Annotated in this window: 200 protein-coding genes, 5 tRNA genes, 6 pseudogenes, 1 riboswitch and 1 other annotated feature (2 of these 213 cut by a window edge); of the genes and pseudogenes, 138 read left to right on the top strand and 73 right to left on the bottom strand. The window is 59.9% G+C overall.

Annotated elements, in window-relative coordinates:
- From deoC to deoD, 4 genes are all read left to right on the top strand, one after another.
- Positions 1 to 331: the 3' end of a deoxyribose-phosphate aldolase gene (gene deoC, locus ITX55_RS07070; RefSeq protein WP_033641793.1), read on the top strand. It extends 449 nt beyond the left edge of the window; only the last 331 of its 780 coding nucleotides appear in the window; its start codon lies off the left edge, out of view; the stop codon is at positions 329 to 331.
- A 66-nt stretch (positions 332 to 397) separates the two neighbouring features.
- Entirely contained in the window at positions 398 to 1723 is a 1326-nt protein-coding gene (gene deoA / locus ITX55_RS07075) for a thymidine phosphorylase (RefSeq protein WP_197849736.1), read from the top strand.
- A 192-nt stretch (positions 1724 to 1915) separates the two neighbouring features.
- Positions 1916 to 3139 (top strand): phosphopentomutase, encoded by a 1224-nt coding sequence (gene deoB, locus ITX55_RS07080; protein ID WP_033641795.1) that lies wholly within the window; start codon positions 1916 to 1918, stop codon positions 3137 to 3139.
- A gap of 166 nt (positions 3140 to 3305) precedes the next feature.
- The gene (gene deoD, locus ITX55_RS07085) at positions 3306 to 4037 is read left to right on the top strand and encodes a purine-nucleoside phosphorylase (protein WP_004933059.1); all 732 of its coding nucleotides are present in this window, start codon (positions 3306 to 3308) and stop codon (positions 4035 to 4037) included.
- Positions 4038 to 4206: 169 nt separating this feature from the next.
- Here the strand turns inward: deoD and ITX55_RS07090 are convergent, their stop codons facing one another.
- Positions 4207 to 4890 carry a YtjB family periplasmic protein gene (locus tag ITX55_RS07090; protein ID WP_033641796.1) on the bottom strand — a complete coding sequence of 228 codons (684 nt, stop codon included), beginning with the start codon at positions 4888 to 4890 and terminating at the stop codon, positions 4207 to 4209.
- Between the two features lie 110 nt (positions 4891 to 5000).
- Between ITX55_RS07090 and serB the strand changes: the two genes are divergently transcribed.
- The 5 genes and pseudogenes from serB (at position 5001) to ITX55_RS07110 (ending at position 10282) form a co-directional block, all read left to right on the top strand.
- Complete coding sequence (gene serB, locus ITX55_RS07095; RefSeq protein WP_042783658.1) at positions 5001 to 5978, top strand: phosphoserine phosphatase; 978 nt, start codon at positions 5001 to 5003, stop codon at positions 5976 to 5978.
- Between the two features lie 46 nt (positions 5979 to 6024).
- Positions 6025 to 6375 (top strand): annotated as a pseudogene (locus ITX55_RS24195) (DNA repair protein RadA); the annotation flags it as partial.
- Positions 6322 to 7382, top strand: a pseudogene (radA, locus tag ITX55_RS07100) (DNA repair protein RadA); the annotation flags it as partial. The pseudogenes ITX55_RS24195 and radA, both read left to right, overlap by 54 nt.
- 58 nt (positions 7383 to 7440) lie before the next feature.
- A complete protein-coding gene (gene nadR / locus ITX55_RS07105) occupies positions 7441 to 8715 on the top strand; it encodes a multifunctional transcriptional regulator/nicotinamide-nucleotide adenylyltransferase/ribosylnicotinamide kinase NadR (RefSeq protein ID WP_033641798.1) in 1275 nt (424 codons plus the stop codon).
- 133 nt (positions 8716 to 8848) lie between these two features.
- On the top strand, positions 8849 to 10282 hold the full coding sequence (locus ITX55_RS07110) for a glycosyltransferase family 39 protein (protein WP_033641799.1): 1434 nt from the start codon (positions 8849 to 8851) through the stop codon (positions 10280 to 10282).
- A 31-nt stretch (positions 10283 to 10313) separates the two neighbouring features.
- Here the strand turns inward: ITX55_RS07110 and ITX55_RS07115 are convergent, their stop codons facing one another.
- Positions 10314 to 11315, bottom strand: coding sequence for a zinc-binding alcohol dehydrogenase family protein (locus ITX55_RS07115; RefSeq protein ID WP_033641800.1), 1002 nt, complete (start codon positions 11313 to 11315; stop codon positions 10314 to 10316).
- 97 nt (positions 11316 to 11412) lie between these two features.
- On the opposite strand from ITX55_RS07115, the gene ITX55_RS07120 reads away from it, so the two are divergent.
- Entirely contained in the window at positions 11413 to 12324 is a 912-nt protein-coding gene (locus ITX55_RS07120) for a LysR family transcriptional regulator (protein ID WP_033641801.1), read from the top strand.
- Between the two features lie 29 nt (positions 12325 to 12353).
- Here the strand turns inward: ITX55_RS07120 and ettA are convergent, their stop codons facing one another.
- The 4 genes from ettA to ITX55_RS07140 all read right to left on the bottom strand — a co-directional run bounded on the left by ettA (position 12354) and on the right by ITX55_RS07140 (position 16555).
- Positions 12354 to 14021, bottom strand: coding sequence for an energy-dependent translational throttle protein EttA (ettA, locus tag ITX55_RS07125; protein ID WP_025159620.1), 1668 nt, complete (start codon positions 14019 to 14021; stop codon positions 12354 to 12356).
- A 142-nt stretch (positions 14022 to 14163) separates the two neighbouring features.
- Positions 14164 to 14661, bottom strand: a complete 498-nt coding sequence (locus tag ITX55_RS07130; RefSeq protein ID WP_033641803.1) for an OmpA family protein — start codon at positions 14659 to 14661, stop codon at positions 14164 to 14166.
- A 38-nt stretch (positions 14662 to 14699) separates the two neighbouring features.
- Positions 14700 to 15947, bottom strand: a complete 1248-nt coding sequence (locus ITX55_RS07135) for a diguanylate cyclase domain-containing protein (protein WP_033651699.1) — start codon at positions 15945 to 15947, stop codon at positions 14700 to 14702.
- A complete protein-coding gene (locus tag ITX55_RS07140) occupies positions 15944 to 16555 on the bottom strand; it encodes a YfiR family protein (RefSeq protein ID WP_033651698.1) in 612 nt (203 codons plus the stop codon). Before ITX55_RS07140 ends, ITX55_RS07135 begins: the two co-directional genes overlap by 4 nt.
- 632 nt (positions 16556 to 17187) lie before the next feature.
- Between ITX55_RS07140 and sltY the strand changes: the two genes are divergently transcribed.
- Together sltY and trpR are read left to right on the top strand one after the other, a co-directional pair.
- A complete protein-coding gene (gene sltY / locus ITX55_RS07145) occupies positions 17188 to 19116 on the top strand; it encodes a murein transglycosylase (protein WP_046898094.1) in 1929 nt (642 codons plus the stop codon).
- Positions 19117 to 19170: 54 nt separating this feature from the next.
- Positions 19171 to 19500, top strand: a complete 330-nt coding sequence (gene trpR / locus ITX55_RS07150; protein WP_072626703.1) for a trp operon repressor — start codon at positions 19171 to 19173, stop codon at positions 19498 to 19500.
- Between the two features lie 11 nt (positions 19501 to 19511).
- Here trpR and yjjX read toward each other — a convergent pair whose 3' ends face one another.
- Positions 19512 to 20030 carry an inosine/xanthosine triphosphatase gene (gene yjjX / locus ITX55_RS07155; protein ID WP_033641807.1) on the bottom strand — a complete coding sequence of 173 codons (519 nt, stop codon included), beginning with the start codon at positions 20028 to 20030 and terminating at the stop codon, positions 19512 to 19514.
- A gap of 101 nt (positions 20031 to 20131) precedes the next feature.
- Between yjjX and gpmB the strand changes: the two genes are divergently transcribed.
- The gene (gene gpmB / locus ITX55_RS07160; protein WP_025305227.1) at positions 20132 to 20779 is read left to right on the top strand and encodes a 2,3-diphosphoglycerate-dependent phosphoglycerate mutase GpmB; all 648 of its coding nucleotides are present in this window, start codon (positions 20132 to 20134) and stop codon (positions 20777 to 20779) included.
- Here gpmB and robA read toward each other — a convergent pair.
- Positions 20776 to 21645 carry an MDR efflux pump AcrAB transcriptional activator RobA gene (gene robA / locus ITX55_RS07165; protein WP_033641808.1) on the bottom strand — a complete coding sequence of 290 codons (870 nt, stop codon included), beginning with the start codon at positions 21643 to 21645 and terminating at the stop codon, positions 20776 to 20778. The genes gpmB and robA overlap by 4 nt on opposite strands.
- A 342-nt stretch (positions 21646 to 21987) precedes the next feature.
- Here robA and creA point away from each other — a divergent pair, with 342 nt between their 5' ends.
- On the top strand, positions 21988 to 22467 hold the full coding sequence (gene creA / locus ITX55_RS07170; protein WP_033641809.1) for a protein CreA: 480 nt from the start codon (positions 21988 to 21990) through the stop codon (positions 22465 to 22467).
- Between the two features lie 50 nt (positions 22468 to 22517).
- On the opposite strand, the gene arcA is transcribed toward creA, so the two are convergent.
- On the bottom strand, positions 22518 to 23234 hold the full coding sequence (arcA, locus tag ITX55_RS07175) for a two-component system response regulator ArcA (protein ID WP_004933003.1): 717 nt from the start codon (positions 23232 to 23234) through the stop codon (positions 22518 to 22520).
- A gap of 629 nt (positions 23235 to 23863) precedes the next feature.
- Here arcA and ITX55_RS07180 point away from each other — a divergent pair.
- The 5 genes from ITX55_RS07180 to thrC all read left to right on the top strand — a co-directional run bounded on the left by ITX55_RS07180 (position 23864) and on the right by thrC (position 29598).
- Complete coding sequence (locus ITX55_RS07180; protein ID WP_033641810.1) at positions 23864 to 24553, top strand: tRNA/rRNA methyltransferase; 690 nt, start codon at positions 23864 to 23866, stop codon at positions 24551 to 24553.
- Between the two features lie 212 nt (positions 24554 to 24765).
- Positions 24766 to 24834: a thr operon leader peptide gene (thrL, locus tag ITX55_RS07185; protein ID WP_099785730.1), complete on the top strand. Its 69-nt coding sequence runs from the start codon at positions 24766 to 24768 to the stop codon at positions 24832 to 24834.
- Positions 24773 to 24890: a sequence feature (Thr leader region), on the top strand. It overlaps the preceding gene by 62 nt.
- Before the next feature lie 24 nt (positions 24891 to 24914).
- The gene (gene thrA, locus ITX55_RS07190; protein WP_089191166.1) at positions 24915 to 27374 is read left to right on the top strand and encodes a bifunctional aspartate kinase/homoserine dehydrogenase I; all 2460 of its coding nucleotides are present in this window, start codon (positions 24915 to 24917) and stop codon (positions 27372 to 27374) included.
- A 1-nt stretch (position 27375) separates the two neighbouring features.
- On the top strand, positions 27376 to 28305 hold the full coding sequence (gene thrB, locus ITX55_RS07195) for a homoserine kinase (RefSeq protein ID WP_089191167.1): 930 nt from the start codon (positions 27376 to 27378) through the stop codon (positions 28303 to 28305).
- 3 nt (positions 28306 to 28308) lie between these two features.
- On the top strand, positions 28309 to 29598 hold the full coding sequence (gene thrC, locus ITX55_RS07200) for a threonine synthase (protein ID WP_223084979.1): 1290 nt from the start codon (positions 28309 to 28311) through the stop codon (positions 29596 to 29598).
- A gap of 47 nt (positions 29599 to 29645) precedes the next feature.
- Here the strand turns inward: thrC and yaaA are convergent, their stop codons facing one another.
- Positions 29646 to 30422 carry a peroxide stress protein YaaA gene (gene yaaA, locus ITX55_RS07205; protein WP_033641813.1) on the bottom strand — a complete coding sequence of 259 codons (777 nt, stop codon included), beginning with the start codon at positions 30420 to 30422 and terminating at the stop codon, positions 29646 to 29648.
- A 105-nt stretch (positions 30423 to 30527) separates the two neighbouring features.
- Positions 30528 to 31964 (bottom strand): sodium:alanine symporter family protein, encoded by a 1437-nt coding sequence (locus ITX55_RS07210; protein WP_004932985.1) that lies wholly within the window; start codon positions 31962 to 31964, stop codon positions 30528 to 30530.
- A gap of 384 nt (positions 31965 to 32348) precedes the next feature.
- Between ITX55_RS07210 and tal the strand changes: the two genes are divergently transcribed.
- The 3 genes from tal to ITX55_RS07225 all read left to right on the top strand — a co-directional run bounded on the left by tal (position 32349) and on the right by ITX55_RS07225 (position 35473).
- Positions 32349 to 33302, top strand: coding sequence for a transaldolase (tal, locus tag ITX55_RS07215; RefSeq protein ID WP_004932982.1), 954 nt, complete (start codon positions 32349 to 32351; stop codon positions 33300 to 33302).
- Positions 33303 to 33453: 151 nt separating this feature from the next.
- The gene (mog, locus tag ITX55_RS07220; protein ID WP_015376607.1) at positions 33454 to 34041 is read left to right on the top strand and encodes a molybdopterin adenylyltransferase; all 588 of its coding nucleotides are present in this window, start codon (positions 33454 to 33456) and stop codon (positions 34039 to 34041) included.
- Positions 34042 to 34165: 124 nt separating this feature from the next.
- Positions 34166 to 35473: an MFS transporter gene (locus tag ITX55_RS07225; RefSeq protein ID WP_033641814.1), complete on the top strand. Its 1308-nt coding sequence runs from the start codon at positions 34166 to 34168 to the stop codon at positions 35471 to 35473.
- Positions 35474 to 35517: 44 nt separating this feature from the next.
- Here the strand turns inward: ITX55_RS07225 and satP are convergent, their stop codons facing one another.
- Positions 35518 to 36117: an acetate uptake transporter gene (gene satP, locus ITX55_RS07230; protein WP_033644189.1), complete on the bottom strand. Its 600-nt coding sequence runs from the start codon at positions 36115 to 36117 to the stop codon at positions 35518 to 35520.
- Between the two features lie 324 nt (positions 36118 to 36441).
- Between satP and dnaK the strand changes: the two genes are divergently transcribed.
- The 4 genes from dnaK to nhaR all read left to right on the top strand — a co-directional run bounded on the left by dnaK (position 36442) and on the right by nhaR (position 42080).
- Positions 36442 to 38355: a molecular chaperone DnaK gene (gene dnaK / locus ITX55_RS07235; RefSeq protein WP_033641815.1), complete on the top strand. Its 1914-nt coding sequence runs from the start codon at positions 36442 to 36444 to the stop codon at positions 38353 to 38355.
- Positions 38356 to 38461: 106 nt separating this feature from the next.
- On the top strand, positions 38462 to 39586 hold the full coding sequence (dnaJ, locus tag ITX55_RS07240; RefSeq protein WP_004932969.1) for a molecular chaperone DnaJ: 1125 nt from the start codon (positions 38462 to 38464) through the stop codon (positions 39584 to 39586).
- A gap of 235 nt (positions 39587 to 39821) precedes the next feature.
- Positions 39822 to 40988, top strand: coding sequence for a Na+/H+ antiporter NhaA (gene nhaA / locus ITX55_RS07245; RefSeq protein WP_033651695.1), 1167 nt, complete (start codon positions 39822 to 39824; stop codon positions 40986 to 40988).
- 192 nt (positions 40989 to 41180) lie between these two features.
- The gene (nhaR, locus tag ITX55_RS07250) at positions 41181 to 42080 is read left to right on the top strand and encodes a transcriptional activator NhaR (RefSeq protein ID WP_004932962.1); all 900 of its coding nucleotides are present in this window, start codon (positions 41181 to 41183) and stop codon (positions 42078 to 42080) included.
- A gap of 71 nt (positions 42081 to 42151) precedes the next feature.
- Here the strand turns inward: nhaR and rpsT are convergent, their stop codons facing one another.
- Positions 42152 to 42415 carry a 30S ribosomal protein S20 gene (gene rpsT / locus ITX55_RS07255; protein WP_004932960.1) on the bottom strand — a complete coding sequence of 88 codons (264 nt, stop codon included), beginning with the start codon at positions 42413 to 42415 and terminating at the stop codon, positions 42152 to 42154.
- Positions 42416 to 42805: 390 nt separating this feature from the next.
- Between rpsT and ribF the strand changes: the two genes are divergently transcribed.
- From ribF to ispH, 5 genes are all read left to right on the top strand, one after another.
- Positions 42806 to 43744, top strand: a complete 939-nt coding sequence (gene ribF, locus ITX55_RS07260; RefSeq protein ID WP_033641817.1) for a bifunctional riboflavin kinase/FAD synthetase — start codon at positions 42806 to 42808, stop codon at positions 43742 to 43744.
- A gap of 156 nt (positions 43745 to 43900) precedes the next feature.
- Positions 43901 to 46717 carry an isoleucine--tRNA ligase gene (gene ileS / locus ITX55_RS07265; RefSeq protein WP_033641818.1) on the top strand — a complete coding sequence of 939 codons (2817 nt, stop codon included), beginning with the start codon at positions 43901 to 43903 and terminating at the stop codon, positions 46715 to 46717.
- A gap of 13 nt (positions 46718 to 46730) precedes the next feature.
- A complete protein-coding gene (gene lspA, locus ITX55_RS07270) occupies positions 46731 to 47240 on the top strand; it encodes a signal peptidase II (protein WP_025301524.1) in 510 nt (169 codons plus the stop codon).
- A 1-nt stretch (position 47241) separates the two neighbouring features.
- A complete protein-coding gene (gene fkpB, locus ITX55_RS07275; RefSeq protein WP_016929135.1) occupies positions 47242 to 47712 on the top strand; it encodes an FKBP-type peptidyl-prolyl cis-trans isomerase in 471 nt (156 codons plus the stop codon).
- Complete coding sequence (gene ispH, locus ITX55_RS07280) at positions 47693 to 48646, top strand: 4-hydroxy-3-methylbut-2-enyl diphosphate reductase (RefSeq protein ID WP_033641819.1); 954 nt, start codon at positions 47693 to 47695, stop codon at positions 48644 to 48646. The genes fkpB and ispH overlap by 20 nt, the downstream gene beginning before the upstream one ends.
- Before the next feature lie 270 nt (positions 48647 to 48916).
- On the opposite strand, the gene ITX55_RS07285 is transcribed toward ispH, so the two are convergent.
- A complete protein-coding gene (locus ITX55_RS07285) occupies positions 48917 to 49843 on the bottom strand; it encodes a LysR family transcriptional regulator (RefSeq protein ID WP_033641820.1) in 927 nt (308 codons plus the stop codon).
- Positions 49844 to 50034: 191 nt separating this feature from the next.
- On the opposite strand from ITX55_RS07285, the gene pvcA reads away from it, so the two are divergent.
- From pvcA to kefC, 8 genes are all read left to right on the top strand, one after another.
- Entirely contained in the window at positions 50035 to 51003 is a 969-nt protein-coding gene (pvcA, locus tag ITX55_RS07290) for an L-tyrosine isonitrile synthase (protein WP_108680161.1), read from the top strand.
- 95 nt (positions 51004 to 51098) lie between these two features.
- Positions 51099 to 51962: a TauD/TfdA family dioxygenase gene (locus tag ITX55_RS07295; RefSeq protein ID WP_108680162.1), complete on the top strand. Its 864-nt coding sequence runs from the start codon at positions 51099 to 51101 to the stop codon at positions 51960 to 51962.
- A gap of 25 nt (positions 51963 to 51987) precedes the next feature.
- On the top strand, positions 51988 to 53247 hold the full coding sequence (locus ITX55_RS07300) for a glycosyltransferase (protein WP_033641823.1): 1260 nt from the start codon (positions 51988 to 51990) through the stop codon (positions 53245 to 53247).
- A gap of 262 nt (positions 53248 to 53509) precedes the next feature.
- Positions 53510 to 54331 carry a 4-hydroxy-tetrahydrodipicolinate reductase gene (gene dapB, locus ITX55_RS07305; RefSeq protein ID WP_042783670.1) on the top strand — a complete coding sequence of 274 codons (822 nt, stop codon included), beginning with the start codon at positions 53510 to 53512 and terminating at the stop codon, positions 54329 to 54331.
- Positions 54332 to 54801: 470 nt separating this feature from the next.
- Positions 54802 to 55950, top strand: a complete 1149-nt coding sequence (gene carA, locus ITX55_RS07310; RefSeq protein WP_071883584.1) for a glutamine-hydrolyzing carbamoyl-phosphate synthase small subunit — start codon at positions 54802 to 54804, stop codon at positions 55948 to 55950.
- Between the two features lie 17 nt (positions 55951 to 55967).
- Positions 55968 to 59192 (top strand): carbamoyl-phosphate synthase large subunit, encoded by a 3225-nt coding sequence (gene carB / locus ITX55_RS07315; protein ID WP_025301533.1) that lies wholly within the window; start codon positions 55968 to 55970, stop codon positions 59190 to 59192.
- Between the two features lie 170 nt (positions 59193 to 59362).
- Positions 59363 to 59920, top strand: coding sequence for a glutathione-regulated potassium-efflux system oxidoreductase KefF (gene kefF / locus ITX55_RS07320; RefSeq protein ID WP_223084981.1), 558 nt, complete (start codon positions 59363 to 59365; stop codon positions 59918 to 59920).
- Complete coding sequence (gene kefC, locus ITX55_RS07325; protein ID WP_033651689.1) at positions 59913 to 61766, top strand: glutathione-regulated potassium-efflux system protein KefC; 1854 nt, start codon at positions 59913 to 59915, stop codon at positions 61764 to 61766. The genes kefF and kefC overlap by 8 nt, the downstream gene beginning before the upstream one ends.
- Before the next feature lie 34 nt (positions 61767 to 61800).
- Here kefC and ITX55_RS07330 read toward each other — a convergent pair whose 3' ends face one another.
- On the bottom strand, positions 61801 to 62415 hold the full coding sequence (locus ITX55_RS07330) for a LysE family translocator (RefSeq protein ID WP_015376619.1): 615 nt from the start codon (positions 62413 to 62415) through the stop codon (positions 61801 to 61803).
- Between the two features lie 128 nt (positions 62416 to 62543).
- Here ITX55_RS07330 and ITX55_RS07335 point away from each other — a divergent pair, with 128 nt between their 5' ends.
- The 4 genes from ITX55_RS07335 to ITX55_RS07350 all read left to right on the top strand — a co-directional run bounded on the left by ITX55_RS07335 (position 62544) and on the right by ITX55_RS07350 (position 66501).
- Positions 62544 to 63344, top strand: a complete 801-nt coding sequence (locus ITX55_RS07335; protein WP_033641829.1) for a threonine/serine exporter ThrE family protein — start codon at positions 62544 to 62546, stop codon at positions 63342 to 63344.
- A complete protein-coding gene (locus ITX55_RS07340) occupies positions 63341 to 63805 on the top strand; it encodes a threonine/serine exporter (protein WP_033651687.1) in 465 nt (154 codons plus the stop codon). Before ITX55_RS07335 ends, ITX55_RS07340 begins: the two co-directional genes overlap by 4 nt.
- 143 nt (positions 63806 to 63948) lie before the next feature.
- A complete protein-coding gene (folA, locus tag ITX55_RS07345) occupies positions 63949 to 64431 on the top strand; it encodes a type 3 dihydrofolate reductase (RefSeq protein WP_033637073.1) in 483 nt (160 codons plus the stop codon).
- Positions 64432 to 64611: 180 nt separating this feature from the next.
- The gene (locus ITX55_RS07350; protein WP_223084982.1) at positions 64612 to 66501 is read left to right on the top strand and encodes a PhoX family phosphatase; all 1890 of its coding nucleotides are present in this window, start codon (positions 64612 to 64614) and stop codon (positions 66499 to 66501) included.
- A 46-nt stretch (positions 66502 to 66547) separates the two neighbouring features.
- Here ITX55_RS07350 and apaH read toward each other — a convergent pair whose 3' ends face one another.
- The 6 genes from apaH to lptD form a co-directional block, all read right to left on the bottom strand.
- A complete protein-coding gene (gene apaH / locus ITX55_RS07355; protein WP_033641832.1) occupies positions 66548 to 67399 on the bottom strand; it encodes a bis(5'-nucleosyl)-tetraphosphatase (symmetrical) ApaH in 852 nt (283 codons plus the stop codon).
- Positions 67400 to 67401: 2 nt separating this feature from the next.
- Positions 67402 to 67779: a Co2+/Mg2+ efflux protein ApaG gene (apaG, locus tag ITX55_RS07360; RefSeq protein WP_015376624.1), complete on the bottom strand. Its 378-nt coding sequence runs from the start codon at positions 67777 to 67779 to the stop codon at positions 67402 to 67404.
- A gap of 12 nt (positions 67780 to 67791) precedes the next feature.
- Positions 67792 to 68610: a 16S rRNA (adenine(1518)-N(6)/adenine(1519)-N(6))-dimethyltransferase RsmA gene (gene rsmA, locus ITX55_RS07365; RefSeq protein ID WP_033641833.1), complete on the bottom strand. Its 819-nt coding sequence runs from the start codon at positions 68608 to 68610 to the stop codon at positions 67792 to 67794.
- Positions 68603 to 69604, bottom strand: coding sequence for a 4-hydroxythreonine-4-phosphate dehydrogenase PdxA (pdxA, locus tag ITX55_RS07370; RefSeq protein WP_370632599.1), 1002 nt, complete (start codon positions 69602 to 69604; stop codon positions 68603 to 68605). The genes rsmA and pdxA overlap by 8 nt, the downstream gene beginning before the upstream one ends.
- Positions 69582 to 70883, bottom strand: coding sequence for a peptidylprolyl isomerase SurA (surA, locus tag ITX55_RS07375; RefSeq protein ID WP_089191173.1), 1302 nt, complete (start codon positions 70881 to 70883; stop codon positions 69582 to 69584). Before surA ends, pdxA begins: the two co-directional genes overlap by 23 nt.
- Before the next feature lie 65 nt (positions 70884 to 70948).
- Complete coding sequence (gene lptD, locus ITX55_RS07380; RefSeq protein ID WP_021505352.1) at positions 70949 to 73309, bottom strand: LPS assembly protein LptD; 2361 nt, start codon at positions 73307 to 73309, stop codon at positions 70949 to 70951.
- A gap of 228 nt (positions 73310 to 73537) precedes the next feature.
- On the opposite strand from lptD, the gene djlA reads away from it, so the two are divergent.
- The gene (gene djlA, locus ITX55_RS07385; RefSeq protein ID WP_025301546.1) at positions 73538 to 74359 is read left to right on the top strand and encodes a co-chaperone DjlA; all 822 of its coding nucleotides are present in this window, start codon (positions 73538 to 73540) and stop codon (positions 74357 to 74359) included.
- A 143-nt stretch (positions 74360 to 74502) separates the two neighbouring features.
- On the opposite strand, the gene rluA is transcribed toward djlA, so the two are convergent.
- The 3 genes from rluA to ITX55_RS07400 form a co-directional block, all read right to left on the bottom strand.
- Positions 74503 to 75153: a bifunctional tRNA pseudouridine(32) synthase/23S rRNA pseudouridine(746) synthase RluA gene (gene rluA, locus ITX55_RS07390; protein ID WP_072626719.1), complete on the bottom strand. Its 651-nt coding sequence runs from the start codon at positions 75151 to 75153 to the stop codon at positions 74503 to 74505.
- 57 nt (positions 75154 to 75210) lie between these two features.
- Positions 75211 to 78117, bottom strand: coding sequence for an RNA polymerase-associated protein RapA (rapA, locus tag ITX55_RS07395; RefSeq protein WP_047025192.1), 2907 nt, complete (start codon positions 78115 to 78117; stop codon positions 75211 to 75213).
- A 247-nt stretch (positions 78118 to 78364) separates the two neighbouring features.
- Positions 78365 to 80731 (bottom strand): DNA polymerase II, encoded by a 2367-nt coding sequence (locus ITX55_RS07400; RefSeq protein WP_108680165.1) that lies wholly within the window; start codon positions 80729 to 80731, stop codon positions 78365 to 78367.
- A 215-nt stretch (positions 80732 to 80946) separates the two neighbouring features.
- On the opposite strand from ITX55_RS07400, the gene ITX55_RS07405 reads away from it, so the two are divergent.
- Positions 80947 to 81717, top strand: a complete 771-nt coding sequence (locus tag ITX55_RS07405) for a DedA family protein (protein WP_046688224.1) — start codon at positions 80947 to 80949, stop codon at positions 81715 to 81717.
- Between the two features lie 27 nt (positions 81718 to 81744).
- Here ITX55_RS07405 and ilvN (ITX55_RS07410) read toward each other — a convergent pair whose 3' ends face one another.
- From ilvN (ITX55_RS07410) to sgrR, 7 genes are all read right to left on the bottom strand, one after another.
- Positions 81745 to 82038, bottom strand: a complete 294-nt coding sequence (ilvN, locus tag ITX55_RS07410; protein ID WP_033641839.1) for an acetolactate synthase small subunit — start codon at positions 82036 to 82038, stop codon at positions 81745 to 81747.
- 3 nt (positions 82039 to 82041) lie between these two features.
- The gene (gene ilvB, locus ITX55_RS07415; protein ID WP_108680166.1) at positions 82042 to 83736 is read right to left on the bottom strand and encodes an acetolactate synthase large subunit; all 1695 of its coding nucleotides are present in this window, start codon (positions 83734 to 83736) and stop codon (positions 82042 to 82044) included.
- A gap of 111 nt (positions 83737 to 83847) precedes the next feature.
- Positions 83848 to 83961, bottom strand: coding sequence for an ilvB operon leader peptide IvbL (gene ivbL / locus ITX55_RS07420; RefSeq protein WP_232094364.1), 114 nt, complete (start codon positions 83959 to 83961; stop codon positions 83848 to 83850).
- Between the two features lie 87 nt (positions 83962 to 84048).
- Positions 84049 to 84753 carry a thiamine ABC transporter ATP-binding protein ThiQ gene (gene thiQ / locus ITX55_RS07425; protein WP_033641841.1) on the bottom strand — a complete coding sequence of 235 codons (705 nt, stop codon included), beginning with the start codon at positions 84751 to 84753 and terminating at the stop codon, positions 84049 to 84051.
- Positions 84740 to 86347 carry a thiamine/thiamine pyrophosphate ABC transporter permease ThiP gene (gene thiP / locus ITX55_RS07430; protein WP_108680167.1) on the bottom strand — a complete coding sequence of 536 codons (1608 nt, stop codon included), beginning with the start codon at positions 86345 to 86347 and terminating at the stop codon, positions 84740 to 84742. The genes thiQ and thiP overlap by 14 nt, the downstream gene beginning before the upstream one ends.
- The gene (gene thiB / locus ITX55_RS07435; protein WP_042783680.1) at positions 86323 to 87309 is read right to left on the bottom strand and encodes a thiamine ABC transporter substrate binding subunit; all 987 of its coding nucleotides are present in this window, start codon (positions 87307 to 87309) and stop codon (positions 86323 to 86325) included. Before thiB ends, thiP begins: the two co-directional genes overlap by 25 nt.
- A gap of 57 nt (positions 87310 to 87366) precedes the next feature.
- Positions 87367 to 87485: riboswitch (TPP riboswitch) on the bottom strand.
- 37 nt (positions 87486 to 87522) lie between these two features.
- On the bottom strand, positions 87523 to 89184 hold the full coding sequence (gene sgrR / locus ITX55_RS07440; protein WP_047025197.1) for an HTH-type transcriptional regulator SgrR: 1662 nt from the start codon (positions 89182 to 89184) through the stop codon (positions 87523 to 87525).
- A gap of 90 nt (positions 89185 to 89274) precedes the next feature.
- Here sgrR and sgrT point away from each other — a divergent pair, with 90 nt between their 5' ends.
- The 3 genes from sgrT (at position 89275) to ITX55_RS07455 (ending at position 92418) form a co-directional block, all read left to right on the top strand.
- On the top strand, positions 89275 to 89448 hold the full coding sequence (gene sgrT / locus ITX55_RS07445; RefSeq protein ID WP_071883530.1) for a glucose uptake inhibitor SgrT: 174 nt from the start codon (positions 89275 to 89277) through the stop codon (positions 89446 to 89448).
- A gap of 156 nt (positions 89449 to 89604) precedes the next feature.
- Positions 89605 to 90801: a sugar efflux transporter gene (locus ITX55_RS07450; protein ID WP_033641845.1), complete on the top strand. Its 1197-nt coding sequence runs from the start codon at positions 89605 to 89607 to the stop codon at positions 90799 to 90801.
- Positions 90802 to 90945: 144 nt separating this feature from the next.
- The gene (locus tag ITX55_RS07455) at positions 90946 to 92418 is read left to right on the top strand and encodes a DASS family sodium-coupled anion symporter (protein WP_047025198.1); all 1473 of its coding nucleotides are present in this window, start codon (positions 90946 to 90948) and stop codon (positions 92416 to 92418) included.
- A gap of 37 nt (positions 92419 to 92455) precedes the next feature.
- On the opposite strand, the gene leuD is transcribed toward ITX55_RS07455, so the two are convergent.
- Genes leuD through leuA form a run of 4 tightly spaced genes read right to left on the bottom strand, consistent with a single transcriptional unit; the run spans position 92456 to position 97138 of the window.
- Positions 92456 to 93058, bottom strand: coding sequence for a 3-isopropylmalate dehydratase small subunit (gene leuD / locus ITX55_RS07460; protein WP_025159634.1), 603 nt, complete (start codon positions 93056 to 93058; stop codon positions 92456 to 92458).
- 9 nt (positions 93059 to 93067) lie between these two features.
- Positions 93068 to 94468, bottom strand: coding sequence for a 3-isopropylmalate dehydratase large subunit (leuC, locus tag ITX55_RS07465; protein ID WP_072626728.1), 1401 nt, complete (start codon positions 94466 to 94468; stop codon positions 93068 to 93070).
- Between the two features lies 1 nt (position 94469).
- Positions 94470 to 95561, bottom strand: coding sequence for a 3-isopropylmalate dehydrogenase (leuB, locus tag ITX55_RS07470; RefSeq protein ID WP_025159635.1), 1092 nt, complete (start codon positions 95559 to 95561; stop codon positions 94470 to 94472).
- 2 nt (positions 95562 to 95563) lie between these two features.
- A complete protein-coding gene (gene leuA, locus ITX55_RS07475; RefSeq protein WP_033641848.1) occupies positions 95564 to 97138 on the bottom strand; it encodes a 2-isopropylmalate synthase in 1575 nt (524 codons plus the stop codon).
- 872 nt (positions 97139 to 98010) lie between these two features.
- On the opposite strand from leuA, the gene leuO reads away from it, so the two are divergent.
- From leuO to cra, 5 genes are all read left to right on the top strand, one after another.
- Positions 98011 to 98958 (top strand): transcriptional regulator LeuO, encoded by a 948-nt coding sequence (gene leuO / locus ITX55_RS07480; RefSeq protein ID WP_033641849.1) that lies wholly within the window; start codon positions 98011 to 98013, stop codon positions 98956 to 98958.
- Positions 98959 to 99423: 465 nt separating this feature from the next.
- On the top strand, positions 99424 to 101232 hold the full coding sequence (locus tag ITX55_RS07485; RefSeq protein WP_033641850.1) for a long-chain fatty acid--CoA ligase: 1809 nt from the start codon (positions 99424 to 99426) through the stop codon (positions 101230 to 101232).
- A 316-nt stretch (positions 101233 to 101548) separates the two neighbouring features.
- Positions 101549 to 103267, top strand: a complete 1719-nt coding sequence (gene ilvI / locus ITX55_RS07490) for an acetolactate synthase 3 large subunit (RefSeq protein WP_046898121.1) — start codon at positions 101549 to 101551, stop codon at positions 103265 to 103267.
- A 2-nt stretch (positions 103268 to 103269) separates the two neighbouring features.
- Positions 103270 to 103761 carry an acetolactate synthase small subunit gene (gene ilvN / locus ITX55_RS07495; RefSeq protein ID WP_004932806.1) on the top strand — a complete coding sequence of 164 codons (492 nt, stop codon included), beginning with the start codon at positions 103270 to 103272 and terminating at the stop codon, positions 103759 to 103761.
- Between the two features lie 218 nt (positions 103762 to 103979).
- The gene (gene cra, locus ITX55_RS07500) at positions 103980 to 104984 is read left to right on the top strand and encodes a catabolite repressor/activator (protein WP_004932801.1); all 1005 of its coding nucleotides are present in this window, start codon (positions 103980 to 103982) and stop codon (positions 104982 to 104984) included.
- 34 nt (positions 104985 to 105018) lie between these two features.
- Here the strand turns inward: cra and ITX55_RS07505 are convergent, their stop codons facing one another.
- Positions 105019 to 105459 (bottom strand): L-alanine exporter AlaE, encoded by a 441-nt coding sequence (locus ITX55_RS07505; RefSeq protein ID WP_108680168.1) that lies wholly within the window; start codon positions 105457 to 105459, stop codon positions 105019 to 105021.
- A gap of 863 nt (positions 105460 to 106322) precedes the next feature.
- Here ITX55_RS07505 and mraZ point away from each other — a divergent pair.
- The 16 genes and pseudogenes from mraZ to lpxC all read left to right on the top strand — a co-directional run bounded on the left by mraZ (position 106323) and on the right by lpxC (position 124171).
- Positions 106323 to 106781, top strand: a complete 459-nt coding sequence (mraZ, locus tag ITX55_RS07510; RefSeq protein ID WP_004932796.1) for a division/cell wall cluster transcriptional repressor MraZ — start codon at positions 106323 to 106325, stop codon at positions 106779 to 106781.
- 2 nt (positions 106782 to 106783) lie between these two features.
- The gene (gene rsmH, locus ITX55_RS07515) at positions 106784 to 107725 is read left to right on the top strand and encodes a 16S rRNA (cytosine(1402)-N(4))-methyltransferase RsmH (protein WP_004932794.1); all 942 of its coding nucleotides are present in this window, start codon (positions 106784 to 106786) and stop codon (positions 107723 to 107725) included.
- Positions 107722 to 108042 (top strand): cell division protein FtsL, encoded by a 321-nt coding sequence (gene ftsL / locus ITX55_RS07520; protein ID WP_033651674.1) that lies wholly within the window; start codon positions 107722 to 107724, stop codon positions 108040 to 108042. Before rsmH ends, ftsL begins: the two co-directional genes overlap by 4 nt.
- 42 nt (positions 108043 to 108084) lie before the next feature.
- Positions 108085 to 109848, top strand: coding sequence for a peptidoglycan glycosyltransferase FtsI (locus ITX55_RS07525; RefSeq protein ID WP_004932790.1), 1764 nt, complete (start codon positions 108085 to 108087; stop codon positions 109846 to 109848).
- A complete protein-coding gene (gene murE, locus ITX55_RS07530) occupies positions 109835 to 111322 on the top strand; it encodes a UDP-N-acetylmuramoyl-L-alanyl-D-glutamate--2,6-diaminopimelate ligase (RefSeq protein WP_182074305.1) in 1488 nt (495 codons plus the stop codon). The genes ITX55_RS07525 and murE overlap by 14 nt, the downstream gene beginning before the upstream one ends.
- Complete coding sequence (gene murF / locus ITX55_RS07535) at positions 111319 to 112680, top strand: UDP-N-acetylmuramoyl-tripeptide--D-alanyl-D-alanine ligase (RefSeq protein ID WP_108680170.1); 1362 nt, start codon at positions 111319 to 111321, stop codon at positions 112678 to 112680. The genes murE and murF overlap by 4 nt, the downstream gene beginning before the upstream one ends.
- Positions 112674 to 113756, top strand: coding sequence for a phospho-N-acetylmuramoyl-pentapeptide-transferase (mraY, locus tag ITX55_RS07540; protein WP_004932782.1), 1083 nt, complete (start codon positions 112674 to 112676; stop codon positions 113754 to 113756). Before murF ends, mraY begins: the two co-directional genes overlap by 7 nt.
- 2 nt (positions 113757 to 113758) lie before the next feature.
- Positions 113759 to 115078: a UDP-N-acetylmuramoyl-L-alanine--D-glutamate ligase gene (murD, locus tag ITX55_RS07545; protein WP_033641855.1), complete on the top strand. Its 1320-nt coding sequence runs from the start codon at positions 113759 to 113761 to the stop codon at positions 115076 to 115078.
- Positions 115075 to 116277, top strand: a complete 1203-nt coding sequence (gene ftsW, locus ITX55_RS07550) for a cell division protein FtsW (RefSeq protein ID WP_015376649.1) — start codon at positions 115075 to 115077, stop codon at positions 116275 to 116277. The genes murD and ftsW overlap by 4 nt, the downstream gene beginning before the upstream one ends.
- A gap of 3 nt (positions 116278 to 116280) precedes the next feature.
- Positions 116281 to 117345: an undecaprenyldiphospho-muramoylpentapeptide beta-N-acetylglucosaminyltransferase gene (gene murG, locus ITX55_RS07555; RefSeq protein ID WP_004932773.1), complete on the top strand. Its 1065-nt coding sequence runs from the start codon at positions 116281 to 116283 to the stop codon at positions 117343 to 117345.
- Between the two features lie 82 nt (positions 117346 to 117427).
- Entirely contained in the window at positions 117428 to 118903 is a 1476-nt protein-coding gene (gene murC, locus ITX55_RS07560) for a UDP-N-acetylmuramate--L-alanine ligase (protein WP_025301571.1), read from the top strand.
- Positions 118896 to 119816: a D-alanine--D-alanine ligase gene (locus tag ITX55_RS07565; RefSeq protein WP_108680171.1), complete on the top strand. Its 921-nt coding sequence runs from the start codon at positions 118896 to 118898 to the stop codon at positions 119814 to 119816. The genes murC and ITX55_RS07565 overlap by 8 nt, the downstream gene beginning before the upstream one ends.
- Before the next feature lies 1 nt (position 119817).
- Positions 119818 to 120669, top strand: coding sequence for a cell division protein FtsQ (gene ftsQ / locus ITX55_RS07570; RefSeq protein WP_004932761.1), 852 nt, complete (start codon positions 119818 to 119820; stop codon positions 120667 to 120669).
- Positions 120666 to 121921 (top strand): annotated as a pseudogene (gene ftsA / locus ITX55_RS07575) (cell division protein FtsA). Before ftsQ ends, ftsA begins: the two are co-directional and overlap by 4 nt.
- Positions 121922 to 121995: 74 nt before the next feature.
- Positions 121996 to 123150 (top strand): cell division protein FtsZ, encoded by a 1155-nt coding sequence (gene ftsZ / locus ITX55_RS07580; protein WP_004932757.1) that lies wholly within the window; start codon positions 121996 to 121998, stop codon positions 123148 to 123150.
- A 103-nt stretch (positions 123151 to 123253) separates the two neighbouring features.
- Entirely contained in the window at positions 123254 to 124171 is a 918-nt protein-coding gene (gene lpxC, locus ITX55_RS07585; protein ID WP_004932754.1) for a UDP-3-O-acyl-N-acetylglucosamine deacetylase, read from the top strand.
- Between the two features lie 114 nt (positions 124172 to 124285).
- Here lpxC and ITX55_RS07590 read toward each other — a convergent pair whose 3' ends face one another.
- Positions 124286 to 124801: a DUF721 domain-containing protein gene (locus ITX55_RS07590; RefSeq protein ID WP_004932751.1), complete on the bottom strand. Its 516-nt coding sequence runs from the start codon at positions 124799 to 124801 to the stop codon at positions 124286 to 124288.
- A 26-nt stretch (positions 124802 to 124827) separates the two neighbouring features.
- Here ITX55_RS07590 and secM point away from each other — a divergent pair, with 26 nt between their 5' ends.
- The 3 genes from secM to mutT all read left to right on the top strand — a co-directional run bounded on the left by secM (position 124828) and on the right by mutT (position 128634).
- Complete coding sequence (gene secM / locus ITX55_RS07595; RefSeq protein WP_089191184.1) at positions 124828 to 125358, top strand: secA translation cis-regulator SecM; 531 nt, start codon at positions 124828 to 124830, stop codon at positions 125356 to 125358.
- 82 nt (positions 125359 to 125440) lie between these two features.
- Entirely contained in the window at positions 125441 to 128149 is a 2709-nt protein-coding gene (gene secA / locus ITX55_RS07600) for a preprotein translocase subunit SecA (RefSeq protein ID WP_042783690.1), read from the top strand.
- 80 nt (positions 128150 to 128229) lie between these two features.
- Positions 128230 to 128634, top strand: a complete 405-nt coding sequence (mutT, locus tag ITX55_RS07605) for an 8-oxo-dGTP diphosphatase MutT (protein ID WP_108680172.1) — start codon at positions 128230 to 128232, stop codon at positions 128632 to 128634.
- 39 nt (positions 128635 to 128673) lie between these two features.
- On the opposite strand, the gene yacG is transcribed toward mutT, so the two are convergent.
- The 3 genes from yacG to coaE are packed head-to-tail and all read right to left on the bottom strand — an operon-like array spanning position 128674 to position 130289.
- Positions 128674 to 128865, bottom strand: coding sequence for a DNA gyrase inhibitor YacG (gene yacG / locus ITX55_RS07610; RefSeq protein ID WP_025301578.1), 192 nt, complete (start codon positions 128863 to 128865; stop codon positions 128674 to 128676).
- A gap of 51 nt (positions 128866 to 128916) precedes the next feature.
- Complete coding sequence (zapD, locus tag ITX55_RS07615; RefSeq protein WP_033641859.1) at positions 128917 to 129669, bottom strand: cell division protein ZapD; 753 nt, start codon at positions 129667 to 129669, stop codon at positions 128917 to 128919.
- 5 nt (positions 129670 to 129674) lie between these two features.
- Complete coding sequence (gene coaE / locus ITX55_RS07620; RefSeq protein ID WP_072626735.1) at positions 129675 to 130289, bottom strand: dephospho-CoA kinase; 615 nt, start codon at positions 130287 to 130289, stop codon at positions 129675 to 129677.
- A 362-nt stretch (positions 130290 to 130651) separates the two neighbouring features.
- On the opposite strand from coaE, the gene ITX55_RS07625 reads away from it, so the two are divergent.
- Entirely contained in the window at positions 130652 to 131695 is a 1044-nt protein-coding gene (locus tag ITX55_RS07625) for a GMP reductase (protein WP_015376656.1), read from the top strand.
- 54 nt (positions 131696 to 131749) lie between these two features.
- On the opposite strand, the gene hofC is transcribed toward ITX55_RS07625, so the two are convergent.
- The 4 genes from hofC to nadC form a co-directional block, all read right to left on the bottom strand.
- The gene (gene hofC, locus ITX55_RS07630) at positions 131750 to 132949 is read right to left on the bottom strand and encodes a protein transport protein HofC (protein WP_108680173.1); all 1200 of its coding nucleotides are present in this window, start codon (positions 132947 to 132949) and stop codon (positions 131750 to 131752) included.
- Entirely contained in the window at positions 132946 to 134388 is a 1443-nt protein-coding gene (gspE, locus tag ITX55_RS07635; RefSeq protein WP_223084985.1) for a type II secretion system protein GspE, read from the bottom strand. Before gspE ends, hofC begins: the two co-directional genes overlap by 4 nt.
- A 5-nt stretch (positions 134389 to 134393) precedes the next feature.
- On the bottom strand, positions 134394 to 134831 hold the full coding sequence (ppdD, locus tag ITX55_RS07640; RefSeq protein ID WP_033651664.1) for a prepilin peptidase-dependent pilin: 438 nt from the start codon (positions 134829 to 134831) through the stop codon (positions 134394 to 134396).
- A 189-nt stretch (positions 134832 to 135020) separates the two neighbouring features.
- On the bottom strand, positions 135021 to 135911 hold the full coding sequence (gene nadC / locus ITX55_RS07645; protein WP_025301584.1) for a carboxylating nicotinate-nucleotide diphosphorylase: 891 nt from the start codon (positions 135909 to 135911) through the stop codon (positions 135021 to 135023).
- Positions 135912 to 135995: 84 nt separating this feature from the next.
- Between nadC and ampD the strand changes: the two genes are divergently transcribed.
- Both ampD and ampE read left to right on the top strand, forming a co-directional pair.
- Entirely contained in the window at positions 135996 to 136592 is a 597-nt protein-coding gene (ampD, locus tag ITX55_RS07650; protein WP_025301585.1) for a 1,6-anhydro-N-acetylmuramyl-L-alanine amidase AmpD, read from the top strand.
- Positions 136592 to 137446, top strand: coding sequence for a beta-lactamase regulator AmpE (gene ampE / locus ITX55_RS07655; RefSeq protein ID WP_033631795.1), 855 nt, complete (start codon positions 136592 to 136594; stop codon positions 137444 to 137446). Before ampD ends, ampE begins: the two co-directional genes overlap by 1 nt.
- Positions 137447 to 137508: 62 nt before the next feature.
- Here ampE and hemL read toward each other — a convergent pair.
- Positions 137509 to 138797: pseudogene (gene hemL / locus ITX55_RS07660) on the bottom strand (glutamate-1-semialdehyde 2,1-aminomutase).
- Positions 138798 to 138971: 174 nt separating this feature from the next.
- On the opposite strand from hemL, the gene clcA reads away from it, so the two are divergent.
- Entirely contained in the window at positions 138972 to 140411 is a 1440-nt protein-coding gene (gene clcA, locus ITX55_RS07665) for a H(+)/Cl(-) exchange transporter ClcA (protein ID WP_033641864.1), read from the top strand.
- Positions 140412 to 140500: 89 nt separating this feature from the next.
- Complete coding sequence (gene erpA, locus ITX55_RS07670) at positions 140501 to 140845, top strand: iron-sulfur cluster insertion protein ErpA (RefSeq protein WP_033641865.1); 345 nt, start codon at positions 140501 to 140503, stop codon at positions 140843 to 140845.
- 56 nt (positions 140846 to 140901) lie between these two features.
- On the opposite strand, the gene ITX55_RS07675 is transcribed toward erpA, so the two are convergent.
- The 4 genes from ITX55_RS07675 to mtnN all read right to left on the bottom strand — a co-directional run bounded on the left by ITX55_RS07675 (position 140902) and on the right by mtnN (position 143460).
- Positions 140902 to 141150 (bottom strand): hypothetical protein, encoded by a 249-nt coding sequence (locus ITX55_RS07675; RefSeq protein ID WP_108680175.1) that lies wholly within the window; start codon positions 141148 to 141150, stop codon positions 140902 to 140904.
- 186 nt (positions 141151 to 141336) lie between these two features.
- A complete protein-coding gene (locus tag ITX55_RS07680) occupies positions 141337 to 141951 on the bottom strand; it encodes a TRIC cation channel family protein (protein WP_033641866.1) in 615 nt (204 codons plus the stop codon).
- Positions 141951 to 142757: a vitamin B12 ABC transporter substrate-binding protein BtuF gene (btuF, locus tag ITX55_RS07685; RefSeq protein ID WP_046688235.1), complete on the bottom strand. Its 807-nt coding sequence runs from the start codon at positions 142755 to 142757 to the stop codon at positions 141951 to 141953. Before btuF ends, ITX55_RS07680 begins: the two co-directional genes overlap by 1 nt.
- A gap of 1 nt (position 142758) precedes the next feature.
- Positions 142759 to 143460 carry a 5'-methylthioadenosine/S-adenosylhomocysteine nucleosidase gene (gene mtnN / locus ITX55_RS07690; RefSeq protein ID WP_019455094.1) on the bottom strand — a complete coding sequence of 234 codons (702 nt, stop codon included), beginning with the start codon at positions 143458 to 143460 and terminating at the stop codon, positions 142759 to 142761.
- Between the two features lie 129 nt (positions 143461 to 143589).
- On the opposite strand from mtnN, the gene dgt reads away from it, so the two are divergent.
- Positions 143590 to 145107, top strand: a complete 1518-nt coding sequence (gene dgt / locus ITX55_RS07695) for a dGTPase (protein WP_099785551.1) — start codon at positions 143590 to 143592, stop codon at positions 145105 to 145107.
- A gap of 181 nt (positions 145108 to 145288) precedes the next feature.
- Entirely contained in the window at positions 145289 to 146731 is a 1443-nt protein-coding gene (degP, locus tag ITX55_RS07700) for a serine endoprotease DegP (protein ID WP_033651660.1), read from the top strand.
- A 68-nt stretch (positions 146732 to 146799) separates the two neighbouring features.
- On the opposite strand, the gene barA is transcribed toward degP, so the two are convergent.
- Positions 146800 to 149526: a two-component sensor histidine kinase BarA gene (gene barA, locus ITX55_RS07705; protein WP_197666581.1), complete on the bottom strand. Its 2727-nt coding sequence runs from the start codon at positions 149524 to 149526 to the stop codon at positions 146800 to 146802.
- A gap of 66 nt (positions 149527 to 149592) precedes the next feature.
- On the opposite strand from barA, the gene rlmD reads away from it, so the two are divergent.
- From rlmD to mazG, 3 genes and pseudogenes are all read left to right on the top strand, one after another.
- Positions 149593 to 150942 (top strand): 23S rRNA (uracil(1939)-C(5))-methyltransferase RlmD, encoded by a 1350-nt coding sequence (gene rlmD, locus ITX55_RS07710; RefSeq protein ID WP_197756097.1) that lies wholly within the window; start codon positions 149593 to 149595, stop codon positions 150940 to 150942.
- 9 nt (positions 150943 to 150951) lie between these two features.
- Positions 150952 to 153182 (top strand): annotated as a pseudogene (gene relA, locus ITX55_RS07715) (GTP diphosphokinase).
- Positions 153183 to 153281: 99 nt separating this feature from the next.
- Entirely contained in the window at positions 153282 to 154076 is a 795-nt protein-coding gene (gene mazG, locus ITX55_RS07720) for a nucleoside triphosphate pyrophosphohydrolase (protein ID WP_033651657.1), read from the top strand.
- 99 nt (positions 154077 to 154175) lie between these two features.
- Here mazG and ITX55_RS07725 read toward each other — a convergent pair whose 3' ends face one another.
- Positions 154176 to 154736, bottom strand: coding sequence for a recombinase family protein (locus ITX55_RS07725; RefSeq protein ID WP_072626743.1), 561 nt, complete (start codon positions 154734 to 154736; stop codon positions 154176 to 154178).
- Positions 154737 to 155013: 277 nt separating this feature from the next.
- On the opposite strand from ITX55_RS07725, the gene xyeA reads away from it, so the two are divergent.
- From xyeA to ITX55_RS07775, 10 genes are all read left to right on the top strand, one after another.
- Positions 155014 to 155169, top strand: coding sequence for a XyeA family cyclophane-containing RiPP triceptide (gene xyeA / locus ITX55_RS07730; protein ID WP_071891933.1), 156 nt, complete (start codon positions 155014 to 155016; stop codon positions 155167 to 155169).
- Positions 155170 to 155234: 65 nt separating this feature from the next.
- Positions 155235 to 156413 (top strand): cyclophane-forming radical SAM/SPASM peptide maturase XyeB, encoded by a 1179-nt coding sequence (gene xyeB, locus ITX55_RS07735; protein WP_108680176.1) that lies wholly within the window; start codon positions 155235 to 155237, stop codon positions 156411 to 156413.
- On the top strand, positions 156410 to 157273 hold the full coding sequence (locus tag ITX55_RS07740; protein WP_108680177.1) for a hypothetical protein: 864 nt from the start codon (positions 156410 to 156412) through the stop codon (positions 157271 to 157273). The genes xyeB and ITX55_RS07740 overlap by 4 nt, the downstream gene beginning before the upstream one ends.
- A 4-nt stretch (positions 157274 to 157277) precedes the next feature.
- On the top strand, positions 157278 to 158495 hold the full coding sequence (locus tag ITX55_RS07745; protein WP_108680178.1) for an HlyD family secretion protein: 1218 nt from the start codon (positions 157278 to 157280) through the stop codon (positions 158493 to 158495).
- Positions 158496 to 158498: 3 nt separating this feature from the next.
- The gene (locus ITX55_RS07750) at positions 158499 to 160622 is read left to right on the top strand and encodes a peptidase domain-containing ABC transporter (RefSeq protein ID WP_108680179.1); all 2124 of its coding nucleotides are present in this window, start codon (positions 158499 to 158501) and stop codon (positions 160620 to 160622) included.
- Between the two features lie 303 nt (positions 160623 to 160925).
- Entirely contained in the window at positions 160926 to 162563 is a 1638-nt protein-coding gene (pyrG, locus tag ITX55_RS07755; RefSeq protein ID WP_004932674.1) for a glutamine hydrolyzing CTP synthase, read from the top strand.
- Between the two features lie 81 nt (positions 162564 to 162644).
- Positions 162645 to 163940, top strand: coding sequence for a phosphopyruvate hydratase (gene eno, locus ITX55_RS07760; protein ID WP_004932670.1), 1296 nt, complete (start codon positions 162645 to 162647; stop codon positions 163938 to 163940).
- A 284-nt stretch (positions 163941 to 164224) separates the two neighbouring features.
- Entirely contained in the window at positions 164225 to 165415 is a 1191-nt protein-coding gene (locus ITX55_RS07765) for an FAD/NAD(P)-binding oxidoreductase (protein WP_108680180.1), read from the top strand.
- Complete coding sequence (locus ITX55_RS07770; protein ID WP_108680181.1) at positions 165412 to 165816, top strand: hypothetical protein; 405 nt, start codon at positions 165412 to 165414, stop codon at positions 165814 to 165816. The genes ITX55_RS07765 and ITX55_RS07770 overlap by 4 nt, the downstream gene beginning before the upstream one ends.
- A 30-nt stretch (positions 165817 to 165846) precedes the next feature.
- Complete coding sequence (locus tag ITX55_RS07775) at positions 165847 to 167043, top strand: methionine gamma-lyase (RefSeq protein ID WP_108680182.1); 1197 nt, start codon at positions 165847 to 165849, stop codon at positions 167041 to 167043.
- Between the two features lie 37 nt (positions 167044 to 167080).
- Here ITX55_RS07775 and ITX55_RS07780 read toward each other — a convergent pair whose 3' ends face one another.
- From ITX55_RS07780 to ITX55_RS07795, 4 genes are all read right to left on the bottom strand, one after another.
- Positions 167081 to 168475, bottom strand: coding sequence for an amino acid permease (locus tag ITX55_RS07780; RefSeq protein WP_108680183.1), 1395 nt, complete (start codon positions 168473 to 168475; stop codon positions 167081 to 167083).
- Positions 168476 to 168577: 102 nt separating this feature from the next.
- The gene (gene hutH, locus ITX55_RS07785) at positions 168578 to 170113 is read right to left on the bottom strand and encodes a histidine ammonia-lyase (protein ID WP_025301604.1); all 1536 of its coding nucleotides are present in this window, start codon (positions 170111 to 170113) and stop codon (positions 168578 to 168580) included.
- Positions 170110 to 171801, bottom strand: coding sequence for a urocanate hydratase (gene hutU / locus ITX55_RS07790; protein WP_025159649.1), 1692 nt, complete (start codon positions 171799 to 171801; stop codon positions 170110 to 170112). The genes hutH and hutU overlap by 4 nt, the downstream gene beginning before the upstream one ends.
- Positions 171802 to 172176: 375 nt before the next feature.
- Complete coding sequence (locus tag ITX55_RS07795; RefSeq protein WP_072626748.1) at positions 172177 to 173517, bottom strand: aromatic acid/H+ symport family MFS transporter; 1341 nt, start codon at positions 173515 to 173517, stop codon at positions 172177 to 172179.
- Between the two features lie 327 nt (positions 173518 to 173844).
- Between ITX55_RS07795 and queE the strand changes: the two genes are divergently transcribed.
- The gene (queE, locus tag ITX55_RS07800; RefSeq protein ID WP_033651650.1) at positions 173845 to 174516 is read left to right on the top strand and encodes a 7-carboxy-7-deazaguanine synthase QueE; all 672 of its coding nucleotides are present in this window, start codon (positions 173845 to 173847) and stop codon (positions 174514 to 174516) included.
- A 43-nt stretch (positions 174517 to 174559) separates the two neighbouring features.
- On the top strand, positions 174560 to 175069 hold the full coding sequence (locus tag ITX55_RS07805) for a GNAT family N-acetyltransferase (RefSeq protein WP_159085265.1): 510 nt from the start codon (positions 174560 to 174562) through the stop codon (positions 175067 to 175069).
- A 26-nt stretch (positions 175070 to 175095) separates the two neighbouring features.
- On the opposite strand, the gene queD is transcribed toward ITX55_RS07805, so the two are convergent.
- Positions 175096 to 175455 carry a 6-carboxytetrahydropterin synthase QueD gene (queD, locus tag ITX55_RS07810; protein ID WP_004932638.1) on the bottom strand — a complete coding sequence of 120 codons (360 nt, stop codon included), beginning with the start codon at positions 175453 to 175455 and terminating at the stop codon, positions 175096 to 175098.
- Positions 175456 to 175891: 436 nt separating this feature from the next.
- Between queD and cysJ the strand changes: the two genes are divergently transcribed.
- From cysJ to ITX55_RS07825, 3 genes are all read left to right on the top strand, one after another.
- The gene (gene cysJ, locus ITX55_RS07815) at positions 175892 to 177691 is read left to right on the top strand and encodes an NADPH-dependent assimilatory sulfite reductase flavoprotein subunit (protein WP_033651649.1); all 1800 of its coding nucleotides are present in this window, start codon (positions 175892 to 175894) and stop codon (positions 177689 to 177691) included.
- On the top strand, positions 177691 to 179406 hold the full coding sequence (gene cysI / locus ITX55_RS07820) for an assimilatory sulfite reductase (NADPH) hemoprotein subunit (RefSeq protein ID WP_108680186.1): 1716 nt from the start codon (positions 177691 to 177693) through the stop codon (positions 179404 to 179406). Before cysJ ends, cysI begins: the two co-directional genes overlap by 1 nt.
- A gap of 75 nt (positions 179407 to 179481) precedes the next feature.
- Entirely contained in the window at positions 179482 to 180216 is a 735-nt protein-coding gene (locus ITX55_RS07825) for a phosphoadenylyl-sulfate reductase (RefSeq protein ID WP_108680187.1), read from the top strand.
- 55 nt (positions 180217 to 180271) lie between these two features.
- Here the strand turns inward: ITX55_RS07825 and ITX55_RS07830 are convergent, their stop codons facing one another.
- Positions 180272 to 181342, bottom strand: a complete 1071-nt coding sequence (locus ITX55_RS07830) for an aminopeptidase (protein ID WP_108682248.1) — start codon at positions 181340 to 181342, stop codon at positions 180272 to 180274.
- A 261-nt stretch (positions 181343 to 181603) separates the two neighbouring features.
- Between ITX55_RS07830 and cysG the strand changes: the two genes are divergently transcribed.
- From cysG to ITX55_RS07855, 5 genes are all read left to right on the top strand, one after another.
- Positions 181604 to 183034, top strand: a complete 1431-nt coding sequence (gene cysG, locus ITX55_RS07835; RefSeq protein ID WP_108680188.1) for a siroheme synthase CysG — start codon at positions 181604 to 181606, stop codon at positions 183032 to 183034.
- A 22-nt stretch (positions 183035 to 183056) separates the two neighbouring features.
- On the top strand, positions 183057 to 183965 hold the full coding sequence (cysD, locus tag ITX55_RS07840) for a sulfate adenylyltransferase subunit CysD (protein WP_033641883.1): 909 nt from the start codon (positions 183057 to 183059) through the stop codon (positions 183963 to 183965).
- Between the two features lie 11 nt (positions 183966 to 183976).
- Positions 183977 to 185404 carry a sulfate adenylyltransferase subunit CysN gene (cysN, locus tag ITX55_RS07845; protein WP_033641884.1) on the top strand — a complete coding sequence of 476 codons (1428 nt, stop codon included), beginning with the start codon at positions 183977 to 183979 and terminating at the stop codon, positions 185402 to 185404.
- The gene (gene cysC / locus ITX55_RS07850; RefSeq protein ID WP_108680190.1) at positions 185343 to 186032 is read left to right on the top strand and encodes an adenylyl-sulfate kinase; all 690 of its coding nucleotides are present in this window, start codon (positions 185343 to 185345) and stop codon (positions 186030 to 186032) included. Before cysN ends, cysC begins: the two co-directional genes overlap by 62 nt.
- An 84-nt stretch (positions 186033 to 186116) precedes the next feature.
- The gene (locus ITX55_RS07855; protein WP_033641885.1) at positions 186117 to 186443 is read left to right on the top strand and encodes a DUF3561 family protein; all 327 of its coding nucleotides are present in this window, start codon (positions 186117 to 186119) and stop codon (positions 186441 to 186443) included.
- A 52-nt stretch (positions 186444 to 186495) separates the two neighbouring features.
- Here the strand turns inward: ITX55_RS07855 and ITX55_RS07860 are convergent, their stop codons facing one another.
- The 3 genes from ITX55_RS07860 to ITX55_RS07870 all read right to left on the bottom strand — a co-directional run bounded on the left by ITX55_RS07860 (position 186496) and on the right by ITX55_RS07870 (position 188806).
- Positions 186496 to 187218: an amino acid ABC transporter ATP-binding protein gene (locus ITX55_RS07860; protein ID WP_042783703.1), complete on the bottom strand. Its 723-nt coding sequence runs from the start codon at positions 187216 to 187218 to the stop codon at positions 186496 to 186498.
- Positions 187202 to 187921, bottom strand: a complete 720-nt coding sequence (locus tag ITX55_RS07865) for an amino acid ABC transporter permease (RefSeq protein ID WP_042706788.1) — start codon at positions 187919 to 187921, stop codon at positions 187202 to 187204. Before ITX55_RS07865 ends, ITX55_RS07860 begins: the two co-directional genes overlap by 17 nt.
- Positions 187922 to 188035: 114 nt before the next feature.
- On the bottom strand, positions 188036 to 188806 hold the full coding sequence (locus ITX55_RS07870) for a basic amino acid ABC transporter substrate-binding protein (RefSeq protein ID WP_047572629.1): 771 nt from the start codon (positions 188804 to 188806) through the stop codon (positions 188036 to 188038).
- Between the two features lie 403 nt (positions 188807 to 189209).
- Between ITX55_RS07870 and ftsB the strand changes: the two genes are divergently transcribed.
- The 8 genes from ftsB (at position 189210) to rpoS (ending at position 195512) form a co-directional block, all read left to right on the top strand.
- Entirely contained in the window at positions 189210 to 189530 is a 321-nt protein-coding gene (ftsB, locus tag ITX55_RS07875; RefSeq protein ID WP_016929043.1) for a cell division protein FtsB, read from the top strand.
- Between the two features lie 3 nt (positions 189531 to 189533).
- Positions 189534 to 190241, top strand: a complete 708-nt coding sequence (gene ispD, locus ITX55_RS07880; protein ID WP_108680191.1) for a 2-C-methyl-D-erythritol 4-phosphate cytidylyltransferase — start codon at positions 189534 to 189536, stop codon at positions 190239 to 190241.
- A gap of 10 nt (positions 190242 to 190251) precedes the next feature.
- Entirely contained in the window at positions 190252 to 190725 is a 474-nt protein-coding gene (ispF, locus tag ITX55_RS07885; protein ID WP_004932594.1) for a 2-C-methyl-D-erythritol 2,4-cyclodiphosphate synthase, read from the top strand.
- Positions 190726 to 190729: 4 nt separating this feature from the next.
- Positions 190730 to 191776, top strand: coding sequence for a tRNA pseudouridine(13) synthase TruD (truD, locus tag ITX55_RS07890; protein ID WP_033641888.1), 1047 nt, complete (start codon positions 190730 to 190732; stop codon positions 191774 to 191776).
- Positions 191757 to 192518 (top strand): 5'/3'-nucleotidase SurE, encoded by a 762-nt coding sequence (gene surE, locus ITX55_RS07895; RefSeq protein WP_033641889.1) that lies wholly within the window; start codon positions 191757 to 191759, stop codon positions 192516 to 192518. Before truD ends, surE begins: the two co-directional genes overlap by 20 nt.
- Positions 192512 to 193138, top strand: coding sequence for a protein-L-isoaspartate(D-aspartate) O-methyltransferase (locus ITX55_RS07900; protein WP_004932585.1), 627 nt, complete (start codon positions 192512 to 192514; stop codon positions 193136 to 193138). Before surE ends, ITX55_RS07900 begins: the two co-directional genes overlap by 7 nt.
- A gap of 325 nt (positions 193139 to 193463) precedes the next feature.
- Positions 193464 to 194459, top strand: coding sequence for a murein hydrolase activator NlpD (gene nlpD / locus ITX55_RS07905; RefSeq protein WP_182074321.1), 996 nt, complete (start codon positions 193464 to 193466; stop codon positions 194457 to 194459).
- 54 nt (positions 194460 to 194513) lie between these two features.
- The gene (rpoS, locus tag ITX55_RS07910) at positions 194514 to 195512 is read left to right on the top strand and encodes an RNA polymerase sigma factor RpoS (protein WP_019455119.1); all 999 of its coding nucleotides are present in this window, start codon (positions 194514 to 194516) and stop codon (positions 195510 to 195512) included.
- A gap of 79 nt (positions 195513 to 195591) precedes the next feature.
- Here the strand turns inward: rpoS and mutS are convergent, their stop codons facing one another.
- A complete protein-coding gene (gene mutS / locus ITX55_RS07915; RefSeq protein ID WP_108682250.1) occupies positions 195592 to 198147 on the bottom strand; it encodes a DNA mismatch repair protein MutS in 2556 nt (851 codons plus the stop codon).
- A gap of 394 nt (positions 198148 to 198541) precedes the next feature.
- On the opposite strand from mutS, the gene ITX55_RS07920 reads away from it, so the two are divergent.
- Positions 198542 to 198709, top strand: coding sequence for a hypothetical protein (locus ITX55_RS07920; protein ID WP_162882342.1), 168 nt, complete (start codon positions 198542 to 198544; stop codon positions 198707 to 198709).
- Here ITX55_RS07920 and ITX55_RS07925 read toward each other — a convergent pair.
- The 4 genes from ITX55_RS07925 to ITX55_RS07940 form a co-directional block, all read right to left on the bottom strand.
- Positions 198706 to 199323, bottom strand: a complete 618-nt coding sequence (locus ITX55_RS07925; RefSeq protein WP_089191196.1) for a Fic family protein — start codon at positions 199321 to 199323, stop codon at positions 198706 to 198708. The two genes, ITX55_RS07920 and ITX55_RS07925, sit on opposite strands and share 4 nt — an antisense overlap.
- A gap of 194 nt (positions 199324 to 199517) precedes the next feature.
- A complete protein-coding gene (locus tag ITX55_RS07930) occupies positions 199518 to 200510 on the bottom strand; it encodes a hypothetical protein (protein WP_234415000.1) in 993 nt (330 codons plus the stop codon).
- Positions 200511 to 200540: 30 nt separating this feature from the next.
- Complete coding sequence (locus tag ITX55_RS07935) at positions 200541 to 201512, bottom strand: aldo/keto reductase (protein ID WP_108680193.1); 972 nt, start codon at positions 201510 to 201512, stop codon at positions 200541 to 200543.
- 12 nt (positions 201513 to 201524) lie between these two features.
- Positions 201525 to 202325 carry an SDR family NAD(P)-dependent oxidoreductase gene (locus ITX55_RS07940; RefSeq protein WP_049866646.1) on the bottom strand — a complete coding sequence of 267 codons (801 nt, stop codon included), beginning with the start codon at positions 202323 to 202325 and terminating at the stop codon, positions 201525 to 201527.
- Between the two features lie 106 nt (positions 202326 to 202431).
- Between ITX55_RS07940 and ITX55_RS07945 the strand changes: the two genes are divergently transcribed.
- From ITX55_RS07945 to chbG, 6 genes and pseudogenes are all read left to right on the top strand, one after another.
- Positions 202432 to 203325, top strand: a complete 894-nt coding sequence (locus tag ITX55_RS07945) for a LysR family transcriptional regulator (protein WP_042783708.1) — start codon at positions 202432 to 202434, stop codon at positions 203323 to 203325.
- Positions 203326 to 203742: 417 nt separating this feature from the next.
- Positions 203743 to 204060 (top strand): PTS sugar transporter subunit IIB, encoded by a 318-nt coding sequence (locus ITX55_RS07950; RefSeq protein WP_004932561.1) that lies wholly within the window; start codon positions 203743 to 203745, stop codon positions 204058 to 204060.
- A gap of 12 nt (positions 204061 to 204072) precedes the next feature.
- Positions 204073 to 205434, top strand: a complete 1362-nt coding sequence (chbC, locus tag ITX55_RS07955) for a PTS N,N'-diacetylchitobiose transporter subunit IIC (RefSeq protein WP_033641899.1) — start codon at positions 204073 to 204075, stop codon at positions 205432 to 205434.
- A gap of 43 nt (positions 205435 to 205477) precedes the next feature.
- Positions 205478 to 206862, top strand: a pseudogene (locus ITX55_RS07960) (glycoside hydrolase family 1 protein).
- Between the two features lie 15 nt (positions 206863 to 206877).
- The gene (chbR, locus tag ITX55_RS07965) at positions 206878 to 207726 is read left to right on the top strand and encodes a transcriptional regulator ChbR (RefSeq protein WP_108680195.1); all 849 of its coding nucleotides are present in this window, start codon (positions 206878 to 206880) and stop codon (positions 207724 to 207726) included.
- 148 nt (positions 207727 to 207874) lie between these two features.
- Entirely contained in the window at positions 207875 to 208636 is a 762-nt protein-coding gene (chbG, locus tag ITX55_RS07970) for a chitin disaccharide deacetylase (protein ID WP_042783711.1), read from the top strand.
- A 9-nt stretch (positions 208637 to 208645) separates the two neighbouring features.
- On the opposite strand, the gene ITX55_RS07975 is transcribed toward chbG, so the two are convergent.
- Positions 208646 to 210025 (bottom strand): MFS transporter, encoded by a 1380-nt coding sequence (locus ITX55_RS07975; protein ID WP_223084988.1) that lies wholly within the window; start codon positions 210023 to 210025, stop codon positions 208646 to 208648.
- 243 nt (positions 210026 to 210268) lie between these two features.
- Here ITX55_RS07975 and pncC point away from each other — a divergent pair, with 243 nt between their 5' ends.
- The 3 genes from pncC to recX all read left to right on the top strand — a co-directional run bounded on the left by pncC (position 210269) and on the right by recX (position 212497).
- The gene (gene pncC / locus ITX55_RS07980) at positions 210269 to 210757 is read left to right on the top strand and encodes a nicotinamide-nucleotide amidase (protein ID WP_033641905.1); all 489 of its coding nucleotides are present in this window, start codon (positions 210269 to 210271) and stop codon (positions 210755 to 210757) included.
- Positions 210758 to 210868: 111 nt separating this feature from the next.
- Entirely contained in the window at positions 210869 to 211933 is a 1065-nt protein-coding gene (recA, locus tag ITX55_RS07985) for a recombinase RecA (RefSeq protein WP_004932541.1), read from the top strand.
- Between the two features lie 60 nt (positions 211934 to 211993).
- Positions 211994 to 212497 (top strand): recombination regulator RecX, encoded by a 504-nt coding sequence (gene recX, locus ITX55_RS07990; RefSeq protein WP_047025225.1) that lies wholly within the window; start codon positions 211994 to 211996, stop codon positions 212495 to 212497.
- Positions 212498 to 212537: 40 nt separating this feature from the next.
- Here recX and ITX55_RS07995 read toward each other — a convergent pair whose 3' ends face one another.
- Positions 212538 to 212681 carry a hypothetical protein gene (locus ITX55_RS07995; RefSeq protein WP_162180460.1) on the bottom strand — a complete coding sequence of 48 codons (144 nt, stop codon included), beginning with the start codon at positions 212679 to 212681 and terminating at the stop codon, positions 212538 to 212540.
- Here ITX55_RS07995 and alaS point away from each other — a divergent pair.
- From alaS to luxS, 11 genes are all read left to right on the top strand, one after another.
- Positions 212631 to 215258 (top strand): alanine--tRNA ligase, encoded by a 2628-nt coding sequence (gene alaS, locus ITX55_RS08000; RefSeq protein ID WP_108680196.1) that lies wholly within the window; start codon positions 212631 to 212633, stop codon positions 215256 to 215258. The two genes, ITX55_RS07995 and alaS, sit on opposite strands and share 51 nt — an antisense overlap.
- A gap of 252 nt (positions 215259 to 215510) precedes the next feature.
- Positions 215511 to 215696: a carbon storage regulator CsrA gene (gene csrA / locus ITX55_RS08005; protein WP_004091602.1), complete on the top strand. Its 186-nt coding sequence runs from the start codon at positions 215511 to 215513 to the stop codon at positions 215694 to 215696.
- A 310-nt stretch (positions 215697 to 216006) separates the two neighbouring features.
- Positions 216007 to 216099: transfer RNA gene (locus ITX55_RS08010), tRNA-Ser, on the top strand.
- A gap of 3 nt (positions 216100 to 216102) precedes the next feature.
- Positions 216103 to 216179, top strand: a tRNA-Arg gene (locus ITX55_RS08015).
- A gap of 61 nt (positions 216180 to 216240) precedes the next feature.
- A tRNA-Arg gene (locus ITX55_RS08020) sits at positions 216241 to 216317 on the top strand.
- A gap of 190 nt (positions 216318 to 216507) precedes the next feature.
- Positions 216508 to 216584: transfer RNA gene (locus ITX55_RS08025), tRNA-Arg, on the top strand.
- A 75-nt stretch (positions 216585 to 216659) separates the two neighbouring features.
- A tRNA-Arg gene (locus ITX55_RS08030) sits at positions 216660 to 216736 on the top strand.
- A 314-nt stretch (positions 216737 to 217050) separates the two neighbouring features.
- Complete coding sequence (gene yqaB, locus ITX55_RS08035) at positions 217051 to 217617, top strand: fructose-1-phosphate/6-phosphogluconate phosphatase (RefSeq protein ID WP_033641908.1); 567 nt, start codon at positions 217051 to 217053, stop codon at positions 217615 to 217617.
- The gene (locus ITX55_RS08040) at positions 217614 to 218042 is read left to right on the top strand and encodes a YqaA family protein (RefSeq protein ID WP_004932520.1); all 429 of its coding nucleotides are present in this window, start codon (positions 217614 to 217616) and stop codon (positions 218040 to 218042) included. The genes yqaB and ITX55_RS08040 overlap by 4 nt, the downstream gene beginning before the upstream one ends.
- Before the next feature lie 82 nt (positions 218043 to 218124).
- Positions 218125 to 219687, top strand: a complete 1563-nt coding sequence (gshA, locus tag ITX55_RS08045; RefSeq protein ID WP_033641909.1) for a glutamate--cysteine ligase — start codon at positions 218125 to 218127, stop codon at positions 219685 to 219687.
- 166 nt (positions 219688 to 219853) lie between these two features.
- Entirely contained in the window at positions 219854 to 220369 is a 516-nt protein-coding gene (luxS, locus tag ITX55_RS08050; RefSeq protein ID WP_033641910.1) for an S-ribosylhomocysteine lyase, read from the top strand.
- A 65-nt stretch (positions 220370 to 220434) separates the two neighbouring features.
- Here the strand turns inward: luxS and ITX55_RS08055 are convergent, their stop codons facing one another.
- Both ITX55_RS08055 and ITX55_RS08060 read right to left on the bottom strand, forming a co-directional pair.
- Positions 220435 to 221724 carry an HlyC/CorC family transporter gene (locus ITX55_RS08055; protein ID WP_016929024.1) on the bottom strand — a complete coding sequence of 430 codons (1290 nt, stop codon included), beginning with the start codon at positions 221722 to 221724 and terminating at the stop codon, positions 220435 to 220437.
- Positions 221725 to 221766: 42 nt separating this feature from the next.
- On the bottom strand, positions 221767 to 222558 hold the full coding sequence (locus tag ITX55_RS08060) for an inner membrane protein YpjD (RefSeq protein ID WP_004932506.1): 792 nt from the start codon (positions 222556 to 222558) through the stop codon (positions 221767 to 221769).
- A gap of 169 nt (positions 222559 to 222727) precedes the next feature.
- Between ITX55_RS08060 and ffh the strand changes: the two genes are divergently transcribed.
- The 5 genes from ffh to rplS all read left to right on the top strand — a co-directional run bounded on the left by ffh (position 222728) and on the right by rplS (position 226344).
- Positions 222728 to 224089: a signal recognition particle protein gene (gene ffh / locus ITX55_RS08065; protein WP_004932504.1), complete on the top strand. Its 1362-nt coding sequence runs from the start codon at positions 222728 to 222730 to the stop codon at positions 224087 to 224089.
- A 214-nt stretch (positions 224090 to 224303) separates the two neighbouring features.
- Positions 224304 to 224552, top strand: coding sequence for a 30S ribosomal protein S16 (gene rpsP / locus ITX55_RS08070; RefSeq protein WP_004932501.1), 249 nt, complete (start codon positions 224304 to 224306; stop codon positions 224550 to 224552).
- 18 nt (positions 224553 to 224570) lie between these two features.
- On the top strand, positions 224571 to 225119 hold the full coding sequence (rimM, locus tag ITX55_RS08075; RefSeq protein ID WP_019455135.1) for a ribosome maturation factor RimM: 549 nt from the start codon (positions 224571 to 224573) through the stop codon (positions 225117 to 225119).
- A 52-nt stretch (positions 225120 to 225171) separates the two neighbouring features.
- The gene (gene trmD, locus ITX55_RS08080; RefSeq protein WP_033641911.1) at positions 225172 to 225939 is read left to right on the top strand and encodes a tRNA (guanosine(37)-N1)-methyltransferase TrmD; all 768 of its coding nucleotides are present in this window, start codon (positions 225172 to 225174) and stop codon (positions 225937 to 225939) included.
- A 48-nt stretch (positions 225940 to 225987) separates the two neighbouring features.
- Complete coding sequence (rplS, locus tag ITX55_RS08085; protein WP_015376707.1) at positions 225988 to 226344, top strand: 50S ribosomal protein L19; 357 nt, start codon at positions 225988 to 225990, stop codon at positions 226342 to 226344.
- 143 nt (positions 226345 to 226487) lie between these two features.
- Here rplS and ITX55_RS08090 read toward each other — a convergent pair whose 3' ends face one another.
- From ITX55_RS08090 to ITX55_RS08105, 4 genes are all read right to left on the bottom strand, one after another.
- Positions 226488 to 226715 (bottom strand): ogr/Delta-like zinc finger family protein, encoded by a 228-nt coding sequence (locus tag ITX55_RS08090; RefSeq protein WP_033641912.1) that lies wholly within the window; start codon positions 226713 to 226715, stop codon positions 226488 to 226490.
- A 64-nt stretch (positions 226716 to 226779) separates the two neighbouring features.
- Positions 226780 to 227295, bottom strand: a complete 516-nt coding sequence (locus ITX55_RS08095) for a lysozyme (protein ID WP_033652733.1) — start codon at positions 227293 to 227295, stop codon at positions 226780 to 226782.
- Positions 227279 to 227500, bottom strand: coding sequence for a holin (locus ITX55_RS08100; RefSeq protein WP_033652732.1), 222 nt, complete (start codon positions 227498 to 227500; stop codon positions 227279 to 227281). The genes ITX55_RS08095 and ITX55_RS08100 overlap by 17 nt, the downstream gene beginning before the upstream one ends.
- A 244-nt stretch (positions 227501 to 227744) precedes the next feature.
- A complete protein-coding gene (locus tag ITX55_RS08105; protein WP_033641933.1) occupies positions 227745 to 228509 on the bottom strand; it encodes a YdiY family protein in 765 nt (254 codons plus the stop codon).
- A 495-nt stretch (positions 228510 to 229004) separates the two neighbouring features.
- Between ITX55_RS08105 and ITX55_RS08110 the strand changes: the two genes are divergently transcribed.
- Entirely contained in the window at positions 229005 to 230081 is a 1077-nt protein-coding gene (locus ITX55_RS08110; protein ID WP_016929016.1) for a 3-deoxy-7-phosphoheptulonate synthase, read from the top strand.
- Positions 230082 to 230084: 3 nt separating this feature from the next.
- Positions 230085 to 230686, top strand: partial view of a bifunctional chorismate mutase/prephenate dehydrogenase gene (gene tyrA / locus ITX55_RS08115; RefSeq protein WP_033641935.1) — the 5' portion only. 520 nt of this gene lie beyond the right edge of the window; 602 of the gene's 1122 nt are visible here — the first part of the coding sequence; it begins with the start codon at positions 230085 to 230087; its stop codon lies off the right edge, out of view.

The raw sequence follows: 230686 nt of genomic DNA on the forward strand, positions 1-230686 counted from the left end.
GATCCGCAAGGCGTCCGAGATCGCCATCAAGGCCGGCGCCGACTTTATCAAGACCTCCACCGGCAAGGTGCCGGTCAACGCCACCCTGGAGAGCGCCGAGCTGATGATGTCGGTGATCCGCGATATGGGCGTGGCGAAGACGGTGGGCTTCAAGCCGGCCGGCGGCGTGCGCACCGCGGAAGACGCGCTGCATTATCTGCAACTTGCCGATCGTATTCTGGGCGAAGGGTGGGCCGACGCGCGGCATTTCCGCTTTGGCGCTTCCAGCCTGCTGGCCAGCTTGCTGGCCGCGCTGGGCCACCAAACCCAGACCGCCGGCGGCGGCTACTGATCGATATCGTTGGCGGGCGCCAGGCGCGCCCGTCTGCACCGACTCTCGGCGACACAGGGGGATGCCTTGTTCCTGGCTCAAGAAATTATTCGTAAAAAACGCGACGGCCAGCCGTTAAGCGAAGCGGAAATCCGCTTTTTCATCAACGGCATTCGCGACAATGTGGTGTCGGAAGGGCAGATCGCCGCGCTGGCGATGACCATTTATTTCCATGACATGAGCATGCCGGAGCGCGTGGCGCTCACCATGGCGATGCGCGATTCCGGCACCGTGCTGGACTGGAAGAGTTTGGCGCTGAACGGCCCGATCGTCGACAAGCACTCGACCGGCGGCGTGGGCGACGTGACTTCGCTGATGCTCGGCCCGATGGTGGCGGCCTGCGGCGGCTATGTGCCGATGATCTCCGGCCGCGGCCTGGGGCATACCGGCGGCACGCTGGACAAACTGGAAGCCATTCCGGGCTTCAATATTTTCCCGGACGATAACGCCTTCCGCAAAATCATTCAGGACGTCGGCGTGGCGATCATCGGCCAGACCAGCTCGCTGGCGCCGGCGGACAAGCGTTTTTACGCCACCCGCGATATCACCGCCACCGTGGATTCTATCCCGCTGATCACCGCCTCCATTCTGGCCAAGAAGCTGGCGGAAGGGTTGGATGCGCTGGTGATGGACGTGAAAGTCGGCTCCGGCGCCTTTATGCCGACCTATGCCCTGTCGCAAGATTTGGCGCAGGCGATCGTCGGCGTGGCCAACGGCGCGGGCTGCAAGACCACCGCGCTGCTGACCGATATGAATCAGGTGCTGGCTTCCAGCGCCGGCAACGCGGTGGAAGTGCGCGAAGCGGTGCGCTTCCTGACCGGCGAATACCGCAACCCGCGCCTGCTGGAAGTGACGCTGGCGCTGAGCGTAGAGATGCTGTTGTCCGGCGGCCTGGCGAAAGACGAGACCGACGCGCGCGCCAAGCTGCAGGCGGTGCTGGATAACGGCAAGGCGGCGGAGGTGTTTGGCCGCATGGTGGCGGCGCAGCAGGGGCCAATAGACTTCGTCGAACGCTACGATAGCTATCTGCCGGCGGCAACGCTGAGCAAGCCGGTGTATGCTGAAAAGCCGGGCATCATCAGCGCCATGGATACCCGTGCGCTGGGCATGGCGGTGGTGTCGTTGGGCGGCGGCCGCCGTCGGGCGAGCGACGCCATCGATTACAGCGTCGGCCTGACCGAGATGGCGCGCCTGGGCGATACGGCGGATTCCCAGCAGCCGCTGGCGATGATCCACGCCAACGATGAAGAGAGCTGGCAGCAGGCGGCCGATGCGGTGCGCAGCGCAATGACGCTGAGCGATAAGGCGCCGGAAGCGACGCCGGTGGTGTATAAGCGCATCACTCAAGCGTGATGACCCTCGTCTTTCAAGCCGTAGCGTTGTTGGCTGCACGCGTGCACCCCAGTCACTTACTTGAGTAAGCTCCTGGGATACACGCGCTAGCCGCCTAGCTACAACTTGAAATTCATTGGGTATAAATTTAGAGAATAAGGGCGATTGCAGTTTTGCGGTCGCAATAGCGTGAGAACACGCAGGAGAGCACAGATGAAACGCACATTTATTATGGTATTGGACTCCTTCGGCATCGGCGCCAGCGAAGACGCCGAACGTTTTGGCGATCAGGGTTCCGACACCCTGGGCCACATCGCCGAGGTTTGCGCGCGCGGTGAGGCCAACGTGGGCCGTCAGGGCCCGCTGACGCTGCCTAACCTGAGCCGTCTGGGCCTCGGCAAAGCGGCGGAAGAGTCGACCGGCAACTTCCCGCAGGGGCTGGATCGCAACGCCGACATCATCGGCGCCTACGGCTACGCCAGCGAGCTCTCTTCCGGTAAAGACACGCCGTCGGGCCACTGGGAAATCGCCGGCGTGCCGGTGCTGTTCGACTGGGGCTACTTCAAGGACGAGCACAACAGCTTCCCGCAGGCGCTGCTGGATAAGCTGGTGGAGCGCGCCAATCTGCCGGGCTACCTGGGCAACTGCCACTCATCCGGCACCGTGATCCTCGATCAGCTGGGTGAAGAGCACATGAAAACCGGCAAGCCGATTTTCTACACCTCCGCCGACTCGGTATTCCAGATCGCCTGTCACGAAGAGACCTTCGGCCTGGAGCGCCTGTATGAGCTGTGCGAAATCGCGCGTGAAGAGCTGACCGAAGGCGGTTACAACATCGGTCGCGTGATCGCGCGTCCGTTCGTCGGCGACAAGCCGGGCCACTTCCAGCGCACCGGCAACCGCCACGATCTGGCGGTAGAGCCGCCGGCGCCGACCGTGCTGAAAAAGCTGGTGGACGAGAAGGGCGGCGAAGTGGTGTCGATCGGTAAAATCGCCGACATCTACGCCAACGTCGGCATCACCAAGAAGGTGAAGGCGACCGGCATCGACGCGCTGTTCGACGCGACCCTGATCGAAATGGAAAAGGCCGGCGACAACACCATCGTGTTCACCAACTTCGTGGACTTCGACTCCTCCTACGGTCACCGTCGCGACGTGGCGGGCTACGCCGCCGCGCTGGAGCTGTTCGACCGCCGCCTGCCGGAACTGCTGAAGCTGGTGAAAGACGAAGACATCATCATCTTCACCGCTGACCACGGCTGCGATCCGACCTGGAGCGGCACCGACCACACCCGCGAGCACATTCCGGTGCTGGTTTACGGCCCGAAAGTGAAACCGGGTTCGCTGGGCCACCGCGAGACCTTCGCCGACATCGGCCAGACCGTCGCCAATTACTTTGGCCTGTCGCCGATGGATTACGGTAAGACCCTGTTCTAAGCCCTGTCTTTCAAGCCGCAGCGTTGTTAGCTTCACGCGTGAACCCCAGTCGCTTACTCAAGTAAGCGCCTGGGGAATCCCCCGCCAGCTGCCTGGCTGCAACTCGAAATTCAAGGCTTGGACGTTTGACGTTTTTATTAAATAAGATTTCTAAAGGAAGAAAATTATGGCTACGCCGCACATTAATGCTGAGATGGGTGACTTCGCTGACGTAGTACTGATGCCGGGCGACCCGCTGCGCGCAAAATACATTGCCGAAACCTTCCTGGAAGGCGCGGTGGAAGTGAACAACGTGCGCGGCATGTTGGGTTTCACCGGCACCTACAAAGGCCGCCGCATCTCCGTAATGGGCCACGGCATGGGCATTCCGTCCTGCTCTATCTACGCGCGCGAGCTGATCGCCGAATTCGGCGTGAAGAAGATCATTCGCGTGGGTTCCTGCGGCGCGGTGCGTGACGATATCAAACTGCGCGACGTGGTGATCGGCATGGGCGCGTGCACCGACTCCAAGGTGAACCGTCTGCGCTTCAAGGACAACGACTACGCGGCGATCGCCGACTTCGACATGGTGCGCAACGCGGTCGACGCGGCGGCGGCGCAGGGCATCCCGGCGCGCGTGGGCAACATCTTCTCCGCCGATCTGTTCTACACCCCGGATCCGGATATGTTCCAGGTGATGAAGAAGTACGGCATCCTGGGTGTGGAAATGGAAGCGGCCGGCATCTACGGCGTGGCGGCGGAGCTGTACGAAGAGTTCGGCTGTAAGGCGCTGACCATCTGCACCGTGTCCGACCACATCCTGCGTCACGAAGCGACCACGGCGGCGGAACGCCAGACCACCTTTAACGAAATGATCGTTATCGCGCTGGAATCCGTGCTGCTGGGCGACAAAGCGTAATACCGCGGCGGGCGTCGTCATGGCGCCCGCCCGTCAATCCATTCACTCCGCATGGCCGTTTTTGGCTAACGCTTTACCTTTCAATTGGATGTGGATCCCGTTGTTACGGGCAATCTATTCACCGAAAGGACAAGAAAACGGCACGAACGCATTCAACGCCTGGCCTGAATTACCCCTGCTTAGGCGCTTCCTGTTTTTTCTCCGGCGCATCGTCTTCATCGTCTTCCACCGTATTGCCTTCTTCCAGTGGCGTGTTGGCGGTCAACAGGTAGGGCGACTGCTGCCAGCGGCTGCGGCGGTGTTGCAGCAGGGTACGCGCCAGAATGATGCCGATCGCCAGCGCCAGCAGGATCATCAGGCGCAGCAGGTTGGTGGTATTGTCCACCTGTTTGGATTCGGTCGCCAGCACGTGGGTGTCGAGGGTGATGCGGATAAAGCCGATCGGGCCGTCTTTGCCCTGAATGGATTCGACCAACTGGTGGTTGAAGTAGCTGCCGGCGCGTTTGCCGTCGAGCGACAGGCGATCGCGTATACTTATCTGTTCCCCGGCGTGGGAGACCAGCGTGCCGTCCAGCTGATACACGCTGACGTCGAGAATGCGGCTGTGATCGGTGAGCTGCTTGAGGATGGCGTCGATGCGCGGATTGTTGCCGTCGTCGTCCAGCAGCGGCGCCAGGCTGTAGGCGACCTGTTTGGTCAGCGTTTGCGCCAGCTCTTCCACCTGCTCGGATCGCGCCATTTGGTGACTCAGGCTAAAATAAGAGGCGCCCTGCATCAGCAGCACCAGCAAAGCCAGGCAAATCAGGATAATAGCGGTGCGGTGCAGGCGAAATTTCAGTTTAGCGCGAGCCATGCAGGTTCCTTGGGCATCGGGGACACTTTATGTTGCCAGAACCGCTGGCGATAGGATAGCTTGATGCGTCGTTTTATCATGCAGCGTTTTTGTCCATTCAGGAGTCAATGATGTCAAACAGTCTGACCTATTGCGATCTTCCGGCGGAGATCTCTCAATGGCCGGGTCTTCCCCTTTCGCTCAGCGGCGACGAAGTGATGCCGCTGGACTATCGGGCGGGCAATACCGGGTGGCTGTTATATGGCAGGGCGCTGGACAAGGCGCGCATTACCCAATTCCAACGCAAGCTGGGCGCGGCGATGGTGATCGTCACCGCCTGGGGCGTGGACGACTATCAGGTGGTGCGGCTGGCGGGCACCTTGACGCCGCGCGCCAAGCTGCTGGCGGCGGAGAGCGGGCTGGATGTGGCGCCGCTCGGCAAAATCCCGCACCTGCGCACGCCGGGGCTGCTGGTGATGGACATGGATTCAACGGCGATCGAGATCGAGTGCATCGATGAGATCGCCAAGCTGGCGGGCGTCGGCGAGCAGGTGGCGGAAGTGACCGAACGCGCGATGCGCGGCGAGCTGGACTTTACCGCCAGCCTGCGTCAGCGCGTCGGCACGCTGAAAGGGGCCGACGCCAACATTCTCAAGCAGGTGCGCGACGAGCTGCCGCTGATGCCGGGGCTGACCAGCCTGGTGGGCAAGCTGCAGGCGATGGGCTGGCATGTGGCGATCGCCTCCGGCGGCTTCACCTACTACGCCGAATACCTGCGCAACCGGCTGCGGCTGGTGGCGGCGGCGGCCAACGAGCTGGAGATCCGCGACGGCAAGCTGACCGGCGAAGTGCTGGGGCCGGTGGTGGACGCGCAGTTCAAAGCCGATACGCTGCTGCGGCTGGCGGAGAAGCTGGAAATCCCGCTGGCGCAAACCGTGGCCATCGGCGACGGCGCCAACGATTTGAAAATGATGCAGGCGGCGGGGCTGGGCATCGCCTACCACGCCAAACCGAAAGTGTATGAAAAAGCGCAGGTGGCGATCCGGCATGCGGATTTGATGGGCGTGCTGTGTATTCTCACCGGCAGCCTGAAACACGAAGTGCGATAACGAAAGATTGAGGTAAGACGTGGCAAAAGCGGCAAAACGGGCATTTGTGTGCAATGAGTGCGGGGCGGACTATCCGCGTTGGCAGGGGCAGTGCAGCGCCTGCCATGCCTGGAACACCATCACGGAAGTGCGTTTGGCCGCGTCGCCCGCTGCGGCGCGCAACGATCGCCTCAGCGGCTATGCCGGCGACGCCGGCGTCAGCAAAGTGCAGAAGCTGTCGGAAATCAGCCTTGAGGCGCTGCCGCGCTTCACCACCGGCTTTCTCGAGTTCGATCGCGTGCTGGGCGGCGGTGTGGTGCCCGGCAGCGCGATTCTGATCGGCGGCAACCCCGGCGCCGGCAAGAGCACCCTGTTGCTGCAGGTGCTGTGCAAACTGTCCGAACAGATGAAAACCCTGTACGTCACCGGCGAGGAATCGCTGCAGCAGGTGGCGATGCGCGCCCACCGTCTGGGACTGCGACCGGCGGCCTGAACATGCTGTCGGAAACCAGCATCGAGCAGATCTGCCTGATCGCCGAGCAGGAACAGCCGAAGCTGATGGTGATCGACTCGATTCAGGTGATGCACATGGCGGACATTCAGTCTTCGCCGGGCAGCGTGGCGCAGGTGCGAGAAACCGCCGCCTACCTGACGCGCTTTGCCAAGACGCGCGGCGTGGCGATCGTGATGGTCGGCCACGTCACCAAAGACGGCTCGCTGGCCGGGCCGAAAGTGCTGGAACACTGCATCGACTGTTCGGTGCTGCTGGACGGCGACGCCGATTCCCGCTTCCGCACCCTGCGCAGCCACAAGAACCGCTTCGGCGCGGTCAACGAGCTGGGGGTGTTCGCCATGACCGAACAGGGGCTGCGCGAAGTGAGCAACCCTTCGGCTATCTTCCTCAGCCGCGGCGACGAAGTTACCTCCGGCAGTTCGGTGATGGTGGTGTGGGAAGGCACCCGGCCGCTGCTGGTGGAGATCCAGGCGCTGGTGGATCATTCGATGATGTCCAACCCGCGCCGCGTGGCGGTGGGGCTGGAGCAGAACCGGTTGGCGATCCTGCTGGCGGTGCTGCACCGGCACGGCGGGCTGCAGATGTCGGATCAGGACGTGTTCGTCAACGTGGTCGGCGGGGTGAAGGTCAGCGAGACCAGCGCCGATCTGGCGCTGCTGATGTCGCTGGTCTCAAGCCTGCGCGATCGGCCGCTGCCGAACGATTTGGTGGTGTTCGGCGAAGTGGGGCTGGCGGGGGAGATCCGTCCGGTGCCGAGCGGCCAGGAGCGGATCGCAGAAGCGGCCAAGCACGGTTTCAAACGCGCCATCGTGCCGCACGGCAATATGCCGAAAAAGCCGCCGGCCAATATGCAGGTGTTCGGGGTCAAGAAGCTGGCGGACGCGCTGGACGTGCTGGAAGGGTTTTATTAATGTCGCCGACGGCGAGAAAGATATGCTATTTTGTTTAGCATACTAAACGGAGGTGGCCATGCCGCAATTTGATTACCTGAAGACGTCCATCAAGCAAAAGGGCTGCACGTTGCAGCAGGTGGCGGATGCCAGCGGCATGACCAAAGGCTATCTCAGCCAGCTGTTGAACGACAAGATCAAAAGCCCGAGCGCGCAAAAGCTCGAGGCGCTGCACCGTTTTCTCGGGCTTGAGTTCCCGCGCAAAGAGGTCAAAGTCGGCGTGGTGTTTGGTAAATTTTACCCGCTGCACACCGGCCACATCTATCTGATCCAGCGCGCCTGCAGCCAGGTGGATGAGCTGCACGTTATCTTGTGCCACGACGAGCCGCGCGACCGTGAGCTGTTCGAGAACAGTTCGATGTCGCAACAGCCGACGGTCAGCGATCGCCTGCGCTGGCTGCTGCAGACCTTCAAGTACCAGAAAAATATCCATATCCACTCGTTCGACGAGCAGGGCATCGAACCGTACCCGCACGGCTGGAACGTGTGGAGCGACGGCATGAAGGCCTTTATGGAACAGAAAGGCATCGTGCCGAGCTTCATCTATTCCAGCGAAGCGCAGGATGCGCCGCGCTACCGCGAGCATCTGGGCATCGAAACCATTTTGGTCGATCCCGAACGGTCGTTCATGAACATCAGCGGCAATCAGATCCGTCAGGATCCGTTCCGTTATTGGGATTACATCCCGACCGAGGTGAAACCGTTCTTCGTGCGCACCGTGGCGATCCTCGGCGGCGAGTCGAGCGGCAAATCGACGCTGGTCAACAAGCTGGCCAACATCTTCAACACCACCAGCGCCTGGGAATATGGCCGCGATTACGTGTTCTCGCACCTGGGCGGCGACGAGATGGCGCTGCAGTACTCCGACTACGACAAAATTGCCCTCGGGCAGGCGCAATACGTGGATTTTGCGGTCAAGTACGCCAACAAGGTGGCGTTTATCGATACCGATTTCGTCACCACCCAGGCGTTTTGCAAAAAGTACGAAGGGCGTGAGCATCCCTTCGTGCAGGCGCTGATCGACGAATACCGCTTCGATCTGGTGATCCTGCTGGAAAACAACACGCCGTGGGTGGCGGACGGCCTGCGTAGTCTCGGCAGCACCGCCGATCGCCTGGCGTTCCAGCGCCTGCTGGAGGAGATGCTGCGCGCCAACAACATCGAGTACGTGCACGTTGAGTCCAGCGATTACGAAGAGCGCTTCCTGCGCTGTGTCGAGTTGGTGCAACAGCTGCTGGCGGCGGACGCCGGCCGGCTGGCGAATGCGCCCGCCCAGCGCCACGCCGCAGGCTGAGAAAAATTAGCGTAATGTGCGATCGCGCGGCAGAAACGGCCGCTCGGACGCACATTTAAAGGCCTGTTTAAACATGGTTCATTCGGTAGCGACTACGTTAAGGTTTTCTTTACAATAACGCTCAGAAGAAGACATGTCTTATCGCTTACTCGCTCTCTGGTTGATCTGCTATGCCGCAGCCTGGACGCTGCTGACCGTTCATCTCGATCCTACCCTGCCTTACGACGCCGTCGAGGCGCTCAATTGGGGCCTCAACGGCGAGTGGGGCTCACCGAAAAATCCTTGGTTGGTCGGTGCGGCGATGCAGCCGGCGATCTGGCTGTCGTGGCTGCCGCTGAACGTTTACTGGTACGGCGGGCACTTCATCGCCATCGCCATCGGCATGTTGGGCGTCTGGCTGTTGGCGCGACGTCTGAGCGGCAGCACTTCGCTGGCCTGGATGGCGCTGCTGACGCTCAACCTGTCCGGCATCATCAATTTCGACATCATTCCCTACAACGACAACTACCTGTTGGTGATGCTGTGGCCGTGGATGGCGCTGTTCTTCCACATGGCGATTTCCCGTTCGGCCAACTGGTGGCCGGCCTTCGCGTTGGCCGCCGGTCTGGCGATGATGGCGAAGTATTCGACCTTCGCCTTCGTCTATTTCGCGGCGCTGTCGACGCTGTTCGTGCCGCAGATCCGTCGCTGCTATCGCCAACCGCAGTTCTATCTGGCGGTGGCGATCTGGCTGGCGCTGGTGTTGCCGAACGTATTCTGGCTGTGGAACCACGACTTCGCCGCCTTTAAGTGGGTGGATTCGCAGATCAAGATGCAGCTCAATCTCGACATGCTGCAGTCGCTGCTGCTGGTGTTCTATCCGTCGCTGGTGCTGTGGTGGATCCTACGCCGCAGCGGGGCGGTGCTGGCCTGGCCGAAAGCGTTGCCGATGCGGGTGCTGCTGTGGATCTACCTGCTGCCGCTCGGCATCATCACCTTTTGGTTCTCCTTCAACGTCGGCGGCCGCTTGACCGAGTGGCTGCAGCCGTTCTTCATGCTGGCACCCGCGCTGCTGGTCGGCTGCGTGCGTCAGCCGCCGGTGCGTTCGCTGCGGGCGGCGACTATTGGGCTGATGTGCGCGGCGCTGGCGGTCTATCTGGGGTATGCCGCGGTGATGCTGGGCAACGTGCGCAATGCCGGTCAGAAAATGGTGGGCATCAAGGCGTTCAGCGCCGGAGTGGAGCAGCTGTGGCAGGAGCGGTATGGCGTCAGTCTGCGTTATGTCGGCGGCGAATACCTGTCGCAGTGGATGACGGTGTATGCCGGTTCCCGGCCGCAGACCATTACGCGCTGGTCCAATCATACGCGGCCGAACATCTACAACGTCAACATCAGCTATCCGCAGATTGCGCAGCATGGCGTCGCCTTGTTCGGTCGGTTGGGTGAAGACTGCGCGCACAGCGACTTCGGCGGCGAACTGGCCCACTGGCCGAAGATGCGCCTCGACTGGCAGCAGACGCTGACGTTCCGCGCCGATCCGCAGAGCGACGAGCAGGTGCTGTGCGTCGGCTTCGTTCGCCCGCAGTAACGGCGGCGCAGAACGCCGCCGCGATGCGAACTCAGTAAGCGATAACCAGCTTGCCTTGCATATGGCCGCCGAGCAGCTGTTGGTGCGCGGCGGTCAGCGTGTCTACCGACAGCCCGTGCAGGGTTTCGCTCAGCGTGGTGCTCAGCTTGCCGTCGTCCAGCAGTTGCGCCACCTGCTGCAGGATCCGGCCTTGCTGCGCGATGTCCGGGGTGGTGAACATGCTGCGGGTGAACATGAATTCCCAGTGCAGCGCGGCGCTTTTCAGCTTCAGCGCGTTTTGATCCAACGGCTGCGCGTTCTCGACGATGGTGCAGATATGGCCGAGCGGCGCGATCAGTTCGGCCATCGCCGGCCAGTGGCCGTCGGTATCGTTCAGACAGAGGATGTAATCCACCTGCTCGATGCCGTGTTGCGCCAGGTTGCCCTTCAAATCGCGGTAGTCCACCACCAGGTCGGCGCCCCGCTCGCGGCACCAGGCGGCGGATTCCGGCCTGGACGCGGTGGCGATCACTTTCACCTTGCTGCGCAGCGCGGCCAGCGGAATGGCCAGCGAGCCGACCCCGCCGGCGCCGCCGATGATCAGCAGCGTCTTGTGCTCGGGCGCATCCTGAATGTTCAGGTGCTCGAACAGCGCCTCCCAGGCGGTGAGGGCGGTGAGCGGCATGGCGGCGGACTCCGCCCAGTTCAGGCTGCGCGGTTTGTGCGCGGCGATGCGAGAGTCGATCAGTTGGTGGCTGCTGTTGCTGCCGGGCCGGGTGATATCGCCGGCGTACCACACTTCATCGCCGGGCTTGAAGCCGCTGACGCCGCTGCCCACGTCCAGCACGACGCCGCTGGCGTCCCAGCCGAGGACGCGCGGCTGCTGCAGGCCGCTTTTCTGCAGACCGGCATGTACTTTGGTATCCACCGGGTTGACCGAGGCCGCTTTCACTTCCACCAGCAGATCGTACTGGCCGGGCACCGGCATCTCCGGTGAGATTTCGATGAAACCGGCGGGGTTCTGCGGGTCTACGGCAATGGCTTTTATCGACATGATTGTGCTCCTTTCAAATGATGTCCCCAGTGTAGACCCGCAGCAGTGGGGTGATAAGATGGACAATATCTAACTGAGTGTTCGTAAGAGGTGAACAATGGAGTTCAAACAGCTGCAGGACATGGCGCTGTTCGCGCTGGTGGCGGAGTGCGGCAGCTTCACCGCCGCCGCGCAGCGTGTCGGGTTGCCGAAGTCCAGCGTCAGTCAGCGCATCAGCCAGCTCGAACAGACGCTGGGGCTGCGTTTGCTCAACCGCACCACGCGCCAGCTGAACCTGACCTTCGCCGGCGAGCGCTATCTGGAACACTGCCAGGCGATGATGTCCGCCGCCGAGCGGGCCGATCTGGCGCTGCAGCGGCTGCGCGACAACCCGAGCGGCCGCCTGCGCATCTCGACGCCGGCCGGGTTGGGGGCAACCCTGGTGGCGCGGCTGGCGGCGGATTTTCAGCGCCAGTACCCGGACGTATCGCTGGAGGTGTCGGTATCCGACGCCATGGTGGATCTGGTGCAGGAAGGCTTCGACGCCGCGCTGCGCACCGGCAAGCCGCAGGATTCTTCGCTGATCGGCCGCCGCCTCGGGTATGCGCCGCGCTATCTGCTGGCTGCGCCGTCCTATCTGGCGCAGCACTCGCCGATCGAGCACCCGCAGCAGCTGCAGCAGCATCGCTGCATTGCCCACCGCGCCTGGACGGCCTGGAACCTGCGCTGCGGCGACGATTATTACCGCTGGCAGCTGCCGCTGGCGCACACCACTGACAATCTGCTGTATGCGCGCGAATGCGCTATCGCCGGCGCGGGGATCACGCTGCTGCCGGCGTTTCTCAGCCGCGAGGTGGTGGCGCAGAAGCTGTTGGTGGAGGTGTTGCCGGCCTGGCGCGCAGAAGGGAATGAACTGTATCTGGTTTACCCGAGCCGCAAGCTGAATTCCCCGGCGCTGGCCTGTTTCATCGATGTGGTATTGCAGCACCCGGCGTTTGACGACTACGCGCGCGAGCTGACGCGGGAGTAAAAAAGGCGCCGCATGCGGCGCCTTGGGGATTACTTGGCGATCTTTTTGTACTTGATGCGGTGCGGCTCGAGCGCATCGGCGCCCAGCGTACGCTTCTTGTACTCTTCGTACTCGGTGAAGTTGCCTTCGAAGAATTCCACCTTGCCCTCGTCCTGGTAGTCCAGAATGTGGGTGGCGATACGGTCGAGGAACCAACGGTCGTGCGAGATCACCATGGCGCAGCCTGGGAATTCCAGCAGGGCGTTTTCCAGCGCGCGCAGGGTTTCGATATCCAGGTCGTTGGTCGGTTCATCGAGCAGCAGCACGTTGCCGCCAACCTGCAGCAGCTTGGCCAGGTGCAGACGGCCACGCTCACCGCCGGACAGCTCGCCCACGCGTTTGCCCTGATCGACGCCCTTGAAGTTGAAGCGGCCGACATAGGCGCGGCTCGGCATCTCGGTGTTGCCGATGCGCATGATGTCCTGCCCGCCGGAGACCTCTTCCCACACGGTTTTCGAACCGTCCATGCTGTCGCGGAACTGATCGACGGACGCCAGCTTGACGGTATCGCCCAGCACGATGCTGCCGGAATCAGGCTGCTCCTGACCGGACATCATGCGGAACAGCGTGGATTTACCCGCGCCGTTCGGGCCGATGATGCCGACGATCGCCCCTTTCGGCACCGAGAACGACAGGTCGTCGATCAGCAGGCGGTCGCCGTAAGACTTGCGCAGGTTGCTGACTTCGACCACTTTATCGCCCAGGCGCGCGCCAGGTGGAATGAACAGTTCGTTGGTTTCGTTACGTTTTTGGTATTCGGTGTTATTCAGCTCTTCAAAGCGGGCCAGACGGGCCTTGCCTTTGGACTGGCGGCCTTTGGCGCCCTGGCGCACCCACTCCAGCTCTTTCTCGATCGACTTGCGACGAGCGGCTTCGGCGGACGCTTCCTGCGCCAGACGCGCGTCTTTCTGCTCCAGCCAGGACGAGTAGTTGCCTTCCCACGGAATGCCTTCGCCGCGGTCCAGTTCGAGGATCCAGCCGGCCACGTTATCCAGGAAGTAGCGGTCGTGGGTGATCGCCACGACGGTGCCTTCGAAGTCGTGCAGGAAGCGTTCCAGCCAGGCCACGGACTCGGCGTCCAGGTGGTTGGTCGGTTCGTCCAGCAGCAGCATGTCCGGCTTTTCGAGCAGCAGGCGGCACAGCGCGACGCGGCGGCGTTCACCCCCGGACAGATGGGCGATTTTGGCGTCCCAATCCGGCAGGCGCAGCGCATCGGCGGCGCGTTCCAGCTGCGCGTTGAGGTTGTGACCGTCGTGCGCCTGAATGATCTCTTCCAGGCGGCCCTGTTCGGCGGCCAGCTTGTCGAAGTCTGCGCCTTCTTCCGCGTACAGCGCGTACACTTCGTCCAGGCGTTTCAGCGCGCCGACCACTTCCGCCAGCGCTTCTTCCACCGACTCACGCACGGTGTGTTCGAGGTTAAGCTGCGGCTCCTGCGGCAGATAACCGATCTTGATGCCCGGCTGCGGGCGCGCTTCCCCTTCGATATCGGTATCGATGCCGGCCATGATGCGCAGCAGGGTGGACTTACCGGCGCCGTTCAGGCCCAGTACGCCGATTTTTGCCCCAGGGAAGAAGCTCAGGGAGATGTTTTTCAAAATATGACGCTTCGGCGGTACCACTTTGCCGACGCGGTGCATGGTATAGACGTATTGAGCCACGTTGCTCTAAGCCTCTCTATATCAGTATTTATAGGATGTCTGGCGGCATGAGTGTAGCCCGTTTCGATCTTGGATCCCAGACATCGCTCAGCGATCGCTAAGTATAACCGTTTATGCGCCGATAAAGGCGCATATTGGTGGCTTATGGCGTGACGACGATCGCGACGCGGCGGTTTTCCGCGCGGCCGCTGGAGGTGCGGTTGTCGGCGACGGGATCGCGCTTGCCCATGCCGCGGGTTTCGATGTTGGCGCGCGGAATACCGACGCTGGCCAGCAGATCGGCGACCGCATCGGCGCGGCGCAGGGAGAGCTGATCGTTATAGCTGTCTTCGCCGTAGTTGTCGGTATGGCCGTCCAGACGGAACTTGGTGATACCGACGCTCAGCAGCGCGCGGCCCATCTTCTGCACCGTCTCGGTGCTTTCCGGGTTCAGCTTGCCGATGTTGTTGCCGAACAGCACTTTATCCGACAGGCCGAATTCCCAACCGTTGTCGGTCAGTTTGAAGCCCTGCGATTGCAGCAGCGCAACCTGCTCGGGCGTCAGGCCTTGCGGCTTGCTCTGGCAACCGGCGAGCGCCAGCAGGGCGACGAACGCCATCGTCAGCAGTGAAAAACGACCTTTAAACAGTTGCTGTATCATAGTCAAAATCCCTAGTTCAAGTGTTATAGCCGGGGCTCTTATTTATGTATAGCCAGCCGCCAGCCTCCGTTATAACGATGCTTTGCTTGATACATCGCATCGTCAGCTTCGTGCAAAAGACCCTGAGGCGTCGACGCGTGATCAGGGTACAGCGCAATGCCGATACTCAGAGAGGTAATGATTGTCTCGTCGTTCGGTAAAATAACCGGTTGCGTCATGCAATCGATGATGTTGTCGGCGATCTGCAAGACATCTTCCGTGCTGTGCACCGGCGCCAGCAGCACGGCGAATTCATCTCCTCCCAGGCGTGCGACCAGATCGGATTCGCGCAGCTGCGCGCGAATGCGTCCGGCAATGGTGGTCAGCACCGCATCGCCCGCGGCGTGACCGTAACTGTCGTTCACTTCCTTGAAGCGATCGCCGTCGATAAACAGCACCGCCAATTTCGCCGGCGGCGCAATATCGCCCAGGGCGCGGCTCAGCCGGCCTTCGAAGAAGGCGCGGTTCGGCAAGCCGGTCAGGCTGTCGTGCGTCGCCCGGTGGGCCAGCGAGTCGTTTTCCTGCTTCAGATGGGCCTGCCAGGCCTCCAGCTCGTCGAGCAAGCCATTGAAATCATTGCTGAGCTCATGCAGCTCGGCGATCGGCGCCGAGGGCACCCGCAGGCCGAAGGTGCGATCTCGCCGCACCGCATGCGCCACGTTGGCGATGTCGTCCAACGAACTGACGATGCCGACCAGCATGCGGCGCGACAACACCAGGGCGCACAGGGTACTGAGCACCATGCAGGCGATCATGCCGACCAGCCCGCGCAACAGGAAACGCAACAGGCTGCCGCCGTTGCCGCTCAGCCAGACCTGGCCGACCTGTTTGCCCTCGTGGGAGATAGGCAGGATGACCGGCTCGGGCAGCGCCCAGTGGGCGATAACCTGCTCCATGCCGTGCAGCGGGCCATCTTTGGGCCGATGCCAACTGACCAGCACGTCACCGGCGTTGTTCAAAATTTTGGCCTCCGACACCTCTTCTTTGGCGGCGATCAGCACCATCGCCTCGCGAATGTAGGGGCGATCGCCAAACACCACTGCCGCTTCAACCGTATAGCTGATGGAGCGCGCGATCAGGTGCAGGTTGTGGTTGGCATAGGCGCGCAGCGCGAACAGCGCCACCAGCGTCAGAAAGATGCCGGCGGTGCCGACGGCGATCAACGCCAGCCCAAGATGCACCCGCTGCAGCACCCGGCCCAACGTCGGGCGCGCATTGCCGGAACGGTTTCTACGCAACAGCCTCATAGCGGCGGCGCCTGTTTGCGCGCCAGCTGCAGCACGTTGGGGTGAACGCGCACGCCGCTGCGCGCCAGGGCGTCCAGGTTGACCTTGAAGCCGGCCTGGTCGCCGTTGATCTGCAGGCAAAATGCGCTGCCGGCGGAGCATTCGCTATCGTTCTCGCTGATGCTGAGAATGGAGTTGCCGGAAATGCGCTGCATGAAATTTTGTCTCTGCGCGGCGTTGATGTTCCCTAAATAGATGACATCGCAGCCGGTACTCAGCGTCGGGCTGTCGAACGGCACGCGTTCGGTTTTAATCGGACGCGGCGCGCTGAGCAGGATCGGATCGAACAGCCCCTCGGCATACTGGGTGGGTGCGGTCACGCACAACCGGATCGGATTGGGTTCACGTGACCAGCGGGCGTAGCTGATGATGCCTACCACCACGGTCGTCACGGCGTGCGTGCGCTGTTGATAGGGATCATCGGCGGCGCGCGCAGGCCCGGGCAACGTCAGCAGCGCCAACAAAACGATCAGCAACAGGCGGCCGATATTCAGGCGTGCGGCAAGGAAGCCCGGCACGGGGCTTTTTGCGCAACGCATCGTTATCGCGGTATTACTCGCCATCTTCACCCGCCATTCCGGCCTGATCCACCGCCCGCAGGCCGTGGCCCGACAAGTAAAAATCCGGCCCGCTTGAAGGGACAATCGTTTTGCTGAAAGCTGTCAGTCGCACTGCCTAATGAACACTATCTACCCATAATTGGCGCGGATTGTATTATAAGATGTCTTCGTTGGGCGCTTTATGTGCTGTTTTCTCGGAATTATCCTACTTATTTTTGATAGTATAAAAATGCCCTCTCGGGTTTGCCACCGCTTTTCTGCAAAGTTGGCGCGTTTGGCCAGCTGTCAGGCGATTTGCGCAACGTCGGCGCTATATCTTAAATGCAATAATGTGATAACTAATAATTAGAAAGTATTTTACTTTTCCAATAAACGCCGTTGCGGCTAATAAAAATCCGGCCGGCGATAATATCCCGCCGCCCTGATTTGTCAGCCAAAGTAAACGTTTTTTACCTGGCTCCGATCATGGCGATACACTTCTTCTTCTACAGTATTGAATGGATGAGCGATTGCGCTGTCTATGGTAGATATCTGCGTCCGGGCCGTGCGCCCGGTTTTATTTTGTTCTGCGGCGCCGTGGCGCGGCGGTTACCGGGGAGCTGGGCGGCTCCCGCGGCACAATCAGTGAGGAAAGAGCGAGGATGGTCAAGGTGGACAAGCGACGGCTGTTGGCGATGGGGCTGTGCCTGACGGCGTTTTCGGGCGCGGCGCTGGCGGATTCTCTGGATGCGCAACGTCAGCGCTACCAGCAGATCAAGCAGGCGTGGGACGGCAATCAGATGGACGTGGTGGCGCAGCTGATGCCGACGCTGCGCGATTACCCGCTTTATCCTTATCTGGAATACCGCGAGCTGACTCAGGATCTGAGTCAGGCGGGGTTCTCCGAAGTGAACGACTTTATCAAACGCAACCCGACGCTGCCGCCGGCGAAATCGCTGGCGCCGCGCTTCGTCAATGAACTGGCGCGGCGCGAAGATTGGCGCACCCTGCTGGCCTTCAGCCCGCAGCCGCCCAAACCGGTGGCGGCACGCTGCAACTATTACTACGCCAAATGGGCTACCGGCGACCAGCAGGCGGCCTGGAGCGGCGCCGACGAGCTGTGGCTGAACGGCAAAACGCTGCCGGGCGCCTGCGATCGGCTGTTCAGCGTCTGGCGCGGCGCAGGCAAGCAAACGCCGCTCGATATTCTGGCGCGCATGAAGCTGGCGCTGAAAGAGGGCAACAGCTCGCTGGTCAGCAACCTCTACAGCCAACTGCCGGCCGACTATCAAACCATGGGCAACGCTCTGGTGCGCTTGCAAAACGATCCGACCACCGTGGAAGCCTTCGCCCGCAGCGTAGGGCCGACCGACTTTACCCGTGCCGCCACCGGCATCGCCTTTGAGCGCCTGGCGCGGCAGGATGTGGAAAACGCGCGGGCGATGATCCCGACGCTCGCGCGGCTGCAGAAAATGAGCGACGAGGAGCGGCTGGGGCTGGAAGAGGCGGTGGCCTGGCGCCTGATGGGAAGCGACGCCACCCTGGAACAGGCGCAGTGGCGCGATCAGGTGATTCTGCGCAGCCGTTCGCCTTCGCTGCTGGAGCGTCGGGTGCGCATGGCGCTGGGCAACGGCGATCGGCAGGGCGTCGCGACCTGGCTGGCTCGCTTGCCGGAAGAGTCGCGCAACAAGGATGAGTGGCGCTACTGGCGCGCCAGTCAGCTGATGGACGAAGGCAAACGCGCCGAAGGCGAGGAGATGTTGCGCAACCTGATGACCGAACGCGGCTTCTATCCGATGGTGGCGGCGCAGAAGCTGAACGCAACCTATCCGGTGATGGTGGCGGTGGCGGCCAAGCCGCGCGCGTCGCTGACCGACGGGCCGGAAGTGGCCCGAGTGCGCGAGCTGATGTACTGGAATATGGACAACCTGGCCCGCAGCGAGTGGGGTTCCTATGTCGCCAGCCGCAGCCGGCCTGAACAAGAGGCGCTGGCGCGTTACGCCTTTGAGCAAAAATGGGCCGATCTGAGCGTGCAGGCGACCATCGTCGGCAAGCTGTGGGATCATCTGGAAGAGCGTTTCCCGGTCGCCTGGCCGCAGGAGTTCCGCCGCGCCACCGATGACAAGGGGATCACCAGCAGCTATGCGATGGCGATTGCGCGTCAGGAGAGCGCCTGGAATCCGAAGGCGCAGTCGCCGGTCGGCGCCTCCGGCCTGATGCAGGTCATGCCGCGCACCGCGCAGCATACGGTGCAGATGTACAATATTCCCGGCTATGTCGGGCCGAGCCAATTGTTCGATCCGCAGACCAACATCACCATCGGCACCAGCTATCTGGAGTCGGTCTATCAGCAGTTCGGCCGCAACCGCATTCTGTCGAGCGCCGCTTATAACGCCGGCCCGTCGCGAGTGAACACCTGGCTGGGCAACAGCGCGGGGCGGATCGATCCGGTAGCGTTCATCGAAAGCATTCCGTTCTCGGAAACCCGCGGCTACGTCAAGAACGTGCTGGCTTACGATGCGTTTTACCGCTATCTGACGCATCGGCCGGCCAAGGTGCTGACCGACGCCGAGTGGCAGAGACGTTATTGATTTTGACGGCCCTATGGTATGCTGCTGTACTAGTTAAATAGTATGGTGGCTGCCATGACGCAATTATCGTTAAACGACCCCGCTCTTTCAGAACAAGGCAATGAGGATTGGCTGCGCTTCGTCGCGCTGCTGCAGAATTCGTTTGCGCAAGAGCTGCATCAACCGCTGTTGCAATTGATGCTGACGCCGGACGAGCGCACCGCGCTGGGCACCCGGGTGCGGATCATTCAGGAACTGATGCGCGGCGAGATGAGCCAGCGCGAGCTGAAAAATGAACTGGGCGCGGGGATCGCCACCATCACCCGCGGTTCTAACAGCCTGAAAGCGGCTTCACCCGCGCTGAAACAGTGGCTTGAGCAGCAGCTGCTGCATGACGTGCCCTAGCAGACTCTGCGTTATTGCTGATAGATGGCGTTGTGGAACGGCACCAGCGCCAGCAGCAGCGCCTGATGATAAACGCTGGTGCGGCTCAGCCGGCCGTCGGTGAAGACGCCGATGGCGCCGCCCTGGCGCTTCACCTCGGCGTTGCCGGTGATCGTCGCCATTTCGCTGCCCAATTCGCGGCCTTCGCGAATACCTTGTAAGATGACTTCCGGCAGCATCAGGCTCGCCGAGCGGGATTCGCCGCGGATGGACGGGTTCTCGATGGTCATCCAGGCGAAGGTCATATTCTCTTCAATCCCGGCTTCCACGCCGACCCAAAAATCGGCCTCGGGCCTGACCTGGCGCGCTTCCATCACGCGTTGACGCGCACCGGTGCGCGTTTCGTGATTGCCTATCGGCTGCAGCGAAACGCCGCTGGCGACGTCGACGGGTTCAATGCGGTATTGGCCTGCGCCGAAGACGTCATCGAAGGCCAATTGAATAGCCTTGATCTTTGCCGGGTTGGTAGTTGCAGCGACAACATGGTACATAACGGGTTTGATATCCTTCTGGCCGATACGCCGGGCAGCGGCAAAAGCGCCGCCGGGCCGGGGATAAACGCAAATTTCACGCAGTATAACGGAAAACAAAAATGTTACAGGTATACCTCGTTCGCCACGGCGAAACGGAATGGAACGCGGCTCGCCGCATCCAGGGTCAGTCCGACAGCCCGTTAACCGCCATGGGGGAACACCAGGCCCGTCTGGTCGCCAGGCGCGTCAGCAAAGAAGGCATTACGCATATCATTACCAGCGACCTGGGGCGCACGCGCCGCACCGCGCAGATCATCGCCGAAGCCTGTGGCTGCGAAGTGATTGGCGATCCGCGTTTGCGTGAGCTGCACATGGGGGTTCTGGAAGAACGCCTGATCGACAGTTTGACGCCGCAGGAAGAACAGTGGCGCAAACAGATGGTCGATGGTACTCCTGACGGCCGTATCCCTCAAGGCGAATCCATGGAGGAGCTGGGCGAGCGCATGCGCGCCGCGCTGGAGAGCTGCCTGATGCTGCCGGAGGGCAGCAAGCCGCTGCTCGTCAGCCATGGCATCGCGTTGGGGTGTTTGATCAGTACGGTGCTCGGGCTGCCGGCCTATGCGGAGCGCCGCCTGCGCTTGCGCAACTGCTCACTGTCGCGCGTCGATCACCAGCAGAGCCCGTGGCTGGCTTCCGGCTGGATCGTCGAAACGGCGGGCGATGTCACGCATCTGGACATGCCCGCGTTGGACGAACTGCAGCGTTAACGCCGAATCGGGATCAGGTAATCGCACTTGATCTCGGTAGGCGCCTGATGCGGACGGCGCTCGCCTTTCGGGTAGAAGCGCTCGATGTCGTGCCCTTTGCGGCGCGTCAGTTTGAGTTCCGGCAGGCAAGTGCCGTAGACCGTCAGGATAAAGTCCTGCAGGCCTCCGATGGGCCCTTCATAGCTGAACATTGCAAATTCGCCGCCCGGCAGCACCAGCGGTTGAACTTCCTGCACTTTATCAGGCACCTGATCCGGCTCCAGCGCCGTGGTGTACAGCACTTCCTGTTCGTCGTCCTTCTCCTGGCTCGGACGCGAGTGGTGCAACCCGTACAGCACCGGCGGCAAGGTTTCGACTTCGCCGAGGAACTGGCGCCAGAACTGCGAGCGCAGTTCGGTGCGCACGGTGGTGATCTGTTCCAGCGTGCAGGAGTAGCTTTGGGTCAGGCCGACCAGATGCTTATCCGGCAACGAGAGGAACTCGGGCTGCGGCAGAGTGAAGGCCCCCAGACGGATCGGCGGACAGATGCCGAACGCGTTCCAGTCTTCGGCGCGGCGGTACAGCGCCGGCGTTTGCGCAAACTGTTTCTTGAAGGCGCGCGTGAAGGTCTGCTGCGAGTCGAAGCGATATTGCAGAGCGATATCCAAAATCGGCCGGCTGGTCAGGCGCAGCGCGACGGCGGCCTTGGACAGCCTTCTTGCCCGGATGTAAGCACCGATGGCATTACCGGTAATATCTTTGAACATCCGTTGCAGGTGCCATTTGGAGTAGCCGGCCTTGGCCGCCACGTTATCCAGCGACAAGGGTTGGTCCAAATGGCTTTCCAGCCAGCTAAGCAGATCACGAATGATACCGGCTTGATCCATAGATCTTCCTCGTAAAGCTTGGGGGTAGGAACCCGAACTGTTGATTCGTCACGCTGGTGCTGCGCTATCAGACCGATCCATGAGCCATTATGCGTTGCACTCTTTGCCTCTGCTGCGCATGCCGCGCCAGAGTTGGATTGGGGTACACCGTAGTGGGCGCAAAGAAATAACGACGCCGCATCATAGCAATTTTTTTCCTCCGCGACTCTCAAAGATTTTTGTCACGCTCTGTGCTAAAACGGACGGTGCGGACCCGTAAAAACCCGATTCCGTGAGCTTAGACATAAATAATGGTGATCGCCGAGCCCATTTTCGCGGCAAGGTTATATCGGAGTTAAGTAAATGAAAAAAAGCTGGATATTTTTATTCGGTTTGGTTTGCGCAACCGTGGGAAGCGCACAGGCGGAGCAAGTGGGTTCCGTTGATACGGTGTTTAAATTGTTGGGGCCGGACCACAAAATCGTGGTCGAAGCGTTCGACGATCCGGATGTTAAAAATGTAACTTGTTATATCAGCCGCGCCAAAACCGGCGGCATCAAAGGCGGGCTGGGGCTGGCGGAAGATACCGCCGACGCGGCCATTTCCTGCCAGCAGGTCGGGCCTATCGAGCTGAGCGACAAGATCAAAAACGGCAAGGCGGAAGGCGATGTGGTGTTCCAGAAACGCACGTCGCTGGTGTTCAAGAAGCTGCAGGTGGTGCGCTTCTACGACGCCAAACGCAATTCGCTGATCTATCTGAGCTACTCCGACAAGGTGATCGACGGCTCGCCGAAGAATGCGCTGAGCGCGGTGCCGATCATGCCGTGGGCTGAGGCAAAATAAAAAACGGGGTTCAGCATGCTGAACCCCGTTTTCATGACGGCAGGCTGGAATTACTCTTCCAGATCGCCGCAGAAGCGGTAGCCTTCGCCGTGGATGGTGGCGATGATTTCCGGCGTGTCCGGCGTCGATTCGAAGTGCTTGCGAATGCGACGGATGGTGACGTCCACGGTGCGGTCATGCGGCTTCAGCTCGCGGCCGGTCATCTTCTTCAGCAGTTCGCCGCGGGACTGGATCTTGCCCGGGTTTTCGCAGAAGTGCAGCATGGCGCGGAATTCGCTGCGCGGCAGCTTGTACTGTTCGCCGGCCGGGCTGATCAAAGAGCGGCTGTTGATGTCCAGCTCCCACCCGTTGAACTTGTAGCTCTCGACCAGGCGGCGCTCTTCGCCGAGGCTGCCCAGATTCATGGTGCGCGACAGCAGGTTGCGCGCGCGGATGGTCAGCTCACGCGGGTTGAACGGTTTGGTGATGTAATCGTCGGCGCCGATTTCCAGGCCGAGGATTTTATCCACCTCGTTATCGCGGCCGGTCAGGAACATCAAGGCGACACTGGCCTGTTCACGCAGTTCGCGCGCCAACAGCAGGCCGTTTTTGCCTGGCAGATTGATGTCCATGATGACCAGATTGATATCATTTTCAGACAGGATATTGTGCATCTCTGCACCATCATTGGCTTCATGAACAATGTAGCCTTCCGCCTCGAAAATGCTCTTCAGGGTGTTACGAGTGACTAACTCGTCTTCGACAATCAGAATGTGCGGGGTCTGCATATTTGCTACCTAAAATTGCCAACAAAATAGAAAATAGGAAGTACAGAAGTCTCTGTTTTCTTAGAGGAGGGCAGAGATAGCGCCACGTTCCCTCTCAGCAAATGACTAAAGTACGTAAACTCGTTCTTGATGCACTTTCCATCTCATGTCAACAAGATCGCTAGCCTGGTGGGGATGCCGTTCCCTACAACCCCTTGGGTGCCAAAACGGCGCATATCCTAACCCCATTAACAGCAATATAACAGCGCGTGCCGAATTCATCACCCAACAAAACTACGCTTTGTTGACATATATCAAATTCAATTGTAGCACGTTAACAGATTTGTGAAAAACACTTACAGAAATGCCAGTTTAAGTCACAGAACCTCAAATTCTGTGAACGATTCAGCATTATCCGGCCTGATAGGATACAATTATTCGCTTATTGATCATCGCGTTGTTTTAACTCATTGATAAATAAATGCAGTAAAACATAAGCATGAATAATGACTATTATGACAGGTTTATTAGCTCAACGAGCCGTTTAATCTTGTTTGTTGCTATTAACGCGTTTATTGTTACGCAATTGTAAATACATGCGGGCGCTGCGCTATCGTCAAAAACGCAGGCCCGCCTTCGGTGGAAGAGTGATGCAGCTTCATATTGTTCTAGTGGCTCCGGCGCGGCCGGAAAACGTCGGCGCGGCGGCGCGCGCGATGAAAACCATGGGTTTCGCTTCGTTGCGCATCGTCGACAGCGAGGCGCATCTGCAGCCGGCGGCGCGCTGGGTGGCGCATGGGGCCGGCGAGATCCTCGACGGCGTGCAAACGTTCGCCACGCTGGAACAGGCGCTGGCGGATGTGGATTTCACCGTCGCCACCACCGCCCGCAGTCGCGCGCGTTTTCACTACTACTGCACGCCGCCTGAGCTGCTGGAACAGCTGAGTGAGCGTAAGCAGTGGGTCGGCCAGGCCGCGCTGGTATTCGGCCGCGAGGATTCCGGCCTGACCAACGAAGAGCTGGCGCTGGCGGATTTGCTGACCGGCGTGCCGATGCAGGCGGACTATCCGTCGCTCAACCTGGGCCAGGCGGTGATGGTATACTGCTACCAGTTGGCGAGCCTGATGGGCGTCAACGCCGCGCCGCAGGAGGCTGCGGCGCCTGAAGGGCAACTCAGGGCGTTGCGCCGCCGCGCCGATGCTTTGTTGGATGCCCTGGAGGTCGGCGATGACCAAAAATTGCGCGACTGGCTGCACCAGCGCCTCGGTGCGTTGCCGCAGCGAGATACGGCGATGCTGCATACGCTGCTGCACGACATCGAAAAAAAACTCGCCAAGTGATAGCGGCTCCAGCAGGCGGTTACTCAGTGTGATCCACTATTAAACCGGCTTTAGGTTGTTTTTTTGTTCTGTCATTTTGCTTTTCACCTGTTGCATCGCGCATTACGGCCGCTGAACGGAAAATAAGCAAAAAAAAGAAATCGTTTGACTTGGGATAGCGATTGCTTTAACCAATAGAGGGGACAGAGTATTTCATGAGACAGACAGACAACATGCGCAATATCAGCCTGACTACCACAATTATTACCACCACCGATACCACAGGTAACGGGGCGGGCTGACGCGCACAGGAAACACAGAAAAAAGCCCGCACCTAATCAGTGCGGGCTTTTTTTTCGGCTTAAATTCGGAGAGATCACAAATGCGAGTGCTGAAATTTGGCGGAACCTCGGTAGCGAATGCGGAACGTTTTCTGCGCGTCGCCGACATCATGGAGAGTAACGCGCGTCAGGGACAGGTAGCCACGGTCTTGTCCGCCCCCGCAAAGATCACCAACCATCTGGTGGCGATGATCGACAAAACGGTGGCGGGCCAGGACATTCTGCCGAATATGAGCGACGCCGAGCGGATCTTTGCCGACCTGCTGAGCGGGCTGGCGCAGGCGCTGCCGGGCTTTGAATACGATCGTTTGAAAGGCGTGGTCGATCAGGAATTCGCGCAGCTCAAACAGGTGCTGCATGGCGTCTCGCTGCTGGGGCAGTGCCCGGACAGCGTGAACGCGGCGATCATCTGCCGTGGCGAAAAGCTCTCCATCGCCATCATGGAAGGGGTGTTCCGCGCCAAAGGCTATCCGGTCACGGTGATTAACCCGGTGGAGAAACTGCTGGCGCAGGGCCACTACCTGGAGTCCACCGTGGACATCGCCGAGTCTACGCTGCGTATCGCCGCCGCGGCGATACCGGCCGATCACATCGTGCTGATGGCCGGTTTCACCGCCGGTAACGACAAGGGCGAGCTGGTGGTGCTGGGTCGCAACGGCTCCGACTATTCCGCCGCGGTGCTGGCCGCCTGCCTGCGCGCTGACTGTTGCGAGATCTGGACCGACGTCGACGGCGTTTATACCTGCGATCCGCGCACCGTGCCGGACGCCAGGTTACTGAAATCGATGTCGTACCAGGAAGCGATGGAGCTTTCCTATTTCGGCGCCAAAGTGTTACACCCCCGTACCATCACTCCGATTGCCCAGTTCCAAATCCCTTGCCTGATTAAAAACACCTCCAACCCGCAGGCCCCCGGCACGCTGATCGGCAAAGACAGCACCGATGCCGATATGCCGGTGAAGGGCATCACCAACCTGAACAACATGGCGATGATCAACGTCTCCGGCCCGGGCATGAAAGGCATGGTCGGCATGGCCGCACGGGTCTTCGCCGTGATGTCGCGCGCCGGCATTTCGGTGGTGCTGATCACCCAATCCTCTTCCGAATACAGCATCAGCTTCTGTGTGCCGCAGGGTGAACTGCAGCGTGCTCGTCGCGCGCTGGAAGAGGAGTTCTATCTGGAGCTGAAAGACGGCGTGCTGGATCCGCTGGACGTGATGGAACGCCTGGCGATCATCTCGGTGGTCGGCGACGGCATGCGCACCCTGCGCGGCATTTCCGCACGCTTCTTCTCCGCGCTGGCGCGCGCCAACATCAATATCGTCGCCATCGCCCAAGGTTCTTCCGAACGTTCCATTTCGGTGGTGGTCAGCAATGATTCCGCCACCACCGGCGTGCGCGTCAGCCACCAGATGCTGTTCAACACCGATCAGGTGATCGAAGTGTTCGTCATCGGCGTCGGCGGCGTCGGCGGGGCGCTGATCGAGCAGATCTATCGCCAGCAGCCGTGGCTGAAGCAAAAACATATCGATCTGCGGGTGTGCGGCATCGCCAACTCGCGCGTGATGCTGACCAATGTGCACGGCATCGCGCTGGACAGCTGGCGCGACGAGCTGGCCGGCGCGCAGGAGCCGTTCAATCTCGGTCGTCTGATCCGGCTGGTGAAGGAATATCACCTGCTGAACCCGGTGATCGTCGACTGTACCTCCAGTCAGGCGGTGGCCGATCAGTACGTGGACTTCCTGGCGGACGGCTTCCATGTGGTGACGCCGAACAAAAAGGCCAACACCTCGTCGATGAACTATTATCAGCAGCTGCGCGCGGCCGCCGCCGGTTCGCATCGCAAGTTCCTGTACGACACCAACGTCGGCGCCGGTCTGCCGGTGATTGAGAACCTGCAAAATCTGCTGAACGCCGGTGATGAACTGGTACGTTTCTCCGGCATCCTGTCCGGCTCGCTGTCCTTTATCTTCGGCAAGCTGGACGAAGGGCTGTCGCTGTCGGCGGCGACCCTGCAGGCCCGGGCCAACGGCTACACCGAGCCGGATCCGCGCGACGATCTGTCCGGGATGGATGTGGCGCGTAAGCTGCTGATCCTGGCGCGCGAGGCCGGTTATAAACTGGAACTGAGCGATATCGAGGTCGAGCCGGTGCTGCCGCCGTCCTTTGACGCGTCGGGCGACGTGGACACCTTCCTGGCGCGGTTGCCGGAGCTGGATAAAGAGTTCGCGCGCAACGTGGCCAACGCCGCCGAGCAAGGCAAGGTGCTGCGCTATGTCGGCCTGATCGACGAAGGGCGCTGCAAGGTGCGCATTGAGGCGGTGGACGGCAACGATCCGTTGTATAAAGTGAAGAACGGCGAGAACGCGCTGGCCTTCTACAGCCGCTACTATCAGCCGTTGCCGCTGGTGCTGCGCGGCTACGGCGCCGGTAACGATGTGACTGCAGCGGGCGTATTCGCCGATCTGCTGCGCACACTGTCATGGAAGTTGGGAGTTTAATATGGTTAAGGTGTATGCACCGGCCTCGATCGGCAACGTCAGCGTCGGTTTCGACGTGCTGGGCGCGGCGGTTTCGCCGATCGACGGCACGCTGCTGGGCGACTGTGTCAGCGTCGAAGCCGCCGAGACGTTCAGTTTGCAGAATGCCGGGCGCTTCGTCAGCAAGCTGCCGGCCGAGCCGAAAGAGAACATCGTTTATCAATGCTGGGAGCGCTTCTGCCAGGAGATCGGCCGCGAAGTGCCGGTGGCGATGCGTTTGGAAAAGAACATGCCGATCGGATCGGGGCTGGGTTCCAGCGCCTGTTCGGTGGTCGCCGGGCTGATGGCGATGAACGAATTCTGCGCTCGCCCGTTGGATAAGACGACGCTGCTCGGCCTGATGGGCGAGCTGGAAGGGCGCATTTCCGGCAGCGTGCATTACGACAACGTGGCGCCTTGCTATTTGGGCGGCCTGCAGCTGATGCTGGAAGAAGAAGGCATTATCAGCCAGGAGGTGCCGTGCTTTGACGATTGGCTGTGGGTTATGGCCTATCCGGGCATCAAAGTGTCCACCGCCGAAGCGCGCGCCATTTTACCCGCGCAATACCGTCGTCAGGATTGCATCAGCCATGGCCGCTATCTGGCCGGCTTTATTCACGCCTGCCATACCCGGCAGCCGCAGCTGGCCGCCAAATTGATGCAGGACGTGATCGCCGAACCGTACCGCACCCGGCTGCTGCCGGGCTTCGCCGAAGCGCGCAAGGCGGCGCAGGAGATCGGCGCGTTGGCCTGCGGCATCTCCGGCTCTGGCCCGACGCTGTTCGCCGTCTGCAACGACGGCGCCACCGCGCAACGCATGGCCGCCTGGCTGCAACAACACTATCTGCAAAACGACGAAGGTTTTGTTCATATTTGCCGTCTGGATACCGCAGGCGCTCGACTACTGGGATAACGCATGAAACTGTACAACCTTAAGGATCACAACGAGCAGGTCAGCTTCGCGCAGGCGATCAAACAAGGCCTGGGCAAGCAACAGGGGCTGTTCTTCCCGCTGGAGCTGCCGGAGTTCGAACTGACCGAAATCGACCACCTGCTGGAACAGGATTTTGTCACCCGCAGCAGCCGCATTCTGTCGGCCTTTATCGGCGAAGAGGTGCCGGAAGCGGCGCTGAAGAAACGCGTGCAGGCCGCCTTTGAGTTCCCGGCGGCGGTGGCGAAAGTGACCGATGACGTCTCCTGCCTGGAGCTGTTCCACGGCCCGACGCTGGCGTTCAAAGACTTCGGCGGCCGCTTTATGGCGCAGATGCTGGCGGAAGTGGCCGGCGAGCAGCCGGTGACCATTCTGACCGCCACCTCCGGCGACACCGGCGCCGCCGTGGCGCACGCCTTCTACGGCCTGAAAAACGTGCGGGTGGTGATCCTGTATCCGCAGGGCAAAATCAGCCCGCTGCAGGAAAAGCTGTTCTGCACCCTGGGCGGCAACATTCACACCGTGGCGATCGACGGCGACTTCGATGCTTGTCAGGCGCTGGTGAAGCAGGCGTTCGACGATCAGGAATTGAAAGACGCGCTGCACCTGAACTCGGCCAACTCGATTAACATCAGCCGTTTACTGGCGCAGATTTGCTACTACTTCGAAGCGGTGGCGCAGCTGCCGCAGGAAGCGCGCAATCAACTGGTGATTTCGGTGCCGAGCGGCAACTTCGGCGATCTGACCGCCGGGCTGCTGGCCAAATCGCTGGGCCTGCCGGTGAAGCGCTTCATCGCCGCCACCAACGCCAACGACACCGTGCCGCGCTTCCTGACCAGCGGCCAGTGGCAGCCGCACGCTACGGTCGCGACGCTGTCCAACGCCATGGACGTCAGCCAGCCGAACAACTGGCCGCGCGTGGAAGAGCTGTTCCGTCGCAAGGTCTGGCAGTTGAAAGAGCTGGGTCACGCGGCGGTCAGCGACGAGACCACCAAAGACACGATGCGTGAGCTGGCCGAGCTGGGCTATATCTCCGAACCGCACGCGGCCATTGCCTACCGCGCGCTGCGTGACCAATTGCAGGAAGGGGAGTTCGGCCTGTTCCTCGGCACCGCGCATCCGGCCAAGTTTAAAGAGAGTGTGGAAGCGATACTCGGCCAGGAACTGCCGTTGCCGAAAGCGCTGGCGCTGCGGGCTGAGCTGCCGCTGCTGTCGCACACGCTGCCGGCCAACTTCGGCGAACTGCGCAAGTTCCTGATGGGGCTGCCGGCCTGAAGTTCGGCAGGCTAAAATGCGAAAAGCCGTCTTGCGACGGCTTTTTTTTATGCCTGCTCCGGGCGTTTGAACACCAGTTCATTGCCTTGCGAGGCGGCTTCGTCGAAGGCGTAGCCTTCCAGGTTGAAGTCCGCCAGCTGCTCGCTGCGCGTCAGGCGGTTTTTGATGATAAAGCGGCTCATCAACCCGCGCGCTTTCTTGGCGTAGAAGCTGATGACCTTGAACTTGCCGTTCTTCTCGTCGAGGAACACCGGTTTGATCAGCGAGCCGTGCAGCTTGGCCGGCTTCACCGCTTTGAAATACTCGTCTGACGCCAGGTTGACCACCACGTCGTCGCCCTGTTGCTCCAGCGCTTCGTTGAGCTTTTTGGTGATCTGATCGCCCCAGAAGCTGTACAGATCTTTGCCCTTCGGGTTTTCCAGCTTGATGCCCATCTCCAGCCGGTACGGCATCATCAGATCGAGCGGGCGCAGTACGCCATACAGGCCGGACAGCATGCGCAGATGCTGCTGGGCGAAGTCGAAATCGGCTTCGTTGAAGTCCTGCGCCTGCAGGCCGGTATATACGTCGCCCTTGAACGCCAGCAGCGCCTGACGGGCGTTGTCCGGGGTAAATGTCGGTTGCCATTCGCTAAAGCGCGCGGCGTTCAGCCCGGCCAGCTTGTCGCTGATGCTCATCAGGCTGGCGATTTGCGCCGGCGTCAGCTCGCGGCAAATGTTGATAAGCTGCTTAGACTTGTTCAGCAGTTCGGGCTGCGTGAAGCGTTTTGTCGCCAGCGGGCTGTCGTAATCGAGCGTTTTTGCAGGTGAAATAATAACGAGCATGGCCAGATCCTGTTTATCCAAGTGCGCATACTGTAGCAAAAAGCGCGGGAAAAAGGGGCTATCGGTCCAATAGGCGGGGCGCGCATCGCACGCGCCCCGGAATACTCAGCGCGGCGGCTGCTTGTCGTCCCACACGCCCGGCTCCAGCTGCGATTTCAGCTCCGGGTAACGGTTGGCGTCGAAGGTCGGCAGCTTGCCCAGGCGGCGCTGGCGATGGTAGTCGTCGGCCAGCTTCAGCGCGACCCGCGACAGCAGCAAGATAGCCGTCAGGTTGGTGATCGCCATCAGCGCCATGGAGGTATCCGCCATTTTCCACACCAGCGGCAGCTCCGCCAGCGCGCCGAACATCACCATGCCCAGCGCCACGCAGCGGAAAATCAACAGGCCGCCTGGGTGGTTGTGCTCGAGGAACACCAGGTTGCTCTCGGCATAGGCGTAGTTGGCGATGATCGACGTAAAGGCGAAGAAGAAGATGGCGATGGCGACGAACGGAGTCCCCCAACTGCCGACGGCGGTCGACAGCGCGCGCTGGGTCAGATCGATGCCGCTGATGCTGTCGGTCGGCTGATCGAGAATGCCGGATGAGAGGATGATCGCCGCGGTGGCGCTGCAGATGACGATGGTGTCGATAAATACTCCAAGCATCTGCACGTAGCCCTGTGAAGCGGGATGCGGCGGATAAGGCGAGGCGGACGCCGCCGCGTTGGGCGCCGATCCCATGCCGGCTTCATTGGAGAACAGGCCGCGCTGCACGCCCTGGGTCATCGCCTGGGAGATACCGTAACCGACGGCGCCGGCCGCGGCTTCCTGCAGGCCGAAGGCGCTTTTGAAGATCAGCGTCAGGATCGCCGGCATGTGCTCGATGTTATGGCCAATCACCCAGAGAGCCAGCAGCAGGTAGGCGCCGGCCATCAGCGGCACCACCAGCTCGGCCACTTTGGCGATGGAGCGGATGCCGCCGAAGATCACCACGCCGCTCAGCAGCACCAGGCCAATACCGACGTGCAGCGGCTGTAAATGGAAGGCGACGGCGGAGGCCTGCGCGATGGAGTTGGCCTGTACGGCGTTGAACACCAGGCCGAAAGCGATGATCAGGAAAATGGAGAACAGCACGCCCATCCAGCGCATGCCGAGTCCCTTTTCCATGTAATAGGCTGGGCCGCCGCGGTAGTTGCCGTTGTCGTCTTTGGTTTTGTAGAGCTGAGCCAGCGAGCTCTCCACAAATGACGTGGCCATGCCGATAAACGCCACCACCCACATCCAGAAGATGGCGCCGGGGCCGCCGGCGGTCAGGGCGATGGCGACGCCGGTCAGGTTGCCGGTGCCGACGCGCGCCGCCAGCGTGGTGCACAGCGCCTGGAAAGAGGAGATGCCGGCGCTGTCGCTTTTATTGCTGTTTTTCAACACCGAGAACATGTGGCTGAAGTGGCGGAGCTGGATAAAACGGGTGCGCAGCGTGAAGTAAATGCCGGTGCCGAGCAGCAGATAAATCAGCACCGACCCCCACAAAATGTTGTTTATAAAATTCATCAGGTCCGTCAAGGGATCCCTCCTCCTTATCGAAATGTCATGCGCACCTAGCAGCATCCACCGCAGGTGAGAAATATTGGCCTATTTTTTACAAGAGCTTAGCTGGAATCGGTCCGGCGTCAGGCGATTAAGATTTTTCGCAGATTGGCGGACGAATTGCATCAATTTTTTCGAATTTAACATAATTTATTCGGGCGATAGCACGTTATTGCCTTTCCATCCGCTCGGTAATGGCGAAAGATATCGGCGTAAACGGTTGCTCGCCCAAGGATAAAACAGATGCTTGCGCGCCGCGGTTTTCCAGCCTTGCGCCGGGCTTGGCGCATGTTATTATCAGGGCAGGGCATGGTTGAACAATGCCAAAAGTTCATGCACAAACGATGAGATAATGCCAACATGACCGACAAATTAACTTCCCTGCGCCAGCTGACTACAGTGGTTGCAGATACGGGTGATATCGCGGCAATGAAGCTGTATCAACCGCAGGACGCCACAACCAACCCTTCGCTGATCCTCAATGCAGCCCAAATTCCTGAATACCGCAAACTGATTGACGAAGCCATCGCCTGGGCGCGCGGCCAGAGCAGCGATCGCGAGCAGCAGATCGCCGACGCCGCTGACAAGCTGGCGGTCAACATCGGTCTGGAGATCCTCAAACTGGTTCCGGGCCGCATCTCCACCGAGGTTGACGCGCGTCTGTCTTACGACACCGTCGCCAGCGTGGCCAAGGCCAAGCGCCTGATCAAGCTGTACAACGAAGCCGGCATCAGCAACGATCGCATTCTGATCAAACTGGCCTCGACCTGGCAGGGCATCCGCGCGGCGGAGCAGCTGGAGAAAGAAGGCATCAACTGTAACCTGACGCTGCTGTTCTCCTTCGCTCAGGCTCGCGCCTGCGCCGAAGCCGGCGTTTACCTGATTTCGCCGTTCGTCGGCCGTATCCTCGATTGGTACAAAGCCAACGGCGACAAGAAAGAGTTCGCGCCGCACGAAGATCCGGGCGTGATCTCCGTGACCGAGATTTACCAGTACTACAAACAACACGGTTACAACACCGTGGTGATGGGCGCCAGCTTCCGCAACGTCGGCGAAATCATCGAGCTGGCCGGCTGCGACCGCCTGACCATCGCCCCTGCGCTGCTGAAAGAGCTGGCGGAGAGCGAAGGCGCGCTGGAGCGCAAACTGTCTTACACCGGTGAAGTGAAGGCGCGTCCTGCCGCACTGACCGAACCTGAGTTCTACTGGCAGCACAACCAGGATCCGATGGCGGTCGAGAAACTGACCGACGGCATCCGCAAGTTCGCCGTAGACCAGGGCAAACTGGAAAAAATGATCGCCGACCTGCTGTAATTCCCGCAGATCGCGCAGTAAAAAGGTGGCTCAGGCCACCTTTTTTTATGCCCGACGCTCCCGCCGGCGAGGGAAGCCCTTATACTCTCGGCAATGACAACAGAACGGGAGACGAACCCGTTCGGACCCCATCAGGCTGTAGAGGTTACGCATGGATATTTTACGTATTGGTTTGGTTTCCGTTTCTGACCGCGCTTCCGGCGGCGTTTACCAGGATAAAGGCATTCCGGCGCTGGAGGAGTGGCTGGCCGGCGCGTTGGCGACGCCGTTCAAGCTGGAAACCCGGCTGATCCCCGATGAGCAGACGCAAATTGAGCAAACGCTGTGTGAGCTGGTGGACGAAATGGGCTGCCATCTGGTGCTGACCACCGGCGGCACCGGGCCGGCGCGTCGCGACGTCACCCCTGACGCCACGCTGGCGATCGCCGATCGCGTGATGCCCGGTTTCGGCGAGCAAATGCGTCAGATCAGCCTACACTATGTGCCAACGGCAATTCTTTCTCGCCAGGTGGGGGCGATCCGCAAGCAGGCGCTGATCATCAATCTGCCCGGCCAGCCAAAGTCGATCAAGGAAACGCTGGAAGGGGTGAAGGACGAGCAGGGCAATGCGGTGGTGCACGGCATCTTCGCCAGCGTGCCTTATTGCATTCAGTTGCTCGACGGGCCTTATGTCGAAACGCATGCCGCAGTGGTAGCAGCATTTCGGCCAAAGAGCGCGCGTCGCGAGATAAACCTCTAAATTTCAGTAATCTGCGAGATCGGCTTCAGCCCGTTTGGTGTGAAAATAATTTGCCGCTATAGTAAGGATTCTTTTACAGAAAGCCTGCGGCTTTTATTTTTACAGCCTTTACCGACGGTGCCCTATGCCTCACGACACTAATCGCCGGCTGAACCGGCAAGACTACAAAACGCTGACGTTGGCCGCGTTGGGCGGCGCGTTGGAGTTTTACGACTTCATCATCTTCGTATTCTTCGCCGCCGTGGTCGGCGATCTGTTCTTCCCGGCGGACATGCCGGAATGGCTGCGGCTGGTGCAAACCTTCGGCATTTTCGCCGCCGGCTATCTGGCCCGCCCGCTGGGCGGCATCGTGATGGCGCACTTCGGCGATCTGGTCGGCCGCAAAAAGATGTTTACCCTGAGCATTCTGCTGATGGCGTTGCCGACGCTGGCGATGGGCCTGCTGCCGACCTACGCCAGCATCGGCATCGCCGCGCCGCTGTTGCTGCTGCTGATGCGCGTGCTGCAGGGGGCGGCGATCGGCGGTGAGGTGCCGGGCGCCTGGGTCTTCGTCGCCGAACACGTGCCGCGCCGGCGCATCGGTTTCGCCTGCGGCACGCTGACCGCCGGGCTGACGGTGGGCATTCTGCTGGGATCGGTGGTGGCGACGGTGATCAACACCACGCTTAGCCCGCAGAGCATTGCCGGCGGCGGCTGGCGCATTCCATTCCTGCTTGGCGGCATGTTCGGCCTGGTGGCGATGTACCTGCGCCGCTGGCTGCAGGAAACACCGATCTTCATCGAGATGCAGGCGCGCAAAGCGCTGGCCGAGGAGCTGCCGCTGAAATCGGTGGTGCTCAACCACAAACGGGAAGTGGCGGTGTCGATGCTGCTGACCTGGCTGCTCTCCGCCGGTATCGTGGTGGTGATCCTGATGACCCCGACCTATCTGCAAAAACAGTTCGGCATTGCGCCGGCCCTGACGCTGCAGGCCAACAGCATCGCCACCATCATGCTGATCGCCGGCTGCATCGTCGCCGGTTTGTCGGCCGATCGCTTCGGCGCCAGCAAAACGCTGGTGGTCGGCAGTTTGCTGCTGGCCGGCTGCAGCTGGCTGTTCTATCAGACGGTGGGCGTACGCCCGGAAATGCTGTTCGCCTGCTATGCGCTGGTGGGTTTCAGCGTAGGCGTGGTGGGGGCCGTGCCGTACGTGATGGTGCGGGCTTTCCCGGCGGAAGTGCGGTTTACCGGCATCTCGTTCTCATATAACGTCTCGTACGCTATTTTTGGCGGTTTAACCCCTATTTTTGTGACGCTGATCATGAAATTAACCCCGTTAGCGCCCGCTTACTATGTGCTGGCGCTGTCGCTTATCGGGCTGCTGCTCGGTGTCTACCTGCATCGCGACCTGAACAGCGAAGCCGGCGAGCGGCGAGCCGGTTCCTACAGCTAAAAAAAAGCCCTGCATTGCAGGGCTTTTTCGTCAGGGGCGGGCGATTACGCCGTGACCGGCGATGCCGCGACGCGGGCCGAGGCCGGTTCGCCAATCGGCAGCACGGTGCGGCCGTATTGCTCGTTGAGCACTTCGGCCATCGCCAGGTAGATGGCGCTGGCGCCGCAGATGATGCCCTCATAACCGGCGAAGGTCAGCAACGCGTGGTTGCCGGTGATGTTGCCGACGGCCAGCAGGGCGAACAGCAGCGTCAGGCTGGCGAACACGAACTGCAGCACGCGGTTGGCGCCGAGGGTGCCGAAGAACATGAACAGGGTGAAGACGCCCCACAGCGCCAGATAGATGCCCAGCACGTGCGCCTCGGTGGCTTCCGCCAGGCCCAAACGCGGCAGCAGCAGCAGGCCGACCAGGCTCAGCCAGAAGCTGCCGTAGGCGGTGAATGCGGTCATGCCGAAGGTGTTGCCCTTCTTGTACTCCAGCAGGCCGGCCAGGATCTGGGCCAGGCCACCGAAGAAAATCCCCATGCTGATGATGGCTGAGTTCAGTGGGAAAAAGCCCGCGTTGTGCAGGTTCAGCAAGACGGTGGTCATCCCGAAGCCCATCAGGCCGAGAGGGCCGGGATTCGCCAACTTGTTGGTGTGCATAAGTCCTCTGCGATAACAGAAAATTAACGGAAACAGCGAAGTAAAATCATAAATGGTCTGAATGGCCAAAAAATCGAAGTTTTCCATCAGAGCGCGCGCATCATAATGATCCCCGCAGCCGGAAACAATGATCTGAATGACGATAAAAAAAGAAATTTTTTTGCCTTGCCCCTTGATGCCGAGCTGGATGGCCCCATCTTATTTGCAACCGCAGCTGCTAACCGCGGGTCGCACTGAGATATCGGGCAGTTGAAAAGCAAAAAATCGCCCGCATATAGGTTAGCAACCTGACTGACTTATGAATTTTTTAGTGGAGACGTTTAGATGGGCAAAATTATTGGTATCGACCTGGGTACTACCAACTCTTGCGTAGCAATTATGGATGGTGCCAAGGCACGCGTGCTGGAAAACGCCGAGGGCGACCGCACCACTCCTTCTATTATCGCATATACCCAGGACGGTGAAACTCTGGTTGGCCAGCCGGCTAAGCGTCAGGCAGTGACCAACCCTGAAAACACCCTGTTCGCCATCAAGCGCCTGATCGGCCGCCGCTTCCAGGATGAAGAAGCGCAGCGCGACAAAGCGATCATGCCTTACAAAATCATCGAAGCCGATAACGGCGACGCCTGGCTGGAAGTGAAAGGCCAGAAAATGGCTCCGCCGCAGATCTCTGCGGAAGTGCTGAAGAAAATGAAGAAAACGGCGGAAGATTACCTGGGCGAACCGGTAACTGAAGCGGTTATCACCGTACCGGCTTACTTCAACGACGCCCAGCGTCAGGCGACTAAAGACGCCGGCCGCATCGCGGGTCTGGAAGTCAAGCGCATCATCAACGAACCGACCGCGGCGGCGCTGGCCTACGGACTGGACAAAGAAGTCGGCAACCGCACCATCGCGGTTTATGACCTGGGCGGCGGTACTTTCGATATCTCCATCATCGAAATCGACGACGTTGACGGCGAAAAAACCTTCGAAGTGCTGGCGACCAACGGTGACACCCACCTGGGCGGCGAAGACTTCGACAGCCGTCTGATCAACTACCTGGTGGAAGAGTTCAAGAAAGATCAGGGCATCGATCTGCGCAACGATCCGCTGGCGATGCAGCGTCTGAAAGAAGCCGCCGAGAAAGCGAAGATTGAACTGTCTTCCGCTCAGCAGACCGACGTTAACCTGCCGTACATCACGGCAGATGCGACCGGTCCAAAACACATGAACATCAAAGTGACTCGCGCCAAACTCGAGTCGCTGGTTGAAGATTTGGTGGCGCGCTCCATCGAGCCGCTGAAAGTGGCGCTGAAAGACGCAGGCCTGTCGGTTTCCGACATCCAGGACGTGATCCTGGTGGGCGGCCAGACCCGTATGCCAATGGTGCAGAAGAAAGTCGCAGACTTCTTCGGTAAAGAGCCGCGTAAAGACGTGAACCCGGACGAAGCGGTTGCCGTGGGCGCTGCGGTACAGGGCGGCGTGTTGGCCGGTGATGTGAAAGACGTTCTGCTGCTGGACGTTACCCCGCTGTCGCTGGGTATCGAAACCATGGGCAGCGTGATGACGCCGCTGATCACCAAAAACACCACGATCCCGACCAAGCACAGCCAGGTGTTCTCTACTGCGGAAGACAACCAGTCTGCGGTCACCATCCACGTGCTGCAGGGTGAGCGTAAGCGCGCCAGCGATAACAAATCTCTGGGCCAGTTCAACCTGGACGGCATCCAGGCGGCACCGCGCGGCATGGCGCAGATCGAAGTCACCTTCGACATCGATGCCGACGGCATTCTGCACGTGTCTGCCAAAGACAAGAACACCGGTCGTGAGCAGAAGATCACCATCAAGGCGTCTTCTGGCCTGAACGAGGACGAAATCCAGAAAATGGTGCGCGACGCCGAGCTGAACGCTGAAGCTGACCGCAAGTTCGAAGAGCTGGTACAGACTCGCAACCAGGCGGATCACCTGATCCACGGCACGCGCAAACAGCTGGAAGAAGCGGGCGACAAACTGCCGGCGGAAGACAAAACGGCGATCGAAGCGGCGCTGAAAGATCTGGAAGCGGCGGTGAAAGGCGAAGACAAAGCCGAGATCGAAGCGAAGACCCAGGCGTTGGTGCAGGTTTCCGGCAAGCTGCTGGAAATGGCTCAGGCGCAGCAGGCTCAGCAGGGTGCTGACGCCGGCGCGGACAACGCGGCGCAGAAAGAAGACGACGTGGTTGACGCCGAGTTCGAAGAAGTTAAAGACAAAAAATAATCGCCCTTAAGCGGGCACGGGGCGGCCGAGATGCCGCTCCCGGAAACCAGCACGGGCGTCGAGGCAACTCTGCGCCCGTGCACGCATGTTAAGGGTAAGCGAAAGAATGGCGAAGAAAGACTATTACGAGATTCTCGGCGTCAGCAAGACGGCGGATGAACGTGAGATCAAAAAGGCGTACAAACGCCTGGCGATGAAATACCATCCTGACCGCAACCAGGAGCAAGACGCCGAAACCAAGTTTAAAGAAGTTAAAGAAGCTTACGAAGTCCTGACCGACGACCAGAAACGCGCGGCTTACGATCAGTACGGGCACGCGGCCTTTGAACAGGGCGGCATGGGCGGCGGCGGCTTTGGCGGCGGCGCCGACTTCAGCGATATCTTTGGCGACGTGTTTGGCGACATCTTCGGCGGAGGCCGCCGTCAGCGCGCCAGCCGCGGTTCCGATCTGCGCTATAACATGGAGCTGACCCTCGAGGAAGCGGTACGTGGCGTCACCAAAGAGATCCGCATCCCGACGCTGGAAGAGTGCGACGTCTGCCACGGCAGCGGCGCCAAGCCGGGCAGTTCGCCGGTCACCTGCCCAACCTGTCATGGTCAGGGCCAGGTGCAGATGCGTCAGGGCTTCTTCACCGTGCAGCAGGCGTGTCCGCATTGCCATGGCCGCGGTCAGATCATCAAAGATCCGTGCAACAAATGCCATGGCCACGGCCGGGTAGAAAAATCCAAAACGCTGTCGGTGAAAATTCCGGCCGGCGTGGATACCGGCGATCGCATCCGCCTGGCGGGTGAAGGCGAAGCCGGCGAGCACGGCGCACCGGCGGGCGATCTGTACGTTCAGGTGCAGGTGAAGGCGCACCCGATCTTCGAGCGTGAAGGCAACAACCTGTACTGCGAAGTGCCGATCAACTTTGCCATGGCGGCGCTGGGCGGCGAGATTGAAGTGCCGACGCTGGATGGCCGGGTGAAACTGAAGGTGCCTTCGGAGACCCAAACCGGCAAGCTGTTCCGCATGCGCGGCAAGGGCGTGAAATCGGTGCGCGGCGGCAGCCAGGGCGACCTGCTGTGCCGCGTGGTGGTGGAAACCCCGGTCAATCTGAACGACAAGCAGAAGCAGCTGTTGCGTGAGCTGGAAGAGAGCCTGGGCGGCCCGTCCGGCGACAAGAACAGCCCGCGTTCGAAGAGCTTCTTCGACGGGGTGAAAAAGTTCTTTGACGATCTGACTCGCTAACCTTCTGTTTCTGTTAGCTTATGCGCGAACCCCGGGCTTCTGTCCCGGGGTTTTTATTTGCGCGCCAAACCGCTAATCCCTTATATAAATGTGACTTATTCGTGCTTTTAATCGGTTTTTTCGAGCTGTTTAGCATTTATAAACTTATTTTTTCGAACTAAAACGCCCTCTATACTCACTTCATGACTGTGCTTCGCAGGGCGCTACGCCTTGCTCAGATTTGGAGAGACGTATTGTGACCAACATCATTCGTCAATTTTTACGTCAGGAAGCCGCGGGCGGCATCATCCTGATCGCGGCGGCGATCGTCGCCCTGATCATGGCCAACAGCCCGGCGCAGGGGATCTACCAGGCATTCCTTAACCTGCCGGTGATGGTGAAGGTAGCTTCGCTGGAGATCGCCAAGCCGCTGCTGCTGTGGATCAACGACGGGCTGATGGCCATCTTCTTCCTGGTGGTGGGGCTCGAGGTCAAGCGCGAGCTGATGCAAGGCTCGCTGTCCGGGCGTGACAAGGCGGTGTTTCCGGCGATCGCCGCACTGGGCGGCATGCTGGCGCCGGCGCTGATTTACCTGTTGTTCAACGGCGCGGATGAAGTTACCCGCCAGGGTTGGGCGATCCCGGCCGCGACCGATATCGCCTTCGCGCTGGGCGTCATGGCCTTGCTGGGCAACCGCGTGCCGACCAGCCTGAAAGTGTTCCTGTTGGCGCTGGCGATCATCGACGACCTGGGCGTGATCATCATCATCGCGCTGTTCTACACCCACGAAGTGTCGATGATAGCGCTGGGCGTGGCGGCCGCGGCGACGGTGCTGCTGGCGGTGATGAACTGGCGCGGCGTGGGCAAAACCTCGTTGTATATGATGGTCGGCCTGGTGTTGTGGGTGGCGATCCTCAAGTCCGGGGTGCACGCGACGCTGGCCGGGGTGATCGTCGGCTTTATGATCCCGCTGAACGTCAAGAAGGGGCCATCGCCGTCGGAAACGCTGGAGCATGAGCTGCACCCGTGGGTCGCGTTTATGATCCTGCCGCTGTTCGCTTTCGCCAACGCCGGGGTCTCTCTGCAGGGCGTATCGCTGGAAGGATTGACGTCGCTGCTGCCGGTTGGGATTGCGGCCGGTCTGTTTATCGGCAAGCCGCTGGGGATTTTCCTCTTCAGCCTGCTGGCGGTGAAAATGGGCATCGCCCGCTTGCCTGAAGGGATCGGCTTCAAACAGGTGTTTGCCGTTTCGGTGCTCTGTGGTATTGGTTTCACCATGTCGATTTTCATCGCCTCGCTGGCGTTCGGCGAGGCCGATGCGGCGCTCAGCACCTATTCCCGTCTGGGGATCCTGTTGGGCTCCACCGCCGCGGCGGTGGCGGGGTACGGATTACTGCGTCTGGCGTTGCCGCGCGTGCGTTAATCCTGCCGGTGCCCGGCAGGGGCGCACAATAAAATGGCTGGTCGGAGCTGTGCGGTATAAAATATGTGCAGCTTCGGCCGTTCTTCGTTGGGACTAATGGGGCTATACGTTGTCTGAAGCAGGGAAAGGAAGTTTGTCGCTCGTCACGGCACACCGTTTGCCGCTGCGAAACGTTGTTAAGGAGAGCCGCTCGTGAGGATGTCGCATATCAACTTTAATCACCTTTACTATTTCTGGCAGGTCTGCAAGGCCGGTTCCGTGGTCGGCGCCGCTGAAGCGTTGTTTCTGACGCCGCAGACCATCACCGGCCAGATCAAGGCGCTGGAAGAGCGGTTGGACGGCAAGCTGTTCAAACGCCAGGGGCGCGGGTTGGTGCCTTCGGAGCTGGGGCAGCTGGTGTTCCGCTATGCCGACAAGATGTTCATGCTCAGCCAGGAAATGCTGGATATCGTCAACTACCGCAAAGAGTCGAACCTGCTGTTCGACGTCGGCGTGGCGGATGCGTTGTCGAAGCGGCTGGTCAGCCAGGTATTGGAAACGGCGGTGGTGGTGGACAACGAGCAGATCCACCTGCGTTGTTTTGAATCGACGCACGAGATGCTGCTGGAGCAGCTCAGCCAGCACAAGCTGGATATGATCCTGTCGGATTGCCCGGTGGACTCCAGCCAGCAGGAAGGGCTGTTCTCGCTGAAGCTGGGCGAGTGCGGCATCAGTTTCTTCTGCCGCCAGCCGGCGCCGGAGTTGCCGTTCCCGGCCTGTCTGGAGCAGCGCAAGTTGCTGATCCCCGGCCGCCGCTCGATGCTGGGGCGCAAGCTGCTTAACTGGTTCAATACGCAGGGCATTCAGGTGGAGATCTTGGGCGAGTTCGACGATGCGGCGCTGATGAAGGCCTTCGGCATGTACCACAACGCGATTTTCGTGGCGCCGACGCTGTATGCGCAGGATACCTACAACGATGACAACGTGGTGGAGATTGGGCGCATCGACAGCGTGCAGGAGGAGTATTACATCATCTTTGCCGAGCGCATGATCCAGCATCCGGCGGTGCAGCGGGTGTGCAACAAAGACTTCTCGGCGCTGTTTTCCTGCTAGCGGTTCACTGAACGCAGGGCGTAAAAAAACCGGCCTGAGCCGGTTTTTTTATCAAGCAGATAACGAAATGCTTATTGCATTGCGTTGATGCGTGCAGTCAGGTTTGACTTATGACGCGCTGCTTTGTTTTTGTGGATCAGGCCTTTAGCTGCCTGACGGTCCACCAGTGGCTGCATTACCAGGAATGCATTTTGTGCTGCTTCTTTGTCGCCAGCTGCGATAGCTGCGTCTACCTTCTTGATGAAGGTACGCACCATTGAGCGACGGCTTGCGTTATGCTTGCGGCGTTTCTCAGACTGTACGGCGCGTTTCTTAGCTGATTTGATATTAGCCAAGGTCCAACTCCCAAATATATTCTATTGAGGACAATTCAAAGGCCGAGGAATATGCCCTTTTAGCCTTCGTTTGTCAATGGATTTGTGCAAATAAGCGCCGTTTGTACAGGCGGCACTCGCTACGTTGTGATGGCGCAGGATTTTACCAGCTTCGCTCTTGGGAATACAGTGTTTCGCGAGAAAATTCGCCAATGATTTGCCGCAGCGGGCGCAAGCCGTTGGCTGCGGTCGAGAATCGGCCCGGCGGCGCGGGATAAACTGCGGTGAAGCCGTTTCACGCGCAGATTATCTCCGGTATGGTATGTCTATTACATAAAGGCACCAATCGCGGGTTAACCTTACCGGCTGTACAAGGTATAATCCGCCGATTTCCACTGTTTTGAGCCAGCTATGGAGCTAATTCGCGGCATTCACAATATCCGGGCGCGCCACCATGGTTGCGTGCTCACCATCGGCAACTTTGACGGCGTGCACCGCGGTCATCAGGCGCTGCTGGAGCAGTTGAAGCAACAAGGGCAACGCCTCGGGCTGCCGGTGATGGTCATGATCTTTGAGCCGCAGCCGCTGGAGATGTTCGCCGCAGACAAGGCGCCGGCCCGTTTGACGCGCCTGCGCGATAAGGCCAACTATCTGGCGCAGGCGGGCGTTGATTACCTGCTGTGCGTCAAGTTCGATCCGCGTTTTGCCGCCAACACCGCGCAGGCGTTCGTCGCCGAGCTGCTGGTGGAGAAGCTCGGCGTCAAATTCCTGATGGTGGGGGATGATTTTCGCTTTGGCGCCGGGCGTCAGGGCGATTTTCCGCTATTGCAGCAGGCCGGAAAAGAGTACGGCTTCGACGTGGTCAGCACCCCGACCTTCCGCGAAGGCGACCGGCGCATCAGCAGTACGGCGATCCGCACTGCGCTGAGCGAGGACGATCTGCCGCTGGCGGAGACCCTGTTGGGCCACCCGTACAGCATCTCCGGGCGCGTGGTGCACGGCGATGAGCTGGGCCGCACCATCGGCTTCCCGACCGCCAACCTGCCGCTCAAGCGCCTGGTGGCGCCGGTGAAAGGGGTGTATGCGGTGGAGGTGTACGGCCTGGGGCCGCAGCCGCTGCCGGGCGTGGCCAACATCGGCACGCGCCCGACCGTCGCCGGCGTGCGCCAGCAGCTGGAAGTGCATCTGCTGGATGTCACAATGGATCTTTACGGGCGCCATATTGAGGTGGTGCTCCGCGCAAAATTGCGCAATGAACAACGGTTTGCTTCGCTCGATGCCCTGAAGCAGCAAATCGCCAATGATGTGGTGACGGCCCGGAAGTTCTTCGGGTTAAAAACACTGGTTTAATCGTTTACCCTAAACAATTCGAGTTGCATCGCGGCGGCAACCGCGCGAACCCCGATGAGCTTGCACAGGCAAGTGATTCGGGTGAGAAAGGGCGGCCGACAAAGATGCAGCTTGAAGTGTGACGGGTAAATAGCCGAAAACGGAAACGAGAATCTCATGAGTGACTACAAGAATACCCTGAACTTGCCGGAAACAGGGTTCCCGATGCGCGGCGATCTCGCCAAGCGCGAGCCTGGCATGCTGCAACGTTGGTATGAACAGGATCTGTACGGGATTATTCGTACTGCCAAAAAGGGCAAAAAAACCTTCATTTTGCATGACGGCCCTCCGTATGCGAACGGCAGCATTCACATTGGTCACTCGGTTAACAAGATTCTCAAAGACATTATCATCAAGTCGAAAGGGATGGCCGGCTTCGACTCGCCTTATGTGCCGGGTTGGGATTGCCACGGCCTGCCTATCGAACTGAAGGTTGAGCAGCTGTACGGCAAACCGGGCGAGAAGCTGACGGCGGCCGAGTTCCGCCAGAAGTGCCGCGAATACGCGGCCGAGCAGGTTGAAGGCCAGAAGAAGGACTTCATCCGCCTGGGCGTGCTGGGCGACTGGGATCGTCCATACCTGACCATGGACTTCAAAACCGAAGCCAACATCATCCGCGCGCTGGGCAAGATCATCAGCAACGGCCACCTGCTGAAAGGCGCCAAGCCGGTTCACTGGTGCACCGACTGCGGCTCGTCGCTGGCGGAAGCGGAAGTGGAGTATTACGACAAGACTTCGCCGTCGATCGACGTGTCCTTCCATGCGGCCGACGCGGCTGCCGTGGCGGCCAAGTTCGGCGTGAGCCACTTCAACGGCGCCATCTCGCTGGTTATCTGGACCACCACGCCGTGGACCTTGCCGGCCAACCGCGCGATCTCGCTGCACCCGGACTTCACCTATCAACTGGTGCAGGTTGACGGCCAGTGCCTGATCCTGGCGGCCGAACTGGTGGAAAGCGTGATGAAACGCGCCGGCATCACCGAGTGGACGGTGCTGGGCAGCTGCAAAGGCGCCGATCTGGAGCTGCTGCGCTTCAAACACCCGTTCATGGACTTCGACGTGCCGGCAATCCTCGGCGAGCATGTGACCCTGGACGCCGGTACCGGTGCGGTACACACAGCGCCGGGTCACGGCCCGGATGACTTCGTGATCGGCCAGAAATACGGCCTGGAAGTGGCCAACCCGGTAGGGCCGAACGGCTGCTACCTGACCGGCACCTACCCGCTGCTGGACGGCAAGTTCGTCTTCAAGGCCAACGATCTGATCGTCGATCTGCTGCGCGAGAAAGGCGCGCTGCTGCACGTCGAGAAGTTCCTGCACAGCTATCCGTGCTGCTGGCGCCACAAGACGCCAATCATCTTCCGCGCCACGCCGCAATGGTTCATCAGCATGGATCAGAAAGGCCTGCGTCAGCAGTCGCTGGAAGAGATTAAGGGCGTGCAGTGGATCCCGGATTGGGGCCAGGCGCGCATCGAAATGATGGTGGCCAACCGCCCGGACTGGTGCATCTCGCGTCAGCGCACCTGGGGCGTGCCGATGTCGCTGTTCGTGCACAAAGAGACCGAGCAGCTGCACCCGCGTACCGTTGAGCTGATGGAAGAAGTGGCCAAGCGCGTCGAGCAAGACGGCATTCAGGCCTGGTGGGATCTGGACGCGGCCGACATCCTCGGCGCGGAAGCCGCCGACTACGTGAAAGTGCCGGATACGCTGGACGTGTGGTTCGATTCCGGTTCTACCCACGCCTCCGTTGTCGACGTGCGTCCTGAATTCAACGGCCACGGCGCCGACATGTATCTGGAAGGCTCCGACCAACACCGTGGCTGGTTCATGTCATCGCTGATGATTTCCACCGCGATGAAGGGCAAGGCGCCGTACAAGGAAGTGCTGACCCACGGCTTCACCGTCGACGGCCAGGGCCGCAAGATGTCCAAGTCGATCGGCAACACCGTCAGCCCGCAGGACGTGATGAACAAGCTGGGCGGCGACATTCTGCGTCTGTGGGTGGCGTCGACCGATTACACCGGCGAGATCGCGGTGTCCGACGAGATCCTCAAGCGTTCCGCCGACTCTTACCGCCGCATCCGCAACACCGCGCGCTTCCTGCTGGCCAACCTGAACGGGTTCGAGCCAAGCACCGATTGCGTGGCGCCGGAAGACATGGTGGTGCTGGATCGCTGGGCGGTCGGCCGTGCGCTGGCGGCGCAGCAGGATATCGAGCAGGCTTACGCCAACTACGATTTCCACGAAGTGGTGCAGCGCCTGATGCAGTTCTGTTCGGTCGAGATGGGCTCCTTCTACCTGGATATCATCAAGGATCGTCAGTACACCGCCAAGAGCGACAGCGTCGCCCGCCGCAGCTGCCAGACCGCGCTGTATCACATCGTCGAAGCGCTGGTGCGCTGGATGGCGCCGATCATGTCGTTCACCGCAGACGAGATCTGGGGCTTCATGCCGGGCAAACGCGCGCAGTACGTGTTCACCGAAGAGTGGTACGACGGCCTGTTCGGGCTGGCGGAAGGCGAGCCGATGAACGACGCTTTCTGGGCTGAGCTGCTGAAAGTGCGCGGCGAAGTGAACAAGGTGCTGGAGCAGGCGCGTGCGGACAAACGCCTCGGCGGTTCGCTGGAAGCGGCGGTGACGCTGTATGCCGACAGCGAGTTGGCGGCGCGTCTGAACAGCCTGCAGGATGAGCTGCGCTTTGTGCTGCTGACCTCTGCGGCAAGCGTTGCGCCATTGGCGGAGGCGCCGGCCGACGCGCAGGCCTCCGAGCTGCTGAAAGGGCTGAAGATCGCCTTCAGCACGGCGCCAGGTGAGAAGTGCCCGCGCTGCTGGCATTACACCACCGATATCGGCCTGGTAGCGGAGCATGCAGACATCTGCGGCCGCTGTGTGAGCAACGTCGCCGGTGACGGCGAGAAGCGTAACTTTGCCTGAGAACTTGCGCCTGATGAGTAAACCAATTTGTTCGACCGGCCTGCGTTGGCTGTGGGTTGTAGTGGCGGTGCTGGCGCTGGATTTCGGCAGCAAACAGTGGATCCTCGCTAACTTTACGCTGGGCCAGTCCCAGCCGTTGATCCCGTCGTTCAACCTGTTTTACGCGCGCAACTACGGCGCCGCGTTCAGCTTCCTGGCCGATCATGGCGGTTGGCAACGCTGGTTCTTCGCCGGCATCGCCATCGCCATCGTCGCGGTGCTGCTGGTGATGATGTACCGCAGCGCGGCGCAGCAGAAGCTGAACAACATCGCCTACGCCTTTATCATCGGCGGGGCGTTGGGCAACCTGTTCGATCGCCTGTGGCACGGTTTCGTGGTCGATTTCATTGACTTTTACGTCGGTGACTGGCACTACCCGACCTTCAATCTGGCGGACAGCTTTATCTGCGTGGGCGCGGCGATGATCGTGCTGGAAGGTTTCCTGTCGCCGGCGAACAAAGGCGCAAAGAGCAAAGGTGAGTAATATGACGGCTCAGGTTATCAGTGACAGCGCGGTGCTGGTTCACTTTACGCTGAAACTGGAAGACGGTTCGACCGCCGAATCCACCCGCAGCAGCGGCAAACCGGCGCTGTTCCGCCTGGGTGACGGCAGCCTGTCGGCGCCGCTGGAAGAGCAGTTGCTTGGCCTGCGCGCGGGCGACAAGCGCGCCTTTACCCTGCAGCCGGAAGCGGCGTTCGGCGCGGAGAACCCGGATCTGGTCCAGTTCTTCTCGCGCCGCGACTTCGCGGAAACCGGCGTGCCGGACGTGGGCACCATCATGCTGTTTACCGCGATTGACGGCAGCGAAATGCCGGGCGTGGTGCGCGCGGTGGCGGAAGATTCGATCACCGTCGATTTCAACCATCCGCTGGCGGGCCATCCGGTGACCTTCGACATCGAAGTGCTGGAGATCGATCCGCAGCAGGAGGAGACGCATGCAAATATTGCTGGCTAACCCGCGCGGCTTCTGCGCCGGGGTTGATCGTGCGATCAGCATCGTGGAACGCGCGCTGGAGCTGTATGGCGCGCCGATCTACGTACGGCATGAAGTGGTGCACAACCGCTACGTGGTCGACAGCCTGCGTGAGCGTGGCGCCGTGTTTATCGAAGAGATCGCCGAAGTGCCGGACGGCTCTATCCTGATCTTCTCGGCGCACGGCGTGTCTCAAGCCGTGCGCGCCGAAGCCAAGGCGCGCGATCTGACCATGCTGTTCGACGCCACCTGTCCGCTGGTGACCAAGGTGCATATGGAAGTGGCGCGCGCCAGCCGCCGCGGCACCGAAGCGATTCTGATCGGCCATGCCGGGCACCCGGAGGTGGAAGGCACCATGGGCCAGTACAGCAACCCGCAGGGCGGCATGTACCTGGTCGAATCGCCGGAAGACGTGTGGAAGCTGCAGGTGAAAGACGAAAACAACCTGTGCTTCATGACGCAGACCACGCTGTCGGTTGATGATACCTCGGACGTGATCGATGCGCTGCGTCAGCGCTTCCCGAGCATTATCGGTCCGCGCAAGGATGACATTTGCTACGCCACCACCAACCGTCAGGAAGCGGTGCGTAACCTGGCCGGCGATGCGGACGTGGTGCTGGTGGTGGGGTCGAAGAACTCTTCCAACTCTAACCGTCTGGCCGAACTGGCGCAGCGCGTGGGCAAACCGGCTTATCTGATCGATTCGGCGGCGGATATTCAGGAAAGTTGGCTGAGCGAAGCGCGCAACATCGGCGTCACCGCCGGCGCTTCGGCGCCGGACGTGCTGGTGCAGGAGGTGATCTCTCGCCTGAAAGCGCTGGGCGGTGTCGACGTGCATGAAATCAGCGGGCGTGAAGAGAACATCGTGTTCGAAGTGCCGAAAGAGCTGCGCGTGGACGTCCGGCAGATTGACTGAGGTGCGTGAGCGAATGACAACGGGGAGCTTAGGCTTCCCGTTTTTTTGGAATGCCAACGGCATTAAAAATAAAATGCTGAGCATATTCAAATTTTCTGCTAACTAAAGCCAAATTTATTCTGAGTATTTGAAATAGCGGTGGCGTCATTAATTATATAGGCTGAATAAAGTCATTAAATAGAATATCATTAGGCTGCAATCTAAATAGGGCCTGGTGTCGTCAACGTGATTACAATAATTACAATAGTGGTCTTGCAGATGTTTCTTATTTTATTCTTGTCGAATCTGTTCTAGGTCGTTTAATCCTTTCTCCTTTAAATAGAGCTTCATATGCTCCAGCAATCGCCGGACTTTTAATGGCTGGATCTCCCGTCGCGGCATAATGGCATAGCAATTAATTTCCGGTAATCGCCAGTCGGGCAATATTTCAATCAGCTCGCCGCTGCGCAACTCTCGCTCGACGTTGGCGAAGAAATTGCGAATGATGCCTTTGCCGGTCAGCGCCAGCTCCTTCATCGCCATGCCGCTGTTGGTGAACAGTCGCCCGGTCATGCGCATGCGGTGCTCGCCGCCGTCGCGATGGATCAGGCGAACAAACTGCGGATTGCCGAGCGGCGTAAAGGTGACCCAGTGATGTTGCGTCAGCGCCTGTGGCGAATCCGGCACCCCGTAGTTCGCCAGGTAGGCCGGGGAGGCGCACAGCACTTCGCGGCAGCGCGCCAGCCGCGTGGAGACGTAGCTGGAGTCAGCCAGCGCGCCGCCGCGTATCGCCAGATCGATGCGTTGCGCGATGAGGTCTATTCTCTCATCGTGGATTTCCAACCGCAGCGTGATGCGCGGGTGTTCGTCGAGGAAGCTCTGCAGCGCCGGCACCAGATAATGGGTGGCGAATTCGGTCGAGGTGGCGACGCGCAGTTCACCGACCAGCTCGCCGCGCAGCGCGGCGATCCGCTGTTGCCCGCGCTCGGCGGCGTGGATCATCAGCAGACAATCTTCATAAAAGCACAATCCGGCTTCGGTCAGGCTCAATGAGCGCGTCGATCGCAACAGTAATTGAATACCCAGATGTTCCTCCAGCTGGCGAATATGCTGGCTGACGGCCGATGTCGTCATGCCCAATTCTTTTGCCGCCATGCTGAATGCGCCACAATCGACCACTTTTGAGAAAATGGCCATGCGTTTTAAAATATTGCTCATAGTTTGTTAAGCACAACTTAACCTAGATTGTGAGTTATACGGGCTAATAATATAGCACCATCTTTCCTATATTGCCTGAAGCATATAAACGCCGGGCTGATTATTATTTTGCATGCGCTTTATCTCTTTTTGATAAATCTTATTGCGCTTGCCAATAATACACCCGCGCCACATCGCAACAGGAGCTCATTGTGGATAGCGCACAGAAAAAAGAAGAGATAGCATTAAAAATCCTACGTGAATTATTGCAATATCGACGTCGCCTCATCGCCGACGATGCTTCTCTGGCTGAAGAGGAGCGGCAGGTCACTCAGGTGCAATTGCCGCGCATTCGGGCATTCATTGAAAACGACCAGCGCATCGAATTCGTGCTGCCGGCTTTTCCGACCAAGTCACCCAACGCCAATAAAGTGATAGGCGCGGTGCCGGACATGGCGGAGCGGCTGTCGCTGATCTTCCTCAACTCGCTGTGCCAGCGCATTCAACTCTATTACCCGCCGGGCGCGCATATCGTTATCTGTTCCGACGGCCACGTGTTCGGCGATCTGATCCGCGTCAGCGACGAAGCGATCAACCATTATCAACGTGAGATTGAAAGCCTGCTGCATGAAGTGGGCGCAACCCACCTGAGCGTGTTCAACCTTGGCGATGTCAAAGGCCTGGCGGAGCATACCGATGACTACGATCTGCTGCGCCGGCTGTTGGTGGACGGTTATGCCGAATCGGAAGAGGCGATCAAGCGCCAGCTGATGCAGGACGAGCAGGGATTAATGCTGTATCGCGCCATCACGCGCTTCTTGTATGAAGACAGCCTCCTGCCGGGCTACAGCGGTTCCAACGCCGCGCTGCAAAAAGACGCCAAACGGCGCGCCTGTGGCGTTATCCAGCGCAGCTGGGCCTGGGGCAACCTGCTGGCCCAGTATTTCCCGGCGGCGATCCGCCTGTCGATTCACCCGCAGCCGGCCGACAGCCTGAAGATAGGCATCCACATGATGCCGACCAAAGACGACTGGCTGACACCGTGGCATGGCGTGGCGGCCAACGTGAACGGCCAGTTCGTGCTGATGAAGCGTAAAGACGCGCAGAGCCTGGACGGCGAGTTGGTTGAGATCCGCGGCACGCCGAGCCATTACCTGATCGAACAACCGCAGATGGCCTGAGGCCGCTGCATGCTTTTGCGCCCGAAATCCTGACGGGCGCTTTTTTGACGGCACGTTGCCGTGTGAGCAGCACATTCGATGCAAGGAGAATCACCATGAACAACCAACCGCTTAATTGCCACATTCAACCGAACACCCCGTTCGGCGCGATCCTGACGCCGCAGTATCCGGGGCAAAAGGTCAGCGAGCTGCCGGTGGCGGCGCTGCGAGCGCTGGCGCAGGAGCACCACTTGCTGGTGCTGCGCGGATTCGACTCCGGTTTCAGCGAGCCGGAAGTCCTGACTCGCTATGCCGAACAGTGGGGCGAGATCATGATGTGGCCGTTCGGTGCGGTGCTGGACGTGAAGGAACATCCGGACGCCAAGGATCATATCTTCGACAGCAGCTACGTCCCGCTGCATTGGGATGGCATGTATAAGCCGACCATCCCCGAGTTCCAGTTATTCCACTGCGTGGCGGCGCCGGCGCCGGACGAAGGCGGATGTACCACCTTCGTCGACACCACGCGCTTGCTGGCCAATGCGGACGAAGCGTTGCTGGAGCAGTGGCTGTCGGTGTCTATCACCTACCGCATCAAGCAGGTGGTGCATTACGGCGGCGAAGTCTGTTCGCCGCTGGTGGTGCAGCACCCGAACGGCAGAGGATTGATCATGCGCTACAATGAACCGCCGACGGAGGGAAAAAAATTCCTCAACCAGCATGCGCTGGAATATCACGGCGTGCCGGCGCAGCAGCAGGAACAGTTCCACCGTACTTTGCAGCAGCACCTGTACGATCCGCGTCACTATTATGCCCATCAGTGGCAACAGGGCGACGTGGTGGTCGCGGACAACTTCTCGCTGCTGCACGGCCGTGAGGGCTTTACCGCCCGTTCCGCGCGTCATTTGCAGCGCGTGCATATTCAAAGCAATCCGGTGTGCGCCAATCTGGCGCTGAAGCCGGCCAACGCAGAAGCTTAAAAGGAGCATTATGGCAAGGATACTGATGGCGGCGGTCGCCACTCCGGGGCACGTCTACCCGATGTTAGCCATCGCTCGCCACCTGATCGCCCAAGGGCATCAGGTGCGGGTGATGACCGGCGCGCTGTTCCGCGAACGTGCCGAAGCGGCTGGGGCGAGCTTCGTGCCGTTCGACGCGCAGGTGGACTTCGACTATCGCCACCTGGAGGCGCATTTCCCCGAGCGCGCCGCGCTGCCGCCGGGCAATGCGCAGATGGCGCTGGCGCTGAAAGATTTCTTCGCCGCGCCGATCCCACTGTTGGATCGTCAGCTGCGTGCGGCCATCGCCGCCGAAAAGACCGATCTGCTGATGGTGGAGAACTGCTTCTACGGCGTGCTGCCGCTGCTGCAGTCCGCCGAACGGCCGCCGGTCTTCGGGATCGGCGTCACGCCGCTGTCGTATTCTTCGCGCGACGCCATTTTCTATGGCCCGCGTATCCCGCCGGCGCTGCTGCCGCGGGCGCTGACCCGCGAGCAATTGGTGGATGAAGCGACGCGGGTGTTGCTTGATGAGGTGCAGCAAAGCTTTGATGCCGCGCTGGTGCAAGCGGGCGGGCGGCCGCTGAATCGCCCGTTTACCGATGCGCTGATCGGCGGCTGCGAGCGTTTCCTGCAGTTGGCCACCACGGCGCTGGAATATGAGCGCGACGACCTGCCGAGCGGTGTGCGCTTCGTCGGGCCGCTGCGCAGCGGTGGTCAACCGGCCGCGGAAGAGGCGCTGTGGGAGGAGGACGATCGTCGGCCGCTGGTGATCGTGTCTCAGGGCACGCTGGCCAATGTCGATCTGCATCAGCTGATCGTGCCGACGCTGCAGGCGCTGGCGCATCTGCCGGTGCGGGTGTTGGCCACCACCGGCGGGCGGGCGACCGAAGGGCTGATGGACGCATTGCCGGACAACGCCCGAGTGCGGGCGTTCATCTCCTTCGAACACTGGTTGCCGCAGGCGGCGCTCTTGATCACCAACGGCGGTTACGGCTCGATCAACTATGCGCTGGACAGCGGCGTGCCGCTGATTGTCGCCGGCACCGGTGAGGACAAGCTGGAGGCGGCCGCGCGCGTGGTGGCCGCCGGTTGCGGCATCAGCCTGCATACCAGCACGCCAAGCGCGGAACAAATACTGGCGGCAGCGACGCGCATTCTGCAACAGCCGATCTATCGCCGGCGCGCGGCGCTGGTGCAGGAGGACTATGCTCGCCACGATGCGCTGACGGCGATAGCCAACGAAGTGGCCGCCATTACCGCTTGACCCCGCCGCACTCCGTTCCTCAGGCGCCGTTTTCGGCGCCTTTTTTCTGCATTTTTTTGCAATGAAAACTGCATGATTATGTACAATCGTCGCAGGCCGCCAAATCGGTTGAATGTTAATCTCACGACAGCGCCGCTGATGAAAGAAGCGCAATATCATAATTTTCTAATTATGAAATGATCCTCTGGCGGCGCCGCAGCGGGGCAGTTACCCTGAATCGATAGGTTAATGGGATACGCGTTACATCAAGAAGAGAGCAAGCATGAAAGATTCACAAATCCGCATTGCGATTGCGGGCGCCGGCGGCCGGATGGGCCGTCAATTGATCCAGGCGGTGCAGCAGGCGGAAGGCGTGGTGTTGGGGGCGGCGCTGTCGCGCCCGGGATCGAGCCTGGTCGGCGTTGATGCCGGCGAGCTGGCGGGCATCGGCGCGCTGGGCGTCAAGGTGAGTGACAGTCTGGATAAAGTGGCGAGCGAGTTCGATATTTTGATCGACTTCACCCGCCCTGAAAGCACCCTGGGCTACCTGGAATTTTGCGTGGCGCACCATAAGGCGATGGTGATCGGCACCACCGGCTTCGATGACGCCGGCAAACAGGCGATCCGCGATGCGGCGCAGCATATCGGCATCGTGTTTGCCGCCAACTTCAGCGTCGGCGTCAATCTGGTGCTGAAACTGCTGGAGAAGGCTGCGCAGGTCATGGGCGACTATACCGATATCGAAATCGTTGAGGCGCACCACCGGCACAAAGTGGATGCGCCGTCGGGCACGGCGTTGGCCATGGGCGAAGCGATCGCCGGCGCGCTGGGGCGCGATCTGAAAAGCTGCGCGGTCTATGCGCGCGAAGGCCATACCGGCGAGCGCGATCCGAAGAGCATCGGCTTCGCCACCATTCGCGCCGGCGACATCGTCGGCGAGCACACCGCGATGTTCGCCGACATCGGCGAGCGGGTGGAAATCACCCACAAGGCCTCCAGCCGCATGACTTTCGCCAGCGGCGCGGTGCGCGCGGCTTCCTGGCTGCGGAGTCGGGATAAAGGTCTGTTTGATATGCGTGACGTGCTGAGTTTGGACCGGATATAACTAAACTGAATACCATCGTGATGTGGTTGTGTTGATCATAATGCTATGATAATAGGGCAATAATTTTATTGTCCTTTTTTTTAACATGATAAATATCGTTTTGATGTTGTTTCATTGTCAAGGCTGGTATTTGTTTGTGTTTACCTTGCTAATTATCTGCTTTTTTTCCACCGTCGGCTTTTTTAGCATCTTTTTGGGTCCATTCCGACGCCGTTTTCCGTCATTCCTCCCCGCAACCGTTTTCCAGCCCCGGTTTTCTGTGTTTTTATGGCAGCTCAAGCCGCTTGGGCATCGAGAACTGCAAAAATAAAACAAAAAATGGCGGTTTGGGTAGACAAGCGGAACACTCATCATTAAAATGCGCCCAATTTGCCAAAAATTGGCCTCGCGGACGGTTTTTGCATTGATTTAGATCGCGATATCTGAATTAATATGCAAATATTGTGATTGATTATTCCTCGGAGGATGTTTTGATAAAGTCAGCGCTATTGGTTCTGGAAGACGGAACCCAATTCCACGGTCGGGCCATCGGGGCAGAGGGAACGGCAGTGGGGGAAGTGGTCTTCAATACGTCGATGACCGGTTATCAAGAAATCCTCACTGATCCTTCCTATTCCCGCCAGATCGTTACTCTTACTTATCCTCATATCGGCAATGTCGGCACCAATGCTTCCGACGAAGAATCCTCCGCAGTACACGCCCAAGGCCTCGTCATTCGTGACCTCCCGCTGATCGCCAGCAACTACCGCAGTGAAGAAAGCCTGTCCGACTACCTCAAGCGTCACAACATCGTGGCGATCGCCGATATCGATACCCGTAAGTTGACTCGCCTGCTGCGCGAAAAAGGCGCCCAGAACGGCTGCATCGTCGCCGCCGATTCGCCGGATGCCGCGCTGGCTCTGGCCAAGGCGCAAGGTTTCCCGGGGTTGAAGGGCATGGATTTGGCGAAAGAGGTCACCACTCAAGAGGCCTACAGCTGGCAGCAAGGCAGCTGGACGCTTGAAGGCGACCTGCCGGAAGCCAAAACCGCCGCGGAACTGCCGTTCCACGTGGTGGCTTACGACTACGGCGCCAAGCGCAACATCCTGCGCATGCTGGTGGATCGCGGTTGCCGCCTGACCGTGGTGCCGGCGCAGACCCCGGCCGACGAGGTGCTGAAAATGAATCCGGACGGCATCTTCCTGTCCAACGGCCCGGGCGATCCGGAGCCGTGCGACTACGCCATCGCCGCCATCAAGCAGTTCCTGGAAACCGACATTCCGGTGTTCGGCATCTGTCTGGGTCACCAGCTGCTGGCGCTGGCCAGCGGGGCGAAAACCATGAAGATGAAGCTCGGCCACCACGGCGGCAACCACCCGGTGAAGGATCTGGACAACAACACGGTAATGATCACCGCGCAGAACCACGGCTTCGCCGTCGATGAAAACGACCTGCCGGCGAATCTGCGCGTGACGCACAAATCGCTGTTCGACCATACGGTGCAGGGCATTCACCGCACCGACAAGGCGGCGTTCAGCTTCCAGGGGCACCCGGAAGCCAGCCCAGGCCCGCACGACGCCGCGCCGCTGTTCGATCACTTTATCGAACTGATTGAGACTTACCGTTCTAACGCCAAATAATCAGGAGCAGTAAAAAAATGCCAAAACGTACAGACATAAAAAGCATCCTGATCCTCGGCGCTGGCCCGATTGTTATCGGCCAGGCGTGTGAGTTCGACTACTCGGGCGCCCAGGCGTGTAAAGCGCTGCGCGAAGAGGGCTACCGCGTCATTCTGGTCAACTCCAACCCGGCGACCATCATGACCGACCCGGAAATGGCCGATGCGACCTACATTGAGCCGATCCACTGGGAAGTGGTGCGCAAGATCATCGAAAAAGAGCGTCCGGATGCGGTTCTGCCGACCATGGGCGGCCAGACGGCGCTGAACTGCGCGCTGGAGCTGGAGCGTCAGGGCGTGCTGGCCGAGTTCGGTGTCACCATGATCGGCGCGACCGCCGATGCCATCGACAAGGCCGAAGACCGCCGCCGTTTCGACGTGGCGATGAAGAAAATCGGTTTGGATACCGCGCGTTCCGGCATCGCGCACACCATGGAAGAAGCGCTGGCGGTAGCCGCTGACGTCGGCTTCCCGTGCATCATCCGTCCTTCCTTTACCATGGGCGGCACCGGCGGCGGCATCGCCTACAACCGCGAAGAGTTCGAAGAGATCTGCGAACGCGGTCTGGACCTGTCGCCGACCAACGAGCTGCTGATCGACGAATCGCTGATCGGTTGGAAAGAGTACGAGATGGAAGTGGTGCGTGATAAGAACGACAACTGCATCATCGTTTGCTCCATCGAAAACTTCGACGCCATGGGCATCCACACCGGCGACTCGATCACCGTTGCGCCGGCCCAGACCCTGACCGACAAGGAATACCAAATCATGCGCAACGCCTCGATGGCGGTGCTGCGTGAGATCGGTGTTGAAACCGGCGGCTCCAACGTGCAGTTCTCGGTTAACCCGAAAACCGGCCGCCTGATCGTCATCGAGATGAACCCGCGCGTGTCGCGCTCTTCGGCGCTGGCGTCGAAAGCCACCGGCTTCCCGATCGCCAAGATCGCCGCCAAACTGGCGGTGGGCTATACCCTCGATGAGCTGATGAACGACATCACCGGCGGCCGCACCCCGGCGTCGTTCGAGCCGTCCATCGACTACGTCGTGACCAAGATCCCGCGCTTCAACTTCGAGAAGTTCGCCGGCGCCAACGATCGCCTGACTACCCAGATGAAGTCGGTCGGCGAAGTGATGGCCATCGGCCGCACTCAGCAGGAGTCGCTGCAGAAAGCGCTGCGCGGTCTGGAAGTGGGCGCCACCGGCTTCGATCCGAAAGTGAGCCTGGACGATCCGGAAGCGCTGACCAAAATCCGCCGCGAGCTGAAAGACGCCGGTTCCGACCGCATCTGGTACATCGCCGACGCCTTCCGCGCCGGTCTGTCGGTCGACGGCGTCTTCAACCTGACCAACGTCGATCGCTGGTTCCTGGTGCAGATTGAAGAGCTGGTGCGCCTGGAAGAGCAGGTAGCCGAAGCGGGCATCAACGGCCTGGACAAAGACTTCCTGCGCACGTTGAAGCGCAAGGGCTTCGCCGATGCGCGTCTGGCCAAGCTGGCCGGCGTCGCCGAGAGCGAAATTCGCAAGCTGCGCCACAGCCACGGCCTGCATCCGGTGTACAAGCGCGTGGACACCTGCGCGGCGGAATTCGCTACCGACACCGCCTACATGTACTCCACCTATGAAGAAGAGTGCGAGTCCAACCCGACCAACGACCGGCCGAAAGTGATGGTGCTGGGCGGCGGGCCGAACCGTATCGGCCAGGGCATCGAGTTCGACTACTGCTGCGTGCACGCTTCGCTGGCGCTGCGTGAAGATGGCTACGAGACCATCATGGTCAACTGCAACCCGGAAACCGTCTCCACCGACTACGACACCTCGGACCGCCTGTACTTTGAGCCGGTGACCCTGGAAGACGTGCTGGAAATCGTGCGCATCGAGAAACCGAAAGGCGTTATCGTGCAGTACGGCGGCCAGACCCCGCTGAAGCTGGCGCGCGAGTTGGAAGCCGCAGGCGTGCCGATCATCGGCACCAGCCCGGACGCCATCGACCGTGCCGAAGACCGCGAACGCTTCCAGCAGGCGGTCAACCGCTTGGGCCTGAAGCAGCCGGCCAACGCCACCGTCACTGCCATCGAGCAGGCGGTCGAGAAGGCGGCGGGCATCGGTTATCCGCTGGTGGTGCGTCCTTCCTACGTGCTGGGCGGCCGGGCGATGGAAATCGTCTATGACGAAACCGACCTGCGCCGCTACTTCCAGACCGCGGTCAGCGTGTCCAACGATGCGCCGGTGTTGCTGGATCGCTTCCTGGACGATGCGGTGGAAGTGGACGTCGATGCTATCTGCGACGGCGAGCGCGTGCTGATTGGCGGCATCATGGAGCACATCGAGCAGGCGGGCGTGCACTCCGGCGACTCCGCGTGTTCGCTGCCGGCGTACACCCTGAGCCAGGAAATTCAGGACGTGATGCGTCGCCAGGTGGAGAAACTGGCGTTCGAGCTGCAGGTGCGCGGCCTGATGAACGTGCAGTTCGCGGTGAAGGACAACGAAGTTTACCTGATTGAAGTCAACCCGCGCGCCGCGCGTACCGTGCCGTTCGTCTCCAAAGCGACCGGCGTGCCGCTGGCCAAAGTGGCCGCGCGCGTGATGGCGGGCAAAACGCTGGTTGAACAGGGCGTGACCGAAGAGATCATCCCGCCGTACTACTCGGTGAAAGAAGTGGTGCTGCCGTTCAACAAATTCCCGGGCGTCGACCCGATTTTGGGGCCGGAAATGCGCTCTACCGGGGAAGTGATGGGCGTGGGCCGCACCTTCGCGGAAGCTTTCTCCAAAGCGATGCTGGGCAGCAACTCGGGCATGAAGAAACAGGGCCGCGCGCTGCTGTCGGTGCGCGAAGGCGACAAGGCTCGCGTGGTCGATTTGGCCGCCAGCCTGCTGAAGCAGGGCTTCGAGCTGGACGCGACCCACGGCACCGCGGTGGTGCTGGGCGAAGCGGGCATCAACCCGCGCCTGGTCAACAAGGTGCACGAAGGGCGTCCGCACATTCAGGATCGTATCAAGAACGGCGAGTACACCTACATCGTCAACACCACGGCAGGCCGTCAGGCGATTGAGGACTCCAAGCTGATTCGCCGCAGCGCCCTGCAGTACAAGGTGCACTACGACACCACGCTGAACGGCGGCTTCGCCACCGCGATGGCGCTGAAAGCGGATCCGACCGAGCAGGTTACATCGGTGCAGGAAATGCACGCGCGTATTGGTAAGTAACCGCGCGTGAACGCTACGCCAGGGCGCTGCAGATGCAGCGCCCTTTTTTATTCAGCGAATTTGTCGGCTGGCGTTAAAAATTTCCGCTATCAATCAGTGGGCAAACTGTCACTCTGTGTGATTGGTATATGCTTGGTGTATTGGCAAGGAACGAAGGAACGACGATAACAATGATTCTGATAATTTATGCTCACCCGTATCCCCGGCATTCGCATGCCAATCACCGCCTGCTGCAGGCGGTGAGGGATCTTCCCGAGGTGGAGGTGCGCTCGCTGTATGAGCTGTACCCCGATTTCAATATCGATATCAACGCCGAGCAACAGGCGCTGGAGCGCGCCGACATGGTGGTGCTGCAGCATCCGATGCAGTGGTACAGCTTCCCGCCGCTGTTGAAGCTGTGGATCGACAAAGTGCTGGAGCACGGCTGGGCCTATGGCCACGACGGCAACGCGCTGGTGGGCAAAGACTGCCTGTGGACGGTGACCAGCGGCGGTGACGAGCACCATTTCGAACTGGGCGATTTTCCCAACTTCGCCGCGCTGGCGCAGCCGCTGCAGGCCACGGCGATTTATTGCGGCATGAACTGGCAGCCGTACTTCGCCCTGCACAACACCTTTACCTGCAACGAACCGGCGCTGATCGCCGCCGGCGAAGCCTACCGGCAGCGGTTGGTCGACTACCTGATGGAACATGCCGAAGCGGAAACCCGGGAGGCCAGCCATGGATAACCACCACATGATGATCGAGGGGCTGATCTATCTCGGTTCCGCCGCGCTGTTCGTGCCGATTGCGGTGCGCCTGGGGCTGGGTTCGGTGCTCGGTTACCTGATCGCCGGCTGCATTATCGGCCCCTGGGGGCTGAAGCTGGTGTCGGATGCAGAGTCTATCCTGACCTTCGCCGAGATCGGCGTGGTGCTGATGCTGTTTATCATCGGCCTGGAGCTGGATCCCAAGCGGCTGTGGACGCTGCGCGCCTCGGTGTTCGGCGGCGGCAGCATTCAGATGGTGGGCTGCGGCCTGGCGCTGAGCGCCTTCTGCTACTTCCTCGGCCTCAACTGGAAGGTGGCGCTGCTGATCGGTTTGACGCTGGCGCTCTCATCGACCGCCATCGCCATGCAGGCGATGAGCGAACGCAATTTGACGCCGTCGCCGATCGGCCGCAGCGCATTTGCGGTGCTGCTGTTCCAGGATATCGCGGCGATCCCGCTGGTGGCGATGATCCCGCTGCTGGCCAGCAGCGGCGCCACCACGACGCTGGGCGCTTTCGTACTGTCGGCGGCCAAAGTGGTGGGCGCGTTGACGATGGTGGTGCTGCTTGGCCGCTACGTCACCCGTCCGCTGCTGCACTTCGTCGCCCGTTCGGGCATGCGCGAGGTGTTCAGCGCCGTGGCGCTGTTCCTGGTGTTCGGCTTTGGCATCCTGCTGGAGATGGCCGGGTTGTCGATGGCGATGGGGGCGTTCCTCGCCGGGGTGCTGTTGGCGAGCTCGGAATACCGCCACGCGCTGGAGAGCGATATTCAGCCGTTCAAAGGGTTGCTGCTGGGGCTGTTTTTCATCGGCGTCGGCATGTCGATCGACTTCGGCACGCTGTTCCATCATCCGTTGCTGATCGCCTCGTTGCTGCTGGGCTTTATGCTGATCAAGGCGGCGTTGCTGTGGCTGATCGGCCCGCTGCTCGGGGTGCCGAAGCGCCAGCGCGGCCTGTTCGCCATTCTGCTGGGGCAGGGCAGTGAGTTCGCCTTCGTGATCTTCAGCGCCGCGCAGCTGGCCGGCGTCTTGCCGGTTGAATGGGCCAAGTCGCTGACGCTGGCGGTGGCGCTGTCGATGGCGGCCACCCCGCTGCTGTTGGTGATCGCCGCGCAGCTGGAGAAAAATGCGCCGAAAGAGGATCGCCCGGCTGACGTCATTGATGACGAGAACGCCAGCGTGATCATCGCCGGCTTCGGCCGTTTCGGCCAGATCGCCGGTCGTTTACTGTTGGCCAACGGCGTGCACACCGTGGTACTGGATCACGATCCGGACCATATCGAAACGCTGCGTAAATTCGACACCAAGGTGTTCTACGGCGACGCCACGCGCGCCGATCTGCTGGAGGCGGCCGGCGCCGCTCACGCCAAGGTGCTGATCAACGCCATCGACGATGTGGAGGACAGCCTGGCATTAACCGAGCTGGCCAGGCAGCACTTCCCGCATCTGAAAGTGGTGGCGCGGGCGCGCGACGTCGATCATTGGTATCAGTTGCGGCAGCTGGGGGTGGAAAAACCGGAGCGCGAAACCTTCGAAAGCTCGCTGCGCGTCGGCCGTGAAACGCTGGAGCTGCTGGGGCTGGACGCCTATGAGGCGCGCGAGAAAGCGGACACTTTCCGCCGCTATAACCTGAAGATGCTGGAAGATACGCTGGATAATTACCAGGATACTGAATTCCGTATCGCCAGCCTGCAGCGGGCCAAGGAGATGCTCAGCGCGGCCATCGAGCAGGATCAGAATCGGCTGGCGCGGGTGCAGCAGACCGGCTGGCGCGGCAGTATCGACGGCAAGGCGCCGGAAGACGAAGTGGTGGAAGCCAAAGGATAAGGGGAGGGGCGCCGTGATGGCGCCCCTTTTTTGCTTAGCTCAGCGCGACCTTGATGCCTAAGGCGATCAACATGCCGCCCAGCAATTTGTCGACGATCTTCTGCGTCTTTTCCAGCCCGCGGCGCACCGGCCCGCTCTGGATCAAAAACACCAGCAGCGGCCACCAGATGACCGACAGGCCGAGAATAATCCCCGCGTACCACAGCTTGTCACCCAGACCGGAATCGATCTGCAACACCTGGGTGAAGACCGCCAGGAAGAACAGGGTGGCTTTCGGGTTCAGCAGGTTGCACAGGTAGCCTTGCGCAAAGGCGCTCTTCAGGCTGACCTGTTGCTGCGGCAGATTGCTGACGTTCATTTTGCCGCCGCCGCGCGACAGCAGCGCCTGGATGCCGATCCACACCAGATAGACCGCCCCGGCGTATTTCAGCAGGTTGAACAGCCACGGCGTGGTGGTGATCACCACCGCCAGCCCGGCGACGCAGTAGGACATGTGGGTGGCGACGCCGCAGATCACGCCGAAGGCGGTCATCATGGCGGCCAGACGCGGGTAGCGGGCGGCGTTTTTGATCACCAGGAAAAAATCCGGGCCGGGGGAAAGCATGCCGAGGGCGGCAATGCCGGCGACGAACAGTGAAGTTTCAAGCATGGGAGGCGTCTCGCGCAAAAGGCAGCATGTTGGCGATAATAACGCCGCTTCCTCTGATGCGCATCAACCCAATGAGGTATTGTTAGGCTCTATGATAATAATTCATCTATCGCCAGCGACGGAGCACCATGCAGCAGACTACCGCCACAGACAGGCCGGAACCGCACCGGCAACAGCGTGAAATCACCCGCTTGTGCATTCAATGCGCGCTGCTGCTGTTGCAGCACGGCGCCGAGAGCACGGTGGTGGAGCAGTTGTCCACCCGCCTGGGGTTGGCGCTGGGGATGGACAGCGTGGAAAGTTCAATCTCCGCCAATGCGGTGGTGTTGACCACCCTCAGCCACGGCGCCTGCCTGACCACGACCCGCAAGAATGTCGATCGCGGCATCAATATGCAGGTGGTGACGGAAGTGCAGCATATCGTGATCCTCGCCGAGCATCACCTGGCGGATACGCACGACGTGGCGCGGCGCTTCGAAAAGATCCGGCCGCTGCGCTATCCGCGCTGGCTGGTGGTGCTGATGGTGGGGTTGTCCTGCGGGTGTTTCAGCATGCTCAACGGCGGCGGCGGCGACGCCTTCCTGGTGACCTTTATCGCCAGCGGCGCGGCGATGCTGGTGCGCCAGATCCTCACCGCCCGCCATATGAATCCGCTGATCAATTTTTGCCTGACGGCGTTTGTCGCGACGTCGATATCCGGGCTGCTGCTGCGCCTGCCGGTGTTTAAAGAGACCTCGAGCGTGGCGATGGCCGCCAGCGTGCTGCTGCTGGTGCCGGGCTTCCCGCTGATCAACGCGGTGGCCGACATGTTCAAGGGGCACGTCAACACCGGGCTGGCGCGCTGGGCGATGGCCAGCCTGTTGACGCTGGCGACCTGTATCGGCGTGGTGATGGCGATGTCGCTGTGGGATCTGCGGGGGTGGTCATGAGTCTGCTGTGGGCATTGTTGCAGGAGATGCTGTTGGCGGCGGTGCCGGCGCTGGGCTTCGCCATGGTGTTCAACGTGCCGCTGCGCGCGCTGCGCTATTGCGCGTTGCTTGGGGCAATCGGGCGCGGCTCGCGCATGCTGATGATGCACGTGGGCATGAACATCGAGTGGGCGTCGCTGCTGGCGGCGATCCTGATCGGCATCATCGGTATCTATTGGTCGCGCTGGCTGTTGGCGCATCCGAAGGTGTTCACCGTGGCGGCGGTGATCCCGATGTTCCCCGGCATTTCCGCCTATACCGCGATGATAACTGTGGTGGAGATATCGCATCTGGGCTACAGCGAGGCTTTGATGGAGACCATGATCACCAACTTCCTCAAGGCCAGTTTCATCGTCGGCGCGTTGTCGATCGGCCTGTCGTTACCGGGTCTGTGGTTGTACCGCAAACGCCCCGGCGTGTGAAATTCCCCGGCAAAAGAACGTTGGTTATTAGATATGCTGATAAGAGCTATCTTATATATTCATCTTGCTTGATTAGCCTATCGACGGCACTCAGGCCTTTACGTATAGTGTCACCAATTTTGCTGCCTACACAGGGTTAAACAATGATTATCAGCCTGATCGCTGCCTTGGCGGCGGATCGCGTTATTGGCATGGAAAACGCCATGCCGTGGCACCTGCCGGCGGACCTTGCGTGGTTTAAACGCAACACGTTGAATAAGCCGGTTATTATGGGCCGCAAGACCTTCGAGTCCATCGGCCGCCCGCTGCCGGGCCGCCACAATATCGTTTTGAGCAGCCGCCCGGGCAATGCCGCCGGGGTGACCTGGGTGACCTCGCTGGATGAGGCGCTGGCCGCCGCGGGTGAGGTGGAAGAAGTAATGGTGATCGGCGGTGGGCGCATCTATACCCAGTTGCTGCCGCGCGCCGATCGCCTGTACCTGACACACATCGACGCCGAAGTCGGCGGCGATACTCACTTCCCGGATTACGAGCCGGACGAGTGGGAAACCACGTTCAGCGAATTCCACGACGCCGACGATCTGAACTCGCACAGCTACTGCTTCGAAATCCTGCAGCGCCGCTGATCTCAGCGCGTTAGCCAGTCATCCCCGGGGGCGCAAGCAATTGCGCCCCCGGTCTTTTTGCGCCGGTCATTCGTAACCTTTCCGTCACATTACCTGATTAGTATGAAGCCCAACTCCGAGCGCCACGGCAACTCTGGTGAATCTTGACCGCGGCGCCATAACTAAAAAGGTAACCACGTTATGACCAAGCAAATTGAGCAATTAGACGCCGACCGCCTGATCGATCCCACTCGCCGCAAGCTGCTGCTTGGCAGCGCCGGCGCCGTCGGCCTGGCCGGTTTTCTCGGCGGCGGCATCTGGTCGGTCTCCGCCGAGGCGTTAGCCGAGGATCTGCCGCCCAACACGCTGCTGGGCTTCCGGGGCATCGCCGCGTCTACCGCCGATGAAGTGACGATAGCACCAGGCTACCGCGCCGAGGTGCTGATCTCCTGGGGCGAGCCGCTGGTGGACGGCGCGCCGGCCTTCGATCCGCAGGGCAACAACAGCGCCGCCGATCAGGAAAAACAGTTTGGCGACAACAACGATGGCATGAGCTTTTTCCCTATCGATGACAATCACGGCGTGATGGCCATCAATAACGAATACGTTAACGAGCAGTACCTGTTCGCCCACGGCGGCACCAAGGCCACCAGCCTGGAAGAGGTGCGCAAATCGCAGGCGGCGCACGGCGTCTCCATTGTCGCGGTCAAGCGGGTCGGTGACGGCCAGCGCTGGGAGGTGGAGCGCCCGTCGCGCTATAACCGCCGCATCACCGCCAACAGCGAGATGCAATTCAGCGGCCCGGCCGCCGGACATCCGCTGTTGCAGACCGCCGCCGATCCGAGCGGCCGCAAGGTGCTGGGCACCTTCGGCAACTGCGCCAACGGCAAGACGCCGTGGGGCACCTATCTGACCTGCGAGGAAAACTTCGACACCTATTTCGGCACCCGTCAGGCCGATTATCGAACCACGCCGGAACAGAAGCGCTACACGCTGAAGGCCAGCGAACCGGAACGCAACTGGCCGGACTATGACGAGCGTTTTGATGTGGCGAAGAATCCCAACGAATTTAACCGCCATGGCTGGATCGTCGAGATCGATCCGTTGAATCCGACCTCGACGCCCATCAAGCACACCGCGCTCGGCCGTTTCAAACATGAAAACGCGGCGGTGACCGTGGCCAAAGACGGCCGTCTGGTGGTGTATATGGGCGACGACGAGCGCGGCGAACATATCTATAAGTACGTCTCCAAAGGCGTGGTCGACGCCGCCAATCCGGCCAACAATCGCACGCTGCTGGACGAGGGGACGCTGTACGTGGCGCAGTTCGACGGCGATGAAGCCGGCACGCCGCTGAAGGGCAAAGGGCGCTGGATTGCGCTTGAGTTCGGCAAGAACGGCCTGACGCCGGAGAACGGTTTCCGCGATGAGGCCGAAGTGCTGATCTTCGTCCGCAAGGCGGCGCAGCAGGTCGGCGCCACCAAAATGGATCGCCCGGAGTGGATCGCGGTGAACCCGCATGACGGGCGCGCGTACTGCACGCTGACTAACAACAGCAAGCGCGGCGAGGAAGGGATGCCGTTGAACGCCGCCAACCCGCGACCGAACAATATCTACGGCCAAATCATTCGCTGGGACGAGGGCGGCGACGCCACCGCCGACGTCTTCGCCTGGGACATCTATGCGCTGTGCGGCAACCCGATTGCCCACCCCGAAGGCGTCAACCGCGGCACGCCGAACATCACGGCGGAAAACACCTTCAACAGCCCGGACGGGCTGGGTTTCGATCGCGCCGGCCGTCTGTGGATCCTCACCGACGGCAAGTACAGCAACAAGGGCGATTACGTCGGGCAGGGCAACAACCAGATGCTGGTGGGCGATCCGGTCAGCGGCGAGATCCGCCGTTTCATGGTGGGGCCGAAGTCCTGCGAACTGACCGGCATCACCTTCACCCCGGACTACAAGACGATGTTCGTCAACGTACAGCATCCCGGAGAAGAAGGCGATTCGCACTTCCCGAACAACAGCCCGCGCCCGCGTTCATCGGTGTTGATGATCACGCGTGAAGATGGCGGAGCGATTGGGGCATAAGGCGGCAATACAGAACCAAGGCGGCCACCGGGCCGCCTTTATCGTTTCAGGATGCGGCTAATCTGCCGGCGTGGTCAGGCGCTTCGCCGCGATTGGCGGGCTGCGTGAAGTAACGGCGGTCTTCCCAGCGCAGCATCGTCAGATCGCCGCCCCAGCAGCAGCCGGTATCCAGCCCGATCACGCCCTCCGGCGTACCCTTGCCTTCCAGCGAGGCCCAGTGGCCGAAGATGATGGTGTATTCCGGGTCCACCAGGCGCGGCAGCTCGAACCACGGTTTCAACGGCGCCGGCGCGCTGCCCGGCGCATCTTTGCAGATCATGTCGAGCTGGCCGTTGGGGAAGCAGTAGCGCATGCGCGTCAGCGCATTGGTGCTGAAACGCAGGCGCGCCAGGCCGCTCAGCTCCGGCGCCCAGTTGTTCGGCATGTCGCCGTACATGGCGTCGAGGAACAGCGGATAGCTGTCGCTGCTCAATACCGCCTCCACTTCGCGCGCGCACATTTTCGCGGTGTCGATGTCCCACTGCGGGGTGATGCCGGCGTGGGCCATCACCAGCTTTTGCTCATCATCCACCTGCAGCACCGGTTGGCGGCGCAGCCAGTTGATCAGCTCGTCGGCGTCCGGCGCTTCCAGCAGCGGCGTGATGCGATCTTTGGGTTTGTTGCGGCTGATGCCGGCGTAAACCGCCAGCAGGTGCAGATCGTGGTTGCCCAGCACCATGCGCACCGCCGGGCCGAGCGAGCGCACATAGCGCAGCACGTCCAGCGAGGCGGGGCCGCGCGCCACCAGATCGCCGGTCAGCCACAGTTGATCGCGCTCGGGATCGAACGCAACCTGAGCCAGCAGCGACTTCAGTTCATCGAAACAGCCGTGAACGTCGCCGATAAGGTATGTCGACATAATTAATGGATCAGCGTTGGAATGGCTAAGCGGAACACGGGAATAGCGGTGCGGAACGGCTGACCCTGATGGTCAACCATTTCGTAATGGCCTTCCATGGTGCCCAGCGGCGTTTCCAGAATGGCGCCGCTGGTGTACTGAAACTCTCCACCGGGCGGAATGACGGGCTGTTCGCCGATCACGCCTTCGCCCTGGACTTCGGTTTGGCGGCCGTTGCTGTTGGTGATCAGCCAGTAACGGCCCAGCAGTTGCACGTTGGTCCGCCCCAGATTGCGGATGGTAATGGTATAGGCGAAGACGTAACGCTCTTCTTCAGGGATCGACTGTGATTCCACATAGATGCTCTGAACCTGAATACACACGCGGGGCGAATCAATCATGACAACAACTCCTTATTGCTGCGGCGCCGGATTGGCTGACAGCCAGTTCGCCAGCTTGCAGTACTGCGCCACAGAAATATTCTCTGCTCTGAGCGAAGGATCGACGCCCAGCTCCGTCAGCTGCTCCGGCGTGAACAGATCGCCCAGGCTATTGCGGATGGTTTTCCGCCGCTGATTGAACGCCTGCGTGGTGATGCGGCTCAGCATGCGCACGTCGCCCACCGGGTTCGGCAGCTCGGTGTGCGGGACCAGGCGCACCACGGCGGAATCGACCTTCGGCGGCGGCGCGAACGCGGTCGGCGGCACTTCCAGCACCGGGATGACGTTGCAGTAGTACTGCGCCATCACGGTCAAACGCCCGTAGGCCTTGCTGTTAGGGCCGGCGACCAGACGGTTGACCACCTCTTTCTGCAACATAAAGTGCATGTCGCGGATTGCCTGAGTATAGCTGAAAAGGTGGAACATCAGCGGCGTCGAAATATTGTACGGCAGGTTACCAAATACGCGCAGCGGTTGGCCAGCCTCCTCGGCCAGTTCGGCGAAATTCACCGTCATGGCGTCCTGCTGGCGGATGGTCAGCTTGTCTTTCAGCTGCGGGTGATTCTCCAGCCGAGTGGCCAGATCGCGGTCCAGTTCGATCACCGTCATGCGGTCCATGCGCGCGCCGACCGGTTCGGTCAAGGCGCCGAGGCCGGGGCCGATCTCGACCACCGCTTCGCCCGGCTGCGGGTGAATGGCGGAGACAATGCTATCGATGACAAACTGATCGGTTAAAAAGTTTTGTCCAAAGCGTTTGCGGGCAAAGTGCCCTTGGTGGACTCTGTTATTCATTACAATTAATTATCATTTTAATGGCGAGATTCAGGGCCGTTTGGAAACTGCCGACATCGGCGGTGCCGGTGCCGGCCAGTTCCAGAGCGGTACCGTGGTCGACCGAGGTGCGTATGAAAGGCAAACCGAGGGTGATATTCACCGCGCGGCCGAACCCTTGGTATTTTAGCACCGGCAGCCCCTGATCGTGATACATCGCCAGCACCGCATCGGCATCTTGCAGATATTTGGGCTGGAACAGGGTGTCCGCCGGCAGCGGGCCGACAAGATGGATACCGTCAGCGCGCAGCGCGTCGAGCGCCGGGATGATGGTGTCTATCTCTTCGCGCCCCATATGGCCGCCTTCCCCGGCGTGGGGATTCAGACCGCAGACGTAAATGTGCGGCTGGGCGATGCCAAATTTGGTTTTCAGATCGTGGTCGAGGATGCGAATGACTTCGAACAGGCTCTGCTGCGTGATGGCGCCCGGCACCGCCAGCAGCGGCAGGTGGGTGGTCGCCAGCGCCACGCGCAGCTCTTCGGTCGCGAGCATCATCACCACGCGATCGCAGCGGCTGCGATCGGCAAAGAATTCGGTATGGCCGATAAACGGCACGCCGGCGTCGTTGATCACGCCCTTGTTCACCGGGCCGGTGATCAGCGCAGCGAATTCGCCGTTCAGGCAACCGTCGCAGGCGCGTGCCAGGGTTTCCACCACGTAGGCGCTGTTGCCGACGTTCAGTTCACCGGCGGTAACCGGCTGAGCGAGCGGCACCGGCAGCACGGTCAGCGTGCCGGCGCGTTGCGCCTCGGCCGGCTGCTGCGGCTGGTAGTCGCGCAGCGTCAGCGGCAGGCCCAAACGCTTGGCGCGTTCAAGCAACAGGGCCGGATCGGCGCACACCACCAGCTCAACAGGCCAATCCTGTTGCGCCAGGGCGGCTACCAAATCCGGCCCCACCCCGGCGGGTTCGCCGGGGGTAATGACGACGCGTTTATTGCTGTGCATCGCTGCCATCGAGGATCTTCACGTAAGCCTGGGCGCGCTGTTCCTGCATCCAGGTCTGCGCCTCTTCGGCGAACTTACGGTTGAACAGCATGCGGTAAGCGCGATCTTTCTGCGCGGCGTCGGTCTTATCCACCTGACGGGTATCCAGCAGCTGAATCAGGTGCCAACCGAAGGAAGAGTGCACCGGCGCGCTGATCTCACCTTTGCTCAGCTTGAGCAACGCATCGCGGAAGGCGGGATCGTAGATGTCCGGGGAAGCCCAGCCCAGATCGCCGCCCTGCATGGCGGAACCCGGATCCTGCGACAGCTGTTTGGCTTCGTCGGCGAATTTGGCGCGGCCGCTCTTGATGGCTTCCGCAACGGATTGCAGTTTGGCGCGCGCCTGGTCGTCGGTCAGCACCACCGAAGGTTTCAGCAGGATGTGACGGGCGTGCACTTCGGTGACCGACACCGACTGGCTGGCGCCGCGGATGTCGTTCACTTTCAGGATGTGGAAGCCGACGCCGGAACGGATTGGGCCGACGACGTCGCCTTTCTTGGCGCTGACCAGGCGTTCAGCGAACAGGGTCGGGATCTCTTGCAGCTTGCCCCAGCCCATGTTGCCGCCTTTCAGCGCCTGAGAGTCGGCGGAGTAAGTGATCGCTAGCTTGCCGAAGTCGGCGCCGCTGTTGATCTCGCCCACCAGGCGTTTGGCCAGCTCTTCGGCTTTGTCGACCTGCTGCTGCGACGGGTTCTCCGGCAGCGGGATCAGGATGTGGCTGATGTTCATTTCGGTGTCGCTGCCGTTCTGCGCACCCACCTGTTTGGCCAGCGCGTCCACTTCCTGCGGCAGGATGGTGACGCGGCGGCGCACTTCGTTGTTGCGCACTTCGGAGATCAGCATCTCTTTGCGGATCTGCGCTCGGTAGGTGTTGTAGTTCAGCCCTTCGTACGACAGGCGGCTGCGCAGCTGATCGACGTTCATGCGGTTCTGCGCGGCGATGTTGGCGATCGCTTTGTCCAGATCGGCGTCGGAGACGGTGATGCCCATTTTCTTGGCCATCTGCAGCTGGATGTTATCCATGATCAGACGTTCGATGATCTGATGGCGCAGCGTCTTGTCGTCCGGCAGTTGCTGACCAGCCTGCTGGGCGTTGAGCTTCACCGACTGCAACAGTCCGTTGACGTCGCTTTCGAGTACCACGCCGTTATCCACGACGGCGGCGACTTTATCCACTTCTTGGGGTGCTGCGAACGCGGCATTGGCGCAAACCACCAATCCGAGAATAAGCGTTCTCCAGTTCTTCATACATTTCCCATTATGTAATCCGCAAATGCGGGTGAAAGTTCTCGTTTTCAAAGTGTTGCAAAGCGTCAGAATGCGCGCTGATACGGCAGAATGCCGGAGCGCAGCATTTCTGCGGAGCCGAGACTATGATCGCTGCTCAGGCCGCGCAGTTCGACGTTGAACGAAACTCTGTTGTCGTAAACGCTGGTATTGTTGCTGTTGTTCCAGTCGGTGATCTTGCGCTCATAGCCCAGCGTCACCGCCCAGCAGCAGGTGTTGTACTTCAGCCCCACCAGCTGATCGGCGGATTGTTTGGCGCGGGTGTCGTAGTAGTACGCCCCGACCACCGCCCAACGATCGGCGATCGGCCAACTGCCGGTGATGCCCACCTGCGAGATGCCGTCCTGGAAGGCCGGAACCGTTTTGGTGTTCAACGCCGTCTGGATATATTCCGGCGTGGCGTAACGGTAGTTCAGCTGCACTACGCGCTCGGCATCCTGGCGGTATTCCACCACGCCGTTGCCCAGCGAGACGCTGTTCAGGCGGGTGTCGTACTGCAGGCCGCCGCGCAGGCCCCAACGATCGTCGATTTTCCAATAGGTATCGCCGGCCCAGGCCACGCTGCCGGTATCGTCGTTGTTGTCGTACCCGGTTACCCGATCGCCGGTGCGCGAACGGCTGAAGTAGTAGATTTGACCCACGGAAGCGTTAAAACGTTCAACCAGCGCGTCATCATAAATGCGCGTGGTCAAACCGGTAGACACGCGGTTCTGCGAAGCGATGCGATCCAGGCCGCTGTAGGTGCGATCGCGGAACAGGCCGGAGTAGTCGGTCTGCAGCAGCGTGGTGTCGTAGGTGTAGATGTTGCTCTGGTCGCGGTACGGCACGTACAGGTACTGCACGCGCGGCTCCAGCGTCTGGGTGGCGCCTTCGGCCCAGATCATCGGCCGCTCGAACACCAGCTTGCCGTCGACCTTGAACTGCGGCAGTACGCGGTTGACCGAATCATCGAGCTCAGGCGCGGCAGCGTTTTTGCGGCTCTGGTAGTTGGCGGCGAAACCGTCAGGAATATCCTGCTGGTAATGGGTCGCCATCACCTTGGCTTCGGTGTTCAGGCTGGCCCAGCCGTTGGTGAGCGGCAGACTCAGCGTCGGCTCCATATGCAGACGGGTGGCGTCAGGGCTATATGGGTTGACGCTGGTGAACTTGGCCGCCTGGCCGTAAATATGGAAATCGAACGGGCCGAGATCGTTCTTGTAGTAATTCAGATCCAACTGCGGCTGGACTTTATACGAGTCCGACTGTGAGCGATCGGTATCGTCGTAAATCTGGAACTGCTTGGAGCTCAGCGTGGCGTTCCAGTTTTCGTTGGCGTAGCCGAGGCTGAATTTCTGCGTGGCGTAGCCGTCGGTGGTGGAGCCGTATTTGGAGTCCAGATCGGTGAAGTACTTGGAATCGCTGACCTTGGTGTAATCGACGTTGAAGCGCCACACCTGATCCATAACGCCGTTGTGGTTCCAGTAGAACAGCCAGCGTTTGTTGTCGTCATGATCTTTGCCGTATTCCTTGTCGTCCGGCAACCAGTCGAACTCCATCAGGCCGAGGCCCGGCTGCACCAGATAACGGAACTCGGTCTGCCACTGCAGGCCGCGCTTGGACATATAGTGCGGGGTAATGGTGGCGTCGTAGTTCGGCGCGATGTTCCAGTAGTACGGCAACATGAACTCGAAGCCGTTGTTGCTGCCGTACTTGGCGTTCGGGATCAGGAAGCCGGAACGGCGCTTGTCGCCGACCGGCAGCTGCAGGTACGGGCTGTAGAACACCGGCACGCCGCCGATGCGGAAGCGGGCGTTCCATATTTCCGCCACCTGCTCTTCGCGATCGTGGATCACTTCGGAACCGACCACGCTCCAGCTGTCGTCGCCCGGCAGACAGGAGGTAAAGGTGCCGTTTTCCAGGATGGTGTAACGGTTGGCGCCGCGCATTTTCATCTTGTCGGCGTCGCCGCGTCCCTGACGGCCTACCATCTGGTAGTCGCCTTCATAGACGTCGGTATCTTTGGTATTCAGGTTAGACCAGGCCTTCGGGCCTTTCAGTTTGATCTGATTGTCGCTGTAGTGCACGTCGCCGGTGGCGGTGACGGTACGCACCGGTTCCGTCTGGCCGGGGTTTTGCGTCTGATTCAGCTCAACTTCTTTGGCGGTCAGGGTGCTGTTGCCCTGCTCGATATGCACGTTGCCGCTGAACAGGGCGCTTTTTGGGTAGTCGGCGCGCGAGTCATCGGCATTGATGGTCACCGGCTGGCTGTTCGGATCGCCGCTGACCAAAGGCTTGTCGTAAACAGGAACGCCAAGCATGCATTGCTCGGCCAGATCAGCCAGCGCATGCTGACTGTAGAGTGCCGTCCAAATCATCGTGGCCAGCAGTGTTGGGAAACTTTTTTTCATACGCGGTTTTGGTGTTCCGTCATCAGAGGCGTCGTGTCCGGCAAACGGTCAGAGACTATATTACTCATCTGCGTTGCGCTAGTGCTAAATCCAGCCGTTTACTTGCGTCGTCGTTAGGCGCAAAGATAAATGACAGGTATGATAATCCAAATTCTAGGAAAAATCGCCTGCGCCCTTTCCTGAAACGGAGGAGAGCGGGCGGCTTTCGGCATGATAATTGAGGAGTATATGCAGTATTGGGGAAAACTGCTCGGCGTCATCGTCGCCATCTGGTCTGGCGCGGGATTCTGGGGTGTAGTTCTGGGGCTGATTATCGGTCATATGATCGATACGGCGCGCAGCAACAAGCGCAGCCGGGGTTTTTTCACCGACCAGCAAACGCGGCAAACGCTGTTTTTCCGCACCACTTTTCAGGTTATGGGCCACCTGACCAAATCCAAAGGACGCGTCACCGAGGCGGATATCCAGATCGCCAGCCTGTTCATGGATCGCCTGCAGCTGCATGGCGAAGCCCGCACTGCGGCGCAGCAGGCGTTCCGCGAGGGCAAACAGAGCCAGTTCCCGCTGCGTGAGACGCTGCAGCAGTTCCGCAGCATCTGTTTCGGCCGCTTCGATCTGATTCGGATGTTTCTGGAAATTCAGATTCAGGCGGCGTTCGCCGACGGCTCGCTGCACCCGAACGAACGTCAGGTGCTGTATGTCATCGCCGAAGAGCTGGGCATTTCGCGCGCGCAGTTCGATCAGTTCCTCAGCATGATGGAGGGCGGGCGTCAGTTCGGCGGCGGTCAGCAGGGCGGGTATTCGCAAGGCGGTTATCAGCAGGCTCAGCGCGGCCCGACGCTCGACGATGCGTGCAAGGTGCTCGGCGTGCGCAGCAGCGACGATGCCGCCACCATCAAACGCGCCTACCGCAAGCTGATGAGCGAACACCATCCGGATAAGCTGGTGGCGAAAGGCTTGCCGCCGGAGATGATGGAAATGGCCAAGCAGAAAGCGCAGGAGATCCAGGCGGCGTACGACCTGATCAAACGCGAGAAAGGTTTTAAATAACGATACCCGTCATACTTCGAGCTGCAGGTGTGTTGGCTGCCCGCGCTTACCCCGGTCACGTACTTTTTGTACGCTCCCGGGGCTGCGCTTAGTTGCCGCCTTCCTGCAACTCGAATTATTTAGGGCATCCCAGGGTGATGAGCTCAGAAATCCGGCTCGGCGCGAAAGTGCATCGGCGTCTGGAAGGCGGGGTGGGTGATGCGCAGCTCTTGCGCATGCAGCTGCAGCCGCGGCGCCATCTCTTTGGCCTCCGGTGGGGCGTAGAAACCGTCACCGAGGATCGGGTGTCCCAGCGCCAGCATGTGCACCCGCAGCTGATGCGAGCGGCCGGTGATCGGCGTCAGCTTCACGCGGGTGCTGCCGTCGGCGTCGCGCGACAGCACCAGATATTCCGTCTGCGCCGCTTTGCCGGTGTCAAAACACACCTTTTGCAGCGGCCGGTTCGGCCAGTCGCAGATCAGCGGCAAATCCACCAACCCTTCGTCATGCGCCATATGCCCCCAAACGCGGGCGATATAGGATTTCTTCGGTTCGCGTTCGCGGAACTGACGCTTCAGCTCACGCTCGGCGGCCTTGTTGAGCGCCACCACGATCACCCCGCTGGTGGCCATATCCAGCCGGTGCACCGATTCGGCGGCCGGATGATCGGCCTGAATGCGGGTCATCAGGCTGTCTTTGTTTTCCGGCGCGCGGCCGGGCACCGACAGCAAGCCGCTGGGCTTGTTGACCACCATGATGTGTTCATCCTGATACAGGATGTGCAGCGGGTCCTGCGGGGGATTGTAGGGTTCCATCTTGGCTCCGCGAAAAGGGCCGAACGGGGAGGCAACCACCTCCCCGCGTCGCGCCGGTTACTGGTGGGTGACCACCACCAGACGAATGGCGTCGAGACGCCAGCCGGCTTCATTGAGGTTGGCCAGCACCTGACGGCGGTTGAACTCCAGCGTCTCGACTTCGTCGTCGCGGATGTTCGGGTTGACCGCCTTCAGCGCTTCCAGACGCGCCAGCTCGGCGCTCAGCTTGTCGTCCGCCTCTTGCTTCGCCTGCTCGATAAGCGTGCGTGCCTGCGCTTCCACCAGGCTTTCCGCCTGCTGCAGCATGGCGTGCACGTCTTGCTGCACGGCGTTGACCAGCTTGCTGGAGGTGTGGCGGTTGACCGCGTTCAACTGGCGGTTGAAGCTTTCGAACTCGACCTGCGCCGCCAGGTTGGTGCCCTTGCGGTCCATCAGCATGCGGATCGGCGTCGGCGGCAGGAAGCGGGTCAGCTGCAGATGCTTCGGCGCCTGGGCTTCCACCACGTACACCAGCTCAACCAGCAAGGTGCCGACCGGCAACGCTTTGTTTTTCAACAAGGACACCGCACAACTGCCGGTATCGCCGGACAGGATAAGATCCAGACCGTTGCGGATGATCGGGTGTTCCCAGCTGACGAACTGCGCGTCTTCGCGCGACAGTGCCTGATCGCGATCGAAGGTGACGGTGCAGCCGTCCTGCGGCAGGCCCGGGAAGTCCGGCACCAGCATATGGTCGGACGGCGTGAGCACGATCAGGTTGTCGCTGCGATCTTCCTGATTGATGCCGACGATGTCGAACAGGTTGAGCGCGAAGCCCACCAGGTTAACGTCGTTATCTTGCTCGGCGATGGCGGCGGCCAGCGCCTGGGCTTTGTCGCCGCCGTTGGAGTGCATCTCCAGCAGGCGGTCGCGGCCTTGTTCCAGCTGCGCTTTCAACTGATCATGCTGTTGGCGGCAGGCGTGGATGAATTCGTCCAGGCCCTCCTGCTCGGTCGGCGCGGCCAGATAGCCGATCAACTGCTCGTAGCAGCTGTCGTAGATGGTGCGGCCGGTCGGGCAGGTGTGTTCGAAGGCGTCGAGCCCTTCGTGGAACCAGCGGCCCAGCACCGCCTGTGCGGTGTGCTCCAGGTAAGGCACCATGATTTGGATATCGTGCATCTGGCCGATACGGTCCAGACGGCCGATGCGCTGTTCCAGCAGATCCGGGTTGAACGGCAGATCGAACATCACCAGTTGGCTGGCGAACTGGAAGTTGCGGCCTTCGGAACCGATCTCGGAACACAGCAGTACCTGCGCGCCTTCCTCTTCGGAGGCGAAGTAGGCGGCGGCGCGGTCGCGCTCGATGATCGACAGCCCTTCGTGGAACACCGCGGCGCGGATCGCTTCACGCTCGCGCAGCACCTGCTCCAGCTGCAACGCGGTATCGGCTTTAGCGCAGATCACCAGCACTTTTTCGTTGCGGTTGGCCAGCAGGTAATCCAGCAACCATTCGACGCGCGGGTCGAAGTTCCACCAGGTGGCGTTTTCGCCTTCGAATTCCTGGTAGATCTGCTCCGGATACAGCATGTCGCGCGCGCGCGCTTCGACGGATTTCTTGGCGCCCATGATGCCGGACACTTTGATCGCGGTCTGATACTGGGTCGGCAACGGCAGCTTGATCTGGTGCAGGTTGCGGTGCGGGAAGCCCTTCACGCCGTTGCGGGTGTTGCGGAACAGCACGCGGCTGGTGCCGTGACGATCCATCAGCATGGCCACCAGCTCCTGGCGCGCCTGCTCGGCGTTGTCGCCTTCGCTGTTGGCCGCTTTGAGCAGCGGTTCGATGTCCTGCTCGTCGATCAGCTCGCCCAGCAGGTTCAGCTTGTCGTCGGCCAGGCGTTCACCGCTCAGCAGCAGGGTGACGGCGTCGGCCACCGGACGGTATTTCTGCTGTTCGGCGACGAACTCGCCGTAGTCGTGGAAACGGTTCGGATCGAGCAGGCGCAGGCGCGCAAAGTGGCTCTGTTGGCCCAGCTGTTCCGGGGTGGCGGTCAGCAGCAGCACGCCGGGGATATGCTCGGCCAGCTGTTCGATCACCTGATATTCGCGGCTCGGCGCTTCTTCGCTCCAGGCCAGGTGGTGCGCTTCATCGACCACCAGCAGATCCCACTGGGCGTCCGCCAGCTCTTCCAGGCGCTGCTTGTTGCGGCGCACGAAGTCCAGCGAGCAGATCACCAGCTGTTCGGTCTCGAACGGGTTGCTGCTGTCGAGCTTGGCTTCGGCGTAGCGGCTGTCGTCGAACAGCGAGAAGTAGAGGTTGAAGCGGCGCATCATCTCCACCAGCCACTGGTGCTGCAGCGTTTCCGGCACCACGATCAGCACGCGTTCGGCGCGGCCCGCCAGAAGTTGCTGGTGGATGATCATGCCGGCTTCGATGGTTTTGCCGAGGCCGACTTCGTCCGCCAGCAGAACGCGCGGCGCATGGCGCTGGCCGACTTCATGGGCGATGTGCAGCTGGTGCGGGATCAGGCTGGCGCGCATGCCGCGCAGGCCGGCGAACGGCAGGCGATACTGCTCGCTCTGGTATTTGCGGGCGCGAAAACGCAGCGCGAAACGATCCATGCGGTCGATTTGGCCGGCGAACAGGCGATCCTGCGGCTTGCTGAAGGTCAGTTTGCTGTCCAGCAGCACTTCGCGCATCGCCACGCCGCTTTCCTGGGTGTCCAGGCGGGTGCCGATATAGGTCAACAGACCGTTTTCCTCTTTCACCTCTTCCACCTGCAGCTGCCATCCCTCGTGGCTGCTGACGGTATCGCCCGGGTTGAACATCACGCGGGTGATCGGCGAATCGTTTCTGGCATAGAGGCGGTTTTCACCGGTGGCGGGGAAAAGCAGGGTAATCATGCGCGCATCCAGCGCCACGACGGTGCCCAGTCCTAATTCGCTTTCCGTGTCGCTGATCCAGCGTTGACCAAGAGTAAAAGGCATATATTGTCGGCTCGATTCTTTGTAAGTAAGTCTTGTTACCGGGCGGGAAGGGCCGCGGCACCTGTACTGAACATCGGTTAATCCCGGTTTGTTTTAAATTTGACGGGCAATAGCCGTTCACGCCATGCAGACGTCGCGAGACGGCAGGGCTAAGCGTGGTTCAGTTTTGGGAAGGGCGCTATGGTAATGGAAGGCGGCGCGTTCGTCACCTGCAAAACCGGATGATTTTTCTTAACCTGGCGCAATCTCAAAACAGCCCCATCTGCCCGGTGACCAGCGTGGTGAAGTCGTCGTGCAAGAAAGGGAGTATAGCGTCTGCCACCGGTTGCAGCTGACGTTCGAGGTAGTGCTGATAATCGATGGGCGAATGGCGGGTTTCCAGCGGTTCCGGCCCGGCGACGGTCATCACGTAGCTGATCCAGCCGCCGTTCTGATACTGCAGCGGCCGCCCCTGACTGCGGTTGTAGTCGTCGGCGATGCGCGCGGCGCGGGCGTGCGGCGGCACGTTGCGCTGATAGTCGTCGAGCTTTCTGCGCAGCCGTTTGCGGTACACCAATTGATCGTCGAAGTCGCCGTTCAGGGTTTTGCCGACGTAGTCACGCACATAGTCCTGGTAGGGCTGTTGTTTGAAGATGCGCTGATAGAGCTGCTGCTGGAACTGCTGCGCCAGCGGCGTCCAGTCGGTGCGCACCGTTTCCAGGCCTTTGTACACCATCTCTTCCTGGCCGTCGGCGCGCGCGATCAGGCCGGCGTAGCGTTTCTTGCTGCCCTGCTCGGCGCCGCGAATGGTCGGCATCAGGAAGCGGGAATAGTGGGTTTCGAACTCCAGCTCCAGCGCGTTCTCCAGCCCGAACTGCTGCTGCAGATGCTGCTGCCACCAGGCGTTGACCCGTTGCACCAGCGCCCGGCCGATCTGCGCCGCCTGTTGCTCGTCATGCGGCTGTTTCAGCCAGACGAAGGTGGAGTCGGTGTCGCCGTAAATCACCTGATAGCCTTCGGCTTCGATCAGCTCGCGGGTTTGGCGCATGATCTCGTGGCCGCGCAGGGTGATTGACGACGCCAGCCGCGGATCGAAGAAGCGGCAGCCGCTCGATCCCAGCACGCCGTAAAGCGCGTTCATGATGATCTTCAGCGCCTGTGACAGCGGCTTGTTGTGCTGGCGTTTGGCGGCCTCGCGCCCTTGCCAGATCTGCTCGACGATCGCCGGCAGGCAGTGTTTGCTGCGCGAGAAGCGGGCGTTGCGAAAGCCGGGCACCGAGTCGGCGTCGTTTGGGTGGCGCATGCCTTCCACCAACCCGACCGGATCGATCAAGAAGGTGCGGATGATCGACGGGTACAGACTTTTATAGTCCAGCACCAGCACCGAGTCGTACAGGCCGGGCCGGGAATCCATCACAAAGCCGCCGGGGCTGTGTTCCTCCGGCTGTTCGCCGAGGTTGGGGGCGACAAAGCCCAGGCGATGCATGCGCGGCATATAGAGGTGGCTGAAGGCCGCCACCGATCCGCCGCTGCGATCGGCCGCCAGCCCGGTGACGGTGGCGCGCTCCAGCAGGAAGTTGAGCAGGTCGGCCTTGGCGAAAATCCGCGTCACCAGCTCGCAGTCTTTCAGGTTGTAGCGGGCCAGCGCCGGCTTGTCTTCGGCGAAGCGCCGGTCGATCTCCGCCATGCGCTGATAAGGGTTGTCGATCGCCTTGCCTTCGCCCAGCAGTTCCTGCGAAACGTATTCCAGGCTGAAGGAGGGAAAATTCCAGGTGGCGGATTTCAGCGCCTCGATGCCGTCGATGATCAGGCGGCCGGCGGCGGCGGCGAAAAAGTGATTCTGCTTGAAACCATGCTCGCGCCATTCTAGTAGATTGCCGCCGCGCCCCAGCCGCAGCGGGATTTGGTAGCGCTCGGCGTGCTTTTGCAGCACCCGCAGATCGAACTGCACCAGGTTCCAGCCGATGATGGCGTCGGGATCGTGACGCTCCAGCCACGCGTTCAGCCGTTCCAGCAGTTGGGGGCGGCTGGCGCAGTATTCCAGATCGAAATCCAGCGGCTCATCGCCGCCGTTGGCCGGCCCCAGCATGTAGACCTGCCGCTGGCCGCATCCTTCCAGCGCGATGGAGTAAAGCTCGCCGTGGGCGGTGGTTTCGATATCCAGCGACACCAGTTTTAGCGTTGGGCGGTACTCCGGCGCCGGCTTCATTTGGCCGCTGAGCAACGGCCCATTGCCGTCGCCCAGGCCGTTGAACCATACCGGCGCGGTAATGAAGCGTTCCATCAGGTAGCGCTCGGGCGGGCGAATGTCGGCCTCGTAGACCGCAACGCCGCCTTCCCGCAGCAGTTTTTCCAGCTTGATGAGCTGACGGTGCTGGCGGCAGTACAGCCCCAGCATCGGGCGGTGATGAAAATCCGTCAGCGCCAGCGGTTTCAGTTCGACTTGCCGCTCTTCTCGCAGCAGCAGTTCCGCGCGCTGTCTTTGTTCGGCGGGGATAAACGCCACCGAGGTTTGCGGCGGCAGACGCAGCTGGCGCGGGCCCGCGTCGGTCGCCAGCCAAAATTCGACCTCGGTGCCGGCGGGCGTGTCGCGCCAGTGGCGAGTAAGCAGGAACCCCTGTTGCAGTGCTGTCATAACCCCTTCGTTTTCCGCCGGGCGGCGTGTGCGACGTTCAGCGTGATGTCGGTTTTGGCGCTAATATAGATAAATTACAGTATGGGTTTTTATACAGTCATTGTCCATTGCCGCGCGGCGTTGCCAAATACGCATACAATTCATCGATTGACTCGCCAGCGGCGGCGCTGGAAAATCCTCGGCCCCGTTTGGCACGAATAATCCACAGAGGTGTAATGGAAGCCTATTTACAAGATTTGATCACCCAGTCACTGGCTTTCACTCTGATGGTCGTTCTGCTGGTCGCTTTTCTGGAGTCGTTGGCGCTGGTGGGGCTGCTGTTGCCCGGCACGGTGATGATGGCCAGCATCGGCGCGCTGATCGGCAGCGGCAAGGTGGATTTTTACTACGCCTGGGCGGCGGGCATCGTCGGCTGCCTGCTCGGCGATTGGATCTCCTATTTCGTCGGTCGCGCCTTTAAGGGGCCTTTGCACCGCTGGTCGTTCCTGAAGAAGAACAAAGCGCTGCTCGACAAAACCGAACATGCCTTGCACCAGCACAGCATGGCGACCATTTTGATCGGCCGCTTCGTTGGCCCGACGCGCCCGCTGGTACCGATGGTGGCCGGCATGCTCGATTTGCCGCCGTACAAGTTTGCGTTGCCGAACATCATCGGTTGCCTGACCTGGCCGCCGGTCTATTTCTTCCCCGGCATTCTGGCGGGGGTGGCGATCGATATCCCCGCCGACGCCAACAGCGCGACGTTCAAGTGGCTGTTGCTCGCGGCGGCGCTGCTGGTCTGGCTGGCGGTGTGGCTAAGCTGGCGCTGGTGGCGCGAGGGCAAGCGCAACGCCGATCGGCTGAGCCGTTGGCTGACGCCGCTGCGGCTGCGCGTGGTGTGCGGATTGAGTTGGCTGGCGGCGTTGGCGGTCGGCTATTTGCTGAGCCAACAGCCGCTGATGCCGGTGTACCGGCATCTGTTGTGGCAGGTGCTGTCCGGGCAATGATTGCGGGGGCATTAGCCCCCGTTCGCCTTACTGGAAGAACGCTTCCAGCTGTTCAAATACCCGCACGTCTTCGCTGTGGCGCTTCACCCGCAGCACGTCTTCCAGCTTTTCCACCTGGCTTATCATTTGTTCCAGCCGTTGATCGTCGGCGACCAATAGCCAAATGCGGCTCTGTTGGCCGTCTTTCAACGGCAGACACAGAATGCCTTCGACGTTGAACGCGCGGCGGGCGAACAGCCCGCAAACGTGCGACATCACGCCGGGATGGTTGCGCACCGCCAGCTCCAGGATCACCTGTGGTTTATCTTGTGGTTGCAGCATGGCTTATTCTCCAATCATGTCGATGTTGGCGGCGCCCGGCGGCACCATCGGGAACACTTTTTCGTTGATATCGATCAGCGCGTGGATCAGGCAGGGACCCGGGCGCTGGATCGCCTCAGCCAGTGCCGCCTGAGGATCTTCCGCGGCGTTCAGATCGCAGGTATCCAGCCCGAATCCGGCGGCGATTTTCAGGAAGTCGGTACGCTTCGGATAGGCGGCGGCGAAGATGCGCTGTTGGTAGAACAGGGTTTGCTGTTGGTGCACCAGCCCCAGCGCCTGGTTGTTCATCAAAATGATTTTCACGTCCAGATCGTGCTCGACCGCGGTGGCCATTTCCTGAATGTTCATCATCAGGCTGCCGTCGCCGGAGAAGCACAGCACTTTACGTTCGGGCTCCGCCAACGCCGCGCCGATCGCCGCCGGCAGACCGAAGCCCATGGTGCCCAGGCCGCCCGACGTCAGCCACTGGCGCGGCCGGCTCAGCGGATAGGCCTGCGCTACCCACATCTGATGCTGACCCACGTCGGTGGTGATGATGGCGCTGTCGTCCACGCAGCGCGCGGCGGCCAGCACCAGGCCGTAATGGCTCAGCGGATCGTCGGCGTTCGGCATGTTGAACGGGAATTCGCGCTTCAGATCGTTGACGGTGTTCAGCCACGCGCTGCGCGGCTGCGTGTCGATCTGCGGCAGCAGCTGTTGCAGCACCTGGCCGACGTCGGCATGGATCGCCACGTTGGCCTGTTTGACCTTGCCCAGTTCGGCGCGGTCGATATCTACGTGGATGATGGCGGCGTTAGGGCAGAACTGCTCGGTTTTACCGATTGCCCGATCGTCGAAGCGCGCGCCCAGCACGATCAGCAGATCGGCCTCCTGCAGAATGAAGTTGGTGCTGCGCGCCGCGTGCATGCCCAGCATGCCCAGCGACAGCGGGTGTTCCACCGGCATCGCGCCCAGCGCCATCAGCGTCATGGTGGTGGGCAGACCGGCGCGCTCGGCCAGCTCCAGCGCTTGCCGGTGAGCGTCGGCGCAGATGATGCCGCCGCCCAGGTAGAGGATGGGGCGTTTCGCCTGATTGATCATCGCGGCGGCCTGCGAAACCAGCGCCGGATCGAAGCTCGGGGCGGCGTCCGGCATGGCGATCGGCGGCAACTCTTCCAGGGTGATGGTGGCGGTCTGCACGTCTTTCGGCACATCGATCCAGACCGGGCCGGGGCGGCCGGACTCGGCGATGCGGAACGCGTCGCTAATCACCTGCGGCAGCTCGCGGATATCGCGCACCAGATGGTTGTGCTTGGTGATCGGGATGGAAATGCCGTAGGTGTCCACTTCCTGGAAGGCGTCGGTGCCGATCATCGAGGAAGGTACCTGCCCGGTGATGCACACCAGCGGAATGGAGTCGAGCTTGGCATCGGCGATGGCGGTGACCAGGTTGGTGGCGCCCGGCCCGCTGGAGGCGATGCACACCGCCGCTTTGCCGTTGGCGCGCGCCATGCCTTGCGCCATAAAGCCCGCGCCCTGTTCGTGGCGCGCCAGCACGTGGTGAATGCGGGTGCTTTGGCTCAGCGCGTCATACAGCGGCAGCGCGGCGCCGCCGGGAATGCCGGCGACGGTGGTGATGCCCTGACGCTCCAGCAGATGAACGATCAATTGTGCGCCGGTGAAGCGGGTACTCGGTTGAGGCGTGCCCGAAGTTGCCATGTTCCTGTCCTTTCTCAAGGCCGGTGAGCTTTTCTGGGCAGGGTGCTAAAACAAGAAACCCCGCCCGGTTTGCGCCGGCGGGGTTTGGGAATCGATGCGTTGATTCGGACCCTACGGCGCATTGCCGACGACCACCACCATACGCACGACGACCACCGCGGCTGGTAGCGCGGTAACTAGTAGGGTCGAAGTCAGCGAGGATGCGATCACAGGGAACCTTATCATCAGTAAAAAAAGTCAGGTTTTTATAAAACACAGGCGCAAAATTCGCACAACAGGTTTATTGGCGCAGCATAAAAAACGCGCGTCAGATCACGCTTTACCCGAAATGCCTAGCACGTGCGCTTCGGGGGCGCTGCCGTCCAGCAGGGCCTGCGTCGGGCCGTCGTAGTAGATGCGGCCGTCGACCACCAGCAGCGTGCGCGGCGCGATGCGCGCGGCGTCGTCGAGGTTGTGCGACACCATCAGCAGCGTCAGGTCGCGCTGTTCGCACACCGTCTGCAGCAGCTGCAGCATCTCGTTGCGCAGCGCCGGATCGAGCGCCGAGAAGGGTTCGTCGAGCAGCAGGATCGGCCGCCGGCGAATCAAACAGCGCGCCAGCGCGGCGCGCTGACGCTGACCGCCGGAAAGCTGCGCCGGCAGGCGATCCAGGTGTTCTTCCAGGCCGACCTGACGGGCGATGTGTTCTCGCTGTTGACGTTGCTGCGCAGTCAAGCGCAGACCGGGATCCAACCCCAACCCGATGTTCTGCGCCACCGTCAGGTGAGCGAACAGGTTGTTTTCCTGAAACAGCATCGACACCGGCCGTTTGGCCGGCGGCGTGGCGGTGTGGTCTTCGCCGTTCAGCAGCAGCCGGCCGCTGGCCGCCGGCAGAAAACCGGCGATCAGGCTCAACAGGGTGCTTTTACCGGCGCCGCTGGGGCCGAGCACCGCGACGCGCTCGCCCGGCTGGATGCGCAGATCAAAGCGCATCGGCAGGTGTTCATACAGATAGGTCAGTTTTTCAAGCGTCAGCATGGCGGCCCGGTAAGCGTTCAATCAGGGTAAACAGCAGGAAGCACAGCAGCAGCAACAGCAGCGCGGTCACCGCCCCGTCCTGGCTGCGGTAGGCGCCAATCTGCTGATACAGGTAAAAAGGCAGGGTACGGAAATGCTCGTTGCCAAACAAGGCGACCACGCCGAAATCGCCGATCGACAGCACGCAGGCGAAGGCCAGCGCCTGCGCCAGCGGGCGGCGCAGGGCGCGCAGTTCAATCAGCCGCAGCCGTCGCCAGCCGCGGATATCCAGCGACAGGCACAGCGGGTTGTAACGTTCGGCGAGGTCGCGCATCGGGTTCTCCAACACCTTCAGCGCATAGGGCACCGCCATCAGCGCATTGGTGAGGATCACCAGCGCATAGGGCGACTGTGGCAACCCGATCGTATCGTTCAGCAGCAGGAAGAACCCGGTGGCCAGCACGATGCCCGGCATCGCCAGGATCACCATGCCGCTCAGCTCCAGCGCTTGGCCGCCGCGCAGCTGCTGCCGCAGTTTCAGCTCGCGGCTGCTCCACAGCAGCATCATCGTGAGCGCCACGCACAGCGCTCCGGCGCCAAGGGCGATGCGCAGCGACGTGAACAGCGCCTGCCACAGCACCGGCTGGCGCAGCACGCTGACGATAGCCTGATTGGCGCCGTCGGCGATCACCGCCAGCAGAGGCGGCAGCAGCAGCAACAGCGCGGCGGCGATCAGCAGAAAATCGCTGATGCGCCGCCACAGGCTGTCTTCCGGGTTGCGCCAGCGCTGGGCGTGGGTATGCCCTACCGGCAATGCCTGGCTCAGGCGTTGGCTGATCAGCACCAGCCCCAGACAACAGCCCAGTTGGATCAGCGCCAGCAGGGCGGCGCGGCCCAGATCGTAGTCGTAACTCAGCGCCTGGTAGATCGCCAGCTCGATGGTGGTGGCCTGCGGCCCGCCGCCCAGTGACAGCACGGTGGCGAAGCTGGCGAAGCACAGCATGAAGATCAGCGCGCCGCTCGGCAGGATTTGGCGGCGCAGCGCCGGCCATTCGACGAAGCGGAACTGCTGCCAGCCGTTCATGCCCAGCTGGGCGGCCAGCTGGCGCTGTTCCACCGGAATGTTCTCCAGCGCCTGCAGCAACAGGCGGGTAGCCAGCGGCAGGTTAAAGAACAGGTGCGCCAGCAGAATGCCCTGCAGCCCGTAGGGCGAGAAATCATACTCGACGCCCAGCCAGCCGCACAGCGTCGCCAGCCAGCCCTGGCGCCCATAGACGCTGAGCAGGCCGAACACCGCCACCAGCACCGGCAGCACCAGCGTCATGGCGCACAGTCGCAGCAGCAACTGCCGGCCGGGGAAACGACGCCGGTAGAGCGCGCGCGCCAGCAGAATGGCGGGCAGCACCGAAATCAGCGCCGACAGCAGCGCCTGCAGGAAAGTGAAGCGCACCACGTGCCACAGGTAGCTGTCCTGCCACAGGCCGCGCCAGTCGCTGTCCGGCGCGTGACGCCACAGCGAGCCCATCGCCAGCGCGGCGACCAGCAGGATCATGCCGGCGGCCAGCAGCCCCGGCCAGAGCCAGCGGGGGATCAGCGGCTGACGGCGGTTTGCCATGCCCGGATCCAGCCGCCGCGTTGTGTGGCCACCTCTTCGGCGCTGTATTGCAGCGCGGTATGCGGCACGTTCATCTGTTCAAAGCCGACGGGCAGCGGGGTGTTGATCACCGGGTACATCCAGTTGCCGGTCGGGATGGTGTTCTGGAACGCCGGCGTCACCATGAACTGCATGAAACGCTCCGCCAGCTCAGGCTGTTTGGCGGCCTTCAGTTTGCCGGCCACTTCCACCTGCAGGTAGTGGCCTTCGCTGAACGTGGCGGCGGCGTAGCGGTCTTTTTTCTCGGCGATCAGATGATAGGCGGGGGAGGTGGTGTAGCTGAGCACCAGATCGCCTTCGCCTTTCAGGAACAGGCCGTAGGCTTCGCTCCAGCCTTTGGTGACGGTCACGGTCTTTTTCGCCAACTGCTGCCAGGCGGCCGGCGCCTTGTCGCCATACACTTTTTGCATCCACAGCAGCAGGCCGAGGCCCGGCGTGCTGGTGCGCGGATCTTCGTAGATCACCTTCCAGTCACGATCGCTGCTGACCAGCTCCTGCAGGCTTTTCGGCGGGTTCTTCAGTTTTTCCTTGTCGTAGACGAAGGCGAAATACCCGTAGTCGTAAGGCACGAAGGTCGCGTCCTGCCAGCCGCCCGGCACCGTCAGTTTGGCGGTGTCCACGCCGCTCGGCGCGAACAGGCCGGTTTGCTGCGCCGCCTGCAGCAGGTTGTTGTCCAGCCCCAGCACCACGTCGGCGGCGCTGTTCTTGCCTTCCATGCGCAGGCGGTTCAGCAGTGAGACGCCGTCTTCCAGCGCCACGAACTTCAGCTCACAGTCGCACTCGGCTTCGAAGGCTTTTTTCACCGCCGGGCCTGGGCCCCAGTCGGCGGCGAAGGAATCGTAGGTGTAAACCGTCAGCGTCGGCTTGGCGAACACCGGTGCGGCGCACAGCAGCAATAAGCAGGGCAGATATTTTTTGACCACGTTGCACTCCTGAAAAATAAGGGGGCAAGGGCATCTGAGGGGGCGAGGCGGCGTCGCCGGTTCGCTGGGCTCAAATCCCTCCGCCGGTATTGACCGGATCAGGTTCGACGGGTGTGCTCTCAGCGGAAAATCGGGCTTATCACGCGGCCCGGCTCTCCGCACCCCGTTGAGACGGCGCTATTGTAAAGATTAACCGACTTGGGCGAAAGGCGCTTATGCCTCCGGCGGGGCAAACCAGGCTGACTTGAAGTCGAACCAGCCGAGGGTGTTCATTCGCACGCCGCGCATGCTGCGCTGGCCGTGCAGCTGCAGCCAGTGGTGGAACAGCGGATGCAGTTGGTGATTGCTGACCAGGCGCTGGCAGAACTCCGCCAGCGGCAGACGGTTGGCGCGCCACAGCGCCGCATCCTGCGCCAGGTCCTCGCTCATGCAATGCTGCATCAGCGGCAGCTCGTACAGCGTGGCGAACAGCGAAAACTCCAGCGGCAGATAGAAGTTGGCGCTGCCGAGCCACAGATCGCTGCGCGCGTCGCCCTGGTGCCAGGTCGCGTAATCCACGCTTTGCACGATCAGGCGGATGCCGTGCTGCGCCAGCAGCGGCTCGATCGCCTGGCGGATGGCGTGGAACTCCGAATGCTCATTGAAGTGAGTCAGCGTCAGTTCGGTCAGCCCCGCCGGTTTGGGCTGCTGCGCCAGCGCGCGGTTGTGGTGCCAGCGCGGCAGCAGGCCGTACGCCGGCGACCAATAGCGCTGGTAGAGCGGCCCGGCGTGGCTCAGCAGCGAAATGGGGTTGATCAATTCGCACAGCCAGCTGCGCATGGCGGGATCGGCCGCCAAGGGAGAGCGCTGATCGAACAGCAGGAAGTAGCAGCCTTCTTCCAGCCGGCTTTCCAGCTCGCTGTTGCCGGTTTCATCGCCCTGCAGCTGTACGCCGGAGTGCACCAGTTCTTCGGAGAACTCCGGCAGCACCCAGATGTTGACCTCATCGATCAGCGCCCGGTAGCCGAAATAGTCGTCGAAGGCGTGGATCTTCATCTGGCTGGGAAGGTTGCGCACCACGCGGTAGGGGCCGGTGCCGATCGGATGGCGGGTGAAGTCCGGCAGATCGCGCCATTCGCGCGGCAGGATCATGGCGTGCACGCTGCCCAGCAGCCAGGGCAGCCAGTGGTCGGGGCTGTGCAGATGCACGTCGACAACGAACGGCGTCGGCGAGGTGACGCTTTCGATATGCGAGAACAGCGGTTGTGAGGTCAGACGCGAAAGCGAGCTGATGACGTCCGCCATCTCCAGCTCGCGGCCATGATGAAAATGGATCGCCGGGCGCAGGTAAAACCGCCAGTGTAGCGGCGTCAGCGCCTGCCAATGGTGGGACAGATCGGATTCGAGTTCCCCGTTTTCCTCATTTATGCGCGTCAGGCCGTTGAAGATCTGACGCGCCAAATGGGTCTCGGAACGCCGCAGCGCCGAGCCGGGCAGCAGGTTGTACAACTGCCGATAGTAGAGCACCCGCAGGATATGTTTCCCCTGACGGAAGCTGCGCCCCAGCTGCGACAGCAGCATTTGGCGCACCACGTTTTTGTCGCCCACCAGCTGCACCAACTGATCGATTCGATCCTGCTCCAGCAGCTCCTCGGCCCGCTGTTGCTGCAGCGCCAGGCCGGTGTAATGAAAGGTTAGCCGCGAACGCTTGCCGCGTCCCGACTCCGCCTGCCAGGTGAGCCAGCCCTCCCGCTGCATGGCGCTCAACAGGGAGCGCACGTGGCGCCGCGAGCAGCTCAGCGCCTCCGCCAGCGCCTGCAGCGTGGTGTCGGTGGTTTCACCGTGGCAGCGTTGCCACAGACGGATGAACTGCTGCTGCAATCTGGACGTGGACATAAACGAGGAACACTCCTGTCTCAACTCGTCAATTTTTCTTTCCCTATATTACGCCGATAATTTTCATCAATGAAAGGGGAGGGCGTAATCATGAAAGCTTTCTTATCCAAATCGTTCTATCAGCGCTATTTCAGCGCGGTGCGTCGGCAGCACGCCGACTGGCTGAGCGTGGTGCCCGAGCAGGCGCGGCTGGCAATATTGGCGCACCTGACGCAATGGGATATCAAAGAGATGAGCGACAAGCAGTATCGCGAGCACCTGTAAGGCGCTGCGGCATAAAAGTTTCTGAGTAATGGTGCTGTTTCACCAGCCAGTGGGTCGCCCCACTGGTTTTTTTATTTGCGGTTAGGGCGATAGACTTGCATTTTCCTCGCCGTGACCTAAGGTTTTTGCTTCTGCTTTGGGATCAGGGAAGAGGATATGGAACGCCTGAGACGGTTATCACTGCGCATCAACCCCATCTTTGCCGCCTTCCTGCTGATCGCTTTTCTCTCCGGCATCGCCGGCGCGTTGCTGACGCCGACGCTGAGCCTGTTTCTGACCACCGAAGTTAAGGTGCGGCCGCTGTGGGTCGGGTTGTTTTACACCGCCAACGCGGTGGCCGGCATCGTCGTCAGCTTCCTGCTGGCCAAACGTTCCGACACCCGCGGCGATCGGCGCAGGCTGATCCTGCTGTGCTGCCTGATGGCGGTCGGCAACTGCCTGCTGTTCGCTTTCAACCGCGACTACCTGACGCTGATCACCGCCGGGGTGTTGATGTCCGCCGTTGCCAACACCGCCATGCCGCAGATCTTCGCGCTGGCGCGGGAATACGCCGACAGCGAGGCGCGTGAAGTGGTGATGTTCAGTTCGGTGATGCGCGCCCAGCTTTCGCTGGCGTGGGTGATCGGCCCGCCGCTGTCGTTTGCGCTGGCGCTGAATTACGGCTTTACCGTGATGTTCCTGATCGCCGCCGCCACCTTCGCTATCTGCGTGCTGCTGGTCGGGTTCATGCTGCCTTCGGTGCCGCGCGCGGCGGACGGCGACGGGCTGCGGGACGGCGCTTCCGCGCCGATTGCGCCCGCCAGCGCCTGGCGCAATCGCGACGTGCGTCTGCTGTTTATCGCCTCGATGCTGATGTGGACCTGCAACACCATGTATATCATCGACATGCCGCTGTATATTACCGCCGATCTCGGCCTGCCTGAGGGGCTGGCCGGGGTGCTGATGGGCACCGCCGCCGGGCTGGAGATCCCGGCGATGCTGCTGGCCGGTTACTACGTCAAACGTTTCGGCAAGCGCAACATGATGCTGCTGGCGGTGGCGGCGGGCGTGCTGTTTTACCTCGGGCTGACGGTGCTGGCGACCAAGCCGACCCTGATCGCGTTGCAGCTGCTCAACGCGGTGTTTATCGGCATTGTCGCCGGTATCGGCATGCTCTATTTTCAAGATTTGATGCCGGGCCGACCGGGCGCCGCTACCACGCTGTTCACCAACAGCATCTCGACCGGGGTGATCCTGGCCGGGGTGCTGCAGGGCGCGCTGGTGGAGAACCTCGGTCATGGCTCGGTGTATTGGATGGCGGCGCTGCTGGCGCTGGCGGCGCTCTGGATGAGCGCCAAAGTGCGTGAAGTGTGAGGTCAAACGACGGCATTCTTGATGCAAGTCATTGAGAAGGCTGAAGCGGACGCCCAAGCTGAAGGCATATGGAGCGCGATCGTTGCGTCCACGCCCGTCTCGCTATTGAGATGCCGCCTTGTTGTTTAGAACAGTGGGAACGTTATGGATAAACTCACACCGCTCAAACCGCTTCCTTCCCTGTGCGCCCTTGCCGCCACGCTGATCATCTGGTTCCTCATTCCCGTGCCGGAGGGCGTTGCGCCCAACGCCTGGCAGCTGCTGGCGCTGTTTATCGGCACCATCATCGCCATCATCGGCAAGGCGATGCCGATCGGCGCGGTCTCGGTGATCGCCATCGCCCTGGTGGCGGTGACCGGCGTCACCAACCCCGGCAAGCCGGGCGCCGCGCTGGACGACGCGCTCAGCGGTTTTTCCAACCAGCTGATCTGGCTGATCGGCTTTTCTATCATGATCTCCCTCAGCCTGAACAAAACCGGGCTGGGCGCGCGCATCGGCTACTACTTTATCTCGCTGTTCGGTAAAAAAACGCTCGGCATCGCCTACGCATTGACGTTGGCGGAAACCACCCTGGCGCCGGTGACGCCGAGCAACACTGCGCGCGGCGGCGGCATCATTCACCCGATCATGAAATCGATCGCCGACAGCTTTGGTTCCAAACCCGAGCTCAATACCTCCGGCAAGATCGGCCGCTATCTGTCGCTGGTGAACTACAACATTAACCCGGTCACCTCGGCGATGTTTATCACCGCCACGGCGCCTAACCCGTTGATTGTCAGCCTGATCGCCAAAGGCACCCACGGCAGCTTCGAACTGTCTTGGTCGATGTGGGCGATCGCTGCCCTGGTGCCGGGGCTGTGTTCGCTGATCGTGATGCCGCTGGTCATTTATCTGCTGTACCCGCCGGAGGTGAAAAGCACCCCGGACGCGCCGCGTTTCGCCTGCGAAAAGCTGCAGTCGCTGGGGCCGGTGACGCTGCCGGAGAAAATTACTCTCGCGGTGTTCGCGCTGCTGTTGGTGCTGTGGGCCGGCATTCCGGCGATGATTTTCGGCCCGGCGCTGGCGGTCAATCCTACCACCGCGGCGCTGATCGGCCTGGCGGTGCTGCTGGCTACCGGGGTGCTGAGCTGGGAGGATGTGCTGAAGCATAAAGGGGCCTGGGATACCGTCGTGTGGTTCTCGGCGCTGGTGATGATGGCCAGTTTCCTCGGCAAACTGGGGCTGATCGGCTGGCTGTCGCAGACCGTCGGCAACGGCATCGACCATATGGGCATGAGCTGGGTGGGCGGCACGATCTTGCTGACCATCATTTATCTGTATTCTCACTATTTCTTCGCCAGCACCACCGCGCACGTAACGGCGATGTTCGCCGCCTTCTTTGCTGCCGGCATCGCGCTCGGCGCGCCGCCGGCGCTGCTGGGCCTGATCCTGGCGTTCTCTTCTTCGCTGATGATGTCGCTGACGCATTACGGGACCGGCACCGCGCCGATCATCTTTGGCTCCGGCTATGTGACGTTGGGGGAGTGGTGGAAAGCGGGATGGGTGATGAGCGTGGTTAACTTGCTGATCTGGATAGTGATCGGCGGCGCATGGTGGAAGCTGCTGGGGTACTGGTGAGGAAAAAATTCACCCGCCGGGCGGCGGGTGAAGGGGATTAATTCAGAAACGCCGGTTGCTGCGCTTCGTAGCGGGAGATGTCCGCTTCATGCTGCAGCGTCAGGCCGATGCTGTCCAGCCCGTTGATCATGCAGTGGCGGCGGAAGCTGTCTATTTCGAACGGATAGCTTTTGCCACCGGCGTTGACCGTCTGGTTCTCCAGATCCACCACGAACTCCGTACCTTCATTGGCGTCAACCAGTTTGAACAGCTCATCCACCTGCTGCTCGCTCAGCGTGACCGGCAACAGCTGGTTGTTAAACGAGTTGCCGTAGAAGATATCGGCGAAGCTCGGCGCGATCACCACTTTGAAACCGTAGTCGGTCAGCGCCCATGGGGCGTGTTCGCGCGAGGAGCCGCAGCCGAAGTTCTCCCGCGCCAACAGGATGCTGGCGCCTTTATAGCGCGGTTTGTTCAGCACGAACTCCGGGTTGGGTTGCTGGCCGGCATCGTCGAGGAAGCGCCAGTCGTTGAACAGGTGCTGGCCGAAACCGGTCCGGGTCACCTTCTGTAAGAACTGTTTGGGAATAATGGCGTCGGTGTCGACGTTGGCCGCATCCAAAGGCACCACTAAGCCGGTATGTTGAGTAAATTTAGCCACGTTAGCCCCTTAGTGAATATCACGGATGTCAGCGAAGTGACCGGCGACGGCGGCCGCGGCGGCCATTGCCGGGCTGACCAGGTGGGTGCGCCCACCGCGGCCCTGGCGCCCTTCGAAGTTACGGTTGCTGGTGGACGCGCAGCGCTCGCCCGGATTCAGACGGTCGTTGTTCATCGCCAGGCACATCGAGCAACCCGGCAAGCGCCATTCGAAACCGGCTTCAATAAAGATTTTGTCCAACCCTTCGGCTTCCGCCTGGGCCTTCACCGGGCCGGAGCCCGGCACCACGATGGCCTGCACGCCGTTGGCGACCTTGCGCCCCTTGGCGATCGCCGCCGCCGCGCGCAGATCTTCGATGCGCGAGTTGGTGCAGGAACCGATGAACACTTTGTCGATCGGCACTTCGGTCAATTTGATGCCCGGCTTCAAATCCATGTAGGCCAGCGCTTTCTCGGCGGAGGCGCGCTCAACCGGATCGTTAAACGATTCCGGCGCCGGGATCGCCTGATTGACGGCGATCACCTGGCCAGGGTTGGTGCCCCAGGTGACCTGCGGCGCGATCTCTTCGGCGTGCAGCGTCACCACGGTATCGAACTGGGCGTCAGCGTCGGACTTCAGCGTGCGCCAGTAAGCGACCGCCTGCTCCCAGTTTTCACCGGTCGGCGCGAACTGACGCCCCTTCAGGTAGGCGAAGGTAGTGTCGTCCGGCGCGACCAACCCTGCTTTGGCGCCCATTTCGATCGCCATGTTGCACAGGGTCATGCGGCCTTCCATGCTCAATGCCTCGATCGCCTTGCCGCAGAACTCCACCACGTGGCCGGTGCCGCCGGCGCTGCCGGTTTTGCCGATCACCGCCAGCACGATGTCTTTGGCGGTAATGCCCTCGGCGGCATCGCCGGTGACCTCAATCTTCATGGTTTTGGCTCGGCCCTGCTTCAGGGTCTGGGTCGCCAGCACGTGCTCCACTTCGGAGGTGCCGATGCCGAACGCCAGCGAGCCGAAGGCGCCGTGGGTCGCGGTGTGTGAATCGCCGCAGACGATGGTCATGCCCGGCAGCGTCATGCCTTGCTCCGGCCCGATCACGTGCACGATGCCCTGGAACGGGTGGTTCAGGTCATACAGCGAAACGCCGAATTCCGCGCAGTTCTTGATCAGCTCCTGCATCTGGATGCGCGCCATCTCGCCGCTGGCGTTGATGTCTTTGGTCTGGGTCGACACGTTGTGATCCATGGTGGCGAAGGTTTTGCCGGGCTGGCGCACCTTCCGGCCCATGGCGCGCAGGCCGTCGAACGCCTGCGGCGACGTGACTTCGTGCACCAGGTGACGGTCGATATACAGCAACGGCGTCTCGTTCGGCGCTTCGTGCACCACGTGGGCGTCGTACAATTTCTGGTATAAGGTCTTGGCCATGTTATGCCCCCTGAGCTACAAAGCGAGCGATGATGTCGCCCATTTCATCGGTGCTGACGGCTTTGCCGTCACCGGCCAGATCGGCGGTGCGGTAGCCCTGTTCCAACGCCTGGTTGATGGCGCGCTCTACGGCGTCGGCCGCTTCATCGGCGCCCAGGCTGTAACGCAGCAGCAGGGTGGCGGACAGGATCTGCGCAATCGGGTTGGCGATGCCTTTGCCGGCGATATCCGGCGCGGAACCGCCCGCCGGTTCGTACAGGCCGAAGCCTTGCTCGTTCAGGCTGGCGGACGGCAGCATGCCCATCGAGCCGGTAATCATCGCGCACTCGTCGGACAGGATGTCGCCGAACAGATTGGAACACAGCAGCACGTCGAACTGGGACGGATCCTTGATCAGCTGCATGGTGGCGTTGTCGATATACATGTGCGACAGCGACACGTCCGGGTAATCCTTGGCGACCTGATTGACCACTTCACGCCACAAGATGGAGCTTTGCAGCACGTTGGCCTTGTCGATCGACGTCACCTTGTGGCGGCGCTTGCGGGCGGATTCGAAGGCGATGCGCGCGATGCGTTCAATCTCGAAACGGTGATACACCTCGGTGTCGAAGGCGCGCTCCTGCATGCCCTGGCCTTCGCGGCCCTTCGGCTGGCCGAAATAGATGCCGCCGGTCAGTTCGCGCACGCACAGAATGTCGAAGCCGCGGGCGGCGATATCGGCGCGCAGCGGGCAGAACGCCTCCAACCCTTGATACAGGCGGGCCGGGCGCAGGTTGCTGAACAGTTTGAAGTGCTTGCGCAGCGGCAACAGCGCGCCGCGTTCCGGCTGCTCGGCCGGCGGCAGGTGTTCCCATTTCGGGCCGCCCACCGAACCGAACAGGATGGCGTCGGCCTGCTCGCAGCCGGCGACGGTCGCCGCCGGCAACGGGCTGCCGTGGCGATCGATGGCGATGCCGCCGACGTCGTACTCGGCGGTGGTGATGCGAATGTCAAAGCGTTGACGCACCGCGTCCAACACTTTGCGCGCCTGAGCCATTACTTCCGGGCCGATACCGTCTCCGGGCAAGACGGCAATGTGATAAGTCTTCGTCATGTTCACACCGTTTCCTGATTATTTTGATGTTTGTTTTGCTGCAGACGCTGTTTTTCTTTTTCTACCTGCTGTGAGCGCCAAATATTGTTCAACACGTGCACCATCGCCTTGGCGGAGGATTCGACGATGTCGGTCGCCAGACCCACGCCATGGAAACGACGGCCGTTATAAGAGACGACGATATCCACCTGGCCCAGCGCATCGCGCCCATGGCCTTTGGCGGTCAACTGGTACTTCACCAGTTCGATCGGGTAATCGGTGATGCGATTGATCGCCTGATAGACCGCATCGACCGGGCCGTTGCCGGTGGCGGCTTCGGCTTTCTCTTCGCCGCCGCAGATCAGTTTCACCGAGGCGGTGGCCATGATGCTGCTGCCGGACTGCACGCTGAAGTAACCCAGGCTGAAGTGTTCCGGTTCTTCCTGTTGTTTGTTGATGAAGGCCAGCGCCTCCAGGTCATAGTCGAACACCTGGCCTTTTTTGTCGGCCAGCTTCAGGAAGGCGGCGTACAGGGTATCCAGGTTGTAGTCCTGCTCCTGGTAGCCCATCTCTTCCATGCGGTGTTTCACCGCCGCGCGGCCGGAGCGGGAAGTCAGGTTCAACTGCACGTCTTTCAGGCCGATCGACTGCGGGGTCATGATTTCGTAGTTTTCGCGGTTCTTCAGCACGCCGTCCTGGTGAATGCCGGAGGAGTGGGCGAAGGCGTTGGCGCCGACGATCGCCTTGTTGGCCGGGATCGGCATGTTGCACAGCTGGCTGACGATCTGGCTGGTGCGGAAGATTTCCTGATGATTGATGTTGGTGTGCACGTTCATGATGTCCTGGCGCACCTTAATCGCCATGATCACCTCTTCCAGCGAACAGTTGCCGGCGCGCTCACCGATGCCGTTCAGGGTGCCTTCCACCTGACGGGCGCCGGCCTGGACCGCGGCAATGGAGTTGCCGACTGCCATGCCCAAATCGTCGTGGCAGTGTACGGAGATGATGGCTTTGTCGATGTTCGGCACGCGGTCATACAAGGTGGTGATGATGCCGCCGAACTGGTTTGGCGTGGTGTAGCCGACGGTGTCCGGAATATTGATGGTGGTGGCGCCGGCGTTGATGGCGGCTTCGACCACGCGGCACAGATTGTCGATCGGCGTGCGGCCGGCGTCTTCGCAGGAGAATTCCACGTCGTCGGTATAGTTGCGGGCGCGTTTGACCGAGCGTACTGCCATCTCCAACACTTCGTCGAACGAGCGCTTCAGCTTCGATTCGATGTGCAGGGTGGAGGTGGCCAGGAACACGTGGATACGGAACGCTTCAGCGACGCGCAACGCTTCGGCGGCCACGTCGATGTCTTTGTCCACGCAGCGGGCCAGGCCGCAGACGCGACTGTTCTTGATCTGGCGAGCGATGGTTTGCACCGATTCGAAATCGCCCGGCGAAGAGACCGGGAAGCCGACTTCCATCACGTCAACGCCCATTCTTTCCAGCGCCAGCGCAATCTGAATCTTCTCTTTTACGCTCAGGCTGGCCTGCAATGCCTGTTCGCCATCACGCAGCGTGGTATCGAAAATAATGACTTGTTGGCTCATCGGTGCATTCCTTATCGTGTTGATTTCACGCTAAGCGGGCAAAAAAAAACCCGCGCAGTAGCGCGGGTTTCTTATGGGTGATCGGCTGAGTCAGCTCCGAACTTCGTCCACAGGCATACCGCGCAAACAAGATGCGTTAAGTAGTAGGCCTAGTAGACGGTGAGTACGGATCATAATGGTTCAGCTTCTCTTAAATTGGGTGTCTGCCTAATTTGATACGTGATTGGCCTGGCGATGTCAACACCTGATTGAATGCGGGGACAATGCACCGGCTATGCGTCCCAACAGAGGATCATTCGGTAAAAATGCGGTGCTATAGAGAAAAAATGGGAGCAGTTTGCGTGCTGCTTAGCATAAACGAATCGAATATATACTGCGCTAATTGCTTCTGGATTTTGTTGGGTTAAGATTTGTGATGAAAAAATAAGGAGGATTAATCACGGGAGGAAACAAAATAATATTTTTAATACGAATGATTTAAATTGAATTCATATGATTAATTGATTGTTTTAGTCATAATATAACAAAATAATGCGATTTTACACAAAGCGATTGATGTTTTTAGATGGTTTGATTGCTTATGATGTGTTTTTATAGTTTGTCTCATACAGTGGGGTTACGTTGTTTAATTGTATTAATCATTGTTAATACCTAATTATTAGTACCACCCAGGTGGCATTCTTCCTGCTGACGGTAGAAGTGACTGATATGCATTCCATATACGACTTAAATCGTGTCGATAACACGAGGTTTTTTATCGGCTGATGACGGTAATGGCAGGATTTGTCGTGCAAAGATAAGACAATGCGGCGTTTCATTGTTTGTCGAGCATAAGGATTAGATTATCTACACAGGATTTAGTGGAGTGAAATATGGCTGAATATGATTCAGAAATCGCCATGGTTAAAGAGCCGGCGGACATCCATTTGCGCAGCGTCGATCTTAATTTGCTGACGGTGTTTGACGCCGTGATGCAAATGCAAAATATTACGCGAGCCGCTAATTCGTTAGGGATGTCGCAGCCGGCGGTGAGCAACGCGGTAGCGCGTCTGAAGGTGATGTTCAACGACGAGCTGTTCGTGCGCTGCGGGCGCGGGATCCAGCCCACCATGCGGGCCAGGCAGCTGTTCGGGCCGGTGCGGCAAGCGCTGCAGCTGGTGCAAAATGAGTTGCCGGGATCTGAGTTTGAGCCGCTGACCAGCACGCGAGCGTTCTCCCTGTCCCTGTGCAGCCCGCTCGATTTGCGTCTGGGCGCCGGGATAATCAATCACGTCAAACAGATAGCGCCGCAGCTTAACCTGCAAATAAAGTCATACATTAACAATAATATTGAACATCAATTACGTTATCAGGACGTCGAATTTGTCATCGGCTACAGCCGTTTCGAGTCGGCGGAGTTTCGCAGCCTGGCGATGTTCGACGACGAATTAGTGCTGGCGGTTGCGCAGGCGCACCCGCGAATAGGGGAGGAGGTGACGCCGGAACACATGTTGGCCGAACAGCATGCGGCGGTTTCCCTGGAAAGTTTTGGATCGTTCAGTAAACCTTTCTATTTAGAGGAGCCGATGCTGCGCGCCGTGACACAACAGTGCACGGATCTCTACAGCGTGTTGAATATGGTGTCGCAAACGGAAATGGTGGCGATTGCGCCCGCCTGGTTGGTGCGGCAACAGACGGAGGCGTTGAAAATAAAGGCGGTTCCTTTGTGCGCCAATCACAATAAAGCGACCTGCTATCTTTCCTGGCATGAATCCTCCGAACGGGATAAAGGGCACCAGTGGATGAAGTCCGTCCTGATTGAGGCGGGTAACCCAAAGTAAAGCGATAAAAAATGGGGATATATAAAGATAATATTCAACTGAGCGTTTTTTTCTCATGATAAAAACTAAGAACTATCTGGGTTTTTATTAAGATGTTTCTTGGTTTTGCGGCGATTAAATAACTTATTTTCAGGGTGAGTTGGTTCGTTTACCAAAAATAATTAATATAAATTAATATTCTGATTTTTACTTTACGACTGGTATTTTAAACTAACTCGATGCGGCGGCCCGGATGGGCCGCGTTTTATTGCCGCCAGCAAACCTTTTCCTTCCCGTTCTGTCCAACCCATGAAAGCGCGAAAGCCGGCCTGAGTTTTGGCTCACACTTCTACGCTGAAATCGCTTTTCCCCCTGCCTGAGAGTAGGTAGACTGCGCGGAAAAAAGTAAACACGTGTAAGCTGAGATGAGGGCCGTAAGGCGTCGTTCAGGCTTAACTGTATGATTCATTTCAGGCTTAGAGCACTATGATCACTAATCTGCTGCAATACCATTTGATCCATCGTATACAGCATCAAATCACCCACCGAGCCGATCGCACAGCTTTTCGCCAATGGTCGCCCAACGGCGAGTTTCAACTGACCTGGGAAGAGGCCGCCGTTCGCATCGATCGCATTGCCGCCGGGCTGTTGGCCCTGGGGGCCGAAGTGCAAGAGCGCATAGGCATTTTCGCCAATAACGGCATGGCCTGGTCGCTGGCCGATCTCGCGATTCTCCACCTGCGCGGCGTCAGCGTGCCGCTCTATTCCACCAATACGCCGGCGCAGGCGGCCTTCGTCATCAACGACGCCGACATTCGCATACTGTTCGTCGGCGAACAGGCGCAGTTGGACGCGGCCATCGCGCTGCGCGGCGTTTGCCCACAGCTGCGCCATATTATCGTGTTTGACCAAGATGCCGATCTGCGCGGCTGCGAGATAGCGCGACACCTGAGCGCCTTCGAGCATGCCGCCGATCCGGCGGCTTTTATCGCTCAACGTCGGCAGCGCATTGAAGAGTGCGACCTGCAGGACCTCTTCACCCTGATCTATACCTCGGGCACCACCGGCGAGCCGAAAGGGGTGATGCTGGATTACCGCAACCTGGCGGCGCAGCTCTACCTGCATGATGAGAGACTGACGGTTGGCGAAGAAGATGTGTCGCTCAGTTTCCTGCCGCTGTCGCATGTATTCGAGCGTGCCTGGAGCTTCTTTGTCATGCATTCCGGCGCGCAGAACGTCTTCCTGCCGAACACTGACTGGGTACGGGAAGCGATGGGGCAGGTCCGCCCGACGCTGATGTGCGCGGTACCGCGTTTCTACGAGAAGATTTTCAGCGCGGTGCATGAAAAAGTGGCGCGCGCGCCTTGGCTGCGCCGCGCGCTGTTCCACTGGGCGATCGTCTGCGGGGAGCGCAAGTTCCTTCAGGAGCGGGCCGGCAAACCGTTGGGTAAACTGTTCGAACTCTCTCATCGCTGGGCCGACAAGCTGGTATTGAGCAAGCTGCGCGGCATCCTCGGCGGCCGGGTGCGCTTCCTGCCGGCGGCGGGCGCCAAGCTGGATGACAATGTGATCCTGTTTTTCCAGGCGATGGGCGTCAACATCAAGTACGGCTATGGCATGACCGAAACCTGTGCGACCGTGTCCTGCTGGGAAGAAGGGCATTTCCGCTTTGGCTCTATCGGCAAACCGCTGCCGGAGGTCGAGGTGCGCATCGGTGAAGAAAATGAAATCCAGGTGCGCGGGCCGATCGTGATGCGCGGCTATTTCAACAAACCGTTGGAAACCGCCGCGACCTTTACCGCAGACGGCTGGCTGAAAACCGGCGACGCCGGGGCGATCGATGAAGAGGGCAATCTGTTCATCACCGAGCGCCTTAAGGATTTGATGAAAACCTCTGGCGGCAAATACATCGCGCCGCAGATGCTGGAAGGGACGCTGGCGCAGGACCGCTTTATCGAGCAGGTGGCGATCATCGCCGATGCGCGCAAGTTCGTTTCCGCGCTGATCGTGCCGTGCTTTGAGTCGCTGGAAGAGTACGCGAAGTCAGTCAACCTGAAGTATCAGGATCGCCTGGAGCTGCTGCGCAACGGTGAAATCCTCGAGATGTTCGAAAAGCGTCTGCGTGAGATGCAAAAGGAGCTGGCGCGCTTCGAGCAGGTGAAGAAGTTCACGCTGCTGCCGGCGGCCTTTTCCATGGAGCTGGGGGAGCTGACGCCAACGCTGAAGCTGCGCCGCAAAGTGATCCTGCAGCGCTATCAGCGTGAAATCGACTCCATGTACCAGGAACAGGGCTGAGGCCGCCGCCGAGCCGCGCGTTCGGCGAAAAAAACGGCATATTCTTCGCCTGATTTAGTTCTGTAATTTCCCCTCTGTTCGAAACAATGCCTAGCCTGACGCCCCTGGGGCTAGCGCATTGTTTTTATAAAGTCGCGATCTCCAGCCGCTTGGCAATAACCCCGCCGCCGTTAAGCCATTTTGCCGTTTGCCTGCCCCATATTCTGACGTTATGTTAATTCGATAGCGACAACCCATAAAAATTTAGGGGCATTGCCCCGCAGCAGGCGCTACGTTCCGGCGCCAGAGAAGAATAAGCAAGCCTGGAGGCAAACCCATGGAGATGTTGTCAGGAGCCGAGATGGTCGTCCGATCGTTGATCGATCAGGGCGTTAAACATGTATTCGGCTACCCCGGCGGGGCGGTGCTCGATATCTACGACGCCCTGCATACGGTCGGAGGGATCGATCATATTCTGGTGCGCCACGAGCAAGGTGCGGTGCACATGGCCGATGGTTACGCGCGCGCCACCGGCGAAGTGGGCGTGGTGCTGGTGACCTCCGGCCCCGGCGCCACCAACGCCATTACCGGTATCGCTACCGCTTATATGGACTCGATCCCGATGGTCGTCCTGTCGGGGCAGGTGCCCAGCTCGCTGATCGGCTACGACGCCTTCCAGGAGTGCGATATGGTGGGGATTTCTCGGCCGGTGGTGAAACACAGCTTCCTGGTAAAACGCACCGAAGATATCCCGGCGGTGTTGAAGAAGGCCTTTTACCTGGCCTCCAGCGGCCGCCCCGGCCCGGTGGTGATCGATCTGCCTAAAGACATCGTCGGCCCGGCGGTGCGGATGCCTTATGCCTATCCGCAGGACGTGAGCATGCGTTCTTACAACCCGACGGTGCAGGGCCACCGCGGGCAAATCAAACGCGCGCTGCAAACCATTCTGGCGGCCAAAAAGCCGGTTATGTACGTCGGCGGCGGCGCGATCAACGCCGGTTGCGAAGCCGAACTGTTGGCGTTGGCGGAGCAGCTGAACCTGCCGGTGACCAGCAGCCTGATGGGGTTGGGGGCCTTCCCCGGCACTCATCGCCAGAGCGTCGGCATGCTCGGCATGCACGGCACCTATGAAGCTAATAAAACCATGCACCATGCCGACGTGATCTTCGCCGTCGGCGTGCGTTTCGACGATCGTACGACCAACAATCTGGCCAAATACTGCCCGGACGCCACCGTGCTGCACATCGATATCGATCCGACCTCGATCTCCAAAACGGTGGACGCCGATATCCCGATCGTCGGCGATGCCAGGCAGGTGCTGGTGCAGATGCTGGAGCTGCTGGCGCAGGACGAGAAAGCGCAGGATCATGATGCGCTGCGCGATTGGTGGCAGTCTATCGAGCAGTGGCGCGCCCGCGACTGCCTGGGCTACGACAAAAACAGCGGCACCATCAAGCCGCAGGCGGTGATCGAAACTCTGCATCGCCTGACCAAAGGCGACGCCTATGTCACCTCGGACGTCGGCCAACATCAGATGTTCGCCGCACTCTATTATCCGTTCGACAAACCGCGCCGTTGGATCAACTCCGGCGGCCTCGGCACCATGGGCTTCGGCCTGCCGGCGGCATTGGGCGTCAAGCTGGCGCTGCCGGAGGAAACCGTGGTGTGCGTGACCGGCGACGGCAGCATTCAGATGAATATTCAGGAGCTGTCCACCGCGCTGCAATATAACCTGCCGGTGGTGGTGGTGAACCTCAACAACCGCTATCTGGGCATGGTCAAGCAGTGGCAGGACATGATTTATTCCGGCCGTCATTCGCAGTCTTACATGGATTCGCTGCCGGACTTCGTCAAGCTGGCCGAGGCTTACGGCCATGTCGGCATCGCCATCCGCACGCCGGATGAGCTGGAAAGCAAGCTGGCGCAGGCGCTGGCGGAAAAAGAGCGGCTGGTGTTCGTCGACGTGACCGTCGATGAAACCGAACATGTCTACCCGATGCAGATCCGCGGCGGAAGCATGGACGAAATGTGGCTTAGCAAAACGGAGAGGACCTGATCATGCGCCGTATTTTATCTGTCTTGCTGGAAAACGAATCCGGCGCCCTGTCGCGCGTGGTGGGGTTGTTCTCCCAGCGCGGTTACAACATCGAGAGCCTGACGGTGGCGCCGACCGACGATCCGACGCTGTCGCGCATGACTATCCAGACCGTCGGCGACGAGAAAGTGCTGGAGCAGATTGAGAAGCAGTTGCACAAGCTGGTGGACGTGTTGCGCGTCAGCGAGCTGGTGCAGGGCGCTCACGTTGAACGCGAGATCATGCTGGTGAAGCTGCAGGCCAGCGGCTACGGCCGTGAAGAGGTGAAACGCTGCGCCGATATTTTCCGCGGCCAGATCGTCGATGTGACGGCGACGCTGTATACAGTGCAGCTGGCCGGCACCAGCGACAAACTGGACGCCTTCCTGAGCGCGGTGCGTGAAGTGGCGGAGATTGTGGAAGTGGCGCGTTCCGGCGTGGTCGGCGTGTCGCGCGGCGACAAAATCATGCGCTGAGCGCGGTCTGGCGGCGAATAATCGGGGGCGCGGCGTGGCTGCGCCCTTTGTTTTTCGGCCTTTTTTGCCCGATTGCCGGCACCTTTCGGCAAAAGCGGTTGCTAGGTAGTGTTTTCTGCTGTTAGATCGCAGAGGCTGGATTGAATAACCGCACGGGATGCCATGGTTAATCCGAGCACAGCCTTCACTTCTATTTTCAGCGTCATTAAGGGGTTAATGTGAAACTGGATGAAATCGCGCGTCTCGCGGGCGTTTCGCGCACGACGGCCAGTTATGTCATCAACGGCAAGGCGAAGCAGTATCGTGTCAGCGATAAAACCGTCGAGAAAGTGATGGCCGTGGTCAGGGAGCATAACTATCACCCGAATGCCGTCGCGGCGGGGCTGCGCGCCGGGCGCACCCGTTCTATCGGCCTGGTGATCCCGGATCTGGAAAATACCAGCTATACCCGCATCGCCAACTACCTGGAGCGCCAGGCGCGCCAGCGGGGTTACCAATTGCTGATCGCCTGTTCCGAAGATCAGCCGGACAACGAAATGCGCTGCATTGAGCACCTGCTGCAGCGTCAGGTGGACGCCATCATCGTCTCCACCGCCTTGCCGCCGGAGCATCCTTTCTATCAACGCTGGGCCAACGATCCGCTGCCGATCATCGCGCTGGACCGCGCGCTGGATCGCGAGCATTTCATCAGCGTTGTGGGCGCCGACCAGGAAGACGCTTTTGCGTTGGCGCAGGAGCTGCGCACCTTCCCGGCGGAGTCGGTGCTGTACCTGGGCGCCTTGCCGGAGCTTTCGGTCAGCTTCCTGCGTGAGCAGGGCTTCCGCCAGGCCTGGCAAGAGGATCCCCGCCACGTCGATTACCTGTACGCCAACAGCTACGAACGCGAAGCCGCCGGCGCGCTGTTTGCCGAATGGTTGAAAACGCACCCGATGCCGCAGGCGCTGTTTACCACGTCGTTCTCTTTATTGCAGGGCGTGATGGACGTGACGCTGAAGCAACGCGGCCGCTTGCCGACCGATCTGGCGATCGCCACCTTCGGCGATCATGAACTGTTGGATTTCCTTGAGTGCCCGGTATTGGCGGTAGCGCAGCGCCATCGCGACGTGGCCGAGCGCGTGCTGGAACTGGTGTTGGCCAGCCTGGACGAACCGCGTAAACCCAAGCCGGGGCTGACGCGCATTCGCCGCAATCTGTTCCGCCGCGGCAGTCTCAGCCGCAAGTAGTTTGGCTGACAGGGGCCCGCGTTGGCGGGCTCCTTTAGACGTAACCTGCCACCCGAAACAGCCGCCGGCAGTACTCCAGGAAGTAACCATACACCACGCCCATCGCCATGGAGACCAGCGCATTGCTGGTTACCGCCGCCAGCATTTGTTGGCCGTCAGCGCCCACGCTCCATAAAATTGCAGCATAAACCGGCGACTGGAAGCTGACATAGGCCAGCAGATCGGCGAGATTGCGCAGTAGGAACTGGCCGTGCGGGCAACGGCGCGCCGTGCGGATAAACAGATCGCGATAGCGGCCATAAGGCCAGGCGATCAGAATGTTGACCGGGATCGACAACAGGCGTGAAGAGAGGGATTGCTTGAAGCTCATGCCGGAGATTAACACTTCAATCGCCATACCGGCGATAAAGCAGTACACCACCAGTGCAAACGTATCGGCAGCGGCGCTGCGCCAGTGTGCGGCGGGCGAAAGCATGTATCTCTCCTTTTGTGTTAATATGCTGTTAATTTTATAATTTGTGGTTGTTAATTCTGGTTTTTTGCTTTTTATATAGTTTACTGATCTGATTTGTGTTTTTTAACTAGGTTTATATTTTTATTTTTAACATTTGTTCGGTTTTTGTCCCGCAGGGCCGGGGCGCAGGAAGGGATGGAGAGATTAAAATCGGTGTTTTTAAATAAATCTATTAAAAACATGCTGTTGCGATTTTTTGTGTCCGCGGGGGGATTTTTCCGGCAAAAATTGTGGAAATAAAGGTGTAAGAAAATGAAACCATAATTGTAAACAGGTGTTTTGGGAATAATCTTACCAAATTGATTTAAATCGAAATTACTTCTGCTCGTAATATCCGAGCCATTTATTTTCGCCGTGCTCTCATCATGGCGGTGCAAATTGAAGTAAAATAGCGCGCAGTTTCACGGTGAATAACGATTGAGCGTTATTAACTCAAGGAGTTATAGCCTTATTCTGCGGTCGACTCGTCAGGCGCCGAGCCTTGGCGCGCGCGGGGCGGCAGCGGTTACAGCCCTGAGATTGCCGAGCTGAAAAATGAGACATGGCTTGCAGAAGGAAGTAATGAGTTAATTAATCGCCAGTTCGTCAGGTTTTTAATCAGATTCTTTCCGCCTAGAAAATTCTCTCCGTTTATCATGGTGTTAATTTTTAATCGTCGAATAATCAGAGTTTCTTTCGCGAGTCAGCTCCCAAAATGACCAGAGAAATATTGCCAAAGCGCTGGCGCTCTGGCTTGACAAGGTTTTCATACCCTCCGTAAACTCCATTGTGTGGGAATTTGTGGGGTAAAGTGGTGAAAACGGTCACTAAGGGGTAGCTCAGGAATGTTCCGTGGAGCGACGATGGTCAACCTCGACAGCAAAGGGCGGCTCGCCGTACCTACCCGATATCGGGAATTGCTCAACGAGGAATCGCAAGGCCAAATGGTCTGTACCATTGACCTCCATCAGCCCTGCCTGCTGCTTTATCCTTTGCCCGAATGGGAAATTATTGAACAAAAATTATCACGTCTGTCGAGCATGAATCCCGCCGAGCGCCGCGTTCAGCGCCTGCTGTTGGGACATGCCAGTGAGTGTCAGATGGATAGTGCCGGTCGTTTGCTGTTAGCCAGTACGCTGCGGCAACACGCCGGGCTCACGAAAGAAGTGATGCTGGTCGGTCAGTTCAACAAGTTTGAACTGTGGGATGAACAGACCTGGTATCAACAAGTCAAGGATGATATTGACGCTGAACAGTCGACTCAGGAACCGTTGTCTGAGCGGCTACAGGACTTGTCGCTATAAGCATGTTGGAAAACTATAAACACACCACCGTCCTGCTGGACGAAGCCGTCAACGGCCTCAATATCCGCAGCAACGGCATATATATCGACGGTACTTTTGGTCGCGGTGGCCATTCTCGTCTGATTCTGTCCCAACTGGGGCCGGAAGGGCGCTTGCTGGCAATTGACCGTGACCCTCAGGCGATTGCAGCCGCCAAATCTATTGAAGATCCTCGTTTTACCATCGTACACGGCCCATTTTCCGAGTTGTCGCACTATGTGCGGGAGCGCGAGCTGGTGGGCAAGATCGACGGCGTTCTGCTCGATCTGGGCGTTTCCTCGCCGCAGCTTGACGACGCGGAGCGCGGGTTCTCCTTTATGCGCGACGGCCCGCTGGACATGCGCATGGATCCGTCCACCGGCCTGTCTGCCGCAGAGTGGCTGATGAAGGCCGAAGCGGACGACATCGCCTGGGTGCTGAAAACCTTCGGCGAAGAGCGTTTCGCCAAGCGCATCGCGCGCGCCATCGTCGAAAGAAACCGCGTGGAGCCGATGACGCGCACCAAAGAGCTGGCGGATCTGATCGCCGATGCCAGCCCGTTCCGTGAAAAGCACAAGCATCCGGCGACGCGCAGCTTCCAGGCGATCCGCATTTATATCAACAGCGAGCTGGAAGAGATCGAGCGTGCGCTCGACGGCGCGCTGGAAGTGCTGGCCCCGCAGGGCCGTTTGTCGATCATCAGCTTCCATTCGCTGGAAGACCGCATCGTCAAACGCTTTATGCGACACCACAGCCGCGGCGCCCAGGTGCCGGCGGGCATTCCGTTGACCGAGGAGCAACTGCGCGGCATGGGCGGGCGAACGCTGAAAGCGCTGGGCAAAATGATGCCGTCGGAAGCGGAAGTGGCGGACAACCCGCGTGCGCGCAGCTCGGTGCTGCGCATTGCTGAGAGGATGCCCGCGTGATTGGCAACGAACGTCACGGCCTGGTCGGGGTGATTGGCGGCGATCTGCTGCGCAACGCCAAGATCCCCATGATTTTACTGATTGCGTCACTGGTCTCCGCGATTTTCGTGGTGACCACCGCGCACCGCACCCGCCTGCTGACCGCCGAACGCGAGCAGCTGGTTCTGGAGCGCGATGCGCTGGATATCGAGTGGCGCAACCTGATTTTAGAAGAGAACGCCCTCGGCGATCACAGCCGGGTTGAACGTATCGCGACAGAAAAACTGCAGATGCAACACGTTGATCCATCGCAGGAAAATATCATCGTTAAACAATGAATGGTTTAACCGGAATAATGACACGGAGTAGAAAGGAAACGCATGAAAGCAGCGCGCCCCGGTAAGTTGAGACGCCAGGAAGATCAGGCCAGCTTTGTCAGCTGGCGTTTTGCGTTGCTGTGCGGCTGCATTTTGCTGGCGATGGTTGGTCTGATGCTGCGCGTCGCGTACCTGCAGGTCATCAACCCCGATCGTCTGGTGAAAGAAGGCGACATGCGTTCGCTGCGCGTGCAGGAAGTGCCGACCGCGCGCGGCATGATCAGCGATCGCGCCGGCCGCCCGTTGGCGGTCAGCGTGCCGGTGAATGCGGTGTGGGCCGATCCGAAAGAGCTGAACGAACGCGGCGGCATCACGCTGGACAGCCGTTGGAAAGCGCTTTCCGATGCGCTCAACATCCCGCTGGACCAACTCTCCAACCGCATCAACGCCAACCCGAAAGGGCGCTTCGTTTATCTGGCGCGCCAGGTTAACCCGGCGATCGGCGATTACATCCACAAACTCAAGCTGCCGGGGATCTACCTGCGGCAGGAGTCGCGCCGTTACTACCCGGCGGGGCAGGTGACGTCGCACATCATCGGCGTGACCAACATCGACGGGCAAGGCATCGAAGGCGTCGAGAAGAGCTTCGATCGCTGGCTGACCGGGCAACCGGGCGAGAGAACGGTGCGCAAGGACCGCTTCGGCCGAGTGATTGAAGATATCTCCTCCGTCGATAGCCAGGCGGCGCATAACCTGGTGCTGAGCGTCGATGAGCGACTGCAGGCGCTGGTGTATCGCGAGCTGAACAACGCCGTGGCGTTCAACAAGGCCGAATCGGGCACTGCGGTGTTGATCGACGTGAACACCGGCGAAGTGCTGGCGATGGCCAACAGCCCGTCTTACAACCCGAACAACATGGCCGGTACGCCGAAAGAAACCATGCGTAACCGTGCTATCACCGATATTTTTGAACCCGGTTCAACCGTGAAGCCAATGGTGGTGATGACCGCGCTGCAAAACGGCGTGGTGAGAGAAAACAGCGTGCTGAACACCATCCCGTACCGCATTCAGGGCCACGAGATCAAAGACGTGGCGCGGTACTCGGAGCTGTCATTGACCGGGATCTTGCAGAAGTCGAGTAACGTCGGTGTTTCAAAGCTGGCGTTAGCGATGCCGTCCTCAGCGTTAGTAGATACTTACTCTCGTTTTGGGCTGGGAAAAGCGACCAATTTGGGGCTGGTCGGAGAAAGCAGTGGCATATACCCAAAAAAACAACGGTGGTCTGACATAGAGAGGGCCACCTTCTCTTTCGGCTACGGGCTGATGGTAACTCCGTTACAGTTGGCGCGAGTCTATGCAACGATCGGCAGTCTGGGCGTGTATCGCCCATTGTCGATCACCAAGGTTGACCCTCCGGTCGCCGGCGAACGCGTTTTCCCTGAACCTCTGGTGCGCACCGTGGTGCACATGATGGAAAGCGTGGCCTTGCCGGGCGGCGGCGGCGTGAAAGCCGCCATCAAGGGATACCGTATCGCCATCAAAACCGGTACCGCGAAAAAAGTGGGCCCGGACGGCAAATACGTCAACCGATACATCGCTTATACCGCCGGCGTCGCGCCGGCAAGTAACCCCCGTTTTGCCCTGGTGGTCGTCATCAACGACCCGCAGGGTGGGAAATACTATGGTGGCGCAATCTCCGCGCCGGTGTTCGGCGCCATCATGGGCGGCGTATTGCGCACCATGAACGTCGAGCCTGACGCGTTGCCTACCGGTGACAAAAGCGAATTAGTGATTAACAAGAAAGAGGGTTCAGGTGGCAGATCGTAATTTGCGCGACTTACTCGCCCCGTGGGTGCCGACGGCGCCCGGGCGCGCGCTGCGGGAAATGACATTAGACAGCCGTGTTGCGGCTGCCGGGGATCTGTTTGTCGCCGTGGTCGGCCATCAAACGGATGGACGCCGCTATATTCCGCAGGCCATCGCGCAGGGCGTCGCCGCCGTGATCGCCGAAGCTGACGGTCAGGCCGAAGACGGCACCATCGTTGAGATGCACGGCGTGCCGGTGATCTACCTGAGCCAACTGAACCAGCGCCTTTCCGCGCTGGCCGGGCGTTTTTACCATCAGCCGGGCGAGCGTCTGCGCCTGGTCGGCGTGACCGGCACCAACGGCAAAACCACCACCACGCAGTTGTTGGCGCAGTGGAGCCAACTGCTGGGCGAAACCAGCGCGGTGATGGGCACCGTCGGCAACGGTCTGCTGGGTCAGGTCTGCCCGACCGAGAATACCACCGGTTCTGCGGTGGATGTTCAACACGTATTAAACGACTTGGCGGAACAGGGCGCGACCTTCGCCGCGATGGAAGTCTCATCCCACGGTTTGGTGCAACACCGGGTGGCGGCGCTGCCGTTCGCTGCCGCGGTCTTCACCAACCTGAGCCGCGATCACCTGGATTACCACGGTGACATGGCCAATTACGAGGCGGCCAAATGGTCGCTGTTCGCCGCCCACAATGTGGGGCAGGCGATCATCAACGCCGACGATGAAGTCGGCCAGCGCTGGCTGAGCAAGCTGCCGGATGCGGTGGCGGTGACGATGCAGGGCAACCTGCAGCCGGGCTGCCACGGCCGCTGGCTGAAAACCACGGCGGTCGATTATCACGACAACGGCGCCACGGTTCGGTTCAGCTCCAGCTGGGGCGACGGCGAGATCGAAAGCCGCCTGATGGGCGCTTTCAACGTCAGCAATCTGCTGTTGGCATTGGCGACGCTGCTGTCGCTGGGCTACCCGCTGGAGGCGCTGGTGGAAACCGGCAACCGTCTGCAGCCGGTCTGCGGCCGCATGGAAGTGTTTAACGCGCCGGGCAAACCGACGGTCGTGGTGGATTACGCCCACACGCCGGATGCGCTGGAGAAAGCGCTGGAAGCGGCGCGCCTGCACTGCCAGGGGCAGCTGTGGTGCGTCTTCGGCTGCGGCGGCGATCGCGACAAGGGCAAGCGTCCGCTGATGGGCGGCATCGCCGAGCAGTTCGCCGATCGCGTGGTGATCACCGATGACAACCCGCGTACCGAAGAGCCGCGCGCGATTATCAACGATATCCTGACCGGATTACTGGATGCCGGGCAGGCGCTGGTGATCCACGGCCGCGCCGAAGCGGTGACCAGCGCCATCATGCAGGCGCAGGAGCAGGATGTGGTGTTGGTGGCGGGCAAAGGCCACGAAGATTATCAGCTGGTGGGCAACCGCCGCCTGGATTACTCCGACCGCACGACGGTCGCCCGACTGCTGGGGGTGCTGGCATGATCCCTGTCTCTCTTCAGACACTGGCTGAGGTATTGAGCGCTGAATCTATCGGCGCCGATTGCCAAATTGTCGAGGTGACGACAGACACCCGCAAGGTGACCGCCGGTTGCCTGTTTGTGGCGCTGAAAGGCGAGCGTTTCGACGCTCACGACTTTGCGGCGGATGCCGTAGCCGCAGGCGCCGGGGCGTTGCTGGTCAGTAAGCGCTTATTGGTGGACGTGCCGCAGCTGGTGGTGAAAGACACTCGTCTGGCGCTGGGGCAGCTTGGCGCCTGGGTGCGTCAGCAGGTGCCGGCGCGCGTGGTGGCGCTGACCGGCTCCTCGGGCAAGACATCGGTGAAAGAAATGACCGCCGCCATTCTGCGTGAATGCGGCGAAGTGCTGTATACCGCCGGCAACTTCAATAACGACATCGGCGTGCCGTTGACGCTGTTGCGTCTGGAGCCGCAGCATGATTTTGCCGTGATAGAGCTGGGCGCTAACCACATTGGCGAAATTGCTTACACCACCGCATTGACGCGTCCGCAGACCGCTTTGGTGAACAACCTGGCGGCGGCGCACCTGGAAGGCTTCGGCTCGCTGGCCGGCGTCGCCCAGGCGAAAGGTGAAATCTTTACCGGCCTGCCGGCCGACGGCGTGGCGATCATCAACGCCGATAACAACGACTGGCCGCACTGGCAGAGCATGCTGGGCGGCAAAACCGTCTGGCGCTTCTCGCCGCAGGCGGCCGAAGGCGTGGACTTCTTCGCGGACGACGTGCGGGTGAACGGCGCAGGCACGCAGTTCACGCTGCACAGCCCGTTCGGCACCGCCGAGATCGCGCTGCCGCTGCCGGGGCGCCACAACGTGGCCAACGCGCTGGCGGCCACGGCGCTGGCGATGTCGGTGGGCGCCACCCTCGAAGCGGTGCGTCAGGGGTTGAAACAACTGCAGGCGGTGCCGGGGCGTCTGTTCCCGGTGGCGCTGGCCGAAGGCAAGCTGCTGCTGGACGACAGCTATAACGCCAACGTCGGGTCGATGACCGCGGCGGCGCAGGTACTGGCGGAAATGCCGGGCTACCGCGTGATGGTGGTCGGCGACATGGCCGAGCTGGGCGCAGAAGCGGAAGAGTGCCACCGTCAGGTGGGTGAAGCCGCCCGTCTGGCCGGGGTCGACAAAGTGATCAGCGTCGGCGGGTTGAGCCGCGTGCTGAGCGAAGCCTCCGGCAACGGCGAACATTATCAGGACAAGACAGCAGTGATCGCGCGCGTGGCGGAATTACTGTCGGAACATGCGGTCATCACCGTGTTAATCAAAGGTTCACGTAGTGCCGCAATGGAGCAGGTAGTACGCGCGTTACAGGAGAAAGCACCATGTTAGTTTGGCTGGCCGAACATTTGGTCAAGTATTACTCAGGCTTCAACGTCTTTTCTTATCTGACGTTCCGAGCCATTGTCAGCCTGCTGACCGCGCTGTTCCTGTCGCTGTGGATGGGCCCGCGGGTGATCAAGCGTCTGCAAGAAATGTCCTTCGGTCAGGTGGTGCGCAACGACGGCCCCGAGTCGCACTTCAGCAAGCGCGGCACGCCGACCATGGGCGGCATCATGATCCTGACCTCCATCACCATTTCGGTGCTGATGTGGGCTTACCCGTCCAACCCGTATGTCTGGTGCGTGCTGTTTGTGCTGGTGGGTTACGGCATCGTCGGCTTCGTCGACGACTACCGCAAGGTGGTGCGTAAGGACACCAAAGGGCTGATCGCCCGCTGGAAGTATTTCTGGCAGTCGGTGATTGCGCTGATTGTCGCATTCGCCATGTACGCCGTAGGAAAAGACACGCCAGCCACCGAGCTGGTTGTGCCGTTCTTTAAGGACGTGATGCCGCAACTGGGCCTGCTGTACATCCTGCTGGCCTATTTCGTCATCGTCGGCACCAGCAACGCGGTCAACCTGACCGACGGCCTGGACGGCCTGGCGATCATGCCAACGGTATTCGTGGCGGCCGGCTTCGCGCTGGTGGCCTGGGCGACCGGTAACATGAACTTCGCCAACTACCTGCATATTCCGTATCTGCGTCATGCCGGTGAGTTGGTGATCGTCTGCACCGCCATCGTCGGCGCCGGCCTCGGCTTCCTGTGGTTCAACACCTACCCGGCGCAGGTGTTTATGGGCGACGTCGGTTCGTTGGCGCTGGGCGGCGCGCTGGGCACCATCGCGGTGCTGCTGCGTCAGGAATTCTTGTTGGTGATCATGGGCGGCGTATTCGTGGTAGAGACGCTGTCGGTGATCCTGCAGGTGGGATCGTTCAAGCTGCGCGGGCAACGCATTTTCCGCATGGCGCCGATTCACCACCACTATGAATTGAAAGGCTGGCCTGAGCCGCGCGTTATCGTGCGCTTCTGGATCATTTCGCTGATGCTGGTGCTGATTGGCCTGGCAACGCTGAAGGTGCGTTAATCATGGCAGACTATCAGGGTAGAAAAGTCGTCATCATCGGGTTGGGCCTCACCGGCCTGTCCTGCGTCGATTTCTTCATGGCGCGCGGCGTGACGCCGCGCGTGATGGATACCCGTATCGCGCCGCCAGGGTTGGACAAACTGCCTGAAAGCGTGGAGCGCCATCTGGGCGATCTGAATCAGGACTGGCTGCTGGCGGCGGATCTGATCGTCGCCAGCCCGGGCGTCGCGTTGGCGACCCCGGCATTGAGCGCCGCGGCGGACGCCGGCGTGGAAATCGTCGGCGACGTCGAACTGTTCTGCCGTGAAGCGCAGGCGCCGATCGTGGCGATCACCGGCTCCAACGGCAAAAGCACCGTCACCACCCTGGTGGGCGAGATGGCGAAAGCCGCCGGTTGGGCGGTGGGCGTGGGCGGCAATATCGGCCTGCCGGCGCTGAGCCTGTTGCGTCAGGAATGCCAGCTTTACGTGCTGGAGCTGTCCAGCTTCCAGCTGGAAACGACGTATAGCCTGCGGGCGGCGGCGGCGACCATCCTGAACGTGACCGAAGATCATATGGATCGTTATCCGTTCGGCCTGCAGCAGTATCGCGGCGCCAAGCTGCGCGTCTATGAAAATGCCGCCGTGTGCGTGGTGAACGCGGACGACGCGCTGACCATGCCGGTGCGCGGCGCCGACGAGCGCTGCGTCAGCTTCGGTGCGGACGTCGGCGATTATCACCTGAACCGCCAGCAGGGGGAAACCTGGCTGCGGGTGCGCGGTGAGAAGGTACTGAATACGCGCGAGATGAAGCTGACTGGCCGCCACAACTACACCAACGCCCTGGCGGCGCTGGCGTTGGCGGATGCGGTCAATATCCCGCGTGCCTCCAGCCTGAAGGCATTGACCACCTTCACCGGCCTGGCGCACCGCTTCCAGCTGGCCTGGGAGAACAACGGCGTGCGTTGGATCAACGATTCCAAAGCCACCAACGTCGGCAGCACCGAAGCGGCACTGAACGGCCTGCAGGTGGACGGCACGCTGCATCTGCTGCTGGGCGGCGACGGCAAGTCCGCCGATTTCTCGCCGCTGGCGCGCTATCTGCAGGGCGACAACGTGCGGCTGTATTGCTTTGGCCGCGACGGCGCCCAGCTGGCGCAGCTGCGGCCGGAAGTGGCGACGCTGACCGAGACCATGGAGCAGGCGATGCGCACCATCGCCGGCCGCGTACAGCCCGGCGATATGGTGCTGTTGTCGCCGGCCTGCGCCAGTCTCGATCAGTTCCGTAATTTTGAAGTGCGCGGCGATGAGTTCGCCCGCCTGGCGCAGGAGCTTGGCGGATGAAACTACGCTTGCCGAACTTCGGGCTGACAGAACGGCTGAAAGACTGGGTGACCGGCGCGCGCGACAACGACGCGGTCAACATGGTGCTGTACGATCGCACCCTGCTGTGGCTGACCTTCGGGTTGGCGATCATCGGCTTCGTGATGGTGACCTCGGCGTCGATGCCGATCGGCCAACGCCTGGCGGACGATCCGTTCTTGTTCGCCAAACGCGATGCGCTGTACCTCGGCCTGGCGTTCGGCCTGTCGCTGGTGACGCTGCGCATCCCGATGGAAGTTTGGCAGCGCTACAGCAACGTGATGCTGCTGATGTCGATCGTGATGCTGCTGATCGTCCTGGTGGTGGGGAGCTCGGTGAACGGGGCCTCGCGCTGGATCGCGCTCGGCCCGCTGCGTATTCAGCCGGCGGAGCTGTCCAAGCTGTCGCTGTTCTGCTACCTGGCGAGCTATCTGGTGCGCAAGGTGGAAGAGGTGCGCAGCAACTTCTGGGGCTTCTGTAAGCCGATGGGCGTCATGGTGGTGCTGGCGGTGCTGCTGCTGGCGCAGCCGGATCTCGGCACCGTGGTGGTGCTGTTCATCACCACGCTGGCGATGCTGTTCCTGGCCGGCGCGAAAATGTGGCAGTTCCTGGCGATCATCGGCTCCGGCGTGTTCGCCGTGGTGCTGCTGATTATCGCGGAACCGTACCGTATGCGCCGCGTGACCTCGTTCTGGAACCCGTGGGCCGACCCGTTCGGCAGCGGCTACCAGTTGACCCAGTCGCTGATGGCATTCGGCCGCGGCGAGTTCTGGGGGCAGGGGCTCGGCAACTCGGTGCAGAAACTGGAGTATTTGCCGGAAGCGCACACCGACTTCATCTTCTCCATTTTGGGTGAAGAACTGGGCTATATCGGTGTGGTTTTAGCCCTGTTAATGGTATTCTTCGTCGCTTTTCGCGCGATGTCCATCGGGCGCCGCGCGCTGGAGATCGACCAACGCTTCTCCGGCTTCCTGGCCTGCGCGATCGGCGTGTGGTTCAGCTTCCAGGCGCTGGTTAACGTCGGCGCCGCCGCGGGCATGCTGCCGACCAAAGGTCTGACGCTGCCGCTGATCAGTTACGGCGGCTCGAGCTTGCTGATTATGTCGACGGCGATCGTGCTGTTGCTGCGAATTGATTATGAAACGCGCCTGACCAAGGCTCAGGCGTTTGTGAAGAGGTAAGGGATGAGCGGGAAACCTAAGCGTTTAATGGTGATGGCAGGCGGTACCGGCGGGCACGTGTTCCCGGGGCTGGCGGTCGCGCATCATCTGATGGCGCAGGGCTGGCAGGTGCGCTGGCTCGGAACCGCAGACCGAATGGAAGCCGATCTGGTGCCGAAGCACGGGATCGAGATTGATTTTATCCGCATCTCTGGCCTGCGCGGCAAGGGCCTGAAGGCCCAGTTGACGGCGCCGCTGCGGATCTGGCAGGCGGTGCGGCAGGCGAAAGCCATCATGCGCAGTTATCAGCCGGATGTGGTGCTGGGGATGGGCGGTTACGTTTCCGGCCCCGGCGGCCTGGCGGCCTGGCAGTGCGGCATCCCGGTGGTGCTGCACGAGCAGAACGGCATTGCCGGCTTGACCAACCGCTGGCTGGCGCGCATCGCCGCCAAAGTGATGCAGGCCTTCCCCGGCGCGTTCCCGAACGCCGAGGTGGTGGGCAACCCGGTGCGCACCGACGTGTTGGCGCTGCCGTTGCCGGCGGAGCGGTTGCAAGGGCGCGAAGGCCCGATCCGCGTGCTGGTGATTGGCGGAAGTCAGGGCGCCCGCGTGCTGAATCAGACAGTTCCTGAAGTCGCGGCGCGTTTGGGCGATAGAATTACGCTCTGGCATCAGGTTGGCAAGGGCGCGCTGGAAACGGTGCTGCGCGACTACGAGAGGGTAGGGCAGACGCAGCACAAGGTGACCGAGTTCATCGACGACATGGCCGCCGCCTATGCCTGGGCCGACGTGGTGGTCTGCCGCTCCGGCGCGTTGACCGTCAGCGAAATCGCGGCGGCGGGGCTGCCGGCGATTTTCGTGCCGTTCATGCACAAGGATCGTCAACAGTACTGGAACGCACGCCCGCTGGAAGAAGCCGGCGCGGCGAAGATTATCGAACAGCCGCAGTTCAACGCCGATGTGGTGGCCGAACTGCTGGCGAGCTGGGATCGCAAGACGCTGCTGGCCATGGCCGAGAAAGCGCGCGCGGTCGCCATTCCGGACGCCACCGAGCGCGTGGCGGCGGAGCTGGTGCGGCTCGCCAAGTAACGAGTGCAGGGGTTCGCGCGCCGAACCTGAATAAAAGCAATGTGATGTAGGCCGGGATACCGGATCCGGATTAGAGAGAGTGATGAATACACAACAACTGGCGAAACTACGTACTATCGTGCCCGAGATGCGTCGCGTCCGGCACATTCACTTTGTCGGCATCGGTGGCGCCGGCATGGGTGGTATCGCCGAAGTGTTGGCAAACGAAGGGTATCAGATCAGCGGCTCCGACCTGGCGCCAAATCCGGTGACCCAGCAGTTGAGCGCGCTCGGGGCGACGATTTATTTCAATCACCGTCCGGAAAACGTGCTGGATGCGAGTGTGGTGGTGGTATCTACCGCCATCTCCGCCGACAACCCGGAGATCGTCGCCGCCCGTGAAGCGCGCATCCCGGTGATCCGCCGCGCTGAAATGCTGGCGGAGCTGATGCGTTTTCGCCACGGCATCGCTATCGCTGGCACGCACGGCAAAACCACCACCACGGCGATGGTCTCGAGCATTTACGCCGAAGCCCGCCTGGACCCGACCTTCGTTAACGGCGGGCTGGTAAAGGCGGCGGGCACCCACGCACGACTGGGGTCCAGCCGTTATCTGATCGCGGAAGCGGATGAGAGCGATGCGTCGTTCCTGCATCTGCAGCCGATGGTGGCCGTGGTCACCAACATCGAAGCCGACCACATGGACACCTACCAGGGCGACTTCGAGAACCTGAAGCAGACGTTTATCAATTTCTTGCACAACCTGCCGTTCTACGGTCGCGCGGTGATGTGCATCGACGATCCGGTGGTGCGTGAGCTGCTGCCGCGCGTGGGTCGCCATATCACCACCTACGGCTTCAGTGAAGATGCCGACGTGCGCATCGAAGACTACCGGCAGATTGGGCCGCAGGGGCACTTTACCCTGAGCCGTCAGGACAAACCGTTGCTGACGGTGACGCTGAACGCGCCGGGCCGCCACAATGCGTTGAACGCAGCGGCGGCGGTGGCGGTAGCGACCGAAGAAGGCATCGACGACGAAGATATCCTGCGCGCGCTGGCGGGCTTCCAGGGCACCGGGCGCCGTTTCGATTTCCTCGGCGAGTTTCCGCTGGAGCCGGTCAACGGCAAAGCGGGCAGCGCGATGCTGGTGGACGATTACGGCCACCATCCGACCGAAGTGGACGCCACGTTGAAAGCGGCGCGCGCCGGTTGGCCGGACAAGCGTCTGGTGATGATCTTCCAGCCGCACCGCTACACGCGCACCCGCGATCTGTACGACGATTTCGCCAACGTGCTGTCGCAGGTGGATGTGCTGCTGATGCTCGACGTGTACGCCGCCGGCGAAGCGCCGATCCCGGGCGCGGACAGCCGCTCGCTGTGCCGCACCATCCGCAGCCGCGGCAAGCTGGATCCGATCCTGGTTTCCGATGCCGATACCGTGCCGGAAACGCTGGCGCAGCTGTTGCAGGATGAAGACCTGGTGCTGGTGCAAGGCGCCGGCAACGTGGGCAAAATCGCCCGTAAACTGGCCGAGCTGAAGCTGCAGCCGCCGAAGAAAGAGGAGGAGCACCATGGCTGATAAAGTTGCAGTTCTGCTGGGCGGCACCTCCGCTGAACGTGACGTTTCTCTGCAGTCCGGCACCGCGGTGCTGGCCGGGTTGCGCGAAGCCGGTATCGATGCGCATGGCGTCGATACCCGCGATTTCCCGGTGACCCAGCTGAAAGAGCAGGGGTTCACCAAAGTGTTTATCGCGCTGCACGGCCGCGGCGGCGAGGACGGCACCCTGCAGGGGCTGCTGGAGTTCCTCGAGTTGCCTTATACCGGCAGCGGCGTGATGGCCTCGGCGCTGACCATGGACAAATGGCGCACCAAGATGGTGTGGCAATCGATGGGCTTGCCGGTGGCGCCTTACGTGGCGCTGAATCGCCAGCTGTATCTCGGCGCCGAAAAAGCGGCGCTGCTGGCGCGCGTGGCGGATCTCGGTCTGCCGGTGATCGTCAAGCCGAGCCGTGAAGGCTCCAGCGTCGGCATGAGCAAGGTCACCGAAAGCGCGGCGTTGGCAGCGGCGTTGGAAGAAGCCTTCCGCCATGACGACGATGTACTGGTGGAGAAGTGGTTGAGCGGCCCGGAATACACCGTGGCGATGCTGGGCGACCAGGTGTTGCCGTCGATTCGCATCCAGCCGGCCGGCGTGTTTTACGACTATCAGGCCAAGTACATTTCGGACGACACGCAGTACTTCTGCCCGAGCGGTTTGAGCGCCGAGCAGGAAGCCGAGATGGCGGCGTTGGCGCTGCGCGCCTACCGCGGTCTGGACTGCAGCGGCTGGGGCCGCGTCGATGTGATGCAAGACAGCGATGGCAGCTTCTATCTGCTTGAGGTGAACACCTCTCCGGGCATGACCAGTCATAGCCTGGTGCCGATGGCGGCGCGCCAGTTTGGATTAAGCTTCTCGCAGCTAGTGGCGAGAATTTTGGAGTTGGCCGACTGATATGTCGCAAGCTGCCCTGAATGCGCGCGATCGCGAGGTGGATAACGGCCCGCGCCGCAGCAATGGAACCCAGTTGGCGGGAATGATTTTCCTGCTGATGGTGTTGGGAACGGTCGTGTGGAGCGGTTGGGCGGTGCTTGGCTGGATGAAAGACGCCAGTCGCCTGCCGCTCTCAAGGCTGGTGGTGACCGGCGAACGCCATTACACCACCAACGATGATATTCGTCAGGCGATCCTGGCGTTGGGCGCGCCCGGCACCTTTATGACGCAGGATGTGGACGTCATCCAGCAGCAGATCGAACGTCTGCCGTGGATCAAGCAGGCCAGCGTGCGCAAACAATGGCCGGATGAGCTGAAGATCCATCTGGTGGAGTATGTCCCGGTGGCGCGCTGGAACGATTTGCACATGGTGGACGCCGAGGGCAAAGCGTTCAGCGTGCCGGCGGAGCGGGCGGGCAAGCAGAAGTTGCCGCTGCTCTACGGGCCGGAAGGGAGCGAGCAGGATGTGCTGGAAGGCTATCGGGCGATGAGCGCCACGTTGGCGGCCAGCAAATATACGCTGAAAATGGCGGCGATGACCGCGCGCCATTCCTGGCAGCTGGCGCTGGACAACGATGTCCGGCTTGAGCTGGGGCGCGATGACCGCAACGGGCGTTTGCAGCGGTTTATCGAGCTTTACCCGGTATTGCAGCAGCAGGGCCAGGCGGAGAGCAAGCGTGTCAGCTATGTCGATCTGCGCTACGAGTCCGGCGCTTCGGTAGGGTGGGCTCCGGTGTTGGTCGATCCGCAGGCGCTTGGCGGTCAGCAAAACAGTAATCAGCAACAGAATCAGGCACAGGCAAAACAACAATGATCAAGTCGACGGACAGAAAACTGGTAGTTGGACTGGAGATCGGTACTGCAAAAGTCTCCGCGTTGGTAGGGGAAGTTCTGCCCGATGGCATGGTCAACATTATCGGGGTGGGCAGCTGCCGTCTCGCGGCATGGATAAGGGCGGCGTAAACGACCTGGAGTCGGTGGTGAAGTGCGTACAGCGCGCCATCGATCAGGCCGAGCTGATGGCGGACTGCCAGATCTCGTCGGTGTACCTGGCGCTGTCGGGCAAACACATCAGCTGCCAGAACGAAATCGGCATGGTGCCTATCTCGGAAGAGGAAGTGACGCAGGACGACGTGGAGAACGTGGTGCACACCGCCAAATCGGTGCGCGTGCGCGACGAACACCGCATCCTGCACGTGATTCCTCAGGAATACGCCATCGATTATCAGGAAGGCATCAAAAACCCGGTTGGGCTGTCCGGCGTGCGCATGCAGGCCAAGGTGCATCTGATTACCTGCCATAACGATATGGCGAAGAACATCGTCAAGGCCGTGGAACGTTGCGGCCTGAAAGTTGACCAACTTATTTTCGCCGGTCTGGCCGCGAGCTACGCGGTGCTGACCGAAGATGAACGCGAACTCGGCGTTTGCGTGGTGGATATCGGCGGCGGCACCATGGATATGGCGGTGTACACCGGCGGTGCGCTGCGCCACACCAAAGTGATCCCTTACGCCGGGAACGTGGTCACCAGCGATATCGCTTACGCCTTCGGCACGCCGCCGACCGACGCGGAAGCGATTAAAGTTCGACACGGTTGTGCGCTTGGGTCGATTGTTAGCAAGGATGAGAATGTAGAGGTGCCTAGCGTCGGGGGACGTCCTCCGCGCAGTCTGCAAAGACAGACGCTGGCTGAAGTCATTGAGCCACGCTACACCGAACTGTTGAATCTGGTTAACGATGAAATTTTGCAATTGCAGGAGCAACTGCGTCAGCAAGGGGTGAAGCATCATCTGGCGGCCGGTATCGTGCTGACCGGTGGCGCCGCCCAGATTGATGGCCTGGCAGCCTGTGCGCAACGGGTGTTCCACACCCAGGTACGCATCGGCCAACCCTTGAACATCACGGGTCTGACGGATTATGCGCAGGAGCCTTACTACTCGACGGCGGTAGGTCTGCTGCACTATGGAAAAGAGTCTCACCTGAGCGGTGAGACAGAAGTAGAAAAACGCGCCTCGGTGGGCAATTGGTTTAAACGCATCAATAGCTGGCTGAGAAAAGAGTTTTAATGTTTCAACAAAGAGATCATGCTGAGTAATCTTTTTATGATCTCGCAGCGACAGGCACAAAACGGAGAGAAACTATGTTTGAACCAATGGAACTAACCAATGACGCGGTGATTAAAGTCATCGGCGTCGGCGGCGGCGGTGGCAACGCCGTTGAACACATGGTGCGCGAGCGCATCGAAGGTGTTGAATTCTTCGCTGTGAACACGGACGCCCAGGCGCTCCGCAAAACGGCGGTTGGCCAAACCATCCAGATTGGTAGCGGTATTACCAAAGGTCTGGGTGCGGGCGCGAACCCGGAAGTGGGTCGCAATTCAGCGGAAGAAGACCGCGAAGCCCTGCGCGCAGCGCTGGACGGCGCAGACATGGTCTTCATCGCAGCCGGCATGGGCGGCGGCACCGGTACCGGTGCGGCGCCAGTGGTGGCTGAAGTGGCTAAAGATTTGGGTATTCTGACCGTGGCCGTGGTGACCAAGCCTTTCAACTTCGAAGGCAAAAAGCGCATGGCATTCGCGGAGCAGGGTATCGCTGAACTGTCCAAACACGTGGACTCACTGATCACCATCCCGAACGACAAGCTGTTGAAAGTTCTGGGTCGCGGCATCTCCCTGCTGGACGCGTTCGGCGCGGCCAACGACGTGCTGAAAGGCGCGGTGCAGGGTATCGCCGAGCTGATCACCCGTCCGGGCCTGATGAACGTCGACTTCGCCGACGTGCGCACCGTGATGTCCGAAATGGGCTACGCGATGATGGGTTCTGGCGTGGCTTGCGGTGAAGACCGCGCCGAAGAAGCGGCCGAAATGGCGATCTCCAGCCCACTGCTGGAAGACATCGACCTGTCCGGCGCGCGCGGCGTACTGGTCAACATCACCGCCGGCTTCGACCTGCGTCTGGATGAGTTCGAAACCGTGGGTAACACCATCCGTGCGTTCGCTTCCGACAACGCCACCGTGGTTATCGGTACCTCGCTGGATCCGGAAATGAACGACGAACTGCGCGTAACCGTGGTTGCAACCGGTATCGGTATGGACAAGCGTCCTGAAATCACCCTGGTGACCAATAAACAGGCCAGCCAGCCGGTGATGGATCACCGTTATCAGCAGCACGGCATGTCGCCTCTGCCGCAGGAAGTGAAACCTGCCGCGAAGGTGGTCAACGACCAAGCTGCGCAGCCGAATAAAGAGCCCGACTATCTTGATATTCCAGCCTTCCTGCGTAAACAGGCAGACTAAGAATATCCTGAGAATTTGGAATCTCCGCTCTTTGTGCTAAACTGTCCCGCCAGCCATGCTGTATGCTTGGCTGGTAGGATGGATAACATTGCGAGATAAAACGATGATCAAACAAAGGACATTAAAACGTATTGTTCAGGCGACTGGCGTCGGTTTGCATACCGGCAAGAAAGTCACGCTGACAATGCGCCCAGCGCCGGCTAATACCGGGGTCATCTATCGTCGCACTGACTTGAATCCACCGGTTGATTTTCCGGCTGATGCAAAATCCGTGCGTGATACCATGCTCTGTACTTGCCTGGTGAATGAGCATGACGTGCGTATTTCGACCGTTGAGCATCTTAACGCCGCGCTGGCTGGGCTGGGCATCGACAACATCGTCATCGAAGTCGACGCCGCTGAAATCCCAATCATGGACGGCAGCGCCAGTCCGTTCGTGTTCTTGCTGCTGGATGCCGGCATCGAAGAACTGAACTCGGCGAAGAAATTCCTGCGTCTGAAAGAGACCGTACGCGTTGAAGATGGCGACAAGTGGGCCGAGCTGTCCCCGCATAACGGGTTCCGCCTGGACTTCACCATCGACTTCAACCACCCGGCCATCGACGCCAGCTCTCAGCGCTATCGTCTTGATTTCTCGGCTGAGTCGTTCGTGCGTCAAATCAGCCGCGCGCGCACCTTCGGGTTCATGCGTGATATCGAATACCTGCAGTCCCGTGGCCTGGCCTTGGGCGGCAGCTTCGACTGCGCCATCGTGGTAGATGACTACCGCGTGCTGAACGAAGACGGTCTGCGTTTCGAAGACGAATTCGTACGTCACAAAATGCTGGACGCCATCGGCGACCTGTTCATGTGCGGCCACAACATCATTGGCGCGTTCACCGCGTTCAAGTCTGGCCACGCGCTGAACAACAAACTGCTGCAGGCCGTGCTGGCCAAGCAGGAAGCGTGGGAATACGTGACCTTCCAGGACGAAGCCGAAATGCCATTGGCATTCAAGGCACCGTCTACCGTATTGGCGTAAGGTCTGCATTCCTCACCTGCGAATAACGGCAGGCGCATCCCCTGAGAGCCTGAGAATTCAGGCTCACGATGGTGTGGTGTCGGCTGTCCGGTATTTTGCAGTCCGTGTCGCTGATTACTTATCACGACTGGTTGTGTTGGTACCCTCTCCGGCCAATGCAGCCAGCCGTTCCAATATCTTGCGCAGTTTCTCCGGGCTACGGCTCGCCAATCCCCTCAGCTCTTCCGCACTCTCCAGACTCAAATGCCGCATCGGCACGGGTTTTTCCGGCGCTTTTTCGGCGTTTTGCACCTGGTTGCTGCCTTTCGCCATCAAGGCCGGATTAATCCTGATGTCGATCGACGACAATGATGGTAGAATTTGCGCTCGTAGTGCAGACAGCAAAGCGGGTTGTTCGTAGCGCAAGCGCATCATCCAACTGGCATTTGCCGTTTCGAGCACTAAAATACCCTGTCGGAAATTCGCGACGCGGCACCAGGGATGCAGGGGAGCGGGCAACAGGCCCTTCACTGCACGGTTAAGCTTGAGCAGCGCCACCGCGCGTTGCTGGACGTTATGCAGCGGCCCTTTGCTGCCGGCAGACGCGTCGTCGAACAGGACATCTAATAATTGTGGACGGCTATCGCGCATAATGGGCTCCGGCGGATTATAAACTCGTGATCGGTATTCTAAATCGTTGGCGACAATTTGGCAGACGTTATTTCTGGCCCCATCTCCTGTTAGGGATGGTTGCGGCCACGCTTGGCGCGCCTTCCAATTTGTCCGGCGCACCCGATCAGGCTGCATTGCCGAGCACATCGTCCAGCCTTAACCGGCAAAATTCGGCCAACGGCACCTTCAACAGCCTGGCCCTGCTGCAGGACGCGCATCGCCGTCCTACCTTCAGCGTAGATTATTGGCAGCAACATGCGCTGCGCACCGTCATCCGTCACCTCTCTTTCGCGCTGGCGCCGCAGGCGGTTTATGCGCGGGTGCAGGAGAGCGAAGCCGAAACGGAACCCCCTTTGCAGGTAGCGCAACTGGCGCTGCTTTCCACTCTCAACGCGCTGCTGACGCACGAGCCGAAGCCGCCGACCATCATTCGCCATACCCACCTTGAGGTGCTGCCAACGCTGGCGCGGCACCAGACCGGCCTGTGGGTGGCGCAGGTGCAGGGCATTCGCGCCGGGCCCGTCGCCCTCGTCTGAACTCGCCCTTTGGGCACAAAAACCATAAATAATAGCAAGTTGACTGCCGCGCTCGGCGGTCATGACAGAGATATCAAACATCATGTTAGTGAAATTATTAACCAAAGTTTTTGGCAGCCGTAACGATCGTACCCTGCGCCGCATGCGCAAAGTGGTTGAGCAGATCAACCGCATGGAACCGGACATGGAAAAGCTGTCCGATGACGAGTTGAAAGCGAAAACCAACGAATTCCGCGCGCGCCTGGAGAAGGGCGAATCGCTGGAAAGCCTGATCCCGGAAGCCTTCGCCGTGGTGCGTGAGGCGAGCAAGCGCGTGTTCGGCATGCGTCACTTCGACGTGCAGCTGCTGGGCGGCATGGTACTGAACGACCGCTGCATCGCCGAGATGCGCACCGGTGAAGGTAAAACCCTGACCGCGACGCTGCCGGCCTACCTGAACGCCCTGAGCGGCCGCGGCGTGCACGTCGTGACCGTCAACGACTATCTGGCGCAGCGCGACGCCGAAAACAACCGTCCGCTGTTCGAGTTCCTCGGCCTGAGCATCGGCATCAACCTGCCGGGCATGCCGGCGCCGGCCAAGCGCGAAGCTTACGCCGCCGACATCACCTACGGCACCAACAACGAGTACGGCTTCGACTACCTGCGCGACAACATGGCTTTCAGCCCGGAAGAGCGCGTGCAGCGCAAACTGCACTATGCGCTGGTGGATGAGGTGGACTCCATCCTGATCGATGAAGCGCGTACGCCGCTGATCATCTCCGGCCCGGCAGAAGACAGCTCCGAGATGTACATCAAGGTCAACAAGCTGATCCCTAAACTGATCCGCCAGGAAAAAGAAGACTCCGACACCTTCAAAGGTGAAGGGCACTTCTCGGTGGACGAGAAGGCGCGTCAGGTACACCTGACCGAACGCGGTCTGATCCTGATCGAAGAGATGCTGGTGGAAGCCGGCATCATGGATGAAGGCGAATCGCTGTACTCGCCGACCAACATCATGCTGATGCACCACGTTACCGCCGCGCTGCGCGCCCACGTGCTGTTCACCCGCGACGTGGACTACATCGTGAAAGACGGCGAAGTGATCATCGTCGATGAGCACACCGGCCGTACCATGCAGGGCCGCCGCTGGTCCGACGGTCTGCACCAGGCGGTGGAAGCCAAAGAAGGCGTGGAGATCCAGAACGAGAACCAGACGCTGGCTTCGATCACCTTCCAGAACTACTTCCGTCTGTACGAGAAGCTGGCCGGGATGACCGGTACCGCCGATACCGAAGCCTTCGAATTCAGCTCGATCTACAAGCTGGACACGATCGTGGTGCCAACCAACCGTCCGATGATCCGTAAGGATATGCCGGATCTGGTGTACATGACCGAGAAAGAGAAGATCGGCGCCATCATTGAAGACATCCGCGAGCGTACCGCCAAAGGCCAGCCGGTGCTGGTGGGGACCATCTCGATCGAGAAATCCGAAGTGGTGTCCCGAGAGCTGACCAAAGCGGGCATCGACCACAAGGTGTTGAACGCCAAATTCCACGCCATGGAAGCGGACATCGTCGCCCAGGCCGGCCAGAGCGGTGCGGTAACCATCGCCACCAACATGGCGGGCCGTGGTACCGATATCGTGCTGGGCGGCAGCTGGCAGGCCGAAGTGGCGCTGCTGGAAGAACCGACCGAAGAGCAGATCGAAGCCATCAAAGCCGCCTGGAAAGAGCGCCACGACGCGGTGCTGGCGGCGGGCGGCCTGCATATCATCGGCACCGAGCGCCATGAATCGCGCCGTATCGATAACCAGCTGCGCGGCCGTTCCGGCCGTCAGGGCGACGCCGGTTCATCCCGCTTCTACCTGTCGATGGAAGATGCCCTGATGCGTATCTTCGCCTCGGATCGCGTGTCCGGCATGATGCGTAAACTGGGCATGAAAGAAGGCGAAGCGATTGAGCACCCGTGGGTGACCAAGGCGATCGCCAACGCGCAGCGCAAAGTGGAAAGCCGCAACTTCGATATCCGTAAGCAACTGCTGGAATACGACGACGTCGCCAACGATCAGCGCCGCGCCATCTACAGCCAGCGTAACGAATTGCTGGACGTGTCCGACGTGAGCGAAACCATCGCCAGCATCCGCGAGGACGTGTTCAAGAGCACCATCGACAACTACATCACGCCGCAGTCGCTGGAAGAAGAGTGGGACATTCAGGGGCTGGAAGAGCGTCTGAAGAACGACTTCGATCTGGAGATGCCGATTGCCCAGTGGCTGGACAAAGAGCCGGAGCTGCACGAAGAGACGCTGCGCGAACGCATTCTGGAGAACGCCAAAGAGCAGTACCTGCGTAAGGAAGAAGTGGTCGGCAGCGAAATGATGCGCAACTTCGAGAAGGGCGTGATGCTGCAGACGCTGGATTCCCTGTGGAAAGAGCACCTGGCGGCGATGGACTACCTGCGTCAGGGCATCCACCTGCGCGGCTATGCGCAGAAGGATCCGAAGCAGGAGTACAAGCGCGAATCCTTCAACATGTTCGCCACCATGCTGGAATCGCTGAAATATGAAGTGATCAGCGTGCTGAGCAAGGTACAGGTGCGGATGCCGGAAGAGGTGGAAGCGCTGGAACAGCAGCGCCGTGAAGAGGCCGAGCGTCTGGCGCAGCAGCAACAGCTGAGCCACCACGACGAGAACGCGCTGGTGACCGAAGATCCGAACGCGCCGGCGACCGCCGAGCGCAAAGTGGGCCGCAACGATCCTTGCCCATGCGGTTCCGGCAAGAAATACAAGCAGTGCCATGGCCGCCTGCAGTAATGCCGGCCGCGGTTGACTGATAATACCCGGGGGTTCAGCTTGCTGAGCCCCTGTTTTTTGGCACCCATCAGGAGGGTGAGATGAAACATCTGAATATCGCCGTGGGCATCATCCGCAATGCTCAACGGGAGATCTTTATTACGCGCCGCGCCGCTGACGCGCACATGGCCGGATTTTGGGAGTTTCCCGGCGGCAAGATCGAACCGGGTGAGACGCCGGAACAGGCGCTGAGCCGCGAGCTGCGTGAAGAGACCAGTATCGAAGCCGAGCGGGCCGAACTGCTGGAGGTGGTGGAACATCGCTTCAGCGATCGCATCGTGACGCTGAATTTTTATCTGGTGGAGCATTGGGCGGGCGAGCCGTTTGGCCGTGAGGGGCAGCCGATGCGCTGGGTAAAACAGGCGGAGCTGCGTGAAGACGAGTTCCCGGAAGCCAATGCCGGCATTATCCAACTGCTGGTGGCGCAGGCTGGCGCCGCGCAATAACACTATCGGCCTGGCGTGCGCCAGGCCTTCAATCGGCGATTAGCGGTCGTCGAGTTCGCTCCAGTCCTCACTTTCCGACAAATCGCTGTTGCTCGGAATGCGCTTCTCTTCATCGGCCCACTCGCCAAGATCGATCAGTTGGCAGCGCTTGCTGCAAAACGGCCGGAATGGGCTGACTTCGCCCCAAACCACGCCGGTGCCACAGGTTGGGCATTTCACTACGGTCGTCATAACGGTTCCTTACGCCTTCTGGCGGTGCTGAGAAGGCTTGCTTTCATGAGTTCAACAACAGGCCAGTTCGAACGTCAGGCGTTCAGGCACCATGCCATGTTCGCTGTCCAACGGCAGGAAACGAATGGCATAACGCGTCTTGTGGCCGGAAATTTGCGGATAAAGCTGCGGCGCCAGATGAAGGCGCAGGCGCAGCAGATCCGCCCCTTCGGCGTTGTCCTGGAAAAAGCCGTTCAGACTGATTTGATTGCGGAACGGCCCCGACTGACGGATCAGATCCAGCACCATGATCAGCGCCTGGTTCAGCGGATCCAGCGACTGCAGCCAGGCGGCGACGTCGGCATCGCGATCCTGCTGCGGCGCGTGCATCCACATGTGCAGGGTCGGCAAATCGAAGCTGCAGCAGCCGCCGGGAATGTTCAGACGCTGGCGCACCAGGCCGATCAGCCGGTCTTCACGCAGTGCCTGACCGAGGCGCGGTGCCGCCATCAGCGCCGATGAACGCGACTTCAACTGGCCGCGCAACTGCTCGATCAGCGCCATATCCACGCCCGGCACATCGGCCCAGGCCAACAGTTTTTGCTGCTGACGCTCCAGCTCTTTGAGCAGTTCGGTGCGTACCTCGCCGCGCTCCAGTACGTCCAGCAAATCGGAGACGGTGCGGAAAAAGGTAAGGGCGATGGCGGTTTCGCTCAGGGCGCGCTGGCCGTGCAGCTGTTGCAGTAAAAACTCGATGCGCAGCCAGGTACGCATTTTTTCGTTCAGCGGGTGTTCAAAGAGAACGGTTGGGGAAACATCACTCATGCAGTTTAATCCTGTTGGGGCGCTGTTGCCGCCAGTTCAAGGTAGCGACGATGCAGTGCGGCGACCCGTGGCTCTATCCCCTGAGCGGCGCCGCTGTTGTCAATAATGTCATCCGCCACGGCGAGGCGCTGCTGGCGCGTGGCCTGGGCGGCGAGAATGCTCTGCGCTTGCTCGCGGCTGATGCCGTCGCGCGCGATGGTGCGAGCCAACTGGGTTTCGGCGTCGACGTCGATCACCAGCACCCGATCGGCGCGATCCTGCAGGCCGTTTTCCACCAGCAGCGGCACGACCCACAGCGCGTACGGGCTGGCCGCCTGCGCCAGTTGGCGTTGGGTCTCGCGGTGTATCAGCGGATGCAGCAGTTGGTTCAGCCAGGTTTTATCATCGGGGCGGCTGAAGATACGCTGACGCAGCGCAGCGCGGTTGAGCGCGCCGTCCGGCAGCAACATTTCATTACCAAATCGCTCGGCGATCGCGGCCAGAGCAGGGGTGCCCGGCTTAACGACCTGACGGGCGATCACGTCGGCATCGACAATGGCTGCGCCGTGGCGCGCAAAGGCGTTCGCAACGGTCGTTTTGCCGCTGCCTATGCCCCCGGTCAACGCAACAATGTAGGCCATGGTGTTAGGTGCATCCGATGTTCATAAAAAAATAATAGACGAATCATAAAGCGATCGCGCAGAAGTGCAAGTCGGCAGGCGGCGCTTGCGCCTCGGCCCCGTTTGGGCGGCGAGAAAAAGCGCAGCGGCACGGCAGAAATGAGCGGGCAATCACACTGCGATTATGCAGGTAAATTTGTCGGATTGTAGCGTAAATAAAGGCGAATTCGCAGTCTTGTTCGGCGATTATTAGCGCGTATTATAACGTCACTGGAACTGGCATTAATCTCGCCGTCATCTTTCCGCGCCATGGGAAAGCCGTCGGGCAGAGGTTCGAATATCCTCCTTGCGATCCGTCGCCATTAACCAGGAAATCATAAGTCATGCGTATTGAAGAAGATTTGAAGTTAGGCTTTAAAGACGTGTTGATCCGCCCTAAGCGTTCCACGTTGAAAAGCCGTTCCGAGGTTGAACTGGAACGTCAGTTTACCTTCAAGCATTCAGGTTGCAGCTGGTCCGGCGTGCCGATTATCGCAGCTAACATGGACACGGTGGGCACCTTCCGCATGGCCGAGGCCCTGGCTTCTTTCGACGTTCTCACCGCCGTACACAAACATTACAGCGTCGAGCAATGGGCTGACTTCGTGCAGCGCATGCCGGAATCGGTGCTGCGCCACGTGATGGTGTCCACCGGCACCTCCGAAGCCGACTTCGCCAAAATGCAGCAGATCCTGGCCCTGTCTCCGGCACTGAAATTCATCTGTATCGACGTGGCCAACGGCTACTCTGAACACTTCGTCGCCTTCCTGCAGAAAGCGCGCGAAGCCTGCCCGAATCACGTCATCTGCGCCGGCAACGTAGTGACCGGCGAGATGGTGGAAGAGTTGATCCTCTCCGGCGCCGACATCGTTAAAGTCGGCATCGGGCCGGGATCGGTATGCACCACCCGCGTGAAGACCGGCGTGGGCTATCCGCAGCTGTCGGCGGTGATCGAATGCGCCGATGCGGCCCACGGGCTGGGCGGCCAAATCGTCAGCGACGGCGGTTGCTCGGTGCCGGGCGATGTCGCCAAAGCCTTCGGCGGCGGCGCGGACTTCGTGATGCTGGGCGGTATGCTGGCCGGCCACGACGAGTGCGAAGGCACCGTGGTGGAAGAGAACGGCGAGAAATTCATGCTGTTCTACGGCATGAGCTCCGAGTCAGCGATGAAGCGCCACGTCGGCGGCGTGGCGGAGTATCGCGCGGCCGAAGGCAAAACCGTCAAGCTGCCGCTGCGAGGCGAGGTGGAGTTCACCGTGCGCGATATCCTCGGCGGCCTGCGTTCCGCCTGCACCTACGTCGGCGCCGAGCGTTTGAAAGAGCTGACCAAGCGCACCACCTTTATCCGTGTGGCGGAGCAGGAAAACCGCGTCTTCGGCAGCAAATAAGCCGCACCTTGCATTCGGGCGCAGCGCACCGCGGCGCCCGCTATCCTTTTTCCCTTATCCCAATACGCTGCCCAGTTGAAAGATAGGCAGATACATGGCGATCACCAAAGCGCCGACAATCCCACCTACCACCAGCATCAGCAGCGGCTCCAGCGTTTGCGCCAGCGTATCGGCCAGCTCGTGCGTTTGCCGTTCATACCACTGCGCCAATTTATCCAGCAAGGCGTCCAGTGAACCGGACTCTTCGCCCACCCGCACCAGCTGCCGGCACAGCGGCGGAAACAGCGGTTGCAGGCCCAGGGCATGATGAAAGGCTTCGCCTTCGGCGATCTGCCGTTGCATCTGCTCCAGCGCCTGTTTGTACAGCAGATGGTCAGCCGCCAACGCCGCCGCGTTCAACCCTTCCACCAGCGTCAGCCCGGCGCGTTGGGTCATGGTCAGGATGCGAAATGTTTGGCTCAGCGCGCCGCCGCTCACCAGCCGGGCGATCAGCGGCAGGCGCAGCAAGAGTGCCTGTTCACGTCTGCGCCACGGCGGGCGCGGGTGCAGCCAGCGGCCATAGCCGAACAGCGACGCGCCCAGCAGCAGCGCCAGATAGGGGCCGGTGGCGATCAACTGCGCAGACAATGCCAGCAACCCTTGGGTAAACCAGGGCAGCGGCGCATCGAACGATTGATAAACCTTGGCGAATTCCGGCAGCACCATCACCAGCATTAACACGCTGACCATCAGCGCCACCGCGCAGATGAAGAGGGGATAACGCAGCGCTTTGGTCACCTTGCGGCGCAGCAGCAACTGGGCCTCTTGTTGTTGCGCCAGCTGCAGGCAGCAGCGATCGAGGTTGCCGGTCAGTTCACCGATGGCGATCAGCTGGCGATAGATCAGGGGAAAAATCCCCGGTTGTTCGGCGAGGGTTTCGGAAAGCGGTTGCCCTTCGCGCACCTGGTCGGCCAGCTGGCGCAACAGGCAGCGCCAGGCTGCCGAAGGATGCTCTGCTGCCAGCAACTGCAGCGCATTGACCAGCGGCAACCCCGCCTGCAGCAGAGTGGCGAGCTGGCGGGTGAAGTGGATTAACGGTTCTCCACGCCATTGGCCGGGCGTAACGCGTTTGCCGTGCCCGATTCGGCACGGTTGCAGGCCTTGTTCGATCAGCAACCGGCTCACCTGCCATTTTTCCTCGCTCATCAGTTCGCCGCGGCGTAAGGCGCCCTGTGCGTCGAAAGCCTGCCAAAGAAACAGCCGGCGCGCTTTCATGGCGCGGCTATGCCAGGCTGGACGACGTCGATCACGCGGTACAGTTCTTCCAGCGAGGTCGTGCCTTCGGCGGCCAGCGCCAGGCCCGCTTGCAGCAGCGAAAGCTGCCCCTGTTCGCGGGCGATATCCGCTAGCAGACTGGGAGCGGCGTTCGCCAGCAATGCCGCCTGTATTTCCGGCGTAATGGCCAACAGTTCATACACGCCGATGCGCCCATAGTAACCGCCGAAGCAATGCTCGCAGCCATCGGCGCGCCAGACAGTGAGCGGTTCCGGCCAGATCGCGCTGGGAAAATGCGTCGGCTGGCTGTGCGGATAGCGGCAGTGGCGGCACAGTCTGCGCACCAACCGCTGCGCGACGATCAGCTTCAGACAGCCGGCGAGCAGGTAGCCGGGGATCCCCATGTGCATCAGCCGCGTCAGGGTTTCGCTGGTGGAGTTGGTATGCAGCGTCGACAGCACCAGGTGGCCGGTTTGCGCGGCCTTGACCGCGATCTCGGCGGTTTCCGCATCGCGGATCTCGCCGATCATGATGACGTCTGGATCCTGGCGCAGCAGGGCGCGCAACACCCGGGCGAAGCTCAGCTCGGTTTTGGCGTTGATCTGGGTCTGATTAACGCCGAACAACGGGATCTCGACCGGATCCTCGACGCTGCACAGGTTGCTCTGCGCATCGTTCAACTGGCGCAGACCGCTGTACAGCGTCACCGTTTTGCCGCTGCCGGTCGGGCCGGTCACCAGGATCAACCCTTGCGGGCAGGCCAGCGCCGTCGCGTAGCGCGCCAGATCCGCCCGGCTCATGCCTAACTGATCCAGCGGCAGTTCTTGTTGCTCGCCCTGCTGAACGCGCAGCACCACCTTTTCGCCGTGCAGCGTCGGCAGAGTGGCGATACGCATGGCATAGCGCGCGCTGTCCAGCGTCAGGCTGAGCTGCCCGTCCTGAGGTTGACGGCGCTCGGCGATATCCAGTTGGCCGAGGATCTTCAGCCGGGCGATGAGGCGCGCGGTCAGCTGCGGCGGCGGTGAGGCGAGGGTTTGCAGCACGCCGTCGATGCGCAGACGAATGCGAAAATGCTGCCGAAAAGGCTCGAAGTGGATGTCCGAGGCGCGGCGCTGGATGGCCAGGCGCAGCGTCTGGTTGATGAATTGCACCACCGGCGCATCGCCGTCGTCGGGGTAGGCGATGTCGGTTGTGTCCTCTTCGGCCGCCAGCGGCGCCGAGAGCGGTTCGTGGCGCTGGTTAAGCGCCAGCTCCAACCTGGCCGCCGGCCATTGTTCCAGATGGATGCGTTTGCCGGTGGCGAAACGCAGCGCCGCCAGCAGCCCCTGCGGCGCTTCTTCGCTGAGCGCGACCGTCAGGGTGGTCGGGTCTTCGCTCAACGCCAGCGCCTGATAGCGCCGACACAGGGTGTGAACCTCTTCGCTGATTTGCGCGTTCATCGCCGTTACTCCGCCGCGTCGTCGAAGCGGAAGACTTCCCGGCACACCTCAACCAGCGTCGCGTTTTCGCTGCTGCACAGCCGGGTCCAGCGGGTCAGCCCATCGGCGTTCGACTTGGGGGTTAACGCCACCGCCAGCCCCTGCAGCGTTTGGGTGCCGGTCAGCGTGATTACGCCTTTAACGACTTTCACCCCGCTGACGTAACGCGACGCGCCGCCGCTGGGAATGCCTTTGCTGCCGGCTTCACAGCCGGCGGGCGCGCCTTCATCCAGTACGCACAGCTCGACCGCCAGCTTATACGGCGCCATGGTTTGCAGCATGTCGGTCATCGCCGCTTTCTGGATGTAGCGCTGGTAGGCGGGAATGCCGATGGCGCTGAGGATGGCGATGATGGCGATCACCACCATCAGTTCGATCAGGCTAAAGCCGCGTTGCGTTTCCATGCGTTGTTTCCTCCATAAGGGTGTGGAAAACAACGGTAGCGGTTTGCGCGGGGGAACGGCGAGCGGGTTTTACGCGTTTCTCGGCGTGCTTCCATCAGTATTGATGTCGTTTGCAGCGGAGGGAAAAACGGTGCGAGGGGCTTCGCAAATCTGCGTTAACGCCCCCGGCGGCGGCCGGGGGCGAGGGGATCATTTGAAGCGCATCGACAGATCGAGCGCGGTCACATGTTTGGTCAGCGCGCCGACCGAAATGTAATCCACGCCGGTCTCGGCGAAGGTGCGCAGCGTCTCGCTGGTGACGTTGCCGGACACCTCCAGCTGGGCGCGGCCCTGGGTTTGGGCGACCGCCTGACGCATCATCTCGACGCTGAAGTTGTCCAGCATGATGATGTCGGCGCCGGCGTCCAGCGCCTGCTGCAGCTCATCGAGCGACTCGACTTCCACTTCCACCGGCACGTCGGCGTGCAGCCAGAAGGCTTTTTCCACCGCGTTTTTGATCGAGCCGGAGGCGATGATGTGGTTTTCCTTGATCAGGAAGGCATCGGACAGCCCCAGCCGGTGGTTGCTGCCGCCCCCGCACAGCACGGCGTATTTCAGCGCGGTGCGCAGGCCGGGCAAGGTCTTGCGGGTATCGAGCAGGCGAGTCTGGGTGCCTTCCAGCAGAGCCACGTAGCGGCTGACCTCGGTCGCCACGCCGGAGAGCATCTGCACAAAGTTCAGCGCGGTGCGCTCGCCGGTCAACAGCACCCGCGCAGGGCCGCGCAGCCGGCAAAGCGGTTGGTTCGGTATCAGACGGTCGCCGTCTGCCACCAGCCACTCCACCTGCACCTGGTTGCCCAACTGAATAAAGACTTCGTTCAGCCAGCGGCGGCCGCAGAACACGCCGGCTTCGCGGGTAATGACGGTGGCTTCGGCCTGCTTGTCCGCCGGTAACAATTGCGCGGTAATATCGCGCCCGGCGTCAACTTCACCTCCCAGGTCTTCGCGCAGCGCCTGGGCGACGGAATAGGGAATATCACTTTCAATACGTTCAAGAAGCTCGGTGCGGCGACGGTCGGCACTGTAGCGGCGTGTCGGCATGGAAAACTCCGAAATGGACGGTTAGTTCGTAGGGGAACATGCTACTCTGTTGCAGGAATAAGTACCACCGCAGAGAGGTGTCTGATGCAGTTGGAAAATGGCTGGATTGTCGGGGTGACGCGAGTGGTTTCGCCGCACTGCGATCGGCGCCCGGATGACGAGCCGCCCTCGCTGCTGGTCATCCATAACATCAGCCTGCCGCCCGGCGAATTCGGTGGCCCCTATATCGACCAGCTGTTCACCGGCACGCTCGATCCCGCGCAGCACCCTTATTTCGCCGAGATCCATCAGCTGCGAGTGTCTGCGCACTGCCTGATCCGCCGCGATGGGGAGATCGTGCAGTATGTGCCCTTCGACCAGCGCGCGTGGCACGCGGGCGTTTCGCTGTATCAGGGGCGCGAACGGTGCAACGATTTCTCCATCGGCATCGAGCTGGAAGGCACCGACCAGTTAGCCTACACCGAGGCGCAATATCGCACGCTGCAGGCGGTCACCGCGCTGCTGGCCGAACATTATCCGCCGTTGGCGGCGCATATCGCCGGGCATTGCGATATTGCCCCCGGCCGCAAAACCGATCCCGGGCCGGCGTTCGATTGGGATCGCTATCTGGCATCTCTGGAACAACGCGGCGCGCCCGCCGACGCTATGCTTGAGACAAGAAAAAGGGAGAGGAATCGCTAATGACGCTGTTTACGCTGTTGCTGGTTTTGGCCTGGGAGCGCCTGTTCAAGCTGGGGGAACACTGGCAGCTGGATCATCGCCTCGAAGTGGTATTTCAGCGGCTGCATCGGGTTTCGCTGGCGCAGACGCTGGCGATGACCGCCGCTTGGATGGTGATCGTCTGGGGCGTTCTGTGGTTGTCGCACGGGTTATTCTTCGGCGTGGTGACGCTGCTGCTGTGGATCGTCATCGATCTGCTGTGCGTCGGCGCCGGCATCAAGCGCAAACACTATCGCGCCTACCTGAAAGCGGCGCGGCAGGGGGATACCCATGCCAGCGATCAGATGGCGGAAGAGCTGGCGTTGATCCACGGTTTGCCGGTGGACTGCAGTGAGGAGCTGCGCCTGCGCGAGCTGCAAAACGCGCTGCTGTGGATCAACTTCCGTTATTACCTGGCGCCGCTGTTCTGGTTCGTGGTCTTTGGGCCGTACGGGCCGATCGCGCTGGCGGGATATGCCTTCCTGCGCGCCTATCAAACCTGGCTGGCGCGCCACAATACGCCGCTGGAGCGTTCGCAGTCGGGCATCGATCATCTGCTGAACTGGCTGGACTGGATCCCGGTGCGTTTGGCCGGGGTGGCCTATGCGTTGTTCGGCCACGGCGAGCGCGCGTTGCCGGCCTGGTTCGCCTCGCTCGGCGATCGGCATTCGTCGTCGTATCAGGTGTTGACGCGGCTGGCGCAGTTCTCGCTGGCGCGCGATCCGCATATGGATCCGGTGCAAACGCCGCGGGCGGCGGTGACGCTGGCGCGCAAGGTGACGATGATCATCGTGGTGGTGGTGGCGCTGTTGACCATTTACGGCACGCTGCTGTAAACCGCCGTGAAAAACAAAACGGGCGCCTCGGCGCCCGTTTCTTTTTGGCCATCCGGCCGGGATTACAGCTTGGCGAAGCAGCGACGCGCGGCGTCATGGTGCGCTGGATGTCTTCCTTGCTGTGCGCCACGGACATGAAACCCGCTTCGAAGGCGGACGGCGCGAGATACACCCCCTCTTCCAGCATCAGGTGGAAGAAGCGCTTGAAGCGTTCCACGTCGCACTGCATCACGTCCTGGTAGCAGGTGACCGCCGGCGCGTCGGTGAAGAACAGGCCGAACATGCCGCCGACGTTGTTGACCACCAACGGAATATTCTCTTCCTGCGCCGCGTGCAGCAGGCCAGCGGCCAGCATCTCGGTCAGTTCGGTCAGCGTCTGATGCACGCCGACCTGCGACACTTCGGTCAGGCAAGCGTAGCCCGCCGCCATGGCGATCGGGTTGCCGGACAGGGTGCCCGCCTGGTAGACCGGGCCGGTCGGCGCCAGCGCGTCCATCACCTCGCGACGGCCGCCGAAGGCGCCCACCGGCATGCCGCCGCCGATGATTTTGCCAAGGCAGGTCAGATCCGGCTCGACGCCGTAATAGGATTGTGCGCCGGCCAGCGCGACGCGGAAGCCGGTCATCACTTCGTCGATGATCAAGAGCGCGCCGTACTTGTCGCACAGGGCGCGCAGGCCCGGCAGGAATTCCGGCAGCGGCGGCACGCAGTTCATGTTGCCGGCGACCGGCTCGACGATGATACAGGCGATCTCGGACGGGTACTGTTCGAAGGCGGCGCGCACCGAATCCAGATCGTTATAGGTGCAGGTCAGGGTGTGTTTGGCGAAGTCGGCCGGCACGCCCGGTGAGTTCGGCTGGCCGAGGGTCAGCGCGCCGGAGCCGGCTTTCACCAGCAGGCAGTCGGCGTGGCCGTGGTAGCAGCCTTCGAACTTGATGATTTTATCGCGGTTGGTGTAGCCGCGCGCCAGGCGGATGGCGCTCATGGTGGCTTCGGTGCCCGAATTCACCATGCGCACCATATCCATCGTCGGCACCAGCTCGGTGACCAGCTGCGCCATTTTGACTTCCATCTCGGTCGGCGCGCCGAAGCTCAGGCCGCGCTGCGCCGCTTCGATCACCGCGTCGCGGATCGCCGGGTGGTTATGCCCCAGCACCATCGGCCCCCAGGAACCGACATAGTCGATATAGGCCTTGCCGTCGGCATCGAACAGGTAAGCCCCGTCTGCGCGCTCGATAAACAGCGGCACACCGCCCACGCCGGTGAATGCACGCACCGGAGAGTTTACCCCGCCGGGGATCAACTGTTGCGCCTGGGCGTACAGACTTTCGGACTTGCTGTGTAGGCTCATAAATCGGCTCCTGGATTCTCTTTTGAATGATTTGACCGCGCTATTCTAGAGGAGAGCGCCGCGTTATGAAACGATCACAGTCAGATACCATTAACGGCAGCGCCCGCCGCCGGGTTGGGGTAGAATTATCGCCCTGCCTATTTGTATTACAAATTACCTGACGAATCACTCGCGATGACAGAATCACAATCACAGCCAGTCGGGACGTTGAGCCCGCGTCTTAGCCGCAGCGATGCGGTGCGCCAGTTTATCCGCCGCGACAAAACGCCGGTGGCGATCCTGTTGATGGCCGCGCTGGTGGGGACGCTGGCCGGTTTGCTCGGCGTGGCCTTCGATAAAGCGGTGGAGTGGGTGCAGCAGCAGCGGCTGGCTTCGCTGGCGCAGGTCGCCGACTTCTGGATCCTGGTGTGGCCGCTGGCGTTTATCTTGTCCGCGGCGCTGGCGGCGCTGGGTTATTACCTGGTGCGGCGCTTTGCGCCTGAGGCGGGCGGTTCGGGCATTCCGGAGATCGAAGGCGCGCTGGAGGAGCTGCGGCCGGTGCGCTGGTGGCGTGTGATACCGGTGAAATTCATCGGCGGCATGGGAACGCTGGGGGCGGGCATGGTGCTGGGGCGCGAAGGGCCTACGGTACAGATGGGCGGCAACGTCGGGCGCATGGTCTTGGACGTGCTGCGCATTCGCGGCGCCGAGGCGCGCCATTCGCTGCTGGCGACCGGGGCCGCCGCCGGGCTGTCCGCCGCGTTCAACGCGCCGCTGGCCGGCATTCTGTTTATCATCGAAGAGATGCGGCCGCAGTTTCGCTACAACCTGATCTCGATTAAAGCGGTGTTTATCGGCGTTATCATGTCGAGCGTGGTGTTCCAGCTGTTCAACGGCCAAGGCTCGGTGATCGCGGTCGGCAAACTCGCCTCGGCGCCCATCAACACCTTGTGGCTCTATCTGGTGCTGGGCGCGATATTCGGCGCGGTGGGCGTGGGATTCAACGCGCTGATCTTTCGCACTCAGGACATGTTCGCGCGCCTGCACGGCGGCAGAATGCGCAATGTGCTGCTGATGGGCGGGCTGCTCGGCGGCGTGTGCGGCATTCTGGGGCTGATCCAGCCGGAGGCGGCGGGCGGCGGCTTTGGGCTGATCCCGATCGCCGCGGCGGGCAATTACAGCGTCGGCATGTTGATGTTCATTTTCATTACCCGCATCTTCACCACGCTGCTGTGCTTCGGTTCCGGCGCGCCGGGCGGCATCTTTGCGCCGATGCTGGCGCTGGGCACGCTGTTCGGCACCGCCTTCGGGCTGGCGGGGGCGCATTTGTTCCCGCAGTACGGCATCGAGGCGGGCACTTTCGCCATCGCCGGCATGGGGGCGTTGTTCGCCGCCACGGTGCGCGCCCCGCTGACCGGTATCGTGTTGGTGCTGGAAATGACCGACAACTACCAGCTGATTTTACCGATGATCATCACCTGCCTCGGCGCTACGGTGGTGGCGCAGCTGCTCGGCGGCAAGCCGCTGTATTCGTCGATCCTGGCGCGCACCCTGCAACGGCAGGAGGCGCAGTTGGCGCGGGAAGCGGCGGAGAAAACAAGTAAAGAAAATACAACAAATGCGGTGAATACTTGAACGCAACACTCAGGTATCGGATAATCGTTAATATTAATCAGGCAGCCTTGGTCGCGATCTGATGCTGAACAATGTTGGGAGTAAAGAGTATGAGTGATGAAACGGCACTGCCCCTGCAATTTACCGAGGCAGCAGCAAACAAGGTCAAGTACCTGATTGCTGACGAAGAAAATCCGAACCTGAAGTTGCGGGTTTACATTACCGGCGGCGGCTGCAGCGGATTCCAGTACGGTTTCACTTTTGACGACAAGGTCAACGATGGCGACATGACCATCGAGAAGCAGGGCGTGGCGCTGGTGGTCGATCCGATGAGCCTGCAGTATCTGGTTGGCGGTTCGGTGGACTACACCGAAGGGCTGGAAGGATCGCGCTTCGTGGTGACCAACCCTAATGCCAAAACCACCTGCGGTTGCGGTTCGTCGTTCAGCATCTGAGTTTGCCTGTCAGAATATCAACCCGCTCGCTTTCCGGCCGGCGGGTTTTTTTATGCCTACCATTCCACGAGGATCACTGCCACGCCGTTCTCCTGGGCCGGTGGGCTGTGGATGATATTCGGCTGTGCTGTCGCGTGGCTGCATTCGGCCCGTGGGGCGGCGGCTTCGAGGCGCACGGTGCATTGCGGTTCAATAGTCAGGGTAATGCCGATCTGGCCGCTGACGGCATCGGCATAGGCGGCTCCACTCAGCAGGGAGCCACAGCAGGCAAGCAGAATTTTTTTCATCATTGCGGGAATAGCCATCCGTAAGCCATCTTGTGATGACTTATCGGCAAAAAGTTAAAAAGTTTTAACAGCGCGGGGAAGGAATTAACCTGAGGGTTACAGAACTTTACATCGTCACTACGCTATTTTCTGGACGAAAATAATACCACCAAACCCGTTTATAGTCTAATAAATCACCAGGCCGCCGCCCCGCAGGGCGGCGGCTCAGCGTTCGAGAATAAAGGCGGGAAGCTTGAGGTGCCAGCGGATGGCCGCCAGCCGAATGGCCAGCGTGATGACCATGCCCAGCATCATGGCCTGTTGCAGCGGCATGTTGAAGGTGTAAAACGCCGTGGCGTGCGCGATGCCACCGATGATGCAGGCAGTGGCGTAAATTTCGGTGCGCAGGATCATCGGGATCTCGCGCGCCAGCACGTCGCGGATAATGCCGCCGCCGACGCCGGTGATCACCCCCATGCAGATCGCCACCAGCGGGCCGGTACCGGCCGCGAAAGCCTTGTTGACGCCGATGCCGACGAACACCGCCAGCCCGACGGCATCGAGCACCGGCAGCACCCATTTCGGCAGGCGGCGCGGCTGGCGCACCAGCAGCAGCGTCAATACGCAGGTGATCATCGCCACCACCAGATCGGTGGGATCCTTGACCCAGAACACCGGGCCGTTGGCCAGCGCCATATCGCGGATGGTGCCGCCGCCGACCGCGGTAACCACGCCCAACACCAACACGCCGAACGGATCCATGCGCAGTTTGCCGGCCAGCAGTACGCCGGAGACGGCGAACACCGCCGTACCGAGAATATCCAACCAGAACACCAGCATCAGCGGATCTCCGCCAGCTGGCGGCACAGTTGCTGCGCCGCCAACAGCAGCCGCGGCCCGCCGCGATTGAACCAGTCTTCATTCAGCGCGATCACCGGCACCTGCAGCTGCGGCGCCCAGAAGGCTTTCACATTGGCGGCCTCTTTCGCGCCGCCGGTGATGACGATGGCCTGGGGTTGGCGCGCCAGCACCTGCTCGCGGCTGATCTGCGGCCAAGGCGTGCGGCTGTCGGCGAAGACGTTCTGCGCGCCGCACAGCGCCAACACCTGGCTCTGCAGCGTGGCGCCGGAGCTGGTGAACAGCGGCTGGGTGCCGAACTGCAGCAACACGCGTCGCGGAGGATTATCGGCGTACTGTTGTCTGAGAGCAGCGAACTGACGGCGAAGGCCGGCGGCGGCCTGATGCGCCTGGTCCGGGTGCGGGCTGTATTGCGCCAGCTTATCCAGCAAGCCGGCGATCCCTTCGAGATTATCGGCGTCCGCATAGAAGATCGGGATGCCGAATGCGGCGAGCTGATCCAGCACGCGCTGCGGATTGCCGCCGCGCCAGGCGAGGATCAGATCCGGCTTGAGCGCCAGCACCCGCTCCAGATTGATGCCCTGCCAGGAGGCCACCTGCTCCAGCCTGGCGGCCTGCGGCGGATAATCGGAATAGGCGCTCGCCGCCACCAGCACCTCGCCCATGCCGGCGGCATAGGCGAGTTCGGTGGCGTTGGGCGCCAGGCTGATCACTCGCTGGGCGGCCCCGGCCGGCAGGGCCAGCCAGAACGCCAGCAGCCAGAGCGCCGAGGTGAAGCGCAGCCTCACATCAACCGCGCTTGGCCAGGGTTTGCAGCATGGCGTTGACCATCAGCGTAGACTGCTTGGCCGCTACCACCAGGAACTCATCAAAGCTCATGTGCGACTCGCTGTCGGCGACGTCGGAAATGGCGCGCACCACCACGAACGGCGTGCCGAACAGATGGCAGACGTGGGCGATCGCCGCGGCTTCCATTTCCACGGCGGCGACGCGCGGGAAGGTGGCGCGGATGCGCGCCAGCGGCTCGGCGCCGTTGATGAAGGCGTCACCGCTGCAGATCAGGCCGCGCACCGCGTGCAGATCCAGCTGTTTGATGCAGCTTTCCGCCAGCGCGATCAGTGCGTCGTCGGCGACGAACGCCGCCGGGCAGCCGGCCATCTGGCCCGGCTCGTAGCCGAAGGCGGTGACGTCGGCGTCGTGGTAGCGCACTTCTTCGGACACCACGATGTCGCCCACGCGCAGCGTGCTGGCCAGGCCGCCGGCGGAGCCGGTATTGATCACCACGTCCGGGCTGCAGTGCTCCAGCAGCAGGGTGGTGCCCATGGCTGCGGAGACTTTGCCGATGCCGGATTTCAGCAGGGCCACTTCAACGCCGCCGATCTGGCCGGTGTAGATTTCGCAGCCCGCGCGCTGGATGGTTTGACGGTTTTCGATTTGATCGCGCAGCAGGGTGACTTCCTGCTCCATTGCGCCGATGATGCCTACTTTCATAAATAACACTCGCTGATTGGCCGTGAGAATTGCGGCATAGTCTATCATGGCTGTGTATCAGAGATAATGCGTTGCATCCGCCGCCGGGAATTGTTATCACGGGGGCAGGGCGCAACGGCGGAGAAACAGATGTCCGGGATCGACTTCAAGCAAAAAATCAGCTTCCAACGGCCTTTCAGCAAACCGATCGAGGCCGAGGAAGAGTACGACATCGTGCGGCAGTTCGAGAGCGATCGCGGGCGCATCGTCAACTCGGCCGCCATTCGCCGTTTGCAGCAAAAAACCCAGGTGTTTCCGCTGGAGCGCAACGCGGCGGTGCGCAGCCGCCTGACGCACTCGATGGAGGTGCAGCAGGTCGGGCGCCATATCGCCAAAGAGATCCTCAACCGCTTCAAACAGGCGGGTAAGATCGATGAATTCGGCCTGACCCGGCTACTCGATCCGTTTGAGAGCATCGTGGAAATGGCCTGTCTGATGCACGATATCGGCAATCCGCCGTTCGGTCACTTCGGCGAGTCGGCGATCAACGACTGGTTCGCCCAGCGGCTCGATCCTGCCAGCTGCGGCAGCGAGCCGGGCAGTCACGATCGCTGCCAGGTCGCGTCGCTGCGGCTGCATGAAGGGGAGAGCGATCTGAACCGGCTGCGCAGCCGGATCCGTCAGGATCTCAGCCATTTCGAGGGCAACGCCCAGGCGATCCGCATGGTGTACAGCCTGCTGAAACTCAATCTGACCTACGCGCAGGTCGGCTGCATTTTGAAATACACCCGCCCGGCTTATTGGGCGGGCGACATCCCCGCCAGCCACAGCTATTTGATGAAAAAGCCCGGCTATTATCTGGCGGAAGAAGCCTTTGTCGATAGGCTGCGGCGCGAGCTGCACATGGGCGAGTTCGATCGTTTTCCGCTGACCTACATCATGGAGGCCGCCGACGATATCTCGTACTGCGTGGCCGATCTGGAAGATGCGGTGGAGAAGAGCATTTTCACCGTCGAGCAGCTGTATCAGCACCTGATTCAGGAGTGGGGCGAGGTGGTGCCGGGCGATCTGTTCGACAAGACCGTCGCCAGCGCGTTTCGCAAGATCGACCGCGGCGGCGCGCGGCGCAGCGCGGAAGATCAGTTCTTCATGTATCTGCGGGTGTTTACCGTGGCGCGGCTGGTGCCGCACGCGGCGCAGCGCTTTATCGACAATCTTGACGCGGTTTATCAGGGCAGTTTCAATCAGGCGCTGCTGGAAGATTCCAGCCCGGCCTATCAGCTGCTGAAAATATTTAAAAATGTGGCGTTCAAGCACGTGTTCAACCACCCGGAGGTCGAGCAGCTCGAGCTGCAAGGCTACCGGGTGATCAGCGGCCTGCTGGACATTTACAGCCCGCTGCTGGCGATGTCGCTGGCGGACTTCAGCCGGTTGGTGCGCGAGGACAGCCATCGCGCTTACCCGATCGAAACGCGCCTGTTCCACAAGCTGTCCACCAAGCATCGGCTGGCTTATGTGGAAGCGGTAGAAGGGCTGCAGCATTTATCGCCGGAGCAGCAAACCATTCGGGAATATTATTTCCGCGCGCGTTTATTGCAGGACTATATCAGCGGAATGACCGACCTTTATGCCTATGATGAATATCGTCGATTAATGGCGGCGGAATAATTAAGCGGAGGAATAATTATCAGCAATTCCAACCGGTTGGCTGTCTCGAGTTTTGTAAAGACGAACAATATTTGTTTACTATTGCCAATCATCTGTGCCGGAACTTCGGGCTATTAATTAACTCTGAATAAGCACGCAAGACAGCCATTCTTTTTTGAACGACTTTATAAGAGACACACAGATGAAAAAAACCGCATTAGTTCTGAGCGCACTGGCATTCAGCATCGGTATGGCGATGGGCCCGGTTACGGCCAGCGCCGCTGAAACCGCGTCTTCCAGCACCCAGCAGTTGCCGAGCCTGGCGCCGATGCTGGAGAAGGTGATGCCTTCCGTCGTGAGCATTAACGTTGAGGGCAGCACCACGGTCAATACGCCGCGCATGCCGCAACAGTTCCAACAGTTCTTCGGTGAAGATTCGCCGTTCTGCCAGGACGGTTCACCGTTCCAGGGCTCGCCGATGTGTCAGGGCGCTGAACAGCCCGGACCGGATGGCCAGCAGCCGCAGGGCACGCAGCAGAAATTCCAGGCGCTGGGCGCTGGGGTGGTTATCGATGCCGCCAAGGGCTATGTGGTGACCAACAATCACGTGGTGGACAACGCCAACAAGATCCAGGTGCAGCTGAGCGACGGCCGCCGTTTCGACGCCAAAGTGATCGGCAAGGATCCGCGTTCCGACATCGCCCTGATCCAGCTGAAAGACTTCAAGAACCTGACGGCGATCAAGATGGCGGACTCCGATCAGCTGCGCGTCGGCGATTACACCGTGGCGATCGGCAACCCGTACGGGCTGGGTGAAACCGCTACCTCGGGCATCGTGTCCGCCCTGGGGCGCAGCGGCCTGAACATCGAAAACTACGAAAACTTTATCCAGACCGATGCGGCAATCAACCGCGGCAACTCCGGCGGCGCGCTGGTTAACCTGAACGGCGAGCTGATCGGCATCAACACCGCGATCCTGGCGCCGGACGGCGGCAACATCGGCATCGGCTTCGCCATTCCGAGCAATATGGTGAAAAACCTGACGGCGCAAATGGTCGAGTATGGCCAGGTGAAACGCGGCGAGCTGGGCATCATGGGCACCGAGCTGAACTCGGAGCTGGCCAAGGCGATGAAGGTCGACGCGCAGCGCGGTGCCTTCGTCAGCCAGGTAATGCCGAAATCTTCCGCCGCGAAGGCGGGCATCAAGGCCGGTGACGTGATCGTCACTATGAACGGCAAGGCCATCTCCAGCTTCGCCTCGTTCCGGGCAGAGATCGGCACGTTGCCGGTCGGCAGCAAGATGTCGCTGGGCATTATTCGCGACGGCAAGCCGGTAACGATTGACGTCACGCTGGAGCAAAGCGCGCAGACCCAGGTGGCCTCGGGCAATATCTACACCGGCATTGAAGGCGCCGAGCTGAGCAATACCCAGGTCGGCAACGTGAAAGGCGTTAAGGTCGACAGCGTGAAAGCCGGCAGCGCCGCCGCACGCATCGGCCTGAAAAAGGGCGACGTGATCCTGGGCGTGAACCAACAGCCGATCCAGAACCTGGGCGAGCTGCGTAAAATCCTCGACAGCAAACCGTCGGTGCTGGCGTTGAATATTCAGCGCGGCGATAGCCAGCTGTACCTGCTGGCGCAGTGATAAACGTCAGGCGCTAAAAGCAACAAAGGCACGCTACGGCGTGCCTTTTTGCATTATGGCCTGAGGATTCAGGCCGGTTGCGCCAGATGCGCGCGCGCCGCGTGGATCACCAGTTCAATCTCATCCAACAGCTCCAGCCACTCCGGCTCCAGCTCGTCGTTGGTGATGCCCTGGCGCAGCTGCCGCTCGAGGTAGAAACACAGCTGCTTGAGGCGCGGCACGCCGCTGTAGCTGCAGCTGCCGTGCAGCTTATGGACCAGGTCGAGGATCTCGTCGTCGTGTTGCCCCTCGAGCAGCGCCTGCACCCGTTCGCGCACCTGCGGCAGGAAATCGAGCAGCATTTGCAACAGATCGCGCGCCAGATCCGGTTTATTGGCCGCCTGGCGCAGCGCCAGCGGCCAGTCGAGCGACAGTGGGGCATCGTCGGCGACGGCGCTTTCCACGTCGCCGCTGTGGTAGCGCGACAGCACGCGGGTCAGCATTTTCTCGTCGATCGGCTTGGCCAGGTAGTCGTCCATCCCCGCCTGCAGCAGATGCTCGCGTTCGCCGCTGGCGGCATGGGCAGTGACGGCGACGATCGGCGTGGAGTTGTGGTGCGGCAGTTGGCGGATCAGTTCGCTGGCGTGAATGCCGTCCATCTTCGGCATTTGAATGTCCATCAGGATCAGATCCAGCACGTTGTTGCGCGCCAGCGCCAGCGCTTCCTCACCGCTCTCGCACAGCAGCGTTTTTTCCACCTGTTCGCCCAGCAGCGTGCCGATCAGCTTCAGGTTGGCCGGGTTGTCGTCGACCGCCATCACCGTCAGCGGCAGACGTTTGCGCTCAGGCGGGGCGGCGAGCCGATCGGGCGTTTCCATTCTCAGCAGCGGGAACAGACGCGTGCTGGTGATAGGCTTGATCAGGCAGCCGAGCGCGCCTTGTTGCTTAAGCAGCTCGGCGTCGATCTGCGCCTGGCACGGCAGCGCCAGAATGACCCGATCGGCCAGCTTCAGCGAGGCCAACAATTTGTCCTGATGCTGCGCCATGTTGTCGCGGAACGGGATCGGCACGCCGGCCAGCAGGAAATCGTAATGGCCTGACGGCAGCTGGCCCAGCGTCGGCGAGTGGGTGATCACCAGCTGCGTGACGCTAAGCATGTTGAGCGTCGCCTGTGCCGCCGTCGGGTTGGACTCGATGTAGGCGAGCGTTTTGCCGTTCAGATCCGGCAGGTTCGGCGCCAGCGACAGCATGCCCTCGTTCAGATCCAGCGTGATGTGGAACCAGAAGGTCGAGCCGCGATTCAGCTGGCTGTGGAAGCAGATGTCGCCGCCCATTTCCTTCACCAGCTTTTGCGTGATCACCAACCCCAGCCCGGTGCCGCCGTGGCGGCGGGAGATGCTGGCGTCCGCCTGACGGAACGCCTGGAACAGCTGCGACTGCTGGCGTTCGGAGATGCCGATGCCGGTGTCGTGGATCTGCACTTCCACTTCCACCCGGCGCTCCAGCTGTTTGCGCAGCTCGACGCGAATGTCGATATTGCCGGTTTCGGTGAACTTGATGGCATTGCCCAGCAGGTTGGTGATGATTTGCTGCAGGCGCAGCGAGTCGCCGATCACCTGCTCCGGCACGTCGTTGTGCACATCCAGCGTCAGCTCCAACCCTTTGTCGTGGGCGCTGGGGGCCAGCAGCACCACCACTTCGTCCAGCGTTTCGCGCAGGGCGAACGGAATATGCTCCAGCACCAGCTTGCCGGCCTCCAGCTTGGAGAAGTCCAGCACGTCATTGATGATGGTCAGCAGGTTGTTGGCCGAGCGCTCGATGGTCTGCAAATAGTCGGTTTGGGTCGCGCTCAGATCGGTTTTCAGCATCTGGCGGGTAAAACCGATCACGCCGTTGAGCGGGGTACGCAGCTCGTGCGACATGTTGGCCAGGAATTCGGACTTGATGCGCGCCGCCTCCTGCGCGCGTTTTTTCGCCAGATCCAGTTCGACGTTCTGGATCTCCATCTGCTCCAGCGTTTCACGCAGGTCAGACGTGGCCTGATCGATGTTCTGCTGCATCTCTTCGTGATAGGCGGTGAGCGACATCGCCATCGAGTTGATGCCGTTCTTCAGCATGTGCAGCTCGCCGAGCATGTAGCCCTCCACGCGGCTGTCGAGCTGGCCGCGGCGGATGCGATCGACGGTGTTCACCATGTTGCGGATCGGACCGGTCACGTCGCGCATCAGGCGGTAAGCGAACAGGATGGCGATGCACATGCACAGCAGCAACAGCAGGGTAGAGACAAAGACCTCTTTATACTGCTGCAGCCGCACCGACTGCAGATCCAGCTCGATCGCCACATAGCCCAGGTTGTTGTCGGGATGGCTGCCGCCGTCGGCGGTTTCATCCGGATACTGGCTTTCCGACAGGATCGGCGTGCGCAGGATCAGCGAATCGCCGCGCCGGGTGAGCATCAGATCGGTGGGCAACGGCACGCCTTTCGGCAGCTGCAGCTGAGCGAAGTTGTGATGATAATTGGAGGTGACGAACAAATTGTTCTGCGCATCGAACACGGTGATCGAACGCACGATGTCCGAATGGCGGCGGTGCAGCAGGCTGACCAGTTGCCTGACCGATTCGCGGCTGCGGAACGTCATGCCGTACTCGCTGGCTACCGCCAGCGGCTCGATGATGCTGGCGCCGGCGTCGACCAATTGCTCCTGCAGCTCGTTATAGCGGTGCACCACGAAGAAGGTGCTGAGCAGCAAACCAATCAGCAAGGTCGGGGCCAGAATCAGGATCATCATGCGCGCACGCAGGCTGTATTTGGTCATGGGATTCCAATGTGGGAGAATTGACAGCTGACACTAGCTTAATGAACCAGCACACAATCGACAAATATGGCGCAATTCTACTCTCCCAAACGCCGCGTGACGACCCGGCAGAGCTCACAAATCTTCACCGTGACGGTGAGCGATCTCGATCCTTTCGGCCAGGGCGTGGCGCGCCACGACGGCAAAGCGGTGTTCGTGCCGGGCGTATTGCCGGGCGAGCAGGCGGAAATCCAGCTGACCGAAGACAAGCGCCAGTTCGCCAAAGGCAAGCTCAAGCGCCTGCTGAGCCGCAGCCCGCAGCGGGTGGAGCCGCGCTGCCCGCATTTCGGCGTGTGCGGCGGCTGCCAGCAACAACATGCGGATGAGGCGCTGCAACAGCAGAGCAAGGCGGCGGCGCTGGTGCGCATGATCGCCCGCGAAACCGGAGTAACCCCGCAACAGGAACCGGTGCTCGCCGGCCCGGAATACGGCTATCGCCGCCGCGCCCGCCTGAGCCTGGCGTGGCAGCCGAAGCTGCAGCGCCTGATGATGGGGTTTCGACAGGCGGCCTCCAGCGAGCTGGTGGCGGTGGAGCACTGCCCGGTGCTGCACCCGGAGCTGGAACAGCTGCTGGCGCCAGTGCGCGCCTGCCTGAGCGGGCTGCAGGCGGTGCGGCGGCTGGGGCATGTGGAGCTGGTGCTGGCGGATAACGGCCCGCTGCTGGTGCTGCGCCATCTCGATGCCCTGAAAGAGGCGGATCGCCAGGCGCTGTTGGCGTTTGGCGAGCGGGAAAAGGTCGCCGTTTATCTGGCGCCGGACAGCGATCGGGTGGAAAAACTGTGCGGTGAAACGCCGTATTATCAGGTTGACGGGCTACGCTTAGACTTCAGTCCGCGCGACTTTATTCAGGTCAATGACGCCGTAAACCAACAAATGGTGGCGCAGGCCCTTGAATGGCTCGACATTCAACCCAATGATCGGGTGCTGGACCTGTTCTGCGGCATGGGGAATTTCACCCTGCCGCTGGCGCGCCGCGCCGCTGCGGTGGTGGGCATCGAAGGTGTTGCCACGCTGGTAGCGAATGGGCAATATAATGCACATAAGAATAAGCTGAATAATGCGTCGTTCTTCCATGAGAATCTGGAGGACGACGTTGAGCGGCAACCTTGGGCAGCACAAGGGTTTGATAAGGTGATGCTGGATCCCGCCCGCGCCGGTGCGGCCGGGGTGATGTCACACATTGTAAAACTGGCGCCGGCGCGGGTGGTGTATGTTTCCTGTAACCCCACCACGCTGGCTCGCGACAGCAACGTGCTGTTGAACGCCGGTTATCGTCTTGCGCGCGTGCGGATGTTGGATATGTTTCCGCACACGGGGCATCTTGAATCAATGGCGCTGTTTATCAACGAGCGCGCGCCAGAGGTCGCTGCAAAGTAGGGAGAAGTTATGGTTGCGGTAAGAAGTGCACATCTGAATACGGCGGGTGAGTTCGCTCTCGATGAGTGGATCGCCGGCTTGGGGCTACCCAACCCGCAGTCATGTGAGCGATTGGCCGCAACCTGGCGTTATTGTGAGCAGCAGACCCAAAACCATCCCGACGCCTCGCTGCTGTTGTGGCGCGGCCTGGAGATGGTGGAAATCCTCTCGACGCTGAGCATGGACAACGACAGCATGCGCGCCGCGCTGCTGTTTCCGCTGGTGGATGCCGGCATTGTGCAGGAAGAGATCCTGACGGAAACGTTCGGCAAGGGTATCGTCGCCCTGGTGCATGGCGTGCGGGACATGGACGCCATTCGCCAACTGAAAGCCACCCAAAACGATTCGATGGCCTCCGAACAGGTCGACAACGTGCGCCGCATGCTGCTGGCGATGGTGGAGGATTTCCGCTGCGTCGTCATCAAGCTGGCGGAGCGCATCGCCCACCTGCGCGAGGTGAAAGACGCGCCGGAAGACGAACGCGTGCTGGCGGCGAAAGAGTGTTCCAACATCTATGCGCCGTTGGCTAACCGGCTCGGCATCGGCCAGCTGAAGTGGGAGCTGGAGGATTTCTGCTTCCGCTACCTGCACCCGGAAGAATACAAGCGCATCGCCAAGCTGTTGCATGAGCGCCGCATCGATCGCGAACAGTTCATCGACGATTTCGTCGCCGGGCTGCGCGACGAGATGGCCAAAGAAGGCATTCGGGTGGAGATCTACGCCGGCCGAAACACATCTACAGCATCTGGCGCAAGATGCAGAAAAAGCACCTGGCGTTCGACGAACTGTTCGACGTGCGCGCGGTGCGCATCGTGGCGGAGCGTCTGCAGGATTGCTATGCGGCATTGGGCATCGTGCATACCCACTTCCGCCATCTGCCGGATGAGTTCGACGACTACGTCGCCAACCCCAAACCCAACGGCTACCAGTCGATCCACACCGTGGTGCTGGGGCCGCGCGGCAAAACCGTCGAGATTCAGATCCGCACCCGGCAAATGCACGAAGACGCCGAACTGGGGGTGGCCGCGCACTGGAAGTACAAAGAGGGCGCGGGCGTGACCGTGCGCTCCGGCTACGAAGAGCGCATCGCCTGGCTGCGTAAGCTCATCGCCTGGCAGGAAGAGATGGCGGACTCCGGCGAAATGCTCGACGAAGTGCGCAGCCAGGTGTTCGACGATCGGGTCTATGTCTTTACCCCGAAAGGCGACGTGGTGGATCTGCCGGCCGGCTCCACGCCGCTCGATTTCGCTTACCACATTCACAGCGACGTCGGTCACCGCTGCATCGGCGCCAAGATCGGCGGCCGCATCGTGCCGTTTACCTATCAGCTGAAGATGGGCGATCAGATTGAGATCATCACCCAGAAACAGCCGAACCCGAGCCGCGACTGGCTGAACCCGAACCTGGGCTACGTGACCACCAGCCGCGGGCGCTCGAAGATCCACAACTGGTTCCGCAAGCAGGATCGCGACAAGAACATTCTTGCCGGCCGCCAGATGCTGGACAACGAACTGGAACACCTCGGCATCAGCCTGAAAGAGGCCGAGAAGCTGCTGATCCCGCGCTACAACATGAACTCGCTGGACGAGGTGCTGGCGGCGATCGGCGGCGGGGACATTCGCCTGAACCAGATGGTGAATTACCTGCAGGGCAAGTTCAACAAGCCGAGCGCCGAAGAGCAGGATCGCGAGGCGCTGCGCCAGCTGGTGCAGCAGAAAGCGCCGCCGCCGGCCCGCAACAAGGATAACGGCCGCGTGGTGGTGGAGGGCGTGGGCAACCTGATGCACCACATCGCCCGCTGCTGCCAGCCGATCCCGGGCGACGACATCGTCGGCTTTATCACCCAGGGGCGCGGCATCTCGATCCACCGTGCGGACTGCGATCAGCTGGCCGATTTGCAATCGCATGCGCCGGAGCGCATCGTCGATGCGGTGTGGGGAGAAAGCTACTCCAGCGGTTATTCGCTGGTGGTGCGCGTGATGGCCAACGATCGCAGCGGGCTGCTGCGCGATATCACCACCATTCTGGCCAACGAAAAGGTCAACGTGCTGGGCGTCGCCAGCCGCAGCGATACCAAGAAGCAGTTGGCCACCATCGATATGGACATCGAAATTTATAACCAGCAGGTGCTGGGCCGGGTGCTGGCGAAGCTGAACCAGCTGCCGGACGTGATAGACGCCAAGCGTCTGCACGGTAACTAACTCCTGCGCCTTTCGGGCCGCATCCGAGGTCGATGCGGCCCGAACTCCATCAGTTCCGGCGGACATGTCCGTGCGCCCCCATTTTCTCAGAGATTTTTTATGACCCAATCCACTTCGTTGCAGCGCCTGCTGAACATCATGAAAACGCTGCGCGACCCGCAGAACGGTTGCTCATGGGACCGTAAGCAAACCTTCGCCACCATCGCGCCCTACACGCTGGAAGAGACTTACGAAGTGCTGGACGCCATCGAACGGCAGGACTACGCCGATCTGCGCGACGAACTGGGCGACTTGCTGTTCCAGGTGGTGTTCTACGCCCAGATGGGGCAGGAACAGGGGCTGTTCGATTTTGATGAGGTGTGTACCGCCATCAGCGACAAGCTGGAGCGCCGTCATCCGCACATCTTCGGCGACGCCGAGGGCGGAGACAGCGAAGCCGTGGCGGCGCGCTGGGAGCAGCTCAAGGCCGGCGAGCGCGCCGAAAAAGCGCTGCACTCGGTGCTGGACGACATTCCGCAGGCGTTGCCGGCGTTGATGAAGGCGCACAAGATCCAAAAACGCTGCGCCTCGGTCGGCTTCGACTGGAACACGCTGGGCCCGGTGCTGGACAAAGTGTATGAAGAGATCGACGAAGTGATGCACGAAGCCCGCCAGGCGGTGGTCGATGAGAGCAAGTTGGAAGAGGAGATCGGCGATCTGCTGTTCGCGACGGTGAACCTCTCGCGCCATTTGGGCCACAAGGCCGAGAACGCATTGCAGGCGGCCAACCGCAAGTTCGAACGCCGCTTCCGCGAGGTGGAGGCGATCGTCAAGCAACGCGGGCTACGCTTGGAAGACGCCACGCTGGAGCAGATGGAAGACGCCTGGCAACAGGTGAAGAAATCTGAAATCTGAAGGGATGGTTATGCTCGGCGAGTGAGTTTCTGCATCCGCCGGATCAGAATCAGTCGACACCGTCTTTCTGCGTAGGGATGAGCTTTCGCAGAAGGGCGATTAGCCGCATCTTTTCAGGTATTGGTACAGTGTTTCTCTGCTGATGCCAAACTCGCGGGCAAGCTGCGCTTTCGTCTCGCCGTTTGTCGCGCGTAACCGCAATTCAGCCTGTTGCTCTGAGGACAGCAATTTTTTTCTACCCCGGTAAGCGCCGCGCACTCTGGCCAGCGCGATGCCTTCGCGCTGGCGTTCACGAATTAAAGCTCGTTCGAATTCGGCAAATGCACCCATGACAGACAGCATTAGCTTATCCGCTGATGAATCTTTACCGGTAAACGTTAAACTCTCTTTCACAAACTCAACGGTGACGCCTTTATCGGCCAGTCTGTGGACCTGACGTTGGAGATCACTCAGGTTGCGTGCCAATCTATCCATGCTCTGAACCACCACGGTATCGCCGTTGCGCACTGTCGAGAACAGGGCATCCAGCTCTGGGCGTTGTAGGTCCTTGACTGACGCGTTATCAATGAAAGATTTATCTACCAGCGTTTTTTCCAGTTGCTGTTCGGGACTCAGTTCACAGTGACTAATCCGAATGTAGCCAATACGTTGACCGTTCATACGCCTCCGATGCTGAATATGTCATGAATAATCTATGACTTTAATTTCCTGTGTCAGTAAATAATATTTAAACCTTATTCTGACACTTTTGTTTTCGGCTTTATATTGCGTTAGATGTATAGCTCAATTTTTTGAAATAGTCTTTAAATTATCAACTCAGTAACAGAAAACTTATCCTGTGTAACATTTTTGGTTTTTTCTTCTTTATCTTTAGCAATGTTTAAGTAAAGGTAATTGAGCACATCAATTCCGGTGTGCAATACAAAAGGATTATGTAATGTCTAAATTAGCCAAAGAAATTAGCATGAATAAAGCAGCCGTAACCGTTGCAGCTGATAAAAAAGACGCACGAAAAGCACTGGCTCAATCTATGCTGGATAGCGTTTCTGGCGGTTGGGTCAACGCCTTTGCGCGTTGGTCCAAGAGTTTCTAATTAGTCTTGGTGCAGGGTGGGAAACCACCCTGCATTTCCTCCTTTGTGGAACCGTGGTGCAGGCAATGACGAATAAGAAAAAAATAAAGCATCTTGAAATAATTCTAAAGGTTAGTGAACGATGCAACATTAACTGCACGTATTGCTATGTATTCAACCTGGGTAATGATTTGGCAATAAATTCAAAGCCAATTATTTCTCATAACATCATTAAAAACCTGAGGGGGTTCTTCGAGCGGGCCTGTCAGGAGTATGAAATAGAAACGGTGCAGGTTGATTTTCATGGCGGCGAGCCGTTAATGATGGGGAAAGAGCGTTTCGATAATGCCTGCAAAGAGCTTGTTTCAGGTGATTATCAAGGCGCCAGGCTCAACCTGGCCTGCCAAACAAATGCTATCCTTATTGATAATGAGTGGATTGATATTTTCTCGAAATATAATATCAGCGTGGGTATTTCTATTGATGGTCCTAAGCACATTAACGACAGGCACCGTCTGGATAGAAAGGGCCGCAGCACCTACGAAGGTACGGTAAAAGGGCTGGAGATGCTGCAGGCAGCCTGGAAGGCGGGTCGGCTTATCGATGAACCCGGTATCCTGTGCGTCGCCAATCCCTCGGTAAAAGGTGCTGAGATTTATCGCCATTTTGTTGATGTGCTGAAATGCAAAAAATTTGACTTCCTCATTCCTGATGAAAGCCATGATACGTGTACAGATCCTGACGGACTGTCAGATTTTTATTGCTCAGCGTTGGATGAGTTCTTTTTGGATGCGGATAAAGAGGTGTATGTACGCTACTTCCATACGCACATTCAATCCATGTTGAGTTCAGAATTCAGTCCAGTAATGGGGGTGAGTAAAGCCGGAAGCGACACTCTCGCTTTCACGGTGAGCTCCGATGGCGATCTGTATGTGGATGATACGCTCAGAACGACTAATGACGCTATATTTACGCCTATTGGCAATGTTCAGGATTTAATGCTGTCAGGCACGTTGGCTTCATGGCAGATGAAAAAGTATATGGCGGTGAATAATCAGCTTCCTATCGTTTGCGCTGATTGCGTATGGCAAAAAGTTTGCGGCGGTGGTCGCCATATTCAACGCTATTCCTCAGGCGATGATTTCAACCGTGAAACCGTGTTCTGTCCGTCGATAAGAAAGATTATGAGCCGCGCGGCTTCGCATTTGATTGAATCGGGTGTGAGTGAAGATATAATCATGAAAAACCTAGAGGTTAACTCATGATCAAACGACTATCCTTATTGGCATTCTTTTTTTCCGGCATTAGCATGGCAGATCCACCCACTGATTTTGGGCGTTTGCGGTATGATGAACGTGGATTGCCGCTAATTGATGTGCGGATTGATAACCGCCTTCATACCTTAATGCTGGATACCGGCAGCGGGGAGGGGATGCATCTTTATAAACACGATCTTGACAACTTGGTGGCTAATCCGAGTCTGGAAGTGTCGAAACAAGCGCCTCGTCGGTTGATGGATGTTTCCGGTGGAGAAAATAATGTCTCCGCCTGGAAAATTAGCCGGTTATTTATTTCAAATATTCCTTTCGATAATGTTGAAACGGTCAGTTTCAAACCATGGGGATTAAGCATCGGCGGTGATGTCCCCGTGAATGAAGTTATGGGATTGGGGCTTTTTCGAGAGCGCCGGGTGCTGATGGATTTTAAAAACGATCGGTTGCAACTGTTGGCCGATTTGCCTTCTGACATAAAGAAATGGGCATCTTACCCTATTGAACCCACTGCCTCTGGGCTACGCGTTATCGCCTCTGCAGGCGATACGTCTTTACATCTGATTGTCGATACGGCGGCCAGCCATTCTCTGTTGTTTTCCGACCGTTTGCCGCCAGGCCTCCTGTTTTCTGGCTGTCGCGACATTGAACCTGAAGCATCAAACCTGGATTGCAGGGTGACAAAAATCGCTTTTACGGATCGTGAAGGGACGACTCGTGATGATCTGGCCGTTGTCACCCTTGGCGCAACGCCTCAGGAGCTGGATTTCGACGGCTTGTTGGGAATGAAGTTCATGCGGGGACATCAGGTGATCATCGATATGCCTGAGCGTCTGCTCTATATCAGCCGTTAGCGCGATGGACAAAGAAAACTCTCTTTTCCGCCCGGAGGCGTTGCAGCATAAAAAAAATGCCTGGCTGGGCGATTTTACCGTGTCGGCGCCATCAGTGTTGCCAATTGCCTTATGGAGTGCCGCTGCTGTTTTGCTGGTGGCTATTCTCCTGTTATTTACCACCTATGCCAAAAGGGTCCCTGTCACCGGGCGAGTGATCTATACCCCCTCCGCAGCGGAGGCGGTATTCAATCATGAAGGCATCATCGGCCGCATCGAAGTCCGCCAGGGAGAAAGGGTGAAAAAAGGTGATGTTATCGCAACGTTTTCACGCGACGTCGCCTATGCGGGGGGAGGAATGAATCAGGCGTTGCAAGATGCGGCTCAGCGCCAACTCACTGAATTGCAAAAGCGTGCGGGAGAACGGCGTAAAGAGGGGGAGGAAGAACGCCTGCGTTTGCGTGAGAAAGTCGGCGCCAAAGAACGGGAAATGGTGGCGATTCAAGCCGCGGCGGTGGCTGAGTCGGAGCGTGTCGCCGGTTTGAAGAAGCGCATGGAGCTTTATCAACAGCTGTTACAGAAAGGTATTACGACCGTACAAGAGAAAATTGAGCGCGAGAACGAATATCATAACTCTATTGCACAGCTGAATACGCATCGAATCAATATCGCGCGGGTGAAAGGAGAGCTGCTGCAATTTGTGGATGAGCTGGCTCGCTCAGAATCACAAGAAAAACAGTCCATTACCGACATTCAGCAGCAGAAGGTTACGCTGCAACAACAGGTGATCAATGCCTCTGCGGTCGTGGAGTCTCGGGTTGTGGCTCCGCTAGATGGCGTCGTCGCTTCAATGAGCATTTTGGAAGGACAGAGAGTGGCTGCGGGAGCCATTGCTGCGGTAGTGGTGCCGGAAAACGCGCGTCCGTTCGTTGAAATGTGGATCCCACCCTCCGCGTTGCAGGAAGTGAAAACGGGTCAGCATGTGTTCATGCGCGTTGCATCATTACCGTGGGAGTGGTTTGGGAAAGTGTCCGGTACGGTCGCCGCTATCAGCGCGAGTCCAGAGGCTTTATCGGGAAATAATCGGCGTTTTCGCGTCTTGATAACGCCCGATGTGGACACGCGTGCGCTTCCGGTGGGCGTGGACGTTGAAGCTGATATTTTGACGACGCATAGGCGCATCTGGGAGTGGCTTTTTTTGCCATTAAAACAAAGTATTAATCGCATGACGGTTGAGAGTTGAGACATGTTTTTTTCCTGGCAAAAAACGCCGCTGGTCCTACAGTCGGAGATGAATGAGTGCGGTCTGGCCTGTTTGGCCATGGTGGCCGGCTATTTCGGCAAACGTATCGATCTTGCTTCGGCGCGCACTCTCCACGGAGTAAGCAGCCATGGGATGACGCTGCGAGATCTCATTACTGCGTTTGAGCGGGTGGGAATGACGGCTCGCGCTTCACGCGTAGAGCTTGATGAACTGCGCTCTCTCAGCCGCCCTGCGATTCTTCACTGGTCATTCAACCATTTTGTGGTTCTGGTGAAAGTGACGCGTCGAGGCGCCGTGATCCTTGATCCTGCCATTGGCCGGCGCAGCATCTCTTTGCGCGAACTTTCCGATAAGTTTACCGGCATTTTGATGGAGGCCTGGCCTGCAGAGACCTTCGACAAAAAGCCACTGGAAAGGAATGTTACGGTATCCGATCTCTTCCGTGGCGTACGGGGGTTAAGACGCATTTTTACCGGTGTTCTGATGCTTTCGGTTTTGGTGGAGCTGCTCTCAATTGCTGTGCCTGCCGCTTCACAATTTACTATTGATACGCTGGTGCGTTCATCTGATCGTGAAGGGATATTTTTTGTTGGCATTGTGGTCATTTCAGCATTGCTGATTAAGTCCGCCTTTTCCGTGGTGCGCGCTTGGATTTTGATGAACCTTCGCTATACGCTCGGCGTCAAATGGGCCGAAATGTTCTTTAATCGGCTTATCAGGCTCACGCTGTCATTTTTTGAAAAGCGCCATACTGGTGACATTGCGTCGCGCTTCCAGTCGTTGACCGCCATTCAGGAAGCGTTCACGGCCGATATGGTCGCCTCCCTCCTGGACGCGATTGTGATTGTCATTTCAATGGCTATTATTTTTAGTTATTCACCAGTACTCGCTATCGGTCCCCTGATCGCCGCCTGTGTCTATGCTGCCTTAAAAGTGGGCCTTTTCTCCACATACCGCAATCGTAAAATCGAACATATCGCCTTCGAAGCGGTGCAATCTTCCCATTTCCTTGAGACCGTTAGAGCGATAGGGGCGATCAAAATGTTGAATTTGACGCCGGTTCGCCGTCGCGAATGGGTCAACCATGTGGTCAATAGCACACATGCAGGTAACCAACTGTTTAAACTAGATTTACTGACCAACACGGCGGCTGTACTGCTTGTGGGTTTTTCCGGGATTTACGTGCTCAGCGTCGGCGCCATAGGATTCGATAAAGGCATTACGACTGGAGCCTTGTTGGCTGTGATGCTTTATGCCGATATGGTGATGACCCGCACGGTGAAGTTAGTCAATGCGGTTTCAGACTTCTGTCTGGTATCCATGCACAGTCAGCGTCTGACGGACGTAGCTGTTTCGCCTGTGGAAAGGGATGAGGGGGAGCATGTGTCGCTACAGCTGAATGGGCATATCGTAATCCGCAACTTGGCGTTCCGCCATTCCCACACCGAGCGCAATATCTTCGAGGGGATCAATCTTGAGGTTATGCCGGGGGAAAACGTCGCGATTGTCGGGCCGTCCGGGTGTGGGAAGTCAACCTTCCTCCATGTGCTGGCGGGGCTGTACGAATCTACTGAAGGGGATGTTTTCATCAATAACGTGGGGCTGTCCGGCATGAGCAAACGGGACATTCGTGAACATGTCGCTTTTGTCATGCAGGATGACAAACTCTTGGCCGGAACCATACAGCAGAATATTACCGGTTTTACCGCATCCCCCGATGTGGAACGTATGGCTGAATGTGCCAACCATGCCGCCATTGATGAGGAAATCAGCGCATTCCCACAGGGATATGATTCGATGATCGGTGATATTGGCAGCACGCTTTCTGGCGGGCAACGCCAGCGTATATCCATCGCCAGAGCGCTGTATCGGCAACCTCGCGTGCTGTTGCTTGATGAGGCAACCAGCGATCTCGATATTGATAACGAGAAAAAGATCACTCGCGCCATCGGACAACTGCCAATAACACGCATTTTTGTTGCTCATCGCCCGGAAATGATCAAATCAGCGGATAGGGTTTTTAATCTTCATTTGAATACTTGGGTAAAGCAGGAAAAACGGGTGGCCGCTACAATGTTGATCGACGACAAGGTTCACTCAGGCTGAAACGGTTAAGCTTACGGTCAGGTCACAGGCGCAGGGCTGCCGTCGGCAGCAAAAGGCCAACAAACTGAAATCTAAGGTGTTTTATCGCTCGAGAGGGGCGGTAAAAAGAAATTTTCTCCGCTAACTCTTTGTATTTACTGGAGGGTTTTGGGCGCGCCGGCGGAGTAAACCCTGATGAACACGGGAGGGCGGCCGAGATGATGGACAGCAAAACGATCGTTTGTAGGTCAGGAGAGGTTCGGGTATACTACTTTCCCGTCCTGGTTCTTCCATCGTCTTTAAACCTAAACTCTCAGGTTCAGCATGACAACTAATTATATTTTTGTGACCGGCGGGGTCGTATCCTCTCTGGGTAAAGGCATTGCCGCAGCCTCTCTGGCGGCTATTCTTGAAGCCCGTGGCCTCAACGTTACCATCATGAAACTGGACCCGTACATCAACGTGGATCCGGGCACCATGAGCCCGATTCAGCATGGGGAAGTTTTCGTCACCGAAGACGGCGCAGAAACCGATCTGGATTTGGGTCACTACGAGCGCTTCATCCGCACCAAAATGTCGCGTCGCAACAATTTCACCACCGGCCGCATCTACTCCGACGTGCTGCGTAAAGAACGCCGCGGCGACTATCTGGGCGCGACCGTGCAGGTCATTCCGCACATCACCAACGCGATCAAAGAACGCATCATCGAAGGCGGCGAAGGCCATGATGTGGTGCTGGTGGAAATCGGCGGCACCGTCGGCGATATCGAATCGCTGCCGTTCCTCGAAGCCATCCGTCAGATGGCGGTGGAAGTGGGCCGCGAGCACACCCTGTACATGCACCTGACGCTGGTGCCGTACATGGCGGCGGCGGGCGAAGTGAAAACCAAGCCGACCCAGCATTCCGTAAAAGAGCTGCTTTCCATCGGTATTCAGCCTGATGTGCTGATTTGCCGTTCCGACCGCGCGGTTCCTGCTAACGAACGCGCGAAAATCGCGCTTTTCTGCAACGTGCCGGAAAAAGCGGTTATCTCTCTGAAAGACGTTGATTCTATTTATAAAATCCCAGGCCTATTGAAATCTCAGGGGCTGGACGATTATATTTGTAAACGATTCAGCCTGAACGCGCCGGAAGCCAACCTGGCCGAATGGGAACAGGTGATCTACGAAGAAGCCAATCCGGGCGGCGAAGTGACCATCGGTATGGTCGGCAAATACGTTGAGTTGCCGGACGCCTACAAGTCGGTGATCGAAGCGCTGAAGCACGGCGGGCTGAAAAACCGTCTGACCGTGAACATCAAGCTGATCGACTCGCAGGACGTGGAAACCCGCGGCGTGGAAGTGCTGAAAGGGCTGGACGCGATCCTGATCCCGGGCGGCTTCGGCTACCGCGGCGTGGAAGGCAAAGTGATGACCGCACGCTATGCGCGCGAGAACAACATTCCTTACCTGGGCATTTGCCTGGGCATGCAGGTGGCGTTGATGGAGTTCGCTCGCAACGTGGCGGGGATGGAGAACGCCAACTCCACCGAGTTTATGCCAGACTGTAAGTACCCGGTGGTGGCGTTGATCACCGAATGGCGCGATGAAGACGGCAACGTCGAAGTGCGCAGCGAAGAAAGCGATTTGGGCGGCACGATGCGCGTAGGTGGCCAACAGTGCAACCTGAGCGACAACAGCCTGGTGCGTCAGCTGTACGGCGAACCGACCATTGTCGAGCGTCATCGTCACCGTTACGAAGTTAACAACATGCTGTTGAAGCAGATCGAAGCCGCAGGGCTGCGTGTCGCCGGTCGTTCCGCCGACAACAAGCTGGTCGAGATCATTGAACTGCCGAATCACCCGTGGTTTGTGGCCTGTCAATTCCACCCGGAATTTACATCGACGCCGCGTGATGGGCATCCGCTGTTCGCCGGCTTCGTGAAAGCCGCAGGCGAGCATCAGAAGCGCCAGGTGAAATAAAATATTTGGTAGGCGGCGCGCGGTGAGAACCGCGCGCTGTTTGTCTGGAGTTTTAGTTTAACTTGTACTGAGGAAAACCTAATGTCCAAAATCGTTAAAGTCATCGGTCGTGAAATCATCGACTCCCGCGGTAACCCGACTGTTGAAGCCGAAGTTCATCTGGAAGGCGGTTTCGTCGGCCTGGCTGCTGCGCCGTCAGGTGCTTCTACCGGTTCCCGCGAAGCGCTGGAACTGCGTGACGGTGACAAGTCTCGTTTCCTGGGTAAAGGCGTACTGAAAGCCGTTGCTGCAGTAAACGGTCCGATTGCTCAGGCAGTACTGGGTAAAGATGCCAAAGACCAGGCGAACATCGACAAGATCATGATCGAGCTGGACGGCACCGAAAACAAATCCAACTTCGGCGCCAACGCCATTCTGGCGGTTTCCCTGGCAGCAGCGAAAGCGGCCGCAGCCTCTAAAGGCATGCCGCTGTACGAGCACATCGCTGAACTGAACGGCACCCCAGGCAAATTCTCCATGCCACTGCCGATGATGAACATCATCAACGGCGGCGAGCACGCTGACAACAACGTCGACATTCAGGAATTCATGATTCAGCCGGTTGGCGCGAAGACCCTGAAAGAAGCGGTGCGTATCGGTTCCGAAGTGTTCCACCACCTGGCGAAAGTTCTGAAAGCCAAAGGCATGAACACCGCCGTGGGCGACGAAGGCGGCTACGCGCCAAACCTGGGTTCCAACGCCGAAGCGCTGGCGGTTATCGCTGAAGCGGTAAAAGCGGCGGGCTACGAGCTGGGCAAAGACGTCACTCTGGCGATGGACTGCGCGGCTTCCGAATTCTACAAAGACGGTAAATACGTGCTGGCCGGCGAAGGCAACAAAGCCTTCACTTCCGAAGAGTTCACTCACTTCCTGGAAGAGCTGACCAAACAGTACCCAATCGTGTCTATCGAAGACGGCCTGGATGAATCCGACTGGGCGGGCTTCGCTTACCAGACCAAAGTGCTGGGCGACAAAATCCAGCTGGTGGGCGACGATCTGTTCGTGACCAACACCAAGATCCTGAAAGAAGGCATCGAGAAAGGCATCGCTAACTCCATCCTGATCAAGTTCAACCAGATCGGTTCTCTGACCGAAACGCTGGCGGCTATCAAGATGGCGAAAGACGCCGGCTACACTGCGGTGATCTCTCACCGTTCCGGTGAAACCGAAGACGCAACCATCGCCGACCTGGCGGTAGGTACTGCAGCTGGCCAGATCAAAACCGGTTCCATGAGCCGTTCTGACCGCGTTGCCAAGTACAACCAACTGATCCGCATCGAAGAAGCGCTGGGTGACCGTGCGCCGTTCAACGGCCTGAAAGAAGTTAAAGGCCAGTAAGTTCGACCGATTCGGTTGCTAAATAAAAACCCGCCGCGGCGGGTTTTTTTATGGCTGACGTCCCGATGTTAACCCTGTTTTATTTATTAATAATCGCTGCGTTTAACCTAGTAATTTTATTGTGCAGTTTTCTTGCCGGTTTTTATATTCCGTTTTTATTTGCTTTATAATTATTCGTTACTAGACTGCCAATAAGGCGGCGTTATTTTTTTCTTGCCGTTAAATATCGCCATCATCGTAATGCGTTCTTTCATACTGCCGGGTTTCGGCTGGGGGAGGGCCAGATGCGACAGCGAGTCGTCATTGTCGGCGGTGGAACCGGCGGCACCATGCTAGCCAATCTGCTGGCCGTGAAATTGCACTGGGAAATTCTCAATAATAAAGTTGAGTTATTAATGATTTCGGATTCGCCGCTGCATTATTACAAGCCGGCGTTTATGTATGTTGCATTCAATAATTTTTTCAAGCAGGAGCTCACGCGTTCACAGCGGAGTTTGTTGCGGCCGGAAATACAGTTTGTCGTCGATAAAGCGGAATCTTTTGATTTAAAACAGCGGTATATCATTACGCAAAGCGGCAAGCATTATCCGTATGACTTCCTGGTTTTCGCCACCGGCTGCGTGCCCTGGCCGGAGCGCATCGAAGGGTTGGCGCAGGCGGGCGATCATTTCTACCAGTATCAGGCCGCGCGGCGGTTGGCGCATAAGCTGTCGACGATCGAGAAAGGCCGCATTTTCATCACCGTGTCCTTCCCTGAAACGCCTAATGTGCCCCATCAGTGCGGCATCGCGCCGATTGAAACCACCCTGATGCTGGACGACTACCTGCGGCGGCGCGGCGTGCGCAAGGCGGTGGAGATCGTTTATACCTACCCAACCATTTCTCAACTGCTGCGCAACTGTCTGTTTTTACAGCGCCCGACCGGCGAGGCGCTACCCGCCATTTTTGCCGCGCGCGACATTCGCCACCAGCGTGGGTTTACCCTCAGCCGGGTGGACGCTCAGCGCAACATCGCCTATTCCGCCGAGGGGGAAGAACAGCCGTTCGACATTCTGATGGCGACGCCGCCCATCCGTGCAGTGGAGGCGGTGCGCAATACCGGGTTGAGCGAGAGCCAAAACGGCGAAGGCTGGCTGCCGACCGATCATCAAACGCTGCAGGTCTACGGCCAGCAGGGGGTGTATGTCATAGGCGATACCGTGGATTTGCCGGTCAGCAAGGCCGGCGGCTCTTGCCATAATCAGGCGCCGGTCATTGCCGACAACATCGTGGCGGAAATGCGGCTGGGCCAAACCGTGAGCCATTATGACGGCAAGGTGCAGGCGGTCGCGCAAATGGGGCTGAATGCCGGCATGCCGCTGGTGTACGACTACCGTCACGACGTGCTGCCGACGCCCGCCACCAAGGCGGGCGGCATGCTGCGCAACGGGTTCAACCGCGGCCTTTACTGGGCCACGGTAAGGGGGCTGATATGACGGAAAGCACGGTGCACGCGGCTGACCTGCAATCATTGGCGGCGTTGCTCGAGAAACTGCAGCCGCTGCTGGCGGGCGGCCGTTTGGATAACGTGGTCGATCTGTTGTCGCTGCTGTCGGACGCGGTGGACATCGCCGACAACGCGCTGGTGGAGAAACTGGCCGGCGTCTTTGAAGGTTTGGTGACCATCGGTTGGGAAGGCGGAACGGCGCTGCAGATGGCGCACAGCGAGCTGCAATTGAATCCTCCGCCGGCCAGTTTTCGCGCGCTGTACGCCTTGCTGAAGCAGCCGGATACCGTGCTGGGGTTGACGCTGCTGCTGCGTACTTTACAAATCATCGGCCAGCGCACGCGAGACAGCGCATTGCCGCCGGCCCTTTCGGATGAATCAAAAAATTAAGCTTCACCCACTCAGGTAAGGAGTTGTGTTATGTCCGCTACAGCAGTTGGCCACGACTTTGCCACCCGGGCTATTCATTACGGCTACGATCCGCAGCGGTATCAGGGGGCACTGTCTCCGCCGGTGTTTATGAGCTCTACGTTTGCTTTTCCCACTGCGGAATACGGCGGCGCCTGCTTTGCCGGCACCGAGCCGGGGTACTTTTACTCGCGCATCGCCAATCCGACGTTAAACCTGCTCGAGCAACGCATCGCCAACCTGGAGGAGGGGGAGGCGGCGGTGGCGTTCGCTTCCGGCATGGGGGCGATCACCGCCTGTTGCTGGACGCTGCTCAGACCGGGCGATGAGCTGATTGTCGACGAAACCGTGTATGGTTGCACCTTCAGCTACTTTCATCATGGCCTGGCGCACTTTGGCGTCAAGATAACCCACGTTGATCTGACCCGGCCGGAGCGGCTGGCGGCGGCCATTGGACCGCGTACCCGCCTGGTGTATTGCGAAACGCCGGCCAATCCCAATATGCGTTTGATCGATATCGCCGCCGTGGCGGAGATTGCCCATCGGCATCAGGCGCTGTTGCTGGTGGACAACACCTATTGCACGCCCTATCTGCAGCGGCCTTTGGCGCTAGGCGCCGATATCGTGGTGCACTCGGCGACCAAGTACCTCGGCGGACACGGCGATCTCCTGGCCGGAATAGCGGTGACGCGTCAGGCGTTGGCCGAAGCGATCCGTCTGGAGGGGCTAAAGGACATGACCGGGGCGGTACTGTCGGCGCAGGATGCCGCGCTGGTGCTGCGCGGGATGAAAACCCTGCCGCTGCGCATGGATCGTCATTGCGATAACGCGCAGCGCCTGGCGGAGATGCTGACGGAGCATCCGGCGATCGAGCGGGTGTATTACCCCGGCCTGGCGAACTTCCCGCAGCATGCGTTGGCGCAGCGGCAAATGGCGCGCCCCGGTGGCATGCTGGCGTTTGAACTGCGGGGCGGAATGCGTGCGGGCATTCGCTTCCTCAATGCGCTGCAGCTCATCTTGCGCGCGGTCAGCCTGGGCGATTGCGAAAGCCTGGCGCAACACCCGGCCAGCATGACGCACTCGGCCTACACGCCGGAAGAGCGGAAACGGCACCACATCAGCGAGGGGCTGGTGCGGCTGTCCGCCGGGCTGGAGGCGTTTGACGATCTGCAGGCGGATATCCTGCAGGCGCTGGCGCAGGCGCAATAAAAAAACCCGCCGCAGCGGGTTTTGGCCGAAGCGAGCGTTACATCTGTTGCGTCGCGGTGGTCACCGGCGAACCGCCGCCTTTTTTGCGCACCCACAGCCAGTAAGCCGCTGTGAGGAACGCGATCCACACCAGCCCGACGTACAGCGCGATGCGGCTCTCTTCGAAGTAGCCGAGCAGGCCGATGACGAACGCCATAAAGGCGGTCGCCAATGCCGGCGCCACCGGCCACCACGGCACCGGGAAGCTCAACTGACGCGTTTCTTCCGGCGACAGCGTGCGGCGCATGACGATCTGCGACAGCAGGATCATCAGCCACACCCAGACGGTGGCGAAGGTGGCGATCGAGGCGATGATCATGAAGACCTTCTCCGGGATCAGGTAGTTGAGCACCACCGCCAGCAGCAGGGCGATTGACATGACCAGCACCGTCATCCACGGCACGCCGCTGGCGGTCAGCTTGGTGAAGCTGCGCGGCGCCTGGCCGTCCTGCGCCATGCCGTACATCATGCGGCCGGCGCCGAAGATGTCGCTGTTGATGGCCGAAATGGCCGCGGTGATCACCACCACGTTCAGCACGTTGGCGGCGGAGCTGATGCCGAGGTTGCTGAAGATCTCAACGAACGGGCTGCCGTTCTGGCCGATGCTGTTCCACGGATAGATAGCCATCAGCACCGTCAGCGTCAGCACGTAAAACAGCAGGATGCGCACCGGCACGGCGTTGATCGCCTTCGGCAGCACTTTGGCGGGGTCTTTCGCCTCGCTGGCGGTAATGCCGATGATCTCGATGCCGCCGAAGGCGAACATCACCACCGCCAATGACGCGACCACGCCGCCGATGCCGTTAGGCATAAAGCCGCCGTGTTGCCACAGGTTGCTGATGCCGGTGGCGTGCTGGGTTTGCCCGAAACCGAACAGCATCACCGCTGCACCGCCGACGATCATCGCCACGATGGCGGCGACCTTGACCAGCGACAGCCAGAACTCCAGCTCGCCGAAGACCTTGACGCTGCACAGGTTGAGCGCGCCGATAAACAGGATGATGCTGAGCACCCAAACCCACTGAGCGACGTCCGGGAACCACAGCCCCATATAGATGCCGAAGGCGGTGACGTCCGCCAGGGCGACGATCACCATTTCGAAGGTGTAGGTCCAGCCGGTGAGGAACCCGGCCAGCGGGCCGAGATAGTGGCTGGCGTAGTGGCCGAACGAGCCGGAAATCGGCTGATGCACCGCCATTTCACCCAGCGCGCGCATCACCATGAATACCGCCGCGCCGCCCACCAGATAGGCCAGCAGCACCGCCGGGCCGGCCAGTTGGATGGCGCCGGCGGAGCCGTAGAACAGGCCGGTGCCGATCGCCGAGCCGAGAGCCATGAAACGGATATGCCGCGCGTTTAGTCCGCGTCTGAGTTGTGTCGTTTCGTTACGCATGTTGTTTCCCGTTAAGTGTTTGCCGAACAGGCACGCGCTGCCCGCACCGGGTGGAACGCACCCGGCGGGGCAGAACAAACTGCGTGATTCAGTGTGTGATGATTATGCCTGGCTAGGCAGCAGCGCCGCAGGCAGCAGCGATGTCAGGTGACCGGCCGCCAAGAGTTGGCTGGCGGCTTCAATGTCGGGGGCGAAGAAACGATCCTTGTCGTAGAAACTGACATGCTCGCGCAGCAGACGGCGCGCCTGCTCCAGACCTTCCGAGGTCTTCAGGCCGTTGCGGAAATCCAGGCCCTGGCAGGCGGCCAGCCATTCGACCGCCAGAATGCCGCGCACGTTGTCCGCCATGCTCCACAGGCGGCGACCGGCGGCTGGCGCCATGGAGACGTGGTCTTCCTGGTTGGCGGAGGTCGGGATGCTGTCGACGCTCGACGGATGCGCCAGCGCTTTGTTTTCGCTGGCCAGCGCCGCGGCGGTGACCTGAGCGATCATGAAGCCGGAGTTCACGCCGCCGTTTTCCACCAGGAACGGCGGCAGTTGCGACATGTGTTTGTCCATCATCAGCGAGATGCGGCGTTCGGACAGCGAACCGATTTCGGCAAACGCCAGCGCCAGGTTATCGGCGGCCATCGCTACCGGTTCGGCGTGGAAGTTGCCGCCGGACAGCACGTCGCCCTGTTCGGCGAACACCAGCGGGTTATCGGAGACGGCGTTGGCTTCGATTTCCAGCACCTCGGCGGCCTGGCGGATCTGCGTCAGGCAGGCGCCCATCACCTGCGGCTGGCAGCGCAGGGAGTAAGGATCCTGCACTTTTTCGCAGTTGCGGTGCGAGTCGGAGACTTCGCTGCGCGCGCCGAGCAGGTGGCGGTAGGCGAGGGCGGCGTCGATCTGGCCGCGCTGGCCGCGCACCTCATGGATACGCGCATCGAACGGGCTGCGGGAGCCCAGCGCCGCTTCCACCGTCAGGCTGCCCGCCACGGTCGCGGCGGCGAACAGGTCTTCCGCGTCGAACAGGCCGCGCAGCGCGAAGGCGGCGGAGACCTGGGTGCCGTTCAGCAGCGCCAGGCCCTCTTTCGCTGCCAGCGTCAGCGGTTTCAGACCGGCCTTGGCCAGCGCTTCGGTCGCCGGCAGCCATTGGCCCTGATGACGCGCCTGGCCTTCGCCCAGCAGCACCAGGCTCATGTGCGCCAGCGGCGCCAGGTCGCCGGAGGCGCCGACCGAGCCCTTCAGCGGGATATGCGGATAAACTTCGGCGTTGACCAGCGCGATCAGCGCCTGGATGACTTCCAGACGAATGCCGGAGAAGCCGCGCGACAGGCTGTTGATTTTCAGCACCATGATCAGGCGCACCAGATTGTCGTCGGTGGGCTCGCCCACGCCTGCGGCGTGTGACAGCACGATTGAACGCTGCAGGTTTTCCAAATCGTCACGGGCGATGCGGGTCGAAGCCAGCAGGCCAAACCCGGTGTTGATGCCGTAAGTGGTGCGGTTTTCTTCAACGATGCGTTCCACGCAGGCCACGCTCTGCTGGATAGGGCCGTAGGCGTTGTCGTCCAGCGTCAGCGTCACCGGGTGTTGATACACGTCGCGTAGCTGGGCCAGCGTCAGTTTGCCAGGGCGAATAGTCAGCGCTTTCATGCTTTTTCTCCTTGGGTCGCGGCAACCATCGGCAGGTTCAGGCCTTGCTCGCGGGCGCAGTCGATAGCGATATCGTAACCGGCGTCGGCGTGACGCATGACCCCGGTAGCCGGGTCATTGTGCAGGACGCGGGCGATGCGCTCGGCGGCTTCGTCGGTGCCGTCGCAGACGATCACCATGCCGGAGTGTTGGGAGAAGCCCATGCCGACGCCGCCGCCGTGGTGCAGGGAAACCCAGGTGGCGCCGCTGGCGGTATTCAGCAGCGCGTTCAGCAGCGGCCAGTCGGAAACGGCATCGGAGCCGTCTTTCATCGCTTCGGTTTCACGGTTCGGGCTGGAAACGGAGCCGGAATCCAGATGGTCGCGGCCGATGACGATCGGAGCGGACAGTTCGCCGCGGCGCACCATCTCGTTGAACGCCAGGCCCAGCTTGGCGCGCTGGCCGAGGCCAACCCAGCAGATGCGCGCCGGCAGGCCCTGGAAGCTGATGCGCTCGCGCGCCATGTCCAGCCAGCGGTGCAGGTGCTCGTCATCCGGGATCAGCTCTTTCACCATGGCGTCGGTTTTGTAGATGTCCTGCGGATCGCCGGACAGCGCCGCCCAGCGGAACGGCCCGATGCCGCGGCAGAACAGCGGACGGATGTAGGCCGGCACGAAGCCCGGGAAGTCGAAGGCGTTGTCGACGCCGGTTTCTTTCGCCATCTGGCGAATGTTGTTGCCGTAGTCGAAGGTCGGCACGCCCATCTGCTGGAACGCCAGCATGGCTTTGACGTGATCGGCCATCGATTGCTTGGCGGCGGCGACCACTTTGGCCGGCTCGGTTTGAGCGCGCTGGCGATACTCTTCCCAGCTCCAGCCCTTCGGCAGGTAGCCGTTCAGCGGATCGTGGGCGCTGGTCTGGTCGGTGACCATGTCCGGGCGCACGCCGCGGCGCACCAGCTCAGGCAGGATTTCCGCCGCGTTGCCGCACAGAGCGATGGAGATGGCTTTGCCTTCTGAGGTGTATTTCTTGATGCGGGCCAGCGCGTCGTCCAGATCTTTGGCCTGCTCATCGACGTAGCGGGTTTTCAGACGGAAATCGATGCGGCTCTGCTGACATTCGATGTTCAGCGAGCAGGCGCCCGCCAGCGTCGCTGCCAGCGGCTGCGCGCCGCCCATGCCGCCCAGACCGGCGGTCAGCACCCAGCGCCCCTGCAGGCTGCCGTCGTAGTGCTGGCGGCCCGCTTCGACGAAGGTTTCATAGGTGCCCTGAACGATGCCCTGGCTGCCGATGTAGATCCAGCTGCCGGCGGTCATCTGGCCGTACATCGCCAGGCCTTTGGCGTCCAGCTCGTTGAAGTGTTCCCAGGTTGCCCAGTGCGGCACCAGGTTGGAGTTGGCGATCAGCACGCGCGGCGCGTTGCTGTGGGTTTTGAAGACGCCGACCGGTTTGCCGGACTGCACCAGCAGGGTTTCGTCTTCTTCCAGCGTTTTCAGGGTTTCGACGATCTTGTCGTAGCAATCCCAGTCGCGCGCGGCGCGGCCGATGCCGCCGTACACCACCAGCTCGTGTGGGTTCTCCGCAACTTCAGGATCGAGGTTGTTCATCAGCATGCGTAACGGCGCTTCGGTCAGCCAGCTTTTTGCGTTTAATTGTGTGCCGCGTGGCGCGCGTACATCGACATTGCGAACTTTGTTATTTGTAGTCACAGCAGTTTCCTCAAACAGTATCGGTGCAGATTCCATGCCGCGGTGGGGATGAGTACCACGGCATAACAATGCGTAGGGCTTATTAACATATACTTGTATGTACAAGCATATGCAACACTGACCAGTTGCCGCTGAAAAGTGGCATAAGAAAAAGTTATTTTCTTTTTATATCAGGTTGATATGCGATTTTTTATCGCCGGTCTCAGGTACGGAAAGCCGGAGAAAAGTGAGCTGTTCGGCAAAAATGAATTAAAATTGACTCATTTTTGGGCGGCTAGTCACAATATTTTTACAGTCTGATTACAGTTGACGGCGGAGGATAAAAAAGCCCTATCACCGCAGGAAGAAAGCCCGCCGTGGGCGGGCTTGCAAGGGTCAGGCGGCCGGCTGCAGCGTCGGTTTGCGGCTCATCTTGCACACCGTGGCGATGGCGGCGATCAGCGCCGGCACGCACAGGAACATCAGGATGCTCTGCACTTCCCACTGCATCGCCAGCAGTTGGGCGCCCATCATGGTGCCGGCGACGCCGCCGAAGCGGCCGATGCCCTGCATCCAGGCGATGCCGGTGGCGCGGCTGTGGGTCGGGTAGAAGGTCGCCGCCAGCGTTTGCAGCCCGGACTGCGCGCCGTTCATGGTGACGCCCATCAGGAAGATGAAGGCGCCCAGCAGCACGATCTGTTTATCCTCGGTGGCCATCGCCACGATCAGCAAGGCGGTGACGACAAAGCCGCTCGAGACTACTTTGTGCGCATTCCAGCGGTCCATCAACCAGCCGGCCACCAAGATGCCCAGCGTGCCGCCGAAGGTGAACAGCGAGGTGAGCATCGCCGATTGCTCCAACTGATAGCCCAATCCCTGCATCAGGATTGGCATCCAGCTCAGCAACACGTAGTAGATCACCAGCCCCATAAAGTAGGTCAGCCACAGCATCAGCGTGCCGAGCAGGTAAGGGCGGCTGAACAGCAGGCCGACGCTGGTCTTGGTCTGCGTCAGCTTCTCTTCGTACAGATAAAAACGCGTCACGCCGTCGAGGCTCCGGCTGACGAAGCGCTGCGCGATGCGCTTGATCTTCGCCGCATCCTGGCCGCGGTTAACCATATATTTAACCGACTCCGGCAGCAGCAGGATCAGCAGGACAGTCAAGACCAGCGGCGCGATGGCGCCGAGCAGCAGCACGCTGTGCCAGCCGTAGTTCGGGATCAGCCACGATGAAATGGCGCCGCCGCCGGCCGCGCCCAGCGGAAAACCGCAGTACATGGTGTTGATCGCCAGCGAACGGCAGCGCTGCGGCGCGTATTCGGAGATCAAGGTAATAGCGTTGGGCATCGCCGCCCCCAGCCCGAGACCGGTGAGGAAGCGCCACAGCGTCAGGCTGTTGAGCGAACCGGCGTAGGCGGTGGCCAGGCTCGACAGGCCGAAGAACAGGCAGGAAAACACCAGCACGCGCTTGCGGCCGATGCGGTCGGAGATCGGCCCGGCGATCAGCGCGCCGAGCGACAGCCCCAGCAGCGCAGCGCTCAGCACCGGCCCCAGATCCTGCTTCACGATGCCCCAGTCTTTGGCGACCGAGGGGGCGATATAGCCCATGGCGGCGGTATCGAAGCCGTCGATGGCGAGGATCAGAAATCCGAGAATGATCAGTGTCCAGTGAAACAGCGAAAACTTGCTGTCGTCGATGGCCTGTTGAATGTTTAACTCGCTGGTGGAATGAGTCATGGCACCCTCTAAACGCAGATGTAGTCGTGATGGATGGAACGTGGCCGAAACTGGCGCTCGGCTTGTGTTTGCTTGTATATACATCTGCGCGTCGGCGCTTTATGTCAAATATAATTATCTTATTTGTTAACTGCGTGTTGTTTTCTGTGGAGCAGGTTGCACCGCCGATGAAAGGCCAAAGACCGGTTAACAAATTAAATGAACGCCATTGGCGGTGAGATATGCTGACGGCGGCGCGGAGGATAAAATTTAATACAATTTTGGCCGTTTGGTCGCCGGGCCGGAATCTGCGATAATCGCTTTTTACTTTTCCAGATTGAGAAACCGATGCAGTACCCGATCAACGAGATGTTCCAAACCTTGCAGGGCGAAGGCTTTTTCACCGGCGTTCCGGCCATTTTCATCCGCCTGCAGGGCTGCCCGGTAGGGTGCAGCTGGTGCGACACCAAACATACCTGGGAAAAGGAAGCCCATCGGGAAGTCGACCTGCAACGGATCCTGGTCAAGACAGAAGAGAGCGACGCCTGGGGCAATGCCGGCGCCGAGCAGCTGTTGGCGGTGATGCGCCAACAAGGTTACACCGCGCGCCATGTGGTGATCACCGGCGGTGAACCCTGCATCTACGATCTGGCGCCGTTGACCGAGCTGTTCGAGCAGCACGGCTACCGTTGCCAGATTGAAACCAGCGGCACCCACGAAGTTCGCTGCTCCGCCAACACCTGGGTGACGGTTTCGCCCAAGGTGAATATGCGCGGCGGCATGAAGGTGCTGGATCAGGCGCTGCGGCGCGCCGACGAGGTGAAGCATCCGGTGGCGCGCGAGCGCGATATCGAGGCGCTGGATGCGCTGCTGGCGACGCTGCAGGACGATAAGGCGCGCATTATCGCGCTGCAGCCGATCAGCCAGAAAGAAGAGGCGACCCGCCTGTGCATCGAAACCTGCATTGCGCGCAATTGGCGGCTGTCGATGCAGACCCACAAATATCTGAATATCGCCTGAGTGTTTTATTGGCCGCAGGCCTTCGAACGGGACGGGAGTTACGGTGAAAATTGTATCGCGTGCATTCGAGGCGGTGACGGAAGCGGAATTGCGGTCGATTCGTTCGTTGTTGTCCGACGCTTTCCCCGAGATAACCGACGGATTTTATCGGCGGCAGGTGCCGGCTTGCCTGGTGACCGCCACGGAAGGCGAGGCGATCGTCGGCCAACTGGCGGTGCATGAGCGGCCGGTGTTGATTGACGGTGAGGCCGAGGTGATCGGCATCATCGGGCTGGTGGCCGTGGCACACACGCATCGGCGCCGCGGCGTGACCGCAAACATGCTGGTGAAGGCGCATGACTATTTGAGCAGTAAAGGGATCGCGTATTCCATACTGTTTGCGGTAAGCGAAAAGTACTATACCGGCGCCGGCTATCGGGCGATGGAAAACGAGACGGCGTTCATTGAGGATGGCGAGAGCAAAACGTTTGTCTATCGAGGGGGAATGGCGCTGAGCCTGTCGGAAAGGCCCTGGACGGCGCGGCGTCTGGATCTGCAAGGCGAGGTAGTGTGAGGGTATCTGCACATACCCTCACGGCATCAACCTTTATATACGCATCCCGCCGTACAGGTCTCTTTCACCATCACCGCAGTCAGTTCCGGTAACTGGGGCTTGAGCTGCTGCCAAATCCAGGCGGCGAGCACTTCGCTGGTGGGATTTTCCAATCCTGGAATATCGTTCAGATAATGGTGATCCAGCCGCTCCCAGATCGGGGAAAACACAGCCTTGAGCTCGGCGAAATCCATCACCCAACCGGTGTGGGGATCCACTTCACCGGTCACTTCCAGACGCACCATAAACGAATGCCCATGCAGACGGCCGCATTTGTGGCCCTCCGGCACATGCGGCAAACGGTGTGCGGCTTCAAACTGAAAATCTTTAAACAGCGTGGTTGCCATTATTACGGCCTCATTGACTCAAAAACCGCCGCATAGTACCGGAAAGCGCGTCTGCTTGCCATTTATACCGTTATGGTCTACCGCCACGGCAAACGCATCCGGTTAACACTTTTTTTGTTTGGTGTCTGCGGCACCTATCGGCTGGGGTTATGAGCCGAAATGTTGAACGGTGAAAAAATGATGAAAAAAAGTGCTTTATTTTCATCTGGATAAAAAACTTTGTTTAACGGTTTAAGCGTTATCCCTTACCAGAAAAACAGCTTAGTCATTTTGGTTATGATTTATTGCTATCCCTTATTTAATCGTTGCTATTCTGCTCGGTAACCTTACAAACTCTCCTGATCTTTTCCGCACACCCGACGCAGCGAAGAGACAGCGACTGACACTGGCGCGCGCCTGGCAGGAAAGGCGCTAAGTATAGGAAATAAGTACAGCAATGACGACTCAGGCTCCTCCAACATCTTTGCTCCCGCTGACGCCCGAACAGCTGGCACGCCTGCAGGCGACGATCGGCGACTATTCGCCGACGCAGCTGGCGTGGCTGTCCGGTTATTTTTGGGGCATGGTCAATCAACAGCCAGGAGCCGTGGCCATTGCGCCCGCCGCCCCTGCCGCCGCCGGCATCACCATCATTTCCGCTTCGCAGACCGGCAATGCGCGCCGCCTGGCGGAGCAGCTGCGCGATGATTTGCTGGCCGCCAATCTGAACGCCACGCTGATCAGCGCCGGCGATTACAAGTTCAAGCAGATAGCGCAAGAGCGCCTGCTGGTGATCGTCGCCTCCACGCAAGGGGAAGGCGAGCCGGCGGAAGAAGCGGTGGCGCTGCATAAATACCTGTTCTCGAAAAAGGCGCCGAAGCTGAGTGACACCGCGTTTGCGGTGTTCGGGCTGGGCGACACCTCTTATGAGAATTTCTGTCAGTCCGGTAAAGATTTCGACGCCAAGTTGGCCGAACTGGGCGCCGAGCGCCTGGTGGAGCGCGTGGATGCCGACGTGGAGTATCAGGAACTGGCCGCCGCCTGGCGCAAACAGGTGGTGTCGGTGCTGAAGGCGCGCGCGCCGGCGGAAAGCGCCGCGCCGGGCGCGTTGGCCAGCGGCGCGGTCGACCTGATCGACAGCAGCCCGTACAGCAAGGAACAACCGCTCACCGCCCAACTGGCGGTCAAGCAGAAAATTACCGGCCGCGCGTCCGATAAAGACGTGCGCCATATCGAGATCGATTTGGGCGATTCGGGCCTGCGCTACCAGCCTGGCGATGCGCTCGGCGTATGGTTCGACAACGATCCGGCGCTGGTGGACGAACTGGTGCAGCTATTGTGGCTGAAAGGCGACGAACCGGTGGAGGTGGAAGGGCAAACCCTGCCGCTGGCGCAGGCGCTGCGCAGCCATTTCGAACTGACGCAGAACACCACGCCGATCGTCGATAAATACGCCGCGCTGTCGCGCGACGAAAAGCTGATCGGTCTGTTGGCGGATAAAGCCGCGCTGCAGCAGTATGCGCACAACACGCCGATCGTCGACATGGTGCGCCAGGCGCCGGCGGATCTGAGCGCCGAACAGCTGGTCGGGCTGCTGCGTCCGCTGACGCCGCGCCTGTACTCCATCGCCTCTTCACAGGCGGAAAATGAGAACGAAGTGCACATCACCGTGGGCGTCGTGCGTTACGACATCGACGGGCGCGCTCGCAGCGGCGGCGCCTCCGGTTTCCTGGCGGACCGCCTGGAGGAGGACGGCGACGTGCGGGTGTTTATCGAGCACAACGACAACTTCCGTCTGCCGGCCAACCCGGAAACGCCGGTGATCATGATCGGCCCGGGCACCGGCATCGCGCCGTTCCGCGCCTTTATGCAGCAGCGCGACGCCGACGGCGCCGGCGGCAAAAACTGGCTGTTCTTCGGCAACCCGCACTTTACCGAAGATTTCCTGTACCAGGTTGAATGGCAGCGCTACGTGAAAGACGGCCTGCTGACCCGCATCGATCTGGCCTGGTCCCGCGACCAGCAACATAAAATATACGTACAAGACAAACTGCGCGAACAGGGCGCGGAAGTGTGGCGCTGGATTCAGGAAGGCGCGCACATTTACGTCTGCGGCGATGCCAATCGCATGGCGAAAGACGTGGAACACACATTACTGGAACTGGTGGCCGAGCACGGTGGCATGGATACCGAGCAGGCGGATGAATTTTTAAGTGAGCTGCGCCTTGAGCGCCGTTATCAGCGAGATGTTTACTGATGAGTGATAAACACCCCGGGCCTTTGGTGGTCGAAGGCAAACTGGCCGATGCGGAGCGCATGAAGAAGGAGAGCAACTTCCTGCGCGGCACCATCGCCGAAGATTTGAACGACGGCCTGACCGGCGGCTTCAACGGCGACAACTTCCTGCTGATCCGTTTTCACGGCATGTACCAGCAGGATGATCGTGACATTCGCGCCGAACGCGCCGAGCAGAAGCTGGAGCCGCGCCACGCCATGATGCTGCGTTGCCGCCTGCCGGGCGGCGTCATCAGCCCGCAGCAGTGGCTGGGCATCGACAAGTTCGCGCAGGAGAGCACGCTGTACGGCAGCATTCGCATCACCAACCGCCAGACGTTCCAGTTTCACGGCATCCTGAAAGGCAACGTCAAACCGGTGCACCAGTTGCTGAATCGCCTGGGGCTGGACGCGCTGGCGACCGCCAACGACGTGAACCGCAATGTGCTGTGCACCTCCAACCCGGTGGAGTCCGAGCTGCATCAGGAAGCCTACGAGTGGGCGAAGAAGATCTCCGAACACCTGCTGCCGCGCACCCGCGCCTACGCAGAGGTGTGGCTGGATCAGGAGAAGGTGGCCACTACCGACGAAGAGCCGATTCTGGGGCCGACCTACCTGCCGCGCAAATTCAAAACCACGGTGGTGATCCCGCCGCAGAACGACGTCGATCTGCACGCCAACGACATGAACTTCGTGGCGATCGCCGAAAACGGCAAGCTGGTGGGCTTCAACCTGCTGGTGGGCGGCGGGCTGTCCATTGAGCACGGCAACAAGAAAACCTACGCGCGTCAGGCCAGCGAGTTCGGCTACATTCCGCTCGAGCATACGCTGGCGGTGGCTGAAGCGGTGGTGACCACACAGCGCGACTGGGGCAACCGCACCGATCGCAAGAACGCCAAAACCAAATACACTCTGGAGCGCGTCGGCGTGGACGTTTTCCGCGCCGAAGTGGAAAAGCGCGCCGGCATCACCTTCGCGCCGATTCGGCCGTATGAATTCACCGGCCGCGGCGATCGCATCGGTTGGGTGAAGGGCATCGACGATCAGTGGCACCTGACGCTGTTTATTGAGAACGGCCGCCTGCTGGACTATCCGGGGCGCCCGCTGAAGACCGGCATGGCGGAGATCGCCAAGATCCATAAAGGCGACTTCCGCCTGACGGCGAACCAAAACGTGATCATCGCCGGCGTGCCGGAAAGCGAGAAGGCCAAGATCGACGCCTTGGCGCGCGATCATGGCCTGATCGACGACGAGATCAGCGAGCAACGCAAAAACTCGATGGCCTGCGTGTCGTTCCCGACCTGCCCGCTGGCGATGGCGGAGGCCGAGCGTTTCCTGCCGCAGTTTGTCACCAAGGTGGAAGGGATCATGCATCGGCACGGGGTGGGTGACGAGCATATCGTGCTGCGCATCACCGGCTGCCCGAACGGCTGCGGCCGCGCGCTGCTGGCGGAGCTGGGGCTGGTGGGCAAGGCGGTCGGCCGCTATAACCTGCATTTGGGCGGCAACCGCGAAGGCACGCGCATTCCGCGCATGTACCGCGAAAACATCAACGAAGACGAGATCCTGAGCGAGATCGACCTGTTGGTGGGGCGCTGGGCGAAGGAGCGCAACGCCGGCGAAGGCTTCGGCGACTTCACCGTTCGCGCGGGCATCGTCAAACCGGTGCTGGATCCGGCGCGAGATTTCTGGGAGTGAGGCCGGGCGGCCCCTGGGCAGAGGGGCCGCGCAGGTCATATCCCTTTCGTTTTCACGTATCAGGAGGCAGGCAACATGGCTGAATTCGATCTGGCGGCGCTGAACGCGTTGCCCAAATCCGGGCAGGCGCTGGCATTGGCGGTAGCCAACGGCCAGCTGGAGAGCCTCAGCGCCGAACAGCGCGTCGAATGGGCGCTGGAGCATCTGCCCGGCGAGTTTGTACTCTCATCCAGTTTCGGCATTCAGGCGGCGGTATGTCTGCACCTGGTGACGCGCATCCGGCCGGATATCCCGGTGATCCTGACCGACACCGGTTACCTGTTCCCGGAAACCTACCGCTTTATCGATCAACTGACCGACCAGCTGAAGCTGAATCTGCAGGTGTTCCGCGCCGAACAGTCTCCCGCCTGGCAAGAGGCGCGCTACGGCAAACTGTGGGAGCAGGGCGTGGAAGGCATTGAAAAGTATAACCAGATCAATAAGGTCGAGCCGATGAACCGCGCGCTGGAGACGCTGGGCGCGCAGAGCTGGTTCGCCGGCCTGCGGCGCGAACAGTCCGGCAGCCGCGCCAATCTGCCGGTGCTGGCGGTGCAGCGTGGGGTGTTCAAGATCCTGCCGATCATCGACTGGGACAACCGCAAGATTTACCAGTATTTGACCGAACACGGGCTGAGCTACCACCCGTTGTGGGAGCAGGGTTACCTGTCGGTCGGCGATACCCACACCACCCAGAAGTGGGAGCCGGGCATGAGCGAGGAAGAGACGCGTTTCTTCGGCCTGAAGCGCGAGTGCGGCCTGCACGAAGGCTAAACGACGCGAATGACATCACAGGGCTCAGCAATGCTGGGCCCTGTTTTTTTGCGGGCTACTTTTTCTTTTGCGCTTTCGGCGGGTGCGCCTGCGCCAGCTCTTTGATCAAGGGCAGCAGGATCTGCACGCTGTCGCGGCTGCGTTTGTCGATCCGCCCCGGCAGGTAGCGATCCAGATACTGCAGGTTGTCGTACTGCGGGCGGTGCCAGGTGATGCCCTGCGGGAAGTGCGGGCTGACGGCGCGCTGCTGGTAACCGTCCTTGTCGCCCAGCGACCAGTTGGTGGCCTCCACTGACAAGACCGGGATGCCTGCGGCGTCGAACACCTCTTGATCGGAACAGCAGCCGGTGCCTTGCGGATGCTGCGCGTTGCCTGGGTTGGTGGCGGCGGCGATGCCGTAGCGGTGGGCGATATCCAGTGCGCGATCGCGGGAGCGCTTCGCCATCTGCGGCGGCGTGTTGCGCCCGGCGTTGAAGTACAGACGATCGCCGGTGATCAGGCTGTCGAGGTTGATCACCAGCACGGTGTTGCTTTTCTCTTCCGCGCTCATGCGCTGCAGGTAGTTCTGCGCGCCCAGCGAACCGATCTCTTCAGCGCTGGTGGCGACGAAGCGCAGGCCGTAGGCAGTGGGGATATCCTTCAGGCGTTCCGCCAGCTCCAGCATCACGCCGATGCCGGAGGCGTTGTCGTCGACGCCCTGCAGCGTCAGGCCGCCGAGATTGTTATCCAGATCCTCGTCGCTCTGCGGCGTATAGGTGTCGAAGTGGGCGACGACCACGATTTGTTTCGGGCTGTCGCCGTTGCGGGCGGCGATCACCGAGCTGGCGGTGACGTTATTCCAGTTCTTCTTGCCGTCTTTGCTGGTGTAGAGATAACGCGTGTTGACGCTGCGAATATCGCTTTGGTAACCCATCTTGCCGAACTGCTGCTTGAGATAGTCGGCGGTGAGCAATTCTGCCGGGCTGCCCGCCATGCGGCCGGGGAAGTAAGTGGCGATGTGGCGGGTCTGTTCGGCGGCGAAACGGCCCATTGGCGCGTCTTTTACGGGCTGTGCGGCACAAACGCTGAAGACGCCGCCGAGTGCGAGGGCCAGCAGGCTGGTCTTCAGGTAAAAACGGGAAAACATACCGAAAAATCCTTCTTTGCTATCGGCGCTGCCGATCATTTTTCTTCGGCGCCCAGTATGAGACGACGGGCGGCATTACACAATTTCCCTGTCTCTTAATTTTCGCGCGAACGCGCAAATCGCCGTCGCGATGAGCATGGTTTGCCTCCTGCGCTGCGGCCTATATTCCATAAAGGAACTAATCATTCCTTTTCGTCATTTCAGAGGCTAAATCTCAGCCCGTATAGTCACACTATCTTTCTGTTATATGAAAAGGCTGTTGTGGACTATCTACCAATATTCGCCGACCTGAAACAACGTCCGGTGCTGGTCGTTGGCGGTGGTGACGTGGCGGCGCGCAAAGTCTCCCTGCTTCAACGCGCCGGGGCTGAAATACGGATAGTTGCGCAGTCGCTCTCACCGGAACTGGAACAACAACGTCAGCAAGGGCGGGTGCTCTGGCTGGGAAAAACCTTTGATCCGCAGCAGCTGGACGACGTGTTTCTGGCGATCGCCGCCACGGACGACAATGCGCTGAACGCCGCGGTGTTCGCCGAGGCGGATAAACGCCGGGTGCTGGCCAACGTGGTGGACGATCAGCCGCGCTGTTCGTTCATCTTCCCGTCGATCATCGATCGCTCGCCGCTGGTGGTGGCCGTATCGTCCAGCGGCCAGGCCCCGGTGCTGGCGCGGTTGCTGCGCGAAAAGCTGGAGGCGTTGCTGCCCGCCAGTTTGGGGCAGATGGCGCAGGTGGCGGGCCGCTGGCGCGGCCAGGTCAAACAGCGGTTGGCTTCGATCGGCGAACGTCGCCGTTTCTGGGAAAACACCTTCGGCGGCCGTTTCGCCACGCTGGTGGCCAACGGCCAGACGGCGCAGGCGGAACGCCAGCTGGAGCAGGATTTACACCGCTTCGCCGCAGGCGATGAGGGCGCCCAGGGCGAGATAGCGCTGGTGGGCGCCGGGCCGGGCGACGTGGGGCTGTTGACCCTGCGCGGGCTGCAGGTGATGCAGCAGGCGGACGTGGTGCTGTATGACCATCTGGTCAGCGGCGAAATCCTCGATCTGGTGCGCCGCGACGCCGAGCGCATCTGCGTGGGCAAGCGCGCCGGCGCGCACTCGGTGATCCAGGAAGAGACCAATAGGCTGCTGGTGGAACTGGCGCAGCAGGGCAAGCGCGTGGTGCGCCTCAAGGGGGGCGATCCGTTCATCTTCGGCCGCGGCGGCGAAGAGCTGCAGGTGGCCGCCGCCGCCGGCATTCCGTTCCAGGTGGTGCCGGGCGTCACGGCCGCCGCGGGGGCGACCGCCTACGCAGGCATTCCGCTGACGCACCGCGACCACGCGCAGAGCGTGACCTTTATCACCGGCCACTGCCGCCCCGACGGCGATGGCCTGGACTGGGCCGATCTGGCGCGGGCGCGGCAGACGCTGGCTATCTACATGGGCACCATGAAGGCGGCGGACATCAGCCAGCGCCTGATCGCCCACGGTCGCGACGCCGCGACGCCGGTGGCGGTGATCAGCCGCGGCACGCGCGCCGATCAGCAGGTGCAGATCGGCACGCTGGAACAACTGGAATATCTGGCCCAACGGGCGCCGTTGCCGGCGCTGCTGGTGATCGGCGAAGTGGTGGAACTGCACCACCAAATCGCCTGGTTCGGGCATCAATCGCAGACGGAAGGGGCCGCGCGCCCGGCCGTCGTGAATTTGGCATAGGCAAGGCTTTTAAGGACCTGTTATGGACGAAAAACGACTCACTCATTTGCGGCAATTGGAGGCGGAGAGTATCCATATCATCCGTGAAGTCGCCGCTGAATTCGCCAACCCGGTGATGCTGTATTCCATCGGCAAAGACTCTTCCGTGATGCTGCACTTAGCGCGTAAGGCGTTCTTCCCCGGCACGCTGCCATTCCCGCTGCTGCACGTCGATACCGGCTGGAAATTCCGCGAAATGTACGAATTCCGCGATCGCACCGCGAAGGAGTACGGCTTCGAGCTGCTGGTGCATAAAAACCCGGAAGGGGTGGCGATGGGCATCAACCCGTTCGTGCACGGCAGCGCCAAGCATACCGACATCATGAAAACCGAGGGCCTGAAGCAGGCGTTGAACAAGTACGGTTTCGACGCCGCCTTCGGCGGTGCGCGGCGCGACGAGGAGAAATCGCGCGCCAAAGAGCGCATCTATTCGTTCCGCGATCGCTTCCATCGCTGGGATCCGAAAAACCAGCGGCCGGAGCTGTGGCACAACTACAACGGCCAGATCAACAAAGGGGAGAGCATCCGCGTCTTCCCGCTGTCGAACTGGACCGAGCTGGATATCTGGCAGTATATCTTCCTGGAAAACATCGACATCGTGCCGCTGTATCTGGCGAAACCGCGCCCGGTGGTGGAGCGCGACGGCATGCTGATGATGGTGGACGACGATCGCATCGATCTGCAGCCGGGTGAAGTGATCAGCCAGCGCATGGTGCGTTTCCGCACCCTGGGGTGCTGGCCGCTGACCGGCGCGGTGGACTCGCAGGCGCAAACCCTGCCGGAGATCATCGAAGAAATGCTGGTCTCCACCACGAGTGAACGCCAGGGGCGGATGATCGATCGCGATCAGTCCGGCTCGATGGAGCTGAAAAAGCGTCAAGGGTATTTCTAAGGAGCCGCCGGATGAATAACGCAATTGCACAACAAATCGCTGACCAGGGCGGCGTCGAGTCTTATCTGCACGCGCAGCAGCACAAGAGCCTGCTGCGCTTTCTGACCTGCGGCAGCGTCGACGACGGCAAAAGCACCCTGATCGGCCGCCTGCTGCACGATACCCGCCAGATCTACGAGGATCAGCTGTCGACGCTGCACAGCGACAGCAAACGCATCGGCACCCAGGGCGAGAAGCTCGATCTGGCGCTGCTGGTGGACGGTCTGCAGGCCGAGCGCGAGCAGGGCATCACCATCGATGTGGCCTATCGCTACTTCTCGACCGAAAAACGCAAGTTTATCATCGCCGATACCCCGGGGCATGAGCAGTACACCCGCAACATGGCCACCGGTGCCTCCACCTGCGATCTGGCGATCCTGCTGATCGACGCGCGTAAAGGGGTGCTGGATCAGACTCGTCGCCACAGCTTTATCGCGACCCTGCTGGGCATTCGCCATCTGGTGGTCGCGGTAAACAAAATGGATCTGGTGGACTATCAGGAAGCGGTGTTCGAGCAGTTCAAACAGGATTACCTGACCTTCGCCCAGCAGCTGCCAGGCGATCTGGACATCAAGTTCGTGCCGCTGTCGGCGTTGGACGGCGACAACGTGGCGAGCGAAAGCGCCCATATGCCGTGGTACAGCGGCCCGACGCTGCTGGAAGTGCTGGAGAGCGTTGACGTGGTCAGCGAGCGAGAAAACCAGCCGCTGCGCTTCCCGGTGCAGTACGTCAACCGCCCGAACCTCGATTTTCGCGGCTATGCCGGCACGCTGTCCGCCGGCGTGGTGCGGGTGGGGCAACGCATCAAAGTGCTGCCTTCCGGCGTGGAGTCCAGCGTGGCGCGCATCGTGACCTTCGACGGCGATCTGCCAGAGGCAGTGCCGGGCGAAGCGATTACGCTGGTGCTGAAGGATGAAGTGGACATCAGCCGGGGCGATCTGCTGGTCGACGCCGGCGAAAGCCTGCAGGCAGCGCAGAGCGCGCTGGTGGACGTGGTATGGATGGCCGAGCAGCCGCTGGTGCCGGGCCAGAGCTACGACATCAAGATCGCCGGTAAAAAGACCCGCGCACGCGTGGAGAGCATCCGTCATCAGGTGGAGATCAATACGCTGGCGCAGCATCCGGCCGACACGTTGCCGCTCAACGGCATCGGATTGGTGGAGCTGACCTTCGACGAACCGCTGGTGCTGGACAGCTACCAGAGCAATCACGACACCGGCGGGCTGATCTTTATCGATCGCATGAGCAACGTGACGGTTGGCGCCGGTCTGGTGCGTGAAACGCTGCAGGCCGCATCGGCGGCGCGCGGCGAATTCAGCGCCTTCGAGCTGGAGCTGAATGCGCTGGTACGCAAGCACTTCCCGCACTGGGGCGCGCGCGATCTGCTCGGTGGCCGATAAGGTGGCCGTTGAACTGAGGGCGACCGGGCCGGACGACGAAAATGTGGTTTGGCATCCGCACGCGGTGACGCGCACGGATCGCGAAGCGCGCAACGGCCATCGCGGCGCGGTGCTGTGGTTTACCGGGCTGTCCGGCTCGGGCAAATCCACCGTCGCCGGCGCGCTGGAGCAGGCGCTGCATGGGCTCGGCGTCAGCACCTATCTGCTGGACGGCGATAACGTGCGCCACGGCCTGTGTCGCGATCTCGGCTTCTCCGACGAGGATCGGCGCGAGAACATTCGCCGGGTGGGGGAAGTGGCCAAGCTGATGGTGGACGCCGGGCTGGTGGTGCTGACCGCATTCATTTCGCCGCACCGCGCCGAACGGCAGATGGTGCGTGAGATGCTCGGCGACGATCGCTTTATCGAGGTGTTTGTCGATACGCCGTTGGCGATCTGCGAGGCGCGCGATCCGAAGGGATTGTATAAGAAAGCGCGCGCCGGCGAGCTGCGCAATTTCACCGGTATCGACGCGGTTTACGAGGCGCCGCAGCAGCCGGAAATCCACCTTGATGGCCAACAATTGGTAACAAATTTGATTGCGCAATTGTTAGACGTGTTGCGTGGTCAGGCTATTATCAAACCCTGAATTCAAAAAAAGCGTGTGGCGTTTTTCGCCATGCGCTTTTTACTCTAAGCCGCCGCAGAGCGAGCCGAATAACCAGGGATCACTATGCAAAATGTCACGCCTATCTTGATCGACTCCAAGCAGTCAAAACAGGAGAAAGAGGAGCCTTCTTATTCTTTCCTGGGCGGCGTCAGCGGCTTTGTTTTCTACTGGCTGGCGTTCGCGTTGCCGTTTTTGGTTTACGGTTCCAACACGCTGTTTTTCCTGCTTTATACCTGGCCATTCTTCCTGGCGCTAATGCCGCTGTCGGTGCTGATCGGCATCACCCTCAGCATGCTGCTGCGCGGCCGTCTGATCTTGACGCTGCTGCTGACCGGCGCCGTTGTGCTGTGCCTGTTCTGGCTGGTGTTCAGCTTCCTGACCGGGTGGTGAGAGAGTGGGCGCCGAGGCCGGCGCCCGCAGGATTGCAAAGCCGTGCCGAAGGTTACAAAACTTTGCTCAAAAATGCCTGAGTGCGCGGATTGGACGGGTGACTGAAGATCTGCTGCGGCTGCCCCTCTTCCTGAATGATCCCCTGATCGATAAACAGTACCCGGTCGGCCACCTCGCGGGCAAAGCCCATCTCATGCGTGACGACCACCATGGTCATGCCCTCATGGGCCAGCGATTTCATCACCGCCAACACTTCGCCCACCAGCTCCGGATCGAGCGCGGAGGTCGGTTCGTCGAACAGCATGATTTTCGGCTCCATCGCCAGCGCGCGGGCGATCGCTACCCGCTGCTGCTGGCCGCCGGACAGGCTGTTGGGATAGGCGTCGATTTTGTCGAGCAGGCCGACCTTGCGCAGCAGCTGTTCCGCTTGCGCGATGGCTTCGGCGCGCGGCAGTTTTTTCACGCTGACCGGCGCCATGATGATGTTTTCCAACACCGTCATGTGCGGGAACAGGTTAAAGCGTTGGAACACCATGCCCACGCTTTCACGCATCTTGTTCAGGTCGGTTTTCTGATCGTGGACGGCGAAGCCATTCACCTCTATCTCGCCGCCGGAGAGCGTTTCCAGCGCGTTGATGCAGCGCAGGAAGGTGCTTTTACCGGAGCCGGAGGGGCCGATGACGCACACCACTTCGTTGGCGGCGATCCGGCAGGAAATGCCGCGCAGCACGTGGCTTTCACCGAACTGTTTTTGCAGGTTATGTACGCGAATCACTTTTACCGAACCTCTTTTCCATGTGTTGCACCAGCAGCGAGAGCAGGAAGGTGATGACCCAATAGACCAGCGAAATGGTCAGGTAGGGCTCCCAATAGGTGGCGTAGGCGCCGGAGACGGTGCGGGCGGCATAGGCCAGATCCGCCAGGCCGATGGCGGAGGCCAGCGACGAATCCTTGACGATGGCGATGGCGTTGTTGCCCAGCGGCGGCAGCATGCGCCGGAAGGCTTGCGGCAAGATAACCTGTCGCATGGTCTTGCCGTAGCTCATGCCCAACGAGCGGGATGCTTCCATCTGGCCGCGGTCGATCGATTGGATCCCGGCGCGGAAGATCTCCGACACATAGGCGCCGGCGTTGAGCGTGATCGCCACCACGCAGGAGAGAAAGGCGCCGTAGTCGGCGCGCAGCGCGCGGGCGAAGTCGACGCTCATCAGGCCGCTGGTGACCAGCAGGCCGTCGCGCGGGTTGATGAACAGCGGCACCAGCGCAAAGTGTACCACCATGATCTGCACGAACAGCGGGGTGCCGCGAAAGGCGCTGATGTAGATACGTACCGGCCACTGAACGCCGTAATGCAGGATGGGTTTCCAGATGCCGTGCGGCGCCTGCGCCAAGCGCCCCAGACCGAGGATCAATCCCCAGGTGGTGCCCAGCAGCACGCAGATAATGGTGCATTTGATGGTCATCCAGGCGCCTTCCATAAACAGCGGCGCGTATTCCTGGATGATCTCCCAGCGGAAGTTCAAAGGGTATTCCTTCTTGGTATGCTGAAACGGTGGCGCGCCGACGGCCTTGCGGGCGCCGGCGGCAGGGCATTATTCCGCCGGCAGCGTCGGTACGTTGCTGTCGAACCAGGCTTGGTAGATCTTGGCGTAGGTGCCGTCGGCGATGATTTTCTTCAGGCCGGCGTTGATTTTGTTGCGCAGCTCATCGTTGCCTTTGGCGACGGCGATGCCGAAATACTGACGTTCGAACTTGGCGTCGGGCACCAGCTTGAAGGCTTTCTCAGGGTGGGTTTTGATATAGAACTTGGCCACACCGACGTCGCCGACCGCTGCGCCGATGCCGTCTTCATACAGCTCTTGCAGCATCAGCGGGGTATTGTCGAAGCGTTTGATGGCGGTGCTGTTTTTGCCCAGCGCGTCGGACACCACGATGTCGCCGGTGCTGGAGTTCACCACGCCGACCTTCAGCGCTTTCAATGCGGCAATGGAGTCTACCTTCGAGTCTTGCGGCACCACGATGGCCTGCTCTGCCGGGAAGTAAGGCGCAGAAAAATCAACCATTTGTTTGCGTTTATCGGTGATGGTGATGCCGGAGATGATGATATCGCGATCGCCGGAATTCAGCGTGGCGAAGATCCCTTCCCACGGCGTATTGATCAGTTTTATCTGGAAACCTTCGGCCTTGGCTACCGCTTTGATAATGTCGATGTCGAAACCTTCCAGCTGCTTTTGGCTGTTTTCAAACTCGAACGGCCGATAGGTGCCGCCGGAGCCGACGACGTAGGTAGGTTCAGCCGCCAACACGGCGGTGGAGAAGGTGGCGGCCAGGCAGGCGCCGATCAGAACTAAACGTTTTAACATCGCGATCCCCGATAATGAATGGTTATATATTGGAATTATTTATGCACTATGAGTGCATAAAAATAAGCTTCAATGAATGAAAGTGCAACCACTGCATGAGGATTATTCTTTCTATGGTGTTAAATATTCACTTCTTGCTTTGCCTTGGCGTAAGCGACGGGTCAGGATGCGATGGTGCAGTGATTCTTGCTGCATAATGGAGGAAGGGCAGTGTGTGTATCAGCGGAAAACGCGGCGCGCGCGCCGGACTAAAGCGGCTTTTTTTGCCGCTTTCGCAGCGGAATTAGGCGCTGAACACGGGAATCCTTCATCCGTATTCTGAATTTGGCGTTGAAATGCCGCTCTCAGTGTGGAGTCCAACGAGAAGTTGTGGGATGATTGGTCGGTTTTTCAGGGGGCGGAGATGGGAAAACTTACGCTGCTATTGCTGGCATTGCTCGGTTGGTTACAGTATTCACTGTGGCTGGGCAAAAATGGTATTCACGATTACGTGCGGGTCAATGAAGACGTTGCGGTTCAACAGGGCAACAACGCGAAGTTGAAAGCGCGTAACGATCAGCTGTTTGCCGAAATCGATGATTTGAACGGCGGTCAGGAAGCGATCGAAGAGCGAGCGCGTAATGAGCTGGGCATGATCAAGCCCGGTGAGACTTTCTATCGTCTGGTTCCTGACCAATCCAGACGCAACGCGGCGTCTTCCTCGCAAAATAACGCACAAAAATAACGCATGAATCACTCCGCAGGCACCTTTCCCTCGGTGATTGCCGTCCTGCCCGCTGCCGGTATCGGCAGCCGCATGCAGGCGGAATGCCCGAAGCAATATTTAACCATCGGCCGGCACAGCATCGTCGAACACGCTATCCATGCCCTGTTGCGTCACCCGCGCATTGAACGGGTGATCGTGGCGATCGGCCTGGAAGATCGTCAGTTCGAACGGCTGCCCATCGCTCAGGATCCGCGGGTGACCGTCACCGAGGGCGGCAAACAGCGCGCCGATTCGGTGATGGCCGGGCTGAAACTGGCGGGTGATGCGGACTGGGTGCTGGTGCACGACGCTGCGCGCCCCTGTCTGCACGCCGACGATCTCGAGCGCCTGTTGGCGATCACCGCACACAGCAAGGTGGGCGGCATTCTCGCCGCGCCGGTGCGCGACACCATGAAGCGCGCCGAACCCGGCCGCGACACCATCGCCCACACCGTTGAACGGCAGGATCTGTGGCATGCGCTGACGCCGCAGCTGTTTCCGCTGCCGCTGCTCAAGCAGTGCCTGCAGCGCGCGCTGGATGAAGGCGCAAACGTCACCGACGAAGCCTCGGCGCTGGAGCATTGCGGTTATCATCCGCTGCTGATCGCCGGCCGGGCGGATAACATTAAAGTAACGCGGCCGGAGGATTTGGCGCTGGCGGCGTTCTATTTGACTCAGTTGGACAATTAAGGAGCGCACCATGCGTATCGGTCACGGTTTTGACGTACATAAATTCGGCGGCGAAGGCCCGTTGGTGATCGGCGGTGTTCGCATCCCTTACGACAAAGGCTTGTTGGCCCACTCCGACGGCGACGTTGCGCTGCACGCCGCGACCGACGCCTTGCTGGGCGCGGCGGCGCTGGGCGATATCGGCAAGCTGTTCCCCGATACCGATCCGGCCTTCAAGGGCGCGGACAGCCGCGAGCTGCTGCGCGAAGCCTGGAAGCGCATCCGCGCCAAAGGGTACCGCCTCGGCAACCTCGACATCACGATTATTGCCCAGGCGCCGAAAATGGCGCCGCACATCCCGCAGATGCGCGTCTTCCTGGCGGAAGATCTGCAGTGCCATATGGATGACGTCAACGTGAAGGCCACGACCACCGAGCAGCTCGGCTTCACCGGGCGCGGCGAGGGCATCGCCTGCGAAGCGGTCGCCTTGCTGATCAAGGAATAACCGCATGGATATGGCGAATCTGACCTGGCTGCATGGCCAGCCGCAGAGCACCGGGGTGTTGAAAGCCAATCCGGAAGACTTCGTGGTGGTGGAAGACCTGGGCTTTGCGCCGGACGGCGAAGGCGAGCATGTGCTGGTGAACATCCGTAAAAACGGCTGCAATACCCAGTTCGTGGCCGACTATCTGGCGCGCTTCGCCGGTATTCACGCCCGTTCCGTCAGCTATGCGGGCTTGAAGGATCGCCACGCGGTGACCGAACAGTGGTTCTGCCTGCATATGCCGGGCAAAGACACGCCGGATTTCTCACAGTTTGCGCTGGAAGGCTGCGAGGTGCTCTCGTTCGCCCGCCACCTGCGCAAAATGCGCATCGGCAATCTGAAGGGCAACCACTTTACGCTGGTGCTGCGCCAGATTTCCGATCGTCAGGACGTTGAGCGCCGCCTGCAGGCTATCGCCGCGCAGGGCGTGCCAAACTATTTCGGCAGCCAACGCTTCGGCCGCGGCGGCAACAATCTGGTGATGGCACGCCGCTGGGCGAACGACGAAATCCGCGTTAAAGAGCGCAGCAAGCGCAGCTTCTACCTTTCCGCCAGCCGCAGTGCGCTGTTCAATCTGATAGCCGGCCGGCGCCTGGCCGACGGCCTGCAGCGCACCGTGCTGGAAGGGGATGCCCTGCAGTTGAGCGGCCGCGGTAGCTGGTTCGTCGCCAAAGCCGATGAGCTGGAGACGTTGCAACAGCGGCTGGATGCCGGCGAGCTGGCGATCACGGCCTCCTTGCCGGGCGACGGAGAGCCAGGCACCGCCGGCCAAGCCTTGGCTTTTGAACAACAATGCTTGGCGGAACAACCGGAATTGCTTACGCTTTTAAAGCGCGAGCGTGTCGAACCCGCTCGCCGGGCCCTGCTGTTGCAGCCGCAAAATTTGCAGTGGAACTGGTGGGATGACGTTACCGTGGAACTGCGCTTCTGGCTGCCGGCAGGCAGCTTTGCTACCAGCGTGGTTCGCGAAATCATGCAGCAGGATAACAGTGATGCGGATATTGCTGAGTAACGATGACGGCGTCAGCGCCCCAGGCATTCAGGTGCTGGCGGCGGCGCTGCGGGAGTTTGCCGAGGTGCAGGTCGTGGCGCCGGATCGTAACCGCAGCGGTTCTTCCAATGCCCTGACGCTGGAGTCGCCGCTGCGCACGCAGACGCTGGCCAACGGCGATATCGCGGTGCTGCAGGGGACGCCGACCGACTGCGTTTATCTTGGCGTCAACGCATTGATGCGCCCTGCGCCGGATATCGTGGTCTCCGGCATTAACGCCGGACCGAATTTAGGTGATGACGTCATCTATTCCGGCACCGTCGCGGCGGCGATGGAGGGCCGGCACCTGGGGCTGCCCGCGCTGGCGGTGTCGCTGAACGGTCACCAACACTACGCGACTGCAGCGGCCATTACCTGCCGCATCTTGCGTGCGCTGCAGCGTGAACCGTTACGCACCGGAAAAATCCTGAATATCAACGTGCCGGATTTGCCGCTGGCGGAGATCAAAGGCCTGCGCGTCACTCGCTGTGGCAGCCGCCATCCCGCCGATAAGGTCTTCTGCCAGCAGGATCCGCGTGGACAAAATCTCTACTGGATCGGGCCGCCTGGTGATAAATTTGATGTCGGGCCGGATACCGACTTTGCGGCGGTGGAACAAGGCTATGTGGCGATCACGCCGCTACAGGTGGATCTGACCGCCTACGCGGCGCAGGAAGTCGTGAAAACATGGTTAACCAAGGCAGAGGTTAGCGGGGAATGGTGAACAAGCGTATGCAAACATTGCTGACGCAGCTGCGTCAGCAAGGGATCCGGGACGAAAAGCTGCTGCGAGCGATCGAAGCGGTGCCGCGCGAGCGTTTTGTCGACGAAGCGCTGGATCATAAAGCCTACGAAAACACTGCATTACCGATCGGTTCCGGCCAGACTATTTCTCAGCCTTATATGGTGGCGCGGATGACCGAGCTGCTGAATCTGAAGCCTACTTCACGGGTGCTTGAGATCGGCACCGGTTCCGGTTATCAAACCGCCATCCTGGCGCATCTGGTGCAACACGTTTGTTCCGTCGAGCGCATCAAGGGGCTGCAGTGGCAGGCCAAGCGCCGCCTGAAGCAGCTCGACCTTCATAATGTTTCCACTCGCCACGGCGACGGCTGGCAGGGCTGGGCGTCGCGCGGCCCGTTCGATGCGATCATCGTCACTGCCGCGCCGCCGGAGATCCCGCAGGCGCTGGTTGAGCAGTTGGACGACGGCGGCATTTTGGTGTTGCCGGTGGGCGAGCAGGCCCAAACCCTCAAACGCATTCAGCGCCATGGCAACGATTTCGTGGTCGACGCGGTAGAGGCGGTGCGCTTTGTGCCGCTGGTGAAAGGCGAATTGGCCTAGCGATTGTCTGATTTTTCGACCGTCTGAAAAATCTGTTGCACTTTCATCACGTGCGGATAAGGTTTTCTCGTTCCAATCAGGCTAATTTTCACTAGAATTGGCCTTTCTACGTAGTTGTCTTATGGTGCGGTGACGCCAATGTGGTTAGCATTGGCGCGCGTTTTGATGCTCCGGCGGGAGATGACCTGGCGTTCAGGGATCGGCCGGCGGCGCCTTTACATCGCAGAAACTGGGAAGTGGCAAAAGCTCGGCTACGATGTAAAGGGTATTTTGGATATATCACTGATATTGCTGTCATGGGGGAAGCATGAGCACGGGAAGCCCAATGATTACGTTACGCCGGGTTGCGGTGTGTACGATGGTAAGTTTGTGGTTGGCGGGTTGTACAAACACGGCCTCGACGTCAGCCCCTATCAGCAGCGTGGGCGGCGGCGCCGTTCCATCCGGCAATAATAATGGCGGAGCGCAGCAGGCCAGCCCAGAGGGCCGCATTGTCTATAACCGCAGTTATAACGCTATCCCTAAAGGGAGCTACAGCGGCGGCGACACCTATACGGTCAAGCGCGGTGATACGCTGTTTTACATCGCCTGGATCACCGGCAACGATTTCCGCGACCTGGCGCAGCGCAACAATATTCCCGAGCCTTACAGCCTGAATGTTGGCCAAACCATTCAACTTGGTAATGGTTCTGCCAATGGCGGCGGCGGTATGCTGGCGACGACTGACGCGACCAAAGGCGGTGTTCCGAAGCCACCTTCCAGCGCCCAGATCCAGACGGCAACGGTTGATTCTCAATCAACTAACGCGTATTCTGAAAACTCGGGTAAACAGAATGTAGGTAAGATGTTACCTGCAGCGGGCGCCGCAGCGGTTGGGACCGCGACTGCGCCTGTTACCGCACCGGAAGCCGCTCCACCAGTGAGCAGCACCGTCAGCAACAGCGCTCCGGTCAGTACCTGGAGATGGCCGACTGACGGCAAGATTATTGATAACTTTTCCTCATCAGAAGGTGGGAATAAGGGCGTCGATATCGCCGGTTCCCGTGGGCAGCCTATCTTCGCTACCGCCGATGGTCGCGTAGTGTATGCAGGCAACGCTTTACGGGGTTACGGTAATCTAATCATCATCAAACATAATGATGATTACCTGAGCGCCTACGCTCATAACGACACAATGCTGGTCCGGGAACAACAAGAAGTGAAGGCGGGTCAAAAAATAGCCACCATGGGTAGCTCCGGTACCAGTTCAGTACGTTTGCATTTTGAAATTCGTTACAAGGGGAAATCCGTAAACCCGCTGCGTTATCTTCCGCAGCGATAGATTGGGCAGAATACGCTGAGATTCTGCTCGCGGTATCACGGGTAGGAGCAGCATATGAGCCAAAATACGCTGAAAGTTAACGAGTTACATGATGATGCGGATTTCGACGAGAATGGAGCTGAGGCTGAGTCGTTTGATGAAAAAGCGCTGGTAGAAGAAGAGGCCAGTGAGAACGATTTAGCGGAAGAAGAGCTGTTGTCTCAAGGCGTTACGCAACGCGTATTGGATGCGACGCAGCTCTATCTGGGTGAGATCGGTTATTCACCTCTGTTGACCGCAGAGGAAGAGGTCTATTTTGCGCGGCGTGCTCTGCGCGGTGACGTGCCGTCCCGCCGTCGCATGATTGAAAGCAACCTGCGGCTGGTGGTGAAAATCGCCCGCCGCTACAGCAACCGCGGTCTGGCGCTGCTGGATCTGATCGAAGAGGGTAACCTCGGTCTGATCCGCGCGGTGGAAAAATTCGACCCGGAACGCGGTTTCCGTTTCTCCACTTACGCAACCTGGTGGATCCGTCAGACGATTGAACGGGCGATCATGAACCAAACCCGCACCATTCGTTTGCCTATCCATATCGTCAAAGAACTGAATGTTTATCTGCGCACCGCGCGCGAGCTTTCCCATAAACTGGATCATGAACCGAGCGCTGAAGAGATTGCCGAGCAACTCGACAAGCCGGTGGATGACGTCAGCCGCATGCTGCGCCTGAATGAGCGCATCACCTCGGTGGATACGCCGCTGGGCGGGGATTCGGAGAAAGCGTTGCTGGACATTCTGGCCGACGAGAAGGACAACGGGCCTGAAGACACCACGCAAGACGACGATATGAAGCAAAGCATCGTCAAATGGCTGTTCGAACTGAACGCCAAACAGCGTGAAGTGTTGGCGCGTCGTTTCGGCCTGCTGGGCTATGAAGCGGCGACGCTGGAAGACGTGGGCCGGGAGATTGGCCTGACGCGTGAACGCGTCCGTCAGATTCAGGTTGAAGGTCTGCGTCGTCTGCGTGAGATTCTGCAGATGCAGGGCCTGAGCATTGAGGCGCTGTTCCGCGAATAACGCCGGTTGTTGAACCGCATCAAATAAAAACGGTGAGCATGATGCTCACCGTTTTTTTATGCCCGCGTTTGACGTCTGACTACACCATATTTTTCAGCCGGTAGATCCATTCCAGCGCCTGGCGCGGCGACAGGGAATCCGGATCCAGCGCCTCCAGGGCTTCTACTGCCGGCGAAGTCTCTTCCTGCAACAGCGTCATCTGGGTGGCATCAACGCTGCCCGACGCGGTGTGGCTGGAGATGGATTCCAGCTCGCGCAGCTTTTGGCGGGCGCGCTTGATGACGTCGCGCGGCACGCCGGCTAGCGCGGCGACCGCCAGGCCATAGCTTTTGCTGGCGGCACCGTCCTGCACGCTGTGCATAAAAGCGATGGTGTCGCCGTGCTCAAGCGCGTCCAGATGCACATTGACCACGCCTTCCATTTTTTCCTGCAGCGTCGTCAGCTCGAAGTAGTGGGTGGCGAACAGCGTCATCGCTTTGATGCGGTTGGCCAGGTTCTCGGCGCAGGCCCAGGCCAGCGACAGGCCGTCGTAGGTGGAGGTGCCACGGCCGATTTCATCCATCAACACCAGGCTGTGCTCGGTGGCGTTGTGAAGAATATTGGCGGTTTCGGTCATCTCCACCATGAAGGTGGAACGGCCGGAAGCCAGATCGTCCGCCGCGCCGACGCGGGTGAAGATGCGATCCACCGGGCCGATGGTGGCTTTGGCCGCCGGAACGTAGCTGCCGATGTGCGCCATCAGCACAATCAGCGCCGTTTGCCGCATATAGGTACTTTTACCGCCCATGTTCGGGCCGGTGATGATCAGCATGCGGCGCTGTGGCGACAGGGAGAGCGGGTTGGAGATAAACGGTTCGCTCAGCACCTGTTCCACCACCGGGTGGCGGCCTTCGGTAATGCGGATCCCCGGCTGGTCGCTCATGACCGGGCAGGCGTAGTTCAGGGTGTCGGCGCGCTCGGCCAGGTTGGCCAGCACGTCCAGCTCGGCCAGCGCGGCGGCGTTTTGCTGCAGTTCCGCCAGGTGCGGCAGCAGCAGATCGAACAGCTCGTCGTACAGGCTTTTCTCGATCGCCAGCGCTTTGCCCTTGGAGGTGAGTACCTTGTCTTCGTACTCTTTCAATTCCGGGATGATGTAGCGCTCGGCGTTTTTCAGCGTCTGGCGACGTACATAGTGGATCGGCACCAGGTGGCTCTGGCCGCGGCTCACCTGAATATAGTAGCCGTGTACGCCGTTGAAGCCGACCTTGAGCGTATCCAGCCCCAGCTTTTCACGTTCGCGGATCTCCAGCCGATCGAGGTAGTCGCTGGCGCCGTCGGCCAGCGCGCGCCACTCGTCCAGCTCGCTGTTGTAACCGGGGGCGATCACGCCGCCATCGCGCACCAGCACCGGCGGCGATTCAACGATCGCGCGTTCCAGCAGTTCGCGCAGCTCGTCGAACTGGCCTACCTGAGATAGCAGTTGCTGCACATGCGGCGTATCCACATCTTGCAGCACCGCGCGGATGTCCGGCAGTTGCTGGAAAGCATGACGCATGCGGGCCAGATCGCGTGGCCGCGCGGTGCGCAGCGCCAGGCGCGCCAAAATTCGCTCCTGATCGCCCACCTGGCGCAGCGAAGGCTGCAGATCGGCGAACCGTTCCTGCAATGCGCCGATCGCCTGCTGGCGGGCGGTCAGCACCTTGATGTCTCGGGTCGGCATGTGCAGCCAGCGTTTCAGCATGCGGCTGCCCATCGGCGTGACTGTGCGATCGAGGATCGCCGCCAGCGTGTTGTCGCTGCCGCCGGACAGGCTCTGCGTCAGCTCCAGGTTGCGGCGGGTGGCGGCGTCCATGATGATGCCGTCCTGCTGACGCTCCATGGTGATGCCGCGAATGTGCGGCAGCGAAGTGCGCTGGGTATCTTTCACGTACTGCAACAGACAGCCGGCGGCGCGCAGCGCCTGATGCGCCTGCTCGACGCCGAAGCCGGTCAAATCGCGGGTGCCGAACTGCAGGTTGAGTTGTTGGCGTGCGGTCTCCAGTTCGAATTCCCACAGCGGACGGCGGCGCAGGCCGTGGCGCTGCTCGATCAGCGCCATTTGTTCGAAGGTTTCCGGGTAGAGCAGCTCGGCCGGATTGGTGCGCTGCAGCTCGGCGGCCATGGTCTCTAGATCCTGCGGTTCAGCGACGCGGAAGCGGCCGGAGCTCACGTCCAGCGTGGCGTAACCGAAGCCGCGCGCATCCTGCCAGATCGCCGCCAGCAGGTTGTCCTGGCGCTCTTGCAGTAGCGCTTCGTCGGTGATGGTGCCGGGGGTGACGATGCGTACCACTTTGCGCTCGACCGGCCCTTTACTGGTGGCCGGATCGCCGATCTGTTCACAGATGGCGACGGATTCGCCGAGTTGAACCAGCTTGGCCAGGTAGTTCTCCACCGCGTGGTGCGGTACGCCGGCCATCGGGATCGGCTCGCCCGCCGAGGCGCCGCGTTTGGTCAGCGAGATATCCAGCAGTTGGGAAGCGCGCTTGGCGTCGTCGTAAAACAGCTCGTAGAAGTCGCCCATGCGGTAGAACAGCAGGATTTCAGGATGCTGGGCCTTGAGGCGCAGGTACTGCTGCATCATCGGCGTGTGCGAATCGAGTTTATCGGTGCTATTCATGCGATTATTTTTCCAATCCATTGAATGTAAAGGGAACTGTGATTTTCATTGTCGTCATTCGCTATCACATTGTTTCAGCAGGCGTCGCCCCACTCAGCGCTTGGCGGGCGGCGCAAATCAAATCATCAAAACGCCAAACGGCGCGCTCAAACCTGAGGTTTGCACAGACGCTTATACTAGCCCAGCGGGCAATCGGCTGTCACAGGTAAAAATGGGAAGCGCTGCGCAAGGCGGGTTTGTAACGCGGCGAGATTGTTGTTCGCCTGCGGGCAACAACGCAAGTGGCCGCCCGGAGTGGTGGTGAAGCTATTGCTCGGGAGTGAGAGGCAAGGGAATGAAGTCCTGTACATTCCTTGATATAATGTCTTCAGCAAATTTGCGAACAGAGGTTGTCATGAGTAACAGCAAAAAAGTGCAGGTGGGTTATGCTAAGCCGTCCCGTACGGACATTGCGCGTTCCGTGGCGACGTCAACGGCGGTTGAAACAGGTCAACCCTCAGCCAGAGTTGAAGCTTCTTTAGAAGAAGCGCGTAAAAAATTTGCTCATTTACGCCTTGCCTAATACCTTCTTAGTGCTTGACTGACCCAGTGTTTCATCGGTTCGTAGTTCATGTTCATACCTGAGTGAATCGCTGAGATATATTGGGCTCTGTTTTGTTCCCAGCTTTGATAATCCAACGGTTTATGCCCGCCCTGAACCGCCATCACATCGGCCAACAGCCGTGACAAACGGCCATTCCCTTCTCTGAAGGGATGTATGAGTATCAGTTCAACATGGATTATTGCAATCGCTTCTATCAGCTGTTCTTCGCTCATGGCTGAGCAAGGTGTGTAACGAGCCAGGTATTCCACCTCGAAATCGTCCAGTAGTTTGGGCAATCGCGTCGAAGGGGCAAACATAAAGCCCCCTTTGCTGATATTGACAGTTCTTGCTTGTCCAGCCCATGCATAGATATTGCCTAACCAGCGGCGATGCCAGCCCTTGATCATCTCGACTGTGATTTTCCCTAACGGAAAATGCTGTTCGAAAACGGAATGGTAGAGCTGTTCCAGCAATACCAATTCGGCATCGTCGAGTTCATTGCTATCGGCAATACCCAGCTTGTTGGCTAGAACTTGCTCGCCGGATTCTTTCTCATATTGGCCTTCGCTGCTGGAAACATGGTATCGGCTCATGCTTACGCTCGGTAAATGAGGCGGGAGATAAGGCAAGTATAATCAGCGATACGCGGCGGAACAATTTAATTAAAATCAGGTTGTTAAGTCAGGATTAATCATAAGTATGATTAATGACATCGAAGTAAATAGTTTCAATTTATTGGATGTTAACGATACAACGCGAGTGGCCGCCCGCTGAGGCGGCGTAGAGGTTATTGCGCGGCGGTGAGAGGCAAGGGCAGTTGATAGATGCGGAAGCTGTCGGGCACTTCGGTTTCATGGCCGGGCAGCAGGCGGTGGCGGATGCGCGACTCGCTGACGAAGGCGCAGCCTTGTGGGGTGATAGTCAGGTTGACCGGCGACTCCATGCCTTCGCGCAAGACCTCAATCCGATGCATGCCGGTCGCTTTTGGCAACGCGATCCGCAGGATCCGCCCTTGGCCGCTCTGGATCCCGTTCTCCAGCACGATCAATGCGCCGTCTGGCGCCAATCCCATTCCGTCCGGGTTTTCAATCAGGCGCGGCAGCTGCATTTCCGTCAGCTGCGGCTTTGGATCGTGATAGCTGAGAGTGTAAAGCTTACCGGTGCCGAAATTGGCGACAGCCATCAGCCGATCGTCGAGCAGCACGATCCCGGCGGCGCCCAGCCCGCTCGGAGCCGCCAACCGCGCATCCTGAAACAGCGTACTGAATGCCGCTTCGCCCGGCCGCAAGCGCAGGATGCCGCCGCCTCGGGTTTCTGTCATGTACACCGTACCGTCTGCGCCGAGCACGATATCGTTGCCCATTTCCCCCGTCGGCAGCGCCAGGCTGCGGTTGAGCGTGCCATCGGCGACGTTCAGCGCATAGATGCGGTTGGCGCACGATTTGCCGCCGGAAAGGAAGTCCGGCGAATTGCCCCATAGCAACCCGCGCCGTTCGTCCAGCCGCAGCGCGTTTGAGGCGAACACCGTGTCAGCGCCAGGGAAAAAGGTTTCCCACGCTTTACCCGGCCGCTTGCGCAGCACGTTGCCGCTGGTGATCAGGCCGACATACAGCGTGCCGTCCGCCGCGCGGGCGATGCCGTTGGGATAAAGCGCGCCGGGCGGCAGCGTCATGCTGCTTTCGGCGCAGTGGGTATTGGCGGCGGCCTGCGCCGGAGTGGTCAGGGGGAGCGCGGCGGCGAGGGTGAACAACGCTGCTCGCGCGGTAAGCGCATATGACATGTCTTCTCTCCTGGAAGGACGGAAAAGGGGCTACCAGCGATCGGGGCGGGCAGCGTGCGCCATCGGCGCCTCCAGCGCGGCCACGTCTTGCGGCGATAAGCTGAGATTGAGCGCCGCCAGCGCATCCTGCAGATGGTGCGGCTTGGACATGCCCACCAGCGGCGACGCCATGCCGGGTTTGGCCAGCAGCCAGGCCAGCGCGATCTGCGCCGGTGGAACGCCGCGCGCGGCCGCCACCTCCGCTACCGCCGCGACGGTGCGTTCCACTTCGTTTCTGCCGCCGTACCAACGGGGCGCCTGTTCGTCGGTGGCGGCGCGCAGCGTGCCGGCGTTGCCGGAACCGGCCAGCACGCCGCGGGCCAGTGGCGACCAGGGCGTCAGGCTGAGCCCCTCCTCCAGACACAGCGGGATCAGCTCCTCTTCATCTTCACGCGTCACCAGGTTGTATTGGCTTTGCAGCGAAATAAACGGCGCCAGGCGGTGCTGACGTTGAAAGGCCAGCATTTTCATCAGGCGCCAGGCGTGCAGCGAGGAGGCGCCGAGATAGCGGATCTTGCCCGCTCGCACCAGGCCGTCGAGGGTGTCGGCGGTTTCTTCGATCGGCGTTTCGGTGTCGAAGCGGTGCAGCACAAACAGATCGAGGTAATCCGTCCCCAACCGCTGCAAAGAGGCGTCGACGCTGTGCAGCAGGTGCTTGCGCGACAGCCCTCGGCTGTTCGGCTGCGCGTCCATCGGAAAGTAGGCCTTGGTGGCGATCACCACGTCTTCGCGGCGGGCGAACGCCTTCAGGGCGCGGCCGAGAATGCGCTCGCTTTCTCCGCCGGAGTAAATGTTGGCGGTATCGAAAAAATTGATGCCCGCTTCCAGCGCTTCGCGGATAAAGGGGCGCGCTTCATCTTCCTTCAGCACCCAGGGGCGCCAGGCCGGATCGCCATAGGTCATGCAGCCCAGGCAGAGACGAGACACTTTCAGGCCGCTGTCGCCAAGCCGAACGTAGTTCATGGCATCGTCTCCTCAGCGCATGCCGGCGATGGTGTAACCGCCGTCCACCAGCAGGCTTTGGCCGGTGATGAAGCGGGCCTCGTCCGTCGCCAACCACAGCGCCACATCGCCGATGTCTTCCGATTCGCCCAGGCGGCCGGCGGGCGTATGGGCGATAAAGGGCGCGAACGCCGCGCTGTCGGCCACGCTGCCGCGCGCCATCGGCGTGTCGATGATGCCGGGGTTGATGTTGTTGACGCGGATGCCCTGGCCGCTGTATTCGAGCGCCACCGCGCGGATCATCGCATCGAGCGCCCCTTTGCTGGCGGAGTAGCTGGATGAGCCGGCCAGCGCGCCGTGGGTCAGCCAGGAGGAGGTGTTGATGATCACGCCGCCCGACCGCTGAGCCAGGAAGGTTTCAATCTCGTATTTCATCGCCAGCCAGACGCCTCTGAGGTTAATGGCAATCACCCGGTCAAAATCCTCGCTGCTCTGTTCGGTGATGGGGGCGAAGTTGCCGATGATGCCGGCGTTGTTGAAAGCGACGTCGAGCCGGCCGTAGTGGGCGGTCACCGCGGCGAGTAGCCGGCGGATATCGTCTTCTTGGGAGACGTCGGTCACGATGGGCAGGGCATCGCCGCCAGCCAGCGCGATATCGCGCGCCGTGGCTTCGATCTCCGCCGCGCGCCGGCCGGCCAGCGCCACGTTGGCGCCTTCGCGGGCATAGGCCAGCGCGGCGGCGCGGCCGATGCCGGTGCCGCCGCCGCTCACCAGTACGACTTTGCCCGCCAGACGGCGCGGCGTTTCATGGGTTGGAGCTGTAGCATTAATCATCGCATCGATACCTGGTAATGGGTTCGATCGCAATGCTATGTTGTTAGATGACGGATAACTATCCGCTAAAAATTCATCTCACTATTAGATAATTTATATCAATAGCATGAAGAAACCCGAACTGTCCGGCCTGGCAGCCTTCGTGGCTATCGCCAGTGAACGCAGCTTCCGCCGCGCCGCCGCCCGATTGGGCGTGACGCCGCCGACGCTGACCCACACCCTGCGCGAACTTGAAGCGCAGGTGGGCATTCGCCTGCTGAACCGCACCACCCGCAACGTCTCGCCGACGGAGGCCGGAGAGCATCTGCTGGCGCAGCTGGTGCCGGCTTTTACCGACATCGACGCCGCGCTGGAGAGCCTGAATGCGTTTCGCGAAGGGCCACGTGGCCTGGTGCGTATCAACGCGCCGCGTTCGGCGATCGATCTCGCCATCGTGCCGCATCTGGGACGGCTGGCCAGCGAATATCCCGGCATTACGCTGGAAGTGGTGGCGGACGAGGGGTTCGCCAACATCGTCGAGCAGGGCTTTGACGCCGGCATCCGGCTCGGCGAGGATCTGCACAACGATATGCGCGCGGTGCGCCTGACGCCGGATCTGCGTTTTGCCATCGTCGCCACGCCGGATTACTTTCAACGGCACGGTGAACCGACGCACCCGCAGGATTTACTGCAGCATCGCTGCATCGGTTGGCGCAAAGCTTCTTCAGGCGAGCGCTACAAATGGGCCTTTCAGCAGGGGGAGCAGCGATTTTCCGTGGCGGTTAACAGCCCGTTGATACTCGATGACGGCAGGATGATGGTGCAGGCGGCGCTGGCGAACGTCGGCATCGCTTTCGCCATCGAGCAGGAGGTGGAAGAATATCTGGCGAGCGGGCGGCTGCGGCGGGTGCTGGCCGATTGGTGCGCGCCGTTTCCCGGTTTTTACCTCTATTACCCCAACCGCAGAAACCATTCCGTGGCGTTGGCCACGGTGATTGAGTTGCTGCGTCTGCCCACGTAATCCTCTTCACCTGCCATCGCGTTCGGATGGCCGCAGGCGAATCAAGCTTGAACTATTTTTATTCCCTCGCCGTTTGTTCAGACGCAAATAAACCCTTAAATTCCCAGCGAGTTCATAACTTGCTGTTTATAATTGTTATTTGATTATTTATTACGAATATTCTGAGTTTTTATCGGTTGTTTGAGAGCCCGGTCACACTATTTTTTTGTGCGAAATGTGAAGAGGGTCAATCCATCAGGTCAATGAGAGACGGTTCTGTCTCCTTCTGGCTTACCGATCCTTTTTTCATGCTCCGTATACTGTCTGTAACCAGGGCAACGTGACGGAAATTTTCATAAGGAATGTGCGTGAAGCAATCGTGATTGCATCTGGCATACAAATAACACCGGGTTTTTTTGATTATCTGAGGTGCTTGGTATGGAAAAGAAAAAAATCTATCTGTTTTGTTCTGCCGGAATGTCCACTTCCCTGTTGGTATCAAAAATGAAGGCGCAGGCCGAAAAATATGAAGTGCCGGTGATCATCGCCGCCTATCCGGAAGCGCTGGCCGCGGAGAAGGGGGTTGAAGCGGATCTGATCCTGCTGGGGCCGCAGATCGCCTACACCCTGCCGGAAGTGCAGAAACAGTTGCCCAATAAACCTGTTGAAGTCATCGATCCGCTGCTGTACGGCAAGGTCGATGGGCTGGGCGTGCTGAAGGCCGCGGTGGCCGCCATCAAGAAAGCCAATCAATAACAGGAGGCCGCCGTGAATACCCTCATTGCCTCGCTCGAGAAGGTTATCCTGCCTTTCGCCGTAAAAATCGGTAAGCAGCCCCACGTCAACGCCATCAAAAACGGCTTTATCCGCCTGATGCCGCTGACCTTGACCGGGGCGATGTTCGTGTTGATCAACAACGTGTTCCTGAGCTTTGGCGAGGGATCGTTCTTCTATTCGCTGGGCGTGCGATTGGACGCATCCACCATCGAGACGCTCAATAGCCTGAAGAGTATTGGCGGCAGCGTTTACAACGGTACGTTGGGGATCATGTCCCTGATGACGCCGTTCTTTATCAGCATGGCGCTGGCCGAAGAGCGCAAGGTCGATCCCCTGGCCTCGGCGCTGCTGGCGGTGGCGGCCTTCATGACCGTCACGCCGTTCAACGTCGGCGAGGCCTATGCGGTGGGCGCCAATTGGCTGGGCGGCGCCAACATCATTTCCGGTATGGTGATCGGGCTGGCGGTGGCTGAGATGTTTGCCTTCATCGTGCGGCGCAACTGGGTGATCAGCCTGCCGGACAGCGTGCCGGCTTCGGTGTCGCGCTCCTTCTCGGCGCTGATCCCCGGCTTCATCATCCTCTCCATCATGGGGCTGGTGGCGTTCGCGCTGGCGCACTGGGGCACCAACTTCCACCAGATCATCATGGACGGCATTTCGGCACCGCTGGCCAAGATGGGCAGCGTGGTGGGCTGGGTATACGTGCTTTTCTCTTCGCTGCTGTGGTTCTTTGGGGTACACGGTTCCATGGCGCTGGCGGCGCTGGACAGCGGCATCATGACGCCGTTCGCGCTGGAAAACGTGGAGCTGTACAATAAATACGGTTCGGTCGAGGCGGCGGTGGCCGCCGGCAAAGAGTTCCACATGTGGGCGAAACCGTTCGTCGACTCTTATATTTACCTCGGTGGCACCGGTTCGACGCTGGGCCTGATCATCGCCATCTTCATCGCCTCGCGCCGCGAAGATTACCGCCAGGTCGCCAAACTGGCGACGCCATCCGGCATTTTCCAGATTAACGAACCTATCCTGTTCGGTTTGCCGGTGATCATGAACCCGGTGATGTTTATTCCGTTCATCCTGGTGCAGCCGGTGCTGACCCTCATCACCTCGCTGGCTTACTACTCCGGGCTGATCCCGCCGATCACCAACATCGCGCCCTGGACCATGCCGGTCGGCCTGGGAGCGTTCTTCAACACCAACGGCAGCATCATGGCCCTGTTGCTGAGCTTGTTCAACCTGGCGGTCGCCACCGTGATTTATCTGCCGTTCGTGGCGATTTCCAACAAGGCGCAAAGCCAGATCGACGCGGCGACGGAAAGCGAAGAAGACATCGCCAAGGCGCTGAAATTCTAACTGTGGAACGGGGCGGCGCGGTCGCCCCGCGAGGGACGCGAATATGGAATATCAATTTGCCGACGGGTTCTGGTGGGGCAGCGCCACCTCCGCGCCGCAGTCTGAAGGAGCGGCCGCGCGCGATGGCAAGAGCCGCAACATCTTCGACTATTGGTACGAGATCGCGCCCGAGCGCTTTCACGATCGGGTGGGGCCGGCCGAGGCCTCGACCTTTTATGACCATTTCCGCACCGATATCGGGCTTCTCAAAACGCTGGGCCATAATACTTTCAGAACCTCGATCTCGTGGTCGCGGCTGATCCCGGACGGCGACGGTGAAGTGAACCCGCAGGCGGTGGCGTTCTATAACGCGATGATCGACGAGCTGCTGGCGCAGGGCATCACCCCGTTTATCAATCTCTATCACTTCGATATGCCGCTGTGCATGCAACAGCGCGGCGGTTGGGAAAGCCGGGCGGTGGTCGAAGCCTATGCGCGTTACGCCGATACCTGTTTCGGCCTGTTTGGCGATCGGGTCACCCACTGGTTCACCTTCAACGAGCCGATCGTGCCGGCGGAAGCCGGTTACCTGAATGACCTGCACTACCCTTGCGTGGTGGACTTCAAACGGGCGGTCACCGTGGCGTATCACAGCGTACTGGCGCACGCCATGGCGGTGCAGCGTTTCAGAGCGCGGGGGCTGCCGGGGAGCATCGGCATCATTCTGAATCTGAGCCCGACCTATCCGCGCTCCGACGCGCCGGAGGATCGGCAGGCCGCACACGACGCCGATCTGCTGCTCAACCGCAGTTTCCTCGATCCGGTCGCCAAAGGGCGTTACCCGGCCGCATTGCTGCACCTGTTGGAGCGACATGGGCTGATGCCCTACTGCGAACCGCAGGACGCGCAGCTGATCGAAGGCGGCGTGGTGGATATCCTTGGCGTCAACTATTACCAGCCGCGCAGGGTGCAGGCGAAAGCGGGACGGCGCGCCGAGGGGCCGATCGCATCGCCGGAGGATTTGTTCAGTTACTATGCAATGCCGGGCCGCAAAATCAATCCGCACCGCGGCTGGGAGATCTACGAGAAGGGGCTGTACGACATCCTGATGGATCTGAAAGAGAACTACGGCAATCTGCCCTGTTATATTTCGGAAAATGGCATGGGCGTCGAGGGCGAAGAGGCGTTTATCGGCGCCGATGGACGGGTGGAGGACGATTACCGCATCGACTTTATTCGCGAGCACCTGAAGTGGCTGCACCGCGCGCTGGCGGAAGGCTCGCAGTGCAAAGGCTATCATCTGTGGACCTTTATCGACTGCTGGTCCTGGCTGAACGCCTACAAGAATCGTTATGGGCTGGTGCGGCTGGATCGGGCGGATCAGCGGCGCACCATTAAAAAAGCGGTTACTGGTTTGCCGAGGCGGCCAGACGCAACGGATTTGACTAACGGGAGGCCGGCGCCGTGTCCGATAACCCAATTTCGCTGAGTGCGAACGACGTGAAGCTGATTCGCGAGCAGGATTTCTTTAACTGCAAAGACTTTCACCTGTTTATCTATAACAAGGTGGAAAGCGCCACCGGGCTGCATCAGCACGACTATTACGAATTCACCATCGTGCTGAGCGGCAAATGCTATCAGGAGATCAACGGCAAGCGGGTGCTGCTGGAACGCGGGGATTTCGTCTTTATCCCCATCGGCTCTTACCACCAGAGCTTTTACGAGTTCGGCGCGACGAAAATCTTCAACGTGGCGGTCAGCAAAGCGTTCTTTGAAGAGCATTACTTGCAACAGCTGCCGCGTTGTTTTGTCGCCTCGCAGGCCTACAGCCTGAGAAGCGAGTTTTTGGCCTATATCGAATCGGTGGTGAGTTCCCCGCAGTTTCGTGAGGACGACTTCGCCGAATTCCTCGAAACATTGACCTTCTACGTGATCAGCCGCATCCGACATTATAAAGAAGACAATGACGGCGGCGATGATATCCCGCAGTGGCTGAAGAACACTCTGGCCGGCATGCATGACAAGGCGATGTTCGGCGAAAAGGCGTTGGCGAACATGGTGGCGCTGTCGGGGAAAACCCAGGAGTACCTGACCCGGGCGATGCGGCGTTACTACCATAAAACGCCGATGCAGGTGATCAATGAGATCCGCATCAACTTCGCCAAGACGCAGCTGGAGGTCACCAACTATTCGGTTTCCGATATCGCCTTTGATTCCGGCTATGGCGACGTCAGCCTGTTCATTAAAAACTTCAAGCGGCTCACCGACGTGACCCCAGGCAACTACCGAAAAAAGTGTTACGGCCCTCTTTAGGGCCGCTCCCGATCAGTATCAACGCCGATATGCCGATGAGCTTCAGGGCGCCGGCCGGTTAATCATTTGATTTTTATCTTAGCGAAGGGGAATGCCGCACCGGTCGGTCGGCCCTCCCTTGCCAAAAATTCATCCCGCGGGAGCCACAATGGAAAAACTACTGATCGTGAATGCCGACGATTTCGGTCTGAGCAAAGGGCAGAACTATGGCGTTATCGAGGCGTATCAGCATGGCGTCGTTTCCTCCACCACGGCGATGGTGAACGGCGGCGGCGCGGAGCATGCTGCAGCGCTCAGCCGGCAATATCCCGGATTGCCGATCGGGCTGCATTTCGTTTTGACCCATGGCAAGCCGCTGGGCGCCATGCCTTCGTTGGTCAACGAACATGGCGAACTGGGCAAATGGCTGTGGCGCCGCGCCGAGGCCGGCGAGCTGTCGCTGGACGAAATTCACGAGGAGCTGCAGCGCCAGTTCGCGCGGTTTGTGACGCTGTTCGGCCGCCCGCCGACGCATATCGACAGCCATCACCATGTGCATATGCAGCCGCAAATTTATCCGCTGGTGGAGGCGTTCGCGCAAGCGCAGGGTCTGCCGCTGCGCATCGATCGCGAAGAGGCGAAACGGCGTGGCATCACGCTGCATGCCCCCTACAGCACGGACGCTTTCGACGCGGGATTCTACGGTGAGACGATTTCCGAAACGTTGTTCCTGCAAAGGTTGGTGCGCGCCGACGAGCAGGGCGCCGAGTCACTGGAAATGATGTGCCACCCGGCCTTTCTCGACGCGACGATCCTGCAGAGCCAATATTGCCATCCGCGCCTCGCCGAGCTGGATGTGTTGACCGCGCCGACGCTGAAAGCGGCGATCGCCGAACGCGGTTTTCTGCTGGGCTCTTTCCGGGATCTGTAACGCAGCCATTTACAGCATGGCGTGCGCCTTTTTCAGACCGGTGTCTTCTTCCGGATCCGCCCCCTGAGCTGAGGGTTCCGCTTCCTGTTCTTCGGGCTGCGGCTCCTCGACATCGGGCGCCGCTTCCGGCGGCGGCATGGTGTCGTGAATGATCTGCTCATCGAAGGTTGGATTGAGCGCCGGCGACAGCGGCGAGCTGGCGAGACTGTCCGGCAGCGCAATATGCGGCACCGGCGCGTCCTGCGCCAGCTGCGGTTCCTCTGCTTTGGCCGTCCGGCTCAGGGCTGCCAGCAGCACGCCGCACAGGGCGAAGAAGGCGTACAGAATATTGCCGCCAAGCGGCTCGATCAGCGCGCCGACCGCCAACGGCCCGATGCTGGCGCCGACGCCGAACGCCATCAGCAGACAGGCGGCCAGCGAGACGCGGCGCTCCGGCTCGATCAGATCGTTGGCCAGCGCCACCGCCAGCGGGTAGAGCGTAAACTGCAGCATGCTGACGACGAATCCTACCGCCAGCAGCAGCGGAAAATCGATGTGCGGCAGCAGCGCCAGCGGTAGCGCCGCCACGATCAGCAGAATGGCGTTGAGGCGCATCAGCAAGGGGCGGTTATAGCGATCCGACAGCCAACTGAGCGGGAATTGCGCCACCAGCCCGGCGAAGATGGAGAGCGCCATGAACAGGCCGGTTTGCTGAGTGGTTAAGGACTGCAGGCTGGCGTAGACCGGCGCCAGCCCGTAAAACGAGCCCACGACCATGCCGATCACCAGCGTGGTGGCCAGCACCTTGGGAATGGCGCCGACAAAATAACGCAGTTCCATCGGCGCCGGCGACATGTGGCGCGCATTGGTGCGGGTAGTCAGAGCGATCGGCACCAGACAGAGCGCGAAGCACAGCGCGATCACCAGCAGCGTGGCGATGCCCAGATTGCTTTGCAGCATCAGCACGATCTGGCCCAGCGACATGCCGAGATAGGTCGCCGCCATATAGAAGCCGAACACCATGCCGCGATGGTTGGATTCCGCCTGGTCGTTCAACCAGCTCTCCAGCACCATGTACTGACACATCATGCATAGGCCGATCACCAGGCGCAGCGCGACCCAGGCGGGAATGAACTCCGTCAGGCCGTGGCCCAGCACCGCGGCGGTGATGATGCCGGCGCAGGCCACGTAGGCGCGGATATGCCCGACGCGGGCGATGAGAAAGTGGCCGACCTTGCCGCCGATCACCAGCCCGATGTAGTTGGCGGCGATGATGGCGCCGATCAGCGCGCTGCTGACGTGAATGGAGGTCAGCCGCAGCGAGACGTAGGTAGTGAGCAGGCCTGAGCCCAACAGCAGCAGCAGGGTGGTGGTGTACAACGGCAAAAATACGCCCAACGTTTTTTTCACTCTATCATCCTAATCTCTTCTGGTGCGCCCTGAGGCCGCCGCCGCAGCGTGCCGCCTCCGTGATGTTCCTTGTGCTGGTGCGCCGCCGCTCGATGGGGCGCTTCTTTTGATACTAGCAGCTTGGCCGGGCGCTTAAAACCGCACCTCCTGCGAGGCGCTGCGCATTTCTGCGCGCCAGCCGCCGCGCCGCCTTGATAAATGTTACTATCGGGCGCATATACCTGAATTCGCGAGGGAGGGGTTATGAGTCAAAACCAACTGCGCCGGCTCAGCGTGCTGGCAGGGGAAAAACTGAAGGCGCAGGGCCGCTGGATCACCTGCGCGGAATCCTGCACCGGCGGCGGCATCGCCAAGGCCATTACCGATGTCGCGGGCAGCTCCGCCTATTTTGATCGCGGATTCGTGACCTACAGCAATGCGGCGAAGCATGACCTGCTGGGGGTGAGCGAAGCGACGTTGGCGGCGCATGGCGCGGTCAGCGAAGAGGTGGTGCGCGAGATGGCCATAGGGGCGCTGCGGGCGGCGCAGGCCGATCTGGCGCTGTCGGTGAGCGGCATCGCCGGCCCGGACGGCGGCAGCGCGGAAAAGCCGGTCGGCACCGTGTGGTTCGGCTTCGCCAGCAGCGATGGCCGGGGGCTGTCGCGCAAGATGCAATTCGAGGGCGACCGCGATGCGGTGCGGCTGCAGGCGACGATTTTCGCGCTGCAAACCGCCATCGACGAATTTTTGTAAATTAGGCTTGATACTGTATGACCATACAGTATAATTAGTGACATTTCCTGCACAACATACATTCAGTGGCAGTGTGGGGTAACACCGGCATTGCGAAACGAAGGAGCAAAAATGGCTATTGATGAGAACAAGCAAAAGGCGTTAGCTGCGGCACTGGGCCAGATTGAGAAACAGTTCGGCAAAGGCTCCATCATGCGCCTGGGTGAAGACCGCTCCATGGACGTGGAAACCATCTCCACCGGCTCACTGTCACTCGATATCGCTCTGGGCGCCGGCGGCCTGCCGATGGGCCGCATCGTCGAAATCTACGGTCCGGAATCGTCCGGTAAAACCACCCTGACGCTGCAGGTGATCGCCGCCGCGCAGCGCGAAGGCAAAACCTGTGCGTTCATCGATGCCGAGCACGCGCTGGATCCTATCTATGCGAAGAAGCTGGGCGTCGATATCGACAACCTGCTGTGCTCCCAGCCGGACACCGGCGAGCAGGCTCTGGAAATCTGTGATGCGCTGACCCGCTCCGGCGCGGTTGACGTCATCATCGTCGATTCCGTGGCGGCGTTGACGCCGAAGGCGGAAATCGAAGGTGAAATCGGCGATTCGCACATGGGGTTGGCGGCGCGCATGATGAGCCAGGCGATGCGTAAGCTGGCCGGCAACCTGAAAAATGCCAATACCCTGCTGATCTTCATCAACCAGATCCGTATGAAAATTGGTGTGATGTTCGGCAACCCGGAAACCACTACCGGTGGTAACGCTCTGAAGTTCTATGCTTCGGTGCGTCTGGATATCCGTCGTATCGGCGCCATCAAAGAGGGCGACGAAGTGGTGGGCAGCGAAACCCGCGTGAAAGTGGTGAAGAACAAAATCGCTGCGCCGTTCAAACAGGCTGAGTTCCAAATCATGTACGGCGAAGGCATCAACAGCCGTGGTGAACTGGTCGATCTGGGCGTGAAGCACAAGATGATCGAAAAAGCCGGCGCCTGGTACAGCTATAACGGCGAGAAGATCGGTCAGGGCAAGGCGAACGCCTGTAACTTCCTGAAAGAAAACCCGGCTATCGCCGCCGAGCTGGATAAGAAACTGCGCGACCTGCTGCTGCACAGCGGCGGTGAGCTGGTGGCTGCCTCCGGTGACGACTTCGAAGATGACGAAGCGGAAACCAGCGAGCAGTTTTAATCGCTGAAGATGTGCGCTGCCGTTTATGTGGCGCACATCCCCTGAATTCAGGCTTGAATGATGAATGACTTGCTAAGCCGCGCCATGCGCCTGCTGTCGCAACGCGATCATAGTGAAGCTGAACTGCGCCGCAAACTTGCGGCGCAGCCGTTTGTGGCGAAAGCCCGGTTTGGCGGCAAGGGGCCGCATGCGCCGACGGTAGCCGAAGAGCCGGTAGATCCCGCGCTGATCGAGCAGGTTATCGTCTACTGTTACCAGCACAACTGGCTGGACGATAAGCGTTTCGCCCACAGCTACATCGGCAGCCGCAGCCGCAAAGGTTATGGCGCGCAGCGCATCCGCAGCGAACTGATGCAAAAAGGCGTGGATAAAGCGCTGGTGCAGGACGCGTTGGCGGAATGCGATATCGACTGGTGTGAACAGGCGAAACAGGTGGCGCAGCGAAAATTTGGCGATGCGTTGCCAACCGACTGGAAAGAGAAAGCCAAAGTGCAGCGTTATCTGCTCTATCGCGGCTTCTTCCAAGAAGAAATTCAGTCAATTTACCGTGATTTTGCGCAATGAGCGCACACGGGGTTTTACTTCCCTCTGAAGAAAATTTATCTTATCCCCACTTTTTGTTCGTGAGCTGGTTGTCATCGTCGGGATGACGCGCCACCGGCTCACGTGTCGTTATTCTAGCCTTTCCAGGAAAATTATGAGCAAGAGCACCGCTGAGATCCGTCAAGCGTTTCTCGATTTCTTTCATAGTAAGGGTCATCAGGTTGTAGCAAGCAGCTCCCTGGTGCCTAACAATGATCCGACATTGCTGTTTACCAATGCCGGCATGAACCAATTTAAGGATGTTTTCCTGGGGCTCGACAAACGCGCCTATTCCCGCGCCACCACCTCGCAGCGCTGCGTGCGCGCAGGCGGCAAGCATAACGACCTGGAAAACGTCGGTTATACCGCTCGTCACCACACCTTCTTTGAAATGCTGGGCAACTTCAGCTTCGGCGATTACTTCAAGCACGACGCTATCAGCTACGCGTGGGAACTGCTGACCGGTGAAAACTGGTTCAACCTGCCGAAAGAGAGACTGTGGGTCACCGTGTATGAAACCGATGACGAAGCATTCGACATCTGGCAGAAGCAAATCGGCGTACCGGCCGAGCGCATTATCCGCATCGGCGATAACAAGGGCGCGCCTTTCGCTTCCGATAACTTCTGGCAGATGGGTGATACCGGCCCATGCGGCCCGTGCACCGAGATTTTCTACGATCACGGCGATCACATCTGGGGCGGCCCTCCGGGCAGCCCGGAAGAAGACGGCGACCGCTACATCGAGATCTGGAACATCGTTTTCATGCAGTTCAACCGTCAGTCCGACGGCACCATGCTGCCGCTGCCGAAACCTTCGGTGGATACCGGTATGGGTCTGGAACGCATCGCGGCGGTGTTGCAGCATGTGAACTCCAACTATGAGATCGACCTGTTCCGCACCCTGATCGCCGCCGTGGCGAAAGTGACCGGCGCGACCGATCTGGATAACAAATCCCTGCGCGTTATCGCCGACCACATTCGTTCCTGCGCCTTCCTGGTGTCGGACGGCGTGATCCCGTCTAACGAAAACCGCGGCTACGTGCTGCGCCGCATCATTCGTCGCGCGATCCGCCATGGCAACATGCTGGGCGCGAAAGACACCTTCTTCTACAAGCTGGTGGCGCCGCTGATCGAAGTGATGGGCCCGGCGGCCGACGAGCTGAAACGCCAGCAATCGCTGGTGGAGCAGGTGCTGAAAACCGAAGAAGAACAGTTTGCCCGCACGCTGGAGCGTGGCCTGGCGCTGTTGGACGAAGAGCTGGCCAAGCTGCAGGGCGATACCCTGGACGGCGAGACCGCTTTCCGTCTGTACGACACCTACGGCTTCCCGGTGGATCTGACCGCAGACGTCTGCCGCGAGCGCGGTCTGAAAGTCGACGAAGCGGGCTTTGAAGAAGCGATGGAAGCGCAGCGCCGCCGCGCGCGCGAATCCAGCGGTTTCGGCGCCGACTACAACAGCCTGATCCGCGTGGACGGCAGCAGCCAGTTCAGCGGCTATGATCATGACGAGCAGCAGGCGACGGTGATCGCGCTGTTCCGTGACGGCCAGCCGGTCGAGCAGATCAACGCCGGCGAAGAGGCGGTGGTGGTGCTGGACGAGACGCCGTTCTACGGTGAATCCGGCGGCCAGGTCGGCGATAAAGGCGTGCTGAAAGCCGCCGGTGCCGAGTTTGTGGTCAACGACACCCAGAAATACGGTCAGGCTATCGGCCATCAAGGCAAGCTGGCGCAAGGTTCGCTGAAGCTGAACGATCGCGTGGATGCGCAGATCGACGCCGAGCGCCGCAACAGCATCCGTCTGAACCACTCCGCGACCCACCTGCTGCACGCCGCGCTGCGCCAAACGTTGGGCGAGCACGTTGCGCAGAAAGGCTCTCTGGTTAACGACAAATACCTGCGCTTCGACTTCTCGCATTTTGAAGCGATGAAGCCGGAACAAATTCGCGCGGTGGAAGATCTGGTTAACCAGCAGGTGCGTCGTAACCTGCCGGTGCAGACCGAGCTGATGGCGTTGGAAGATGCCAAAGAGAAGGGGGCGATGGCGCTGTTCGGCGAGAAGTACGACGACAACGTGCGCGTGCTGACCATGGGCGACTTCTCCACCGAGCTGTGCGGCGGCACCCACGCCAGCCGCACCGGTGATATCGGCCTGTTCCGCATTCTGAGCGAATCGGGTACCGCGGCGGGCATCCGCCGTATTGAAGCGGTGACCGGCGCTGGCGCTATCGCTACGCTGCATCAGCAAAGCGATTTGTTGCAAGACGTTGCTCAGTTGGTGAAGGGCGACAGCAACAACCTGACCGATAAAGTGCGCTCGGTGATCGATCGCACGCGCGCGCTGGAAAAAGAACTGCAGCAGCTGAAAGATCAGCAGGCGGCGCAGGAAAGCGCGTCGCTGTCCAGCCAGGCGAAAGTGGTTAACGGCGTGAAGCTGTTGGTTAGCCAGTTGGACAATGTCGAAGCCAAAATGCTGCGCACCATGGTGGATGACCTGAAAAATCAATTGGGTTCGGCCATTATCGTGTTGGCGACGACGGCTGATGACAAAGTCAGCCTGGTCGCGGGCGTGACCAAGGATCTGACTGACCGCGTGAAAGCTGGCGAGTTGATCGGCAACGTGGCGCAGCAGGTCGGCGGCAAGGGCGGTGGTCGCCCTGATATGGCGATGGCGGGGGGGACGGATATCAACGCCCTGCCAGCGGCGTTAAACAGCGTAGAAGCCTGGGTGGCCTCAAAGCTGTGAACATAAATAAATAGCACGGACAAACGCCATAATACTTTGTTGATTATGGCGTTTTCATACTGTGCTAACACAATTTAGTTACAATTGCGGGAACAAAGTTTTTCTGGTCGGCTAAACTTACCATTATCTGAGGTGGGACCAAGTCTGCTTACACTTATTGTGGATTGCGCGGCTTACGTTTTCACCACATATGATGGATAATGACGGGGAAACTGAGAGACCCGACTCTTTTAATCTTTCAAGGAGCAAAGAATGTTAATTCTGACTCGTCGAGTTGGTGAAACCCTCATGATTGGCGATGAGGTTACGGTCACTGTGCTAGGGGTAAAAGGCAACCAGGTGCGTATTGGTGTGAACGCCCCCAAAGAGGTTTCAGTTCACCGTGAAGAAATCTATCAGCGCATTCAGGCAGAGAAGTCTCAGCAGACGACTTACTGATTCCGAAGCAGCGTCTCGTTGCCAGACGAGACGCTACTGCATCGTTTTACCCACTTCTTTCGTTCTCCCTCTTCTTTTTCGTGATTATTTTCCCGGTGAGTTTCCTGCTTTATTGCTGCAGACGTTGCGGTTGCCTGTTGATAAAACGCCCTTTTTGCCGTGAAATCGCCCATGTTGGGTGCGAATTGTGCAAACGCGCATGAGTTGGGAAAAATTGTTTGACTTAAAAGTCGGAGAAAGTAATATGTGCGCCACGCAGTGCCGATGAGCTTCTCCAAAGCAAGTTAGGCACAATTCGAAAGAAGCGTATGGTGAGGTGGCCGAGAGGCTGAAGGCGCTCCCCTGCTAAGGGAGTATGCGGTCAAAAGCTGCATCCGGGGTTCGAATCCCCGCCTCACCGCCATTTGCATCCGTAGCTCAGCTGGATAGAGTACTCGGCTACGAACCGAGCGGTCGGAGGTTCGAATCCTCCCGGATGCACCATATTTTGCAGTATGGTGGGGTAGTAACAACGTACCATACGGTATCAAAAAAGAATTCCTGTGCATCCGTAGCTCAGCTGGATAGAGTACTCGGCTACGAACCGAGCGGTCGGAGGTTCGAATCCTCCCGGATGCACCATTCTTAATCTCACTCGTCGCGAAGAGAAATCTTCAAGCGGGTGGAAGAAAAGAAAGTGTTACCAGGGAGGATAACGTTGCTTAAGCAACGGCCCGCAGGGTGAGGCGCTAGCGCCGAATCATCCTCCCGGATGCACCATTCTTCAAGTCTGGCTTTATTAGCAAAGTCGGCACGCGGTAAAAATAGTAATGCATCCGTAGCTCAGCTGGATAGAGTACTCGGCTACGAACCGAGCGGTCGGAGGTTCGAATCCTCCCGGATGCACCATCTAAGAGAAGCCCGCCTTAGCGGGTTTTTGCTTTTCTGTTATTCGTGAAACAGGCAAGCGGCAAAAACAGTCATGCATCCGTAGCTCAGCTGGATAGAGTACTCGGCTACGAACCGAGCGGTCGGAGGTTCGAATCCTCCCGGATGCACCATGTTTAACCTCCCGTATCGCGAAGAGAAATCGTCATGCGGGTGGTAAAAAGAAAGTGTCCTGGGGAGGATAACGTTGCTTTAGCAACGGCCCGCAGGGTGAGGCGTTGGAGCCGAATCATCCTCCCGGATGCACCATCTAAGAGAAACCCGCTTTGGCGGGTTTTTCGCTTTTCAGCATTTAGCCATTCTCTCTTCACTCCTTTCCTTTTTTGCATCCGGTCGATCACAGCACATTCCGCTATGACGCAGTCAGCGACAACCCAACGGCTTTACGCTAAAGTAGTTTTCTTTCCTCAACGATCATGGAGTAACGATGTACGACCGCTATCAGGGTCTTATTTTCGACATGGACGGCACGATTCTGGACACTGAGCCAACGCACCGTAAAGCGTGGCGCGAAGTGCTGTCCCGTTATGGCATGACGTTTGATGAAGCGGCCATGGTGGCGCTGAGCGGTTCACCGACCTGGCGCATCGCTCAGGCGATTATCGCCAGCCATCAGGCCGATCTCGATCCCCATCACTTGGCGGCGGAGAAAACGCGCGCGGTGGAAGCGATGCTGCTGGATAGCGTGCGTCCATTGCCATTGATCGAGGTGGTGAAGTCCTATCACGGCCGCCGTCCGATGGCGGTCGGCACCGGCAGCGAGCACCGCATGGCGGAAATGCTGCTGCGTCATCTCGGCCTGTTCAACTGCTTCGACGCGATCGTCGGTGCGGACGACGTACAGCGCCATAAACCGGAGCCGGATACCTTCCTGCGCTGTGCCGAACTGATCGGCGTGCCGCCAGAAAAATGCGTGGTGTTTGAAGACGCCGAGTTTGGCATTCAGGCGGCGAAAAATGCCGGCATGGCTGTGGTAGACGTTCGTACGCTGTGAGTAGTACGCTAGCCGTAATATCGTTATTTGGCAGCAGCTTCCTCAGTGCGACGCTGCTGCCGGGAAATTCAGAAATCGTTCTGGTCGCCTTGCTGACCCAGAGTCGCGTCTCGCCGGAGTTGCTGGTGCTGGCCGCGACCCTGGGCAACACTCTTGGCGGGTTGACCAATGTCATTATCGGGCGCCTGTTACCGGCGTTGAAACCACAGCGAGGGTTGGCAACGGCGCTCGGGTGGTTGCAGCGCTTTGGCCCGGCTGCGCTGTTGCTCAGCTGGGTGCCGGTAGTGGGCGATTTGTTGTGCGTGTTGGCAGGTTGGCTGCGCATGCCCTGGGGCTCTGTCGCGCTGTTTCTGTGTATCGGAAAGGCGCTGCGTTACATCGTTTTGGCTATGATAACGGTACAGGGCATCGCCTGGTGGCAGTAACCAAGTGAATATAACTCAATATTCTCTCGGGTGCGGATTCAGTATGCTTACGAGTTATTGTTTTTAGAAGCGGGAGGTCAATTTGATCCCGGACGTATCACAGGCGCTTTCTTGGTTGGAAGCCCATCCCCAGGCATTAAAAGGCATTCGTCGCGGCATCGAGCGTGAAACGCTGCGAGTCACGCCGAACGGCACCTTGGCGACCACCGGGCATCCGGAAAAGCTGGGGGCGGCATTGACGCACCACTGGATCACCACGGATTTCGCCGAGGCGCTGTTAGAGTTCATTACGCCGGTTGATGACAATATCGATCACTTGCTGACGTTCCTGCGCGATATTCATCGCTACGTGGCGCGCAACATTGGCGATGAGCGCATGTGGCCGCTCAGCATGCCGTGCTTTATCGAAGCCGAGCAGGACATCGAGCTGGCGCAGTTCGGTTCGTCGAACATCGGCCGCATGAAGACGCTGTACCGTGAAGGGCTGAAGAATCGCTATGGCGCGCTGATGCAGACCATTTCCGGCGTGCACTACAACTTCTCGCTGCCGCTGGAATTTTGGCAGGCCTGGGCCGGCGTGCAGGACGCAGAAAGCGGTAAAGAGCAGATCTCGGCCGGTTATTTCCGCCTGATCCGCAACTATTACCGTTTCGGCTGGGTGATCCCGTATCTGTTCGGTGCATCGCCGGCCATTTGTTCTTCGTTCCTCAAAGGGCGCGAGACCAATCTGCCGTTCGAGCGCACCGAGCAGGGGATGTGCTACCTGCCGTACGCCACTTCGCTGCGCCTGAGCGACTTGGGTTATACCAATAAATCGCAGAGTAATCTGGGCATCACCTTCAACGATCTGCACAGCTATGTGGCCGGTTTGAAGCGGGCGATCGCCACGCCTTCCGAAGAGTTCGCCAAGCTGGGCGTGAAAGAGGGCGATCGCTACCTGCAGCTGAACAGCAACGTTTTGCAAATCGAGAACGAGCTGTATGCGCCGATCCGGCCAAAGCGCGTGACCCAAAGCGGCGAGACGCCGTCGGACGCGCTGCTGCGCGGCGGTATCGAATACATTGAAGTGCGTTCGCTGGACATCAACCCATTCTCGCCGATCGGCGTGGATGCGGTGCAGGCGCGTTTCCTGGATCTGTTCCTGGTATGGTGCGCGCTGGCGGATGCGCCGGAGATGAGCAGCGATGAGCTGCTGTGCACGCGCAAGAACTGGAACCGGGTGATCCTCGAAGGGCGCAAGCCGGGCCAGACCATCGGCATCGGCTGTGGCGCCAGCCATGAGCCGCTGGAGAAAGTCGGCAAGGCGCTGTTCGCCGATCTGCGCCGGGTGGCGGAAGTGTTGGACGGCGAAGCCGGCGATCGTCAATACCAGCAGGTGTGCGATGAGCTGGTCGCCGCGTTTGACGATCCTGAGCTGACCTTCTCCGCGCGCATTCTCAAGGCCATGAAGGCGGAAGGCACCGGGCGCGTCGGTTTGCAGCTGGCGGAGCAGTATCGCCAGACATTGCTGGAAGAACCGTTGGAAATCCTGAACGAAGCCGAGCTGGATAAAGAGCGAGAAGCCTCGTGGCAGCGTCAACGCGACATAGAAGCCAATGATACGCTAAGCTTTGAAGCGTTCCTGAAGCAAAACGGCGGAAGCTGAAAAAGAAAAAGGCCACATCAATGTGGCCAAATATGCATCTCTGATGACAGGGATGATGATAACAAATGCGCGTCTTTCACATACTCAGACTCGCAGGGTTGGAAAAGGTTTCCCGGTTAGGAAAAAAAGTTTCGAAATAAATGCTCTTTTACGAGGAGGTAGCGAAATGCCATTGCTGGATAGCTTTACCGTCGATCATACCCGTATGGCAGCTCCGGCTGTCCGCGTTGCAAAAACCATGAAAACGCCTCATGGCGATACCATCACGGTGTTTGATCTGCGCTTTTGCCGCCCGAACCTGGAAGTGATGCCCGAGCGCGGCATTCACACGCTGGAGCACTTGTTCGCCGGCTTTATGCGTGACCACCTGAACGGCCAGGGCGTGGAAATTATCGACATCTCCCCGATGGGCTGTCGCACCGGTTTCTACATGAGCCTGATCGGCGTGCCGGAAGAGCAGCGCGTTGCCGATGCCTGGAAAGCGGCGATGGCCGACGTGCTGAAAGTGACCGACCAGCGCAAGATCCCTGAGCTTAACGAGTACCAGTGCGGCACCTACCATATGCACTCGCTGGAAGAAGCGCAGGAAATCGCCAAGCACATTCTGGATCACGGCGTGGTGGTGAACCACAACGACGAGCTGGCGCTGCCGAAAGAGAAGCTGCAGGAACTGCATATCTAGTCGTGCGTGGCCCGCAAAATAAAAAAAGACGCGATTTCGCGTCTTTTTTACGTTCTGGCCGAGGACTAATGATGGCCGACGCTGGACTGCAGCGAGGTGATCGGCGTGACCCGCACCTGTTTAATCATGTTGCCCTGCACGTCGAGGATGTCGATATCGTAATGACCGATGCGCACCCGGGTGCCGATTTCGGGGATCTCTTCCAGCTCTTCCAGCAGCATGCCGTTGACGGTGCGAGCCTCGTTGGCCGGCAAGGTCCAGTTGAAGGCCTTGTTCAGCTCGCGCACGTTGGCGGTGCCGTCGATCAAGACCGAACCGTCGCTCTGCGGCGTGACTTCTTCCGCCAGCGTGGGTGACATCGAGGTGGTGAAATCGCCCACGATCTCCTCGAGGATGTCTTCCACCGTGACCAGGCCCTGAATGTCGCCGTACTCGTCGACCACGATGCCGACCTTCTCTTTGTTGCGCTGGAATTTCACCAGCTGCACGTTGAGCGGCGTGCCTTCCGGAACGAAATAGATCTCATCGGCGGCGCGCAGCAGGTTCTCTTTGTTGAACTCTTTTTTCTCGGTCATCAGGCGGTAGGCTTCGCGCACGCGCAGCATGCCGATCGCATCGTCCAGCGAGCTGCGATACAGCACGATGCGGCCGTGCGGCGAGTGGGTCAGCTGGCGCATGATCGACTTCCAGTCGTCGTTGACGTCGATGCCGACGATCTCGGTGCGCGGCACCATGATGTCGTTGACCGTCACCTTTTCCAGATCCAGCACCGAAATCAGCATGTCCTGATTGCGGCGGGAGATCTGCGACTGGGATTCGCGCACGATGGTGCGCAGCTCATCCTTGCTGACGGCGTCGCTGATGCGCACGTTGGTGCGAATGCCGAACAGGCGCAAGGTCAGGCTGGTGATGCCGTTGAGCAGCCAGACAAGCGGGAACATCACCTTTTGCAACGGGGCCAGCAGGACGCTGCTGGGGAAGGCGATGCGTTCCGGATAGAGTGCGGCGAAGGTCTTCGGCAGCACTTCGGCGAACAGCAGCACGGCGAAAGTCAGTATGCCGGTCGCAATCGCCACGCCGAGATCGCCATACAGCCGCATGCCGACGATGGTCGCCAGCGCCGAAGCGAGGATGTTGACCAGGTTGTTGCCGATCAGCACCAGGCCGATCAGCCGATCCGGTTTTTGCAGCAGCTTCTCGACCCGACGCGCCGAGCGGTTGCCCTGTTTGGACAGGTGACGCAGGCGATAACGGTTGAGCGTCATCATGCCGGTTTCGGAGGCGGAGAAGTAAGCGGAGACCACGATCATGATCACCAGGATAATGATGAGGGTCCCCGTCGACACATGCTCCAATGCAGTATTCCTTATAGAGAGGGAGAATTGAGCCAGGCTGGCCTAGCGCACCATCACCTGCTGAATCAGACGGCTGCCGAAGTAGGCGAGCGTCAGCAGGAAGGCGCCGGCGAAGCTGAACCAGACGACGCGGCGGCCGCGCCAGCCCTCATGGTAGTGGCCCCACAACAGCACGATATACACGAACCAGGCCATGATCGACAGCACGGCTTTATGCACGTTCTCTTTGCTGAACAGATTATCCATGTACAGCAGGCCGGTGCACAGAGTGAGCGTCAGCAGCACCACGCCGATCTGGGTGATATGGAACATCTTGCGCTCAATGCTCATCAGCGGCGGCATGTCGGCGCTGAAGGTCAGCTTCTTGTTTTTCAACAGGTAGTCGAGCCAGGCGAGCTGCAAGGCATAGAGCGCGGCGATGATCAGGGTGGCGTAAGAGAACAGCGCCAGGCCGATATGCACCATCAGTTCCGGGCTGGCCTCCAGGTGAGTGATGAACTCGCCGGGCATAAAGCTGGCGAAGGCCAGGTTGATCATCGCAAAGCTGTAGACGATTGGCAGCAGGAACCAGCCGCGATCGCGCGAAGCGACGAAGGTCATCACCGAGCAGATGATCAGGCTGACGATGGAACCAATGTTCAGCAGGCTGAGATTCTGCCCGGCGCTGACGTCAAAGATGCGCTGCTGCAGCGCGATGGCGTGGCAAATCAGCGCCACCACCGCCGAGACGAGGGCAAGCCGACGGTATGCGCTATTCTTCCGCAACAAACTGGGAATGATCAGTCCAAGGCTGAGCAGGTAGGCCATCAAAGCCACAATGGAGAAAACTGGCATAGCGTTTAATTTTGCTTCGGCGTGGTTAATTGGAGTGTCAGTATAACGTTGCGCGCGTTTCACTCCAACCTATCTCCAACGCTGAGGCAGAGATCCTGCTCGCTTCGTGTTATCATCGGCGCAATTGTGTCGCCGGAGCGGCCTGTCATTACACGTTGAGCATGAGACGATGTTTGAAAATTTAACCGATCGATTGTCGCGCACGTTGCGCAATATCAGCGGCCGCGGGCGGCTGACCGAAGAAAATATCAAGGAAACCCTGCGTGAAGTGCGTATGGCATTGCTGGAAGCGGACGTTGCGCTGCCGGTGGTGCGCGACTTCATCAACCGCGTAAAAGAGAGCGCGGTTGGCCATGAAGTCAACAAGAGCCTGACGCCGGGGCAGGAGTTCGTCAAGATCGTCAAGGGCGAGCTGATCGCCGCGATGGGCGAAGTCAACACCGAGCTGAATCTGGCGGCTCAGCCGCCGGCCGTGGTGCTGATGGCGGGCCTGCAGGGCGCCGGTAAAACCACCAGCGTCGGTAAGCTCGGCAAGTTCCTGAAAGAAAAACAGAAGAAGAAAGTGTTGGTGGTTTCCGCGGACGTTTATCGCCCGGCGGCGATCAAACAGCTGGAAACGCTGGCGGAAGGTGTCGGCATCGATTTCTTCCCGTCCGACGTCAAAGAAAAACCGATCGACATCGTCAACCGCGCGTTGCAGCAGGCCAAGCTGAAGTTCTATGACGTACTGATCGTCGATACCGCCGGCCGTCTGCACGTTGACGAAGCGATGATGGACGAGATCAAACAGGTGCACGCGGCCATCAAGCCGGTGGAAACCCTGTTCGTGGTCGACGCCATGACCGGCCAGGACGCCGCCAATACCGCCAAGGCGTTTAACGAAGCGCTGCCGCTGACCGGCGTGGTGCTGACCAAGGTCGACGGCGATGCGCGCGGCGGTGCGGCGTTGTCCATCCGCCACATCACCGGCAAGCCGATCAAGTTCCTCGGCGTCGGCGAGAAGACCGAAGCGCTGGAGCCGTTCTATCCGGATCGCGTGGCGTCACGCATCCTGGGCATGGGCGACGTGCTGTCGCTGATCGAAGATATCGAAAGCAAGGTCGACCGCGAGCAGGCGGAGAAACTGGCCAACAAGCTGAAGAAGGGCGACGGTTTCGATCTGACCGACTTCCTGGAGCAGCTCAAGCAGATGCGCAACATGGGCGGCATGGCCAATATGCTGAGCAAGCTGCCGGGCGCGGGCCAGCTGCCGGATAACGTCAAGTCGCAGATGGACGACAAAGTGTTGGTGCGCATGGAGGCGATCATCAACTCGATGACGCTGAAAGAGCGCGCCAAACCGGAAATCATCAAGGGCTCGCGCAAGCGCCGCATCGCGATGGGGGCCGGCATGCAGGTGCAGGACGTCAACCGCTTGCTGAAGCAGTTCGACGAAATGCAGCGTATGATGAAGAAGATGAAGAAAGGCGGTATGGCGAAGATGATGCGTGGCATGAAAGGTATGATGCCGCCGGGCTTCCCAGGCCGCTGACGGGCCTCCGCACGCCGAGTGCGGGCGCTTTCAGCATTCGCCGTTCGCGGTGAAAACCGCCCGAAATTTGACAGGCTGCAAAAGTTGTCCCCTGCGATCGACGCTTTAGATTGCTTTTTGCGCCAAAATGAGTAAAATTTTCGGGCTTTTTATATTGCAACCGGGCCCCGTCCCTCAATGGGGCCCGGCTGTTTTATTAACTAAAGAGGATGTTATGGTAACAATTCGTTTGGCACGTGGCGGCGCTAAAAAGCGTCCGTTCTATCAAGTAGTAGTGACCGACAGCCGCAACGCTCGTGATGGTCGTTTCATCGAGCGCGTAGGCTTCTTCAACCCGATCGCTTCCGGTCAGGCTGAAGCACTGCGTCTGGACCTGGACCGCATCGAGCACTGGGTTGGTCTGGGTGCAACCGTTTCTGATCGCGTTCACGCGCTGATCAAAGACGCTAAGAAAGCAGCTTAATCTGTCGCGGTGGTGGCAATGAGCAAGCAACTCAAACCGGTAGCGCCTAAGCAGCCGATTGTACTCGGTAAAATGGGGTCCGCTTACGGCATTCGTGGTTGGCTCAGAGTGTTTTCATCCACCGAGAACGCCGAAAGCATTTTTGACTATCAGCCGTGGTTTATCCAGCAGGCGGGTCAGTGGCAGCATATCGAGTTGGAAGACTGGAAGCGCCACAGTCAGGATCTGATCATCAAAGTCAAAGGCATTGACGATCGGGACGCGGCGAATCTGCTGACCAATCGCGAGATTATGGTGGATTCTGAGCAACTTCCTCCGCTGGAGGGTGACGATTACTACTGGAAAGACCTGATGGGCTGCCAGGTAGTCACCACCGCCGGCTACGAGCTGGGTAAAGTCATCGATATGATGGAAACCGGCTCGAACGATGTGATGGTTGTGAAAGCGAACCTGAAAGATGCGTTCGGCATGAAGGAGCGGTTGATTCCGTTTCTTCATGGGCAGGTTATCAAGAAAGTCGATCTCACTGCCCGCGTGATTGAGGCAGATTGGGATCCTGGTTTTTGACCCCCGGATCAAACGGTCGAAGCAAGTGGAATAACGGTAAGGGGATTGGCTTGTGTTCATCGGTATTGTAAGCCTGTTTCCTGAGATGTTCCGCGCTATCACCGATTACGGGGTGACTGGCCGGGCAGTAAAAAATGGCCTGCTGAGCGTGCAGTGTTGGAGTCCGCGCGACTTCACCTACGACCGGCATCGTACCGTGGACGATCGCCCTTACGGCGGTGGCCCGGGAATGCTGATGATGGTGCAACCTTTACGGGAAGCCATTCATGCGGCGAAAGCAGCGGCAGGCGAGGGAGCAAAGGTGATTTATCTGTCACCTCAGGGGCGCAAGCTGGATCAAACCGGCGTGTGCGAACTGGCGGCCAATCAGAAGATGATTCTGGTGTGCGGCCGTTACGAAGGGATAGACGAGCGCGTAATCCAAACCGAAATTGACGAAGAATGGTCAATCGGCGATTACGTTCTCAGCGGCGGGGAACTGCCGGCGATGACCCTGATTGATTCAGTCGCCCGTTTCATACCGGGTGTGCTGGGCCATCAGGCCTCAGCGGAGGAAGACTCTTTCGCCGATGGATTGCTGGACTGCCCGCACTATACCCGCCCCGAGGTGTTGGAAGGAATGGAAGTACCGCCGGTTCTGCTGTCGGGCAACCATGCCGAGATACGTCGCTGGCGCTTAAAGCAGTCGCTGGGCCGAACCTGGCTTAGAAGACCTGAACTTCTAGAAAGCCTAGCTCTGACTGACGAGCAAGCGGTGTTGCTGGCTGAGTTCCAACGGGAACATCAGACCAGGCAACAGGACTATGAAGGAAACGTCTGACATCAGACGGGACCGATATATCAGTTTACCTAGGGTAAGAGACATATTATGAGCAACATTATTAAGCAACTTGAACAAGAGCAGATGAAACAAGACGTACCTGCATTCCGTCCGGGTGATTCCGTGGAAGTGAAGGTATGGGTCGTTGAAGGTAGCAAAAAACGTCTGCAGGCATTCGAGGGCGTGGTTATCGCTATCCGTAACCGCGGTCTGCACTCTGCATTCACTGTTCGTAAGATTTCCAACGGCGAAGGTGTTGAGCGCGTATTCCAGACTCACTCCCCAGTAATCGACAGCATTACTGTTAAACGTCGTGGTGCCGTTCGTAAAGCTAAACTGTACTACCTGCGTGAACGTACTGGTAAGGCTGCTCGTATCAAAGAGCGTCTGAACCGCGTTAACTAACGCTGCATCCAAAAGTTAATAGTTATCAGGGGTTGGCCTATGCCAACCCCTTTTTTTATCTTAAAACCTCGACAGGTTGCATTTGCGAGATTTCATCTGCGCATCGCCAACTTAATAAAGCCTGCATAAGCAGGCTTTTTGCATTACAGCGCCGCGGCGCTTTGTTTCTGCTGACTCTCCGGCGGGTGAGGCTGCGCCGGGATAATGTCATCGCCAGGTTTGACGATCACCCGCGCGACGGACTCGTGCGTGGCGAACGTGCAGCTGCAATTGATGTTGCGGCATTGATGGTAACGCTCTTTGGTCGACTCGCTCAGATAGCGGCTGGAGCGAGTGTGGGCCACGTGACCGCATAATGGACAGTGCATCATAAGAACCCCCTTGAACAAATTAAGTGAAATTGTTGTGGCATCACCACTTAGGCGAGCGAGCCCGTCATGATGAGGCAATACCTTGCAAGCACAGTGCGCGTTCCATGGCGCGTCGCTGTTCCAGCCCCTTGTTTTTCTTTCCATTTACATAAACCCAGCGTGGCAACTGATCGCAGGCCTGCTGCCACTGACCCTGCTGCAGCAGCGCGACCAGCGTGGAATGGCAGGCGGCGCTGATACCCACGTTGAAGGCGAAGGCGATCACCGCATCATAGGTTTCTTGCGAGAGCGTTTGCGGTAGACAGGCGGCCATGCCGCGCTCGGTGCGGCGAACATCGTCTACCAAATCCGCAGCGGCTTTCCGTTCATCTATCGCCTTGCCAGGGATGACGCCGGCGGTGTGCCCAATGCCCTGTGTCCATACCCCGGCGTTGCACTGGTAAGGAGACAGTCGGCAACCTTCGAGATCGGCGATCAGCCTGAGGCCGGTTTCTGAGGTTTGCAGCTCGCCGAACGACGGCAACAACACGGCGATGGCTAAAACGGCGGCGACGCTGCAGCGTTTAACGATTGCACTCATCGAAAATTTTCCTCCGTGATGCCGCATTGCGCTCAATAGCCTTCAAGATCTGCAGGCTTTTACGTCGGTAATACCAGTTCACCAGGAAAGTGCCGATGCCTACTGCGGCGCCGACTAAAAAGGCAATGTCCTGCGGAGACAGTTTGCCCAGCCAGGCGAGGAACAGCGCCATGGCATAGGTGATGAATGAGGTGATTTTCTCCATAGCTTATGCTCGCTTCGTTTACAGAACCTCGGGATCCGAAGGCATCGATGCTTGGCAGCTCGCTATCGATATCCGTCATGCTCCTGACCTGTATAATAATTACTGTATATGCATACAGTATTAAGCTATTTGCTAAAGTCGTCAATGGGTGGGGTGAATATTTTTAGCAGATTGTGCAAAAGGTGACTGCGCGCATAAAAAAAGCCCATCGATGATGGGCTTCGAGAAATCATGGGCGGGCAGGTTACAGGCCGTAGACCAGCGTGACCGAGGTTGTCGTGTCGGTGTTCTTCGGCGCGGAGGCCGGTGGCTTGCTGTTGTAGGTCACGGTGTAAGCTACGCGCAGTGAAAAGCGATCGTTGATCGCCACGTTCAACGCGCTTTCCGAGTTCAGCGTGGTTTCTTCGTTCGCCAGTGCGGAGACGCCCTGAATGAACTTGGTGTTGTCGGTGAGCTGATAGGAATAGTTGGCCGCGCCATAGGCCAGCCCTTTGGTCGAGCGGCCGCCGCCATGGTATTCGTCATGGCGCACGCCGGGACCGAATTCCACCCGCAGGTCGCTGAGCGGCCCGTTGAGGATTTGACGGCCATAGCCGCTGGTCAGCGTGGAGCGTGAGTCGTAACCGTTGAAACGGTCGCTCAGCCAGCTGGCCTGGCCGAACAGGTAGTTGCGATCGGTCAGGTTATAGCGCGTACGGCCGCCGGCCTGATACTTTTCGGACGAGCGCACGTTGGAAGAGGTGGTGTTGTTGGCCGCCCCCCACAGGCTGTACGCCGCGTCGGTGTTGAACCAGGTCATGTTGGTATTGGCCAACAGAGTGGAACTCTGCGAGTTGCCGGACTGGGCGTTGTAGCCCGCCTGCACGTTGCCTTCGAACGGTTTCTTGGCGGTGGCCGGATCGTCCATCGCGGTGAAAAGCGTATTGTCGGCAAGGGCTGAAACACTGGTGAAAGTCGTTAAGCAGCAAATATACAGCGGAAAAGCGCGACGAGCGCGGGAAGAGAGCATCTTGGATCCAGTTGTTAAGGGTGATTATTGTTGATGACGGTCACATTATATCGGTTCATTTCGGCGACAAAAATAGCCGCCATTAGCTTAAGTTTTTAATTTTTATCCCTCATTTATTCGCTTTTCTTCTACTTAAATTCATCGCTTTCGACGGCATTCCGTGCTGATCCTGCTTCGCCCGGCCGCCGGTGCCGAGATGGGGCGTGCATCCTCGCTGTAAAATATAATGTACAAATATGTTTACGATAAATGGCTTTGTTAGGCAGGAGGGGTTACAGCGTGATGATGGGCTGTTTAATTGTTTAATATATTGTATTTGTTGAGTTTAAATCTACTTTCGCAACCCTGACTCAAAGGTGGTTTAAGCAAGATAATGACGGTAATCTTTTATTTACGGAAAATGGATTGAAAACTTTACATATCATGATAGGGTAGACCCCTGAAACGCTCAATGTTCCATTTCAACGCATAACGCCAAACGACAGGAATAGCATCATGCAAAAAGACGCGCTCAATAACGTACACATCAGTGCAGAACAGGTTCTCATCACGCCGGAGGAGCTGAAGAACCAGTTCCCGCTCAGCGCCGACGACGAAAATGAAATCGCCACTGCGCGTAACACCATCGCCAACATTTTGCAGGGGCGCGATCATCGCCTGTTGGTGGTGTGTGGGCCTTGTTCGATCCACGATCCGGATGCGGCGCTGGACTACGCCCGTCGTTTGAAAACCCTGGCGGCTGACTTGAGCGATCAGCTGTATATCGTTATGCGCGTCTACTTTGAAAAACCCAGAACCACTGTCGGCTGGAAAGGTTTGATCAACGATCCGTACATGGACGGTTCGTTTGACGTTGAAGCAGGCTTGCATATCGCGCGTCGCCTGTTGCTGGATCTGGTGGGCATGGGCTTGCCGTTGGCTACCGAAGCGTTGGATCCGAACAGCCCGCAGTACCTGGGCGATTTGTTCAGCTGGTCGGCGATCGGCGCGCGTACCACCGAATCTCAGACCCACCGAGAAATGGCATCCGGCCTGTCGATGCCGGTCGGGTTCAAAAACGGCACCGACGGCAGCCTGGGCACCGCCATCAACGCCATGCGCGCCGCTGCCATGCCGCATCGCTTCGTCGGCATTAACCAGGCAGGTCAGGTTTGCCTGCTGCAGACTCAGGGCAACCCGGATGGGCACGTGATCCTGCGCGGCGGCAAAACGCCGAACTACAGCGCTGAGCACGTTGCGGCCTGTGAAAAACAGATGCTTGAGGCGGGACTCCACCCGTCCTTGATGATAGATTGCAGCCATGGCAACTCGAATAAAGACTATCGCCGTCAGCCGGCGGTTGCCGAGTCCGTGGTGGAGCAGATCAAGGCGGGTAACCGCTCAATCACCGGCATTATGCTGGAGAGCCATCTGCATGAGGGCAATCAGTCTTCCGAACAGCCGCGTGCAGACATGCGTTACGGTGTGTCCGTCACCGACGCCTGCATCAACTGGGAGAGCACGGAAACCCTGTTGCGCCATATGCATCAGGAACTCGGCGCTGCGCTGACGGCCCGCACGGGAGAAAAGTAAGTTATGGTGGCTGAACTGACCGCGCTGCGCGATCAAATCGATGAGGTGGATAAAGCGCTGCTGGATCTGCTGGCGAAACGCCTGCATCTGGTAGCGGAAGTGGGTGAAGTCAAAAGCCGTCATGGCCTGCCGGTTTACGTACCGGAGCGCGAAGCCGCGATGCTGGCCTCGCGCCGCCGGGAGGCGGAAAATCTCGGCGTGCCGCCGGATCTGATCGAAGATGTGTTGCGCCGCGTGATGCGCGAGTCTTACGTCAGCGAGAACGACAAGGGCTTTAAAACCCTGTGCCCGCAGCTGCGGCCGATCGTCATTATCGGCGGCAACGGCCAAATGGGCAGGCTGTTCAATCGCTTGCTGACGCTGTCGGGTTATCAGGTCAGGGTGTTGGATCAGGAAGATTGGCCGCAGGCGGAGCAGCTGTTGGCGGATGCCGGCATGGTGATCGTCAGCGTGCCGATCCACGTGACCGAGCAGGTGATAAGCCGCCTGCCGACGCTGCCTGCCGATTGTATTCTGGTGGATCTGGCGTCGGTGAAGAACCGGCCTTTGCACGCGATGTTGGCGGCGCACAGCGGCCCGGTGGTCGGTCTGCATCCGATGTTCGG

This window comes from Serratia sp. EWG9 (assembly GCF_019913725.1).
GTDB classification, from domain to species: Bacteria; Pseudomonadota; Gammaproteobacteria; order Enterobacterales; family Enterobacteriaceae; genus Serratia; species Serratia ureilytica.

Coding starts and splice junctions, on each gene's coding strand:
- queD (WP_004932638.1), bottom strand. CDS start 175,455: ATGGCAACCACGCTGTTTAAAGATTTTCAGTTTGAAGCCGCACACCGT.
- ITX55_RS07300 (WP_033641823.1), top strand. CDS start 51,988: ATGGCGGCGGTCGCCACTCCGGGGCACGTCTACCCGATGTTAGCCATC.
- sgrR (WP_047025197.1), bottom strand. CDS start 89,184: ATGTCCACGTCCAGATTGCAGCAGCAGTTCATCCGTCTGTGGCAACGC.
- eno (WP_004932670.1), top strand. CDS start 162,645: ATGTCCAAAATCGTTAAAGTCATCGGTCGTGAAATCATCGACTCCCGC.
- surE (WP_033641889.1), top strand. CDS start 191,757: ATGCGGATATTGCTGAGTAACGATGACGGCGTCAGCGCCCCAGGCATT.
- rluA (WP_072626719.1), bottom strand. CDS start 75,153: ATGGAACCCTACAATCCCCCGCAGGACCCGCTGCACATCCTGTATCAG.
- ITX55_RS07725 (WP_072626743.1), bottom strand. CDS start 154,736: ATGAACGGTCAACGTATTGGCTACATTCGGATTAGTCACTGTGAACTG.
- ITX55_RS07335 (WP_033641829.1), top strand. CDS start 62,544: ATGCAGCAGACTACCGCCACAGACAGGCCGGAACCGCACCGGCAACAG.
- ITX55_RS07740 (WP_108680177.1), top strand. CDS start 156,410: ATGATCAAACGACTATCCTTATTGGCATTCTTTTTTTCCGGCATTAGC.
- ITX55_RS07935 (WP_108680193.1), bottom strand. CDS start 201,512: ATGAACTACGTTCGGCTTGGCGACAGCGGCCTGAAAGTGTCTCGTCTC.
- yqaB (WP_033641908.1), top strand. CDS start 217,051: ATGTACGACCGCTATCAGGGTCTTATTTTCGACATGGACGGCACGATT.
- ITX55_RS07120 (WP_033641801.1), top strand. CDS start 11,413: ATGGAGTTCAAACAGCTGCAGGACATGGCGCTGTTCGCGCTGGTGGCG.
- ITX55_RS07130 (WP_033641803.1), bottom strand. CDS start 14,661: ATGATACAGCAACTGTTTAAAGGTCGTTTTTCACTGCTGACGATGGCG.
- creA (WP_033641809.1), top strand. CDS start 21,988: ATGAAAAAAAGCTGGATATTTTTATTCGGTTTGGTTTGCGCAACCGTG.
- ilvN (WP_004932806.1), top strand. CDS start 103,270: ATGCGCCGTATTTTATCTGTCTTGCTGGAAAACGAATCCGGCGCCCTG.
- rpoS (WP_019455119.1), top strand. CDS start 194,514: ATGAGCCAAAATACGCTGAAAGTTAACGAGTTACATGATGATGCGGAT.
- ITX55_RS07795 (WP_072626748.1), bottom strand. CDS start 173,517: ATGACTCATTCCACCAGCGAGTTAAACATTCAACAGGCCATCGACGAC.
- cysD (WP_033641883.1), top strand. CDS start 183,057: ATGGACGAAAAACGACTCACTCATTTGCGGCAATTGGAGGCGGAGAGT.
- ITX55_RS08105 (WP_033641933.1), bottom strand. CDS start 228,509: ATGCTCTCTTCCCGCGCTCGTCGCGCTTTTCCGCTGTATATTTGCTGC.
- leuO (WP_033641849.1), top strand. CDS start 98,011: ATGGCTGAATATGATTCAGAAATCGCCATGGTTAAAGAGCCGGCGGAC.
- degP (WP_033651660.1), top strand. CDS start 145,289: ATGAAAAAAACCGCATTAGTTCTGAGCGCACTGGCATTCAGCATCGGT.
- cysI (WP_108680186.1), top strand. CDS start 177,691: ATGAGTGATAAACACCCCGGGCCTTTGGTGGTCGAAGGCAAACTGGCC.
- ribF (WP_033641817.1), top strand. CDS start 42,806: ATGGAGCTAATTCGCGGCATTCACAATATCCGGGCGCGCCACCATGGT.
- ftsW (WP_015376649.1), top strand. CDS start 115,075: ATGAAACTACGCTTGCCGAACTTCGGGCTGACAGAACGGCTGAAAGAC.
- ilvI (WP_046898121.1), top strand. CDS start 101,549: ATGGAGATGTTGTCAGGAGCCGAGATGGTCGTCCGATCGTTGATCGAT.
- rapA (WP_047025192.1), bottom strand. CDS start 78,117: ATGCCTTTTACTCTTGGTCAACGCTGGATCAGCGACACGGAAAGCGAA.
- ITX55_RS07405 (WP_046688224.1), top strand. CDS start 80,947: ATGGAAGCCTATTTACAAGATTTGATCACCCAGTCACTGGCTTTCACT.
- ITX55_RS07750 (WP_108680179.1), top strand. CDS start 158,499: ATGTTTTTTTCCTGGCAAAAAACGCCGCTGGTCCTACAGTCGGAGATG.
- thiP (WP_108680167.1), bottom strand. CDS start 86,347: ATGGCAAACCGCCGTCAGCCGCTGATCCCCCGCTGGCTCTGGCCGGGG.
- ITX55_RS08060 (WP_004932506.1), bottom strand. CDS start 222,558: ATGCCAGTTTTCTCCATTGTGGCTTTGATGGCCTACCTGCTCAGCCTT.
- ITX55_RS07940 (WP_049866646.1), bottom strand. CDS start 202,325: ATGATTAATGCTACAGCTCCAACCCATGAAACGCCGCGCCGTCTGGCG.
- ITX55_RS07350 (WP_223084982.1), top strand. CDS start 64,612: ATGACCAAGCAAATTGAGCAATTAGACGCCGACCGCCTGATCGATCCC.
- ffh (WP_004932504.1), top strand. CDS start 222,728: ATGTTTGAAAATTTAACCGATCGATTGTCGCGCACGTTGCGCAATATC.
- mraY (WP_004932782.1), top strand. CDS start 112,674: ATGTTAGTTTGGCTGGCCGAACATTTGGTCAAGTATTACTCAGGCTTC.
- ITX55_RS07110 (WP_033641799.1), top strand. CDS start 8,849: ATGTCTTATCGCTTACTCGCTCTCTGGTTGATCTGCTATGCCGCAGCC.
- ITX55_RS07865 (WP_042706788.1), bottom strand. CDS start 187,921: ATGGAAGGCGCCTGGATGACCATCAAATGCACCATTATCTGCGTGCTG.
- leuB (WP_025159635.1), bottom strand. CDS start 95,561: ATGACGAAGACTTATCACATTGCCGTCTTGCCCGGAGACGGTATCGGC.
- xyeB (WP_108680176.1), top strand. CDS start 155,235: ATGACGAATAAGAAAAAAATAAAGCATCTTGAAATAATTCTAAAGGTT.
- chbG (WP_042783711.1), top strand. CDS start 207,875: ATGGAAAAACTACTGATCGTGAATGCCGACGATTTCGGTCTGAGCAAA.
- ITX55_RS07505 (WP_108680168.1), bottom strand. CDS start 105,459: ATGCTTTCGCCCGCCGCACACTGGCGCAGCGCCGCTGCCGATACGTTT.
- sltY (WP_046898094.1), top strand. CDS start 17,188: ATGGTCAAGGTGGACAAGCGACGGCTGTTGGCGATGGGGCTGTGCCTG.
- ITX55_RS07780 (WP_108680183.1), bottom strand. CDS start 168,475: ATGCGTAACGAAACGACACAACTCAGACGCGGACTAAACGCGCGGCAT.
- rsmH (WP_004932794.1), top strand. CDS start 106,784: ATGTTGGAAAACTATAAACACACCACCGTCCTGCTGGACGAAGCCGTC.
- dapB (WP_042783670.1), top strand. CDS start 53,510: ATGAAAGATTCACAAATCCGCATTGCGATTGCGGGCGCCGGCGGCCGG.
- lpxC (WP_004932754.1), top strand. CDS start 123,254: ATGATCAAACAAAGGACATTAAAACGTATTGTTCAGGCGACTGGCGTC.
- pncC (WP_033641905.1), top strand. CDS start 210,269: ATGAGTCAAAACCAACTGCGCCGGCTCAGCGTGCTGGCAGGGGAAAAA.
- secA (WP_042783690.1), top strand. CDS start 125,441: ATGTTAGTGAAATTATTAACCAAAGTTTTTGGCAGCCGTAACGATCGT.
- leuA (WP_033641848.1), bottom strand. CDS start 97,138: ATGAGCCAACAAGTCATTATTTTCGATACCACGCTGCGTGATGGCGAA.
- ilvN (WP_033641839.1), bottom strand. CDS start 82,038: ATGCTGCAACCACAAGATAAACCACAGGTGATCCTGGAGCTGGCGGTG.
- dnaK (WP_033641815.1), top strand. CDS start 36,442: ATGGGCAAAATTATTGGTATCGACCTGGGTACTACCAACTCTTGCGTA.
- ppdD (WP_033651664.1), bottom strand. CDS start 134,831: ATGGAAACGCAACGCGGCTTTAGCCTGATCGAACTGATGGTGGTGATC.
- fkpB (WP_016929135.1), top strand. CDS start 47,242: ATGACGGCTCAGGTTATCAGTGACAGCGCGGTGCTGGTTCACTTTACG.
- ispD (WP_108680191.1), top strand. CDS start 189,534: ATGAATCACTCCGCAGGCACCTTTCCCTCGGTGATTGCCGTCCTGCCC.
- recA (WP_004932541.1), top strand. CDS start 210,869: ATGGCTATTGATGAGAACAAGCAAAAGGCGTTAGCTGCGGCACTGGGC.
- rplS (WP_015376707.1), top strand. CDS start 225,988: ATGAGCAACATTATTAAGCAACTTGAACAAGAGCAGATGAAACAAGAC.
- truD (WP_033641888.1), top strand. CDS start 190,730: ATGGATATGGCGAATCTGACCTGGCTGCATGGCCAGCCGCAGAGCACC.
- mutT (WP_108680172.1), top strand. CDS start 128,230: ATGAAACATCTGAATATCGCCGTGGGCATCATCCGCAATGCTCAACGG.
- cysC (WP_108680190.1), top strand. CDS start 185,343: ATGCGCTGGTACGCAAGCACTTCCCGCACTGGGGCGCGCGCGATCTGC.
- thiQ (WP_033641841.1), bottom strand. CDS start 84,753: ATGCTGACGCTTGAAAAACTGACCTATCTGTATGAACACCTGCCGATG.
- zapD (WP_033641859.1), bottom strand. CDS start 129,669: ATGAGTGATGTTTCCCCAACCGTTCTCTTTGAACACCCGCTGAACGAA.
- dgt (WP_099785551.1), top strand. CDS start 143,590: ATGTCCGGGATCGACTTCAAGCAAAAAATCAGCTTCCAACGGCCTTTC.
- ITX55_RS07115 (WP_033641800.1), bottom strand. CDS start 11,315: ATGTCGATAAAAGCCATTGCCGTAGACCCGCAGAACCCCGCCGGTTTC.
- mutS (WP_108682250.1), bottom strand. CDS start 198,147: ATGAATAGCACCGATAAACTCGATTCGCACACGCCGATGATGCAGCAG.
- arcA (WP_004933003.1), bottom strand. CDS start 23,234: ATGCAGACCCCGCACATTCTGATTGTCGAAGACGAGTTAGTCACTCGT.
- mazG (WP_033651657.1), top strand. CDS start 153,282: ATGACCCAATCCACTTCGTTGCAGCGCCTGCTGAACATCATGAAAACG.
- ITX55_RS07225 (WP_033641814.1), top strand. CDS start 34,166: ATGCCTCACGACACTAATCGCCGGCTGAACCGGCAAGACTACAAAACG.
- barA (WP_197666581.1), bottom strand. CDS start 149,526: ATGACCAAATACAGCCTGCGTGCGCGCATGATGATCCTGATTCTGGCC.
- mtnN (WP_019455094.1), bottom strand. CDS start 143,460: ATGAAAGTAGGCATCATCGGCGCAATGGAGCAGGAAGTCACCCTGCTG.
- erpA (WP_033641865.1), top strand. CDS start 140,501: ATGAGTGATGAAACGGCACTGCCCCTGCAATTTACCGAGGCAGCAGCA.
- serB (WP_042783658.1), top strand. CDS start 5,001: ATGTCAAACAGTCTGACCTATTGCGATCTTCCGGCGGAGATCTCTCAA.
- apaH (WP_033641832.1), bottom strand. CDS start 67,399: ATGTCGACATACCTTATCGGCGACGTTCACGGCTGTTTCGATGAACTG.
- yjjX (WP_033641807.1), bottom strand. CDS start 20,030: ATGTACCATGTTGTCGCTGCAACTACCAACCCGGCAAAGATCAAGGCT.
- ITX55_RS07675 (WP_108680175.1), bottom strand. CDS start 141,150: ATGGCTATTCCCGCAATGATGAAAAAAATTCTGCTTGCCTGCTGTGGC.
- ITX55_RS07090 (WP_033641796.1), bottom strand. CDS start 4,890: ATGGCTCGCGCTAAACTGAAATTTCGCCTGCACCGCACCGCTATTATC.
- kefF (WP_223084981.1), top strand. CDS start 59,363: ATGATTCTGATAATTTATGCTCACCCGTATCCCCGGCATTCGCATGCC.
- apaG (WP_015376624.1), bottom strand. CDS start 67,779: ATGATTGATTCGCCCCGCGTGTGTATTCAGGTTCAGAGCATCTATGTG.
- murG (WP_004932773.1), top strand. CDS start 116,281: ATGAGCGGGAAACCTAAGCGTTTAATGGTGATGGCAGGCGGTACCGGC.
- ITX55_RS08090 (WP_033641912.1), bottom strand. CDS start 226,715: ATGATGCACTGTCCATTATGCGGTCACGTGGCCCACACTCGCTCCAGC.
- clcA (WP_033641864.1), top strand. CDS start 138,972: ATGACAGAATCACAATCACAGCCAGTCGGGACGTTGAGCCCGCGTCTT.
- ITX55_RS07450 (WP_033641845.1), top strand. CDS start 89,605: ATGGAACGCCTGAGACGGTTATCACTGCGCATCAACCCCATCTTTGCC.
- ITX55_RS07945 (WP_042783708.1), top strand. CDS start 202,432: ATGAAGAAACCCGAACTGTCCGGCCTGGCAGCCTTCGTGGCTATCGCC.
- nadR (WP_033641798.1), top strand. CDS start 7,441: ATGCCGCAATTTGATTACCTGAAGACGTCCATCAAGCAAAAGGGCTGC.
- ftsQ (WP_004932761.1), top strand. CDS start 119,818: ATGTCGCAAGCTGCCCTGAATGCGCGCGATCGCGAGGTGGATAACGGC.
- cysN (WP_033641884.1), top strand. CDS start 183,977: ATGAATAACGCAATTGCACAACAAATCGCTGACCAGGGCGGCGTCGAG.
- ITX55_RS07525 (WP_004932790.1), top strand. CDS start 108,085: ATGAAAGCAGCGCGCCCCGGTAAGTTGAGACGCCAGGAAGATCAGGCC.
- ileS (WP_033641818.1), top strand. CDS start 43,901: ATGAGTGACTACAAGAATACCCTGAACTTGCCGGAAACAGGGTTCCCG.
- carB (WP_025301533.1), top strand. CDS start 55,968: ATGCCAAAACGTACAGACATAAAAAGCATCCTGATCCTCGGCGCTGGC.
- yaaA (WP_033641813.1), bottom strand. CDS start 30,422: ATGCTCGTTATTATTTCACCTGCAAAAACGCTCGATTACGACAGCCCG.
- ivbL (WP_232094364.1), bottom strand. CDS start 83,961: ATGATAAGGTTCCCTGTGATCGCATCCTCGCTGACTTCGACCCTACTA.
- ITX55_RS08110 (WP_016929016.1), top strand. CDS start 229,005: ATGCAAAAAGACGCGCTCAATAACGTACACATCAGTGCAGAACAGGTT.
- surA (WP_089191173.1), bottom strand. CDS start 70,883: ATGAAGAACTGGAGAACGCTTATTCTCGGATTGGTGGTTTGCGCCAAT.
- satP (WP_033644189.1), bottom strand. CDS start 36,117: ATGCACACCAACAAGTTGGCGAATCCCGGCCCTCTCGGCCTGATGGGC.
- ITX55_RS07330 (WP_015376619.1), bottom strand. CDS start 62,415: ATGCTTGAAACTTCACTGTTCGTCGCCGGCATTGCCGCCCTCGGCATG.
- ITX55_RS07485 (WP_033641850.1), top strand. CDS start 99,424: ATGATCACTAATCTGCTGCAATACCATTTGATCCATCGTATACAGCAT.
- pyrG (WP_004932674.1), top strand. CDS start 160,926: ATGACAACTAATTATATTTTTGTGACCGGCGGGGTCGTATCCTCTCTG.
- gpmB (WP_025305227.1), top strand. CDS start 20,132: ATGTTACAGGTATACCTCGTTCGCCACGGCGAAACGGAATGGAACGCG.
- yacG (WP_025301578.1), bottom strand. CDS start 128,865: ATGACGACCGTAGTGAAATGCCCAACCTGTGGCACCGGCGTGGTTTGG.
- murD (WP_033641855.1), top strand. CDS start 113,759: ATGGCAGACTATCAGGGTAGAAAAGTCGTCATCATCGGGTTGGGCCTC.
- xyeA (WP_071891933.1), top strand. CDS start 155,014: ATGTCTAAATTAGCCAAAGAAATTAGCATGAATAAAGCAGCCGTAACC.
- recX (WP_047025225.1), top strand. CDS start 211,994: ATGAATGACTTGCTAAGCCGCGCCATGCGCCTGCTGTCGCAACGCGAT.
- hutH (WP_025301604.1), bottom strand. CDS start 170,113: ATGAAAGCGCTGACTATTCGCCCTGGCAAACTGACGCTGGCCCAGCTA.
- ITX55_RS07590 (WP_004932751.1), bottom strand. CDS start 124,801: ATGCGCGATAGCCGTCCACAATTATTAGATGTCCTGTTCGACGACGCG.
- ftsZ (WP_004932757.1), top strand. CDS start 121,996: ATGTTTGAACCAATGGAACTAACCAATGACGCGGTGATTAAAGTCATC.
- deoD (WP_004933059.1), top strand. CDS start 3,306: ATGGCTACGCCGCACATTAATGCTGAGATGGGTGACTTCGCTGACGTA.
- ispH (WP_033641819.1), top strand. CDS start 47,693: ATGCAAATATTGCTGGCTAACCCGCGCGGCTTCTGCGCCGGGGTTGAT.
- rpsP (WP_004932501.1), top strand. CDS start 224,304: ATGGTAACAATTCGTTTGGCACGTGGCGGCGCTAAAAAGCGTCCGTTC.
- alaS (WP_108680196.1), top strand. CDS start 212,631: ATGAGCAAGAGCACCGCTGAGATCCGTCAAGCGTTTCTCGATTTCTTT.
- ITX55_RS07765 (WP_108680180.1), top strand. CDS start 164,225: ATGCGACAGCGAGTCGTCATTGTCGGCGGTGGAACCGGCGGCACCATG.
- coaE (WP_072626735.1), bottom strand. CDS start 130,289: ATGGCCTACATTGTTGCGTTGACCGGGGGCATAGGCAGCGGCAAAACG.
- ampD (WP_025301585.1), top strand. CDS start 135,996: ATGCAGTTGGAAAATGGCTGGATTGTCGGGGTGACGCGAGTGGTTTCG.
- ITX55_RS07870 (WP_047572629.1), bottom strand. CDS start 188,806: ATGTTAAAACGTTTAGTTCTGATCGGCGCCTGCCTGGCCGCCACCTTC.
- trpR (WP_072626703.1), top strand. CDS start 19,171: ATGACGCAATTATCGTTAAACGACCCCGCTCTTTCAGAACAAGGCAAT.
- ITX55_RS07855 (WP_033641885.1), top strand. CDS start 186,117: ATGCAAAATGTCACGCCTATCTTGATCGACTCCAAGCAGTCAAAACAG.
- nlpD (WP_182074321.1), top strand. CDS start 193,464: ATGATTACGTTACGCCGGGTTGCGGTGTGTACGATGGTAAGTTTGTGG.
- ITX55_RS07180 (WP_033641810.1), top strand. CDS start 23,864: ATGCAGCTTCATATTGTTCTAGTGGCTCCGGCGCGGCCGGAAAACGTC.
- murC (WP_025301571.1), top strand. CDS start 117,428: ATGAATACACAACAACTGGCGAAACTACGTACTATCGTGCCCGAGATG.
- ITX55_RS07135 (WP_033651699.1), bottom strand. CDS start 15,947: ATGAGGCTGTTGCGTAGAAACCGTTCCGGCAATGCGCGCCCGACGTTG.
- djlA (WP_025301546.1), top strand. CDS start 73,538: ATGCAGTATTGGGGAAAACTGCTCGGCGTCATCGTCGCCATCTGGTCT.
- ITX55_RS07745 (WP_108680178.1), top strand. CDS start 157,278: ATGGACAAAGAAAACTCTCTTTTCCGCCCGGAGGCGTTGCAGCATAAA.
- ITX55_RS07285 (WP_033641820.1), bottom strand. CDS start 49,843: ATGAGCAATATTTTAAAACGCATGGCCATTTTCTCAAAAGTGGTCGAT.
- ITX55_RS07770 (WP_108680181.1), top strand. CDS start 165,412: ATGACGGAAAGCACGGTGCACGCGGCTGACCTGCAATCATTGGCGGCG.
- ITX55_RS07900 (WP_004932585.1), top strand. CDS start 192,512: ATGGTGAACAAGCGTATGCAAACATTGCTGACGCAGCTGCGTCAGCAA.
- ITX55_RS07830 (WP_108682248.1), bottom strand. CDS start 181,342: ATGTTTTCCCGTTTTTACCTGAAGACCAGCCTGCTGGCCCTCGCACTC.
- ITX55_RS08095 (WP_033652733.1), bottom strand. CDS start 227,295: ATGAGTGCAATCGTTAAACGCTGCAGCGTCGCCGCCGTTTTAGCCATC.
- ITX55_RS07295 (WP_108680162.1), top strand. CDS start 51,099: ATGAACAACCAACCGCTTAATTGCCACATTCAACCGAACACCCCGTTC.
- ftsB (WP_016929043.1), top strand. CDS start 189,210: ATGGGAAAACTTACGCTGCTATTGCTGGCATTGCTCGGTTGGTTACAG.
- csrA (WP_004091602.1), top strand. CDS start 215,511: ATGTTAATTCTGACTCGTCGAGTTGGTGAAACCCTCATGATTGGCGAT.
- folA (WP_033637073.1), top strand. CDS start 63,949: ATGATTATCAGCCTGATCGCTGCCTTGGCGGCGGATCGCGTTATTGGC.
- ITX55_RS07625 (WP_015376656.1), top strand. CDS start 130,652: ATGCGTATTGAAGAAGATTTGAAGTTAGGCTTTAAAGACGTGTTGATC.
- ITX55_RS08100 (WP_033652732.1), bottom strand. CDS start 227,500: ATGGAGAAAATCACCTCATTCATCACCTATGCCATGGCGCTGTTCCTC.
- ITX55_RS07825 (WP_108680187.1), top strand. CDS start 179,482: ATGGCTGAATTCGATCTGGCGGCGCTGAACGCGTTGCCCAAATCCGGG.
- mog (WP_015376607.1), top strand. CDS start 33,454: ATGGATATTTTACGTATTGGTTTGGTTTCCGTTTCTGACCGCGCTTCC.
- lspA (WP_025301524.1), top strand. CDS start 46,731: ATGAGTAAACCAATTTGTTCGACCGGCCTGCGTTGGCTGTGGGTTGTA.
- ispF (WP_004932594.1), top strand. CDS start 190,252: ATGCGTATCGGTCACGGTTTTGACGTACATAAATTCGGCGGCGAAGGC.
- robA (WP_033641808.1), bottom strand. CDS start 21,645: ATGGATCAAGCCGGTATCATTCGTGATCTGCTTAGCTGGCTGGAAAGC.
- ITX55_RS07455 (WP_047025198.1), top strand. CDS start 90,946: ATGGATAAACTCACACCGCTCAAACCGCTTCCTTCCCTGTGCGCCCTT.
- queE (WP_033651650.1), top strand. CDS start 173,845: ATGCAGTACCCGATCAACGAGATGTTCCAAACCTTGCAGGGCGAAGGC.
- kefC (WP_033651689.1), top strand. CDS start 59,913: ATGGATAACCACCACATGATGATCGAGGGGCTGATCTATCTCGGTTCC.
- ITX55_RS07920 (WP_162882342.1), top strand. CDS start 198,542: ATGAGTAACAGCAAAAAAGTGCAGGTGGGTTATGCTAAGCCGTCCCGT.
- deoB (WP_033641795.1), top strand. CDS start 1,916: ATGAAACGCACATTTATTATGGTATTGGACTCCTTCGGCATCGGCGCC.
- tal (WP_004932982.1), top strand. CDS start 32,349: ATGACCGACAAATTAACTTCCCTGCGCCAGCTGACTACAGTGGTTGCA.
- ITX55_RS07565 (WP_108680171.1), top strand. CDS start 118,896: ATGGCTGATAAAGTTGCAGTTCTGCTGGGCGGCACCTCCGCTGAACGT.
- mraZ (WP_004932796.1), top strand. CDS start 106,323: ATGTTCCGTGGAGCGACGATGGTCAACCTCGACAGCAAAGGGCGGCTC.
- rsmA (WP_033641833.1), bottom strand. CDS start 68,610: ATGAATAACAGAGTCCACCAAGGGCACTTTGCCCGCAAACGCTTTGGA.
- ITX55_RS07775 (WP_108680182.1), top strand. CDS start 165,847: ATGTCCGCTACAGCAGTTGGCCACGACTTTGCCACCCGGGCTATTCAT.
- murF (WP_108680170.1), top strand. CDS start 111,319: ATGATCCCTGTCTCTCTTCAGACACTGGCTGAGGTATTGAGCGCTGAA.
- lptD (WP_021505352.1), bottom strand. CDS start 73,309: ATGAAAAAAAGTTTCCCAACACTGCTGGCCACGATGATTTGGACGGCA.
- sgrT (WP_071883530.1), top strand. CDS start 89,275: ATGAAAGCTTTCTTATCCAAATCGTTCTATCAGCGCTATTTCAGCGCG.
- thrC (WP_223084979.1), top strand. CDS start 28,309: ATGAAACTGTACAACCTTAAGGATCACAACGAGCAGGTCAGCTTCGCG.
- ilvB (WP_108680166.1), bottom strand. CDS start 83,736: ATGGCAACTTCGGGCACGCCTCAACCGAGTACCCGCTTCACCGGCGCA.
- ITX55_RS07995 (WP_162180460.1), bottom strand. CDS start 212,681: ATGAAAGAAATCGAGAAACGCTTGACGGATCTCAGCGGTGCTCTTGCT.
- thrB (WP_089191167.1), top strand. CDS start 27,376: ATGGTTAAGGTGTATGCACCGGCCTCGATCGGCAACGTCAGCGTCGGT.
- ITX55_RS07930 (WP_234415000.1), bottom strand. CDS start 200,510: ATGTCATATGCGCTTACCGCGCGAGCAGCGTTGTTCACCCTCGCCGCC.
- pdxA (WP_370632599.1), bottom strand. CDS start 69,604: ATGGCAGCGATGCACAGCAATAAACGCGTCGTCATTACCCCCGGCGAA.
- thrA (WP_089191166.1), top strand. CDS start 24,915: ATGCGAGTGCTGAAATTTGGCGGAACCTCGGTAGCGAATGCGGAACGT.
- gspE (WP_223084985.1), bottom strand. CDS start 134,388: ATGAACGCGCAAATCAGCGAAGAGGTTCACACCCTGTGTCGGCGCTAT.
- ITX55_RS07925 (WP_089191196.1), bottom strand. CDS start 199,323: ATGAGCCGATACCATGTTTCCAGCAGCGAAGGCCAATATGAGAAAGAA.
- cysJ (WP_033651649.1), top strand. CDS start 175,892: ATGACGACTCAGGCTCCTCCAACATCTTTGCTCCCGCTGACGCCCGAA.
- leuC (WP_072626728.1), bottom strand. CDS start 94,468: ATGGCCAAGACCTTATACCAGAAATTGTACGACGCCCACGTGGTGCAC.
- hofC (WP_108680173.1), bottom strand. CDS start 132,949: ATGAAAGCGCGCCGGCTGTTTCTTTGGCAGGCTTTCGACGCACAGGGC.
- nadC (WP_025301584.1), bottom strand. CDS start 135,911: ATGCCGACACGCCGCTACAGTGCCGACCGTCGCCGCACCGAGCTTCTT.
- ITX55_RS07950 (WP_004932561.1), top strand. CDS start 203,743: ATGGAAAAGAAAAAAATCTATCTGTTTTGTTCTGCCGGAATGTCCACT.
- ITX55_RS07340 (WP_033651687.1), top strand. CDS start 63,341: ATGAGTCTGCTGTGGGCATTGTTGCAGGAGATGCTGTTGGCGGCGGTG.
- ITX55_RS07400 (WP_108680165.1), bottom strand. CDS start 80,731: ATGACAGCACTGCAACAGGGGTTCCTGCTTACTCGCCACTGGCGCGAC.
- ampE (WP_033631795.1), top strand. CDS start 136,592: ATGACGCTGTTTACGCTGTTGCTGGTTTTGGCCTGGGAGCGCCTGTTC.
- ITX55_RS07680 (WP_033641866.1), bottom strand. CDS start 141,951: ATGCTGGTGTTCTGGTTGGATATTCTCGGTACGGCGGTGTTCGCCGTC.
- rlmD (WP_197756097.1), top strand. CDS start 149,593: ATGGCGCAATTCTACTCTCCCAAACGCCGCGTGACGACCCGGCAGAGC.
- rimM (WP_019455135.1), top strand. CDS start 224,571: ATGAGCAAGCAACTCAAACCGGTAGCGCCTAAGCAGCCGATTGTACTC.
- dnaJ (WP_004932969.1), top strand. CDS start 38,462: ATGGCGAAGAAAGACTATTACGAGATTCTCGGCGTCAGCAAGACGGCG.
- luxS (WP_033641910.1), top strand. CDS start 219,854: ATGCCATTGCTGGATAGCTTTACCGTCGATCATACCCGTATGGCAGCT.